214 protein-coding genes, 2 tRNA genes, 1 other RNA gene and 1 pseudogene (2 of these 218 running past the window's edge) are annotated in these 225,291 nt (G+C 66.0%); 105 read left to right on the top strand and 113 right to left on the bottom strand.

Annotation, left to right across the window (positions count from 1 at the left end; genetic code table 11):
* The 5 genes from lptG to C8J45_RS10980 form a co-directional block, all read left to right on the top strand.
* Positions 1 to 264 carry the 3' end of an LPS export ABC transporter permease LptG gene (lptG, locus tag C8J45_RS11000; RefSeq protein ID WP_107963248.1) on the top strand. 834 nt of this gene lie to the left of the window's left edge, so 264 of the gene's 1,098 nt are visible here — the last part of the coding sequence; its start codon lies beyond the left edge, outside the window; its stop codon occupies positions 262 to 264.
* Positions 265 to 343: 79 nt separating this feature from the next.
* Positions 344 to 760, top strand: a complete 417-nt coding sequence (locus tag C8J45_RS10995; protein ID WP_107963247.1) for a VOC family protein — start codon at positions 344 to 346, stop codon at positions 758 to 760.
* A gap of 7 nt (positions 761 to 767) precedes the next feature.
* Positions 768 to 1,493: a hydroxyacylglutathione hydrolase gene (gene gloB / locus C8J45_RS10990; RefSeq protein ID WP_107963246.1), complete on the top strand. Its 726-nt coding sequence runs from the start codon at positions 768 to 770 to the stop codon at positions 1,491 to 1,493.
* A gap of 40 nt (positions 1,494 to 1,533) precedes the next feature.
* Positions 1,534 to 1,950: a hypothetical protein gene (locus C8J45_RS10985; protein ID WP_231420247.1), complete on the top strand. Its 417-nt coding sequence runs from the start codon at positions 1,534 to 1,536 to the stop codon at positions 1,948 to 1,950.
* Positions 1,950 to 2,303 (top strand): hypothetical protein, encoded by a 354-nt coding sequence (locus C8J45_RS10980; RefSeq protein WP_107963307.1) that lies wholly within the window; start codon positions 1,950 to 1,952, stop codon positions 2,301 to 2,303. Before C8J45_RS10985 ends, C8J45_RS10980 begins: the two co-directional genes overlap by 1 nt.
* Positions 2,304 to 2,505: 202 nt before the next feature.
* On the opposite strand, the gene C8J45_RS10975 is transcribed toward C8J45_RS10980, so the two are convergent.
* Positions 2,506 to 3,288 (bottom strand): crotonase/enoyl-CoA hydratase family protein, encoded by a 783-nt coding sequence (locus C8J45_RS10975; protein ID WP_107963245.1) that lies wholly within the window; start codon positions 3,286 to 3,288, stop codon positions 2,506 to 2,508.
* Positions 3,289 to 3,381: 93 nt separating this feature from the next.
* Between C8J45_RS10975 and C8J45_RS10970 the strand changes: the two genes are divergently transcribed.
* Together C8J45_RS10970 and C8J45_RS10965 are read left to right on the top strand one after the other, a co-directional pair.
* Entirely contained in the window at positions 3,382 to 3,837 is a 456-nt protein-coding gene (locus C8J45_RS10970; protein ID WP_107963244.1) for a PaaI family thioesterase, read from the top strand.
* A 2-nt stretch (positions 3,838 to 3,839) separates the two neighbouring features.
* A complete protein-coding gene (locus C8J45_RS10965) occupies positions 3,840 to 4,223 on the top strand; it encodes a PaaI family thioesterase (RefSeq protein ID WP_107963306.1) in 384 nt (127 codons plus the stop codon).
* Between the two features lie 124 nt (positions 4,224 to 4,347).
* On the opposite strand, the gene C8J45_RS10960 is transcribed toward C8J45_RS10965, so the two are convergent.
* Positions 4,348 to 5,469 carry a PQQ-dependent sugar dehydrogenase gene (locus tag C8J45_RS10960; protein WP_107963243.1) on the bottom strand — a complete coding sequence of 374 codons (1,122 nt, stop codon included), beginning with the start codon at positions 5,467 to 5,469 and terminating at the stop codon, positions 4,348 to 4,350.
* Positions 5,470 to 5,647: 178 nt separating this feature from the next.
* On the opposite strand from C8J45_RS10960, the gene rimP reads away from it, so the two are divergent.
* The 6 genes from rimP to rbfA all read left to right on the top strand — a co-directional run bounded on the left by rimP (position 5,648) and on the right by rbfA (position 12,574).
* Positions 5,648 to 6,244 (top strand): ribosome maturation protein RimP, encoded by a 597-nt coding sequence (gene rimP / locus C8J45_RS10955; protein ID WP_056065919.1) that lies wholly within the window; start codon positions 5,648 to 5,650, stop codon positions 6,242 to 6,244.
* On the top strand, positions 6,244 to 8,034 hold the full coding sequence (gene nusA / locus C8J45_RS10950) for a transcription termination factor NusA (RefSeq protein WP_107963242.1): 1,791 nt from the start codon (positions 6,244 to 6,246) through the stop codon (positions 8,032 to 8,034). The genes rimP and nusA overlap by 1 nt, the downstream gene beginning before the upstream one ends.
* Entirely contained in the window at positions 8,034 to 8,273 is a 240-nt protein-coding gene (locus C8J45_RS10945) for a 4-oxalocrotonate tautomerase family protein (protein WP_107963241.1), read from the top strand. The genes nusA and C8J45_RS10945 overlap by 1 nt, the downstream gene beginning before the upstream one ends.
* 196 nt (positions 8,274 to 8,469) lie before the next feature.
* Positions 8,470 to 9,207: a DUF448 domain-containing protein gene (locus C8J45_RS10940; protein WP_107954755.1), complete on the top strand. Its 738-nt coding sequence runs from the start codon at positions 8,470 to 8,472 to the stop codon at positions 9,205 to 9,207.
* A complete protein-coding gene (gene infB / locus C8J45_RS10935) occupies positions 9,204 to 12,059 on the top strand; it encodes a translation initiation factor IF-2 (RefSeq protein WP_107963240.1) in 2,856 nt (951 codons plus the stop codon). The genes C8J45_RS10940 and infB overlap by 4 nt, the downstream gene beginning before the upstream one ends.
* A gap of 119 nt (positions 12,060 to 12,178) precedes the next feature.
* Positions 12,179 to 12,574: a 30S ribosome-binding factor RbfA gene (rbfA, locus tag C8J45_RS10930; protein ID WP_107963239.1), complete on the top strand. Its 396-nt coding sequence runs from the start codon at positions 12,179 to 12,181 to the stop codon at positions 12,572 to 12,574.
* On the opposite strand, the gene C8J45_RS10925 is transcribed toward rbfA, so the two are convergent.
* Positions 12,571 to 12,984, bottom strand: coding sequence for a DUF7010 family protein (locus C8J45_RS10925; RefSeq protein WP_146168609.1), 414 nt, complete (start codon positions 12,982 to 12,984; stop codon positions 12,571 to 12,573). The two genes, rbfA and C8J45_RS10925, sit on opposite strands and share 4 nt — an antisense overlap.
* 178 nt (positions 12,985 to 13,162) lie before the next feature.
* Here C8J45_RS10925 and C8J45_RS10920 point away from each other — a divergent pair, with 178 nt between their 5' ends.
* The 7 genes from C8J45_RS10920 (at position 13,163) to C8J45_RS10890 (ending at position 20,376) form a co-directional block, all read left to right on the top strand.
* Entirely contained in the window at positions 13,163 to 13,738 is a 576-nt protein-coding gene (locus tag C8J45_RS10920) for a thymidine kinase (protein ID WP_107963237.1), read from the top strand.
* A 64-nt stretch (positions 13,739 to 13,802) separates the two neighbouring features.
* Entirely contained in the window at positions 13,803 to 14,828 is a 1,026-nt protein-coding gene (gene truB / locus C8J45_RS10915) for a tRNA pseudouridine(55) synthase TruB (protein WP_107963236.1), read from the top strand.
* Positions 14,829 to 14,846: 18 nt separating this feature from the next.
* Complete coding sequence (rpsO, locus tag C8J45_RS10910) at positions 14,847 to 15,116, top strand: 30S ribosomal protein S15 (protein ID WP_055881152.1); 270 nt, start codon at positions 14,847 to 14,849, stop codon at positions 15,114 to 15,116.
* Between the two features lie 223 nt (positions 15,117 to 15,339).
* Positions 15,340 to 17,754 (top strand): polyribonucleotide nucleotidyltransferase, encoded by a 2,415-nt coding sequence (pnp, locus tag C8J45_RS10905; RefSeq protein WP_107963235.1) that lies wholly within the window; start codon positions 15,340 to 15,342, stop codon positions 17,752 to 17,754.
* Positions 17,755 to 17,894: 140 nt separating this feature from the next.
* Positions 17,895 to 18,263 (top strand): response regulator, encoded by a 369-nt coding sequence (locus C8J45_RS10900; RefSeq protein ID WP_107963234.1) that lies wholly within the window; start codon positions 17,895 to 17,897, stop codon positions 18,261 to 18,263.
* Between the two features lie 113 nt (positions 18,264 to 18,376).
* Positions 18,377 to 19,201 carry a GDSL-type esterase/lipase family protein gene (locus C8J45_RS10895; protein ID WP_107963233.1) on the top strand — a complete coding sequence of 275 codons (825 nt, stop codon included), beginning with the start codon at positions 18,377 to 18,379 and terminating at the stop codon, positions 19,199 to 19,201.
* Positions 19,192 to 20,376, top strand: a complete 1,185-nt coding sequence (locus C8J45_RS10890; protein WP_146168608.1) for an acyltransferase family protein — start codon at positions 19,192 to 19,194, stop codon at positions 20,374 to 20,376. The genes C8J45_RS10895 and C8J45_RS10890 overlap by 10 nt, the downstream gene beginning before the upstream one ends.
* A 169-nt stretch (positions 20,377 to 20,545) precedes the next feature.
* On the opposite strand, the gene ssrA is transcribed toward C8J45_RS10890, so the two are convergent.
* Positions 20,546 to 20,901, bottom strand: a transfer-messenger RNA (tmRNA) gene (gene ssrA / locus C8J45_RS10885).
* A 121-nt stretch (positions 20,902 to 21,022) separates the two neighbouring features.
* Here ssrA and C8J45_RS10880 point away from each other — a divergent pair.
* Complete coding sequence (locus C8J45_RS10880) at positions 21,023 to 21,454, top strand: Rrf2 family transcriptional regulator (RefSeq protein WP_107954747.1); 432 nt, start codon at positions 21,023 to 21,025, stop codon at positions 21,452 to 21,454.
* A gap of 147 nt (positions 21,455 to 21,601) precedes the next feature.
* On the opposite strand, the gene mscL is transcribed toward C8J45_RS10880, so the two are convergent.
* Positions 21,602 to 22,072, bottom strand: coding sequence for a large conductance mechanosensitive channel protein MscL (gene mscL / locus C8J45_RS10875; RefSeq protein ID WP_093398784.1), 471 nt, complete (start codon positions 22,070 to 22,072; stop codon positions 21,602 to 21,604).
* A 103-nt stretch (positions 22,073 to 22,175) separates the two neighbouring features.
* On the opposite strand from mscL, the gene C8J45_RS10870 reads away from it, so the two are divergent.
* The 4 genes from C8J45_RS10870 to C8J45_RS10855 are packed head-to-tail and all read left to right on the top strand — an operon-like array spanning position 22,176 to position 24,786.
* A complete protein-coding gene (locus tag C8J45_RS10870) occupies positions 22,176 to 22,772 on the top strand; it encodes a LemA family protein (protein ID WP_056051590.1) in 597 nt (198 codons plus the stop codon).
* Positions 22,773 to 22,782: 10 nt separating this feature from the next.
* Positions 22,783 to 23,619, top strand: coding sequence for a YgcG family protein (locus tag C8J45_RS10865; RefSeq protein ID WP_107963231.1), 837 nt, complete (start codon positions 22,783 to 22,785; stop codon positions 23,617 to 23,619).
* A 1-nt stretch (position 23,620) separates the two neighbouring features.
* Positions 23,621 to 24,286 (top strand): TPM domain-containing protein, encoded by a 666-nt coding sequence (locus C8J45_RS10860; protein ID WP_107963305.1) that lies wholly within the window; start codon positions 23,621 to 23,623, stop codon positions 24,284 to 24,286.
* Entirely contained in the window at positions 24,283 to 24,786 is a 504-nt protein-coding gene (locus C8J45_RS10855) for an NUDIX hydrolase (RefSeq protein ID WP_107963230.1), read from the top strand. The genes C8J45_RS10860 and C8J45_RS10855 overlap by 4 nt, the downstream gene beginning before the upstream one ends.
* A 101-nt stretch (positions 24,787 to 24,887) precedes the next feature.
* Here the strand turns inward: C8J45_RS10855 and C8J45_RS10850 are convergent, their stop codons facing one another.
* Positions 24,888 to 25,169, bottom strand: coding sequence for an ETC complex I subunit (locus tag C8J45_RS10850; protein ID WP_056051595.1), 282 nt, complete (start codon positions 25,167 to 25,169; stop codon positions 24,888 to 24,890).
* Between the two features lie 9 nt (positions 25,170 to 25,178).
* The gene (gene hrpB, locus C8J45_RS10845; protein WP_107963229.1) at positions 25,179 to 27,701 is read right to left on the bottom strand and encodes an ATP-dependent helicase HrpB; all 2,523 of its coding nucleotides are present in this window, start codon (positions 27,699 to 27,701) and stop codon (positions 25,179 to 25,181) included.
* 502 nt (positions 27,702 to 28,203) lie between these two features.
* Between hrpB and C8J45_RS10840 the strand changes: the two genes are divergently transcribed.
* The 3 genes from C8J45_RS10840 (at position 28,204) to C8J45_RS10830 (ending at position 32,675) form a co-directional block, all read left to right on the top strand.
* Positions 28,204 to 30,723, top strand: coding sequence for a penicillin-binding protein 1A (locus C8J45_RS10840; protein ID WP_107963228.1), 2,520 nt, complete (start codon positions 28,204 to 28,206; stop codon positions 30,721 to 30,723).
* A 105-nt stretch (positions 30,724 to 30,828) separates the two neighbouring features.
* The gene (gene prfB, locus C8J45_RS10835; RefSeq protein ID WP_107963304.1) at positions 30,829 to 31,956 is read left to right on the top strand and encodes a peptide chain release factor 2; all 1,128 of its coding nucleotides are present in this window, start codon (positions 30,829 to 30,831) and stop codon (positions 31,954 to 31,956) included.
* 35 nt (positions 31,957 to 31,991) lie between these two features.
* Positions 31,992 to 32,675, top strand: a complete 684-nt coding sequence (locus tag C8J45_RS10830) for a class I SAM-dependent methyltransferase (protein WP_258191408.1) — start codon at positions 31,992 to 31,994, stop codon at positions 32,673 to 32,675.
* Between the two features lie 361 nt (positions 32,676 to 33,036).
* Here C8J45_RS10830 and C8J45_RS10825 read toward each other — a convergent pair whose 3' ends face one another.
* A complete protein-coding gene (locus C8J45_RS10825) occupies positions 33,037 to 33,414 on the bottom strand; it encodes a JAB domain-containing protein (RefSeq protein ID WP_258191414.1) in 378 nt (125 codons plus the stop codon).
* A 100-nt stretch (positions 33,415 to 33,514) separates the two neighbouring features.
* Between C8J45_RS10825 and C8J45_RS10820 the strand changes: the two genes are divergently transcribed.
* The 7 genes from C8J45_RS10820 (at position 33,515) to C8J45_RS10790 (ending at position 40,401) form a co-directional block, all read left to right on the top strand.
* A complete protein-coding gene (locus tag C8J45_RS10820) occupies positions 33,515 to 34,309 on the top strand; it encodes a thymidylate synthase (RefSeq protein ID WP_107963225.1) in 795 nt (264 codons plus the stop codon).
* 52 nt (positions 34,310 to 34,361) lie between these two features.
* Positions 34,362 to 34,880: a hemerythrin domain-containing protein gene (locus C8J45_RS10815; protein ID WP_107963303.1), complete on the top strand. Its 519-nt coding sequence runs from the start codon at positions 34,362 to 34,364 to the stop codon at positions 34,878 to 34,880.
* A gap of 195 nt (positions 34,881 to 35,075) precedes the next feature.
* Positions 35,076 to 35,540, top strand: a complete 465-nt coding sequence (locus C8J45_RS10810) for a dihydrofolate reductase (protein ID WP_107963224.1) — start codon at positions 35,076 to 35,078, stop codon at positions 35,538 to 35,540.
* A 69-nt stretch (positions 35,541 to 35,609) separates the two neighbouring features.
* The gene (locus C8J45_RS10805) at positions 35,610 to 36,533 is read left to right on the top strand and encodes a bifunctional riboflavin kinase/FAD synthetase (RefSeq protein WP_107963223.1); all 924 of its coding nucleotides are present in this window, start codon (positions 35,610 to 35,612) and stop codon (positions 36,531 to 36,533) included.
* Positions 36,534 to 36,601: 68 nt separating this feature from the next.
* Positions 36,602 to 39,499: an isoleucine--tRNA ligase gene (ileS, locus tag C8J45_RS10800; RefSeq protein WP_107963222.1), complete on the top strand. Its 2,898-nt coding sequence runs from the start codon at positions 36,602 to 36,604 to the stop codon at positions 39,497 to 39,499.
* Positions 39,492 to 39,995, top strand: a complete 504-nt coding sequence (gene lspA / locus C8J45_RS10795) for a signal peptidase II (RefSeq protein ID WP_107963221.1) — start codon at positions 39,492 to 39,494, stop codon at positions 39,993 to 39,995. The genes ileS and lspA overlap by 8 nt, the downstream gene beginning before the upstream one ends.
* The gene (locus tag C8J45_RS10790; RefSeq protein WP_107963220.1) at positions 39,988 to 40,401 is read left to right on the top strand and encodes a DUF3035 domain-containing protein; all 414 of its coding nucleotides are present in this window, start codon (positions 39,988 to 39,990) and stop codon (positions 40,399 to 40,401) included. The genes lspA and C8J45_RS10790 overlap by 8 nt, the downstream gene beginning before the upstream one ends.
* A gap of 333 nt (positions 40,402 to 40,734) precedes the next feature.
* On the opposite strand, the gene C8J45_RS10785 is transcribed toward C8J45_RS10790, so the two are convergent.
* The 5 genes from C8J45_RS10785 to C8J45_RS10765 form a co-directional block, all read right to left on the bottom strand.
* Positions 40,735 to 41,586, bottom strand: coding sequence for a TorF family putative porin (locus C8J45_RS10785; RefSeq protein WP_107963219.1), 852 nt, complete (start codon positions 41,584 to 41,586; stop codon positions 40,735 to 40,737).
* Positions 41,587 to 41,807: 221 nt separating this feature from the next.
* Positions 41,808 to 42,449, bottom strand: coding sequence for a 5,6-dimethylbenzimidazole synthase (bluB, locus tag C8J45_RS10780; RefSeq protein WP_107963302.1), 642 nt, complete (start codon positions 42,447 to 42,449; stop codon positions 41,808 to 41,810).
* A gap of 24 nt (positions 42,450 to 42,473) precedes the next feature.
* On the bottom strand, positions 42,474 to 43,670 hold the full coding sequence (gene metC / locus C8J45_RS10775; RefSeq protein WP_107963218.1) for a cystathionine beta-lyase: 1,197 nt from the start codon (positions 43,668 to 43,670) through the stop codon (positions 42,474 to 42,476).
* Positions 43,667 to 44,509: a sulfurtransferase gene (locus tag C8J45_RS10770; protein WP_107963217.1), complete on the bottom strand. Its 843-nt coding sequence runs from the start codon at positions 44,507 to 44,509 to the stop codon at positions 43,667 to 43,669. The genes metC and C8J45_RS10770 overlap by 4 nt, the downstream gene beginning before the upstream one ends.
* Before the next feature lie 24 nt (positions 44,510 to 44,533).
* Positions 44,534 to 46,090 (bottom strand): cryptochrome/photolyase family protein, encoded by a 1,557-nt coding sequence (locus C8J45_RS10765; protein WP_107963216.1) that lies wholly within the window; start codon positions 46,088 to 46,090, stop codon positions 44,534 to 44,536.
* 20 nt (positions 46,091 to 46,110) lie between these two features.
* On the opposite strand from C8J45_RS10765, the gene queF reads away from it, so the two are divergent.
* The 3 genes from queF (at position 46,111) to C8J45_RS10750 (ending at position 50,346) form a co-directional block, all read left to right on the top strand.
* On the top strand, positions 46,111 to 46,569 hold the full coding sequence (gene queF / locus C8J45_RS10760; protein WP_056411723.1) for a preQ(1) synthase: 459 nt from the start codon (positions 46,111 to 46,113) through the stop codon (positions 46,567 to 46,569).
* A 158-nt stretch (positions 46,570 to 46,727) separates the two neighbouring features.
* On the top strand, positions 46,728 to 48,998 hold the full coding sequence (locus C8J45_RS10755) for a glycosyltransferase family 4 protein (protein WP_107963215.1): 2,271 nt from the start codon (positions 46,728 to 46,730) through the stop codon (positions 48,996 to 48,998).
* A 64-nt stretch (positions 48,999 to 49,062) separates the two neighbouring features.
* A complete protein-coding gene (locus C8J45_RS10750; protein ID WP_056051630.1) occupies positions 49,063 to 50,346 on the top strand; it encodes a glycoside hydrolase family 130 protein in 1,284 nt (427 codons plus the stop codon).
* A 329-nt stretch (positions 50,347 to 50,675) separates the two neighbouring features.
* Here C8J45_RS10750 and C8J45_RS10745 read toward each other — a convergent pair whose 3' ends face one another.
* Together C8J45_RS10745 and C8J45_RS10740 are read right to left on the bottom strand one after the other, a co-directional pair.
* On the bottom strand, positions 50,676 to 52,649 hold the full coding sequence (locus C8J45_RS10745) for an OPT family oligopeptide transporter (protein WP_258191407.1): 1,974 nt from the start codon (positions 52,647 to 52,649) through the stop codon (positions 50,676 to 50,678).
* A 258-nt stretch (positions 52,650 to 52,907) separates the two neighbouring features.
* Positions 52,908 to 54,149 (bottom strand): N-acetylmuramoyl-L-alanine amidase, encoded by a 1,242-nt coding sequence (locus C8J45_RS10740; protein ID WP_107963214.1) that lies wholly within the window; start codon positions 54,147 to 54,149, stop codon positions 52,908 to 52,910.
* A 552-nt stretch (positions 54,150 to 54,701) separates the two neighbouring features.
* On the opposite strand from C8J45_RS10740, the gene C8J45_RS10735 reads away from it, so the two are divergent.
* The 5 genes from C8J45_RS10735 (at position 54,702) to C8J45_RS10715 (ending at position 62,245) form a co-directional block, all read left to right on the top strand.
* Entirely contained in the window at positions 54,702 to 57,656 is a 2,955-nt protein-coding gene (locus C8J45_RS10735) for a ribonuclease E/G (RefSeq protein WP_107963213.1), read from the top strand.
* A 687-nt stretch (positions 57,657 to 58,343) separates the two neighbouring features.
* Positions 58,344 to 59,699 (top strand): M48 family metalloprotease, encoded by a 1,356-nt coding sequence (locus tag C8J45_RS10730; RefSeq protein ID WP_107963212.1) that lies wholly within the window; start codon positions 58,344 to 58,346, stop codon positions 59,697 to 59,699.
* The gene (locus tag C8J45_RS10725; protein ID WP_107963211.1) at positions 59,696 to 60,406 is read left to right on the top strand and encodes a DsbA family protein; all 711 of its coding nucleotides are present in this window, start codon (positions 59,696 to 59,698) and stop codon (positions 60,404 to 60,406) included. Before C8J45_RS10730 ends, C8J45_RS10725 begins: the two co-directional genes overlap by 4 nt.
* Before the next feature lie 136 nt (positions 60,407 to 60,542).
* Positions 60,543 to 61,472, top strand: coding sequence for an ABC transporter ATP-binding protein (locus tag C8J45_RS10720; RefSeq protein ID WP_107963210.1), 930 nt, complete (start codon positions 60,543 to 60,545; stop codon positions 61,470 to 61,472).
* The gene (locus C8J45_RS10715) at positions 61,469 to 62,245 is read left to right on the top strand and encodes an ABC transporter permease (protein WP_107963209.1); all 777 of its coding nucleotides are present in this window, start codon (positions 61,469 to 61,471) and stop codon (positions 62,243 to 62,245) included. Before C8J45_RS10720 ends, C8J45_RS10715 begins: the two co-directional genes overlap by 4 nt.
* A 72-nt stretch (positions 62,246 to 62,317) precedes the next feature.
* Here C8J45_RS10715 and C8J45_RS10710 read toward each other — a convergent pair whose 3' ends face one another.
* From C8J45_RS10710 to C8J45_RS10690, 5 genes are all read right to left on the bottom strand, one after another.
* Positions 62,318 to 64,168: a CocE/NonD family hydrolase gene (locus tag C8J45_RS10710; protein ID WP_107963300.1), complete on the bottom strand. Its 1,851-nt coding sequence runs from the start codon at positions 64,166 to 64,168 to the stop codon at positions 62,318 to 62,320.
* A 53-nt stretch (positions 64,169 to 64,221) separates the two neighbouring features.
* On the bottom strand, positions 64,222 to 64,953 hold the full coding sequence (locus tag C8J45_RS10705) for a CPBP family intramembrane glutamic endopeptidase (protein WP_107963208.1): 732 nt from the start codon (positions 64,951 to 64,953) through the stop codon (positions 64,222 to 64,224).
* A gap of 263 nt (positions 64,954 to 65,216) precedes the next feature.
* Positions 65,217 to 66,188: a class II fructose-bisphosphatase gene (gene glpX, locus C8J45_RS10700; RefSeq protein ID WP_107963207.1), complete on the bottom strand. Its 972-nt coding sequence runs from the start codon at positions 66,186 to 66,188 to the stop codon at positions 65,217 to 65,219.
* 113 nt (positions 66,189 to 66,301) lie between these two features.
* Complete coding sequence (gene dapD / locus C8J45_RS10695; RefSeq protein ID WP_107963206.1) at positions 66,302 to 67,120, bottom strand: 2,3,4,5-tetrahydropyridine-2,6-dicarboxylate N-succinyltransferase; 819 nt, start codon at positions 67,118 to 67,120, stop codon at positions 66,302 to 66,304.
* Positions 67,117 to 67,794 (bottom strand): pyrimidine 5'-nucleotidase, encoded by a 678-nt coding sequence (locus C8J45_RS10690; RefSeq protein ID WP_107963205.1) that lies wholly within the window; start codon positions 67,792 to 67,794, stop codon positions 67,117 to 67,119. Before C8J45_RS10690 ends, dapD begins: the two co-directional genes overlap by 4 nt.
* Positions 67,795 to 68,177: 383 nt before the next feature.
* On the opposite strand from C8J45_RS10690, the gene C8J45_RS10685 reads away from it, so the two are divergent.
* Both C8J45_RS10685 and C8J45_RS10680 read left to right on the top strand, forming a co-directional pair.
* Positions 68,178 to 70,256, top strand: a complete 2,079-nt coding sequence (locus tag C8J45_RS10685) for a S8 family peptidase (RefSeq protein WP_258191406.1) — start codon at positions 68,178 to 68,180, stop codon at positions 70,254 to 70,256.
* Between the two features lie 98 nt (positions 70,257 to 70,354).
* On the top strand, positions 70,355 to 71,353 hold the full coding sequence (locus C8J45_RS10680) for an LLM class flavin-dependent oxidoreductase (protein WP_107963204.1): 999 nt from the start codon (positions 70,355 to 70,357) through the stop codon (positions 71,351 to 71,353).
* 153 nt (positions 71,354 to 71,506) lie between these two features.
* On the opposite strand, the gene nudC is transcribed toward C8J45_RS10680, so the two are convergent.
* From nudC to C8J45_RS10665, 3 genes are read right to left on the bottom strand one after another with little or no spacing between them, the layout of a single operon-like run.
* Positions 71,507 to 72,385 carry an NAD(+) diphosphatase gene (gene nudC / locus C8J45_RS10675; protein ID WP_107963298.1) on the bottom strand — a complete coding sequence of 293 codons (879 nt, stop codon included), beginning with the start codon at positions 72,383 to 72,385 and terminating at the stop codon, positions 71,507 to 71,509.
* A 5-nt stretch (positions 72,386 to 72,390) separates the two neighbouring features.
* On the bottom strand, positions 72,391 to 73,743 hold the full coding sequence (locus C8J45_RS10670; RefSeq protein WP_107963203.1) for a serine hydrolase: 1,353 nt from the start codon (positions 73,741 to 73,743) through the stop codon (positions 72,391 to 72,393).
* A complete protein-coding gene (locus C8J45_RS10665) occupies positions 73,740 to 74,756 on the bottom strand; it encodes an A/G-specific adenine glycosylase (RefSeq protein ID WP_107963297.1) in 1,017 nt (338 codons plus the stop codon). The genes C8J45_RS10670 and C8J45_RS10665 overlap by 4 nt, the downstream gene beginning before the upstream one ends.
* A gap of 59 nt (positions 74,757 to 74,815) precedes the next feature.
* Here C8J45_RS10665 and C8J45_RS10660 point away from each other — a divergent pair, with 59 nt between their 5' ends.
* From C8J45_RS10660 to C8J45_RS10635, 7 genes are all read left to right on the top strand, one after another.
* Positions 74,816 to 75,379, top strand: a complete 564-nt coding sequence (locus C8J45_RS10660; RefSeq protein WP_107963202.1) for a DUF721 domain-containing protein — start codon at positions 74,816 to 74,818, stop codon at positions 75,377 to 75,379.
* Complete coding sequence (locus tag C8J45_RS10655; protein WP_107963201.1) at positions 75,379 to 76,044, top strand: thioredoxin domain-containing protein; 666 nt, start codon at positions 75,379 to 75,381, stop codon at positions 76,042 to 76,044. Before C8J45_RS10660 ends, C8J45_RS10655 begins: the two co-directional genes overlap by 1 nt.
* A gap of 26 nt (positions 76,045 to 76,070) precedes the next feature.
* The gene (locus tag C8J45_RS10650) at positions 76,071 to 76,811 is read left to right on the top strand and encodes a thioredoxin domain-containing protein (protein ID WP_056051660.1); all 741 of its coding nucleotides are present in this window, start codon (positions 76,071 to 76,073) and stop codon (positions 76,809 to 76,811) included.
* Between the two features lie 279 nt (positions 76,812 to 77,090).
* Complete coding sequence (locus C8J45_RS10645) at positions 77,091 to 80,477, top strand: chromosome segregation SMC family protein (RefSeq protein WP_107963200.1); 3,387 nt, start codon at positions 77,091 to 77,093, stop codon at positions 80,475 to 80,477.
* 33 nt (positions 80,478 to 80,510) lie between these two features.
* A complete protein-coding gene (locus tag C8J45_RS19240; protein ID WP_168371622.1) occupies positions 80,511 to 80,687 on the top strand; it encodes a hypothetical protein in 177 nt (58 codons plus the stop codon).
* 220 nt (positions 80,688 to 80,907) lie between these two features.
* Positions 80,908 to 82,152, top strand: coding sequence for a putative DNA modification/repair radical SAM protein (locus C8J45_RS10640; protein ID WP_107963199.1), 1,245 nt, complete (start codon positions 80,908 to 80,910; stop codon positions 82,150 to 82,152).
* Between the two features lie 34 nt (positions 82,153 to 82,186).
* Positions 82,187 to 83,572, top strand: a complete 1,386-nt coding sequence (locus C8J45_RS10635; protein ID WP_107963198.1) for a UdgX family uracil-DNA binding protein — start codon at positions 82,187 to 82,189, stop codon at positions 83,570 to 83,572.
* Positions 83,573 to 83,666: 94 nt separating this feature from the next.
* On the opposite strand, the gene C8J45_RS10630 is transcribed toward C8J45_RS10635, so the two are convergent.
* The gene (locus C8J45_RS10630) at positions 83,667 to 84,464 is read right to left on the bottom strand and encodes an aldo/keto reductase (RefSeq protein WP_107963197.1); all 798 of its coding nucleotides are present in this window, start codon (positions 84,462 to 84,464) and stop codon (positions 83,667 to 83,669) included.
* Positions 84,465 to 84,544: 80 nt separating this feature from the next.
* Between C8J45_RS10630 and C8J45_RS10625 the strand changes: the two genes are divergently transcribed.
* The gene (locus C8J45_RS10625) at positions 84,545 to 85,177 is read left to right on the top strand and encodes a DedA family protein (protein WP_107963196.1); all 633 of its coding nucleotides are present in this window, start codon (positions 84,545 to 84,547) and stop codon (positions 85,175 to 85,177) included.
* A gap of 79 nt (positions 85,178 to 85,256) precedes the next feature.
* On the opposite strand, the gene C8J45_RS10620 is transcribed toward C8J45_RS10625, so the two are convergent.
* The 11 genes from C8J45_RS10620 to C8J45_RS10570 form a co-directional block, all read right to left on the bottom strand.
* A complete protein-coding gene (locus C8J45_RS10620; protein ID WP_107963195.1) occupies positions 85,257 to 85,766 on the bottom strand; it encodes a hypothetical protein in 510 nt (169 codons plus the stop codon).
* A gap of 62 nt (positions 85,767 to 85,828) precedes the next feature.
* A complete protein-coding gene (locus C8J45_RS10615) occupies positions 85,829 to 86,365 on the bottom strand; it encodes a demethoxyubiquinone hydroxylase family protein (protein WP_107963194.1) in 537 nt (178 codons plus the stop codon).
* The gene (locus C8J45_RS10610) at positions 86,362 to 86,844 is read right to left on the bottom strand and encodes a disulfide bond formation protein B (RefSeq protein WP_107963193.1); all 483 of its coding nucleotides are present in this window, start codon (positions 86,842 to 86,844) and stop codon (positions 86,362 to 86,364) included. Before C8J45_RS10610 ends, C8J45_RS10615 begins: the two co-directional genes overlap by 4 nt.
* Positions 86,845 to 86,864: 20 nt before the next feature.
* Positions 86,865 to 88,250 carry a S41 family peptidase gene (locus tag C8J45_RS10605; protein WP_107963192.1) on the bottom strand — a complete coding sequence of 462 codons (1,386 nt, stop codon included), beginning with the start codon at positions 88,248 to 88,250 and terminating at the stop codon, positions 86,865 to 86,867.
* Between the two features lie 461 nt (positions 88,251 to 88,711).
* Positions 88,712 to 89,884: a murein hydrolase activator EnvC gene (locus C8J45_RS10600; protein ID WP_258191405.1), complete on the bottom strand. Its 1,173-nt coding sequence runs from the start codon at positions 89,882 to 89,884 to the stop codon at positions 88,712 to 88,714.
* 3 nt (positions 89,885 to 89,887) lie between these two features.
* A complete protein-coding gene (locus C8J45_RS10595; RefSeq protein ID WP_060526522.1) occupies positions 89,888 to 90,310 on the bottom strand; it encodes a 23S rRNA (pseudouridine(1915)-N(3))-methyltransferase RlmH in 423 nt (140 codons plus the stop codon).
* A gap of 18 nt (positions 90,311 to 90,328) precedes the next feature.
* Positions 90,329 to 90,736 (bottom strand): ribosome silencing factor, encoded by a 408-nt coding sequence (gene rsfS / locus C8J45_RS10590; RefSeq protein ID WP_056061225.1) that lies wholly within the window; start codon positions 90,734 to 90,736, stop codon positions 90,329 to 90,331.
* Position 90,737: 1 nt separating this feature from the next.
* Positions 90,738 to 91,352, bottom strand: coding sequence for a nicotinate-nucleotide adenylyltransferase (locus C8J45_RS10585; RefSeq protein ID WP_107963190.1), 615 nt, complete (start codon positions 91,350 to 91,352; stop codon positions 90,738 to 90,740).
* Positions 91,349 to 91,633 (bottom strand): type II toxin-antitoxin system RelE/ParE family toxin, encoded by a 285-nt coding sequence (locus tag C8J45_RS10580; RefSeq protein WP_107963189.1) that lies wholly within the window; start codon positions 91,631 to 91,633, stop codon positions 91,349 to 91,351. Before C8J45_RS10580 ends, C8J45_RS10585 begins: the two co-directional genes overlap by 4 nt.
* Entirely contained in the window at positions 91,630 to 91,884 is a 255-nt protein-coding gene (locus tag C8J45_RS10575) for a hypothetical protein (RefSeq protein ID WP_107963188.1), read from the bottom strand. The genes C8J45_RS10580 and C8J45_RS10575 overlap by 4 nt, the downstream gene beginning before the upstream one ends.
* A 31-nt stretch (positions 91,885 to 91,915) precedes the next feature.
* On the bottom strand, positions 91,916 to 93,178 hold the full coding sequence (locus tag C8J45_RS10570) for a glutamate-5-semialdehyde dehydrogenase (protein ID WP_107963187.1): 1,263 nt from the start codon (positions 93,176 to 93,178) through the stop codon (positions 91,916 to 91,918).
* A gap of 77 nt (positions 93,179 to 93,255) precedes the next feature.
* Between C8J45_RS10570 and C8J45_RS10565 the strand changes: the two genes are divergently transcribed.
* On the top strand, positions 93,256 to 94,365 hold the full coding sequence (locus tag C8J45_RS10565) for a DUF3667 domain-containing protein (RefSeq protein WP_107963186.1): 1,110 nt from the start codon (positions 93,256 to 93,258) through the stop codon (positions 94,363 to 94,365).
* 150 nt (positions 94,366 to 94,515) lie between these two features.
* On the opposite strand, the gene C8J45_RS10560 is transcribed toward C8J45_RS10565, so the two are convergent.
* From C8J45_RS10560 to ruvB, 7 genes are all read right to left on the bottom strand, one after another.
* Positions 94,516 to 94,893: a hypothetical protein gene (locus C8J45_RS10560; RefSeq protein WP_244655800.1), complete on the bottom strand. Its 378-nt coding sequence runs from the start codon at positions 94,891 to 94,893 to the stop codon at positions 94,516 to 94,518.
* 63 nt (positions 94,894 to 94,956) lie between these two features.
* Complete coding sequence (gene ftsH, locus C8J45_RS10555) at positions 94,957 to 96,945, bottom strand: ATP-dependent zinc metalloprotease FtsH (protein ID WP_107963185.1); 1,989 nt, start codon at positions 96,943 to 96,945, stop codon at positions 94,957 to 94,959.
* 104 nt (positions 96,946 to 97,049) lie between these two features.
* Positions 97,050 to 98,018: a tRNA lysidine(34) synthetase TilS gene (gene tilS, locus C8J45_RS10550; RefSeq protein WP_107963184.1), complete on the bottom strand. Its 969-nt coding sequence runs from the start codon at positions 98,016 to 98,018 to the stop codon at positions 97,050 to 97,052.
* A 193-nt stretch (positions 98,019 to 98,211) separates the two neighbouring features.
* Positions 98,212 to 99,129 carry a tetratricopeptide repeat protein gene (locus tag C8J45_RS10545; RefSeq protein ID WP_107963183.1) on the bottom strand — a complete coding sequence of 306 codons (918 nt, stop codon included), beginning with the start codon at positions 99,127 to 99,129 and terminating at the stop codon, positions 98,212 to 98,214.
* 96 nt (positions 99,130 to 99,225) lie between these two features.
* A complete protein-coding gene (locus tag C8J45_RS10540) occupies positions 99,226 to 100,194 on the bottom strand; it encodes a RodZ domain-containing protein (protein WP_107963182.1) in 969 nt (322 codons plus the stop codon).
* 108 nt (positions 100,195 to 100,302) lie between these two features.
* Positions 100,303 to 102,576 carry a phosphoenolpyruvate--protein phosphotransferase gene (gene ptsP, locus C8J45_RS10535; RefSeq protein ID WP_107963181.1) on the bottom strand — a complete coding sequence of 758 codons (2,274 nt, stop codon included), beginning with the start codon at positions 102,574 to 102,576 and terminating at the stop codon, positions 100,303 to 100,305.
* Between the two features lie 229 nt (positions 102,577 to 102,805).
* Positions 102,806 to 103,831: a Holliday junction branch migration DNA helicase RuvB gene (ruvB, locus tag C8J45_RS10530; protein ID WP_056061260.1), complete on the bottom strand. Its 1,026-nt coding sequence runs from the start codon at positions 103,829 to 103,831 to the stop codon at positions 102,806 to 102,808.
* A 53-nt stretch (positions 103,832 to 103,884) separates the two neighbouring features.
* Between ruvB and C8J45_RS10525 the strand changes: the two genes are divergently transcribed.
* Positions 103,885 to 104,793 (top strand): 2-hydroxyacid dehydrogenase, encoded by a 909-nt coding sequence (locus C8J45_RS10525; protein WP_107963180.1) that lies wholly within the window; start codon positions 103,885 to 103,887, stop codon positions 104,791 to 104,793.
* 149 nt (positions 104,794 to 104,942) lie between these two features.
* On the opposite strand, the gene ruvA is transcribed toward C8J45_RS10525, so the two are convergent.
* The 5 genes from ruvA to C8J45_RS10500 all read right to left on the bottom strand — a co-directional run bounded on the left by ruvA (position 104,943) and on the right by C8J45_RS10500 (position 108,989).
* Positions 104,943 to 105,542: a Holliday junction branch migration protein RuvA gene (ruvA, locus tag C8J45_RS10520; RefSeq protein ID WP_107963179.1), complete on the bottom strand. Its 600-nt coding sequence runs from the start codon at positions 105,540 to 105,542 to the stop codon at positions 104,943 to 104,945.
* Positions 105,543 to 105,613: 71 nt separating this feature from the next.
* Positions 105,614 to 106,603, bottom strand: coding sequence for a hypothetical protein (locus C8J45_RS10515; RefSeq protein WP_107963178.1), 990 nt, complete (start codon positions 106,601 to 106,603; stop codon positions 105,614 to 105,616).
* Positions 106,604 to 106,949: 346 nt separating this feature from the next.
* A complete protein-coding gene (ruvC, locus tag C8J45_RS10510; protein WP_107963177.1) occupies positions 106,950 to 107,456 on the bottom strand; it encodes a crossover junction endodeoxyribonuclease RuvC in 507 nt (168 codons plus the stop codon).
* A gap of 213 nt (positions 107,457 to 107,669) precedes the next feature.
* Complete coding sequence (locus tag C8J45_RS10505; RefSeq protein ID WP_056051712.1) at positions 107,670 to 108,413, bottom strand: YebC/PmpR family DNA-binding transcriptional regulator; 744 nt, start codon at positions 108,411 to 108,413, stop codon at positions 107,670 to 107,672.
* A gap of 30 nt (positions 108,414 to 108,443) precedes the next feature.
* Positions 108,444 to 108,989: a DUF1003 domain-containing protein gene (locus C8J45_RS10500; protein WP_107963176.1), complete on the bottom strand. Its 546-nt coding sequence runs from the start codon at positions 108,987 to 108,989 to the stop codon at positions 108,444 to 108,446.
* Between the two features lie 114 nt (positions 108,990 to 109,103).
* Here C8J45_RS10500 and C8J45_RS10495 point away from each other — a divergent pair, with 114 nt between their 5' ends.
* Positions 109,104 to 110,567, top strand: coding sequence for an ATP-binding protein (locus C8J45_RS10495; protein ID WP_107963175.1), 1,464 nt, complete (start codon positions 109,104 to 109,106; stop codon positions 110,565 to 110,567).
* Here C8J45_RS10495 and C8J45_RS10490 read toward each other — a convergent pair.
* The 4 genes from C8J45_RS10490 to C8J45_RS10475 form a co-directional block, all read right to left on the bottom strand.
* A complete protein-coding gene (locus tag C8J45_RS10490; protein WP_107963174.1) occupies positions 110,564 to 111,001 on the bottom strand; it encodes a nuclear transport factor 2 family protein in 438 nt (145 codons plus the stop codon). The genes C8J45_RS10495 and C8J45_RS10490 overlap by 4 nt on opposite strands.
* A gap of 79 nt (positions 111,002 to 111,080) precedes the next feature.
* Entirely contained in the window at positions 111,081 to 111,365 is a 285-nt protein-coding gene (locus tag C8J45_RS10485; RefSeq protein ID WP_107963173.1) for a DUF1294 domain-containing protein, read from the bottom strand.
* Between the two features lie 89 nt (positions 111,366 to 111,454).
* A complete protein-coding gene (locus C8J45_RS10480; protein WP_197942503.1) occupies positions 111,455 to 111,697 on the bottom strand; it encodes a DUF2312 domain-containing protein in 243 nt (80 codons plus the stop codon).
* A gap of 181 nt (positions 111,698 to 111,878) precedes the next feature.
* Positions 111,879 to 112,199: a DUF1244 domain-containing protein gene (locus tag C8J45_RS10475; RefSeq protein ID WP_107963172.1), complete on the bottom strand. Its 321-nt coding sequence runs from the start codon at positions 112,197 to 112,199 to the stop codon at positions 111,879 to 111,881.
* Between the two features lie 79 nt (positions 112,200 to 112,278).
* Here C8J45_RS10475 and pyk point away from each other — a divergent pair, with 79 nt between their 5' ends.
* The 4 genes from pyk to C8J45_RS10455 all read left to right on the top strand — a co-directional run bounded on the left by pyk (position 112,279) and on the right by C8J45_RS10455 (position 117,096).
* Positions 112,279 to 113,742 carry a pyruvate kinase gene (gene pyk, locus C8J45_RS10470; protein ID WP_107963171.1) on the top strand — a complete coding sequence of 488 codons (1,464 nt, stop codon included), beginning with the start codon at positions 112,279 to 112,281 and terminating at the stop codon, positions 113,740 to 113,742.
* 599 nt (positions 113,743 to 114,341) lie between these two features.
* Positions 114,342 to 116,396, top strand: coding sequence for a carbon starvation CstA family protein (locus tag C8J45_RS10465; RefSeq protein ID WP_107963170.1), 2,055 nt, complete (start codon positions 114,342 to 114,344; stop codon positions 116,394 to 116,396).
* Positions 116,393 to 116,581, top strand: a complete 189-nt coding sequence (locus tag C8J45_RS10460) for a YbdD/YjiX family protein (protein WP_107963169.1) — start codon at positions 116,393 to 116,395, stop codon at positions 116,579 to 116,581. The genes C8J45_RS10465 and C8J45_RS10460 overlap by 4 nt, the downstream gene beginning before the upstream one ends.
* Positions 116,578 to 117,096: a biliverdin-producing heme oxygenase gene (locus C8J45_RS10455; RefSeq protein WP_107963168.1), complete on the top strand. Its 519-nt coding sequence runs from the start codon at positions 116,578 to 116,580 to the stop codon at positions 117,094 to 117,096. Before C8J45_RS10460 ends, C8J45_RS10455 begins: the two co-directional genes overlap by 4 nt.
* An 11-nt stretch (positions 117,097 to 117,107) precedes the next feature.
* Here the strand turns inward: C8J45_RS10455 and C8J45_RS10450 are convergent, their stop codons facing one another.
* Both C8J45_RS10450 and C8J45_RS10445 read right to left on the bottom strand, forming a co-directional pair.
* Positions 117,108 to 117,410 (bottom strand): polyhydroxyalkanoic acid system family protein, encoded by a 303-nt coding sequence (locus tag C8J45_RS10450; protein WP_056051730.1) that lies wholly within the window; start codon positions 117,408 to 117,410, stop codon positions 117,108 to 117,110.
* A gap of 9 nt (positions 117,411 to 117,419) precedes the next feature.
* Positions 117,420 to 117,839 (bottom strand): VOC family protein, encoded by a 420-nt coding sequence (locus C8J45_RS10445; protein WP_107963167.1) that lies wholly within the window; start codon positions 117,837 to 117,839, stop codon positions 117,420 to 117,422.
* Positions 117,840 to 118,219: 380 nt separating this feature from the next.
* Between C8J45_RS10445 and lnt the strand changes: the two genes are divergently transcribed.
* Positions 118,220 to 119,752 (top strand): apolipoprotein N-acyltransferase, encoded by a 1,533-nt coding sequence (gene lnt / locus C8J45_RS10440; RefSeq protein WP_181321189.1) that lies wholly within the window; start codon positions 118,220 to 118,222, stop codon positions 119,750 to 119,752.
* Between the two features lie 72 nt (positions 119,753 to 119,824).
* On the top strand, positions 119,825 to 121,042 hold the full coding sequence (metK, locus tag C8J45_RS10435) for a methionine adenosyltransferase (protein ID WP_107963296.1): 1,218 nt from the start codon (positions 119,825 to 119,827) through the stop codon (positions 121,040 to 121,042).
* Between the two features lie 308 nt (positions 121,043 to 121,350).
* Here the strand turns inward: metK and C8J45_RS10430 are convergent, their stop codons facing one another.
* The 4 genes from C8J45_RS10430 to C8J45_RS10415 form a co-directional block, all read right to left on the bottom strand.
* Positions 121,351 to 122,451, bottom strand: coding sequence for an AI-2E family transporter (locus tag C8J45_RS10430; protein WP_107963165.1), 1,101 nt, complete (start codon positions 122,449 to 122,451; stop codon positions 121,351 to 121,353).
* Between the two features lie 149 nt (positions 122,452 to 122,600).
* Positions 122,601 to 122,885, bottom strand: coding sequence for a lipoprotein (locus tag C8J45_RS10425; protein ID WP_107963164.1), 285 nt, complete (start codon positions 122,883 to 122,885; stop codon positions 122,601 to 122,603).
* 143 nt (positions 122,886 to 123,028) lie between these two features.
* Positions 123,029 to 123,658: a phosphatase PAP2 family protein gene (locus C8J45_RS10420; RefSeq protein WP_107963163.1), complete on the bottom strand. Its 630-nt coding sequence runs from the start codon at positions 123,656 to 123,658 to the stop codon at positions 123,029 to 123,031.
* The gene (locus C8J45_RS10415; protein ID WP_107963162.1) at positions 123,658 to 124,482 is read right to left on the bottom strand and encodes a formate/nitrite transporter family protein; all 825 of its coding nucleotides are present in this window, start codon (positions 124,480 to 124,482) and stop codon (positions 123,658 to 123,660) included. Before C8J45_RS10415 ends, C8J45_RS10420 begins: the two co-directional genes overlap by 1 nt.
* A gap of 65 nt (positions 124,483 to 124,547) precedes the next feature.
* On the opposite strand from C8J45_RS10415, the gene C8J45_RS10410 reads away from it, so the two are divergent.
* The 3 genes from C8J45_RS10410 to C8J45_RS10400 all read left to right on the top strand — a co-directional run bounded on the left by C8J45_RS10410 (position 124,548) and on the right by C8J45_RS10400 (position 126,233).
* On the top strand, positions 124,548 to 125,228 hold the full coding sequence (locus C8J45_RS10410; protein ID WP_107963161.1) for a tRNA (guanosine(46)-N(7))-methyltransferase TrmB: 681 nt from the start codon (positions 124,548 to 124,550) through the stop codon (positions 125,226 to 125,228).
* Positions 125,229 to 125,382: 154 nt separating this feature from the next.
* Positions 125,383 to 125,841, top strand: coding sequence for a DUF2721 domain-containing protein (locus tag C8J45_RS10405; protein ID WP_056053043.1), 459 nt, complete (start codon positions 125,383 to 125,385; stop codon positions 125,839 to 125,841).
* Positions 125,838 to 126,233, top strand: a complete 396-nt coding sequence (locus tag C8J45_RS10400; RefSeq protein WP_107963160.1) for a DUF4345 domain-containing protein — start codon at positions 125,838 to 125,840, stop codon at positions 126,231 to 126,233. Before C8J45_RS10405 ends, C8J45_RS10400 begins: the two co-directional genes overlap by 4 nt.
* A gap of 33 nt (positions 126,234 to 126,266) precedes the next feature.
* Here the strand turns inward: C8J45_RS10400 and C8J45_RS10395 are convergent, their stop codons facing one another.
* The gene (locus C8J45_RS10395; RefSeq protein ID WP_107963159.1) at positions 126,267 to 127,847 is read right to left on the bottom strand and encodes an amidase; all 1,581 of its coding nucleotides are present in this window, start codon (positions 127,845 to 127,847) and stop codon (positions 126,267 to 126,269) included.
* A gap of 119 nt (positions 127,848 to 127,966) precedes the next feature.
* Here C8J45_RS10395 and C8J45_RS10390 point away from each other — a divergent pair, with 119 nt between their 5' ends.
* Positions 127,967 to 129,130 (top strand): MBL fold metallo-hydrolase, encoded by a 1,164-nt coding sequence (locus C8J45_RS10390; protein ID WP_107963295.1) that lies wholly within the window; start codon positions 127,967 to 127,969, stop codon positions 129,128 to 129,130.
* A gap of 266 nt (positions 129,131 to 129,396) precedes the next feature.
* Here the strand turns inward: C8J45_RS10390 and C8J45_RS10385 are convergent, their stop codons facing one another.
* Positions 129,397 to 129,783 carry a VOC family protein gene (locus tag C8J45_RS10385; protein WP_056489810.1) on the bottom strand — a complete coding sequence of 129 codons (387 nt, stop codon included), beginning with the start codon at positions 129,781 to 129,783 and terminating at the stop codon, positions 129,397 to 129,399.
* 170 nt (positions 129,784 to 129,953) lie between these two features.
* Positions 129,954 to 130,784 carry a ferredoxin--NADP reductase gene (locus tag C8J45_RS10380; protein ID WP_107963158.1) on the bottom strand — a complete coding sequence of 277 codons (831 nt, stop codon included), beginning with the start codon at positions 130,782 to 130,784 and terminating at the stop codon, positions 129,954 to 129,956.
* 281 nt (positions 130,785 to 131,065) lie between these two features.
* Here C8J45_RS10380 and uvrB point away from each other — a divergent pair, with 281 nt between their 5' ends.
* On the top strand, positions 131,066 to 133,264 hold the full coding sequence (gene uvrB / locus C8J45_RS10375) for an excinuclease ABC subunit UvrB (RefSeq protein WP_107963157.1): 2,199 nt from the start codon (positions 131,066 to 131,068) through the stop codon (positions 133,262 to 133,264).
* Between the two features lie 51 nt (positions 133,265 to 133,315).
* On the opposite strand, the gene C8J45_RS10370 is transcribed toward uvrB, so the two are convergent.
* Positions 133,316 to 133,693 carry a PRC-barrel domain-containing protein gene (locus C8J45_RS10370; protein WP_107963156.1) on the bottom strand — a complete coding sequence of 126 codons (378 nt, stop codon included), beginning with the start codon at positions 133,691 to 133,693 and terminating at the stop codon, positions 133,316 to 133,318.
* A gap of 112 nt (positions 133,694 to 133,805) precedes the next feature.
* Here C8J45_RS10370 and C8J45_RS10365 point away from each other — a divergent pair, with 112 nt between their 5' ends.
* Positions 133,806 to 134,387 carry a hypothetical protein gene (locus tag C8J45_RS10365; RefSeq protein ID WP_258191403.1) on the top strand — a complete coding sequence of 194 codons (582 nt, stop codon included), beginning with the start codon at positions 133,806 to 133,808 and terminating at the stop codon, positions 134,385 to 134,387.
* A gap of 685 nt (positions 134,388 to 135,072) precedes the next feature.
* On the opposite strand, the gene C8J45_RS10360 is transcribed toward C8J45_RS10365, so the two are convergent.
* The 4 genes from C8J45_RS10360 to C8J45_RS10345 form a co-directional block, all read right to left on the bottom strand.
* Complete coding sequence (locus C8J45_RS10360; protein ID WP_107963154.1) at positions 135,073 to 135,558, bottom strand: DUF2501 domain-containing protein; 486 nt, start codon at positions 135,556 to 135,558, stop codon at positions 135,073 to 135,075.
* 70 nt (positions 135,559 to 135,628) lie between these two features.
* Positions 135,629 to 136,255: a hypothetical protein gene (locus C8J45_RS10355; protein WP_146168607.1), complete on the bottom strand. Its 627-nt coding sequence runs from the start codon at positions 136,253 to 136,255 to the stop codon at positions 135,629 to 135,631.
* A 44-nt stretch (positions 136,256 to 136,299) separates the two neighbouring features.
* A complete protein-coding gene (locus C8J45_RS10350; RefSeq protein ID WP_107963152.1) occupies positions 136,300 to 137,817 on the bottom strand; it encodes a fumarate hydratase in 1,518 nt (505 codons plus the stop codon).
* A gap of 216 nt (positions 137,818 to 138,033) precedes the next feature.
* Positions 138,034 to 138,828, bottom strand: a complete 795-nt coding sequence (locus C8J45_RS10345; protein WP_181321188.1) for a hypothetical protein — start codon at positions 138,826 to 138,828, stop codon at positions 138,034 to 138,036.
* Between the two features lie 217 nt (positions 138,829 to 139,045).
* On the opposite strand from C8J45_RS10345, the gene C8J45_RS10340 reads away from it, so the two are divergent.
* Positions 139,046 to 139,744: an NAD-dependent deacylase gene (locus C8J45_RS10340; RefSeq protein WP_107963151.1), complete on the top strand. Its 699-nt coding sequence runs from the start codon at positions 139,046 to 139,048 to the stop codon at positions 139,742 to 139,744.
* A gap of 260 nt (positions 139,745 to 140,004) precedes the next feature.
* On the opposite strand, the gene era is transcribed toward C8J45_RS10340, so the two are convergent.
* From era to lepB, 3 genes are all read right to left on the bottom strand, one after another.
* A complete protein-coding gene (gene era, locus C8J45_RS10335) occupies positions 140,005 to 140,928 on the bottom strand; it encodes a GTPase Era (protein WP_258191402.1) in 924 nt (307 codons plus the stop codon).
* Positions 140,929 to 141,216: 288 nt separating this feature from the next.
* Positions 141,217 to 141,879: a ribonuclease III gene (rnc, locus tag C8J45_RS10330; protein WP_056065532.1), complete on the bottom strand. Its 663-nt coding sequence runs from the start codon at positions 141,877 to 141,879 to the stop codon at positions 141,217 to 141,219.
* The gene (gene lepB, locus C8J45_RS10325; RefSeq protein ID WP_107963149.1) at positions 141,876 to 142,685 is read right to left on the bottom strand and encodes a signal peptidase I; all 810 of its coding nucleotides are present in this window, start codon (positions 142,683 to 142,685) and stop codon (positions 141,876 to 141,878) included. Before lepB ends, rnc begins: the two co-directional genes overlap by 4 nt.
* Before the next feature lie 125 nt (positions 142,686 to 142,810).
* Here lepB and pgi point away from each other — a divergent pair, with 125 nt between their 5' ends.
* The 3 genes from pgi to gorA all read left to right on the top strand — a co-directional run bounded on the left by pgi (position 142,811) and on the right by gorA (position 146,302).
* On the top strand, positions 142,811 to 144,301 hold the full coding sequence (gene pgi / locus C8J45_RS10320) for a glucose-6-phosphate isomerase (RefSeq protein ID WP_107963148.1): 1,491 nt from the start codon (positions 142,811 to 142,813) through the stop codon (positions 144,299 to 144,301).
* A 143-nt stretch (positions 144,302 to 144,444) separates the two neighbouring features.
* On the top strand, positions 144,445 to 144,822 hold the full coding sequence (locus tag C8J45_RS10315) for a DUF4174 domain-containing protein (RefSeq protein WP_181321187.1): 378 nt from the start codon (positions 144,445 to 144,447) through the stop codon (positions 144,820 to 144,822).
* Positions 144,823 to 144,928: 106 nt separating this feature from the next.
* Positions 144,929 to 146,302, top strand: coding sequence for a glutathione-disulfide reductase (gorA, locus tag C8J45_RS10310; RefSeq protein WP_258191401.1), 1,374 nt, complete (start codon positions 144,929 to 144,931; stop codon positions 146,300 to 146,302).
* Positions 146,303 to 146,381: 79 nt separating this feature from the next.
* Here the strand turns inward: gorA and C8J45_RS10305 are convergent, their stop codons facing one another.
* Positions 146,382 to 147,170 (bottom strand): enoyl-CoA hydratase/isomerase family protein, encoded by a 789-nt coding sequence (locus C8J45_RS10305; RefSeq protein ID WP_107963145.1) that lies wholly within the window; start codon positions 147,168 to 147,170, stop codon positions 146,382 to 146,384.
* 123 nt (positions 147,171 to 147,293) lie between these two features.
* Here C8J45_RS10305 and C8J45_RS10300 point away from each other — a divergent pair, with 123 nt between their 5' ends.
* Entirely contained in the window at positions 147,294 to 148,490 is a 1,197-nt protein-coding gene (locus tag C8J45_RS10300) for an acetyl-CoA C-acyltransferase (protein ID WP_107963144.1), read from the top strand.
* Between the two features lie 145 nt (positions 148,491 to 148,635).
* Positions 148,636 to 149,412: an SDR family oxidoreductase gene (locus tag C8J45_RS10295; protein ID WP_107963143.1), complete on the top strand. Its 777-nt coding sequence runs from the start codon at positions 148,636 to 148,638 to the stop codon at positions 149,410 to 149,412.
* A gap of 126 nt (positions 149,413 to 149,538) precedes the next feature.
* On the opposite strand, the gene C8J45_RS10290 is transcribed toward C8J45_RS10295, so the two are convergent.
* The 5 genes from C8J45_RS10290 to C8J45_RS10270 form a co-directional block, all read right to left on the bottom strand.
* On the bottom strand, positions 149,539 to 149,754 hold the full coding sequence (locus C8J45_RS10290) for a hypothetical protein (RefSeq protein ID WP_107963142.1): 216 nt from the start codon (positions 149,752 to 149,754) through the stop codon (positions 149,539 to 149,541).
* A gap of 15 nt (positions 149,755 to 149,769) precedes the next feature.
* Entirely contained in the window at positions 149,770 to 151,182 is a 1,413-nt protein-coding gene (locus C8J45_RS10285; RefSeq protein ID WP_107963141.1) for a dihydrolipoamide acetyltransferase family protein, read from the bottom strand.
* The gene (locus C8J45_RS10280) at positions 151,182 to 152,189 is read right to left on the bottom strand and encodes an alpha-ketoacid dehydrogenase subunit beta (protein WP_056053047.1); all 1,008 of its coding nucleotides are present in this window, start codon (positions 152,187 to 152,189) and stop codon (positions 151,182 to 151,184) included. Before C8J45_RS10280 ends, C8J45_RS10285 begins: the two co-directional genes overlap by 1 nt.
* Before the next feature lie 56 nt (positions 152,190 to 152,245).
* Positions 152,246 to 153,535, bottom strand: coding sequence for a thiamine pyrophosphate-dependent enzyme (locus tag C8J45_RS10275; protein ID WP_107963293.1), 1,290 nt, complete (start codon positions 153,533 to 153,535; stop codon positions 152,246 to 152,248).
* 139 nt (positions 153,536 to 153,674) lie between these two features.
* Positions 153,675 to 154,694, bottom strand: coding sequence for a fumarylacetoacetate hydrolase family protein (locus C8J45_RS10270; protein WP_107963140.1), 1,020 nt, complete (start codon positions 154,692 to 154,694; stop codon positions 153,675 to 153,677).
* Positions 154,695 to 154,844: 150 nt separating this feature from the next.
* Between C8J45_RS10270 and C8J45_RS10265 the strand changes: the two genes are divergently transcribed.
* The 4 genes from C8J45_RS10265 (at position 154,845) to C8J45_RS10250 (ending at position 158,031) form a co-directional block, all read left to right on the top strand.
* Positions 154,845 to 155,087, top strand: coding sequence for a DUF6894 family protein (locus tag C8J45_RS10265; protein ID WP_107963139.1), 243 nt, complete (start codon positions 154,845 to 154,847; stop codon positions 155,085 to 155,087).
* 205 nt (positions 155,088 to 155,292) lie between these two features.
* A complete protein-coding gene (locus tag C8J45_RS10260) occupies positions 155,293 to 156,012 on the top strand; it encodes a Crp/Fnr family transcriptional regulator (RefSeq protein WP_258191400.1) in 720 nt (239 codons plus the stop codon).
* A gap of 252 nt (positions 156,013 to 156,264) precedes the next feature.
* Positions 156,265 to 157,707, top strand: a complete 1,443-nt coding sequence (locus C8J45_RS10255; protein ID WP_107963137.1) for a DEAD/DEAH box helicase — start codon at positions 156,265 to 156,267, stop codon at positions 157,705 to 157,707.
* A gap of 57 nt (positions 157,708 to 157,764) precedes the next feature.
* Positions 157,765 to 158,031: a hypothetical protein gene (locus C8J45_RS10250; protein WP_107963292.1), complete on the top strand. Its 267-nt coding sequence runs from the start codon at positions 157,765 to 157,767 to the stop codon at positions 158,029 to 158,031.
* Between the two features lie 223 nt (positions 158,032 to 158,254).
* Here C8J45_RS10250 and C8J45_RS10245 read toward each other — a convergent pair whose 3' ends face one another.
* The 5 genes and pseudogenes from C8J45_RS10245 to C8J45_RS10225 all read right to left on the bottom strand — a co-directional run bounded on the left by C8J45_RS10245 (position 158,255) and on the right by C8J45_RS10225 (position 162,142).
* A complete protein-coding gene (locus C8J45_RS10245; protein WP_107963136.1) occupies positions 158,255 to 158,920 on the bottom strand; it encodes a nitroreductase in 666 nt (221 codons plus the stop codon).
* Positions 158,921 to 159,033: 113 nt separating this feature from the next.
* Positions 159,034 to 160,329: an ATP-dependent protease ATPase subunit HslU gene (hslU, locus tag C8J45_RS10240; protein ID WP_107963135.1), complete on the bottom strand. Its 1,296-nt coding sequence runs from the start codon at positions 160,327 to 160,329 to the stop codon at positions 159,034 to 159,036.
* Positions 160,330 to 160,458: 129 nt separating this feature from the next.
* Entirely contained in the window at positions 160,459 to 161,001 is a 543-nt protein-coding gene (gene hslV, locus C8J45_RS10235) for an ATP-dependent protease subunit HslV (RefSeq protein ID WP_056066793.1), read from the bottom strand.
* A 281-nt stretch (positions 161,002 to 161,282) separates the two neighbouring features.
* Positions 161,283 to 161,510, bottom strand: a pseudogene (locus C8J45_RS10230) (3TM-type holin); the annotation flags it as partial.
* Between the two features lie 95 nt (positions 161,511 to 161,605).
* Positions 161,606 to 162,142, bottom strand: a complete 537-nt coding sequence (locus C8J45_RS10225; protein WP_107963133.1) for a glycoside hydrolase family 108 protein — start codon at positions 162,140 to 162,142, stop codon at positions 161,606 to 161,608.
* A 498-nt stretch (positions 162,143 to 162,640) separates the two neighbouring features.
* Between C8J45_RS10225 and C8J45_RS10220 the strand changes: the two genes are divergently transcribed.
* Positions 162,641 to 164,923, top strand: a complete 2,283-nt coding sequence (locus C8J45_RS10220; RefSeq protein WP_107963132.1) for an NADP-dependent malic enzyme — start codon at positions 162,641 to 162,643, stop codon at positions 164,921 to 164,923.
* Positions 164,924 to 165,130: 207 nt separating this feature from the next.
* Here C8J45_RS10220 and C8J45_RS10215 read toward each other — a convergent pair.
* Positions 165,131 to 165,207: transfer RNA gene (locus C8J45_RS10215), tRNA-Pro, on the bottom strand.
* Positions 165,208 to 165,300: 93 nt separating this feature from the next.
* Positions 165,301 to 165,609, bottom strand: coding sequence for a putative quinol monooxygenase (locus tag C8J45_RS10210; RefSeq protein ID WP_107963131.1), 309 nt, complete (start codon positions 165,607 to 165,609; stop codon positions 165,301 to 165,303).
* 170 nt (positions 165,610 to 165,779) lie between these two features.
* On the opposite strand from C8J45_RS10210, the gene yajC reads away from it, so the two are divergent.
* The 4 genes from yajC (at position 165,780) to C8J45_RS10190 (ending at position 169,207) form a co-directional block, all read left to right on the top strand.
* Positions 165,780 to 166,121, top strand: a complete 342-nt coding sequence (gene yajC, locus C8J45_RS10205; RefSeq protein ID WP_056416442.1) for a preprotein translocase subunit YajC — start codon at positions 165,780 to 165,782, stop codon at positions 166,119 to 166,121.
* Complete coding sequence (gene secD / locus C8J45_RS10200) at positions 166,121 to 167,725, top strand: protein translocase subunit SecD (RefSeq protein ID WP_107963130.1); 1,605 nt, start codon at positions 166,121 to 166,123, stop codon at positions 167,723 to 167,725. Before yajC ends, secD begins: the two co-directional genes overlap by 1 nt.
* A 14-nt stretch (positions 167,726 to 167,739) precedes the next feature.
* Entirely contained in the window at positions 167,740 to 168,714 is a 975-nt protein-coding gene (secF, locus tag C8J45_RS10195) for a protein translocase subunit SecF (RefSeq protein WP_107963129.1), read from the top strand.
* Positions 168,715 to 168,832: 118 nt separating this feature from the next.
* Positions 168,833 to 169,207 (top strand): MTH938/NDUFAF3 family protein, encoded by a 375-nt coding sequence (locus C8J45_RS10190; RefSeq protein ID WP_107963128.1) that lies wholly within the window; start codon positions 168,833 to 168,835, stop codon positions 169,205 to 169,207.
* Here the strand turns inward: C8J45_RS10190 and C8J45_RS10185 are convergent.
* Together C8J45_RS10185 and C8J45_RS10180 are read right to left on the bottom strand one after the other, a co-directional pair.
* Entirely contained in the window at positions 169,189 to 170,373 is a 1,185-nt protein-coding gene (locus C8J45_RS10185) for a glycosyltransferase (RefSeq protein WP_107963127.1), read from the bottom strand. The genes C8J45_RS10190 and C8J45_RS10185 overlap by 19 nt on opposite strands.
* Before the next feature lie 289 nt (positions 170,374 to 170,662).
* Positions 170,663 to 171,487: a class I mannose-6-phosphate isomerase gene (locus tag C8J45_RS10180; protein WP_107963126.1), complete on the bottom strand. Its 825-nt coding sequence runs from the start codon at positions 171,485 to 171,487 to the stop codon at positions 170,663 to 170,665.
* Between the two features lie 134 nt (positions 171,488 to 171,621).
* Here C8J45_RS10180 and C8J45_RS10175 point away from each other — a divergent pair, with 134 nt between their 5' ends.
* Entirely contained in the window at positions 171,622 to 172,569 is a 948-nt protein-coding gene (locus C8J45_RS10175; RefSeq protein ID WP_107963125.1) for an outer membrane protein assembly factor BamD, read from the top strand.
* 73 nt (positions 172,570 to 172,642) lie between these two features.
* Positions 172,643 to 174,307 (top strand): DNA repair protein RecN, encoded by a 1,665-nt coding sequence (recN, locus tag C8J45_RS10170; RefSeq protein WP_107963124.1) that lies wholly within the window; start codon positions 172,643 to 172,645, stop codon positions 174,305 to 174,307.
* 135 nt (positions 174,308 to 174,442) lie between these two features.
* Here the strand turns inward: recN and C8J45_RS10165 are convergent, their stop codons facing one another.
* Both C8J45_RS10165 and C8J45_RS10160 read right to left on the bottom strand, forming a co-directional pair.
* Positions 174,443 to 174,787 (bottom strand): hypothetical protein, encoded by a 345-nt coding sequence (locus C8J45_RS10165; protein WP_146168606.1) that lies wholly within the window; start codon positions 174,785 to 174,787, stop codon positions 174,443 to 174,445.
* A gap of 132 nt (positions 174,788 to 174,919) precedes the next feature.
* Positions 174,920 to 175,891, bottom strand: coding sequence for an SDR family oxidoreductase (locus C8J45_RS10160; RefSeq protein WP_107963122.1), 972 nt, complete (start codon positions 175,889 to 175,891; stop codon positions 174,920 to 174,922).
* Positions 175,892 to 176,008: 117 nt separating this feature from the next.
* Here C8J45_RS10160 and ligA point away from each other — a divergent pair, with 117 nt between their 5' ends.
* From ligA to C8J45_RS10130, 6 genes are all read left to right on the top strand, one after another.
* Complete coding sequence (gene ligA / locus C8J45_RS10155) at positions 176,009 to 178,132, top strand: NAD-dependent DNA ligase LigA (RefSeq protein ID WP_107963121.1); 2,124 nt, start codon at positions 176,009 to 176,011, stop codon at positions 178,130 to 178,132.
* Positions 178,133 to 178,340: 208 nt separating this feature from the next.
* Positions 178,341 to 181,694 carry a TonB-dependent receptor gene (locus tag C8J45_RS10150; RefSeq protein WP_107963120.1) on the top strand — a complete coding sequence of 1,118 codons (3,354 nt, stop codon included), beginning with the start codon at positions 178,341 to 178,343 and terminating at the stop codon, positions 181,692 to 181,694.
* 158 nt (positions 181,695 to 181,852) lie between these two features.
* Complete coding sequence (locus C8J45_RS10145; RefSeq protein ID WP_107963119.1) at positions 181,853 to 182,998, top strand: sensor histidine kinase; 1,146 nt, start codon at positions 181,853 to 181,855, stop codon at positions 182,996 to 182,998.
* Positions 182,995 to 183,792, top strand: a complete 798-nt coding sequence (locus tag C8J45_RS10140; protein ID WP_031393111.1) for a LytTR family DNA-binding domain-containing protein — start codon at positions 182,995 to 182,997, stop codon at positions 183,790 to 183,792. The genes C8J45_RS10145 and C8J45_RS10140 overlap by 4 nt, the downstream gene beginning before the upstream one ends.
* Before the next feature lie 176 nt (positions 183,793 to 183,968).
* A complete protein-coding gene (locus C8J45_RS10135) occupies positions 183,969 to 184,982 on the top strand; it encodes a cell wall hydrolase (protein WP_258191399.1) in 1,014 nt (337 codons plus the stop codon).
* 429 nt (positions 184,983 to 185,411) lie between these two features.
* On the top strand, positions 185,412 to 187,280 hold the full coding sequence (locus C8J45_RS10130; protein ID WP_107963118.1) for an ABC-F family ATP-binding cassette domain-containing protein: 1,869 nt from the start codon (positions 185,412 to 185,414) through the stop codon (positions 187,278 to 187,280).
* A gap of 259 nt (positions 187,281 to 187,539) precedes the next feature.
* Here the strand turns inward: C8J45_RS10130 and C8J45_RS10125 are convergent, their stop codons facing one another.
* Entirely contained in the window at positions 187,540 to 187,860 is a 321-nt protein-coding gene (locus tag C8J45_RS10125) for a DUF3297 family protein (RefSeq protein WP_056066699.1), read from the bottom strand.
* Positions 187,861 to 187,968: 108 nt separating this feature from the next.
* Entirely contained in the window at positions 187,969 to 188,364 is a 396-nt protein-coding gene (locus C8J45_RS10120) for a hypothetical protein (protein ID WP_107963117.1), read from the bottom strand.
* A 216-nt stretch (positions 188,365 to 188,580) separates the two neighbouring features.
* Between C8J45_RS10120 and C8J45_RS10115 the strand changes: the two genes are divergently transcribed.
* A complete protein-coding gene (locus tag C8J45_RS10115) occupies positions 188,581 to 189,237 on the top strand; it encodes a L,D-transpeptidase family protein (RefSeq protein WP_258191398.1) in 657 nt (218 codons plus the stop codon).
* Positions 189,238 to 189,688: 451 nt separating this feature from the next.
* On the opposite strand, the gene typA is transcribed toward C8J45_RS10115, so the two are convergent.
* The 3 genes from typA to C8J45_RS10100 form a co-directional block, all read right to left on the bottom strand.
* Positions 189,689 to 191,533 carry a translational GTPase TypA gene (gene typA / locus C8J45_RS10110; RefSeq protein ID WP_056051990.1) on the bottom strand — a complete coding sequence of 615 codons (1,845 nt, stop codon included), beginning with the start codon at positions 191,531 to 191,533 and terminating at the stop codon, positions 189,689 to 189,691.
* 90 nt (positions 191,534 to 191,623) lie between these two features.
* Entirely contained in the window at positions 191,624 to 192,601 is a 978-nt protein-coding gene (locus C8J45_RS10105; RefSeq protein ID WP_107963115.1) for a DUF2268 domain-containing putative Zn-dependent protease, read from the bottom strand.
* 407 nt (positions 192,602 to 193,008) lie between these two features.
* Positions 193,009 to 194,022, bottom strand: a complete 1,014-nt coding sequence (locus tag C8J45_RS10100) for a zinc-binding alcohol dehydrogenase family protein (RefSeq protein WP_107963114.1) — start codon at positions 194,020 to 194,022, stop codon at positions 193,009 to 193,011.
* A gap of 152 nt (positions 194,023 to 194,174) precedes the next feature.
* Here C8J45_RS10100 and C8J45_RS10095 point away from each other — a divergent pair, with 152 nt between their 5' ends.
* The 4 genes from C8J45_RS10095 (at position 194,175) to C8J45_RS10080 (ending at position 197,535) form a co-directional block, all read left to right on the top strand.
* On the top strand, positions 194,175 to 195,386 hold the full coding sequence (locus C8J45_RS10095) for a toxic anion resistance protein (protein ID WP_107963113.1): 1,212 nt from the start codon (positions 194,175 to 194,177) through the stop codon (positions 195,384 to 195,386).
* Positions 195,387 to 195,391: 5 nt separating this feature from the next.
* Entirely contained in the window at positions 195,392 to 196,099 is a 708-nt protein-coding gene (locus C8J45_RS10090) for a hypothetical protein (RefSeq protein ID WP_107963112.1), read from the top strand.
* 4 nt (positions 196,100 to 196,103) lie between these two features.
* Positions 196,104 to 196,289, top strand: a complete 186-nt coding sequence (locus C8J45_RS10085) for a hypothetical protein (protein WP_107963111.1) — start codon at positions 196,104 to 196,106, stop codon at positions 196,287 to 196,289.
* Between the two features lie 115 nt (positions 196,290 to 196,404).
* Positions 196,405 to 197,535 (top strand): hypothetical protein, encoded by a 1,131-nt coding sequence (locus C8J45_RS10080; protein WP_107963110.1) that lies wholly within the window; start codon positions 196,405 to 196,407, stop codon positions 197,533 to 197,535.
* Between the two features lie 11 nt (positions 197,536 to 197,546).
* Here C8J45_RS10080 and C8J45_RS10075 read toward each other — a convergent pair whose 3' ends face one another.
* Genes C8J45_RS10075 through ubiA form a run of 3 tightly spaced genes read right to left on the bottom strand, consistent with a single transcriptional unit; the run spans position 197,547 to position 200,664 of the window.
* On the bottom strand, positions 197,547 to 198,311 hold the full coding sequence (locus C8J45_RS10075; RefSeq protein ID WP_107963109.1) for a 3'(2'),5'-bisphosphate nucleotidase CysQ: 765 nt from the start codon (positions 198,309 to 198,311) through the stop codon (positions 197,547 to 197,549).
* A gap of 55 nt (positions 198,312 to 198,366) precedes the next feature.
* A complete protein-coding gene (locus C8J45_RS10070; protein WP_107963108.1) occupies positions 198,367 to 199,713 on the bottom strand; it encodes a TldD/PmbA family protein in 1,347 nt (448 codons plus the stop codon).
* A 9-nt stretch (positions 199,714 to 199,722) separates the two neighbouring features.
* A complete protein-coding gene (gene ubiA, locus C8J45_RS10065) occupies positions 199,723 to 200,664 on the bottom strand; it encodes a 4-hydroxybenzoate octaprenyltransferase (protein WP_107963107.1) in 942 nt (313 codons plus the stop codon).
* An 82-nt stretch (positions 200,665 to 200,746) separates the two neighbouring features.
* Between ubiA and C8J45_RS19235 the strand changes: the two genes are divergently transcribed.
* Positions 200,747 to 200,902 (top strand): hypothetical protein, encoded by a 156-nt coding sequence (locus C8J45_RS19235; protein WP_181321186.1) that lies wholly within the window; start codon positions 200,747 to 200,749, stop codon positions 200,900 to 200,902.
* 249 nt (positions 200,903 to 201,151) lie between these two features.
* Here the strand turns inward: C8J45_RS19235 and C8J45_RS10060 are convergent, their stop codons facing one another.
* From C8J45_RS10060 to C8J45_RS10015, 10 genes are all read right to left on the bottom strand, one after another.
* Complete coding sequence (locus C8J45_RS10060) at positions 201,152 to 202,273, bottom strand: OmpA family protein (RefSeq protein WP_107963106.1); 1,122 nt, start codon at positions 202,271 to 202,273, stop codon at positions 201,152 to 201,154.
* Between the two features lie 118 nt (positions 202,274 to 202,391).
* Positions 202,392 to 202,895: a DUF2793 domain-containing protein gene (locus C8J45_RS10055; RefSeq protein WP_107963105.1), complete on the bottom strand. Its 504-nt coding sequence runs from the start codon at positions 202,893 to 202,895 to the stop codon at positions 202,392 to 202,394.
* A 22-nt stretch (positions 202,896 to 202,917) separates the two neighbouring features.
* Positions 202,918 to 203,322, bottom strand: a complete 405-nt coding sequence (locus C8J45_RS10050; RefSeq protein WP_219907367.1) for a hypothetical protein — start codon at positions 203,320 to 203,322, stop codon at positions 202,918 to 202,920.
* Positions 203,286 to 203,639, bottom strand: coding sequence for a hypothetical protein (locus C8J45_RS10045; protein WP_107963103.1), 354 nt, complete (start codon positions 203,637 to 203,639; stop codon positions 203,286 to 203,288). Before C8J45_RS10045 ends, C8J45_RS10050 begins: the two co-directional genes overlap by 37 nt.
* Positions 203,640 to 203,808: 169 nt before the next feature.
* Entirely contained in the window at positions 203,809 to 205,167 is a 1,359-nt protein-coding gene (locus tag C8J45_RS10040) for a DNA-packaging protein (RefSeq protein WP_374956441.1), read from the bottom strand.
* On the bottom strand, positions 205,164 to 205,484 hold the full coding sequence (locus C8J45_RS10035; RefSeq protein WP_107963102.1) for a hypothetical protein: 321 nt from the start codon (positions 205,482 to 205,484) through the stop codon (positions 205,164 to 205,166). Before C8J45_RS10035 ends, C8J45_RS10040 begins: the two co-directional genes overlap by 4 nt.
* Positions 205,481 to 205,936, bottom strand: coding sequence for a hypothetical protein (locus C8J45_RS10030; protein ID WP_107963101.1), 456 nt, complete (start codon positions 205,934 to 205,936; stop codon positions 205,481 to 205,483). The genes C8J45_RS10035 and C8J45_RS10030 overlap by 4 nt, the downstream gene beginning before the upstream one ends.
* Positions 205,937 to 206,238: 302 nt before the next feature.
* Entirely contained in the window at positions 206,239 to 206,631 is a 393-nt protein-coding gene (locus tag C8J45_RS10025; RefSeq protein WP_107963100.1) for a hypothetical protein, read from the bottom strand.
* Positions 206,628 to 207,329: a DUF433 domain-containing protein gene (locus tag C8J45_RS10020; protein ID WP_107963099.1), complete on the bottom strand. Its 702-nt coding sequence runs from the start codon at positions 207,327 to 207,329 to the stop codon at positions 206,628 to 206,630. Before C8J45_RS10020 ends, C8J45_RS10025 begins: the two co-directional genes overlap by 4 nt.
* Positions 207,330 to 207,490: 161 nt before the next feature.
* Complete coding sequence (locus C8J45_RS10015; protein ID WP_107963098.1) at positions 207,491 to 208,360, bottom strand: 3-hydroxyacyl-CoA dehydrogenase NAD-binding domain-containing protein; 870 nt, start codon at positions 208,358 to 208,360, stop codon at positions 207,491 to 207,493.
* A 71-nt stretch (positions 208,361 to 208,431) separates the two neighbouring features.
* Here C8J45_RS10015 and C8J45_RS10010 point away from each other — a divergent pair, with 71 nt between their 5' ends.
* Both C8J45_RS10010 and C8J45_RS10005 read left to right on the top strand, forming a co-directional pair.
* Complete coding sequence (locus C8J45_RS10010) at positions 208,432 to 209,547, top strand: DUF1176 domain-containing protein (RefSeq protein ID WP_107963097.1); 1,116 nt, start codon at positions 208,432 to 208,434, stop codon at positions 209,545 to 209,547.
* Positions 209,548 to 209,707: 160 nt separating this feature from the next.
* Positions 209,708 to 210,424 (top strand): hypothetical protein, encoded by a 717-nt coding sequence (locus C8J45_RS10005; protein ID WP_107963096.1) that lies wholly within the window; start codon positions 209,708 to 209,710, stop codon positions 210,422 to 210,424.
* A gap of 95 nt (positions 210,425 to 210,519) precedes the next feature.
* Here C8J45_RS10005 and egtD read toward each other — a convergent pair whose 3' ends face one another.
* The 4 genes from egtD to C8J45_RS09985 form a co-directional block, all read right to left on the bottom strand.
* Positions 210,520 to 211,497 carry an L-histidine N(alpha)-methyltransferase gene (gene egtD / locus C8J45_RS10000; protein WP_107963095.1) on the bottom strand — a complete coding sequence of 326 codons (978 nt, stop codon included), beginning with the start codon at positions 211,495 to 211,497 and terminating at the stop codon, positions 210,520 to 210,522.
* Positions 211,497 to 212,765 (bottom strand): ergothioneine biosynthesis protein EgtB, encoded by a 1,269-nt coding sequence (gene egtB / locus C8J45_RS09995; protein ID WP_107963094.1) that lies wholly within the window; start codon positions 212,763 to 212,765, stop codon positions 211,497 to 211,499. Before egtB ends, egtD begins: the two co-directional genes overlap by 1 nt.
* Positions 212,766 to 212,813: 48 nt before the next feature.
* Entirely contained in the window at positions 212,814 to 213,398 is a 585-nt protein-coding gene (locus C8J45_RS09990) for a cob(I)yrinic acid a,c-diamide adenosyltransferase (RefSeq protein ID WP_107963093.1), read from the bottom strand.
* A gap of 158 nt (positions 213,399 to 213,556) precedes the next feature.
* Positions 213,557 to 213,787, bottom strand: a complete 231-nt coding sequence (locus C8J45_RS09985) for a twin transmembrane helix small protein (RefSeq protein WP_107963092.1) — start codon at positions 213,785 to 213,787, stop codon at positions 213,557 to 213,559.
* An 83-nt stretch (positions 213,788 to 213,870) separates the two neighbouring features.
* Between C8J45_RS09985 and C8J45_RS09980 the strand changes: the two genes are divergently transcribed.
* A complete protein-coding gene (locus C8J45_RS09980) occupies positions 213,871 to 214,221 on the top strand; it encodes a DUF3147 family protein (RefSeq protein ID WP_107963091.1) in 351 nt (116 codons plus the stop codon).
* 298 nt (positions 214,222 to 214,519) lie between these two features.
* Here the strand turns inward: C8J45_RS09980 and gluQRS are convergent, their stop codons facing one another.
* A complete protein-coding gene (gene gluQRS, locus C8J45_RS09975; RefSeq protein ID WP_107963090.1) occupies positions 214,520 to 215,365 on the bottom strand; it encodes a tRNA glutamyl-Q(34) synthetase GluQRS in 846 nt (281 codons plus the stop codon).
* An 89-nt stretch (positions 215,366 to 215,454) separates the two neighbouring features.
* Between gluQRS and C8J45_RS09970 the strand changes: the two genes are divergently transcribed.
* The 3 genes from C8J45_RS09970 (at position 215,455) to ppc (ending at position 219,202) form a co-directional block, all read left to right on the top strand.
* Complete coding sequence (locus tag C8J45_RS09970) at positions 215,455 to 216,021, top strand: HNH endonuclease (RefSeq protein ID WP_056052248.1); 567 nt, start codon at positions 215,455 to 215,457, stop codon at positions 216,019 to 216,021.
* A 25-nt stretch (positions 216,022 to 216,046) separates the two neighbouring features.
* Positions 216,047 to 216,421, top strand: a complete 375-nt coding sequence (locus C8J45_RS09965; RefSeq protein WP_107963089.1) for an EF-hand domain-containing protein — start codon at positions 216,047 to 216,049, stop codon at positions 216,419 to 216,421.
* A gap of 105 nt (positions 216,422 to 216,526) precedes the next feature.
* Positions 216,527 to 219,202, top strand: coding sequence for a phosphoenolpyruvate carboxylase (gene ppc, locus C8J45_RS09960; RefSeq protein WP_107963088.1), 2,676 nt, complete (start codon positions 216,527 to 216,529; stop codon positions 219,200 to 219,202).
* A 112-nt stretch (positions 219,203 to 219,314) separates the two neighbouring features.
* Here the strand turns inward: ppc and C8J45_RS09955 are convergent, their stop codons facing one another.
* Entirely contained in the window at positions 219,315 to 219,707 is a 393-nt protein-coding gene (locus tag C8J45_RS09955) for a thioesterase family protein (protein WP_181321185.1), read from the bottom strand.
* A complete protein-coding gene (locus C8J45_RS09950; RefSeq protein ID WP_107963086.1) occupies positions 219,704 to 221,758 on the bottom strand; it encodes a S9 family peptidase in 2,055 nt (684 codons plus the stop codon). The genes C8J45_RS09955 and C8J45_RS09950 overlap by 4 nt, the downstream gene beginning before the upstream one ends.
* A gap of 502 nt (positions 221,759 to 222,260) precedes the next feature.
* Here C8J45_RS09950 and C8J45_RS09945 point away from each other — a divergent pair.
* Complete coding sequence (locus tag C8J45_RS09945; RefSeq protein ID WP_107963085.1) at positions 222,261 to 224,069, top strand: aminopeptidase P family protein; 1,809 nt, start codon at positions 222,261 to 222,263, stop codon at positions 224,067 to 224,069.
* Here C8J45_RS09945 and C8J45_RS19230 read toward each other — a convergent pair.
* Positions 224,062 to 224,199, bottom strand: a complete 138-nt coding sequence (locus C8J45_RS19230; protein ID WP_181321184.1) for a hypothetical protein — start codon at positions 224,197 to 224,199, stop codon at positions 224,062 to 224,064. The two genes, C8J45_RS09945 and C8J45_RS19230, sit on opposite strands and share 8 nt — an antisense overlap.
* Before the next feature lie 89 nt (positions 224,200 to 224,288).
* Between C8J45_RS19230 and C8J45_RS09940 the strand changes: the two genes are divergently transcribed.
* Positions 224,289 to 224,363, top strand: a tRNA-Thr gene (locus C8J45_RS09940).
* Between the two features lie 66 nt (positions 224,364 to 224,429).
* Here C8J45_RS09940 and C8J45_RS09935 read toward each other — a convergent pair.
* The gene (locus tag C8J45_RS09935; protein WP_107963289.1) at positions 224,430 to 225,173 is read right to left on the bottom strand and encodes a class I SAM-dependent methyltransferase; all 744 of its coding nucleotides are present in this window, start codon (positions 225,171 to 225,173) and stop codon (positions 224,430 to 224,432) included.
* Positions 225,174 to 225,240: 67 nt separating this feature from the next.
* Positions 225,241 to 225,291, bottom strand: partial view of a DUF1488 family protein gene (locus C8J45_RS09930; RefSeq protein ID WP_107963084.1) — the 3' end only. Its footprint extends 222 nt past the window's final position; only the last 51 of its 273 coding nucleotides appear in the window; the start codon falls outside the window, past its right edge; its stop codon occupies positions 225,241 to 225,243.

Genomic DNA, 225,291 nt, shown 5'->3' with positions numbered 1-225,291 from the left:
TTGTGGCACAAGCTGTCGGGGCCGCTGTCGTCGGTGCTGATGCCGTTGCTCGGCGCGGTCGCGGCGTTCGGGATCGCGCGATCGGGCAAGCTGTTCGTGCGCGCCGTGATCGGCATGGGGCTCGGTTTCGCGTTCTTCGTCGCGGACAATTTCGCGCTCGCGATGGGCAATCTCGGCGCCTACCCGCCGTTTCTTGCCGCTTGGGCGCCGTTCCTGCTGTTCTTCTTCATCGGCGAGGCGGTGCTGATTCGGTCGGAGGAATAGGGCGCCGCGGGTCGATCGCACCCTTTCGCGACACGGCCCGCGTCCCTATCTGCGCTTCCGAACAACCCTCGGAGCAAGCATGAAATATCTCCACACGATGATCCGCGTGACCGACCCGGCGAAGACGATCGCGTTCTTCGAGACGCTGGGGCTGAAGGAGGTCCGCCGGATGGAGAACGAGAAGGGGCGGTTCACGCTGATCTTCCTGTCGGTCCCCGGCGACGAGGGTGCCGAGGTCGAGCTGACACACAATTGGGACCCGGAAGAGTATGGCGAGGGTCGCAACTTCGGTCACCTCGCCTACCGCGTCGACAATATCTACGACACCTGCCAGCGGCTGATGGACTCGGGCGTGACGATCAACCGGCCGCCGCGCGACGGCCACATGGCGTTCGTGCGGACCCCCGACAACATCTCGATCGAACTGTTGCAGGCCGATCGCCCGCTCGATCCCGCCGAGCCGTGGGCGTCGATGCCGAACACCGGCAAGTGGTGACCTGCTGATGCTCGATATCGTCCGCGTACCGGTGCTTACCGACAATTACGCCTGGCTGATCCATGACACCGTCTCGGGCGAGACGGTGGTGGTCGATCCGGGCGAGGCGGGGCCGGTGATCGCCGCCGCGAAGAAGCGCGACTGGCGGATCGACCGGGTGTGGACGACGCACTGGCATCCCGATCATACTGGCGGCAATGCCGAGATGAAGGCCTATGGCGCCACGATCGTCGGACCGGCGGCCGAGGCGGACAGGATCCCGACCCTCGACAAGCAGGTCGGCGAAGGCGATGTCGTCCGTCTTGGTGCGCACGAGGCGACCGTGATGACGGTGCCTGGTCATACGCAGGGGCATATCGCGTTCCACTTTGCCGACGATGCTGCGATCTTCACCGGCGATACGCTGTTCGCAATGGGATGTGGGCGGCTGTTCGAGGGCACGCCGGCGGATATGTTCGCGAACATGCAACGATACGCGACGCTTTCGGACGAGACCGAAGTGTTCTGCGGGCACGAATATACGCAGAGCAACGGGCGCTATGCGCTGGTTGCCGAGCCGGACAATGCGGACATCGTCGCGCGGATGGCCGAGGTCGATGCGGCGCGCGCGAGGGGTAAGCCTACCGTGCCGACGACGATCGGGCTTGAGCGGGCGACCAATCCGTTCCTACGGGCGACGTCGGTCGAGCAGCTTGCCGCCTATCGCGCGGCGAAGGATGCGTTTCGCGGATAAAGAGCGCATGAGGGTGGCGGGGATTTTGAGGAGCGTTGCGATGCGGATGCGAACCCTGCCACTCTTGATATTGCCGGCCGTCATGCTTGGTGCCTGCACGCAGACCCAGGCGGAGGTCGAGCGCGCGCAGGTCCGCGAGGCTGGCGTGCAGGAGAAGCTGGCGAAGGAACTTGCCGGGCTGGTACCGGGCAAGCCTGAATCGTGCATCAGCCAGTTTCCGCAGAAGCAGAGCTCCGGCTACGGCGCGACGATCCTGTACCGAGTAAATCGGGGGCTGGTCTATCGGAGCGACACGGTAGGTGGCTGCGAGGGCATCGCGCGCGGCGATATCCTGGTGACGCGGACGCCAAGCGGGCAGCTGTGCCGCGGCGATATCGCGCAGACGTTCGACCAGACCTCGCGCTTTCCGACCGGGAGTTGCAGCTTTGGCGACTTCGTGCCGTATCGGAAGCCATGATGCGCGCGGTGCTCCTCGCGGCGTTGGCGCTGCCTCTTCTCGCCGGCCGATCGGACCCGCTTCAGGGGCGCATCGCGGGGGCGCCCGTGCGGTGCATCGACCTTCAGCAGCTCAACGGGCCTGAGATCGTCGATTCGCAGACGATCCTGTATCGGCAATCGGGCAAGCGGATCTGGAAGACGGGGCCGGTCGGCGAGTGTGCTTCGTTACGGCCATTCGATACGTTGATCGTTGACGTTTATGGTGGGCAATTATGTCGGAATGACCGGTTTCGGACGGTGTCCGGGGGTATGTCGATCCCGTCGGGCTATTGCCGGTTTCGCGATTTCACGCCGTATGACAAGGTGAAGTAGACGCATCCCACGCTCCCCAACGATACCACCCCGTCTGTTGCATCACCCCGGCGGAGGCCGGGGCCCAATTGGGGGACGGCGCTGGCTAAGGACGGCACTCCGTGACATCGACCTTTCCAATTGGGCCCCGGCCTTCGCCGGGGTGGTAGAAGTGGAGCCGAACCTCTCCTGTCATCCTGACGTTCGTGGATGACAGGAGGGTTCAATCCTCGAATACCGCCGCCCGCTTCTCCATGTTCGCGCGGACCTGCTCGACCTGGTTGGGCGTGCGGATGACCTTCAGCTGCTCTTCGGTTTCCGCATGCAAGACCGCGGTCGCATCCGCATCCGCTGCGAGGTTATAAAGAGCCTTCGACCCGCGGATCGCGTGGGGGTTCCTCACCGCGATCTCGCGGGCGAGCATCATCGCCTCGCCGAGCGGGTCTTCCGACAGCCGCGTGACGAAGCCGTGCCGCAATGCTTCCGCACCGTCGAACTCGCGGGCGGTGTAGGTGAGTTCGCGCAGCACGTCGTCGCGGGCAAGCGTTCGCCAGAGCGCGATCCCGGCCATGTCGGGGACCAGGCCCCAATACGTCTCGCGGATTGCGAAGCGGGCGCTCGGGTGGGCGATGCGGATGTCGGCGCCCGACATGATCTGGAAGCCGCCGCCGAACGCGACGCCGTGGACCGCGGCGATCACCGGCATCGGCAAGGTGCGCCAGCCCCAGGCGACCTGCTGGACGAGGTTGGCCCCCTCCTCGGTCCGGTCGCCTAGCGCCAGCCCGGAGCCGCCGTTCGCCATCGAGGCCATGTCGAGGCCGGCGCAGAACGCCTTGCCCTCGCCGGAGAGGACGACGCAGCGGACTTCGGCCATCCCCTTGAGCCGGTCGATCGCGGCGGCGATGCCCTCGAACATTGCGGGGTCGATCGCGTTCATCTTGTCGGCGCGCGCCAGGCGGACGTCGGCGATGCCGTCCGTGACGGTAATGGTGACCCGGTCGTTCATTGTGGCGATCCTCTCGATCTTTGTGCGGACGCTAACCGCGCCTGGGTCCGCTCGCAATGTTGCGCGCGGCCACCCGGCGTGTAGAGGCGGGCAATGGCTGGTTTTGATCCACAATGGTTTGCGACGCGCGGGTTTGGCGGGCACGGGGCTGCGCTGGGGATGCGCTATCATGCGCATGGCGACGGCTGGGCGGAGCTTGCGCTGCCCTATGATGAGCGGCTGATCGGCGACCGCGCGAGCGGCGTAATTGCGTCGGGGCCGATCATCACGATGATGGACATGGCGACGAGCCTGGCGATCTGGATCAAGCGCAACGCGTTCGTGCCGCATGCGACGCTCGACCTGCGGGTCGATTACCTGCGGCCCGCGACGCCGGGGAAGACGGTGATCGGGCGCGGCGAATGCTACCGGATCACGCGCTCGATCGCGTTCGTGCGCGGGCAGGCGCATGACGGCGACCCGAGCGATCCGCTTGCGCATGTCGCGGGGACGTTCATGGTGGTGGGCGACGTCGCCGGCATGGGTCTCGACAGGAGGATCGAGCCGTGACGATCGGTTTGCCTCCCTATGCGGAGATTCTACGCGTGTCGGTCGAAGCCGAGGACGGTGCGCCGCCGGTATTGCTGATGCCGTTTGCCGATGACGTGCTCGGGCGGCCGGGGTTTCTGCATGGGGGTGCTATCTCGGGGTTGCTGGAGATGGCGGCGATCGCGGCTTTGCAGCATGCGCTGGAGGCTGAGGGTGGCGGACGGATCAAGCCGGTGAACGTCACGGTCGATTTTATGCGGGGTGGTCGGGATAAGCCGACGCGGGCGGCGGGCGTGGTGACTCGGTTGGGGAACCGGGTGGCCAATGTCGAGGCGACCGCTTGGCAGGATGAGCGGGAGAAGCCGATTGCGGCGGCGCGGATGAATTATCTGATCGTGCGGGACTAGCGCGCTTCTGCTCCCCTTCCGCTTGCGGGAGGGGTCGGGGGAGGGGCGTGCCTCACAGACCGGACGCCAGTACGTACGTCGTGCCCTCCCCTGACCCCTCCCGCAAGCGGGAGGGGAATTTCGGTTACTTCGCGGTCAGTTTGATCAGGCGGCCTTGTGAGTCGCCGCCGTCTTCCAGCACCCAGATCGCGCCGTCGGGGCCTTGTTCGACTTCGCGGATCCTCGCACCCATGTCCCATTGGTCGCCCTTGGCGGCGTTGGTGCCGTTAAGGTCCACGCGGACGAGCGACTTCGAAGACAACCCGCCGATGAACGCGTCGCCCTTCCATTGCGGGAACATGCTGCCCGAATAGATCATCAGGCCCCCGGGCGAGATGACCGGGTTCCAGAACACCTTCGGGGCTTCATATCCGTCGCCGGGCTTGTGATCGGGGATGTCGGAGCCGTCATAGTTGCTGCCGTTCGAGGCGTTGGGCCAGCCATAGTTGAGGCCGGGCTTGATCAAATTGACCTCATCGCCGCCCTTGGGCCCCATCTCCTGCTCCCAGAGATTGCCCTGCTTGTCGAACGCGAGCCCAAGCAGGTTGCGGTGGCCGTAGCTCCAGACTTCGGGTGCGAAGCCCTTCGCCACCAGCGGATTGCCGGGGGCGGGCTTGCCGTCGAGCGTGAGGCGGAGGACTTTCCCCAGCGTCATCTTCGGGTCCTGCGCGGGGGTGAATTTCTGGCGCTCGCCGTTGGTGAAGAACAGGTATTGGCCGTCGGGCGAGAACGCGATGCGGCCGGAGTAATGGCCGTTGCCCTCGACGAACGGCCGCGCGCTGAACAACGCTTCGATCTCGCCGAGACGCGTGCCGCCACCACCATCCGGACGCAGGCGACCGCGTGCGAGGACGACGCCCTTCCCGCCCTCGCCTGCGGTCGAATAGCTGAAATAGACGCGCTGGCTGGTCGCGAAGTCGGGCGCGAGGACGACGTCCATCAGGCCGCCCTGCCCGGCCGAATCGACCGTGAGCGTCGCGACCGTCTGGCGCGACTTGCCGTCGGCGGAGACGAGCAGCATCTGGCCCTTCTTCTCGGTGACCAGCATGCGCTTGTCGGGCAGGAACGTCATCGCCCAAGGCGAATCGAAGTCGGAGACCATTGTCTCCTTGAACGGCTTGCCCGGCGCCGGTTGTGCGGAACAGGCGGTCGAGGCGAGCAGCGTGGTTGTCAGCAACCCAGTGGCAAACAGCGTTTTGCGAATCATGATCTTCTCCCGGAAATCCCTGCGCTAACGCAGCGTACTAAACGAAGGTTGCTCCCGCTTGCGGAGCAGCGCCACCCCGCGTATAGAGGCACCACTTCTCTACATCGCCAGATGAAGAGGCTGCGGGGCTTGCTCCGCGGCGGCAATCACCTGTGCTTTGGCCCTGTTTGGAATTTCGATGGCGAATATCGCCCTGCTGACCGACCTGATCGAACCCGAGGCGACCGCGCTCGGCCTCAGCCTCGTGCGCGTGCGCATGCAGGGCGGCAAGTCCGATCCGACGTTGCAGGTGATGGCCGAGCGCCCCGACACCCGCCAGCTGGTGATCGAGGATTGCGCCGAGCTGTCGCGCCGCATCTCGGACAAGTTCGACGCGCTCGAAGCCGAGGGCAAAGACCCGGTCGGCGAGGACGCGTACCGTCTCGAGGTATCGAGCCCCGGTATCGATCGCCCGCTGACCCGGCTCCAGGACTTTGCCGACTGGGAAGGCCAGGAGGCACGCATTCGCCTCGTCGAGCCGTTCGAGGATCGCAAGCAGATCTCGGGCAATTTGATGGGCGTCGAGGGGACGAAGATCACCGTCGACGTCAACAAGCACAAGCTCATGACGATCGACTTTTCGCAGGTCGCCGACGCCAAGCTCGTCATGACCGACCGACTCATCGCCGCGACCGCGCCGCTTTCCACCGAAGGCGCGGACGAAGTTTTCTATCAAGACACGCCCACCGATGAGCCCGATGCTCACGAGGCCGACACCGAAGAAGGACAGCATTGATGGCCACGGCAGTCACCGCAAACCGCGCGGAACTGATCGCGATCGCGAATTCGGTCGCGTCGGAGAAGATGATCGACAAGGCGATCGTGATCGAGGCGATGGAGGACGCGATCCAGCGCGCCGCCCGCTCGCGCTACGGCGCCGAGAACGACATCCGCGCGAAGCTCGATCCGAACACCGGCGATCTGCGCTTGTGGCGCGTCGTCGAAGTGGTCGAGGCGGTCGACGATTATTTCAAGCAGGTCGACGTCAAGGGCGCGCAGAAGCTCCAGAAGGATGCGGCGCTGGGCGACTTCATCGTCGACCCGCTGCCCCCGATCGAGTTCGGCCGCATCGCCGCACAGGCCGCCAAGCAGGTCATCTTCCAGAAGGTCCGCGACGCCGAGCGCGAGCGCCAGTTCGAAGAGTATAAGGACCGCGCGGGCGAGATCATCACCGGCGTCGTCAAGCGCGTCGAGTTCGGCCATGTCGTCGTCGACCTGGGCCGCGCCGAGGGCGTGATCCGCCGCGACGCGCAGATCCCGCGCGAAGTGGTGCGCGTCAACGATCGCATCCGCTCGCTGATCCTCAACGTCCGCCGCGAGAACCGTGGGCCGCAGATTTTCCTGTCCCGCGCGCACCCAGACTTCATGAAGAAGCTGTTCGCGCAGGAAGTGCCCGAGATCTACGACGGCATCATCGAGATCAAGGCCGCTGCGCGCGATCCGGGTTCGCGCGCGAAGATCGGCGTCATCTCGCATGATTCGAGCATCGATCCGGTCGGCGCGTGCGTCGGCATGAAGGGCTCGCGAGTCCAGGCCGTCGTGCAGGAAATGCAGGGCGAGAAGATCGACATCATCCCCTGGTCGCCCGACATCGCGACCTTCGTCGTCAACGCGTTGCAGCCGGCCTCCGTGTCGCGCGTCGTGATCGACGAGGAAGAAGAGCGCATCGAGGTGGTCGTTCCCGATGACCAGCTGTCGCTGGCGATCGGTCGTCGTGGCCAGAACGTGCGACTTGCGTCGCAGCTGACCGGCAAGGCGATCGACATCCTCACCGAGGCCGATGCGTCGGAGAAGCGCCAGAAGGACTTCGTCGAGCGCTCGGCGATGTTCGAGAAGGAGCTCGACGTCGACGAGACGCTCGCGCAGCTGCTGGTCGCCGAAGGGTTCACCAACCTCGAAGAGGTCGCGTATGTCGAGGTCGAGGAGATCGCCGGCATCGAGGGCTTCGACGAGGACCTGGCAGGCGAGTTGCAGAACCGTGCGACCGAGGCGCTGGAGCGTCGCGACGCTGCAAGCCGCGAGGAGCGTACCGCGCTCGGCGTCGAGGACGCGCTGGCCGGTATGCCGTATCTCAACGAAGCGATGCTGGTCACGCTCGGCAAGGCGGGCATCAAGACGCTCGACGATCTCGCCGATCTCGCGACCGACGAGCTGGTCGAGAAGAAGCGCGTCGAGCCACGCCGTCGCAACGAGGACGCGCCGAAGCGTCCTGAGCCAAAGGGCGGGATTCTCGCGGAATATGGCCTGAGCGACGAGCAGGGCAACGAGATCATCATGGCCGCTCGCGCGCATTGGTTCGAGGACGAGGCTCCGGAGGCTTCGGCTGACGAAGTCGAGGCGGACGAGACTCCGGTGGAAGAGGCTTCGGCTGATGACGCCGTGGTCGAGGACGTTGCGACTGAAGAGACGACTGTCGACGAAGCCGTGGCCGAGGACGTTTCGGCGGACGACGCTTCGGATGAAGACGCTTCGGTTGAAGACGCGGCGGACAAGACCGACACGAAGAGCGAGGGCGACAAGGCCTGATGCCCTTCGTCAGCATCCGCATCTCGGGGTCCGCCACCAAGGACCAGAAGTCCGGCATCGTCGCCGACGTCACCCAGTCGCTCGTGCAGCGGCTGGGAAAGAACCCGGCTGCGGTGCAGATCGTGATCGAAGAGGTCTCGACCGAGAATTACGGCGCGGGCGGCCAGTTGCTGGTCGACCGCGACGCCGCGAAAGCAACTCCGGCGCAGGAGGACGCACATGCGGAACCCTCCCGATGAGGCGCTAGGCGCTACCGAAACCCTGCCTTCCTCCCCTCCTGCAAGCGGGAGGGGACCGAGGGGTGGGCGCCCGGCTTCGGCCAAGGGCGACGCTTCGGCCAAATCTCACGCTTCCAAGGCTAAAGCCAAGGGCGGCAAAGGTGGTGAGCGTGAGCCCACCCCTAGCCTCTCCCGCTTGCAGGAGGGGGATGACGACATGCCCGTTCGCAAGTGCATCCTCTCGGGTGAGCGCGACGTGCGGCCGCATCTTGTGCGACTCGCGTTGTCGCCCGATGGCCAGATCCTTCCCGACGTGCGCGCCAAGGCTCCCGGCCGCGGCGCGTGGATCGGTGTCACGCGAGTCGAGCTCGAAGCCGCGATCAAGAAGGGCAAGCTCAAGGGCGCTCTTTCCCGCGCGTTCAAGACCGGCGAGTTCACCATCGATCCCGAGCTTCCGGCCAAGATCGAATCCGCGCTGGAGCGTAACGCGCTCGACCGGCTCGGGCTCGAATCGCGCTCCGGCACGGTGCTGATCGGCTCCGACCGGATCGAGCAGAACGCACGTCAGGGCAAGCTGAAGGCGCTGTATCACGCGTCCGACGCTGCCGAGGACGGCAACCGCAAGCTCGATCAGGCGTGGCGCATCGGCAACGATGTCGAGGGCTCGGGTTTGCGGGGGTTGGCACTCCCGGTATCGCGCACCATATTGGCGTTGGCGCTGGGGCGGGAAAATGTGGTACACATTGGTCTGACCGACCGCGCTGCAGCAAAGCGGGTGAGCGAAGCGCTCGACCGTTGGCTGCATTTTATCGGCCCCGAACCTTCTTCCGTGTCTTGCGAAACGGCCTCGCAGGGCGCATCGGCGTCACCACAAAATGGGGCGCCACCGATACAACAGGCGTCCGGATCGACCGGAACACGCCCGGCCGTGGACATGACTGAGGAATTTGAGTGAGCGACACGGACAACGAGAAGCCGAAACTTGGCATGCGCGCACCTTTGGGTGTGAAGCGCACGGTCGAGACCGGCCAGGTGAAGCAGAGCTTCAGCCACGGCCGATCGAATACGGTGATCGTGGAAACCAAGCGCGCGCGCGTCCTGCGCCGTCCGGGCGAGCCCGACGTGCAGGTCGCGGATGCCGCACCGGTTGCCGCGCCCGCCCCGGCGGCTGCCCCCGCAGCCCCGGCACCGCAGGCGCGCGCACCGCAGCCTGCGCCCGCCCCCGTGCGTCAGCAGCAGAGCAATCTGTCGCCGCAGGAGCGCCAGGCCAAGCTGCTCCGCGAGGCTGAAGAGCAGCGCATGAACACGCTGGAAGAAGGGCGTCGTCGCCAGGAAGCCGAACGGGCCAAGGCGATCGAGGACGAGCGTAATCGCGTCGCCGATCGTGCGCGTGCCGAGGCTGAAGCCAAGGCGCCGAAGCCCGTCGAGGCCCCTGCGCCCGCACCGGCACCCGTGGTCGAAGCCGCTCCCGCTCCGGTCGCGGCACCGACGCCTGCGCCGGCTCCCGCTCCGGTCGAAGCTCCCGTTGCTGCGGCGCCTGCCCCGGCTCCGGTTGCTGCGGCACCTGCGCCTGCACCGAAGCCCGCTCCCGTAGTGGCTGCTCCTGCGCCGGCTCCCAAGCCTGCGCCGGCGCCTGTCGCTCCGCCGGCACCGCCGCCCATTCTCGAACTGACCCGCGACCCGGCGTTCCCGGCACCGCGCCGGTTCTCGCCGGTGGCGCGTCCCGAGCGTCCTCCGCCGCCGCCAAAGCCTGTCGCAGCACCCGCTGCCGCAGCGCCGACCACGGCTGCGAATGCCGGCACGACCGCGGCTCGCCCCGGTGCGACCGGCGTCAATGCTCCGGCCGGTGGCGTTCGTCGCGACGCAGTGCCAGCACGTCCGCAGCAGCGTGACCGCAAGGGTGACGATCGTCGCACGTCGGGCAAGCTCACCGTCAACCGCGCGCTCGGCGATGGTGATGGTGCACGGGCTCGTTCGCTTGCCGCGCTGAAGCGTGCGCGCGAGAAGGAGCGTCGTGGTTCGGGCGGTCCGCGCGAGGCGCAGGCCAAGCAGATCCGCGACGTCGTCGTCCCAGAGGCGATCACGGTGCAGGAACTCGCCAACCGCATGGCCGAGAAGGGTGCCGACCTCGTCAAGGCGCTGTTCAAGATGGGCATGCCCGTCACGATGACGCAGACAATCGACCAGGACACCGCCGAGTTGCTCGTCACCGAGTTCGGCCACAACCTGACGCGCGTCAGCGATGTCGACCAGGATCTGGCCAACGACACGATCGACGACGCCGAGGAGACGCTGCGCCCACGCGCGCCGGTCGTCACGATCATGGGCCACGTCGATCACGGCAAGACGTCGCTGCTCGATGCCCTGCGCGGCACCGACGTGGTGCGCGGCGAAGCGGGTGGCATCACCCAGCATATCGGCGCGTACCAGGTCACGCTGAAGGACAAGTCGAAGATCACCTTCCTAGACACCCCGGGCCATGAAGCGTTCACGCAGATGCGTGCACGTGGCGCGGACGTCACTGACATCGTCATCCTGGTTGTGGCGGCGGACGACGGCCTGATGCCGCAGACGGTGGAGGCGATCGCCCACACCAAGGCGGCGGGCGTGCCGATGATCGTCGCGATCAACAAGATCGACAAGGAAGGCGCCAATGCCCAGAAGGTGCGCGAGCGCCTGCTGAGCGAGGAGATCGTGGTCGAGGACATGGGCGGCGACGTCCAGGACGTCGAAGTCTCCGCGACCAAGAAGATCGGTCTCGATGCGTTGATCGAGAAGATCCAGCTCCAGGCCGAACTGCTCGAACTGCGCGCCAATCCAGATCGCGCGGCCGAGGGTACGGTGATCGAGGCCAAGCTCGACAAGGGCCGTGGCCCGGTCGCGACGATCCTCGTGAACCGCGGTACGCTGCGGGTCGGCGACATCTTCGTGGTCGGTGGCGAGAGCGGCAAGGTCCGTGCGCTGGTCGACGACAAGGGCAAGCAGATCAAGGAAGCGGGTCCGGCGATGCCGGTCGAGGTCCTCGGTCTGTCGGGTGTTCCGCAGGCGGGCGATCCGTTCCAGGTCGTCGAGAACGAGGCACGCGCCCGCGAAGTCGCGGAATATCGTCGCAGCGTGAAGACCGACAAGCGGACCGCCTCGGTTCCTGCGAGCCTCGAGAGCATGTTCTCGGCGCTGAAGGAAAAGCAGGCGATCGAATATCCGCTGGTCGTGAAGGCGGATACGCAAGGCACGGTCGAGGCGATCGTCGGGGCGATCAACAAGATCTCCACCGACCTGATCAAGGCGCGCGTGCTGAGCTCGGGCGTCGGCGGGATCACCGAGTCGGACGTCACGTTGGCGGCCGCATCGGGCGCACCGATCATCGGCTTCAACGTTCGCCCGAACGCCAAGGCACGCGAGATCGCCGAACGCCAGAAGGTCGCGTTCAAGTATTACGACGTGATCTACGACCTGATCGACGAGATCCGGGCGGGGATGGCAGGCGAGCTTGGGCCGGAGGCGTTCGAGACGGTCGTCGGTCGTGCCGATATCCGCGAGGTCTTCTCGGCGGGCAAGCATGGCAAGGCGGCAGGTCTGCTCGTCACCGAGGGCAACATCCGCAAGGCGCTCAAGGCACGTATCACGCGCAACGACGTCATCATCTACCAGGGCGAAATCGCATCGCTGCGTCGCTTCAAGGATGATGTCGCCGAGGTCCGTGCGGGGCTCGAGTGCGGCGTGACGTTCACGTCGAACTTCGTCGACATCAAGGCGGGCGACGTCCTCGAGACGTTCGAAGTCGAGATGCGCGAACGCACGCTTTGATGAACTGAAGCCCTCTTCCCTGCGGGGAGAGGGTTGGGTGAGGGGCGGTATCGTGCGACAGCGTTCGTGGCAGCCCCTCACCCCCACCCTCTCCCCGGAGGGGCGAGGGAGTTAGAAGAATGAAGACCGATACCCCAGAAGCAAAAGCCGTCCGCTCGTTGCGCGTCGGCGAACAGGCGCGCCATGCCTTGTCGGACATCCTCGCACGCGGCGACGTCCACGATCCGGTGCTCGAAAAGCACCTCGTGACGATCACCGAAGTCCGCATGTCCCCCGATCTCCGCCACGCGACTGTCTTCGTGAAGCCGTTGCTCGGCAAGGACGAGGAAAAGGTACTGAAGGCGCTGCGGACGAACACCGCCTACCTCCAGCGCGAAGTCGCGAACCGTGTGCAGATGCGGTATGCCGCCAAGCTGAAATTCCTCGCGGACGAGAGCTTCGACGAAGGCACGCACATCGACACGCTGCTGCGTGACCCGCACATCGCGCGGGATCTGGCGACCGACGAAGGCTAGGCGAGGACATTCCGCCGTCCCCACTGGACAAGCGCGATGCAGCTTACCCAAAGAATAATCGCGCAGGGAATACCGGTGGCGAAATACCGGTCCGCCGCGGGCAGCAACAGCGCGATTGCACCCGCCGCGATCATCGCCGACCCGGTAGCGTAGTAGACCGGCATGGGTATGCCGCGCGCGAGCGGCAGAAAGTGCAGCCCGACGATGATCGCCAGTATCGGGACCGCGGCATCGGGGATCCCGAACCTGGGGCATAGTGCGAACGTCGCGAATATCGCGACACCCTGAACAGCGGTCCAGGCTCCGATCAGCCGACCAATGCGCTTGGCTTCCGCCGCTGTCCGTACAGGCGACGGTACCCGGCTTGCCCAAACGATCAACGCAGTCGAGATCACGATTGGGACAGCCATTGCGGGCCATCCGAACCCGGTGAAACCGATAGTACCCCAGATCGCTGCGAAGATATTGAGAACCCAGATGGCACCGCGCATTACAATCCCCCGATATCGTGACCGATGGTATCGTGTGGGCGTGCAATGTCCATCCGCACAGTGGACGCATCCCTTGGCGCGCGCCTAGAGACGTCCGATGGCAAAGCTGTATTTCTACTACGCGTCGATGAACGCGGGGAAGTCGACGAACCTGTTGCAGGCGGACTTCAACTACCGCGAGCGGGGGATGCGAACGATGCTGTTCACCGCGGCGATCGACGACCGGTTCGCGGCGGGGACGATCACGTCGCGGATCGGGCTGGAGGCGCCGGCGATCGCGTTCGATGCGGGGACGGATATCGGGGCCTGCGTGGTTCGGCAGCACGGCGAGGACGCTATTTCATGCGTGCTGGTGGATGAGGCGCAGTTCTTGACGTCCGCGCAGGTCGATCAACTCGCGCATATCTGCGACGTGTTTGGGATACCGGTGCTGGCGTACGGGCTGCGGACCGATTTTCAGGGGGCGCTGTTTCCTGGGTCGGCGCGGTTGCTGGCGCTCGCGGACTCGCTGGTGGAGATCAAGTCGGTTTGCGGGTGTGGGCGGAAAGCTACGATGAACCTGCGGGTCGATGGGAACGGGCGGGCGATTGCCGAGGGGCAGCAGACTGAGATTGGCGGGAACGATCGCTATGTCGCGCTGTGTCGGCGGCATTTTTGTGAGGCTTTGGGGTAGGCTTCACCCCTCCCCGTAGATGGGTGGCTGCTCCCGCCTCAATTGAATTCTAGGACTTACGCGCATGCATGGCTGGATCATTCTCGACAAGCCGCTGGGGCTTGGCTCGACGCAGGGGGTGTCGGCGGTGAAGCGTGCCTTGCGCAGCGGCGGGTATGGGAAGTTCAAGGTGGGGCATGGGGGGACGCTTGATCCGCTTGCCACCGGGGTTCTGCCGATCGCGGTTGGGGAGGCGACCAAGCTGGCTGGGCGGATGCTCGATAGCGACAAGATTTATGATTTTACGGTAATGTTTGGGGTTCAGACGGACACGCTCGATGCTGAAGGCGTGAGTATTGCTACGTCCGACGTGCGGCCGACTCTCGCTGCCGTGGAGGCTGTGCTTGCGCAGTTTACCGGGCCTATTTCGCAGGTGCCGCCGGCGTATTCCGCGCTGAAGGTGGACGGGGAGCGGGCTTACGATCTGGCGCGGGCCGGGCACGAGGTGGTGCTCGCGAGCCGGAATGTTACGATCCATTCGCTATCCTCCCCGGTACGGGGAGGGGGACCAGCGCAGCTGGTGGAGGGGGGCTTCCGCGAACGTACCGTTGGTGGCGAGCCCCCCTCCACCCCCGTCCAAGCGGACGGCGGTCCCCCTCCCCGTGCCGGGGAGGAATTGCAGGACGAGCCCCTGCCCCACATGCCGCTCGATGAGATCACGCTTACCGCGCATGTGTCGAAGGGCACCTACATCCGCTCCCTCGCCCGCGACATCGCGATCACCCTCGGCACCGTCGGCCACGTCACCATGCTGCGCCGGACCAAGGCCGGTCCGTTCGACCTCACATCCGCGATATCGCTGGACAAACTGGACGAACTCGCTAAGGCCTCCGCGCTTGAAGATGTACTTCTGCCCTTGAGGGTGGCGCTGGACGACATCCCGGCTCTCTCCCTCACCCCCGACCAGGCAGGGGCGCTCCGACAGGGGCGTATCTTGGCCGGGATCGCCGCAGACGATGGCCAATACTTCGCCGAACTGGACGCTGTCCCGGTCGCGCTGGTCGAGGTCGAGGACGGAGACGTCCGGGTCGTTCGCGGTTTCAATCTGTGATGTCGAGGACATGAATTCATGACGATTACCGCTGAACGCAAGACCGAGCTCGTCAAGGAGCATTCGCGCGCCGAGGGTGACACCGGTTCGCCGGAAGTCCAGGTCGCGATCCTGACCGAGCGCATCAAGAACCTGACCGAGCATTTCAAGGGCCACAAGAAGGACAACCACTCGCGTCGTGGTCTTCTCATGATGGTCAACAAGCGCCGGACGCTGCTGGATTATCTCCGTCACAAGGACGGCCAGCGCTATCTGGATCTGATCGCGAAGCTCGGTCTCCGCAAGTAACTTAGACGGCTCCCCTCGGGGGGCCGTTTTCGTATATAGGGTTGTTCTCCCGCGAAGGCGGGAGTCCAGACTGGGCCCCCGCCTTCGCGGGGGAACAAGGAACTGGAGGGGCGGCAATTCGGCCACCCCTTCCGGGATGACAATTCATCCCACACCGCCGCGGGCCGGCTAAGCCCGCACATAGGCCCCAAACGCATCTGGCGTTTGGAGTGAAGGAAAAAGAATGTTCGATACCAAGACCGTAAGCGCCCAGTGGGGCGGCAAGACGCTGACGCTCGAGACCGGCCGCGTTGCGCGCCAGGCAAACGGCGCAGTCCTCGCCACCCTCGGCGAGACCGTCGTTCTGTGCGCCGTGACGGCTGCACGGACCGTCAAGGAAGGGCAGGATTTCTTCCCGCTCACCGTCCATTACCAGGAGAAGTTCTCCGCAAGCGGCCGCATTCCCGGCGGCTTCTTCAAGCGTGAGCGCGGCGCGACCGAAAAGGAGACGCTGACCAGCCGTCTCATCGATCGCCCGATCCGTCCCCTCTTCCCAGAGGGTTTCTACAACGAGATCAACGTGATCTGCCAGGTTCTGTCGTACGACGGCGAGAACGAGCCGGACGTCCTCGCGATGGTCGCGGCGTCGGCAGCGCTGACGATCTCGGGCGTGCCGTTCATGGGCCCGATCGGCGCAGCCCGCGTCGGTTACGTCGATGGCGCGTACATCCTCAACCCGACCCTCGAGGAAGCCAAGGCTGGCGAGCTCGACCTCGTCGTCGCCGCCACCGGCCAGGCCGTGATGATGGTCGAATCGGAAGCCAAGGAGCTTTCGGAAGAGATCATGCTCGGCGCCGTGCAGTTCGCCCACAAGGCCTGCCGCGAAGCCGCGAACCTGATCATCGATCTGGCCGAGAAGTCTGCCAAGGATCCTTGGGAAATGGCCGAGCAGGCTGACCTGTCGACCGCCAAGGACAAGCTGAAGAAGCTGATCGGCAAAGACATCGCGGCCGCCTACAAGGTGACCGACAAGTCCAAGCGCTCGGACCTGCTGAATGCCGCTCGTGCGAAGGGCAAGACCGCGTTTGCGGACGCGTCGCCGCAGGACCAGATGGCAGCCGGCAAGCTGATGAAGAAGCTGGAGGCGGAGATCGTCCGCGGCGCCATCCTCAAGGACGGCACCCGCATCGACGGCCGCACCACCACGCAGATCCGTCCGATCGAGGCTATGGTGCATTTCCTCCCGCGTACGCATGGCTCGGCGCTGTTCACGCGCGGCGAGACGCAGTCGATCTGCACCACCACGCTCGGTACGCGTGACGCGGAGCAGATGATCGACGGTCTCAACGGGCTTTCGTACGAAAACTTCATGCTGCACTACAACTTCCCTCCCTATTCGGTTGGTGAAGTCGGTCGCTTCGGTGCGCCGGGTCGTCGCGAAGTCGGTCACGGCAAGCTCGCATGGCGCGCGCTGCACCCGGTGCTGCCGACCAAGGAAGAGTTCCCGTACACGATCCGCGTTCTGTCGGACATCACCGAGAGCAACGGCTCGTCGTCGATGGCGACGGTCTGCGGTGGTTCGCTGAGCATGATGGATGCGGGCGTTCCGCTGAAGCGTCCGGTGTCGGGTATCGCGATGGGCCTGATCCTCGAGGGCAAGAACTTCGCGGTTCTGTCGGATATCCTCGGCGACGAGGATCACCTCGGCGACATGGACTTCAAGGTCGCTGGCACGTCCGAAGGCATCACCACGATGCAGATGGACATCAAGATCGCCGGCATCACCGAGGAGATCATGGGCAAGGCGCTGGCGCAGGCCAAGGAAGGCCGCGCGCACATCCTGGGCGAGATGGCCAAGGCGCTCGACCACACCCGTGAGGAACTGTCGGCGCACGCACCGCGCATCGAGAGCTTCCAGATCGACAAGTCGAAGATCCGTGAAGTCATCGGCACCGGTGGCAAGGTGATCCGCGAGATCGTCGCGCAGACCGGCGCCAAGGTCGACATCGACGACGAGGGCGTGATCAAGGTGTCGTCGTCCGACCCCGCGCAGATCGAAGCCGCGATCAAGTGGATCAAAGGCCTCGTCGAGGAAGCCGAAGTCGGCAAGGTCTATGACGGCAAGGTCGTCAACCTGGTCGATTTCGGGGCGTTCGTGAACTTCATGGGTGGCAAGGACGGTCTCGTCCACGTGTCCGAAATCAAGAACGAGCGCGTCGAGAAGGTCTCGGACGCCCTGACCGAAGGCCAGGAGGTCAAGGTCAAGGTTCTCGAGATCGATCCGCGCGGCAAGGTTCGCCTGTCGATGCGCGTCGTCGACCAGACGACCGGCGAAGAGCTCGAAGACACGCGTCCTGCTCGTGAGCCCCGTGAGGGTGGCGATCGTGGTCCGCGCGGTCCGCGTCGTGACGGCGATGGCGGTCGTGATGCCGGCAACGGTGGCGGCGGTCGTGGTCCGCGCGGCGAAGGCGGCGGCGATCGTGGCTCGCGCGGCCCGCGTCGTGACGGCGATGGCGGCCGTGACGCAGGCGGCAACGGCGGTGGCCGTGGTCCGCGTCGCGATGGCGGCGGCAACGGCGGCGGCGAGCGTGCTGCACGCACCGACGGCGACAAGGCCCCCGAGTTCGCACCGGCCTTCCTGACCGGCGATCGCGACTAAGCCTTTGCCGCGTAACGGCAAATGATCGAGGGGCTCGGGAAACCGGGCCCCTTTCTCATGTCAGGCTCGCTTTGCCCCGTTCTGTCCCGAGAAGACGATTAATATCGGAACGGAGCAGCATGCCGGATGTTCGAACCGATATGAACGCCATTCGCAAATCTGTCATACTCGTCGTCGACGATGACCCGCTGGTCCGGGTCCATTCATACTTTGCGCTTGAAGATGCCGGTTTCGAGGTCGTCGAGGCTGGCAACGCGTCCGATGCGCTCGCATGTCTTGATCGACGTCCCGATATCGGCGCGTTGTTCACCGATATCAAAATGCCGGGTGCGCTGGATGGTGTAGGCCTGGCCAAGGCAGTCCACGATCGTCGTCCGGATATCTCGATCGTCGTGACGTCTGGCGCAGGCGACATTTCGGCAGCGACCTTGCCCGGCGCCGCTCGCTTCATCGCCAAGCCGTTCACCGGTGCTCAGTTGAGCCGCATCCTGCACGAACATATCGACTGATCTTCAGGCAATGCCGGATCGGCAGTCGGTAGCCTCGACAAACCCGATCATCGTTTAACCTTTACCTCATTCTCACCCTCTAGACCGGGCTTCCTGACAACGGGTGAGGCGCAGTGGCGCGAGGCGACGACGAAATTGATCACCAGCGGATAACCGGCATACCGGCCGCCACCGCCGCCGCCGCCGCCGCCGCCGGCGATGGCGAAACCTGGCGGGCGTCGTTAGGCAAATTCGCTTTCGCCGTGACGGTGTTCGCGGTCATTTTCGGTGGCGCGATTCTGTTCATGCAGTCCCGTGCCGCGACGCGCGCAGCATCCGCGACATTGCCTGGCCGCGGTGCCGTCGATCGCTGTAGCATCTGGTTCGTCGGCAGTTCGACGATCCATAAATGGGCGACATTGCCGGACGACATGGCCCCGCTGGCAGTACGCAATCGGGGCGTCAACGGCGCGATGATGCCCGAGTTGATCCAGATGGCTGGCAACGAGCCACGTGCAGTCCCTCCCCGTGCGATCGTGTTCTACGCAGGAGAAAACGATATCGCCAATGGCGCCCGCGCGGTGGACGACATTGCGAACCTGCGGGCGTTCCTGGCACTGAAAACGCGCCGCTGGGGCGACATTCCGGTGATCGTCGTCGCATTGAAGCCGACGCCGGCACGGTGGGGCAATCTTCCCGAGCAGACCACCGTCAATACCGCGATGCGTACCCTGGCAGCGCAGAGGCCGGACATGACCTTCGTCGACGTCGTCCCGCTATTCCTGGTGAACCACCGTCCAGGTGACTTCTACGTCGATGATGGCATTCATCTGAATCCGGCCGGTTACGCCAGACTGACCGCTGCGATTCGGCCATCGCTAAATGCCGTTCTTCGGCGCGCACCGATCCCCGGCTGCGACCGGGCAATGGTCGCTGCCCGATCCGGCACGTGGCGATAACAGCAACCGCTTCCATAAAATTCAGCACAATCACGCCTTCCCCGGGCGGCAGGATCGAAGGTTTGGCGTTCTGGCGAGCCGTCCTGATGCTTGCCGGCGTCGTACTGCACGCCGTGATGGGCCTCGAGAATATTCCCGTCCTGGGGGCGATACCCCTGATATCGCATGCCTTCCGGATGGGCAGCTTCATGCTGATATCCGGGCTGCTCTGTGGCTACGCCCTCGCACGCAGGTCTTCGCCGCTCGCATGGCTCGGCCTGCGAAGCGTGCAGATCGGCGTGCCTTTGCTGGTCGGCTTGCTGGTGATTTGCCCGCTGATTGGCATGATGTTCGGCGATCCACCGGATCGGTTGGGCTGGCCATTTCCCCTGGCGCATGACTGGTACCATTTGTGGTTCCTCGCTGCCCTGCTGGCCTATGCCCCCCTCAGCTATGCGCTCCATCAGTTTGATCACCGGCAGGACGTGATCGGCACGATCGACAGACTATTTATGAAGGATGGGGCCAGTGACAGGCGCTGCGCACAAACAGTCATCCTGTTGGGCGCGGCGATCACCTGCTATACGCTGATGACGGTCACACGCACCATTCTCGCGGGATATAGTGGCTCGCCCTACGCAGCGGCGCTGGCGCAGGTGCCACTTATCATGGGCTACGCGCCGTTCTACCTACTGGGATTCCTGCTGGCGCGTTCACCGAACTTGTATCGAACCCTGACCGTCTCGTTCCAGATGCCCACCATCATCCTGCTCGCTACATGCGGCCTTTACGCGGTCTGGTTCGGCGGCCTCAGTGCAATGGTTGATCCGGCGCGACGGATGCTGGTCAGCGATATGGTGGAAATAATCGGGATGTCCGCGTGCCCGCCCGCCGCGTCGGTTCTCATCTTACGGTCCGCCGGCGCAATCCGCGCTATCCCGTCACTTGTAAGCCGCTTCGCAGAGGCCTCTTTCACGATCTACATCCTGCACTTTCCGATCATCGTGGTGACCAAGATCGTTCTCATGGACGTCGCCTGGAACCCCTATGTGGAGTTCATCATCGCAATCGCCGCAGGATCCGTCGTCGCGTACGCCGCGCATGTCCTGCTGGTCGAACGATTTGCCGTCGTCGCGTTTTTGATCAACGGACGGCTTCCGCGTGCCGTCGAGCCTGTTCTGCCGGTCTTGGTCTGAAGGCGGCTTGAATGGCGAACATCATGACGGCCGAGGATCGATCCCGTACTCTGCGCGCGTGGGCGTACCTGCCACTACGACAGCGCGTACGGCACAATAGCGGACGGATGGCTCGATCTGACTACGGTTGAGTGGGGAGCTTCTGTTGCTCGGTGCCCCCCGTACCGCCGGTGTCCACTTCTGTTGCCCGGTGTGGCCCGAACCGCGCTTTCGTCCGTATAACTTAGGTCGTTAGACCGTCAGTTATGCGGCAATTGCGAGTGCTTCGTTATCGTTGGCACTTGTGTATGGGCCGTTGCGGTGGTCCCATTCCGAGCGAAACATAGCGTCGTTGAACACACGTCGATCCTAGTTCGACCCCGTCATCGTCCCCCTCTTGCGAAGAGGGCGGTGGTGGAGTCGCCGGGTACTGCCCCCGGGTCCGCTGTGTCTATGACACGCCACGGTTTATCGCCATAGCCGCCAAGAGAAGATTCCCCCGACGGCATGTCCGATATAGGGGGGCCGCATCGATCTGAAAAGCCCGGCCAATTGAAAAGACTGGCGTGTTGGCTGCGCGGCTTCGGATAAATCTCCAACGGGTTAGCACACAGCGTGCCAAACCGCCTTCCGCTCGCCACAAAGCGCGTGCATAGCAACCTACATTATGTTGACGCAGCGCTCCCGCTACGCGCTCCGCGCGATGATCTTCCTTGGCGGCGCCCCCGCCGGTGGCCCTCCCATCCCGATGACCCGGATCGCCGCCGAGGCGAACGTGCCGCGCAAATTCCTCGAGCTGATCCTCGCCGACCTGCGCGAGTCCGGCCTGTTGCACAGCCATCGCGGCAAGATGGGCGGCTACCGCCTCTCACGGCCGAGCCATCTGATTTCGCTGGGCGAGATCATCCGGATCATCGAGGGCCCGCTCGCGCTGGTGCCGTGCGTAAGCCGGACCGCGTACCGCCCGTGTCTCGATTGCAAGAGTGAAGCCGACTGCGCGATCCGCTTTGCGATGATGCGCGTACGCGACGAGACCGCGCGGATCCTGGACGGCACGAGCCTGGCGGATGCGAACGCCGAGGAACTGGTAGCAGCGTAACTCTATCCTTCTCCCCTCGGGGAGAAGGTGGCGCGGCAGCGCCGGATGAGGGGGAGTTGGGATCCCGTCCCGTGCCTCAAGCCCCTCACCCTTCCGTCGCCTGCGGCTCCTCCCTCCCTCTCCCCGCAGGGGAGAGGGACAAATACATCACCCCCGCGCCTTCAACTCGTCGCGGATTTCGCGAAGCAGCGCGATCTCGACCGGCTCCGGCGCAGGCGCAACGGCCACCGCCTCTTCCTCACGCTTCAACCGCGCCGTCTCGCGCTCGATCAGCGCCGCCGTCCGGTTCACCACGCGCAGGATCATGAAGATGATACCCGCGACGATCACGAAATTGACCAGCTGCGTCGCGAACGCGCCATAGCCGAGCAGCGGCACGCCCGCCTTCTTCAACGCCGCGTAATCGCTCAGCGAGCCCGCATAGTTCGCCGGCACCGGCCCCATCCGCCAGAAATAGCTCGAGAAATCGAGCCCGCCGAAGATCTTGCCGATCACCGGCATCAGCACGTCGTCGGTCAGCGACGTGACGATCTTGCCGAATGCCGCGCCGATGATCACCGCGATGGCGAGATCGAGCACGTTGCCGCGCATGATGAACGCCTTGAATTCCTTGAGCATCTACGCCCCCTCTGTTGCCCCACCGACGCTAACCATCGATTTCGGTTTCGCCAACCCTGCGGACTGTCCTATGAGGGTGACACAGGTATTCAGGAGAGCCCCGATGTCACGTGCCCCAATCGCCCGCGGTACCGCCGCGATCCTCCTCGCATCGGCGCTGGCCGGGTGCGGGATCAACAGCATCCCGACCGCGGAAGAGACCGCGAAGGCACGCTGGGCCGACGTCCAGAACAATTATCAACGCCGCGCGGACCTGATCCCCAACCTCGTCGCGACCGTGAAGGCGGCGGGCGCGCAGGAGAAGGATATCCTCGTCCAGGTGACGCAGGCACGCTCCGCTGCGAACTCCGTGCAGGTGTCGGCCGCCGATCTCTCCGATCCGGCGAAGATGGAGCAGTATCAGCGCGTCCAGGGTGCGGTCGGCGTATCGCTCCAGCGCTTGCAGGAGGCGTATCCCGAGCTGAAGAGCCAGGCCAACTACACCACGCTGATGAGCCAGCTCGAGGGCACCGAGAACCGCATCACGATTGCGCGACGCGATTACAACGGCGCGGTGCAGGCGTATAACACCAAGATCCGCACCTTCCCCGACGCGGTCGGCGCGAAGATCTTCTATGGTGCCAAGCCGATGGTGCCGTTCGCGGCGACCACGCCGGGCGCCGAGACCGCGCCGACGGTGAACTTCGGCAACGCGAGCTGATCGGGGCATCATGCTCCGCCGTCTCCTGACGCTGGCGTTCGCGGTGCTGCTGGGAAGCGGCGCCGCAACCGCGCAGACGCTTCCCAAGTTCACCGGCTTCGTCGTCGATGCGGCGAACGTCATCCCGCCCGATCAGGAAGCGGCGCTGACCAAGCGGCTCGACGACCTGCAAAAGACGACCGGCAACCAGCTGGTGGTCGCGACGGTGCCCGATCTCGAAGGCTATCCGATCGAGGATTACGGCAATAGCCTGCTGCGGAGCTGGGGCGTCGGGCTGAAAGACGCGAACAACGGCGCGATCCTTCTGGTCGCGCCGAACGACCGGAAGGTGCGGATCGAGGTCGGTTATGGCCTGGAGCCGGTGCTGACCGACGCGTTCTCCAGCGTGGTGATCAACCAGCAGATCCTGCCGCGCTTCAAGGCGGGCGACATTCCCGGCGGGATCGTCGCGGGGACGAACGCGGTGGCGGACCAGCTCGCGCTGCCCGATGCGGAAGCGCGCGCGAAGGTTACGGCCGCGGCGGCCGAGTATGACAAGACGCACGCGCGCAAGACCAGCAGCGGCGGCGGCGTGCCGATCGGGCTGATCTTCTTCGGGATCGTGCTCGCGGCGATCGTCATTCCGATGATCTCGCGGCGCGCGGGCGGCAAGCATTACGTCGATGGTGGCAGCCGCGGCGGTGGCAGCGGCGCCTTGCCGATCGTGTTGTGGAGCATTGCCGATGCGATGACCCGTGGCGGCGGTAGTGGCGGTGGCGGAAGCTGGGGCGGCGGCTGGGGCGGCGGTGGTTTTGGCGGCGGTGGCGGTGGATCCGGCGGCGGCGGCGGCGCATCGGGGGGATGGTGACATGCGGTTGAGCGACACCGACCACGACCGAGTCACCGCGGCAGTCACGCAGGCAGAGACCGCGACGACCGGCGAGATCGTGACGATCGTCGCGCGGCAGTCCGATGCGTATCACGACGTGTCGATGCACTGGGGCGTGCTGGCGATGCTGCTGACGCTGGCGCTGCTCGCATATCATCCGGTCGCGGCGGACCATATCTACGCGTTGGTCGATCCCTGGCAGGCAGCACCGCAGGGTGCGCTGTACGTGGTGGCGCTGGTGCTGGTGACTCTGGTGTTCCTGGGCGTACGGCTGGTGCTGGCGTGGACTCCGGCAAGACTCGCGCTGACGCCGGGTGCGACCAAGGCGCGGCGGGTGCGGCGGCGGGCTCTGCTCCTGTTTCGTGCGGGCGCGGAGAAGCGCACCAAGGGCTCGACCGGCGTGCTGCTGTACCTGTCGCTTGCCGAGCACCGCGCGGAGATCATCGCCGACGACGCGATCCACTCGCGCGTGCCGAACGAGACCTGGGGCGCGGCGATGGCGGCGGTGCTCGCCGGCGTGCGCGACGATCGCCCCGCCGACGGGATGGCGGATGCGGTCGCGCAGATCGGGACGGTGCTCGCCGAGCATTTCCCGCGGACCGGTGCGCCGGTGAACGAGCTTCCGGACAGGCTGATCGAACTATGAGCAAGACCGTATGGGCCGGGAAATTCCTGACCGTGCAGACCGAAGGCACGTGGGAATTCGCCGCGCGCCAGGGCGAGATCGCGGCGGCCGTGATCGTCGCGATCGACGAGGGCGACGTGATCCTGGTGGAGCAGTTTCGCGTGCCGCTCGGGCGGGCGTGCCTGGAGCTACCGGCAGGCTTGGTCGGTGACGAGACCGCGGGCGAGAGCGTCGCGGTCGCCGCCGGACGCGAACTGGAGGAAGAGACCGGCTACCGCGCAGACGCGATCGAGGATCTGAGCGTGTTCTACTCGTCGCCGGGGATGACGTCGGAATGCTTCACGCTGGTCCGCGCGACCGGGCTGACGAAGGTAAGCGACGGGGGCGGTGATGGTGACGAGAACATCACCGTGCACCGGGTGCCGCTGGCGGACGTGCCGGCGTTCGTGGCCGAGAAGCGGGCCGCTGGCGTGGCGATCGATACCAAGATGCTGCTGATCCTGGCGGGTTCGATCCTCTAACCAATGCCTGTTTCCCCACGAAGGCGGGGACCCAGACTGGGCTCCCGGCTTCGCGGGAGAACAAGGAGGTGCGGGAGGGCCTAGCGCCGCTCCCTCCCAGCTTACTTGAAGTTATCCGCGTAGCTCTGCAGCTTCAGCGTCTTCTGCGGCGCGGGCACGACGGTGTAACCGAACCCCTCGCGCTCGCAGTGCGCGATCGCCGCCTCTGCAGTCGGGAACAGCAGGCGCAGCTGGTCGCGCGTGTCGCCGCTGCCGGCCCAGCCGGTGAGCGGGTCGGGGCGCTTGGGCTCCGAGGGTTCGAATTCGAGCTGCCAGGCGTCGGTCCGGTGCTTGCCGGACTGCATGGCGTTCTTGGGGCGCTGGAAGATACGGGCGGTTGGCATGAGCCCCCCTTATCGCGAACCGGCGGCCCTTGCATCCGCCTTTTTCGTGCGCAGCGTGGCGGACGCCGCGGCGGGGTCGTCGGGCCAGGGATGCTTGGGGTAGCGGCCGCGCATTTCCTTCGCCACCGCGGTCCAGCTGCCTGCCCAGAAACCGGGCAGGTCGCGCGTTGTCTGGATCGGACGGCCGGCGGGCGATGTGAGGCTCAGCACTAGCGGTACGCGGGCCTCGCCGATCACCGGGTGGACCGCGAGGCCGAACAAGGCTTGCACGCGGAGTTCGACCCGGGGGCCACCTTCGGCTGCGTAGTCGATCGCGTGCGTGCTGCCGGCGGGGCTGGTGAAATCGGGCGGGGCAAGGCGGTTGATCGTCTGCATCGCGTCCCAGCCGAGCAGGTTGCGCAAGGCTTCAGCCAGCGCACCGGGGACGATCGCGTCGAGTCGGCGTTTGCCGGCCAGGAGCGAGGCGAGCCATTCGTCGGCGCGGTCGAGCAGGATCGCGTCGTCGAGTTGAACGCCTGCATAGGCGGCGCGGTCGCGCAGCGCTTGGGCGCCGTCGCTCCACGGTAGCAGCGCAACGCCGTGTTCGCGGACGCCGTCGATGAGCGCGGCGAGGATCGCATCGGGGTCGGCGCCGCTGTCAGGGCCGCTCGACAGGCGGATCGCCCCGAGGCGGCGTTCGCGCAGCGTTTGGATGCCCCCGGTCGTGGGGTCGAACGTGACGGTGCGGCGGAATTCGATGCGGTCGGCGAAGAGGGTTTCGACTGTGGCCTGGTCGATCACCACTGCTGAGAGAATGCGCGCGCCAGCGGCCGAGCCCTGCGTGTCGGCGACGGCGAGCCATTCGGAGCGGGCGAGCGGTGACGTCGGGTCGAGCTTGAACCCGCGTCCGCCGACCGAGGCCCAGGTTTCGCCGGACGGGTCGCGCCGTCGCGCGACGCGATCAGGGAAGCCGAGCGCGACACACACTTCTGCTCCCCTCCCGCTTGCGGGAGGGGTCGGGGGAGGGGCTGACCCAGCAGTGCCGCGCGCTTGGGGTATGTCGCGCCCTCCCCCGACCCCTCCCGCAAGCGGGAGGGGGGCAAGTTTTGCCCACCTTTCCGCCATTGCTCGCGCCGCTTGTGCCTTGGCCCCGCGCTCGGTTTTCCAGCGGCGGAGGCGGGTTTCCAGATCAACGTCCTGTCCACCGATCCCGCGCTCGCCGAGCAGAACCGCGATCTGCGCCGCTGTGTTTGCCAAGCCGCGCTCCCCCGCCCTCAGCAGCATATGCGCGAGTCTCGGCGGCATCGGCAGCTTCGCGATCGCGCGGCCATGCAAGGTCGGGCGACCGTCTTCGATCGCCTCCAGCGTCGTCAGCCGCGCCATTGCCTCGTCGATCGCGGCGGCGGGGGGCGGGTCGATCCAGCGGAGGTCGCGCGGATCGCCGACACCCCATAATGCGCACGCCAGCACCAACGCGGACAGGTCCGCCTCCAGGATTTCCGGCGGGTCGTACCTTGGGAGGCCTGCGGTCGCCGCTTCTTCCCACAAGCGATACGCGATGCCCGGCCCCAGCCGCGCGGCGCGGCCAGCGCGTTGGGTGACCGCGGCCTGGCTTGCGCGCTCGGTGACCAGGCGCGTCATGCCGGCGGCGCGGTCGTAGCGGGGGCGTCTCGCCAGCCCCGAGTCGACGACGATGCGGATGCCATCGAGCGTCAAGCTGGTCTCGGCGATGCTGGTCGCGAGCACGACCTTCCGGCGGCCGTCTGGCTCCGGGAGGATCGCGGCGCGCTGCGCGGCGGGGTCAAGGCTGCCGTGGAGTTCGTGAAGGACGATGTCGTCGGGCAAATTGGCGAGGCGGTCGGCGGTCCGTTCGATCTCCGCGACGCCGGGTAGGAACGCGAGCACGCCACCCTCCGCTTCGCCGAGCGCGCGGCGGATCGCGACGGCGACCGAGTCCTCGATGCGGAGTTCGGCTTGCCGCCCGATGTGGCGAAGGGTCAGGGGATAGCTGCGGCCTCCGCTTTCGATGACGGGGGCGCCGTCCATCAATGCTGCGAACCGTGCACCGTCGAGCGTTGCAGACATCGCAACGATACGGAGGTCGGGGCGGAAGCCGGCCTGGACATCGAGCGCCAGCGCGAGGCCGAAATCGCCATCCAGGCTGCGCTCGTGGACTTCGTCGAACAGCACTGCCGACACGCCGGCGAGTTCGGGATCGGCCTGGATACGGGCTACGAAGATGCCCTCCGTGATGACCGTCACGCGGGTCGCAGCGGAGCGCTTGCTGTCCATGCGGGTGGCGTAGCCGAACGTATGGCCTACCGGTTCGCCAGCGGTGGAGGCCATGCGTTCGGCGGCGGCGCGCGCGGCGAGGCGGCGGGGGGAAAGGAGGAGTATCTCGCCGGTGCACCAGGGTTCGTTGAGGAGAGCCGGCGCTACTGCGGTGGTTTTGCCGGCGCCCGGGGGGGCTACCAGAACTGCCGAAGTTCGGTCGCGGAGGGTTGCGAGGAGGTCGGGGAGTACGGCTAGGATCGGGAGCGGCGGCGGAGTCATCCGCGCCTGCTGCCACAGTAGCGGGGTTGGCGACAGGTTTTGCTTGGGCGGTCCGTTGGGAAGGTGCGGATTCAAACCGATGATCGCGCGCTTTCGATCCTCGCCCGCCAGGGGGAGGTGGCAGGCACTTGCCTGACGAAGGGGGCGGTAAGCGACGACTTCGGGTCCGTGTCCTCCCCCTCCGTCACCTTCGGTGCCACCTCCCCCTGGCGGGGGAGGATCGTTCGAGCTCACGGACGTCGATGGCTTACCTACCCGCCAACCACACCGCCCCGGCGAAGGCCGGGGTCCAATTGGGAAACGGCGCTGACTGCTGTTGCGCTCCGTTATTGCCACCTCTCCAATTGGGCCCCGGCCTCCGCCGTGGTGGTGCGCATATCCGAACGGGCCGGGCATCAGACGAGTTTGTCCGTGACGAACGCGTTGCGAGAGCCCACCCCGCCCCTATCCCACCGAAGGCTGGCAAGCGCCCGCGAACCTGCTAGACGCTGCGGCAGTAATCATGGCGTCCGATCCCTCCCCCACCTCGACGACGGCGACAGGCCGCACTTCCGACCGGCTGCGCGGCAGGGTCTCGCGCGCGTGGGCGAGTCGGTGGACCAAGGCGGCGCTGGTGCTGGTCGTGCTCGGCTTCGTCGCGATCTTCGCGTTCTGGTTCGCGGTCATGCGTGACCTACCTTCCGTGGACACGTTGCGCACCTACGAGCCGCCGCTGCCGACCAACGTCCGCGGGATCGATGGCGCACCCATCCACAGCTACGCCCGCGAACGGCGCGTCGAGCTGAGCTATGCCGAATATCCGCCGCTGCTCGTGAAGGCGTTCCTCGCCGCGGAGGACAAGTCGTTCTTCGAGCATCACGGCGTCGACTATCCCGGCCTCGCCGGCGCGGTGTACGACTATGCGACCAAGCTCGGCACCGGCAAGCGCGCCAAGGGCGGCTCGACGATCACGCAGCAGGTCGCGAAGAACCTGTTGATCGGCAACGCCTATTCGCCGTCGCGCAAACTGCGCGAGGCGGTGCTGGCGTACAAGATCGAGGATACGCTGACCAAGGAGCAGATCCTCGAGCTGTACCTCAACCAGATCGCGCTCGGCCGCAACGCGTTCGGCGTCGAGGCCGCGAGCCATGCGTATTTCGACAAGGAGCTCGATCAGCTCGATCTCGCACAGATGGCGTATCTTGCCATCCTGCCCAAGGGTCCGTCGAACTACGATCCGATGCGCAACACCGAGCGCGCGATGATCCGACGCAACTATGTGCTCAACCGGATGCTCGACAACGGCTTCATCACGCGCGCGCAGCATGACCAGGCCAATGCCGAGCCGCTCGGCGCGGTGATGCGGCGGACGCCGAAGTTCGAGAGCGTCGGCGGCTATTTCGTCGAGGAAGTCCGCCGCCAGCTGATGGCGAAGTTCGGCGAGAACGCGAAGGACGGGCCGTACAGCGTCTATTCGGGCGGGCTGTGGGTGCGGACGTCGTTCGACGCGAAGTTGCAGGATCTGGCGCAGCAAGCCCTGCGTGATGGTCTGGTGCGGTTCGACAGCGGACGCGGCTGGAACGGCCCGATCCGTCATGTCGAGATTGAGGACGACAACTGGCTCCAGCCGTTGCTCAACAGCAATATCGCGCTCGATTACCGCGACTGGGTCGCCGCGATCGTGACGGGCAAGGACGGTAACGCCTGGAGCCTCGGCTTCCGCACCGGCAAGACCGGCACGCTGCCGCGCTACGCGGCGCAGATGCCGGTGCGGGGCAAGGGCGGCAACGCGTTCGGCGCGATCAAGGTCGGCGACATCATCGCGGTCGCGCCCGACGGCGGCGACTTTTCGCTGCGGGCGATCCCCAAGGTCTCGGGCGCGTTCGTCGTCGAGGAGCCGGCATCGGGCCGCGTGCTGGCGATGCAGGGCGGCTTTGACGACCGCTTGCAAGCGTTCAACCGCGCGACTCAGGCGATGCGCCAGCCAGGTTCGACGATCAAGCCGATCGTCTATTCCGCCGCGCTCGACAACGGCATGACGCCCGCGTCGATCATCGTCGACGGGCCGTTCTGCGTCTATCAGGGCGCGCGGCTGGGGCAGAAATGCTTCCGCAACTTCGGCAATTCGCGCGGGTCCGGCCCGCACACGATGCGCTGGGGTATCGAGCAGTCGCGCAACCTGATGACGGTGCGCGCCGCCGCGCAGACCGGGATGCCCAAGGTCGTCGCGACGATCAAGAAGATGGGCGTCGGCGATTACGCGCCGTATCTGTCCTACGCGCTCGGCGCCGGCGAGACGACCGTCGGGCGGATGGTCAACGCGTATTCTATTCTCGCCAACAACGGCAAGGGCGGCCCGCCGTCGCTGATCGACTTCGTCCAGGATCGTCACGGGAAAGTGATCTGGCCCGAGAACTGGCGGCCCTGCGATCGCTGCAACGCGCCCGACTGGGACGGCAAGCCGATGCCGCGGCCGATCACGCGCCAGCGCCAGGTGCTCGACGCGATGACCGCCTACCAGATGGTCCACATCACCGAAGGCGTCGTCCAGCGCGGCACCGCGGTGACGTTGCGCGATCTCGACCGGCCGATGTTCGGCAAGACCGGGACCAACAACGGCCCGACCGACGTGTGGTTCGTCGGGGGTACGCCGCAGTTCGTCGGCGGACTGTACATCGGTTTCGACACGCCGAAGAACCTCGGTGGCGCAGCACAGGGCGGGACGCTCGCCGCGCCGATCTTCAAGCAGTTCGCGGTCAAGGCGTATGAGGATCTGCCCAAGCTGCCGTTCCGCGCGCCCGCCGGGATCCGCATGGTCCGGATCGATCGCGGTAGCGGCCGTCCGGTCTATGGCACGTGGCCCGACACCAGCGATCCCAAACCCGCGGTGATCTGGGAGGCGTTCAAGCCCGAGAGCGAACCGCGGCGTGCGGCGCGACGCTCGGATGTCGCCCCCACGGCTGCTACGACGACGACCGCGGTGAAGAAGGCCGAAGCCCCGCGCGATAGCGATTTCTTGCAAAGACAAGGCGGAATCTACTAGCGCACTTATATAGACGTCATCCCGGCGCCCGCCGGAGACCCGCCCCGCTCGCTTGGGACGGCGATCCCGGCCTCCGCCGGGAAGACGGAATTTTTGGAGAATATCATGCGCGCCGAAGCGCAGGCTCACGTAGACACCATCAACGACGCGCTGGCGCTGCTGCGCCGCTTCCTCGACTGGGACCGCGCGCTGCGTCGTCTCGACGAGCTGAACGCGCGCGTCGAGGATCAGGCGCTCTGGTCCGATCCCAAGGCCGCGCAGGAGGTGATGCGCGAGCGTCGTCGTCTCGACGAGGCGATCAGCGCGACGCGCGCGATCCAGAGCGAGCTGTCGGACACGTCTGAGCTGATCGAGATGGCCGAGGCCGAGGGCGATACCGAGATGGAGGCGGAGGGCGTTGCGTCGCTCGCCGAACTCGCCGCGCGTGCCGACAAGGACAAGATCAAGGCGCTACTCGCGGGCGAAGCCGACGCCAACGACACCTATATCGAGGTGAACGCCGGCGCCGGCGGGACCGAGAGCCAGGACTGGGCCGGCATGCTCAGCCGGATGTATTCGCGCTGGGGCGAGCGCCACGGGCTGAAGGTCGAGCTGGTCGACCAGCATTCGGGCGAGCAGGCCGGGATCAAGTCCGCCACGCTGCTGCTCAAGGGCGAGAACGCGTACGGTTACGCGAAGACCGAGAGCGGCGTGCACCGGCTGGTGCGGATCAGCCCGTACGACTCGGCTGCGCGACGGCATACGTCGTTCGCCAGCGTCTGGGTGTATCCGGTCGTCGACGACAATATCGAGGTCGAATACAACGAGAGCGACCTGCGCATCGACACGTATCGTGCGTCGGGCGCGGGTGGTCAGCACATCAACACGACCGATTCGGCGGTGCGCATCACGCACATTCCGACCGGCATCGTCGTGCAGTGCCAGAACCAACGCTCGCAGCACAAGAACAAGGCCGAGGCCTACAACCAGCTCCGCGCGCGTCTGTACGAGCGCGAACTGGCGATCCGCGAGACCGCCGCGAACGCCGAGAATGCCGGCAAGACCGACATCGGCTGGGGTCACCAGATCCGTTCGTACGTGCTCCAGCCGTACCAGATGGTGAAGGACCTGCGCACCGGCGTGGTCTCAACCAGCCCGTCGGACGTGCTCGACGGCGACCTCGAGATGTTCATGGCGGCGGCGCTGTCGCAGCGCGTGACCGGCGAGGCCGTCGAGGTGGAGGACGTCGATTGAGCTTGCGGGGTGCCCTTGCCCTGATGGTCCTACCGATGCTTGCGCTATGCGCGTGTGACGGCAGCAAGCCGCTGATCAAGCGCGAGCCCAAGGAGCCGGTGTTCCCCGCCGCAGACCGTCCGGTCGCGTCGATCGTCTCGACGCGCTGGTCGAACGAGGAAGCGCGCGACCGGCTCAACGAGGCCGGCGAGGTCATGAACAAGGGCGAGATCCGCAAGGGCATGACGGTCGCGGACATCGGCGCGGGCGAGGGATACTACACGATCCGCCTCGCCGCGCGCGTCGGCAAGGACGGGCGCGTGCTCGCCGAGGACATCATCCCGGCGGTGCGCGACCAGCTCGCGGAACGCGTCGCGCGCGAGGATCTGGCGAACGTCAGCGTGAAGCTGGGCGAGGCGAACGACCCCAAGCTGCCCGAGGCGAGCTTCGACCGGGTGCTGATGGTGCACATGTATCACGAGATCGAGCAGCCCTACGAGTTCCTGTGGCGGTTGCGGCCGTCGCTGAAACCCGACGGGCTGGTTGTCGTGGTCGACGCGAACCGCCCGACGCAGAACCACGGCACGCCGCCGGCGCTGCTGAAGTGCGAGTTCGCGGCGGTCGGGTATACGCAGGTGGATACCGACGACATGCCCTCCGCCGGGGGCTACATCGCGACGTTCCGCGCGACCGGGCCACGGCCGGCGCCTGAGGCGATCCGGGCGTGCCGGCTGGGGTGACATCGGGTTCTCATTCCTAACCGATCCAGATGCCCCACCCCGGCGGAGGCCGGGGCCCAATTGGAAAGGTCGCAGTAACCGCGAACTGCGCTTCGTTGGCGACGTCCCCCAATTGGGCCCCGGCCTTCGCCGGGGTGGTGTGTTTGGGGCAAACACTCCTCACACCACGCCATTCCCGCAGAGTTGTAGACCTGTCGCCCGCAGTCCGACGACAGCCCACGCTTCCTTGTTCTCCCGCGAAGGCGGGAGCCCAGGCTGGGTCCCCGCCTTCGCGGGGAAACAACCTTTTCTGTCGTCATCTGGGAGACGGCCCCATCTCGCTGATGCTAGCTACAGGTTCGGTAAGAATCGATGCGACAAGTCAGACGATCCCCATCGCGCGCAAACTCGTCACCTCGTTCCCCGCAATTACCAGGTGATCGAGCAACACCACCTCCAACGTCCGCAACCCAGCCGCCAGCGCCCGCGTGAACCCTACGTCTCGCTCGCTTGGCGTCGCATCCCCGCTCGGATGGTTGTGCGCGATGATCACCCCGTGAGCGCCGAACGCCAGCGCATCCACCGCGACTGTCCGGATCGAGATCGTCACTTGATCCCGCCCCCCGACGACATGCCGCATCCCGAGAAGCCTCCGATCCGGATCAAGATACGCGACCGCCACCGTCTCTACCGTGGCATCACGCAAGCTGGCGAAGAGCGCGCTAGCCGCGGCAAGGTCGGCGATACGACACGAAGGCACGGACGGCAGCGGCACATACCCGCCTGCCCCGCGACACCAGCCACCGCACGCGCAACTACATCCGCTTGAGCCCCCGCCCCCGCGCCGCTACGCCCCCAGCATGCGCCAATATCTAGACCTCATGGACCGCGTGCTCTCGACCGGCGTCGAGACGATGGACCGCACCGGCACCGGCACTCTCAGCGTGTTCGGCGCGCAGATGCGGTTCGATCTCGCACAGGGCTTCCCCGTGCTCACCACCAAGAAGCTCCATCTCCGCTCGATCATCGTCGAGCTCCTGTGGTTCCTCCGCGGCGACACCAACGTGCGCTGGTTGCAGGAGCGCAAGGTTGCGATCTGGGATGAGTGGGCTGACGAGAATGGCGATCTCGGCCCGGTCTACGGCAAGCAATGGCGCGACTGGGCTACCGCAGACGGCCGCCACATCGACCAGATCGCTGAGCTGATTGCGCAGATCAAGACCAACCCCGCCTCGCGCCGCCAGATCGTCAGCGCGTGGAACCCCGGCGACCTGCACGCGATGGCACTCGCGCCGTGCCACTGCCTGTTCCAGACGCACGTCGCACGCGGCAAGCTCTCGCTTCAGCTCTACCAGCGCTCGGGCGACATCTTCCTCGGCGTGCCATTCAACATCGCCAGCTACGCGCTGCTGACGCACATCCTCGCGCAGCAATGCGGGCTAAAGGTCGGCGAGTTCATCTGGACCGGCGGCGATTGCCACCTCTATTCGAACCATCTGGAGCAGGCACAGCTGCAACTGACGCGCTCGCCGGGACCGCTCCCGCACCTTGAGATTCTCCGGAAACCGGTTTCAATCGACGCGTACGAGTATGAGGATTTCGTCCTCCAAGACTACGTCGCGCAGGCGCATATCAAGGCGCCCGTCGCGGTCTGACGAGAGCGAATCGCAATAGGAACCGGGCGGGCGCTGTGCGGTTCAGATGTGCATGGATATCACACAGCTTATTCTCGACGAACACGCGCAGCAGCGTGCCCTGTTCGCACAAATCGATTCGATCGACGCCAAGGACACCGAGGCGCTGTCGGCGCTCTGGACCCGCCTCAAGAACCTGCTCGACGCGCATGCCGAGGCGGAGGAGCGCTTCTTCTACCCGCGGCTGATGAAGATCGGCACCGGCGGCAACGACGCCGACTCGGCCGCCGAGGAGACCGAGGATGCGATCGAGGATCACAACGACATCCGGGACACCGGCGAAGCGGTCGACAAGCACCCGGTCGGATCGGACGCATGGTTCGCAGCGGTCGGCGAATGCAACAAGGCGAACAGCGATCACCTGGCGGAGGAAGAGCGCCAGGGCCTGACCGATTTCCGCAAGCATGCGACGCTGGAAGAGCGACACGAGCTTGGCGTACGGTTCGCGGCGTTCGAGGCAAATCATCTGAACGGGGTGAAGGTCGTCGACAAGGACCCCGAGGCGTATGTGAAGGAACACGCGCCGAGCTGAACCTCACATGTCCCCAAACTCCACCTCCCCGGCGAAGGCCGGGGCCCAGTTGGAAAGGTGGGAGTGACGGGACGCAGCGCTCCGTTAGCAACGTTTCCCAACTGGACCCCGGCCTCCGCCGGGGAGGTGCTAGCGTTTGGTTCGGGCGTAATCCCCGGACTAGAACCCCGCCACCCATTCCGGCATGACCCCCGCATGATCACCTTCTACCTCGCCCGCGCCAGCAACGGCGTCATCGGCCGCAACGGGCAACTCCCCTGGCGCATCCCCGCCGATCTAAAGCGCTTTAAGGCGCTCACGATGGGCGAGCCCATGGTGATGGGCCGGAAAACGTTCGAGAGCTTCCCGAGCCCCCTGCCCGGTCGCCGTCACATCGTCCTCACGCGCGGCAACTGGACTGCTGACGGTGCGGAAGTCTCGCATTCGGTCGACGAGGCACTGGCGATGGCGGGCGACGACGTCGCAGTGATCGGCGGTGCGCAGATTTACGCGCAGTTGCTCCCCCATGCGGACCGCATCGAACTGACCGAAGTCCACGCCGCCCCCGACGGCGACGCGACCGTGCCCGCCTTCGACGGCTGGCACGAGATCGCCCGCGAAGACCACCCCGCCGAAAACGACCGCCCGGCCTACAGCTTCGTCACGCTCACCCGCCCCTAAAGACTGTCCGGGGCAACAAGGTTACGGAAGGACTATCGCCTTTCGCGACGGCTGGTTACTGACCCGCGCATGCAACGTCTCGACGGCGGTGCGGTGCTCCCGTCGTATCTGGCGAACGGGATCGTCGCGCTGGGGAATTTCGATGGATTTCACCTTGGTCACCAGGCGGTGGTCGCGCGTGCGGTCGCTTGGGCGCGTGCCGAGGGGCGCCCCGCGCTGGTGGCGACATTCGATCCGCATCCGGTCCGCCATTTCCGCCCCGATACCGCGCCGTTCCGCCTGACGACGCTCGATCAACGCCTGGAGCTGTTCAAGAAGGCCGGCGCCGATGCGATGGTCGTGTTCAATTTCGACGGCGATCTCGCCGCGCTGACGGCCGAACGCTTCATCACCGAACGGCTCGAACGCAACCTGCGCGTCGCGGGCGTCGTCACCGGCGAGGACTTCACCTTCGGCAAGGGCAAGGCCGGTACCGTCCGCACGCTCGCCTCGCGCGGCCCCGCGCACGGATTTCGCGCGGAAACGGTGAGCGCGATCGAGCTGGAGGGCGAGACCGTCTCGTCCACGCGCATCCGCGAGGCGCTGCGCGCTGGCGACATGGCCACCGCCACCCGCCTGCTGACGCGCCCGTTCGCGATCCAGGGTTTCGTCCAGCACGGCGACAAGGTCGGCCGCACGATCGGCTATCCGACCGCCAATCTCGACATGGGCAATTACCTGCGCCCCGCCTACGGAATCTACGCGGTGACCGGGCGGCTGGAGGATGGTCGCGTGCTGAAAGGCGCCGCGAACCTCGGCATCCGCCCGAGCTTCGATCCCCCCAAGGAACTGCTCGAGCCACATTTCTTCGATTTCGGCGAAGACCTGTACGGCCAGCGGATCGAGGTTTCGCTGATCGAGTATCTCCGCCCGGAGGCCAAGTTCGCCAACCTCAATGCGCTCATCACGCAGATGGACGCCGACTGCGCGCGCGCGCGGACGATCCTGGCATAACCGCGCCCCTCGCCGCGAGGGAGAGGGATGGCAACGTGAGCCGCTACCGGCTACAGCCCGGCCCACTTATGACCGATACTCCTGCGCCCGCCCGCGATTACCGCGACACCGTCTTCCTGCCGAAGACCGACTTCCCGATGAAGGCGGGCCTCGCCGCCAAGGAGCCGGCGATCCTGGAGCGCTGGGCCAAGCTCGGCATCTACGACCGGTTGCGCGAACAGCGGCTCGGGCGCGAGCGGTTCATCCTGCACGACGGCCCGCCCTACGCGAACGGCGACATCCACATGGGCCACGCGATGAACAAGGTCCTGAAGGACATCATCGTCCGCTCGCAGTCGCTGATGGGGAAGGACGCGCCGTACGTCCCCGGCTGGGACTGCCACGGGCTGCCGATCGAGTGGAAGGTCGAGGAAGCGTATCGCGCGAAGAAGCTCAACAAGGACGACGTCCCCGTCGACCAGTTCCGCGCAGAATGCCGCGCCTATGCCGAGAAATGGGTCGCCGTGCAGAAGGCCGAGTTCGAGCGGCTCGGCGTGATGGGCGACTGGGCCGATCCGTATCTGACGATGAAGTACGAGGCCGAGGCCGCGATCGTCGGCGAGCTGCTCAAGTTCGCCGAGAGCGGCCAGCTGTACCGCGGCGCCAAGCCGGTGATGTGGTCGCCGGTCGAGAAGACCGCGCTCGCCGAGGCCGAGGTCGAGTATGAGGACATCGTCTCCACGCAGATCGACGTCGCGTTCGAGATCGTGGAAGCGCCGAACGCGCCAGAACTGGTCGGCGCGCATGCGGTGATCTGGACGACGACGCCATGGACGATCCCGGTGAACCAAGCGCTAAGCTATGGGCCTGAGATTTCCTACGAACTTATTGAGTGGCGCGGCAAGCGCTACGTCATTGCTGCTGGCTGCCAGCCGCAGTCGATGACGCGTTGGGGCTTCGAGCCGACATCCGGCGAAGGCACAACGCAAGGCACTTTCAGCGGCTCGCAACTTGAAGGCGCAACCGCACGGCATCCTATGCACGCACTCGGCGGGTTCTTCGCGAAGCCGCGTCCGTTCCTCCCCGGCGAGTTCGTCACGACCGACGCGGGTACCGGCCTCGTCCACATGGCGCCGGACCACGGCGAGGACGATTTCGAACTCTGCAAGCAATACGGCATCGACCCGGTCTTCGCGATCGACGGCGCCGGGATGTACCGTGCCGACTGGGTATGGCTCGGTGGCCAGGGCAGCGTCATCAACAAGAAGTTCGTGAGTGCCGACGGTCCGATCTGCGAGGACCTGCGCGAGGCTGGCGCGTTGCTCGCGGCGAGCGACGACTTCAAGCACAGCTACCCGCATTCGTGGCGCTCGAAGGCCAAGGTGATCTTCCGCGCGACCCCGCAATGGTTCATCCCGATGGACTCGTCTTCTACTCCCTCTCCCCTCCGGGGAGAGGGTCAGGGTGAGGGGCAGCCCAGCAATGCCGCGCCCGGAACAGCCCCTCACCCCAGCCCTCTCCCCGACGGGGAGAGGGAGCCAGGCAACGGCGCCACCCTCCGCGAAATCGCACTCGACGCGATCGCCGCCACCACCTGGATCCCCGCGCGCTCCGAAAACCGGATCACGTCGATGGTGCAGGGCCGCCCCGACTGGGTCATCTCGCGCCAGCGTGCCTGGGGCGTGCCGATCGCGCTGTTCGTCAACCGCGCCACCGGCCAGTACCTCAACGATCCCGCCGTCAACGCGCGGATCGTCGAGGCCTTCCGCCAGAACGGCGCGGACGCGTGGTATGCCGACGGCCACCAGGCGTTGCTCGGCCCCGACTACGACCTCGCCGACTATGAGGTCGTGAAGGACATCCTCGACGTCTGGTTCGACTCCGGCTGCACGCACGTCTTCACCGTCGAAGCGCGCTACGGCGAGGGAACGCGCGCGAACCTGTATCTCGAAGGCTCGGACCAGCATCGCGGCTGGTTCCAGTCGTCGCTGCTCGAAAGCTGCGGCACGCGCGGTCGCGCACCGTACGACGCGGTCCTCACGCACGGCTTCGCGCTCGACGGCCAGGGGCGGAAGATGTCGAAGTCGCTCGGCAACGTCGTGGATCCATTGAAGATCATCGGCGAGTCCGGCGCGGACATCCTGCGCATGTGGGTCGCCTCGACCGACTATTTCGACGACGTGAAGATCGGCAAGGAGGTGCTCGCCACCGCCTCCGACGCGTATCGGAAGCTGCGCAACACGTTCCGCTACATGCTCGGCGCGCTCGAAGACTTCGACGCCTCGGAGCGCGTCGCCGTGTCCGACATGCCCGAGCTCGAGCGCTACGTGCTCCACCGCCTCGGCATGATCGACACCGAACTGCGACAGGCCGCCGAAGCCTACGAATTCAACCGCTACACGCGCCTGCTGACCGACTTCGCGAACGAGGACCTGTCCGCGTTCTTCTTCGATATCCGCAAGGACTCGCTCTATTGCGACGCGCCGAGCGACATCAAGCGCCGGTCGTACCGCACCGTCCTCGACGTGCTGTTCCACGCGCTGGTCCGCTACGCTGCGTCCGTCCTCTGCTTCACCGCGGAAGAAGTGTGGCAGTCGCGCTTTCCCAACGACGACAGCTCGGTGCACTACCTCGAATGGCCGTCGCTGCCCGAGGTGGAGGACGGCGTTGAGGTCGGGAAGAAGTGGACGCAGGTCCGTGCACTTCGCGAAACGGTTACCGAAGCGATCGAACCCATGCGTCGCGAAAAGACCGTGCGCTCGAGTTTGGAGGCAGAGGTCACGATCCGATCGATGTCGCCTCTTGGGGCGACTGAAGCTGCGGAACTGGCCGAGGCGTTCATCGTCGCCAAGGTCACGCCAGGCGACGCCGTCACTGTGACGCGCACCGACTTCCACAAATGCGGCCGCTGCTGGCGCCACCTCCCCGAGGTGACGGTCGACGGCGAGCTTTGCAACCGATGCGACGAGGTAGTGGCCGATGCGTAACCTGCCAAAAGCCGGGTTCGGCGCCGCGATTGCGCTCTTCCTCGCCGACCAGATCAGCAAATGGGCGGTGACCAAGCCGCTCGGGATCGATTCGCTCGGTGATTCGCAGACGATCACCTCGTTCTTCGACCTGCGCTTCGTCCCCAACATCGGCATCTCGCTCGGCCTGCTCCCCGCCGACGGCCACCTCACCCGCTGGGCGCTGGTGCTGCTGACCGGCGCGATCGCGGTCGGCGTCGCGGTGTGGATGACGCGCGAGAAGAACCCCGCCGACCAGGTCGCGCTCGGCTTCGTGCTCGGCGGCGCGATCGGCAATATCCTCGACCGGATTCGGCTCGGCTATGTGGTAGATTTCGCCGACCTGCATATCGGCGAGTGGCGTCCGTTTTTGGTCTTCAATGTCGCCGATGCAGCGATTACTGTCGGCGTGCTCGTCCTGCTTGTTCGGGCGCTCCTCGTGCGCGAGAAGCCCCCTGTGGAGAATTCCCATGCGTAAGTTCGTACCCCTGGCCGCCGGCCTCACATGCGTCGCGCTGCTCTCGGGTTGCGGGGCAGGCCGTAGCCTCGATCACGCACGTCCGGACGAGTTCGCCGTAGCGCGCCAGGCGCCGCTCGTGATCCCACCCGACTTCGCACTGGTCCCGCCACAGCCCGGCGCCGCACGCCCGCAGGACACCGCCGCCAACGCGCAGACGCTCGACGCGCTGTTCGGTGGTACTGCGCCGCGTAGTGCTGCCGAGACCGGCGTGGTCAACGATGCCGGCGCAGACAGCGACGATCCCGGCATCCGGTCGAGCGTCGGCGATCCCGGCACGACCGTGGTCGACAAGGGCTCGACGACGCGCGACATCGTCGCAGCACCAGAGGGCGACGGCCAGGACGCACGCACGACCGCGAACTGATCGCGTCCCAGCGGCTGACGAAAAGGGCGGCTCCTCGCGGAGCCGCCCTTTTCGTGTCTGACGGTTCGTTCCGCCGCCCCCCCCCGTCATCCTGACGAAAGTCAGGATTCAGAGCCATGAGCGCGACGCGTGCGGCTCTGGATCCTGGGTCAAGCCCAGGATGATGGGTCGGGTGGGGCGATCAAAAAGTTGAAGGCCCTGATGCAAGCTCAGAGCGCCCTTCCTTGTGCTCCCGCGAAGGCGGGAGCCCAGACTGGGTCCCCGCCTTCGCGGGGAAACAAGCTTTTAGGTTGAAGGGCGCGGAAAGCTCGCCGCGCCCTCTCCTCAGAGCGCTCAGAACGCCGCGGTCAGCGACACCAGCACCTTGCCGTTGGCGATCGAGCCATTGCCGTCCTGCCCGCGGCTGAAGCTCGGCTGGAGATACGCCGACTCGCCCTTGCCGATGTCGGTATCGACATACGCGACGCCCAGCGTCAGCGGCGTCGTCGGGATCACGTAATCCGCGCCGAGCAGCCAGTCCCAATATTCGCCGGTCGGCGACACGCTGGTCGCGAACGGCCCGAGGCCCTTGTTGCCGCGCGAATAGCCGACATGCGCCTTCACGGTCACGCCGGTGGTCGGGATCCCGCTGCTGACGTCGCCCCAGAGATAGAGGTTGTCGTCCTTCGCATTGACGCGGTCGTATACGCCGGCCGCCGCCGACGCACCGTTGGTATACCACGGCCCCAGCGCCTGTTGCTTGGGCGCGTAGGCTACGCCGGCGAGCAGTGCGACCGGGCCGACGGTGCCCGACAGCTTGGCATAGGGCTCGATGAAGTCGGTGTTGTCGAAGCCGCTCGGGTACATGTACCAGGTCGCGCCGACGTCGAGCGCGCCGCCGCCGACCGGCACCTTGTAGCCCGCGATCAGATCGAGCTCCATGTTGGCGCCGCCGAACGTGCCCCAGCCTGCGAGGTTGGAACCCCAGGTGCCGATGTACAGCCCGCTCTTGTGCGTGATCGTGATGCCGCCCTGGACGGCGAGGTTCTCGTCCGACTGCGACACGCCGCGGAAGCGATAGTCGCTGACGAGCCCGACCGCGCCGCTGACCGTGACCTCCTTGGGAGGAGCGGTGTCGTCCTGCGCGAACGCTGGCGTTGCGGCAGCCAAAGCAATGCCGCCGAGAAGAAGTGTGGTGAAGCGCATCGTTTCCCTTTCGATACCGGAAGTCGATGTCCGCCCTGCATCCGTGGACGCCGCATCTTTCGGGGCCGAACCCCAGTGCGGTCTTTCCAACGGTGACACCGCGATGACAGTCCATGGTGCGTTGCACAAGCGAATCTTGCGTACAATCGGGCTTTGACAGCACGCATGTTGCGCAATCGCCACAGTGCAGCCGGGCAGTTGAACCGGGTATCTAGCGTGTCTCAGCGCACCACGATGTTGATCGAACGCCGTTTTTCCCAGCCTTCGCGCTCCAGTTCCGGGGTAATCGCCTCGATTTCCGGATATCCGACGCAAAGATAGGCCACGAGCTGCCATGTCTCGGGGATTTCGAGGACCTCGCGGATGCGGGAGGGGTCCAGGATCGAGACCCAGCCGAGGCCGATTCCGTGCGCGCGCGCTGCCAGCCACAGGGTGTGGACCGCGATGACGGCGGAATACGCGACGCTTTCGGGCATGGTCCGGCGACCGAGACCATGGCCCTGCTCCGGGTCGGGTTCGACGAACACCGCGACGTGACACGGCGCCTGTTCGAGCCCGGCGAGCTTGAGCCGCGCGTAGTTCGCCATCCGCGCCCCATCCTGCGTCGCCAACGCCGCTGCATTGCACGTCTCGAAATCGGCTCGGACCGCGGCGCGGCGTGCAGGGTCGTCGACCGTGACGAACCGCCACGGCTGACTCAGCCCGACCGATGGGGCGGCGTTCGCCGTCGCCAGCAGCCGATCGAGCAGCCCGGCCGGCAACGCATCGCGCCGAAACCGCCGGACGTCTCGGCGCCAACGGAACAGCGTGTCCAGCTCGGCCTGGAACGCGGGGCCGAAGATGGGGGCGTCAGCCTCCCGCACGGACACGCCTCGATCGGAAATCGTCTAGACCTTTGCGGCAGAGAAGGCGGCGAGCCCGGCTTCGAGATCGGCGATCAGGTCGGCGGGGTCTTCGAGGCCGATCTGGAGGCGGACCATCGGGCCGGCGGCTTCGCGCTTGGTGACGCTGCGGTAGCGGTGCGGGTCGGCGGGGATGGCGAGGCTTTCGAAACCGCCCCAGCTATAGCCGATGCCGAACAGTTGCAGGGTATCGATCAGGGCGGCGCGGGACGCTTCGTCACCGCCGTTGAGGACGAACGAGAAGAGCCCGCTGGAGCCCTTGAAGTCGCGCACGAATAAATCGTGCCCAGGGCAATCCGGGAGTGCGGGGTGGAGCACCTGCGCGACTTCGGGCCGCGATTGCAGCCATTTGGCGATGGTGAGCGCGCTCGACTGGTGTTGCGCGAGGCGGACCGCCATCGTGCGCAAGCCCCGGCTGCCGAGCCAGCAATCGTCGGGGCTCGCGACCTGACCGAGCTGGAAACTCGTCTCGCGGAGCTTCTTGAAATGGCCGGGCGCGGCGGTGACCGAGCCGAGCATGACGTCCGAATGACCGACGACGTACTTGGTGCCCGCGAGGATCGTCAGGTCGACGCCGCGCTCGATCGCGGGGAAGAACAGCGGGGTCGCCCAGGTGTTGTCGAGCAACGTCGTCACTCCCCTCGCCTTCGCGGCGGCGACGATCGCGGGGACGTCCTGCACCTCGAAGCTCAGTGAACCGGGGCTTTCCATGAAGATCGCCCGCGTATTTTCGCCGATGAGGTCGGCGATGCCCGCACCGATCATCGGGTCGTAATAGCGCGTGGTAATCCCGAACCGCTTGAGCAGCCCGCCCGCCAGCCCACGCGTCGGGTCGTAGGCGCTGTCGACCAGCAGCAGTTCGTCGCCGGGCGACAGCACAGACAGCAGGGCCGCCGCGATCGCCGCGACGCCCGAGCAATAGAGGAACGTCCCCTCCGCGCCGGGCTCGAGCGAGGTCAGCGCGTCAGCGAGGCTCCACTGCGTCGGCGTGCCCTTCCGCCCGTAGAACAGCCGGTGATGCGTATCGCGCGTCGCGCTGTCGCGGAGATGGCCGACCGAATCGTACAGGATCGTCGAGGCGCGCCAGACCGGTGGGCTGACGATTCCCTGCGTCCACTCAGGGCGACGGCCCGCGAGGACGACCTTGGTCGCGTCGCCGACGGGCTTGTTCGTATCGCTCATGCTGTGCCTGTCGCCTTTGGTGTCTCGGGATCGCCGCCCCATTCGGACCAGCTGCCGTCGTACAGCGCCGCGTCGTTACCGAGCAGGTGCGCGCCGAACGCCAGTACCGACGCGGTGATGCCCGAGCCGCAGGTCATCACGATCGGCTTCGCCAGGTCGATGCCAGCCTTATCGAATTCGGCTTTCAACGCGTCACCCGTCTTCCACGTCCCGTCCGCATTGAACACCGCGCCTTGCGGCAAATTCTTCGAGCCCGGAATATGCCCCGGCGCGGTGCCCGGCCGCGGGTCTTGCTCAGCGCCGATGAAGCGCGTCGCAGAGCGCGCGTCGAGCACCTGCTCCGCCCCGCTTGCAACGTTCGCCTTCATCTGGTCGAGATCGCGCACGCCCTTCAGGTCCGCCCAGGTCGTGAAGTGCCGATGCCGCGGCGTCTCTTTCCCCGTCGCGATCTCGCGCCCCTCGGCCTGCCACTTGGCGAACCCGCCATCAAGGATCGCGACGTTGTGCGCGCCGAACAGCCTGAGCATCCACCACGCCCGCGCGGCGGTATGCCAGGGCGAGCTGTCGTACAGCACGATCCGGCTGCCATCGCCGAGCCCCAGCGTCTGCATCCGGCTCGCGAACTTCTCCGCCGAGGGCAGAGTATTCGGCAGGTCGCTGTCGGTATCGCGCAACTCGCTGAGGTTCATGAACACCGCGCCGGGGATGTGCGCCGCCTCATACTTCGCCGCCGCATCGCGGCCCTCGGCGTAGGTCGCGTCGACGATCCGCAGATCGCCCAAGCCTGATGCCGCGCCCAGTTCGTTCGCCAGCCATTCGGTGCTTACCAACGCGTCCATATGCGGCTCCTTGTGCTCGATCGGTCAGTAGCCAGCCGGGCCGCTCGCGTCGAGGGAGGCAAGGAACCCCTCCGCCTGCGCACGCGTCGCCTCGCGGTCCGCCTCGGACTGTTTCGCCCAGTTGCGATACGGCATCGCCAGCCGGTTGTTGCGCCCCAGCTTGTCCTCGTGCCGCGCGAGGAAATCCCAGTACAGCGCGTTGAACGGGCACGCATCGGGCCCGATCCGCTGCTTCACATTGTACCGGCACGTCCCGCAGTAATCGGACATCCGGTCGATATAAGCCCCCGACGAGATATACGGCTTAGACCCCAACAAGCCGCCATCGCCGAACTGGCTCATCCCCAGCGTATTGGGCAGCTCGACCCATTCATACGCGTCGACATACACCTCCAGATACCAGAGGTGCACCTTGGCCGGGTCCGCGCCGATCAGCAGCGCGAAATTGCCCGTCACCATCAGCCGCTGGATATGATGCGCGTGTGCCGTCTCCAGCGTCTGGCCGATCGCCTCGCGCAGGCAGTGCATGTCGGTCTCGCCGGTCCAGTACCAGCCGGGCAACTCGCGGTGGTGATCGAGGAAGTTGCGTTCGACGTACTCCGGCCCCTCGCGCCAGTAGATGCCGCGCATATACTCCCGCCAGCCGATGATCTGCCGGATATACCCCTCGACTGCGTTGAGCGGCGCACGACCGGCGCGATATTCCGCCTCCGCGCGCCGGCACAGGTCGAGCGGATCGAGCAGCCCCGAATTGATGTACGGCGACAGGATCGAGTGCCACAGATGCCGCTCGCCGGTGAGCATCGCGTCCTCGTAGTCGCCGAACTGCGCAAGCGCGTGGCGGAAGAAGTTCGCCGCCTGCCGCTCCGCATCCTTTGCGGTCACGGCATACTCGAACCCGTCGAGGCTCCCCGGATGATCGGCGAACCGCTCCGCCACCAGCATCAGCACGTCGCGCGTGATCGCATCCGGCTTGAACACCAGCGGGCGCGGCATCAGCAGGTCGTTCTTGGCGGGCTTCCGGTTCTCCTTGTCGAAGTTCCAGCGATCGCCCTCGGGCTTGCCAGCGGTCATCAACAGCCCGGTGCGCGTCCGCATCTGGCGATAGAACCACTCCATCGTCAGCGACTTCCGCTCCGCCGCCCACGTCTCGAAATCGGCATGGCTGGCAAGGAAACGATCATCGCTGCAGATCTCGACGGGGATGCCGAACAGCGTCTCCCAGCTTTCGAGCATCGCCATCACGCGCCACTCGCCACCCTCGGTGACGACGATCCGCTCGGGGTCATGCCGCTCGACCGCCCGCGCGATCTCGCCGGTGAAGCTGCCCGCATTGTCGGGGTCGTCGAGCTGTGTGTATTCGACCGTCCACCCGGCCTCGCGCAGCGCCTCGGCGTGGTGCCGCATCGCCGACAGGATATACGCGATCTTGCGCTTGTGGTGGCGGACATAGGTCGTCTCCTCGTCGACCTCCATCATCAGCGCGATCGTGGTTTCGGGATCACAGTCCCGCAGCGAGGCCAGGTCGATCGTGAGCTGGTCGCCGAGGATCGGTACGAGTGTGGTTTTCTTGCGCGTCATCGCATCCTACATGGCGGCACATGACCGCTCCCCAGAACCCATTGCATCTCGGCCAGAACAGCGCCCTCCCCGCCTCTCCAGAAGAGGCCGTGCTCGATTATGTTCCGAACCCGCGGCCGGGCCGGACGTATCTCGTGCGGTTCGCGGCGCCCGAGTTCACGTCGCTGTGCCCCGTCACCGGCCAGCCCGACTTCGCGCACCTCGTCATCGACTACGTCCCCGGCGAGACGATCGTCGAATCCAAGTCGCTGAAACTTTTCCTGAGCAGCTTCCGCAACCATGCCGGGTTCCACGAGGATTGCACCGTCGGCATCGGCGAGCGCCTGTTCGACGAGATGAAGCCGGTGTGGCTGCGCATCGGCGGCTATTGGTATCCGCGCGGCGGAATTCCGATCGACGTGTTCTGGCAATCGAGTGCACCGCCGCAAGATCTGTGGCTCCCGGACCAGGGAGTCGCCTCGTATCGCGGTCGCGGTTGAGGGCCCAGGACGACGACGCGAAATATCGATTTGATTTAGATTGATATTATTCCCGTGCTGCACTGCAGTATGTGATGAAACTTTATGCTACCTGAACCGTTCAAATGGATGCGCGACCGGGTTCTCCCAGAAGTGCGCGCTCAAACGAGGGACAGGGTATGGTGAAACCGGCGGACGGTGGGAATATCGCGCGACTGGCGCTGATCGGTAATTTCCTGCCGAGACAGTGTGGCATCGCCACCTTCACGACCGACGTTTTCACGGCCATGCGCGCGCGCTTCCCCGAGATCGCCGTCGACGTCTACGCGATGGACGATCACCCCGGCAAATACGACTACCCGGCCGAAGTCACGGGCACGATCCCCGAGCCCGATCTGTCCGCCTATATCGACACCGCGCGGAAGATCGAGGCCAGCGGCGCGCAGGCGATCTGGCTCCAGCACGAATACGGCATCTTCGGTGGCCCGGCCGGCGAGCACATCCTCGCGCTGCTCGATCGCACGACGCTGCCGGTCATCGTCACGCTGCACACGATCCTCGAAAAGCCCAATGCCGACGAGCGCCGCGTGCTCGAAGGCCTGCTGCGTCGCGCCGCTCGCGTGATCGTGATGGCCGAGCGTGGCCGCGACATTCTCCAACGCGTCTACGGCGCCAATTCGCGCCAGATCGTCATGATCCCGCACGGCGTGCCCGATCGCGACCTGCTCGATCCGGCCGCGCTGAAGGACAAGTTCGGCTGGGAAGGGCGGAAGGTCATGCTGACGTTCGGCCTGCTCGCCCCCAACAAGGGGATCGAGACGGTCATCAACGCGCTGCCCGCGGTGATCGCGAAGCATCCCGACCTGCTGTACGTCGTGCTCGGCGCGACCCACCCGAACCTCGTCGCGTACGAGGGCGAGAAGTACCGCGACAAGCTGAAGGCGCTCGCCGCAGAGAAGGGCGTCGCCGACAACGTCTCGTTCGTCGATGCCTTCCTCGATCATGGCGAACTACTCGATTATCTCCAGGCGTCGGACGTTTATGTGACGCCCTATACCAACCCCGCGCAGATCACGTCGGGCACGCTCAGCTACGCGATCGGCGTCGGCAAGCCCGTCATCTCGACGCCGTACGTGCATGCGACCGAGATCCTCGCGGATGGCCACGGCGTGCTCGTCCCGTTCGGCGACGTCGACGCGTTCGCACGCGAGATCGACGCGCTGATGTCGAATGACCGCGATCGCAACCGTCTGGCCGAGCGTGCCTATGCGCGCGGCCGCACGATGATCTGGCCGAAGCTCGCCGAAGCGATGATGACGGAGATCCGTGCGATCGTGGCGGCGCGCCCTTTTCGCCTCGCCAAGGTGCCAGCCCCGCTGAAGCAGCTGACGCCTGATTTCGCCGCGGTCGAGCGCATGAGTGATTCGACTGGCATGCTCCAGCATTCGATCTATTCGATCCCCGATCGTCGCCACGGCTACTGCATCGACGATAACTGCCGCGCGCTGATGCTGATGAGCGCGCTGCCCGATCTCGACGACGTCACCCGCGACAAGTGGATGACGATCTATGCGTCGTTCGTGCAATACGCCTGGAACCCGGACACGCGCCGGTTCCGCAACTTCATGAACTTCGATCGCACCTGGTGCGAGGATTCGGGCTCGGAGGATTCGAACGGCCGCACGCTCTGGTCGCTCGGCGTCACCGCGCGCGATGCGCAGGCCGCCAAACACCGCGATTGGGCGACGGCGATGTTCGATTCGACCGCATCGATGGCATTGGAACTCGGCAGCCTTCGTGCGCAGGCGTTCGCGATGCTTGGCGCAGCGGCGATGCTGGAGGCCAAGCCCGGTCACCAGCTGTCGCTGTCGATCCTCGAAGCGTTCCCCAAGGTCCATCTTGACCTGCTCGCCAAGGCGCGCCGTCCGGAATGGCAGTGGTTCGAGATCGTCCTCGCCTACGACAATACGCGCCTCCCGCAGGCGCTGATCCGCGCAGGCCAGGCGCTCGGGCGTCAGGACCTGATCGAGTGCGGCCTCGCCACGCTCGACTGGATCGTCGCCAAGCAGACTTCGCCGGAGGGTCGCTTCCGCGCGGTCGGGTCGGAGAGCTTCAACCGGCCCTATGCGGAGCCGTTGCAGTTCGACCAGCAGCCGCTGGAGGCGCAGGCGACCGTGGACGCGTGCGCTGCTGCGTACAACGCGACCGGCGACGTGCGCTGGCGTGACGAGGCGTTGCGCGCCTACGGGTGGTTCCTCGGCGTCAACGACCTCGACCTGCCGCTGGCGAGCGTTGCGGATGGCGGTTGCTATGACGGCCTGATGCCGACCGGGCTCAACCGAAACCAGGGTGCCGAGTCGATTTTGGCGCTCCAACTCGCAAGTTGTGCCATTTCAGGGGTATCAAAGGCAGCGCAAAGCGTGGCAGGAGCGGCGCGCGTCGTCGCCTAGCCACGCTGGTGACAGCCTGACAGGCGACGGTGCGCTGAGTGGAACGACGCGGGGCACTGCTACGATGGATCTGTTCAACCACCAGCTGCGGCTGCACGCGGACCCTTCGCGTGTCGTCGTGCGGCCGTTCCATATCGCCTGGGGCGGTCATGGCGGCGCACCGAGCCGCACCGAGCGGCTCGTCGGCGAAGTCCTGGAGATGTCGCCCGCACAGGCGCGCGCGCAGCTCGAGGTCGTGCTGAAGGATTTCGAGGCACGCCACTGGCAGACGCGGCGCGTGTTTATGACGCGCTACGACCAGATCGAGGACATGCTCGGGCTGAACGGCGCGGAGATCGGCGACGAGAAGCGCCAGCTGATCGGTGCGTATTTCTGCCACGAATACAGCTATGCCGCCGCCGCGCTGATGAACCCCAGCGCGGTGCCGCATTTCGACCAGTCGGGCATGCCGCCGGGCTCGATGCGCATCCTGATGAGCCTGCGGGCGGTCGGCGAGGGTCACATCTCGTCGGTGGCGTTCCGCGAAGGCATCATCACCTGCGAAAACCAGATGAAGCTTGCGCCCGAGCCCCCGTTCGCGACCGCGACGGATGCGGTCGGCAGCGGCGAGGACGAGATGCCGATCGGCCCGGTCACCGTCTATCGCCACCGCGACAGCACGCTCAGCGGCACGGTGATCTTCCCGATCACGCAGGCGCAGTCGAAGGGCCTCGAGGATCTGCGCATCGTCCGCTTCCAGCACGAGGACGGCGATTACGAGTGGATCGGCACCTACACCGCGTATAACGGCTCGGTGATCCAGTCGGAACTGATGCGCACCCGCGATTTTCGCGCGTTCGACCTCGTGCCGATGACCGGCCCGGCCGCGCGCAACAAGGGCATGGCGCTCTTCCCGCGGAAGGTGAACGGCCAGTACATGATGATCGGCCGGCAGGACGGCGAAAACCTGTTCCTGCTCAAGTCCGACACGCTGACCGACTGGGACGACGGCGAGAAGATCCTGACGCCGGAATATCCGTGGGAGCTGGTGCAGATCGGCAATTGCGGCCCGCCGATCGAGCTCGACGAGGGCTGGCTGCTGCTGACGCACGGCGTCGGCGCGATGCGGAAGTATTCGATCGGCGCGGTGCTGCTCGACAAGGACGATCCGTCGAAGGTGATCGGCCGGACGAGCCAGCCGATCCTGGCGGCGAAGGACCAGGACCGCGAGGGCTATGTGCCCAACGTGGTCTACAGCTGCGGCGCGCTGAAGCATGGGGATACGATCTTCATGCCGTACGGGATCGCCGACAGCTCGGTGGGCTTCGCGTTCGTGCCGATCAAGGACATGCTTGCCGCGATGAAGTGAGGGGGGGCCAGACGGACGCCATCCTTCTCCCACGCGTAAACACCGTCCCTGCGTAAGCACCACCCCGGCGAAGGCCGGGGCCCAATTGGGGGACGCAAATAACGGCGAACTGCGCTCCGTTACGCCCACCTTTCCAATTGGGCCCCGGCCTTCGCCGGGGTGGTCGACTAGGCCAAGGTCCCAACCCAATCTTGTTCTCCCGCGAAGGCGGGAGCCCAGTCTGGATCCCCGCCTTCGCGGGGAAACAAGCTCACTTACCCCCTCTCCCCTCGGGGAGAGGGAAGGGGCCCGCCCGGCGCTTGCCGGGTGGGAAGGGTGAGGGCACGCGCCTACCGCGAAGCCGCCATTGTCCGCCGGTACATCACCCACGTCAGCACCGCGAACAGCAGCGTCCCGCCAACCAGCGCCACGCTAGCAAACCCATCCCCAACCAACGCCAACGGCGTCTCCTTGTTGGTAAGGTACACGATCCCCGCAAAGCCAACGCCCCACAAGGACTCTCCGACGATCATCCCGGTAGCCGTCAGCACACCCATCCGCTTCGCCAACTCGGGATCGCGCGCGCGGTCCGCCCAGCGATCGTAAGCAAACCCCACGACCGCCCCGATCGTCACCGGCAACGTCACCGACATCGGCAGATACACGCCGAGCCCGACCCCCAGAGGCGGCAACCGCAGCTTCCCCGCCTTGCCGAGCAATTCATCGACCGCGATCACAACCACGCCAGTCAGCGCCCCATACCCGATCATCGCCCAGTTGAGGTTCCCCCCCAGCACGCCCTTCGCGAGCGCCGAGATCAACGCCGCCTGAGGCGCCGCCAGCGCATTCGGCCCCGCCCCCGGCGCACCCGCAAACCCGAGCGTGCTCCCGAGCAAGTTCAACACCGGCGGCACAACGATCGACCCGAACACCACGCCGATCAGCAACGCAACCTGCTGCTTCCACGGCGTCGCGCCGACCAGCTGGCCCGTCTTCAGATCCTGGAGATTGTCGTTCGAGATCGTCGCGACCCCGAACACGATGCCCGTCACGATCAGCCCGTAGGCGACCAACGCCTGCGTCGTCCCCGGCTCGACAGCACGGCCGAACCACGACACCAGCAGGATCGACGCCGCGAGAATCGCGAGGATGCCGATCCCCGACACCGGCGAATTCGACGCACCGATCAGCCCCGCCATGTACCCGCAGACCGCCGCGATCACGAGGCCGATGACGAGGATGAACACAAGGCTCCCCGCGATCAGCCCGATCGCCGACGCCTCCAGCGGACCACCCTGCAACACCGTCCAGAGCAGGATGCCGATCGGCACCAGCATCGCCAGCGAACCGATCCCAACGATCCCGATCGGAATGTCGCGTTCTTCCAGCGCCAACACTTCGCCGCCACGCTTGGCCGCCGATGCCGCCAACGCCGAGCGGACGCCGCCGACCACCGGCCCGGCGATCTTCAGCAACGTCCAGATCGCCGCGACACCGATTACGCCTGCCCCGAAGAAGCGGACGTCCGAGCGGAACACGGTGTTGGCGATCACCTCGGCGGTCCCGGTGACGCTCCCGCCCGAGGTCAGGATCGGCAGCAGGATCCACCAGCCGATCACCACGCCCGCGAACATCGCCATGCCGACCGAGATGCCGACCAGATGCCCCGCGCCGAGCAACGCGAACGACAGCCCGCCCGAAATCCCGGTCGCACCCGCGCCGACGCGGAACCACGTCGCGGCCTCCGCGGCGGCGAGCTTGGTCTGCGTGAGGATCGCGAACCCGGCCGATACGACGGCGTTGGCGACGATGATGCCGAGCCCGCGCGCGCTCTCCTCGCCGCCTTCGCGACTACCCGCGCCGACCTTGAGCACCTCAGCAGCTGCACGGCCCTCAGGGTACGGCAGCACGGTGTCGACGACGAGCGCTCTGCGCAGCGGCACCGAGAACAGCACGCCGAGCACGCCGCCGAACATCGTGATCGCCGCGGTGGTGAAGAACGGAAAGCCCTGCCACCAGCCGATCATCACGAGCCCCGGCAGCACGAAGATGATCGCCGCCAGCGTGCCCGCGGCAGACGCGATCGTCTGGACAATGTTGTTCTCGAGGATCGTCGAATCCTTGAACAGCCGCAGCACCGCCATCGAGATCACCGCGGCCGGGATCGACGTCGCGAACGTCAGCCCGATCTTGAGTCCGAGATAGACGTTGGCCGCCGTGAACAGCAGCGTGATGATCCCGCCGAGCACGATCCCGCGAAACGTCAGCTCGCGCATGCTGGTCTCGGGGCCCGTGTCGGTTACGCCCCGCGTCGCGTCGGTCATCTGGTCAGCCTCAAAGCAATTTGGGCGACTTGTGGCATGATGTGGGGCGGGAGGAAACCGCCCTACGCATCACCGCATGGCGTCGGACCAGCACTTGCATGAGCGCTGGCGCCACGGCGATCGTCTCCACTTCCCCCCTCCCTCTTCAGGGGAGGGGCCGGGGGTGGGGTTCCTCCACGAGCGCATCGCTGCTGGTGAACCCCCACCCCAACCCCTCCCCTGAAGGGGCGGGCTAATTGCCTCGACCTATGTCCGGCTTTACCGCGCCGCCATCCGCCGCGCGAAATGCACCTCGACCGCCCGCGTGACGCTCTCCGCGATCCGGTGCCGCCCCTCTTCGCTGTCGAGAAACGCCGCATCCTGCGGGTTCGAGATATACCCCGTCTCGAACAGGATCGACGGCATGTCCGGCGCCTTCAGCACCATCAGCGACGCCATCCGGTGGAAGTTCGCCTTCAACGGCATCAACGGCCTGGCCTCACGTCCGAGCAGCCGCGCGAACGTCGCCGAGGCGTTCATCGTCTCGCGTTGCGTCAGGTCGATCAGGATCGACGACACGTCCGCGGGCGCCTCGCCAAGGTTCACCCCCGAGATCACGTCCGCCTTGTTCTCGCGCGCCGCCAGCCGCGCCGCCTCCTTGTCCGACGCCACCTCCGACAACGTGTACGCCGTCGCGCCGGTCGCGTTTTCGGAACCGGTGCTGTCACAATGGATCGAGATGAACAGATCGCCCTTCAACCGCCGAGCAACCCCATACCGCTCGCGCAAGATCAGATAGCGGTCGTCGTTCCGCGTCAGCGCCACGCGCACGCGCCCCGATGCGAGCAACTCGTCGCGGATCGCCTTGGCGACCTTCAGCGTCACGTCCTTCTCGCGCAGCCCGTTCGGCCCGATCGCGCCCGGATCGACACCGCCATGCCCCGCATCGATCACGACGAGCGGCCGCGTGTCGTCGCCCTGCACGCGTGGCAATTTCATGCCCCGCGCCTTGGGCGGCACCGGCACCGACACCTTGTACTTGGGCCGCGACGCAGCCCCGAAATTGAACGGAAAGAAGTTCAGCGGCCCGGCGATGCCGGCTTCCGCGAACTGGTCGTAATCGACCGTGCGCAACGCCAGCGTCAGCTCGCGCCCGTCGGAGTCGAACCCGCCATCGGTCACGATCGCCGGCTCGGCCAGATCGAACACCATCCGCATCCCCGACCGTCCGCTGCGCATCTGCGTGACGCCGGTGACCAGCCCGCGCCCGGCGACCTCGCGGCCCGGCGTAGCGCCCGACACGTCGACCGCGATCTGGCGCGGCCCCGTGAGCACGCGGCTGGCGGCATCGCCGACCGCCTCGTCGAAGCGGATGACGATCCGCCCGTCCCTGATCGCGACGCTCTGCACGGTCGCCGCCCAGGCGGGGACGCTCGCCAGCCAGCCGGCGATGAGGGCGATGACCGTCAACACCTCGCGTCCTTGCCGTGCGGCCCTGCCGCCGGTCCAGCGAAAACCCATGCTACACCCCTTTGATCGATACATCCGATCTCTGTGAGCGAGCGATAGCGCCTCGCATCACAAGACGCGGTTGCGCAGTGCGGTTAATTTGCCGTTTGCCATGTATTTGCCGGCAAGGCTCTGCCGCCCCGGCAAGTCTGCGCCTCGCTGCCCCTATTTCGAGCCGAAACGCCCTCGAAAGCGACGGTTCCGGGGCTAGTTGCGGGATCGGGTATGCAGTGCTAGTCCTGTCGTACAGCCGTGTGTCGCCTAGTTTTTACCAGCGACGCGCCGGTCTCGACGCCCGCCAGCGGATTCTCGCCGGCGCGGCAATTCAGGTTGACGCTCGAATGACGCATTCCCCCCGCCCCGCACTCCGACCGGCCTTCGCCGACGGACTCGCGGTCGTGCGGGCGCCGCAGGGAGAGTTCCCGCGGCATGCACTTCGCGCAGAGGCAGTTTCGCACACCATCCGCGAGTCCGGGCGTCCGTGCCCGACCGCCCCACCATCAAGCGCGCGACGGCTGCCGACAGGCCCGGCGCGCGCGCGGAGAATCTATAATGACAACGCGCATGCTGATCGACGCACGCCACCGGGAAGAGACCCGGATCGCAGTCGTCAAGGGTAACCGGATCGAGGAATTCGATTTCGAGAGTGCCGAACGCAAGCAGCTCAAGGGCAATATCTACCTCGCCAAGGTCACGCGGGTCGAGCCGTCGCTCCAGGCGGCGTTCATCGATTACGGCGGCAATCGCCACGGCTTCCTCGCATTCAGCGAGATCCACCCCGATTACTACCAGATCCCCAAGGAAGATCGCGACGCGCTGCTCCGTGAAGAAGCAGAGCACGCCGCCGAGGAGGCAGCACTTCGCGCCGACTACGACTCGGACGACGAAGAGGGTGACGACGAGGACGACATCGAGCGCTTCGAGGACGATGGCGGGGTAGATCCCGACGTCGCCGAGGAGCTCGAAGGCGGCGAAGCGGGTGAAGCCCCCCGTCGCAAGCGCAAGCCGAGCGCCGACGATGCCGCGGTCGAGGACCTGCGCGAGCGCCGCATGAACCTGCGCCGCCGCTACAAGATCCAGGACGTGATCCATCGCCGCCAGGTGCTGCTCGTCCAGGTCGTCAAGGAGGAGCGCGGCAACAAGGGCGCGGCGCTGACCACGTACCTGAGCCTCGCTGGTCGCTACTGCGTGCTGATGCCGAACACGTCGCACGGCGGCGGCATCTCGCGAAAGATTTCGAACGCCGGCGATCGCAAGCGCCTCAAGACGATCATGGCCGACATGCAGTTGCCGCCGTCGATGGGCTGCATCGTTCGCACCGCGGGCCTCCAGCGCTCGAAGGTCGAGATCAAGCGCGACTTCGATTACCTCGCCCGCCTGTGGGACGGCATCCGCGAAGCCACGCTCAAGGCGTCGGCCCCCGCGCTCGTCTACGGCGACAGCGACCTGATCAAGCGCGCGATCCGTGACATCTACAACAAGGAAATCGAAGAGGTCATCGTCGAGGGCGAGGACGGTTATCGCCAGGCGCGCGAGTTCATGCGCCTGCTGATGCCGACGCATGCCCGCCGCATCAAGCATTATGCCGATCCCGTGCCGCTCTTCCAGCGCGCCGGCGTCGAGGATCAGCTTGCCGCGATGTACCACCCCGTCGTCCAGCTGAAGTCGGGCGGCTACCTCGTCATCAACCCGACCGAGGCGCTCGTCTCGATCGACATCAACTCCGGCCGGTCGACGCGCGAGCATTCGATCGAGCAGACCGCGACCGCGACCAACCTCGAGGCAGCCCAGGAAATCGGCCGCCAGCTCCGCCTGCGCGACATGGCCGGGCTCGTCGTCATCGACTTCATCGACATGGATAACAATTCCAACGTCCGTAAGGTCGAGAAGGCGATGAAGGAGGCGCTCAAGAACGATCGCGCGCGCATCCAGATCGGCCGCATCTCGTCGTTCGGCCTGATGGAAATGAGCCGCCAGCGCCTCCGCACCGGCGTGCTCGAAGCCTCGACCCGCGCCTGCCCGCATTGCGAGGGCACCGGCCTGGTCCGCACCGCATCGTCGTCGGGTATTTCCGCACTTCGCCTGATCGAAGACGAGGCCGCCCGCGGTCGCGGTTCGCTGCTCACCCTGCGCGCGAGCCAGGAAGCCGCGGTCTACATCCTCAACCGCAAGCGTGCCGACATCGCCGAGATCGAGGATCGCTACGGCGTGATCGTCGAGATCATCCCCGGCCAGGACGAGGAAGGCGCGCACATGACGGTCGAGGCCAGCGGCCCGCCGCCTGCGCACGCGCCGAAGTTCGTCCAGATCATCGAGGAAGACGAGGACGACCTCCCCGAGGAGATCGAGGACGAGATCGAGGAAGAGGAAGTCGAGGAAGCCGAAGCCGAGCAGCCGCGCCGTCGCGAGCCGCGCGAAGGCAATGGCGAGCAGCGTGCTCCCCGTGAGGCTCGCGATGCGGACGGTGAAGGCGGCAAGAAGCGCCGCCGTCGCCGCGGTCGTCGCGGTCGTGCACGTCCCGGTGAGGAAGGTGCCGCAGAGGGCGTCAACGAGGACGGTACGTTCGAGGACGCCGACACCAACGTCGAGGAAATAGACGAGGTCGAGGGCGACATCGTCGAAGTCGGCGGTGGCGAAATGGTCTCGGCTGGTGCGCCATCCGAGCAGGCCAATGGCGCAGAGGGCGAAGGTCGTCGTCGTCGCGGTCGTCGGGGACGTCGTGGCGGTCGCCGCAACGAGCAGGGCGCCGAGAACGGCCAGTCGGTCGCCGTCAGCAGCGTCGACGACGCCCAGCTGATCGCCGAGGCGCCTGAGCCGGAAGCGTATGAGCCGGTCGAGTCGACCTATGCCGAGCCGCCTTACGAACCGGCGTTGGAACCAGTGGTCGAAGAAACCCCGGTCGCGGAAGTCGCCGAGGGTCCGAAGATGCGCCGTCGTCCGCGTGCCCGTGCGGCAGCCGCAGCGGCGAACATCGCCGAGGCGGTCGCCGCTGCAGCCCCCAAGGCTCGCCGTGGTCGCAAGCCACGCGCGGTCGAAGCGGACGCCGAGACGGTTGCACCGGAACCCGTGGTTCCGGCGCCGATCGCTCCGGAGCCCGTCGCGGCCGAGCCCGCTGCACCCAAGACCGGTCGTCGCCGTCGCGAGGCGGTTGCGGAGGCGACGATGGACGAGGTGAGCGCAACGCCCGCCGAGACCATCGAAGCGTCGGCGCCGAAGCCCAAGCGTGCGCGTCGCAAGGCGTCGGACGCAGTGGTCGAAGCCCCGGCGGTTGAAGCGCCGGTCGTCGAGGAAGCGCCCGCCAAGGTCGCCAAGCCCCGCGGTCGTCCACGGAAAGCAGCCGTGGTCGATGCCGGCGATGCCGCCCCGACCAGCGAGCCCCTCGCCGTGCCGATCGCAACCACCCCGCCCAAGGCCGAAGTCCAGCCCCAGGACGTCGCGACCTCGGACACCAACGACGGCGCCAACGACGACCCCGACGGCGCCCCCCGCCGCGGCTGGTGGCAGCGCACCTTCGGCTAAACCTGGACGCTGAGACCAAAGAACGGGCGCGACCGAAAGGCCGCGCCCGTTTTTGTTTGTGGGGAAGCGCCGAAGCTACCGGTGAAACGCTCCATCCGACAAAAGTATGTTTCCCCGCCAAGGCGGGGACCCAGACTGGGCACCCGCCTTCGCGGGTGAACAAGCCACGCGGGCGGTACGAGGTTTGAGTTCCAGCGCCTTTGTGAAACACGCCGAACTCGCCCCACCCACCACCACCCCGGCGAAGGCTGGGGCCCAATTGGAAAGGTGGCAATAACGAAGCGCCACCCTCAGTTAGCCCGGTCCCCCAATTGGACCCCGGCCTCCGCCGGGGTGGTAGTTATCTAGCGGAACTATCTCGAACGCGCCGTCGACACCCCAAACCAAAACCCGTCACCCCAGCGAAAGCTGGGGTATCCCACATGGCACGCGACACCCGCCAAACGGGGAGATCCCAGCTTTCGCTGGGATGACGGTGGGAGAGAAACAAGCACGACACGCCCCCAGCAACCCATAATGCCCCTCTCAAACCTCTGTCCTACACACCCAAACCCTGCTCCCCTCCCCCACACTCCCCGCACCCCCGCAAAACCGCTCCCAGCGTCTGCACTTCCTATACTTCACTCCACCGCACGCCCGACCGCACGACCATTGCCCCCCCGCCCCCAATCGACGATACCCCGTAATATGAAGCGCCTAGTAGCCGCCGCAGCCACCGCCCTCCTCCTCTGGACGACGCCCCTCCAGGCCCAGTCGATCCTCCGCGACGCCGAGACCGAAACCATGTTCGCGGAGATGTCGAACCCGCTAATCAAGGCGGCCGGACTTTCGACGCGCGACGTGAAGGTCGTCCTCATCAACGACGAATCGATCAACGCGTTCGTCGCCGGCGGGCAGACCGTCTATGTCCACTCAGGGCTCATCCAGGCCGCCGACAACGCCAACGAAGTCCAGGGCGTCATCGCGCACGAACTCGGCCACATCGCCGACGGCCACGTCGTCCTCGCCGATCGCGGCACCAAGCCGGCAATGGGCATGTACCTGCTCTCGATGGTCCTCGGCCTCGCCGCGATGGCGGCCGGCAGCGGCGAGGCAGGTGCCGGCATCATGGCGGCAGGCCAGCAGGCGGCGATGGGCAGCTACCTCTCGTTCAGCCGCGTCCAGGAATCGACCGCAGACGCGACCGGCGCAAAATTCCTCCGCGAGGCCAACGTCTCCGGCCGTGGCATGCTCAGCTTCTTCAAGAAATTGCAGCAGCAGGAATACCGCTTCGGCACCGCCAACATCGATCCCTTCATGCAATCGCACCCCCTGTCCGGGGAACGCGTCGCGACGCTCACCGCCGACCTGCAAGCCTCGCCCGCCTGGGCCAACAAACCCGACGCCGCGCTGGAGGAACGCTTCCGCCGCGTGAAGGCCAAGCTTGCCGGCTACGTCATGCCCGCCGACCAGACGCTGCAAGCCTACCCGCCCAGCAACCAGTCGATCTACGCGCACTACGCCCGCGCCTACGCGTATCACAAAGCCGGCTACCCCGACAAAGCCGACGCCGAAGCCAACGCGCTGGTAAAGGCCGAGCCCACCGATCCGTATTTCCTCGAGATCAAGGGGCAGATTTTGCTCGAAGCCGGCAAGCCGACCGAGTCGCTGGTCCCTCTACGCGAAGCCACGGAGGGTTCTCGCAACAATCCGCTGATCGCCACCACCTTCGGCCACGCGCTGATCGCGACCGAGAACAAGGCGAACTACCCCGAGGCGACCAGGGTCCTGCGCACCGCAGTAGGCCGCGACGACCAGAACCCGTTCGCCTGGATGCAGCTCGGCACCGTCTACGAACTGACCGGGGATACCGCACGCGCCGCGCTCGCCACCGCCGAGCGCGCCAGCATGGGCGGCGACATGCGGACCGCGTCGGCGAGCGCGCAATATGCGCTGGCGAACATCCCGGCGAACACTACCGACTGGATCCGCGCGCAGGATATCGCGATGGCCGCGCAGAACGAGATGGACGACAATCCCAAGCAGTATAAGCGCCGCAAATGAGCAAACTTACATTCCCGGCCATTGCGATTGTCGGCGCCGTCCTCGGAGGCCTCGCGGTCTGGGGCTATGATCGCCAGGGCGGCGGCGTGGAGCGCGCGCAGGTCGAGGCAATCGTCCACGATTACGTGTTGGCGCACCCCGAGATCCTCCCCGAGGCGATGGAGAAACTGCGCGACCGCGAGTCGGGCAAGACGGTCACCGCCAACCGCGACGCGATCGTCACGCCGTTCGGCAGCGCCTGGGCCGGCAACCCCAGGGGCGACGTCACGCTCGTCGAGTATTTCGATTACAATTGCGGATATTGCCGCGCGAGCCTGCCGATGATCGCCAAGCTGATCGCCGCCGACCCGAAAGTCCGCGTCGTCTTCCGCGAACTCCCGATCCTCAGCGCCGAAAGCCGCATCGCCGCCCGCGCCAGCCTCGCCGCCGCGCAACAAGGCAAGTTCGCCACCTTCCACGACGCACTCTACGCCGGCGGCCCCGTCAGCGACGCCTCGATCGCCGCGGCAGCGGGGAAAGCCGGAGTCGACACGACGCAGGCGAACTTCACCAAGACCGCCGACGCCGAGATCGCCAAAAACATGGAAACCGCCGCCAAACTCGGCATGACCGGTACGCCAAGCTGGGTGGTCGGCGACCGGGTCCTGTCTGGCGCACTGCCGCTCGAAGACCTCCAGAAAGCCGTGGCAGCCGCCCGCGCCGGTTGACGCTCCTCTCCTTGTTTCCCCGCGAAGGCGGGGACCCAGTCTGGGCTCCCGCCTTCGCGGGAGAACAAGAAGGGGAGGGAAGACCTATCATTCACGTCCCACCACCCCCATCTTCCCCTCACAAAAAGGGGTGCCAATGACCGAACCGATCCTGTCCATCGCGGGCGTCACCAAGACCTACAAGAGCGGCACCACTGCCCTCCACCCAGTCGACCTAGACATTCAAAAAGGCGAGATCTTCGCCCTCCTCGGCCCCAACGGCGCGGGCAAGACGACGCTGATCAGCATAATCTGCGGTATCGTCACGCCGTCCGCCGGGACGATCAAGGTCGCCGGCTACGACGCGATCCGCGATTACAAGCAGGCGCGCAGCCGCATCGGCCTCGTGCCGCAGGAACTGAACGTCGACATGTTCGAGACGGTGCTCGCCACCGTCACCTTCAGCCGCCGCCTGTTCGGCCGCTCGGGGCATAGCGCGTACATCGAACAGGTACTCCGCGACCTCTCGCTCTGGGACAAGCGCGACGCGAAGATCCGCGAACTCTCCGGCGGGATGAAACGCCGCGTGCTGATCGCCAAGGCGCTCGCGCACGAACCCGAGATCCTGTTCCTCGACGAACCCACCGCGGGCGTCGACGTCGCATTGCGCCGCGACATGTGGAAGCTCGTCCACCGCCTGCGCGAAGGCGGCACGACGATCATCCTGACGACGCATTACATCGAGGAAGCCGAGGAAATGGCCGACCGCGTCGGCGTCATCAACAAGGGTAAGCTGCTGCTTGTCGACGACAAGGCGTCGCTGATGAAGAAGCTCGGCAAGCGCGAACTCGACATCGCGCTCCAGGACCCGATGATGGCGATCCCCCCGGAACTCGTCGACTGGGACCTGTCGCTGGAAGACGATGGCAAGCGCCTCCGCTACGTGTTCGACGCGCAGGCCGATCACACCGGCATCCCGTCGTTGCTGCGCAAACTCGGTGAACTCGGCATCGGCTTCAAGGATCTCGAAACCAGCAAGTCGAGCCTCGAAGACATCTTCGTCGATCTCGTCGGAGAACGCGCATGACCCCCTCGCTGATCAACACTCACGGCATCTGGGCGATCTATCGCTTCGAAATGGCGCGCGCGCTGCGCACTCTGTGGCAGAGCCTCGTCACCCCGGTCCTAACGACGTCACTCTACTTCATCGTCTTCGGCGGTGCGATCGGCAGCCGCATGCAGCAGGTCGGCGGCGTCGGCTATGGCAGCTTCATCGTTCCCGGCCTGATCATGCTGTCGCTGCTCACGCAGAGCATCTCGAACGCGTCGATCGGCATTTACTTCCCCAAATTCACCGGCACGATCTACGAGCTGTTGTCGGCGCCCGTCTCGGCAATGGAGATGGTGATCGGCTATGTCGGCGCAGCGACCACCAAGTCGGTGATCCTCGGGCTGATCATCCTCGCCACCGCCTCGTTCTTCGTGCCGCTCCGCATCGAACACCCGTTCGCGATGATCGCGTTCCTGATCCTCACGGCCGTGGCGTTCAGCCTGTTCGGGTTCATCATCGGCGTGTGGGCCAACGGCTTCGAGCAGTTGAACTTCGTCCCCGCGCTGCTGATCACGCCGCTGACGTTCCTCGGCGGCGCGTTCTACTCGATCGACATGCTGCCCCAGCCGTGGCGGACGTTCAGCCTGTTCAACCCGGTCGTCTACCTGGTCAGCGGCTTCCGCTGGAGCTTCTTCGGGCAGGGTGATGTCGCGGTGGGAGTGAGCCTAGCCGTGACGGCGGGCTTCCTGGCGGTGTGCCTGATCGCGATCGCGTGGATCTTCAAAACCGGCTGGCGAATGAAGAACTAACCGAAGAACCATGTTTCCCCGCGAAGGCGGGGACCCAGTCTGGGCTCCTGCCTTCGCGGGAGAACAAGCTTCTTACCTCATCACCGGCAACGTAATCCGCGATCCCGCGCAGACCTTCTGCGTCGCCTTCACGTAATCCGCCGCTTTTGCCCGCCCGATGTTCGGCACGAACGACTGCGGGTTGCCGTCGATCATCGGGAACCAGCTCGACTGCACCTGCACCATGATCCGGTGCCCCGCCTTGAACACATGGTCGTGGTCGCGCAGCGGCACGTCCCACGCGACCACCTTGCCCGGCACGAGAGGCTGCGGTGCCGTATCGCTCGCCAGGAAGCGCCCGCGCCGCACCTCCATCGCGATCGGCAGCTGATACCCGTTGAGCGTCCGGGCATAGTCGCCCGGCTGCAGGCTACGCCCCGTCATCGGCTCGGTATCGTCGGCCAGCACATCGATCAGCTTCACCACGAAATCGCTGTCCGTCCCGCTGGTCGACGCCTGCAACGTCGCCGACAGCGCCCCCGTCACGGTCAGGTCCGTGGTCAACGGCTCCGACACATACCCCAGCACATCGGGCCGGTGGTCAACGAACCGCTGGTCGTCCGCTTCCCACCACGCCCAATCCGGGCTGGCATAGGTCGCCGACATCGGCCGCCGGCGGAACGGCACCGGGTTCGCCGGATCGGATACGTAATCGCGACATCCCTCGCTAACGGCCGGCGCGGTGAACGACAGGCTGCCGTCCGCGTGCAGATACAGTTCGGTCGCCTTCGTGCCCGTCGGAGGCCAGGCCGCATAGGTCTTCCACACGTTCGACCCCGACTGGAACATCTTCGCCGCAAAGTCCGGCCGCGGCCCCTTGCCGTGCAGCCAGTACGCGAAGAACGGCGCCTGGATCTGCTCCTGGAATTGCGTGCCGCTCGCCGTGCCGAGCGGGATCGGCCCGAGGTGATCCGCCACACCCTGCCACCCGCCATGCCGCCAAGGCCCCGCCACGATCTGCGCCAGATGGTTCGGATCGTTGCGCTTCTGCTTGGCGTAAATCTGCCACGAGCCCCAAGGATCCTCCTGATCCCAGAACCCCGCAACGTTCAGCGTCGGCACGGTCGTCTTGCCAAGCGAATCGGTCCAGCGCTGCGCGGTATAGAATGCGTCGTGATTGGGATGATCGAGCAGCGCCGTGAACATCGGCACACGCCCCTTGAACACGGTCCGGTCGATCGCCTCCGCCGAGCCCGCCTTGAGGAAATAATCGTAGGTATCGCTCGGATAGGCGAAGTCGGAATTCTTCGTCTTGTCGAGTTGCAGCGACGACACCCAGTCGGTCGCATAGCTCAACCGCAGCGCGCCGTTGCGGTGCAGGTCGTCCGACTGCCAGTAGTCGATCCACGCCGCCTGTGGGGAAACCGCCTTCAGCGCCGGATGCGGGTTCGCCAGCGCCACTGCGGCAGCGAACCCTGGGTATGACACGCCCCACATGCCGACCTTGCCATTGTTGGCGGGGATATTCTTCACCAGCCAGCCGACGGTGTCGTACGCATCCGTCGCCTCATCGACCGCTTTGGGATCGCCGGGGTGGACCGCAGTCGACAGCGTGAACACCCCGTCCGACTTGAACCGCCCGCGCATCGACTGGAACACGAACACATAGCCATCCTTCATCAACGGCGCGAAGCGATCGGCGGTGGGAAACGGCGCGTCGGGCACGCCGTAGGGCGTTCGCTGGAGCAAAATTGGCAGCGGCCCGGTGATTCCGCGCGGCCGCATGATCACCGTCTGCAACTTCGCGCCGTCACGCATCGGCACCATCACCTCTTCGAAGGTGAACGGCGACTGGGTCACGGTTTGCGGCGCGGTCTGCGCGAGCGTGGCGGCCGGCACGGCTGCGGTGATGGCAAGCGCGAGCAGGAGGGCGTGACGCGACATGGAATTTCCCTTCGTGGACCGTGCAACGATTGGACGAACCCACGCGCGCGAAGTCAAGCCGCGCGCCATGCTCCAGTCAGCGCCGGTCGCAATGCCAGCGAATTGAGATCGATCAGCGCGTGCAGCAGCATCGCCAGCCACAGTTCGCCGGTCATCAGATACACCGCCGCCATCAGCGCGCCGACCAGCGTGGTCGCGATCACGCCCGCCCGCCCCTGATACAGATGCATAGCGCCGAACGCCGCCACGGCGACGCCGAACGCGACGAACGCGTTGCCCGATACGAGCGCGACCAGCAGCGGCAGGAACAGGCGGAAGGCGAGCTCTTCCGAGATGCCCGCCGCGATCGACATGGCGGCGGCGTGTACGATCTCCGGCCGGTTGCGCGGGAGCAGCGAGCCGACATTGCCGATCGTCTTGAGGATCCGCCAGTTGCCCCGAGTCGCGAGCACCGCGCCGACGATCAGGCCACCGAATGCACTGCCGCCGATCATGCCGAGCAGTTCCGCACGGCTGTCGCCTTCGAAGCTAGGGAGGAGCGTGCGGAGGGTGTCGAACTCGGGCGGCACCGTGAGGAGCGCGTCGAGGCGTCCGAGTAGCGTGAGTCCGATCACCGCCGGCAGGACGAAGCCGATTGCGGCCTTGGCGATCCACAGGCGGTAGGTCTTCTGGCGCGATGCTGTGTCGGAGCGGCGCTTGATCCGGCGGTAGCCGAGCAGGTCGCCCTTGAGGAACCAGACAAGGCTCATGATCGTGACGAGGAGGAGGACGTTGGGCAGGATCATGCCGACACTTCGCCCTTCCTGCGTTCCACCGCTTGGCCCTTATGTTCTCCCGCGAAGGCGGGAGCCCAGTCTGGGTCCCCGCCTTCGCGGGGACACATGGTTGGCTGGTTCACCACCCTCACCCAGCGTTCCACCCCGGCGAACGCCGGGGCCCAGTTGGGGGACGTTGCCGACTACGGACAACGCTCCGTTACTCCGACCTTTCCACCTGGGCCCCGGCCTCCGCCGGGGAGGTGCTGAGCTGCCGGTCAGAGAGTAGCCGATCAATCAGTCCGATGCTCACCCTTAACCCAACGCACCGTCCCCGAAGACGCCCGCATCACCACGCTCTCGGTGGTCATCTTGCCCTTCTTCCGCTTCACGCCAGCCAGCAAAGAGCCATCCGTAACCCCGGTCGCCGCAAAGATGCAGTCGCCCTTCGCCAGTTCCGAAAGGTCATACTGCTTGTCGAGATCCGTAATCCCCCACTTCGCCGCACGCCCACGCTCGTCGTCGTTGCGGAACAGCAACCGCCCCTTGAACTGCCCGCCGACGCAACGCAGCGCCGCACACGCCAGCACGCCCTCGGGCGCGCCGCCGGAGCCCATGTACACGTCGACCGTGGTCTCTGGATCCGACGTGGCGATCACGCCGGCAACGTCGCCGTCACCGATCAGCATGATCCCGCAGCCGACTTTCCGGAGCTCGGCGATCAGCGCCTCGTGACGCGGCCGGTCGAGCACGCACACGATCAGGTCGCGCGCCGGCACGCCCTTGGCAGCGGCGACCGCGTTGATGTTCTCGGTCGGCGTCTTGTCGAGATCGATGATTCCCTCGGGATAGCCCGGCCCGACCGCGATCTTGTCCATGTAGACGTCGGGCGCGTTGAGCAGCCCGCCCTCTTCGGCTATCGCCAGCACGGCGAGGCTGTTCGGCCCCGCGGTCGCGCAGATCGTCGTGCCTTCGAGCGGATCGAGCGCGATGTCGATCTTCGGGCCCTTGCCGATCGCCGAGCCGACCTTCTCGCCGATGAACAGCATCGGGGCCTCGTCGCGCTCGCCCTCGCCGATCACGACGGTGCCGTCCATGTACAACGAGTTGAGCGCCTCGCGCATCGCCTCGACCGCGGCCGCATCCGCCGCCTTCTCGTCACCACGACCGACGAGCGTGGACGCGGCGATCGCCGCAGCTTCGGTCACGCGGACCATTTCGAGGACGAGAACGCGGTCGAGAACCTGGCTGGCGGCAGCGGTCAAAATATTTCTCCTCGGTATGTTTCGTCCCGGATAGGCAGCGTCCGCGTCGTTGTCGACCCGACACGAGCCTCGCCGGGACGAGACGTGGGAGACGAGACGTGGGGCGCGCGCCGTCAGTCCCGCAGCAGGTCGTTGATGCTGGTCTTCGAGCGGGTCTGCGCATCCACGCGCTTGACGATCACCGCGCAGTACAACGCCGGCTTGCCGTCACCACCACCGATCGAGCCCGGTACGACGACAGAATAGGGCGGCACTTCGCCCTTGAACACTTCGCCGGTCGCGCGGTCGATGATCTTGGTCGAGGCGCCCAGATACACGCCCATCGACAGCACCGCGCCCTCGCCGACGCGCACACCCTCGGCGACTTCCGCACGCGCGCCGATGAAGGCGCCGTCACCGATGATAACCGGATCCGCCTGCAACGGCTCGAGCACGCCGCCGATGCCGGCACCGCCCGACAGATGCACGTTCTTGCCGATCTGCGCGCACGACCCGACCGTCGCCCACGCATCGACCATCGTTCCCTCGCCGACATACGCGCCGATGTTGACGAAGCTCGGCATCAGGATCGCACCCTTGGCGATGAAGCTCCCGCGCCGCGCGACCGCGCCCGGCACGACGCGAATGCCAGCCGAGCGGAACTCGGCTTCACCCCAGCCTGCGAACTTCGACGGCACCTTGTCGAACCCCGGAGCGCCCGCCGAACCGCCGTCGATCACGACGTTGTCGTTGAGCCGGAACGACAGCAGCACCGCCTTCTTGAGCCACTGGTTGACCTGCCAGCCGTCAGCGGTCGGCTCCGCAACACGCGCGGTGCCGGCATCCAGCATCGCCAGCGCGGACTCGACGGCATCGCGTACTTCGCCCTTGGTATCGAGCCCGAGGTTCGCGCGGTTGTCCCAGGCGGCGTCGATGATGGTCTGCAAGGTCATGATGTCTCCAGGATGGTTTCGAGCCATGGCGCAAGCACCGGCACGGTAAAATCGATGTGATCGCGCGCCGCGTCGGGCGACTGCTCGGAGCCGTTGTCGATCCACACGGTCGTCATCCCAATCGCCTTGGCGGGCGTCAGGTTGCGCGCCATGTCGTCGGCGAACAGCGACTCCCGCGGATCGATGTCGAACGCCGAGCAGAACCCCGCATAGGCCGACGCATGCGGCTTCGGCATCAGGTTCATCGCGTGGATGTCGTGAATCGCCTCGAAGCTCTCGCTCAACCCGAGCCGCTCCAGTATCCGCGTAGCATACGGCGTGTCGCCGTTGGTAAAGACGAGCTTTCGCCCCGGCAGCTTGGCGATAGCGGCGACCAGCGGCGCGTCATGCTCGATCACGTCCATCTCGATGTCGTGGACATGCGCCAGGAACGCGTGCGGATCGACATGATGCTCGGCCATCAGCCCCGACAGCGTCGTGCCGTGGTTGTGGAAATACCCCTTCTGCACGCGCCGCGCCTCGTCATGCTCCAACCCCAGCAGCTCCTGGATGAACCCGGTCATCCGCGCGTCGACCTGCGCGAACAGGTCCGCGCTCGCCGGGTACAGCGTGTTGTCGAGATCGAAGATCCAGTTGCGGACATGGTCGAGGCGGGGATCAAGGCGGACAGGCATCGATCGAAACCTCTAAGCAGAGCGTCGCTAGACGACAAGCAGGCTCTGTCCCCGGCGCGGTCCAAGCCGATGTTTACGATCGCTCAACGCTTTCAATTCCAGTACGTTATCAAGACCACAAAGGGGTGACGTTCATGTACGGCGTAAGAGCTGGCCTATTGCGGTCGGCGGCATTGGGGACGACGGTCCTGGTCGCGGCGTGCGGCGGCGGCGGCGGCGGCGGCATCAACAGCACCCCGACCCCACCAGCAGCACCGTCTCCGACGCCAACTCCAGCCCCTGCGCCGACGCCAACCCCTGCTCCCACGCCTACGCCGACTCCCACGCCGGCACCTTCGACAAACGACACTGCCGAATATCGTGCGACCGTCGGTGCCGTCTCGATGAACGCGCTCGCCGCCTATAACGTCGGCGCGACTGGCAGGGGCGTCAACGTCGGCGTGATCGACAGCGGCATCGACCTGCAGAGCCAGGAGTTCGGCTCCCGCGTCTCCTCGGCATCGCAGGATGTCGCCGGCAACAGCACGATCGACGACGAAGGCGGCCACGGCACCGCGGTCGCGTTCACGCTCGCGGGACGGCGAAACGGCGCGGGCTCGCACGGCGTGGCGTTCGACGCGACGCTGATCGTCCTGCGCGCCGACCGGCCGGGCACCTGCGCCACCGCCAGCAAGGATGACGAGGATACGGGCTGCAAATTTCCGACCGACGCGATAACCCGCGGCCTCGATGCGGCACGCACGGCGGGTGCGAAGGTCGTCAACATCTCGCTCGGCGGCTCCGACATGCCGCAAAGCCTCAAGGACGCGATCGGCCGCGCGACCGCCGCTGGCCTCGCCGTCGTGATCGCCGCGGGCAATGACGGTTCGGTCAACCCCGACCCCTTCACCAACGTCGCCAGCGAGGCACAAGCGCGCAACCAGGTGATCATCGCCGGTTCGGTCGGGTCCACCGACGGCATCTCTACGTTCAGCGACCGGGCGGGCACCGGCGCCGCGCACTTCCTCACCGCGGTAGGCGAAAGCGTCCGTGCGCCCGACGCGACCGATACCCCTTATCTCTGGTCGGGCACCTCTTTCGCTGCGCCACAGATTTCGGGCGCGATCGCGTTGCTGGCACAGGCTTTCCCCAATCTCACGGGCGCGCAGATCGTCGATATCCTGTTCAAGAGCGCGCGCGATGTCGGCGCCCCCGGACTCGACGCGGTCTATGGCAACGGCGTGCTCGACCTGACGCGCGCGTTCCAACCGCTCGGCGGAACCACCGTGGCTGGCTCGAAAGCGGTCGTCTCGACGACGGGCAATGCCACCCTGTCCGCGCCGATGGGTGACGCCGCGCAGGGCGAACTCGGCGCGGTGATCCTCGACGGCTACAGCCGCGCGTTCGCGATCGACCTCGCCAAGACGATCGCGCGTCGCAGCCCGGAACGCTCCCTGGGCGGCGCGCTCCAGTCGCGATTCCGCACCGTCGCGCTGGCGCAGGGGGGCATGACCGTCGCGATGACGCTCGCTCCGCGGGCCAACGGCGACATCGCGCTCGATCGCACCTCGCTCTCTACCGCCGACGCGACCAGCGCGCGCGCGATCGCCGGGATGGTGACGCAGAAGCTCGGCAGCACATTGTCGTTCGGGTTCGGCTTCGCGCAAGGATCGGCCGCGCTGAGCGCACAACTCTCGGGCCAGTCCGAACCCGCCTTCCTGATCGCCAACGCTGGCGGCATGGGCTTCGACAGCACCACGAGAGCGTCGAGCGCGATGCGGCAGAGCTTCGGTGGATTCGGGGTCACCGCGGGTATCGAGAATGGCGACGTCCTGACGCAGCGTGACGGCGACCTCCGCCTGCGCGACCGCTGGCAACGCTCAGGCTACAACCGCGTCTCGCTGGCAGTCGATCGACGCTTCGGCGCGCTGTCGACGATGGTCGCCGCGACGCGGATGGACGAGCGCGATACCGTCCTCGGCGCGCGCTTCGCCGCGGCGCTCGGCGCGACCCGCGCCGCAACGTGGTTCGTGGATACCAAGGCGCGGTTCGATGCCGGCGCTGGCTGGAGCATCGGCGGATCGATGCGCCAGGGCTGGACCCACGCGGCGGTGCGCGGCGGACTCGGCGGCGACGGTCTCGTCCGCACCAACGCCTTCGCCGCCGACATCGGCAAGGACGGCGTGTTCGCCCACGACAGCATCGGCCTCCGCATCGCGCAACCGTTGCGCGTTGCCCGCGGCGGCATCGACCTCGGCCTCCCGACCTATTACGATTACACGTCCGGTACCGTCACCAACTGGACCAGCGAACGCCTCAACCTCGCCCCGCGAGGCCGCGAACTCGACGTCGAACTCCGCTACGGCGTCCCCGCATTCGGCGGTGGCCTAGACACCAACCTGTTCTTCCGCCGCGACCCCGGTAACTTCGCGGCGCTCCCGAACGACTACGGCATGGCGATGCGATATAGTCTGGGCTTCTAACTCTCCCCTCCCCGGAAGGGAGGGGTGTAGAGGTCAGCCGAACAAACCATTTGGCGCAATCACTGGATAAGCTACCGTTCGGTACCTATCTCTGCCGCATGACACGCTATTCCCTGCTCGATCTGGTCCCCGTCATCGAAGGCGGCACCGTCTCCCAATCGCTCGCCAACGCGGCCGACCTCGCGAGGCACGCCGAGAGCGTCGGGTTCCAGCGCTACTGGGTCGCCGAACACCACGGCATGACCGGCATCGCGTCGGCCGCGACCGCCGTCGTGATCGCGCACATCGCCGCCGCCACCAAGACCATCCGCGTAGGCTCGGGCGGCATCATGCTTCCCAACCACGCGCCGCTGACGATCGCCGAGCAGTTCGGTACGCTCGACGCGCTGTTCCCAGGCCGCATCGATCTCGGCCTCGGCCGCGCACCCGGCTCCGACCAGCGCGTCGCGCGCGCCATGCGCCGCACGCTCGAAACCGACGCCAACGCGTTCCCGCAGGACGTGATGGAGCTCCAGAGCTACTTCGCCAATGACGGCCAGACCGGCATCGTCGCGACGCCGGGCGCAGGCGCGGACGTCGAGATGTGGATCCTCGGCTCCAGCACGTTCGGCGCGCAGCTGGCGGCGGCGCTGGGCCTGCCCTACGCGTTCGCCTCGCACTTTGCGCCCGATGCGCTGGATGCCGCGCTGGCGGTCTACCGCCGCGACTTCCGCCCCTCGGCGTGGCTTGCCAAGCCGCACGTCATGGCCGGCTTCAACGTGTTTGCGGCCGAGACCGACGCGGAAGCCGAACTGCTCGCCACCTCGCAGCAACAGTCGTTCGTCGCGCTTCGCACCGGCAACCCCGGCCTGATGAAGCCGCCGCTCGCCGGCTACCGCGAGTCGCTCGGCGCGCAGGGCAACCAGATCCTCGACCACGTCCTGCAATGCTCGGCGGTCGGCAGCCCGGCCAAAGTCGCGCGCGGCATCGCGGCGTTCGTCGAGCGGACCGGCGTCGACGAGGTCATGGTGACCAGCGCGATCTACGACCACGAGGCCCGCAAGCGGAGCCTGTCGATCACCGCAGACGTGATGCAGGAATTGAAGATCGCTGCGTAGGTAGGCGCCACCGCTCCCGCTTAAGACACCACCCCGGCGAAGGCCGGGGCCCAATTGGGGGACGGTGGTAACGGAGGGCAGCACATCGTTACTGCGACCTCTCCAATTGGACCCCAGCCTCCGCCGGGGTGGTGCATCCCGGCGGGTCGCGCCCTATTCCCCCGCCCATTCCTTCAGCAGCGTATACGCAATCGCATAGGGCGGCGGCGCCACGAACGGCCCCTCCTCCCCCCGCAGCACCGCACGCACCATCTCGCGCGGCACCCACATCGCATCCTCGAGCTCGTTCACATCGAGCGTGATCGCATCGTCCTCCGCCTCCGCGACGCACGCCATCATCAGCGACGACGGAAACGGCCAGGGCTGGCTCGCGACATACCGGACCTTGCCGACCCGAACCCCCGACTCCTCGAGAATCTCGCGCGCGACGGCTTCCTCGATCGACTCGGCCGGCTCGACGAAACCGGCGAGCGCGGAATACCGCCCCGCCGGCCATCCCTTGCCGCGCCCGAGCAGCGCACGCCCGTCATGCTCGGCGATCATGATCACCACCGGATCGACGCGCGGGAAATGCTCGGTCCCGCAGTTCGGGCATTTCCGTGCCCACCCCGCCCGGAACGGCTCGGTCGGCGATCCGCATTTCGCGCAGAAGCCGTGCCGGACATGCCAGTCGATCACACTCCGCGCACCCGCGTACGTAGCCGCCTCACCCGGCGCGAGCGCAGCCAGCACCGCCATCAGCGCGGGCGAGCGCATCGCCGGCGCATTGTCGACGCGCATCCCGTTCAGCAGCGCCGCGAAATGCGGCCTTCCGCTCTCGTCGAGCCCAAGCAGGATCGGCTCGGCATCCTCGGGCATATCCGCCATCGACGTCCAGGCAAGATGCCCGTCGTCGGTCGTGCCCGGCAGCAGCCCATCAAGCACCAGCAACCGCGCACGCCAGTCGCGCTGCGCCGCCGCCAGCCCTTCGGGATCGTGCCGCAAAGCATCCGACCGGTCGAGCATCCCGCCGGTAAACCCAGGTGCCTCCATCACGCTCATCGGCGCAACCTCGCCGCATCCTGCATCAACGCCGCGACCACCTGCTCCCGCAGCGGAATGCGGTCCGCGGGGAAGTAGTTGACCATCACATTGCCGCGCGACCGCTTGAGCGGATCGACCCACGCGATCGTCCCCGCCGCGCCGCCCCAGGCATAGGTGCCCTTGCCCGGCCCGTTCGGCGTCGTGGCCAGCACCACCGATCCGCCCGCGCCGAAGCCCATGTTGCTACCCTTCGTGCCACCGGTACCACCGCTCACGCCGCCATAGGTCACCCCCGCCGGCAACAGGTTCGACGTCGCCAGCGCGATCGTCTCGGGCTTCATCACGCGCACGCCCTCGAGCGTGCCGCCGTCCTGGATCATGTGCAGGAACCGGTCATAATCGCGCGCCGACATCACCAGGCCCGCACCGCCATACGGGAAGCTCGGCTTCTGCAGGAACACCGACGTCGCCGCCGGATCGAGCGGCGTCCGCGTGTCGCCGACAAACGCATAGTTGGTCGCCAGCCGGCCGACCTCGCTCTGCGGGACCTGCCAAAAACTCGACCGCATCTTCAGCGGATCGAACAGCCGCGTCTGCACGAACCGTTCGAAGCTCATGCCGCTGGCGACCTCGATCACGCGGCCCATCACGTCGAGCCCGATCGAATAGCTCCACTTGGTGCCCGGCTCTGCGATCAGCGGCAGCGTCGCGACGCGGTTGGCGAACTCCTCCAGCGATTTCGGCCGGACGGGCCGCATCTTCTCTTCCATCGCCGCGCTGACCGACAGCGGCAGGATACCAAGCCGCTCATATTCCTTGAGCAGCGGCCCTTTGGTGACGATCGTGTAGCCGAGCCCGGCGGTATGCGTCAGCAGGTTGCGGATCGTAATCGGCCGCGTCGCCGGGCGCGTGGCAAGCGACGTGTCGGGGCTGGTCGCGACCTTCATGTCCTTGAACGCGGGGATGTATTTGCTGACCGGATCGTCGAGGTTAAGCTTGCCGTCCTCGACGAGCATCATCGCCGACATGCCGGTGATCGGCTTGGACATCGAATAGACGCGCCACAGCGAATCGGGGCCGGCGGCGGGCGCGTTCGGGTCGTCGCTGATCTTACCCGCGGACGGGAACAGCGTGGGACCATCGCCAGCACCAAACGCGCCGACGATCCCGGGCATCTTGTCCTGCGCGACATAGCTGTCGAACAGCGCAGACGTGGCAGGCAGCAATGCGTTGACAGGGATCGTCATCCGCGGCGTCGGCCGAGCCTGCGGGCTCACCTGCGGACGCGGCTGCGCCTGCTGGGCATAGACCGTGGCGGCAGCCAATGCGGCAAGTCCGCCAGTCGAAATCCAGTGCACCAGTTTCATGCAGCTCTCCGTATGGTCTTGCCGGCCTTGGCGAAAACGGTCGGGAGCCCGGCGGTATCCAGCTCGTCGATCGGCCACCATTCGCTTGCCGTTGGAACGCGCGGTTGATGCGCCTCGACCGTCGCCACCGCAAGCGTCAGTTGCAGATCGAAATGGGTAAATCCGTGTGCGACGGTCGCGTCCAGTATCCGCCAATCCGCCTGCGCCGGTGCATCCTCGAAACCGGGGGGAACATCATCCCAAGGTCCGGTCGGAAACGCGCGCATCCCGCCCAGCAAACCTTTGTCCGGCCGCCGCACCAGCAACACCTGCCCATCGCGCTCCAGCCAGAAGATCGTCCCGTAGCGCTGAGGCTTGGCCGCCTTCTTCGCCTTCACCGGCAACCGCTCGGGCGCGCCCCGCGCAAAGCCTTCGCAAAACTCACGGATCGGACACAGCAAACATTTCGGCGCGCGCGACGTGCAGATCCCGGACCCCAGATCCATCATCGCCTGCGCGAAATCCCCCGCCCGAACGTCCGGCGTGATCGAGTCCGCCGCGACCCGAATCGCAGGCCGCGCCGCCGGCAAGGGCGTCTGAATCGCAAACAGCCGCGCAATTACTCGCTCGACATTCGCATCGACCACCACCGCGCGCTCGCCAAACGCGATCGCCGCGACCGCCGCGGCCGTATAAGCGCCCAGCCCCGGCAACGCGCGCAGCTCCACCTCGGTCCGCGGGAACACGCCGCCATGCTCGGCGACCACGGCCTTCGCCGCCTTCACCAGATTGCGCGCCCGAGCGTAATAGCCAAGCCCTGCCCAGGCCGCCATGACATCGGCATCGTCCGCCGCCGCCAGACTCGCGAAGTCCGGCCACCGCGCGGTCCACGCGAGGAACCGCGGCGTCACCGCCGCCACCGTCGTCTGCTGCAACATCACTTCCGACAGCCACACCCGGTACGGATCGACCGCCTCGCCCGGCTTCGCGCGCCACGGCAGGTCGCGACGATGCGCGTCATACCAGTCGAGCAGGGCCCCGGAGACCGAAGAGCGCTTGGCGTTCACGCGTCGCCTATGGCATGGGTTCGCAGATGAGCAAGCCGCCCGTTTCTGTGCCTAAATCTGCGACGCCCAAGCCGGCGACCAAGCGCATTAAAGGCAGGACCGATCCAGACGCCCCGCGCGAGAACCGCTCACGCGCGGTTGCCGAACTGTTGCCCGCGATCGGCGGCGCGGCATTCCGGCGATTCGGCTTCGTCCAGTCGTCGATCGTCAGTCGCTGGCCCGAGATCGTCGGCGCCAAACTGGCCGGCGCGAGCATCCCCGAATCGATCCGCTTCCCGGTCGGCAAGAAGCAGGACGGCGTCCTGACCCTTACCGTCCGCGGCGCACATGCCCCGATGATGCAGCACATCGCCCCAGAGATCATCGAGCGCGTGAACCGCTTCTTCGGCTATGCCGCGATCGTGAAGGTCGCGATCCGCCAGGGCGAGGTCGCCGCCCCCGTCCCGCGCAAAGCCCCGCCTTCGATCCGCCCGGTCCCCGTCGATCTCGGTATGAGCCTGAAGGGCATCGCCGATCCGGAACTGCGCGCCGTCCTCGAATCCCTCGCCGCCGGCGTCGCCTCGACGCACGGCCTTCCCAGGATCAACTGATGCGCGTCCTCTTTGCCGTCTTCGCCCTCTTCCTGCTGACCGGTGCCGCGCCCAAGCGCGACTGGTCGCAAACCGCGCGCATCCTCCCCTCGGGCGCCTACCTGATCGGCAACCCCGCCGCGCGCGTGAAGCTCGTCGAATATGCCAGCTACACCTGCTCGCACTGCGCCGACTTCTCGGTGAAGTCCGAACCCGTGCTCAAGCGCCAGATGATCGCGTCGGGCTCGACCAGCCTCGAAGTTCGCAGTTTCATCCGCGACCGGCTCGACCTGGCAGCAGCGATCCTCGCGCGCTGCACCGGCCCGAAAGGCTTCTCCGCCACCTCGTCCGCGATCTTCGCCGCACAGCCGCAATGGCTGGAGCGTGGGATCGAATACCAGCAAGGCAACGCCGCGCGCCTCGCGATGTACCCCGCAGCCTCCCAGATCCGCGCCAACGCCGACGGCTCCGGCCTGACCGCGATGATCAAGGCGCGCGGGCTCTCGGACGCGGCGATCAACGCGTGCTTCGCCAACCAGCCCGAGATCGACCGCATCGTCAAACTGACCGCCGACGCGCCGAAGGAGATCGACTCGACGCCGACCTTCTACCTCAACGGCAAGATCGTACCCCATGTCGGCTGGGAACAGCTCGAACCCGCGCTCCGCAAGGCCGGCGCCCGTTAATTCACGTGATCCACTGGAGTAACCCGATGAAGTTCCTGACCACGCTCGCCGTCCTGCCGCTCGCGCTCGCCGCCTGCTCGAAGAACGATTCGACCGGTAACGTCGACCAGCCCGCCGCCGCGCCCGTCGCGGCCGCCGCAGCCCCCGCCGGCCAGAACTGGACCGAGACGGTCGTGAAGACCCCCGAGGGTTACCTGATGGGCAACCCGAACGCACCGATCAAGCTCGTCGAATACGGCGCGCGCTCGTGCCCGACCTGTGGCGCGTTCGGCCGCGAGGCGTACAAGCCGCTGACCGAAAAATACGTCTCGACCGGCAAGGTCAGCTTCGAATTCCGCGACTTCCTCGTCCACGGCGCCCCCGACGTGGCGCTGACGCTGCTCGGCCAGTGCGGCGGCGTCGCGCCGTTCTTCCCGATCCTCGAGCAGATGTACGGCAACCAGATCGCCTTCCTCGACAAGCTCCAGGCGATGACCCCCGACCAGCAAAAGGCGCTCGCCAACCAGCCGCCGACGGTCGTCGCCACCAAGCTCGCCGAACAGATGGGCGCGATCGATTTCGTCAAGCAGCGCGGGATCCCGGAAGCGAAGGCGCGCGCGTGCCTGGCGGATCAGAAGCAGCTGGAGGTGATGGCCAAGCCGACCGAGAACGCGATGCAGGCTGGGACGGTGACGGGCACGCCGACGTTCCTGATCAACGACAAGAAGCTCGATCAGGTCGTGAGCTGGGACCAGATGGAGAAGGCACTGAAGGCGGCTGGGGCGTAAGCTAACCCCGCCACCAGTAATTACCACCCCGGCGGAGGCCGGGGCCCAATTGGAAAGGTCGCAGTAACGGAGCGCCACCTTCGTTAGCGCCTTCTCCCAATTGGGCCCCGGCCTTCGCCGGGGAGGTGCAATGTTGGCGCACTCAGTCGAATGGCAGCACCGCCTTCCTTGTTCTCCCGCGAAGGCGGGAGCCCAGTCTGGGTCCCCGCCTTCGCGGGGACACAAGGTGCAACGGCCCGGTATAAGAAGAACATCGCTTACAGCCGGGGGGCGCAAGAAATGCAGATCAAGCGCCTCCGCATCACCGGCTTCAAGAGCTTCGTCGACCCCGCCGATCTCCGCATCGAACCCGGCCTCACCGGCGTCGTCGGCCCCAACGGCTGCGGCAAGTCGAACCTCCTCGAAGCGCTCCGCTGGACGATGGGCGAGGCCAGCGCGAAATCCCTGCGCGGCGCCGGCATGGAAGACGTCATCTTCGCCGGCACCGCGACCCGCCCCCCGCGCGACTTCGCCGAAGTCTCGATCCTCGCCGAAATTGCGGGCGACGAACGAGAAATCGTCCGCCGGATCGAGCGCGGCGCCGGCTCCGCCTACCGGATCGACGGCCGCGACGTCCGCGCAAAGGACGTCGGCCTGCTCTTCGCCGACGCCGCCACCGGCGCGCACTCCCCCGCGCTCGTCAGCCAGGGCAAGATCGGCGCGGTCATCGCCGCCAAACCCGCCGACCGCCGCGCCATGCTCGAGGAAGCCGCCGGGATCGCCGGGCTGCACGTGCGCCGCAAGGACGCCGAGGGGAAACTCCGCGCCACCGAAGCCAATCTCGCCAAGCTCGACGAGATCATTGCCGACCAGGACGCGCGCGCCGCCACACTGAAACGCCAGGCCCGCGCCGCCGAACGCTACCGCCTGATCTCCGCGCAGATCCGTGTCGCCGAAGCGCGCACGCTCTTCGCCCGATGGCGCGAAGCCGCTACCGCAGCCGATTCCGCCAAGGCAGAAGCTGCCGCCGCCGAAACCCGCGTCCGCGCAATCACCGAAGCCGAACGCGCAGCCGCCGCAGCACAGCATCGCGCGATCGAAGCCGTCTCGACAGCCCGCACCGCAGCGCTCGCCGCGCGCGACCTGGTCGGCGACCTCGCCCACCGCCTCGCCGCGCTCAAAACCGAGAAGGCCAGCGTAGAGCGCAGGATCGCCGACCTCACCTACGCCCGCGCCCGGATCGCCGACGACCGCGACCGCGAAGGATCGCTCGCCAGCGACGCCGCCGCCGCGCTCGCCCGCCTCGCCGACGAGGCCAAGACGCTCGACACCGCGATCGCCGACGCCACCGCCGCAATCCCCGATCTTGACGCAGCGCTCGCCGACACCGAACGCAAAGCCCGAGACGCCGAAGTCTCCCTCGCCCAGGCGTTAGCCACGCAAGCCCGCGACGCCGCCGAAGTCCGCGTCGCCAGCGCAGCCCTCGCCGCAGCCCGCACCCGCGCCGACCGCGCCGACCGCGACGCCGCGCAGATCGCCGCCGCCCTCCGCGCCCTCGGCGACCCTGCCCCGCTAGCCGCAGAGCGCGAAACCGCCGCCGAAGCCCGACGCGCCGCGACCGCCGCAGCAGAGTCCGCCCGCCAGGCCATCACCCAGGCAGACACCGACGAAGCCGCCGCGACCAGCGCGCGAGACGCCGCCGAAACCATCCGCGCCACCGCCCGCGCAGACCTCGCCGCGATCGACAGCGAAGTGACGGCGCTTACCAAGGCAACGCAGCGCAGCGGCCGCGATCGGCTGCTCGACCATGTCTCGGCCAGCACCGGCTACGAACGCGCACTCGCCGCCGCGCTCGGCGACGATCTCGACACCGGCCTCGACGCATGGGCGGGCGCCGAGTCTCGCCAAGACGACCCCGCCGCGCCCGCTGACGCCGAACCGCTGGCAAAGCATGTCGACGCGCCCCCCGCCCTCGCCCGCCGGCTCGCGCAGGTCTTCGTCGTCGACACCCATGGCCAGCAACACCTCGCCGTCGGTCAGCGCATCGTCACCCGAGACGGCCAACTCCGCCGCTGGGACGGCTTTACCGCAACCGGCACCGGCGCGGCCGCCGCCGAACGCCTCGTCCGCCGCAACCGCCTCGCCGCACTCCAGGCCGCTCGCCCCGCTGCAGCCAAGGCGCTGGACGACGCCGAACGAACCCGCGCCGCGATCGACGAGCGGATCGCCCAAGCCCGAAGCCAGTCGCAAACCGCCCGCGCCGCCCTGCAACGCGCCGAAACCGCCGCGCGCGACGCCATCCGCCAGGAGGACCGCGCCGCCGCCGCGCTCGAACGCCTCGCCACCCAGCGCGCAGACCTCGACATCCGCGCGCACCGTATCGCCGACGACGTCGCCGACGCGCACGCCGACCGCACCCGCGCCGAAGCCGCGATGGCCGCCGTCCCCGACGGCACCGCCAACGCGCGTCAGGTCGCCACGCTCCAGTACGACGCCGAACGCGCCCGCACCGCCGTCGCACAGGGCAGTGCCGATCGCACCACGCTCGACCGCAGCATCGCCACCCACCGCGAACGCCTGTCCGCAGCTCAGGCCGACACCCGAAGCTGGCGCGCGCGCGCCGGTGAAGCCGCCAAGCGCATCGCTGCCATGGACTCGCGCGAAACGACGCTGGGCGCCGACCTCGCCGCGATCGCCGCTCGCCCCACCACCCTCGACGCTGAAATCGAGACGCTCGACGCCGAACACCAAGACGCGCGCACAACCGCCGATGCCCTCCTTGCAACCGAACGCACCGCGGAGACCGCCGTCCGCACCGCCGACGACGCCCACCGCGCCGCCACCGAAGCGCTCGCCGTAGCCCGCGAAGCCCGCGCCGGCGCGATCGCCCGCGTCGAAAACCACGAAGCGCGCCGCCTCGATCTCGGCCGCCTCTCGGGCGAGCGCTTCCAATGCCCCGCGCCCGTCCTCCCCGAACGCCTCGGCTTCGCGGTCGCCGACGTCCGCGCGCCAGCCGAAGAGTCCGCCACGCACGACCGCCTCACCACCGACCGCGAGCGGATCGGCCCGGTCAACCTCGTCGCCGAAACCGAACTCGCCGAACTCGAAGAGTCCGCGCGGGGCAACGCGGTCGAGCGCGACGAACTCGGGCAAGCCGTCAACCGCCTGCGCGGCTCGATCGGCACGCTCAACCGCGAAGGTCGCCAGCGCCTGCTCGCTGCGTTCGAGGCGGTGAACGGCCATTTCCAACGCCTCTTCACCACGCTGTTTGACGGCGGCGCCGCGCACCTCGAACTGATCGATTCCGACGACCCACTCGAAGCCGGCCTCGAAATCATGGTGCAACCCCCCGGCAAACGCCTCCAGTCGCTCACCCTCCTGTCGGGCGGCGAACAGGCGCTGACCGCGGTCGCGCTGATCTTCGGCCTGTTCCTCACCAATCCCGCGCCGATCTGCGTCCTCGACGAAGTCGACGCGCCGCTCGACGATGCGAATATCGAGCGCTTCTGCGACCTGCTCGACCGCATGTCGCGCGACACAGACACGCGCTACCTCGTCGTCACGCACAACGCCGTCACGATGAGCCGCATGCACCGCCTGTTCGGCGTGACGATGATCGAACGCGGTGTCAGCCGCCTCGTCTCGGTCGACCTGCAAGCCGCGACCGGACTCATTGCAACGGCGTAGGGAGACAATCCCCGTTCGCGACGTTGACCCTCGATGTTCCTCGACGAATCCAGCATCTGGCCGCGCAAGGAGGACCTGCCTCCGCGCAAGCCCGTGTATCGTCACGAGAAGGCGCTCACCCGCCTGATCTTCGTCTATCTATTCCTGTTGCTGCTCCTGCCCGTGAGCCTCGGCGGCATGGTCGACTTGATCCGCTATGTGTTCGACTGACTGCTCGCTGTCCTACACGTCCCGATCCTGACAGCGTTCCGACGCCGAGATCCCGAGACTTTCCTACCCGAGAAACCGCCCCTGCGAAAACGCTCCCAGCGTCTGTACTTTCTATACTTCACTCTGCCGCTACGACCGAGAACCGCCCCGCATCAGCGACATAGCGACAAGTTGATCTCCATCACTCGACACCCCTTTTCGCGGAACGTAAGACGAACGAATGGCCCAACTCGACACCCGTGAAAAGCTCGAGATCCTCGCCGATGCGGCCAAATACGACGCGTCCTGCGCGTCGTCGGGCACGACCAAGCGCAATTCGAAGGACGGCAAGGGGCTCGGCTCGACCGAAGGCATGGGCATCTGCCACGCCTATGCGCCCGACGGCCGCTGCATCTCGCTGCTGAAGATCCTGCTGACCAACAGCTGCATCTTCGACTGCCATTACTGCATCAACCGCAAGAGCTCGAACGTGCGACGCGCCCGCTTCACCGCGAAGGAAGTCGTCGATCTCACCATCGCCTTCTACAAGCGGAATTATATCGAGGGGCTGTTCCTCTCGTCGGGAATCATCGCCTCGTCGAACTACACGATGGAGCAGATGGTCGAGGTCGCGCGGTCGTTGCGCGAGGATCATCATTTCCGCGGGTATATCCACCTCAAGACGATCCCCGACGCCGATCCCGAACTCGTCCACCAGGCCGGGCTGTATGCGGATCGCGTTTCGATCAACGTCGAACTGCCAACCGCGAACGGCCTGAAGCGTCTCGCCCCCGAGAAGGACGGCGTCCGCATCGAGACCGCAATGGCGGAGGTGAAGGCCTCGATCATCGACGGCAAGGACGCCAAGGCCAAGTACAAGTCCGCACCCCGCTACGCCCCCGCCGGCCAGTCGACCCAGATGATCGTCGGCGCCGACGCCGCAACCGACGGCGACATAGTCCGGAAGGCGTCGACCTTGTACGACCGCTTCGGCCTGCGCCGCGTCTATTATTCCGCGTTCAGCCCCATCCCCGATGCGAGCGCAGTGTTGCCACTCCAACGCCCGCCCCTGATGCGCGAGCACCGGCTGTACCAGTCCGACTGGCTGATGCGCTTCTACGAATTCCAGCCGCATGAGGTAGTCGCAGCAGCCGACGACGCCACCGGCATGCTGCCGCTCGACATCGACCCCAAGCTCGCTTGGGCGCTCAAATTTCGCGGCTCTTTCCCGGTAGACGTCAACCGCGCCCCCCGCGAAATGCTCCTCCGCGTCCCCGGACTCGGCGTAAAGGCAGTCAACGGCATCCTAACCAGCCGCCGCTGGCGCCGCCTGCATTTGGCGGACATCGCCCGCTTGACCGTGTCAGTCGCCAAGCTCCGCCCCTTCATCATCGCCGAAGACTGGCGCCCGGTAGCTCTGGCGGACAAAGCCGAGCTCCGCCCCATCATCGCCCCAAAACCCAAGCAAATGGAAATGTTCGCGTGACGCCGACGCATTCCTCCCTGTGCCAGGGAGGATTATGCGCGTCGTAACCCTAACCGAACCCGACGATTTCGACGGCTGGCGCGACGCCGCGCGTGGCCTGATCGCCGAAGACGTCCCCCCCGACGATGTCGTCTGGCAAGTCGGCGACGAACCGGTCGACCTGTTCGCAACCGTAGCCGATCCAGCCCCCGCCCCACCCCCAGGCGCATTCTCCGTCCCACGCGCCTTCATTGACCTGGCCCGCAACGCCATCCTCGGCAGCGATCCCGAACGCTTCGCCCTGCTCTACACGCTGCTTTTCCGCCTCCGCCGCGAACCCAAACTGATCGAGGACCGCGCCGATCCGCTCGTCCGCCGCCTCGACCGGATCGCCAAGGACGTCCGCCGCGACATCCACAAGATGCGCGCCTTCCTTCGCTTCCGCGAGGTCGAGGAAGACGGCGGCACGCGCTTCGTCGCGTGGTTCGAGCCCGACCACCACATCGTCCGCGCCAACGCAGCCTTCTTCGTCAACCGCTTCGCCAGCATGCGCTGGTCGATCCTGACGCCCGAAGTCTCGATCCACTGGGACGGCAAGGCGCTCACCGAAGGCCTTGGTGCAAGCAAGTCCGACGCCCCCGAAGGCGACCCGACCGAGGAAGTCTGGAAGACCTATTACGCCAGCATCTTCAACCCAGCCCGCGTGAAGATCGGCGCGATGCTGAAGGAGATGCCGAAGAAATACTGGAAGAACATGCCCGAAACCGCGCTGGTCCCGGGCTTGCTTGCAGCGGCGCAAGCAAGGGAGAGCGGCATGATCCAGAAAGCGCGCGACAACGTCGGCGGCAACAGCCTGATCGCATGGGAAGCCCTGCGCGACGAAGCCGCCGGCTGCACCCGCTGCCCGCTCTACAAGCCGGCGACGCAAACCGTGTTCGGCGAAGGCCCAGTCGACGCTCCACTGATGTTCGTCGGCGAGCAACCCGGCGACCAAGAGGATATCGCCGGACGCCCATTCGTCGGCCCCGCCGGCCAGATGTTCGACAAGGCGATGGCAGAGGCGGGAGTCGACCGCTCGCGCGCCTACGTCACCAACGCAGTAAAACACTTCAAATTCGAACAACGCGGCAAACGACGCATCCACGCCAAGCCCGGCGCCGGCGAGATCGACGCCTGCCGCTGGTGGATCGAGCAGGAGCAGATGCTGATCAAGCCAAAGGTCACGGTGGCGCTAGGCGCCACCGCGGCCCGGTCGCTGTTCGGCAAGGTGATGACCATCGGCCGCGAGCGTGGACGGGCATTGCAGCTGCCGGATGGTGGGGAGGCCTGGATCACAGTGCATCCGAGTTACCTGCTGCGGCTGCCGGACCCAGCGCAGGCGGCAGAAGAATATGCGCGATTTGTCGAAGACTTGCGCGTCGTAGGCCGACAAATTGCTTGATCCTCGACGGAGCAAATCGCACGCTCTTTTCCTCCGTCATCTTGATGAACGTCAGGATGACGAACTGGTCAGTCGAATCGCTTCCTCACCCTCATTACATACTGTTCGGTTCTGGTCCCAGCCGGCCCGCAGGATCGTCGAGCGCTTCGATCGCGGCCATGTCCTCGTCATCCAGCGTCAGATCCAGCGCCGCGAAATTGTCCGCGAGATGCTCGGCATCCGACGCCTTCGGGATGACCGAAAAACCATTCGCCAAATGCCACGCTAGAATGACCTGCGCCGCACTCCGACCATGCTTGTCCGCAATCCGAACGATTGCGCCGTCCTGCAGCAACGTCTTGCCCTGCCCCAGCGGGCTCCAGCTCTGCGTCACGATGCCATGCGCTTCGTGATAGGCGCATTGCTCGCGCTGCTGGAAATTCGGGTGGAGTTCGATCTGGTTGACCGCTGGCGTCACGCCGGTCGCAGCAACAATCGCGTCGATATGCTCGGGCAGGAAGTTCGACACGCCGATCGATTTCGCCTTCCCGGCATCGCGCAACGCGATCATCGCCTTCCATGCTTCGACGTACTGGTCCTGCTTCGGCACCGGCCAGTGCATCAGGTACAGGTCGACTGATTCGACACCTAGCAGCGCAAGGCTCTCGTCCATCGCCGCTTCGGCGTCACCCTGCCGGTCGTTCCAGAGCTTGGTCGTCAGGAACGCGTCCGAGCCCTTGTAGCCGTCACCGACGCCGCGTTCGTTCTCGTAGATCGCGGCGGTGTCGACCAGCCGGAAGCCGATATCGAGCCCGGAGCGGACGATCGCCGCAGCCTGGCTGTCGGGGATCTGCCACGTGCCCATGCCGAGCTGGGGCATCGTGCGGCCGTCGTTGAGTGTAAGATCTGTCATGCCGCAAACAGCGCACGACACGGCCGGCGGTTCCGATTGGCTCTTCCCTTCCGCGCCCGGTTCGCGCAATCGACCGAGCCATGTTCGAAAAGATCCTGGCCGTACTGGCCACCTTCACGATCGGCGTCATCTCGTCGGGTGGCTATGTCGGTATCGCCTTGCTCATGGCGATCGAGAGCGCGTGCATCCCGCTGCCGTCCGAGATCATCATGCCGTTCGCCGGCTACCTCGTCTCGACCGGGCGCTTCGACCTGTATCTCGCCGCGACCGCGGGCGCGATCGGGTGCAATCTCGGCTCGATCGTCGCGTACGAGGTCGGCAAGCGCGGCGGGCGACCGATGGCCGAGCGCTGGGGTCGCTTCGTCCTGATCGGGCCGGGCGAGCTCGACGCGGCGGACCGGTTTTTCGCCCGCTGGGGCTCGATGGCAGTGCTGATCGGCCGCCTGCTCCCCGTCATCCGCTCGTTCATCGCCTTCCCCGCCGGCGTCGCGCGGATGAAGCTGGTGCCGTTCCACGTCTACACGTTCATCGGGTCATGGCCGTGGTGCTTCGGGCTGGCATGGGTCGGCATGAAGCTCGGCGACAAATGGGACAGTGATCCGCGCGTGAAGGCCGCGTTCCACAGCGCCGACCTGCTGATCGGCGTCGTCCTCATAGCCCTCGTCGGCTTCTACATCTGGCACCGGGTACGCGGGCTGAAGCGCCACCCGTAACCGCGGCGCGCTGTTCTATACGATAGCTTTGGATTGGCGTTCCTCCTCCCAGCAGGAGGAGGAACGATGATCATACCATTCAGGGCAGGACAGGCACTTCCGCGGCGCGCGTCTTATTTTCCAGGCGCGATTCGCGAACGCGCTGGCCGAAGCAGCCAGTGGCGCCGCCGGCGCCGACTGCGGAGCAGCTGCCGATCGTGTTGACGCCTGACCCGGCGTCCATCGTGCCCTGTGCCTTGGTCGCCCAGCTGGCATTCTCGGGCGTCACGACGAACTCGCGGAGTTCCTTGGGGACGCGGTACTGTTCCTGCGCGCTGCGGCGGACGCAGACGACGATCTCTTCGCCGTTCTGGTTGGTCGGGCAGCGTTCGTTGCCGAACAGCGTCAGGACGCCGTTGATCGGTGCATTGCGCGAGACCTGCGGTGGCGCGACGACCGGCTTCGGCTTGGCCGTCGCACCGGGGAGTGCGGGGGCCTTGGTTGGCAATTGCGCCAGCGTCGGACCCGTGTTGCCGGGCGAATTTGGTTGCGCGGTCTGTGCGACCGCGGGTCCGGCGACGAGCAACGCCGCCGCAAAAAGCATTTTCATACGCATCACTCCCACAATCCGTATTCCCGTCACTGGCCGTATTCTCATTGTATCGGCCGCATTCAGATCCGCTTGGCGGTAGCGATCGCGACCTTGCAGCCCAGCCGGATCGCGGCGCTCAACACCGGATAGCCCGGTGTTTCCTCGGCACCCGCGGCGATCGCGGTCGCCTTGTGCTCGAGTTCCTCGGCCTGAAAATCGAGGATCGCTGCGGATAGCTCGGGGTCGCTGGCGCCAAGCTGAACGAGTTGTTCCTCGTAATGCTTGTCGATTTCGGTCTCGACCGCTGCCGTGCACGCCATCGCAGCTCGCGGGCTGATTGCCGCCGTCACTGCGCCGAGCGCGAAGCCGGCGACCTTCCAGATCGGCTGCAACACCGTCGGGCGCACGCGGCGATCGACGATCATCTTGTCGAAGAACGCGCGGTGGCGTTCCTCCTGCTGCGCCATGTGATGGATCGAGCGCGCCGCCGGGTGTCGATCGCCAAGCACCGCAAGCTGGCCCGCATAGATGCGGATCGCGCCATATTCGCCAGCCTGATCGACCCGGATCATCGAGTCCGTCGCCCGCTTGGCGTCTCCTGGCTTCCAGCCGCTCATCTCGTCTTCCTCATGAGTGCGAATATGGTGAACGCACCGACGAGGGAAAAGATCGCGTTGAACCCGGCGAGCGAAATGCCGAGCAGCTTCCATTGCGGCGAATCGCAGCGCACCATCGGCGCGTTCATGATCGCGGCGAGACGCTCGGCAGCGGTCGTGCCGGCCATCGAGACGGTCGTGGTGCAGGCGGTGAAGCCGTTCCACCAATGATATTCGACGCCGGCATGCGCGACGCCGATCAGCCCGCTCAGGCCGATCAGCAGCCCGGCGATGATCACCAGCGATGCCCGCAGCGAACGGCCGGGGACGAAGAACGTCGCACCGGCGACCAGCACTGCCGAATAATGTGGCCAGCGCTGCCAGTGACACATCTCGCACGGATACAACCCGCCGAGATATTGAGATCCGAGCGCCCCGAGCAGCAGGAATGCCGGCAGCAGGAGCGCGATGGCGCGCGCGATCTCTTCGTTCTTGGTCATGCCAAGCCCGCGACGCACGCTCACTTGGTCGCTGCCTTGTTCGCGTCGGCTTCGGGCTTGATCGGGCGCGGCTTGGTCGCGGCGGCGACCTGCACCGGGCCGCCGAGGCGCGCGACGGTCTTCAACGCGTAATAGAGCTGGAAATCGTCGATGCCCTGCTTCTTCAGCTGATCAGGCGTCTGCGAGAAGCGCGGGTCCGTCTTGGTATCCTCCTCGAGCACCGCGTTGTCGGCCTTCACCTCGTTGATCAGGTGTTTCCGGAGATCGGCCTCGCGGAACACCGGGCGCGACTTGTAGTCGGGATCGGTGAGCTGCGGCACCTTGATGTCGGGCTCGATCCCGCCCTCCTGCACCGAGCGGCCGGACGGCGTGAAGTAGCGCGCGGTGGTCAGGCGGAGTGCGGTCTCGGGGCCGAGCTGGAGCACGGTCTGGACCGAGCCCTTGCCGAAGCTGCGCTCGCCCATGATCAGCGCGCGGTGGTGATCCTGCAATGCGCCGGCGACGATCTCGGAGGCGGACGCGGTGCCGGGATCGGTGAGCACGACGACCGGAAGGCCGTGCGCGTCGTCGCCGGGCTTGGCGTAATAGCGCTCGATATCGGTCTTCTCGCGACCGCGCTGCGAGACGATCTCGCCGTGATCGAGGAAGGCGTCGCTGACCTCAATCGCCTGAGTCAGGAGGCCGCCGCCATTTTCGCGCAGGTCGACGACATAGCCGAGTGGGCGGTGGCCGAGCGACTTGTCGATGCTCATGATCGCCGCGCGGGTATCCGCACCGGTATGCTCGCTGAAGGTGTTGATGTTGATATAGCCGACGTCGCCGCGGACTTCCCACTTCACCGGCTTCTGGACGATGATCTCGCGCATCATCGTGACGTCGAGCGGCTTGTCGCGGCCGGGGCGGACCAGGCCCAATGTGATCTTGCTGCCGGGCTTGCCGCGCATCTTGCCGACCGCCTCGTCGAGCGAATCGCCGTAGATCAGCTTGCCGTCGATATGCGTGATGTAATCGCCGGACTTTACACCCGCGCGGGCGGCGGGGGAGTCTTCCTGGGGCGAAACGACCTTGATCGCGCCGTCCTCCATCTGGACGGTCAGGCCGAGACCGCCGTAATTGCCCTCCGTCATGATCCGGAGATTCTCGTAGTCGAGTGCGTCGACGTACGAACTGTGCGGATCGAGGCTGGCGAGCATGCCCTGGATCGCGCCCTTGATCAGCGTCTTGTCATCGACCTTGTCGACGTAATCCGCCTTCACGCGGTTGAACACGTCGAGGAACTGGTCGAACTCGCGGTACGTGTCGGTGTCGACCGCCGCCATCGCGGAGGTGGCGAGCGGGATCAGCGTCAGCGCGCCGACGATCGCGGTCGCGGCAAGGAACGGGGTACGCAGTATAGGACGAGGCATCGATGGTCCTGCAACCTGAGAAAAGACGTGTCGTACGATCGTGACGGCGTAGCGTAGCGGAACGCTGGCGGCAACGCGCGCGGAGTGAAGGCGCGTGGGGGTTAATGGGGGCTGACTAGGGGGTGACGTTCAGGGCGGCACGTACCCACGATGCTCCGTCATCCCGGGCTCGTTCCGGCATCCACGGTTCCGCATACTCTATAGAACTGGGTTTGCGGAACGGTGCCCCCAACCGGTCGGCGCTTATCCCCCGTCAAACACGTAAGTGTCATTCCCGCGGAGGCGGGAACCCATACTGGCAAACCTCGCGACATAATCGCAGCCGTTTGAACATCTGGATCCCCGCCTCCGCGGGGATGACGGAGCATTACATGTCGTGGAGCGATATCTGCCGAACCGGTCCGGAGTGACGGGATGTCTTGGCAAGGTTCAGATCCGGAACACCAGCCAGCCGCCGGCTCTCAGTTGATCAACGAAGCGACGTCGACGGGGCGGCCCCGGCGGCGGAGTTCGACCGTGATGCGCGGATCTTCGCGGGGGGCGGTGCCGAGCGGCGCGCCCATCGCGACGCGGTCGCCGGGCTTTGCGGAGGTTGTCGCGAGGCCCGTGATGAGGCTGGTCCAGCCGTCGGCGTGGTCGATGATGACGATCGTGCCATAGTCGCGGAAGCGATGCGCGTAGCGCACCGTGCCCGCCGCGGGGGCGACGACGCGGGCTCGGGGGGCAGTGGCGAAGGTCAGGCCGCGCGATCGGACTCCGGCGTCCGAGACTTCGTCAAAGCCGGTGACGAGCCTGCCCGCTACCGGTGTACGGTACACGCCGCGCGGGGGCGCCGGGGGCGTCGTGCCGGGCGCGATCGGGCGGGGGATGGGACCGGCGAGCGCGATCAGGCTGGCTGCGGTCGCCATGGCGTTGGTGGTGGCGGCCATGCCATCGACGAGATCGCGCGCGCGTTCGCCGAGCGCCAGCGCGCGATCGGACTCGCTGAGCGCACCGCGGCCGAGCGTCTGGCTGCGCTGGCGATGGCGCGCTTCGAGGGTGGCCAGTGCGATACGGTCGTTCTCGAGGCGCGCGCGGCCGTCGGCGAGCGCCTTGGCGGCGAGCGTGGCACTGGCCTGCAAACGGCGCGTTTCCACGAGTTCGATGCGGACGGCTTCGGTGCGCTGGCGGACCACGGGAAGCGCGCTGCCGAGCACCGCGCGGACATGGACGAGGTCATCGACCGATCCCGGCTGCGCGACTGCGACAATCGTCGGGCGGCGAGCGAGGGATTCCAACGCTGCGAGGAGCCACGCGACGGGGGCTTGCGCGCGACCGAGCTTGGCGCGTTGATAGGATAGCAGACGCTCAACGAGTGCCACGCGCGCACTGGCGGTGGCTAAGTTCGCCTCGGCAGCCGTTACGCGGGCGGCTAAAGCCTGTTCTTCACGCCGCGCCTTGTCGGCGGCGTTTCGCTCCTGGATAGCCGCTGCGGTGAGTTTAGCGGCACGGCGTGCGGCGATCGCGGCATCGCGCTTTGCCGCGACCAGACGCCCCTGTTCGCTCGCGACCTCAGCCGTGTCATTGGTCTGCGCGGTCACGCCGCCCGCAACCGCGAGCAGCGCCGCGACCGCCAGGCCCCTCCCCATCCTCATGCATCACCCTTCGCGGTGATAGGGGTGGTTGGCAAGGATGCTGGTCGCGCGGAAGAGTTGTTCGGCGAGCATCGCGCGCGCGAGCAGATGCGGCCAGGTCGCGCGGCCGAACGAGAAGAGCAGATCGGCCTCGTCGCGCGCCGCATCGTCGAAGCCGTCGGCCGCCCCGATCATGAATCGTGCCTCGCGCACGCCGTCGTCGCGCCATCGCTCGAGCTTTTGCGCAAACTGCGTCGACGACAGCGTCTCGCCCTTCTCGTCGAGCAGAATGCGCTTGGTCTGCTCGCCGACCAGCGGGATCTTGCCGCCGGTGTCGGGGAGCTCGCTGACCTTGGTCGGCCAGACGATACGCTTCAGATAGCGGTCGACGAGGTCGGCCTCGGGCGAGCGCCCGATCCGACCGCGGGCGACGATGTGGAGCAGCATCGCCGCCTCGGAGCCGGCTTAGTCTTCGTCGGTGAAGGTCGGCACCGGCGGCGGCGCTGGTGCGTCGCCGAATGCCCACATCCGCTCCAGGTTGTAGAAGCTGCGGACTTCGGGGCGGAACAGGTGGACGATGACGTCGGTCGCGTCGATCAGCACCCAGTCGGCGGTCGGCAGGCCCTCGATCTTCACCGGGCGCTTGAACTCGGCCTTGATCCGCTCGGCCAGCTTCTGCGCCATCGAGGCGACCTGGCGGGTCGAACGACCGCTGGCGATCACCATGTAATCGGCGATGCTGGTCTTGCCCGCGAGCGGGATCGAGATGGTCTCGACCGCCTGGTCGTCGTCGAGCGACGCGAGGATCAGGCGATGCAGCGCCTCAACCTCTTCGGGGTCGGTCGCGCGAGGGGCAGTAGGGGAAGTGGCCAAGTCAGCTCCTGGGTAAGACTACCGAGCCAGCAACGTGCTGGGCCCAGTCGGGATTTTCGGCGCGCAGGCCGGTTGCGGAGGTCGGGTCGGGTCGGAAGCGCAACAGCACGAGGGCCGGCAATCTCCACGTCGTCCAGCTCTTCGCATGGTCTGTGCGCCGTTGGAAGCGCCGCAGCCAACCCATCGCGGGGGCCGCGAGGGCGCGCCCGTCATATCCCGGACGCGCGATTACCGCAATCGGAACCTCGCGGGCGATCGCGCGCCAGTTCTTCCACCGGTGGAAGTCGGCGAGATTGTCCGCCCCCATCAGCCAGATGAAGCGCATTTTGGGATAACGCCGCTTGAGCTTGCGGATCGTGTCAAGCGTGTAGCGAGTGTGCAGCCGCGCCTCGATGTCGGTCGCGCGGATCGGTGCGCGGCGGGCCATTTTCCGCGCCGAGGCAAGGCGGGCGGAGAGCGGCGCCATGTCGTTGGCTGCGTCCTTGAGCGGGTTGCCAGGGGATACCAGCCACCACGCCTCGTCGAGCGCGAGCGCGTCGATTGCAGCGAGCGTGATGCCGCGGTGGCCATTATGCGCGGGATTGAACGACCCGCCTAGGATGCCGACGCGGGTCACCGCTGTTTACGCCAGTTCTCACGACCATGATAAGCTCGCAGGATTTCAACGCCGTGCGGGACGATGCGGTAGATCAACACATAGTCGGTATCAGGCACGCGCCACTTGCGCTCGTCGCGGTCGACGATCGGACCTGCGGCGGGAAAATCGGCGAGGAAATTACCTGCCGCGATCGCAGCGCGGCCCACTAGATCGGCATAGTCGAGATCGCGTCGAGCGTTGAAATCATCGATTCGTGCGAGATCGATCTGCGCGAGGGGAGTCCAGGTTGCGCGACTCATCCTCGCCGACGAGCAGCCACGCGCTCTTCGAACCAGATTTCCATCTCTTCCTGGCTTATCAGTTCGCCGCGATCAGCGGAGTCGATCCCCTCTTGGATGAAGGCGCGCATCCCTGCATGATGCTCGGCTGCCTCTCGGATCGCTTCGGCAGCGAACTCCTCGCCGGTGATACCGCGATACCGCGCAAGTTCCTCGACCATCGCGAAGGTCGTGGGATCGAGCGGAGTGGTGATCGAGATGGGCGCGTTCATGGGCTTAAGCTACGCCGATCGGTAGGGAGCATCAACCGCGCACCTGGCCGGTGCCGCGGCCGATCCATTTGTAGGTGGTGAGGCCTTCGAGCGCGACCGGGCCGCGAGCGTGGAGGCGGCCGGTGGCGATGCCGATCTCCGCGCCGAGGCCGAACTCGCCGCCGTCGGCGAACTGGGTAGAGGCGTTCCACAACACGATCGCGCTGTCGACTGAGGTCAGGAAGCGCTCGGCAACGGCGGCGGCGTCGGCGACGATCGCGTCGGTGTGGTGCGAGCCGTGGCGGGCGATATGCGCGATCGCCGCGTCGATGCCGTCGACGATCGCGACCGAAGCGATCGCGTCGAGATATTCGGTGTCCCAGTCGGCCTCTTCGGCGGCGGCGATCTCGGAAACGAGGGCGCGCGCGCTTGCATCGCCGCGTACTTCGCAGCCCGTTGCAGCGAGTCTTCGGATCAGGGCGGGTGCGTCCGCATAGTCACAGTCGATCAGCAACGTCTCCATCGACCCGCAGACGCCGGTGCGGCGCATCTTCGCATCAACGACGACGGCCTCGGCCATCGCCGGGTCCGCGGACGCATGCACGAAGACATGATTGATGCCATCGAGATGCGCGAGGACGGGGACGCGTGCTTCGGCCTGGACGCGCGCGACGAGACTTTTGCCGCCGCGGGGAATGATCAGGTCGATCACCCCGTCAGCCTTCAGCATCGCGCCGACCGCTGCGCGATCGGTGGTCGGCACGAGTTGCACGGCGTTGATGGGTACCCCCCCCGCCTTCAGCCCCGCGACCAAAGCCGCGTGGATCGCACGATTGCTCTTCACCGCTTCGGACCCGCCGCGCAGGATCGCTGCGTTGCCGGCCATCACGCACAGCGCGGCCGCGTCCGCAGTGACGTTGGGACGGCTCTCGTAGATGATACCGATGACGCCGATCGGCACGCGGACGCGCGAGAGCTTAAGTCCGTTCGGACGCTCGCTGGCGTCGATCACCTGCCCGACCGGATCGGCGAGCGCCGCCACCGCCGCTACGCCGTCCGCCATCGCCGCGACGCGCGCCTCGTCCAGTCGCAACCGATCGAGCAGCGCACCCGACAGACCCGCCTCTGCCGCGCGCGTCATGTCCTCCGTGTTGGCCGCAACGATCTCAGCAGATGCCGCCCGGATCGACTCCGATGCCAACACCAGCGCGGCGGCCTTCCTCTCGGACGGCATCGCCGCCAAGACCAGCGCGGCAGCGCGCGCGCGCGCGCCCATTTCGGCGATCATTTCGGTCGGATTTTCTGCATCGGCCATGGCCGACGCGGTACCATGCGAAGCCTCTCGCGCCAACGTCACGAACTCGTTACGCTGCCGATATTGCAGGGGGACGCATGACTGGGGATATCGGGGCAGCGGCGGATATCGCCACGGGTACACTCGTCGGGCGCGCGTTCGAACCAAGCGCGGGCGAAACGCATGCCACGCATACGGACCATTCTCCGAACGGTGCGCTGTGCCTGAATTGTGGGACGCGATTAGTAGGCGAGCACTGCCATACCTGCGGCCAATCGGCACACGTCCATCGGTCGCTCGGCGGGATCGGGCATGAGATCGCACACGGGGTTTTCCATTTCGAAGGCAAGATATGGCGGACCTTGCCGCTGCTGGTACTGCATCCAGGCGCGCTTACGCGGCGGTACGTCAATGGCGAGCGGGCGCGGTTCGTGTCGCCGCTGGCGCTGTTCCTGTTCACCGTCTTCCTGATGTTCGCGACGATCGGTGCGGTCGGCGGCGAAATGACGAAGGACTTCATCCGGGACGAGCGCACCGGCAAGACCTCCGATTATGCACGCGAGGCCGCCAGGGCTCGCGCAGCGCTGAACAAAGTCGAGGCGCAGCAGGAGGTTGCGAAGCGTGCACCCGCCAAATATTCGGGAGAACAGCTTGCCACGCTCGATCGGCAGGCAAGCGCCCTTCGTACTACCGTTCGTGCACTTGGCGTGGCGGCGGATATGCAGAACGGTGCCGCTTACGGCACGGTCGTCGATCTAGGCGACTTCAAGACCGGTTGGGAACGACTCGACCACGGGATCGCCAAGGCGAACGGCAACCCGGGCCTCATGTTCTACAAGCTGCAGACCAGCGCGTACAAATACAGCTGGGGCCTGATTCCGTTATCCGTGCCGTTCATGGCGCTGCTTTTCGTCTGGCGACGCCGACATCACCTCTACGACCACGCTATCTTCGTGACCTATTCGCTCGCGTTCATGATGCTGCTGACGATCGTGTTGATCATAGCGGGCGTTATAGGCGTCGCGGAGGGCTGGATCGTTATGGCGGCGATATGCGTGCCGCCAGTCCACATGTTCGCGCAGCTTCGTGGGGCTTATGAGTTGCGGAAGTGGTCGGCGGCTTGGCGGACGGTTGCGCTGCTGACGTTCGCGTTCACGGTTTTGCTGGCGTTTATCGTGCTGTTGTTGCTGCATGGTTTGACGGACTGAACATTATTAGGCGGGTCCTGCCAACGCCCGTTCATGCTGAGCGAAGTCGAAGCACTTTCGCGAGGGGCATGTCCTTCGACTTCGCTCAGGACGAACGGGAGAAAGAGGGCACCCTCGACATCCTTAACTTTCCCACGACTCCGAACATTCTCAACGGCAGGGGTAGAGGTTCGCCAGGACGCGGGCGTAGCCGTCCTTAAGCGGGCGCTTCTGGTAGCTGGCGGGGAGTTCGTTCAGGCCGTCGAGCATGTCCATGATACCGACGGACTCGCCTTCCGGAACGCAGGCGATCGGTGGCTTGCCGGCGGCGGCGCGGGCGGCGCGTTCTGCCTTCAACTGATTGGTTGCGGCCTTGGCTTCAGCCTTCAGGGCGGGGAGGTCGGGGGACATCAGCGCCATCGGGCCCTGGTCGCGCAGCGCGTTGGCGCGGGCCAGGAAGGTGCCGACGGTCATCGCCGCGCTTGCCGGCATCGCCACGCCGACCATGAGCAACGCTGCAACTACAGCCTTCGAACGCGAATACGACATGGGCGGCCTTTCCGAGAAAAGACCGCCCATAGAGCTACTTAAGTGACTGTCCGGTGAACCGGATCACGCCCCCAAAGGGGTTGGTGTCCCGAACGGACCCGAGGGGCGCCGCGTCTTGGGGATCGACGTACCCGCACGTGGGACGGTTGACGCCTTCGCACCCGGATCCGGACGATCGAGATCCTCGCCCGCGATCAGCTTCTTGATCTCGTCACCGGTCAGCGTCTCGAACTCGAGCAACGCGCCGGCCACGGTGTGAAGCTGGTCGACGTGATCACTCAGCACCTGCTTGGCGCGGTCGAGACCACCTTCGACGATCCGCTTGATCTCGTCGTCGATCAGCTGCGCGGTCTGGTTCGACATGCGCGACGGACGGCTCGACGAGTAGCCGAGGAACGACTCGCCCTCGGGCTCACCATATTCGAGCGGACCGACCTTGTCCGACATGCCCCAACGCGTGACCATGTCGCGTGCCAGACCCGTGGCGTACTGGATGTCGCCCGACGCGCCGGACGAGACCTTGTCGTAGCCGAAGATGACTTCCTCGGCGACGCGTCCGCCCATCGAGACCGCGAGGTTCGCGTACATCTTGTCGCGGTGATAGCTGTACGAGTCCCGCTCCGGCAGACGCATGACCATGCCCAGCGCACGACCGCGCGGAATGATCGTCGCCTTGTGAATTGGATCCGAAGCAGCCTCGTGCATCGCGACGACGGCGTGGCCGGCCTCATGATACGCGGTCATCCGCTTCTCGTCGTCGGTCATGACCATGCTGCGACGCTCTGCGCCCATCATGACCTTGTCCTTGGCCTCCTCGAACTCGGCCATCGCCACCAGACGCTTGCCCTTGCGCGCGGCATGCAGCGCCGCTTCGTTGACGAGGTTGGCGAGATCGGCACCGGAGAACCCAGGCGTACCGCGCGCGATGACGCGAGCATCGACGTCGGGCGCGAGCGGCACCTTCTTCATGTGCACTTCAAGGATCTTGATGCGACCCTCGATATCCGGACGCGGCACCGTGACCTGCCGATCGAAACGGCCCGGACGCAGCAGCGCCGGATCGAGCACGTCGGGACGGTTGGTCGCGGCGATGATGATGATGCCTTCGTTCGCCTCGAAGCCGTCCATCTCGACGAGCAGCTGGTTCAGCGTCTGCTCGCGCTCGTCGTTACCGTTGCCGAGACCGGCACCGCGATGACGACCCACAGCATCGATTTCGTCGATGAAGACGATGCAAGGTGCGGACTTCTTCGCCTGCTCGAACATGTCGCGGACACGGCTCGCGCCGACACCGACGAACATCTCGACGAAATCAGAACCCGAGATCGTGAAGAACGGCACACCGGCCTCACCCGCGATGGCGCGGGCGAGCAACGTCTTGCCGGTACCGGGCGAGCCGACCAGCAGCGCGCCCTTGGGAATCTTGCCGCCGAGACGTGCAAACTTGGTCGGATCTTTCAGGAACTCGACGATCTCCTCAAGCTCTTCGCGAGCCTCGTCGATGCCAGCGACGTCCTGGAAGGTGACCTTGCCTTCTTTCTGCGTCAGCATCTTCGCGCGGCTTTTGCCAAAGCCCATCGCGCCCGAGCCCGAGTTCTTCTGCATCTGCTTCAACACGAAGAACGCGATGCCGAGAAACAGCAGGAACGGCAGCGACTGATAGAGGAGCAGCGCCAGCATCGAGGGGCCCTCTTCGGGCTTCGCGCTGATCGACACGCCCTTGTCGCGCAGCTTCGGCACCAGCGTCGAGTCGGGGATCGGGTACGCCTTGAACTTCTCGCCGGACGACAGCGTGCCGGAAATCATGTCGCGCGAGATGTTGACGTCCTTGACGGTGCCCTCGTCGACCTTGTCGAGGAACGCCGAATACGCGATCGTGTTGCCACCCGACGCCGCGGTGCGGCCGTCGAACATGGTCACGAACAGCGCCAGCGCGAGCAGGATGCCGACCCAGATCAGCAGGCTCTTCATCCAAGGATTGCCGCCGCCATTTTCGGGGCCGCCGTTTCCGGGGCCCTGGGGCTTCTGACCGCGGTTGTCGTTGTCGCTCATGGGTGCACGATACCTTTCAGCGCACAAGATAAGCGCGCGCAGGTTAATGGCAATGGAACAACGCGTGAGTTGCGTTGATCAGTGTGAACGGACCGGCGCGCGGGTCAGGCTGCGGTTCGACGCGGCGGTGCCTCGCGGAAGCGCCAGACGTCGCCGCGAACGCTGGCGATGATCCCGGCTTGGGTGGTGCGCTTGCCGGTCATCAGCGAGTCGAGCAGGCTTTCGATGTTGGCCGCCTCGGTCCATTCGGGTGCGACGATGCCGGCGTCTTTGCGGACCGTGCCGATCGCACGACGAGCAAGACGGCGGAGGATCTCGCGGGGCAGCTTCTCGACCGCAAGCTTCACCTCGCCGCCGCCAACCTTGGCGCGTTCGGTCCAGATCCAGTCGACCATCGCGCGGACGTCGGTATCGGTCTCGGCGAGCGCAGCGGCGGCGCGCGCGAGGTTGGGCGTACCGAGCCATTCGTTCTCGCCGAGCAACCGGCGGAAGCGGGTGCGATCGTGGCGGTCGTCGTGGTTCGAGGGGTCGTCGAAGAACGGCACTTCGGCACGGCGGACGATCGCGCGGAGTTCGGCGCGGCGCCAGTCGAGCAGGGGGCGGACGACCGTGACGCCGTGGACTTCGGTGCGGGCACGGACTCCGGCGAGGCCGGCGAGGCCGGAGCCGCGAGCGGCGCGCATCAGGAAGGTTTCGGCCTGATCGTCAGCGTGATGTCCGGTGACGAGCGCCCCTGCCCCGATCGTACGGGCGTGATCGGTCAGAAGGGCGTAGCGCGTGGTGCGCGCCTGCGCCTGGATGCTGGCACCGGTGATCGGTTCGCTGGGGGCGAGCGTCGCGTGTGAGATGCCAAGCGTTGCGCAATGCGCGGCGACCATCGCCGACTCTTCCACCGCTTCGGGGCGGAGGCGGTGGTCGATGCTGGCGACCGTGAAGCCGGGCGGCAGGGCCTCGTGCGCGAGAGTTAGCATCGCCATGCTGTCGGGGCCGCCGGAGACGGCGAACAGCGGGTTGGTGATGTCGCTTGCAAGGCGCGCGAAATCGGCGGCGAAGCGGCGTCCTTCGTCGGTCATGCGGAGACAGTCCTGACGGTCGAGCAGTCACCACCCCGGCGGAGGCCGGGGCCCAATTCGGAGATGGTAATGGCTAAGTGCAGCCCTTCGTTACGACGACCTTGCCAATGGGGCCCCGGCCTCCGCCGGGGGGGTGGTAAAGTGCGACGTGAGATCAAGGACAGGCAGGTACGCGTGCGCACTGGAAGATGCCTTACTTGCACTTCGCCGCGCTGCGCCCGGCGGCAACCTGCCCCTTCATCGCCGATGCCATCTTGGCGCCGTAGACGTCGTTCAGTTCGTCATACACCTTGCACGCATCCGCCGGCTTGTTGAGCTTGGTCAGCGCCTGGCCGAGATACAGCAGGCTGTCCGGCGCGCGTTCGCCCTCGGGCATCTTCTTGTAATTGTCGTAGAACGCCATCGACGCGAGGCTCGGCTTGCCCTCGTCGAGATACGACCGGCCGAGCAGATTCTGCGCGTAACTGGCACGCTTGCTCTTCGGGTATTCGGCGACGACCTTCTTCAGTTGCGCCTCCGCCTGCGGATACTGCTTAGCCGCCCAGAGGCGGTAGCCGTACATATACTCGTCCTCCGCCGGATCGCCGGTCGAGGGCTTTTCGACCGATACCTTGATCGGTGTCGCCGCGCCGGGCTTGCTTGCGGTCTCGGGGCGCGTGGTCGGGCGCGAGGGGCCGCTCGACTGGTCATCGGACTCGATCGGGCCGCCTGCCCCCGTCGCGATCGGCGCGGGACCGGTCTCGAGCGTCTTCAGCCGCGCGTCGTTCGAGCGGCGGTAATTGTCGAACGCGTCCTGCAACTGGCGCGTGCGGTTCTGGTTCTGCTCGATCTGCTCGGTGAGCGAGGTCATCTGCTGTTCGAGCGACGTGACGCGCTGGTTCACGTCGGCGAGCGCGCTGGTGGCGGGCGAGCCTGGCCCGGGGCCCTGCTCGCTCTGCGGCGCGCGGACTTCGGGCTGGAGCATCTGGCCCGCTCCGCCCGGGAAGACCTTCCGCTGGACCGCGCGCATTTCGCTTTCGAGCTTGCCGACGCGGCCCTCGACATTTTGTGCCTGTACGGCAGCGGGCAGCAACGCCGCGAGGCAGACGCCGACCAGAATTGACTTACGCATGGGCCACACCCCCCGGTGGATTGGTTAATCGTCCGGGTATAGCTGCACTACCCATCCTGTCGCCAGCCTTAAGACCCTGGCGCCGGTCTGCCGCCGTTACGGATTGGGCGTTGCCGTAGCGGCGGACGGTGGATTAGCGGCCGCATCCAAATTGGCGCGCTGCGTTTCGCTCAATGGACGACGCGGCGTGCGGGGACGGTTGGCGGTGCGCGACCGCTCGGACGACCGCGTCGATGTCGCTTCGGTCGCGGTCGGCGTGGCCTGAGGCTCGGGGGTGCCGGCGATCCGCGCGGCGATGGCCGGTGCCCCCACGGACACGTCCTTGATCGCGCGCTCGCCCGTGCCGAGCGCAGGGGCAGCGGCGCCGTTGAGCGTCACCGCCAGCTTGTCCGCACGACCGATGTTGATCTTCGGATCCTTGGCATTCTTCGGCACGTCGAACTTTTCGCCGGGCTTCATCGTGCCGAGGTACAACGTCTTGTTGTCGGCATCGTAGACGCGCATCCATACCTCGTCCGAGGCAGTCAGCGTGACCTGCCCGTTGGCAGGCGTGGCCGGCGCAGGGACCGGTTGCGCGGTCTGCGCGGCGGGGTTCGGCGCGGTCTCGGCGATCGGCGTCGTGGTCGAGGCGTTGTTCGAACCACGGAACATGTCGGTGCCGTACCACAGCCCGACCAGCACCAGCACCGCGATCGCGATGCCCAGCGCGACGATCGCCAGCCCGCGCGACGGCACGCGCGACGGATCGGTCATCTCGTACGGTTCGTATTCGGGCTTCTTGCTGCCCAGCTTCGCGACGTCGCTCCGGACGATGTTGGCGATCTGCACCTCGTCGATACCCATCGCGCGGGCATAGGCGCGGCTGAAACCGACCGCGTAGGTCGAGGACGGCAGCGTGGAATAATCGGACGCCTCGATCGCTTCGAGGTGACGCAACGGCACACGAGTACGCGTCGCGATATCCGCGACGGTCAGGCCCTGCGCCTCGCGCGCCTTGCGGAGAATGTCGCCAGCACGCTCTGGTTGAGCGGGTGCTGCGTTCTGGCCGGTTTCGACCTCGTCCATTCTTGTCTCCGAACACGGGTGCGTAGCGTTTCCCGCCATGGCACCCGTCTTTCAGAGGGCCCCAGCCGTGTCAACGCACCGCGCGTCTTAACCGCAGCTTTCCGCCGATCAGACGATTTCGACGCCGTTCTCGGTTGCCCAGGTCGTCAGCGCACCGCGCATGTCGCGCGGGGGGTTGGCCAGCAGCCCTGCCATGTATGCAGTGAGCGCGGCGCGATCGAGCGAGCGCGTCATCGCCTTGATCGGGCCGACCGCCGCGGGGGTGATCGACAACCGCTCTATGCCGAGCCCGATCAGCGCCATCGCCTCCAGCGGACGCCCACCCATCTCGCCGCAGACCGCCAGGTCGACACCCGCCGCGCGGACCGGTGCGACCAGCCGCGCGATGAAGCGGAGGATCGACGGGCTGAGCCAGTCGTAGCGCTCCGCGAGTTTGGGATTGGCGCGATCGGCGGCGAACAGGAACTGCGTGAGGTCGTTGGTGCCGATCGACAGGAACTCGATCTTCGGCAGCAGGATGTCGAGCATCTCGGCGAGCGCCGGCACCTCCAGCATCGCACCGTAGCGGATCGCCAGCGGCATCTTCCGCCCGCGCCCTTCGAGCCACGTCCGCTGTGCCTCGAACAGCGCACGCGCCTCGTCGAATTCCCACGGCTCGCTGACCATCGGAAACATCACGTTGAGCGTGCGACCGGCGGCGGCTTCGAGCAACGCGCGCGCCTGCACCTTCATCAACCCGTCGCGCTCCAGGCCGAGGCGCAGCGCGCGCCAGCCCATTGCCGGGTTCTCCTCGTCGGCATCTTCCTTGTTAAGATACGGCAGCGCCTTGTCGCCGCCGATGTCTACGGTGCGGAAGATCACCGGGCGATCGCCCGCCGCGTCGAGCACTTCGCGGTAGAGCCGCTGCTGCCGCTCGCGCTGTGGTAGCGTGGCGGAGACGAGGAACTGGAACTCGGTGCGGAACAGGCCGATGCCGTCGGCTCCGGTGACGTCGAGCGCGGCGACGTCGTCGCGGAGGCCTGCGTTCACCATCAAGGTCAGGCGGTGGCCATCCTTGGTGACCGGCGGGACGTCGCGGAGCGCGGCGAACGCCGCCTTGCGCTTCTGGCGCATCGCGAGGCGCGCCTCGAACGCTTCCTCCATCGCCGCCGAGGGCCGCGCGAAGACGTTGCTTTCCGCGCTGTCGAGCAACAGCATGTCGCCCTCTGCGACCAACCGGCGGATGTCGCGAACGCGGCCGAGCACGGGTACGCCCATCGCGCGCGCGACGATCGTGACATGCGCGGTCAGTGAGCCTTCTTCCAGGATCACGCCCTTCAGCCGGCGCTTGTCGTATTCGAGCAGTTCGGCGGGGCCGAGGTTGCGCGCAATCAGGATGGTGTCCTGGCGAAGACCCATCTGCGCGGCGGTACCCATCTGGCCCGAGACGATGCGGAGCAGCCGGTTCGACAGGTCCTCCAGATCGTGCATCCGGTCGGCGAGCAACGGATCGTCGATCTGGCGCATGCGCTGGCGGGTACGTTGCTGGACGCGCTCGATCGCCGCCTCGGCGGTCAGGCCGGAGTCGATCGCCTCGTTGATGCGCCGTGCCCAGCCCTCGTCGTACGCGAACATCTTGTAGGTCTGGAGCACTTCGACGTGCTCGCCGCCGACGCCGAATTCGGCCTCGCGCGTCATCCGGTCGATGCCTTCGCGCATCTTGTCGAACGCGGCGTAGACGCGGTGGCGCTCGGCGTCGGTATCCTCGGCGACGGTGTGCTCGATGTGGATGCGCGGCTGGTGATAGACCGCGAAGCCCGCGCCCATGCCGTCGACGAGCTTCTGGCCAGGGATGCGCATCGCCGCGGTCGACTGCGGCCGATCCGCGCCGCCGCCGGTGGTGTCGATCAGGCCGGCATTGGCGATCAGTTCGGAGAGCACCATCGCCACCGTCTGCAACGCCTCGATCTCGACGTCGGCATATTTGCGACGGTCGGCGTGCTGGACGGCCAGAACTCCCACGGAGCGCTCGCGGCGGATGATCGGCACGCCGGCGAAACTGTGGAAACGGTCCTCGCCGGTCTCGGGCTTGTAGGCGAAATCGGGGTGGCTCGCGGCTTCGTCGAGGTTGAGCACCTCGACATCCTCGGCGATCGTGCCGACGAGACCTTCGCCGAGTGCAAGCTTGGTGACGTGGACGGCCGCCTGGTCGAGGCCGCGGGTCGCGAACAGTTCGAGCACGCCCTCTCGCAACAGGTAGATCGAGCAGACTTCGCTATCGATCGCAGTGGCGATGATGCCGACGACGGCGTTCAGCTTGGCTTGCGCAGAGGTGCGCGACGCCATCACGTCGTGAAGGCTGGTGAGGATTTCGCGGGCGGAGGCGGCGGCCGAAAGGGGCATTCGGGTTGGCTATCAGATGAAACGCTTGGGTGCCACGCAACAAAAGCAGTGTCGGGGTGAAGTTCTATCGATCTGGCGGTGGGGATTATTACAAATGAGATTGGTGCTGATCGCGGCGCGTAAATCTCATCGGCTCCGGTTGCCCCTCCCCCTTGTTCTCCCGCGAAGGCGGGAGCCCAGTCTGGGTCCCCGCCTTCGCGGGGAAACACGGTAGCGCGTACGCAACCAGTTACGCGTCGAACAGGCCGTCCTGGCTGCCGGCGGGCGGGTTGAGGCCGAGGTGCTTCCACCCTCCCGCATTCAGGAACCGACCGCGAGCAGTGCGCGCGATCAGACCCAACTGGATCAGATATGGCTCGATAACTTCCTCGATCGTGTCGCGCGGTTCGCTGAGACCTGCCGCAAGAGTCTCCACGCCGACCGGGCCGCCGCGGTAGATGTCGGCGATCATCATCAGATAGCGGCGGTCCATCGCGTCGAGCCCGAGCGAATCGACCTCCAGCCGGTTGAGCGCCGCATCCGCCGCGCGTGCATCGACTGTCTCATGCCCTGCGACATTGGCGAAATCGCGCACTCGCCGCAGCAAACGCCCGGCGATGCGCGGCGTGCCACGCGCACGACGAGCGATCTCCATTGCGCCGTCCTTGGCGATGCCCAGTCCGAGCAACCCCGCCGCGCGCGTGACGACGCGCTCCAGCTCCTCGACCGTGTAGAATTGCAGCCGCACCGGGATGCCGAAGCGATCGCGCAGCGGCGTCGTCAGCAACCCCTGCCGCGTGGTCGCGCCGATCAGCGTGAACCGCGGCAGGTCGATCCGCACCGATCGCGCGCTCGGGCCCTCGCCGATCATCAGGTCGAGCGCACGATCCTCCATCGCCGGGTACAGCACTTCCTCGACCGCAGGCTGCAACCGGTGGATCTCGTCGATGAACAGCACGTCGCCATCCTCGAGATTGGTCAGCAGCGCGGCGAGATCGCCCGACTTGGCGATCACGGGCCCCGAGGTGGCGCGGAACCCGACTCCCATTTCGCGCGCGACGATCTGCGCGAGCGTGGTCTTGCCGAGTCCCGGCGGCCCGAAGAACAGCACGTGATCGAGCGCATCGCCCCGCGATTTTGCCGCCTGGATGAAAATGCGCAAATTCTCCCGCGCGGCCTTCTGCCCGACGAATTCGTCGAGCGTCTTCGGGCGCAGCGCGGCGTCGACGTCTTCGGGACGCTTGGCGGCAGTCAGGATGCGGTCTGTATCGGTCACACCCTGCGATAGCGCGCTCGCGGTGAAGGGGGCAAGGCGGCTATGGGGGTGGGATGACCAACGACACCTCGCACCACGATTTGTATCTGCTGGGCGGAGTCTCGCCCGCGCTGGAGGCGACACTCGCCGAGCGCTTCACGTTGCACCGCAAGGATCCGCCCGGGACGACGCGCGCGATCGTCGGTGGCGGGAGCAGCGTGGTGGATGCGGCGCTACTCGATCGTTTTCCGGCGCTGGAGATCGTCGCGATCCACGGCGTCGGCTATGACGGGATCGACCTTGCCGCGACCAAGGCACGCGGCATCGCGGTGACGACGACGCCGGACGTGCTGACCGACGACGTCGCGGACCTCGCGATCGGGCTAATGCTGGCGGTGCAGCGGCGGATCGTCGCGAACGACCGTGCGGTGCGGGACGGCGGGTGGCAGGTCGATCTCGCGCGCCGGGCGAGCGGGCGACGGATCGGGATCTTCGGGCTCGGCCGGATCGGGAGGGCCATCGCCAAGCGTGCTGCGCCGTTTGCGAACGAACTTCACTACACCGCGCGTTCCGCCAAGCCGGATTTCGCGGGCGTATTTCATGCCGACATCGCTTCGCTTGCGGGAGCATGCGACGTTCTGATCATTGCCGCACCTGGGGGCGAGGCGACGTCGCATATCGTGGATGCGGGTGTTCTCAAGGCGCTTGGCGAGGACGGTATCCTCGTCAACATCGCTCGGGGGAGCTTGGTCGACGAACCGGCGCTGCTAGCCGCGCTTCAGGCTGGGACGATCGCCGGGGCGGGGCTCGACGTATTCGCCGACGAACCTGCCGTTCCCGACGCACTCGAGGCGATGAACCAAGTGGTCCTGTCACCGCATCAGGGTAGCGCGACCGTCGACGGGCGGGCGGCGATGGCGGCGTTGGTGGTTGCGAACCTCGACGCGCATTTTGCCGGACGACCGCTGCCGACCGCACTCTGAGACAGGGACCTTGTGAAACCAAGCCCCCTTCCCGTTCGCCCTGAGCGAAGTCGAAGGGTGTGCCCCAAGAGATGGTGCTTCGACTTCGCTCAGCACGAACGGACGTGGGAGCGAGCGGAGGGTTAAGAACGAACCGAACGAGTCCGAAACTACGACTTCGACGCCTTGCGCAACGCCAGCCGCACCAGCGCGTCGAGCGAAGCCCCAGGCCCCAGCTCCTCGTCCGCCGCCGCTACCGCGACACTCGCCTCGTTCGGGCGGAACCCAAGGTTGAGCAATGCCGACACCGCATCCGCAGACGCGCCCGGCGCGGCGTTGACCACCGCCGGCCCGAGCCCAAGCGCGATGCCGCCGACCTTGTCCTTCAGTTCCATCACGATGCGCTGTGCAAGCTTCGGCCCCACGCCGTTCGCGCGCGCGACCATCGCCTTGTCGCCACTCGCGATCGCACGGCTCAGGTCGACGGGCTCCAACGCCGACAGGATCGCGAGCGCGACGCGGGCGCCGACCCCCTGCACTCCGGTCAGCAACCGGAACCAGTCGCGCTCGTCTGCGCTCGAAAATCCCACGAGCCGCTGAAAATCCTCGCCCACCAGCAATTCGGTGAACACGGTACAAGCCTCGCCGATTGGGCCCAAGGCCGACAGCGTGCGCGCCGACGCACCGACCAGATACCCGACGCCACCGACGTCGATCACGGCATGGTCGATACCCGTTGAATCCAGACGTCCCTTGAGATGCACGATCATTCGGCATGCGGTAGATCAAAGGAGGAGCGTCGTCATCCAGTCAAAATCCGCTCTCCGCACTTCACGGCCCATTACACGCTGGGCCGCAACCGATCTTCCCCGGTCGTCGATCGCCCCGTGACCGGCGCAGGCGGTTTGACGACGCCGTGAAGGGCCTGGGTCGGCGCGCCGATCACGGCAGCGCGCGCACGCAGGCTTGCCCTCAGAAATACCGTGTCGGATGCCACGAAACGCCGCGGCGTCGTGCCGAGGAAGGTGCCTGCGTCGCGCAGGAAATGCGAAGCATCGAAATAGCTGCTGTCGATCTTCGAATAGTCGGCCATGCCGTCCGTCCGGATCAGCCCGATGAACGACCGGAGAAACCGCGCGCGACGCAGCAGCAGCTTCGGCGGCATGCCGAAATGCCGCGTCGCCATGCGCCGCAGTTCGTGCGTCGGGATATCGAGTCGATCGGCGACGTCCTTCATCTCGATCACGCCGTCGGTCACCGTCAGCGCGGTGAAGGCGCGGATCAGGTCTTCGCGCGGGTGCGCTCGCTGGAACAGCGGACCGAGAACCGCGTCGAGCAGCGGCTTGATGAACGAGTCATCGTCCAGCGCATCGAGCCCCTCGATCAGACGCGCGGAAAGCTCTGCACCGAGCACTGCCGACAATGGCGTGACCCGATTGTGGAAATCGCCTGCCGACCGGGCCGTCAGTCGCGACCAGCCCAGCGCGCTCAGGCCGATGCCTACGGCGATCCCACCGGTCGTTTCCGTCCGGAAGGCGCGGCTGGTAGGGCCGTAGAAGCTGGCCCGATCGACTGGCCCGAACCGGTGATTGCCGATCGATACGGTCAACGGGCCCGCATCGACGACGACCGAGATCATCGCCGGGGCGGGCAGATACCAGTTGAGCATCGGGGTACGATCGTCCGATGCATAGATCGCATAGCCCGTCAGATATTCGGACAGACTGGGATCGGGGAGATCGTACCGCATCCGCATTCCGGGTGGCATCGCAAACGCGCCTGCCGGAACATTATGGCTGTTGGTGCCGCCGCTTACCTGATCGAGGTTCATCGCTCTACCTTGATCTATATTAAAAATTAACCATGGCGCGACTGCCACACTGTCATCGGTCTGGCCAGAAAAACTTTAATGGCCGGTAAGTCTTGGAATTTGCATCCGTTATGGACCCAAATCTAGAAACGCATCGAGCACGCGGAGTGTCAGTCGGACAGTCCGTCTTAGTTACGATCGTCGTCCGTGAACGCCGTCGATAAGTTCTGCGGGGAGCAGTTTACCTGCCAACTCTAGATGTCGGACTTTGTCCGATCTCAGCGTCATGATCGACGTTTGACAAAGACTATCACGCGTCGCCGGGTCTTCAAAGCTTCTAAGACCGAGCCGGACGCGCCGGCGAGGATCAGGCGCCGATACCGGATCGCCGCGCCAGGGCGGCGGCACTCGCGACGTGATGCGCATGCGTGATCGCGACCGCGAGCGCATCGGCGGCGTCGGGCCCGGCAAGCTTGGCGCCGGGCAGCAGTACCGCCATCATCGCCTGGATCTGCTTCTTGTCCGCGCCGCCGGTGCCGACGACGCCCTTCTTGACGGTCGAGGGGTGATATTCGCCGATATGCAGCCCTGCGCCGGCGGCAGCCAGAAGCACGACGCCGCGCGCTTGCCCGAGCTTCAACGTCGATTGCGCGTTGGTGTTGCCGAGCACTTCCTCGACCGCGGCACCATCGGGGCGTTCGGTGCGGATGACGTCGATCAGCGCATTGTAGAGCGCTGTCAGGCGGCGAGGGAGCGCCATCGACGGGTCGGTCTTGATCTGGCCGTTGGCGATATGGCTCAGGCGGTTGCCGTCGGCGCGGATGATGCCCCAGCCTGTTGTGCCTAGGCCCGGGTCTAGTCCTAGGATGATCATGAGAAGGAAGAAGAAGATTGGTTCGCGCGGAGGCGCGGAGGCGCGGAGGGGGTACGCTTTTGGCTATCGTCTCGCGTCAGCGGGACTTTCACTTCATCGGGCTGGCCGACAGGTGACAGGCCGCTAGCGCGGAAGACGATTGCACGAAGCGCTACTCTCCGCGCCTCCGCGCCTCCGCGCGAACCAACCTTCTTCATCTCAACCCCGAGCCGTTCAACCGAGCGTCTCCATGATCTCGTCGGAGATCTCGTAATTGCCCCAGACGGTCTGCACGTCGTCGTCGTCGTCGAGCGCGTCGATCAGCTTGAACAGGGTCGCCGCATCGTCTGCACCGACCGCGACCATCACTTGAGGGCGCCAGGCGAGCTTCGCGCCTTCGGCCTCGCCGAGCTTCGCTTCCAGAGCCTTCGCCACCTCGTGGAGGTCGCCCTGCGCGGTCCAGACCTCATGGCCGTCCTCGCTCGACGTGACGTCCTCGGCGCCCGCTTCGAGCGCCGCTTCGAACACCGTGTCAGCATCGCCCGCGCTCGCCGGATACGAGATCAGACCGACGCGATCGAACGCGTGGCTGACAGAGCCGCCCGCGCCGAGGTTGCCGCCGTTCTTTCCGACCGCGACACGCACGTTGGTCGCGGTGCGGTTGCGGTTGTCGGTCAGCGCCTCGATGATCAGCGACACGCCGCCGGGGCCGAAACCCTCGTAGCGGATTTCCTCGTAATTCTCGGCGTCGCCGCGGCTAGCCTTGTCGATCGAGCGCTGGATATTCTCCTTCGGCAGCGACGCCGCCTTGGCCGCGTTGACCGCCGCACGCAGGCGCGGGTTCATGTCGACGTCGGGCAGGCCCATCTTGGCCGCGACCGTGATTTCCCGGCTGAGCTTGCTGAACGCCGACGAGCGCTTCTTGTCCTGCGCGCCCTTGCGGTACATGATATTCTTGTATTTGGAATGGCCTGCCATCGGTGCCTCTAATAGCCTGATGCGGTGGCTTTAGGACGGTGAGGCCGTTTTCGCCAGAGCGTCGATCTTCTGCTCGATCGCGTCGAGCCGCGCGAGCACCAGATGATCGATCTTGTGGTGCACGCGCAAAATGTCGAGTTCGGCGCGCAGGTTGGTCTCGTAGTCGAGGCTCGCCGCCAAGCGATCCTTCGCCGATTGCCGGTTCTGGCTCATCATGATCACCGGCGCCTGGATCGCGGCCACGGTCGACAGCAGCAGGTTGAGGAAGATGTAGGGGTACGGATCGAACGCGCGCCCGAAATGCGCGAGGATATCCGAGTTCAGCAGCATCCAGCCGATCAGCACCGCACTGAACGCGATGATGAACCCCCACGACCCGCCGATCGCGGCGACGCGGTCCGATAGCCGCTCGCCGAACGTCGATCGCTCATCCGACACGTCGGCAGCATCGCGACTGACCGTTGTGCCCGCCTCGATGCCGGCGAGGACACGGCGTTCCTCGTCGTCGAGGTCGCCCGGTGCCTTGCCGAGCAGTCGCTGCGAGAGATCGGCGAGCAGGGATTGTTTCGTAGCCATGTTTTGCGCCCTAGCCCGGAATGCGGATTATGCCAGTGCGCAAAGCCCCCCACTTGCGACGGAAGCGACAAAGACTCCTTGCTCCCACACGCCCGCACCTGCCAAACGCGCGGCATGACGGTTAGCGTGAATATGGGCACCGACGGCAATGGTACTGCCGTCGGCGTCGACCTGGAGGAACTACTCGCCACCCGCCTGTTGGTGCAGGGCAATTCGGGCTCGGGAAAATCGCATCTGCTTCGCCGCTTGCTCGAGCGATCGGCGGGGCATGTCCAGCAGATCGTGATAGATCCGGAGGGCGATTTCGTGACGCTCGCGGGGCCGCACGGTCATGTCGTGATCGAAGCCGGCGACTATAGCGAACGCGAAATCTCGCGCATCGCTACCCGGTTGCGCGAACATCGGACGTCCGCGGTGCTCAGCCTCGAAGGGCTCGAGGTCGAGGGCCAGATGCGCTGCGCCGCGTCGTTCCTGTCCGCGCTGTTCGATGCGCCGCGCGAGCATTGGTACCCGGTGCTGGTGGTCGTCGACGAAGCGCAGATGTTCGCGCCGGTGACCGGCGGCGAGGTCTCCGAGGAGGTCCGCCGCGCATCGCTGGCGGCAATGACCAACCTGATGTGCCGTGGCCGTAAGCGCGGCCTCGCCGGCGTGATCGCAACACAGCGTCTGGCGAAGCTGGCGAAGAACGTCGCGGCGGAAGCGTCGAACTTCCTGATGGGCCGCACCTTCCTGGACATCGACATGGCGCGCGCGGCGGATTTGCTCGGCATGGAACGGCGCCAGGCGGAAGCGATTCGCGATCTCCAGCGCGGCACGTTCATGGCGCTCGGGCCGGCGGTGTCGCGGCGACCGATCACCGTGAAGATCGGCGACGTGGCGACGTCGGCACGGAGCGGGAGCCCGAAGCTCACCCCCCTCCCCAGCGCCGCACCGATGGACCTGCAGGATCTGCTGTCCGAGCCGGTAGTCGACGCACCCGAACTCAGCCTGATGTTCGATTCGCGCCCACGTCGCGTGCCGGCGGAAGAACTGCTCGACGGCATCGCCCGCCCGCCCGAGCCGCGCACAGCCGCGCCGCCGCCGCCTGAGAAGACCGACGACGAGGTCGAAGCGGTCTACGCCGACGTGTTCCGTGCGATCGTCGAGGATCCGGAATCGACGCTGCGACCTCCGTCGGTGCTGTTCCAGGATTTCCAGGTGCGCTGCCGGATGGGCGGTCTTGCCAAGCCGCCGCTCGATCTCCCCGGCTTCGTCCGGCGCCTGAGCTGCGCCCGCGCCGGCATCTTCGACATGACCGACGAAGCCTGGACGGCCGCCCTCGACGTTGCGAGCGGGCTGCCGGACGACATGCTCGGCGCGTTCCTGCTGGTCGCGCGTGCGGCGCGCGAAGGCGAACCCTGCCCTTCGGACGCGCGCATCGCAGCGACGTACGGCACGAGTTCGATCGGCCGGGTGAAGCGGCTGATCGGCTACATCGAAAGCCGCGAACTGATCGTCTGCCGCACCGATCTCGCCGGCAAACGTTCGATCACGATCCCAGGGCTGGGCTGGACGACGCTGCCAGCGGAAGCGGCCTAGCGGATCGGCGTGAACTGCGCCGACACGAAACGCCACTCCTTGCCGATCCGTCGCGCGACGAAGCCGGCGCGCAGCGCGCGTGATTGTAGCTGACCGTCCTTGCCAGGCACCGCATAAGCGATCCGCATCGTGACGACGCCGAGCGCCCCCGCCGGCCGCGCGACGGTCTCGGTGATCGTCATCGGCGGCGCGGGCTTCTTCTTGTCGGACGCATAGAACCCGATCACGCGCTCGCGGGAATCGACCTCACCGACGGGCGACACTTCCTGGTATTCGGGCGCCATCATCGCGATCATCGCCGCCTGGTCGAACCGGTTGCGGACCTGGACGAACGCCTCCGCCCGCTGGGCGAGCCGATGCGCATCGGTCTCGATCGATTGCGCCGCGACGGGAGCACTGACCAGTGCCGCCGCAATTCCCAGAAATACCCGCATGCTTGCCCCCGATGCAATGTTGCATAACGGCAATACACCCAAGCGTCAGTTGCGACAATGACGGTGCAAGTCGTCGAACCTACATTGCGAAAGCGATGACGAGACCTGCAACGACGCCAACTTGTACCATCGCGATCAGCTGGAGCCGGCCAACGAACGGTTGCTTCCGTGTCTTGTGCCGGTATCGCCCCCGCGCCCAGAACGCACCGGGGCTACCGCCAAGCGCCGCGAACCATAGCAAGCGGGACTCCGGAATGCGCCAGGCACCTGTCGACGATCGCCGCTTGTCGATCGCGAACGCGGCGACGGTAATCGCGTTGATGATCAGGAACAGGACGAACGCCGCGAAGATCGGGAGAAACATTCTCTACCGGTACATCGAGCGGGTTAACGCGGTGCCCCCTAGCGACCCGACACCATGTCGGGGGAGGCACCGCGCGAGATCAGAAATCCTCAGATCATCCCCAACGCCTGGAGATACACCTCGAGGATCGCTTCCTCCTCCTGATATTCTTCCTTCTTCTTCTTCCGGATCGACAGGATCTTGCGGATCGCCTTGGGGTCGTACCCGCGCCCCTTGGCTTCGGCCATCACGTCCTTGATGTCGTCCGAGATACCTTTCTTCTCTTCTTCGAGACGCTCGGCGCGCTCGATCAGCAGGCGCAGTTCATCCGCTGCGACCGCGCCGCCGCCCATGCCGTGTTGCCGTTCGTCAGACATCGAAAATTCCCCACTCGCCAGCGCCCACGCGCCGGTCAAAAGCCAATCAAGATACAAGCCCGCACCGGTGATCGCCGTCCGGAGACGTCCTGAATCATGCCGAATTGGGTGCGGGCCTGCGTCTAGGCGTTTACCGTGTTAGGCTCAATCGCCTGAATCAGACGGCCCCGTTTTTGGGCGCGTTCTTCGCGACGCTCGCCTTCATACGTTCAAGCTGCTCGGGGCTCGCGTCGCCCTGGTGGTGCGCCTTCCACTCCGCGTACGGCATCCCGTACACCGTTTCCCGCGCCGCATCCTTCGACATGCCGCCGGCCTCTTCGACCCAGTCCGACAGGCAGTTGCGGCAGAAACCGGCTAGGCCCATCAGGTCGACGTTCTGCGCGTCCTCGCGGTGTCGGAGGTGGCGGATCAGGCGACGAAAGGCCTGCGCCGCTACGGCATCGTCGAGTGTGGCAAGCGAGTCGCTTTCGGGATTCATTCGTATGCTCCGTGGTTGATCCCGCGGAGATAGGGTTTAAGGCCCGTCGCGGCAAAGACCTCCCCCAGGAAACGCACGCATGACAATGGCCATCGCCCCCCGTTCGCGGAAAGTCCGCATCCTCGCGACGCTCGGCCCTGCCAGCAGCACCCCCGAGATGATCGCGACGCTCTTCCGCACGGGCGCAGACGCGTTCCGGATCAATATGAGCCACGGCGACCAGCAATCGAAGATCGCCGTGATCCAGGCGATTCGCGCGCTGGAGAAGGAATTTGGCCGCCCCTCGACCATCCTCGCCGATCTGCAGGGGCCGAAGCTGCGCGTCGGCAAGTTCGATGGCGGCCGCACGGTGCTCGAAACCGGCTCGATGTTCGTGCTCGATCGCGACCCGACGCCGGGCGACGCGACGCGGGTGGAACTGCCACACGACGAGATCTTCGCGGCGATCGAGCCGGGCGCCCGCCTGCTGCTTGACGACGGCAAGCTCGTCCTTCGCGTCGTTTCGCATAGCCCGCGCGAGATCACGACGCGGGTCGAGGTCGGCGGCGCGTTGTCGAACAGCAAGGGTCTGAACGTCCCCGACGTGGTGCTGCCGATGGCCGCGCTGACCGAGAAAGATCGCAGCGATCTCGACTTCGCGGTCGACCAGGGCGTCGACTGGATCGCGCTGTCGTTCGTCCAGCGTCCCGAGGATCTGTGGGAAGCGCGGAAACTGATCGGCGGCAAGGCGGCTCTGATGGCGAAGATCGAGAAGCCGGCGGCGATCGAACGGCTCGAGGAGATCGTCGAGGCGTGCGACGGCGTGATGGTCGCGCGTGGCGATCTCGGTGTCGAACTGCCGCCGCAGCAGGTGCCGCCGCTGCAGAAGCGCATCGTCGAGGTCTCGCGCCGGATGGGCCGACCGGTGGTAGTCGCGACGCAGATGCTCGAATCGATGATCACGTCGCCCTCCCCTACGCGGGCGGAAGTGTCGGACGTCGCCACCGCGGTGTATGACGGTGCCGACGCGATCATGCTGTCGGCGGAGAGCGCGGCAGGCGCATGGCCGGTCGAATCGGTGGCGATGATGGATGCGATCGGCGTGTCGGTCGAGGCCGATCCCGAGCATGGCGACCGCATGCACTTCACCGTGATGAAGCCCGATCCGACGACCGCGGATGCGCTGGCCGAGGCGGCGAAGAACATCGCCGCGACGGTGTCGGCGGTGGCGATCATCTGCTTCACCACCTCGGGCTCGACCGCCCGCCGGATCGCGCGCGAGCGGCCGTCGGTGCCGCTGCTGGTGCTGACGCCGAGCGATGAGACCGCACGGCGCCTGGGGCTGCTGTGGGGGACGCATGCCGTGCATACGCGCGACGTCGAGTCGTTCGAGGACATGGTGGCCAAGTCGAAGCGGATGGCGTTGCGGCATGGGATGGCGAAGGCCGGCGACCGAGTGATCGTGCTCGCGGGCGTGCCGTTCCGGACGCCTGGGTCGACCAACGTGCTGCACGTGGTGCGCATCGTCGGCGATGAGTTGGAGGGCCACCACTCGCAGGTTTGAGTTTGCGGGGCGGGTTGATTCGGACACGGCGGCGCTCACCCTAACGATGAAGGGAAGCGCTCGCCCAAACTGTTCCCCCGCGAAGGCGGGGGGCCAGGGTATCTCGCGCTACGGTATTCAGCCGGGCCTCCGCCTCCGCGGGGGAGCGGCTCGGCGCAGATCGTGTCTTCCTCGCACCCGCACAATGTTCAAGTTGAATACCAAAGAGCGCCACCCCTTCCTCGTCATGCCGGGCTCGTTCCGGCATCCACCATTCCGCATGCTCGCGGCCCGTGGAGGATGCGGGACGGTGGGCCCCGGCCTCCGCCGGGGTGACGGGATGGGGTTGAACTGCGTTTTGCATGCCGCCTGCTCAGATCGAGCCCCGTTGACCGGGGAGCGCCACCTTTATCCAACCAAGCCACCACTCCGGCGAAGGCCGGGGCCCAATTGGGGAACGGTAACGGTGAAGCTCTCACTGCGTTACGACGACCCTTCCAATTGGGCCCCGGCCTTCGCCGGGGTGGAGCTGTGGGGCGGGTGTACGAGCTAATCTAGGCTAGCGCTCCGCGCCTGAATACGCGATGCCGCGCGTAACGGACCGCGGGAGGGCGAACGCAATGACATTACGCGAGAAGATCGGTTGGGGCGCCCTTGCGCTCCTCGCAGCCTGCGCGCTTGCCGTCGTCGCGTTCGAGCGCGGCGAGCATGTCAACGCGCTGTGGATCGTCACCGCGGCCGTGTCGGTCCAGCTGATCGCCTACCGGTTCTACGCGCGATATATCGCGCGGCATGTGATGCAACTCGACCCAAGTCGCCAGACCCCGGCGCTGCGCCGCGCGGACGGCCTCGACTACGTCGCGACCGATCGCAACGTCCTGTTCGGCCACCATTTCGCAGCCATCGCGGGCGCAGGCCCACTCGTCGGCCCGGTGCTCGCCGCGCAGATGGGCTATCTCCCCGGCACGCTCTGGATCCTCGCCGGCGTCGTGCTCGCGGGTGCGGTGCAGGACTTCATGATCCTGTTCATCTCGATGCGCCGCGACGGGCGGTCGCTCGGCGAGCTGATCCGCATGGAAATGGGCGCAGTCCCCGGCGTGATCGCGCTGATCGGTGCGTTCGCGATCATGGTCATCATCCTCGCCGTCCTAGCGCTGATCGTGGTGCGCGCGCTCGCCGGGAGTCCGTGGGGGCTGTTCACCGTCGCCGCGACCATCCCGCTCGCCTTCCTGATGGGCATCTACACGCGCTGGATCCGGCCCGGAAAGGTCGGCGAGGTCTCCGTTCTCGGCGTCATCGGGCTCCTCGCCGCGATCGTCTATGGCGGCACCGTCGCCGCCTCGCCGACGCTCGCGCCGCTGTTCACGCTGACCCCGGTGCAGTTGTGCGTGCTGATGGTCGGCTACGGCGCGGTAGCCTCCGTCCTGCCGGTGTGGCTGTTGCTCGCGCCGCGCGATTACCTGTCGACCTTCCTCAAGATCGGCGCGATCGTCGCGCTCGCGATCGGCATCGCGGTCGTCGCGCCGCCGCTCAAGATGCCCGCGCTCACCCCGTTCATCGACGGCAGCGGCCCGGTCTGGTCGGGCGGGCTCTTCCCGTTCCTGTTCATCACGATCGCGTGCGGCGCGGTGTCGGGCTTCCACGCGCTGATCGCCAGCGGCACGACACCGAAGCTCATCGCCAGCGAAGGCGACGCGCAGTTCATCGGCTACGGCGCGATGCTGATGGAGAGCTTCGTCGCGATCATGGCGCTGGTCGGTGCGTCGATCCTCGATCCCGGCGTCTATTTCGCGATGAACAGCCCGGCGGCGGTGGTCGGCACTGACTTTGCCTCCGCTGCAACTGCGGTGACGGCAATGGGTTTCCCGATCACGCCGGAGACGCTCGCACAGACCGCGAAGGACGTCGGCGAGACCACGATAGTCAGCCGCACGGGCGGCGCACCGACGCTGGCGGTGGCGATGTCGGAGATCTTCAGCCACCTCGTCGGCGGGCAGGCGATGAAGGCGTTCTGGTATCACTTCGCGATCCTGTTCGAGGCCTTGTTCATCCTTACCGCGGTCGATGCGGGCACGCGTGCCGGGCGGTTCATGCTGCAGGATTTGATCGGGCTCGCGGTGCCATCGTTCCGTAACGCCTCGGCGATCGTGCCCGGGCTGATCGCGACCGCGCTCTGTGTGATCGCCTGGGGCTTCTTCTTGTACCAAGGCGTTACCGATCCGCTTGGCGGCGTGAACACCTTGTGGCCGCTGTTCGGCATCTCGAACCAGATGCTCGCGGCGGTCGCGCTCGTGCTGGCCACAGTCGTGCTGTTCCGGATGAAGCGCCAGCGCTACGCGTGGGTGACGATCCTGCCCGCCGCGTGGCTGTGCCTGTGCACGATCACCGCCGGACTAATGAAGCTGTTCGCGAGCGATCCGAAGGTCGGCTTCCTCGCGCACGCGTCGAAGTTCTCAGGAGCGGCGGCGCGGGGTGAACTGCTCGCGCCCGCCAAGACGATGGCGGAGATGCAGCGGATCGTGCTCAACGACCGGATCGATGCCGGGCTGTGCGCGCTGTTCCTGGCGGTGGTGCTGTCGATCGTCTTCTTCGGCATCCGCACGTGTCTGGCAGCGCTGAAGATCGACCGGCCGACGGTGACCGAAGTCCCGCCTCAGCTGGTCGCCGCAGAATGATCCGCGCGCTCTACGCGAAGGTGCGCGAGACCGCGTTGCTGATGGTCGGCGTGCCGTCCTACGCTGCCTATTGCCAGCACATGGCCGAGCGGCATCCCGACCACGCGCCGATGGACGAGCGCACGTTCTTCCGCGATCGGCAGGAGGCGCGATACGGCAGCAAGGGCGGGGGGCGCTGCTGTTGACCGATGGGGTTTCCACCGTTGCGCGATTGCGGAGCGCGACGGCAGCGGATCACGACGCGGTCGATGCAGGGTTCGGACGCTACGACCTGGCCGATGCGGATGACTACCGGGCGTTCCTGATCGCGCACGCGAAGGCCTTGCCCGCGGTTGAGGCTTGGCTGGCCGCGATTCCGGGGCTGGCGACGGTTCGGTCGCGCGGGACAGAGCTCGCCGCGGACCTCGCCGCGCTGGGCGAAGACATGCCCGCGCCGATGGCGTTCGACGTCCCGGCGAGCGCTGCCGCCGGATGGGGTGCGATGTATGTGGTCGAAGGGTCGCGGCTCGGTGGTGTCATGCTGTCGCGGTCGGTCCCCGAAAGGATGCCGTCGGCGTATCTCGGCGCGAAACATCTGTCGGGCGAGTGGCGCGCGTTGCTGACCGCGATCGACGGGGAGAACGCCGACGATGCCTGGGTCGAGCAGGCCATCGTCGGCGCCAAGGCGGCGTTCGACCTGTATCGGCGCGCGACGGCCTGATCTCCCTGATCTCAGCGCAGGAGTTTCGGCGCTTCCTTGCGGATCATGTCCTGCACCTTGCTCGCGAACAACCCTAGGATACCGGGAAGGTCGACGACCGCGTGGACGTTGGTCTCGAACACGGTGACCGCGCTGGCAATCGTCTGCCCCATCGCCTTGACGGTGAAATGCAGCGTGTCGCCGTCCCAGCGGTGATCGGTCACCGAGCCGCCGGGAATGTTCGCGCCGATCTTGTCGATGCTGCCATCGAGCCGCGCGCGAACCGCCGCCTTGCCGAGCTGATGGGGTACGTCGACGGTGATGGGAGTGCCCATGTCTATTCCTTAAGTCGCGAAAATCATGTCGTCGTTGGCGAACGCCTTGAACTCGAGTGCGTTGCCGCTGGGATCGAGAAAGAACATCGTCGCCTGCTCGCCGGGCTCGCCCTTGAAGCGGATGTACGGCGCGATCCCGAACTGGACCCCGGCGGCGGTGACGCGTTCGGACAATGCGGTCCAATCGTCCATCGTCAGCACGACGCCGAAATGCGGGACCGGGACGGCATGGCCATCGACCGCGTTCTCGACCGCGACGGGTTTGGCCGAGGGGTCGAGGTGCGCGACGATCTGGTGGCCGAACAGGTCGAAGTCGATCCACTGGTCGCTGGAACGCCCTTCGCGACAGCCGAGCGTGGCGCCGTAGAAGGCGCGTGCGGCGGTCAGGTCGTGGACGGGGAAGGCTAGGTGGAAGGGGCGTAGGGTCATGCGAGGAAGAATAGGTCGTGGCGGTGGGTTCGTCGACCCAGCGGATTGCGTGGGAGTTTTGAACCACCGCAATAACAGGAGATGAGCCCAAAACCTTGTTCTCCCGCAAAGGCGGGAGCCCAGTCTGGGTCCCCGCCTTCGCGGGGAAACAAGGTGGGAAGGGCACACCTCACCCAACCATATCGCACCACCCCGGCAAAGGCCGGGGCCCAATTGGGGGACGTAGCTAATGCAGGGGAGCGCTCCGTTACGACCACCTTTCCAATTGGGCCCCGGCCTTCGCCGGGGTGGTAGAAGAAGTAGCGAACCCGCTCTTCATGCAGCCCCCCCATCAGACCGAAAACATTGCCCCCCCTTCCCCGCCACGCCATAGCGCGAGCGTGAACCGTTACCCTGCCCTCGCCTGCCTCGTCCTCGGCGCGCTTGCCGCGACCGGGTTCGCCCCGCTCGACCTCTGGCCGCTGACTCTCGTCGCCTTCGCGCTGTGGATGAAGCTCGTCCACGACGCGCCGACCCTGCGCGGTGCACTCTGGCGCGGGTGGGTGTTCGGGGTCGGGCATTTCACCGTCAACAACAACTGGTTCAAGCACGCGTTCGACTTCCAGGATGCGATGCCGCCGGTGCTCGGCTATTTCGCCGCGGTCGGCCTGGCGCTGTATCTCGCGCTGTTCCCGATGCTCGCCGCAGGATTGGCCTGGCGGACCTCACGTCGCCCCGGCACGCCCGACGCGACGTTCGTGCTGATCTTCGCCGCGGCCTGGATCGCCACCGAATGGCTCCGCGCGACGCTGTTCACGGGCTATGCCTGGGATCCGCTGAGCGTCGTCTGGCTCCCCGCGATCGGCATCGCGCGGCTGTCCGCCTGGATCGGCACCTACGCGCTGTCCGGCGTGACGATCCTCGCCGCAGGGGCGCTGCTGATGCTAGCCGCGCGGCGTTGGACACTGCCGGCAATTGCGATCCCCGTGCTGAGCATCGCGGCGCTTTCAGCACTCTGGACCAACGCACCGCCCCCCGCCCCCGGCACGCCTCTGGTCCGCGTGGTCCAGCCCGATATCGGCCAGGAAGACCGCAACGAATCCGACGGCGAACGCGTGCTTTCCGCGCTCGAAAAGCTCTCCGGCCAGGGCGGCACCACCCCGCGTCTCGTGGTCTGGCCCGAGGGCGTCGTTCGCGACTATCTCGAGGATGGCTATCCGTTCTACGCCTATGGCTGGTCGAGCCCGCTCTATCTTCGCCGTCGTATCGCACGCCTGCTGGGCCCCGAGGACATTCTCCTCACGGGCGGCACCGCGCTCGAGTTCGACAGCCAGGACCGCATATCGGGTGCCGCCAATTCGGTGTTCGCGCTGGACTCGCAGGCCCGGTTGCGCAGCCGTTACGACAAGGCGCATCTGGTGCCGTTCGGTGAATATCTGCCGCTCCCGTGGCTGCTCAAACCGCTCGGTCTCGCGCGCCTGGTGCCCGGCGACATCGACTTCACCTCGGGCAAGGGGCCGGCCAATCTGACCTTCCCCGGCTTCGGTTCGATCGGCATGCAGATCTGCTACGAGATCATCTTCTCCGGTCACACGGTCGACCCGACCCACCGCCCGCGCCTGATCTTCAACCCGTCGAGCGACGCGTGGTTCGGCAAATGGGGCCCGCCGCAACATCTCGCCCAAGCTCGGATGCGTGCGATCGAGGAAGGGCTGCCGATCGTCCGCGCGACCCCCACGGGCATCTCAGCGATCATCGCCGCCGATGGCCGCCTCGTCGCGACCGTGCCGCATGAGACGGCGGGCGCGATCGAGCAGCCGATGCCGTCCGCGCTCCCGCCCACGCTGTTCTCGCGCGTCGGCAATGCAATGGCCGCGATCGTCGCCGGATTGATGCTTGCAAGCGCGGTTGCCCTGCGCCGTCGCCAGCGTTAGAAGGTCATATAAAGCTTTCCTTATATGACGCTCTATCGGCAGTTCGCCGGCGGGCATGACGAAGAGGCCCTCATGCGCAAGTCTTTCCTGTTCACCTCCGAATCGGTCTCCGAAGGCCATCCCGACAAGGTCGCCGACCAGATCAGCGACACGATCGTCGACCTGTTCCTCGCCAAGGACCCGCAGGCGCGGATCGCCTGCGAGACGCTGACGACCACGCAGCTCGTCGTCCTCGCCGGTGAAATCCGCGGCAAGGGTATCTACGAGAACGACCAGTGGGCCGATGGCGTCCTCGACGAGATCGAGGCGGCTGTCCGCAACACCGTCAAGGAAATCGGCTATGAGCAGTCGGGCTTCCACTGGGAGACGTTCCGCTTTGAGAACAACCTCCACGGCCAGTCCGCGCACATCGCGATGGGCGTCGACGAGAGCGGCAACAAGGACGAAGGCGCCGGCGACCAGGGCATCATGTTCGGCTATGCGACCGACGAGACCCCCGGCCTGATGCCCGCGACGCTGTATTACAGCCACAAGATCCTCGCCAAGATGGCCGAAGATCGTCACTCGGGCGCCGCGCCGTTCCTCGAGCCCGACGCGAAGAGCCAGGTCACGTTGTCGTACGAGAACGAAGTGCCGGTCGGCGCGACCGCGCTGGTGGTCTCGACGCAGCATGCACCGGGCTATTGCGAAAAGGGCGACAACGCCGATGCCGCCAAGTACGCGGTGCTGCGCGACTACGTCATGGGCGTGTTCCAGGACGTGCTGCCCGACGGCTTCATCACCGACGAGACCGCGATCTACATCAACCCGACCGGCCAGTTTGAGATCGGCGGCCCCGATGGCGACGCCGGTGTGACCGGGCGCAAGATCATCGTCGACACCTACGGCGGCGCTGCCCCGCATGGCGGCGGTGCGTTCTCGGGCAAGGATCCGACGAAGGTCGATCGTTCGGCCGCGTATGTCGCGCGCTATCTGGCGAAGAACGTCGTTGCGGCCGGCCTTGCGCGTCGCTGCACGATCCAGCTGAGCTACGCGATCGGCATCGCCGAGCCGCTGTCGGTGTATGTCGACACGCATGGCACCGGTACGGTCGACGAAGCCAAGCTCGAGGCGGTCCTGCCGAAGCTCGTTCGCCTGACGCCCAAGGGCATCCGCGAGCACCTCAAGCTCAACGCGCCGATCTACAAGAAAACGGCGGCGTACGGTCACTTCGGTCGCGAGCCCGAGGGTGACACGTTCACCTGGGAAAAGACCGACCTGGTCGACGCGCTGAAGGCTGCCGTCGCCTGATAGCAACGCATTTGGTGATGTAAAAAAGCCTCCCGCGGACCAGTCCGCAGGAGGCTTTTTTGTATTTTGGAGCGAAGTTTCGAGTCCCTCTCCCCACTGGGGAGAGGGAGGGAGGAGCCGCTTGCCGACGGAAGGGTGAGGGGCGTTGGGGAGAGGGTCCGAGCCTCACTCCCCCTCACCCTCCCACCCGGCTTCGCCGTGCGGGCCCCTCCCTCTCCCCGAGGGGAGAGGGGGTATAGGGCGACTCGTATCAACGCACGGGTCACGAACGCCGATCCTTCGGTACGCCGCTTCGACAGGCTCAGCGGCTACTCCGGACGAACGGGGCGCGAAGGATTGGGTGCGTGCTCACCCACTTGCGCATGCCGCTGCTCAGTGAGAATCTGCCACGCCGTCAGAAACAGCGCAGCAACCAGCGGGCCAACAACGATGCCGCTGAGCCCGACGATTTCGATCCCGCCCAATGTCGTCACCAGCACGATATAATCCGGAATCCCGGTATCGCGCCCGACCAGGATCGGCCGCAGGATGTTGTCGGCCAGGCCGATCACCACCACGCCCGAGACGATCACGACCACACCCTGCCATATCGCGCCCGTCGCCAGCAGGTATACCGCGACCGGCACCCAGACGATCGCAGGCCCGAGCGCGGGCAGCAGCGACGTGAGTGCCATCAGCAAACCCCAGAGCAAAGCCGCCGGTACGCCGACGATCCAGAAGGTCAGGCCGCCCAGTGCACCCTGGACGAGCCCGACGATCACCGATCCCTTGATCGTCGCGCGCACCACCGCGACGAACTTGTCGACCAGCTTCGCCGCCACCGAATGCTCGAACGGCAGTGCGCGACGGATCGCAGGTCCCACCTTGTCACCGTCGCGAAGCAGGAAGAACGTCACGTACAGCCCGACGCCGAACGACAGCAGGAACGCGGCTGCGTTACGGCCGATCGACAGCGCTTGCCCCGCGATCGAGCGGACGCTGTTGCCGAGAATGGTCGACACGCGCGACTGCGCCTGCTCGAAGCTGTTGAGCCCGGCCTTGTCGAGCGCACCCTGAATCCGGTTCGGCAGCGCATCGTGGATCTGCTGAAAATACGCGCCGAAGTTGATCTGGCCGCTCTGCAGCTTGGCGTAGACCGAGGCGGACTGGTCGATCATCAGGCTGCCGATGAACAAGGTCGGCACGATCACCGCGACGAAGATGATCAACAACGTCAGCGCGGCCGCCAGATTGCGACGGTCGGGCCAGCGCTTGAGCAACCACTGATAGAGCGATTGGAACAGGATCGCCGCCAACGCACTCCACAGCAACGCCGCCGCGAACGACGACACGACCACGCACAACGCGATCGTGATCGCCACCAGGAAGGTGATGAAGCCCCCCGTTTCCAGTCGACGCCTGTCGATCATTGCCGTGTCCCCTATCGTCGTATTGGTGTCGTCGTATTCGTATCGTCGTACTGGCCGGTCGAGCCGGTTCGTTTCAGAACGTCAAAACCGCCCCCCGGTGCGTACCGGAAGGCGGTCAAGACGCCGGCGCTGGTGGAGCGCCTAGAAGATCAGCGCAGCTTCTCGCTGCCGTTGATCAGTGCATCCTTCTGCGCCTGCGGCATCGCCTGCGCGTTCACGTCGGCATCGTCGATCGCATCCGACTGGTGCTCGGCGTTGTCACGGACGGCCTCGGCCTGGTCTTCGAGATTGTCGGCAGTCGCCTCGAGCGCGTCGGCGCGGTTGTCCGCGGCCTTCTCGACCTGGCTGCCGAGCTTGTCATCCCCCTTGCCGCCGCATGCTGCGAGCGAGACGGCCATGGCGGCGAGCGTGACGGCGATGGAAAGCTTCTTCATGGGGATAGTCCGTTCTGGTTACGATGCGGTGGCAACCGTCACGCGGGCGTAACGGTTCCGCTATCTCTTTCCGTAGCTTCACAAATCTTCGGTTTCACCGGCGAGTGTGTTCGTCGGGTAACACCGTGCCGCTCCATCGGCGTTCAGGCTTTGGCGTGCTCGATCAGCAACGGTGCCGTGTTCGCCACCGCCGTCTCGACCACGGGCGCGACCCGGTCGAACACCGCGCTGACAAGCGCTTCGGCGATCCATCCGACTGCCGCACCGACGACCAGATCGGACAGATAATGCTTCCCGTTCACCGGTTGCGCCGCCGCGACCGCGCCGGAAATCAACGCCGCCGGACCACCCGCACCGGTGATGTCGCGCGACGCGGCACGCGCGACCGCAACCGCGCCCGCGGTGTGACCGGAGGGGAACGACGTCTGCTCGTGATCGTCGCTGTTGCCCGGTTCGAACCGCGCCTTGCCGTCCTCGATCGCCTTTTCGGGACGCGTACGATCGATCGACGCCTTGATCGCCGACTTGACGAAGGTTGCCGCCGCGTGTGCCGCCAGCATGCGCACGCCGCCGCGGATCACCTCCGGCCTGCGTGCGATCAGGCCGATCACGACGGTGCCGATCGACGTCGCAACGAGTTGCGGCTGGTCGCCGATCTCGGCGAGGAACCCGGTCGCCTTGACCAGCGGTTCGTCGCGGTGCTCGGCGGCCTTGTACGTCGCCTCGCGGTCCACCTTTTCGACGGCCTTTGCGGCGTCCTTGGTCTTGCCCATCACGTCTCGCCCTGCCCGTCCATCTCGCCGCGCACCTGTGCATGCGCGAGCAAGGCGAACAACCCCGCACCGCCCAGCAAGTTGCCGAGCACCGCGGGCAGTATCAATTCGACCAACGCCTGCCAGACGCCGACATGGCCGGAGAACAGCAGCAGGAACGCCTCGTCCGAGCCGACGATCGAATGGCTGAACCCGCCGAGCGCGACGACATAGGTGATCGCGAAGATCACCAGGAACGCCTGCTGCCGCGCGTTGGGCAGCGACCAGGCGAGGATCGCGATCATGAACCCGGCGGGGATCGCGTTGACGAACGTCGCCCAGGCCGACAGCTCGGTGATCCGCATCGACACCTCGATCATCGCGCCGCGCAACTCGCTGCTGCCGAGCACCTCTGCCGCGATCGCGCCGCCGGTAATCGCCGTCCCGATCAGATTTGCCACAAGCACAACGCCCCACAGTCGCAGCGTCCGCTTCAGCGCCCAGCTCGACGGCTTCGTCACCAGCGGCAGCATCGCACTGATCGTACTCTCGGTGAACAGCTGCATCCGCCCGAGGATGACGACCAGAAAACCGATCGGATAGCCGAGCGACACGACGATCGTCCGCCATGGCGTGTCGGGCAGCGCCTGATGCAGCGCGCCTTCGGTAATCAGCGAACTCGATATCGCCATGCCCGCAGCAAGCCCGGAAAAGAACAGCGACGATAGCGGACGGTCGAGCTCTTCCTCGCCCGCCTCGCGCACGGCCTTGTGCAGGTCCTGCGCATCGGCGGCCTTGAGGTCCTCAACGTCTTCGCCGGGCGGTTTGGATGCATCATCGACCATTACGAGCGTGTAACGGTTCGCGTCATGCTTTGCTCCGGCGCAATCGCCCGCTAGAGCGCGCGGCGATGAACGATCCTTCTGTTATCCGCCGCCTCTATGGCCGTCGCCAGGGCCACAAGCTGCGTCTCGGCCAGGCCGCGCTCGTCGAGGAAACGCTCGCCGACCTGTCGGTGCCCGAGGAAGGGCCGATCGATGCGATGACGTTGTTCGGCGACAACCGCCCGCTCCACGTCGAGATCGGCTTCGGCGCGGGCGAGCATCTGGCGGGACAGGCCGCGATGAACCCGGACGTCGGCTTCATCGGCTGCGAGCCGTTTCTCAACGGCGTCGTCGGCGCGCTGGCACACATCCGCGACGGCGAACTGACCAACGTCCGCCTCCACATGGGCGATGCGCTGGAAGTGATCGAGCGCCTGCCCGACGCCAGCCTCGACCGGCTGTACCTGCTGCATCCCGATCCATGGCGAAAGGCACGCCATGCGAAGCGCCGCATGGTCAACCACGGTCCGCTCGACACGATCGCCGCCAAGCTGAAGCCCGGCGCGGAATTCCGGCTCGGCACCGACGATCCGACCTATTGCCGCTGGTCGATGATGATCATGAACGCCCGCCGCGATTTCGAATGGCAGGCAAACACCCCGCACGACTTCCTGACCCGCCCCGACGACTGGCCCGAGACGCGGTACGAGCGCAAGGCGCGGCGGCAGGGGCATGAGGTCTGGTATTACCGGTATATTCGGATATGACCGGATACCGGGAAAGCCATTGATCTTGGTATCGAAAAGCCGCGCCTTGCAAAGCGTATGGGTCTGAGACGCCAACGGCCAAACTGCGACGATCTATCGGTCGGACGACGCTCACGATCTTCCTATCCGGCATATTTTCCCACATGGTGCCGGCATGCCGACGATCCCCGCCATTTCGACGATCGCCCAGACGATCCAGCTTTCGCTTGCGCCGGTCTTCATGCTGGCGGGCATCGGACAGTTGCTCAACGTACTCGCCGGACGATTGTCGCGCGTGATCGACCGCGCGCGGAAGCTGGAGCAGTTGCACCCGAATTTTTCCGCGGCCGATCGCACGCGCTACGGCTGGGAGCTGCGATTGCTCGACCGCCGGATGACGATCATTAACGCGGCGCTGTTCCTAGCGGTGTCGAGCGCGATCATGACCTGCGTGCTAATCGCGCTGCTGTTCATCGCCGAACTCGCCAAGCTTCATTTCGGCACCGCGGTCGCGCTGTGCTTCATCCTCGCGATGATCCTGCTGATCGCAGCGCTTGTCTCGTTCATCTTCGAGGTCCGGATGTCGTTGCGGGCCTTCCGGATCCGGCCGGAGTTGCTGAAGGACCTGTTATGATCGAGAAGCGCGTGCTGCAGGCGGTGATCGCGGTCGCGTGCCTGTTGCCGCTGATCGTCGGCGGCCAAGGCGTGCTGCAGGGCCCCACGCCGTTCGGCCATCTCGCCGAAATCCCGCGCGATCTCGACAGCCATTTCCGGTATATCTCCGGCATCTTCTTCGCGACCGGTCTGGGCTTCGTCAGTTGCATTCCGGATATCGAGCGCAAGGGACCGCGGTTTCGCCTGCTGGGCGGGTTGATCTTCGTTGGCGGACTGTCGCGCGGGATCTCGTTGCTCGCGGTCGGTGTGCCGTCGCAGGGCCACGTGCTCGGGCTGGCGATGGAGACGGTGGTCGTGCCGTTGCTGATGCTCTGGCAGTGGAATTTCGCCAAGCGGGCTACCCGAGCCTGACGATCCTCCCCCGCCAGGGGGAGGATCGATCGATCAGCGTGCAGCGTCCAGGCCCGGACCGGCATCGGCGGTCGGCAGATACCGTGGCGCGACCCGCGCCTTCGCCCTCTGCTCATACGCATAGCCGGCACCGAGAACCGCTGCGTCGCCATACTTCGTCGCGATGAACGACAGCCCGACCGGCAAACCGCGAACCAGCCCCATCGGCACGGTCAGGTTTGGATAGCCCGCCACCGCCGGCAGTCCGCTCGAACTCGGGCCACCGTATTGATCGCCGTACACAGGCTCGCTCAGCCACGCGGGGCCGTAGGTCGGCTCGACCAGTAATGTAGCGCCCGCGGCCTTGAGCATCGCGTCGATCCCCTCTGCACCCGCGAGCCGCAGCGATTTGGCGCGCGCTGCCTTGTACGCCGGATCGTCCAGCCCCTTGGTCTTCGCCGCGGCCTCGAATGTCTCCTGCGCGAAGAAGGGCATCTCCGTGCCCGCGTTGGCGGTGTTGAACGCGATGACCTGATCGAGCGTCCGCGTGCCGACCGCCGCTGGCGTGGTCGCGAGATAGGTGTCGAGATCGGCCTTCAACTCGGTCTGGAGCACCAGTAATTCCGCCTCGCCGAGCCCATCGAGCTTGGGCTGCTTGACCTCGACCAGCACCGCGCCCGCCGCCTTGAGCACATCGAGCGAGGCCTGGTATTTCGCGGCAAGGTCCGCGGTCATCTCAGGCCGGATGACGCCGACGCGCAGACCCGACAGCGCGCTGGTCGACAGCCCCGCCGCATAGTCGCGCTTGTAAGCCCCTGCCCCCGCGGTCGCGGCATCGGCAGGATCAACCGCAATCATCGCCGAGAACAACGTCGCGACATCACGCACGCTTCGCGCCATCGGCCCCGGCGTATCCTGGCTGTGGCTGATCGGCACGACGTGCGTGCGGCTGACCAGGCCGAGCGTCGGCTTCAGCCCGACCAGCCCGTTAAGCGACGACGGACACACCACCGAACCATCGGTTTCCGTGCCGATCGCCGCCGCCGCGAAGCTCGCCGCGATCGCCGCGCCCGAGCCGCTTGACGATCCGCAGGCGGTACGGTCGAGCGCGTAGGGATTTTTGACCAAGCCGCCGACCGCACTCCAGCCGCTCATCGACCGGGTCGAGCGGATGTTCGCCCATTCGCTGAGGTTGGTCTTCCCCAGGATCACCGCCCCCGCAGCGCGGAGTTGCGCGACGACGGGCGCGTCGCGACGCGTGAGATTGTCCTTCAGCGCGAGGCTGCCGGCCGTCGTCGGCATCGCGTCGGCGGTCTCGACATTGTCCTTGATCAGCACCGGCACGCCGTGGAGGGGCCCGCGAATACGCCCGGCCTTGCGTTCGGCGTCGAGCGCCTTGGCCTGCGCCAGCGCGTCGGGGTTGAGCGCGATGACGGCGCGGAGAGTGGGGCCCTTGCGGTCCATGGCCGCGATCCGCGTGATATAGGCGCGGACGAGGTCGACGCTGCTCGCTTTACCCGCGGTCATCGCCGCCTGGACCTGGTCGATCGACTGTTCCTCGACCGCGACCGTCTTGGCGCTCGCGACGAATGGAACGGCGGTTGCGAGCAATAGCCCGATGATAAGCTTACGCATTTTGCGAATCCCCTTTGGCGCGAGGCTATCGGGGTTGCGGGCCTGCGCCAAGCGGTCTGAACGATGCTCGACACGATGCGTTACGGACCAGCAACGGATAGGGGAATGGCGTGCGTCTCGTGTTGAAGATCGTCGGGGGCATCGTGCTGCTGGCGGTCGTGATCGTCGCGCTGGCGATGACGATCGTCCCACGCTTCCTCGACCGCCTCTACTACCGCGGACCGGAGAGCGGCCATTTCGACGGCGCGCACTTCGCCAATCCCGACAACGACGCCGACACGCAGCAGATCCAGCCGGCCGGCGGTGGTCGCGCGAGCTTCTTCTGGCACTATTTCACGGGCAGCGATGGGCGGCCCGCATGGCCCAAGTCGGTCCCGGTGAACCGCGTCGCGCCGCCCGCCCGGGTCGAGGGCGAGCGGATGGTCGTGACGTGGGTCGGCCATGCCAGCGTTCTGATCCAGACGCAGGGGCTCAACATCCTCACCGATCCGGTCTGGGCGGAGAAGGCCGGGCCGCTGGGCACGGGCCCTAGTCGTGTCGCCGAGCCGGGGATCGCGTTCGATGCGTTGCCGAAGATCGACGTCGTTCTGGTCAGTCACAATCACTACGACCATCTCGACAAGGCGACGCTGAAGCGGCTCTGGCAGCGCGATCGACCGCGGATTGTTACCAGTCTGGGCAACGACAGCGTGATCGGCCAGACCGGCGCGCAGGCGACCGCGCTCGACTGGGGTCAGCGGGTGGCGATCAGGCCCGGTGTCGCGGTCACCGTGACGCGCAACCATCATTGGGGCAGCCGTTGGTTCACCGATCGCAATCGCGCGTTGTGGTCGAGCTTCGTCGTCACGCTGCCAGGCGGGAACGTGTTCTTTGCGGGCGATACCGGGATGGGCGACGGCCAATGGCCGCGCGAAGCGGCAGCGTTGGGACCGATCCGGCTGGCGCTGATCCCGATCGGCGCGTTCCGGTTCGTCGACGGGCAGATGGAGTCGGGCAGCCATATCGGGCCGGTGGATGCGGTCGAGGTCTATCGCCGGCTGGGCGCAGCGCACGCGATCCCGATCCACTGGGGGACGTTCCGGCTGTCGTTCGAAGGGTATGATACGCCGCCGAAACTACTGGCGGCGGCGATGCGGTGTACGGGGCAGACTGGGTTCGAGCCCGTGGCGATCGGGCGGCCCACGGAGGTTGCGGGGTATGTAAAGCCGGTGACGGTAACGCCGATGGCTCGGGCGGCTTTGTTGCAGTGTCTCGATACGCCGCAGGTTCGCGCACTCCGTTAATTCTTCCGCCACCCCGAAGCTGTTCGGCGGGTATCCCCTGCGACCGAGTAAGCCTGTTTCCCCGCGAAGGCGGGGACCCAGACTGGGCTCCCGCCTTCGCGGGAGAACAACGAGAGAGAAACGTAACGCCGGCCCCACCACCCCGGCGAAGGCCGGGGCCCAATTGGGGAAGGCTGCGAACGGTGGACAGCCCTTCGTTACTGCCACCTTTCCAATTGGGCCCCGGCCTTCGCCGGGGTGGTATTCCCCTCAATCGTGCCCGCACCTCACCCCATCTTGAACACGCAGAGCTTGTTGCCGTCCGGATCCCGGAAATACGCGCCGTAGAAGCCCATTTCCTCGGGTCCACGCGTGCCGGCAGCGCCTTCGTCCGCGCCGCCGAGTTCGATCGCCTTGGCGTAGACCTGATCGACCTGCTCGCGGGAATCCGCCGCGAGCGCGACCATCGTGCCGTTGCCCGCGGTCGCCGCTGCACCGTCATAGGGCTTGCCGATCACGAGCATCGGCTTGTCGGGGCCCGCGCCGTAGAAGGTCAACTGGCGCGCGTCGGGCATCTGCATGAGGCGCTTGCCGCCGACCGTCGCGAACAGCGCGTCGTAAAATGCCAGCGCCGAGTCGATATCGTTGGTGCCGAGCGTCGCGTAACCGATCATGGGTCTCTCCTATTATGAATAAGGAGCGATATCGGAGGGTTACGCGGGGGACGCAACTAGCTGTTCCCCCGCGAAGGCGGGGGTCCAGGCCCGAACCCTCCGGCATGCGACAGTGATGTAATCCCTGGGTCCCGCGTTCGCGGGGGAACAGCTAGCGTTGCGGTCGTGGATTACCCGACGAAAGCGCGCTCGATCACGAACGTACCCGGCTTCGAATTCGCGCCCTCCTCGAAGCCGTTAGCCTCGAGCATCACCGCGAATTCCTTGATCATCTCGGTCGATCCGCACAGCATCGCGCGATCGGTCTCGGGGTTGAGCTTCTGCTCGCCGCGGACCGGATGGCCGAACAGCGACGCGTCCTCGATCAGCGCACCGATCCGCCGCGTGGTGCGAAACGGCTCGCGCGTCACGGTCGGGATGTAGTGGAACTGCGTCTGCGCTTCGTCGGCGATCAGCGGGTCCTCCGCCAGCAGGCCGACCATCTCGTCGTGATACGCAAGATCGCTCACGCGGCGCACGCTGTGCACGACGATCACCTGCTCATAGGCGGCATAGACGTCGGGATCGCGCATCAGGCTGAGGAACGGCGCGAGGCCGGTGCCGGTCGAGAACATGAACAACCGCTTCCCCGGCAGCAGCGCGTCGAGCACCAGCGTACCGGTCGGCTTCTTGCCGAGATACACTTCGTCGCCGGGCTGGATTAGCTGAAGCTTCGAGGTCAGCGGGCCGTCCTCGACCTTGATCGACAGGAACTCGAGCTCCTCCGAATAATGCGGCGACGCGATCGAATAGGCGCGCATGATCGGCTTTCCGCCTTCCTGGGGAAGGCCGATCATCACGAACTCGCCCGAGCGGAAGCGGAAGGTCGATGGCCGCTCGATCGCGAAGCTGAACAGATGTTCGTTCCAGTGACGCACCCACAGCACCTTGGCGTTGAGGAACGCGGGGGTCTCGGGGATCAGCGCGGGCGCGCGGGTTGCTTCGACGGTCGGGGCGGTCATGCGTCTATTCCTTGGCCTACGCGCGGGCGCTGGCGGATCGATGGCTTGCGAAACGGTCGCATTATGGGCGTGAGCCGGACGGGTCAACAACAGCTAAACTTGGCCGCTCCCAAACCGCCGCCTCGTATCTCCGCGTTCTCCTGCGAACGCAGGAGCCCAGGGTTGCTAAGCGGCGTCCCTCAGTAACCCTGGGCCCCTGCGTTCGCAGGAGAACGAAGTTGGCTATCACGGTGATCACTGGCCGTTGCCGACTCAGGCCATGTTCCCCATATTCCCCCTCGATGGCCATTCAGATCCGCACCAGCCTCGCCGAGCCCGAAACCGGCGAAAGCTTCGTCCCGCACCGCCCGACCGCGCGCCCCGAAAAGGTCGAGGGCGGCAAGCGATTCAACCTCGTCAGCGAGTATGAACCCGCGGGCGACCAGCCCACCGCGATCGCCGAACTTGTCTCCGCGATCGGCGACGGCGAGAAGGACCAGGTGCTGCTCGGTGTCACCGGCTCGGGCAAGACCTTCACGATGGCCAGCGTCATCAACCGCGTCCAGCGACCCGCGCTGATCCTTGCGCCGAACAAGATCCTGGCCGCACAGCTGTACGGTGAGATGAAGTCGTTCTTCCCCGACAACGCGGTCGAATATTTCGTCAGCTATTACGATTATTACCAGCCCGAGGCGTATGTCGCGCGCTCCGACACCTACATCGAGAAGGAATCGTCGACCAACGAGTCGATCGACCGGATGCGGCATTCGGCAACGCGCGCGCTGCTCGAACGCGACGACGTGATCATCGTCGCGTCGGTGTCGTGCCTGTACGGTATCGGCTCGGTCGAGACCTATTCGGCGATGATCTTCGACCTCAAGAAGGGCACGACGGTCGACCAGCGCGAGATCGTGCGCAAACTCGTCGCGCTCCAGTACAAGCGCAACGACGCGGCGTTTCAGCGCGGCAATTTCCGCGTGAAGGGCGACACGCTCGAGATCTTCCCGTCGCATTACGAGGACAGCGCGTGGCGCATCTCGTTCTTTGGCGACGATATCGAGGAGATCACCGAATTCGATCCGCTGACCGGAAAGAAGGTCGCGTCGCTGAACTCGGTACGCGTGTACGCGAACTCGCATTACGTGACGCCCGGCCCGACGCTCAAGCAGGCGGGCGAGGCGATCAAGCATGAACTGGCCGAGCGGCTGAAGGAGTTGGTGCTGGAGGGCAAGCTGCTGGAGGCGCAGCGGCTTGAGCAGCGGACCAACTTCGATCTTGAGATGATCGCGGCGACCGGCTCCTGCGCGGGGATCGAGAATTACTCGCGCTTCCTTACCGGCCGCATGCCCGGCGAACCGCCGCCCACTTTGTTCGAATATCTCCCGGACAACGCGCTGCTCTTCGTCGACGAGAGCCATGTCACGATCGGCCAGATCAACGGCATGTCGCGCGGCGATCACAGACGTAAACTGACGCTCGCAGAATACGGCTTCCGCTTGCCGAGCGCGATCGACAACCGGCCGCTGCGCTTCAACGAATGGGACGCGATGCGGCCGCCGACGACCTATGTCTCGGCCACTCCGGGCAGCTGGGAGATGGAGCAGACCGGCGGCGTGTTCGCCGAACAGGTCATCCGCCCGACCGGGCTGATCGATCCGCCCGTCGAGATCAAGCCGGTCGAGGAACAGGTCCAGGACCTGATCGTCGAAGTCGGCAAAACGACCGCGCTCGGCTACCGCACCCTAGTCACCACCCTGACCAAGCGGATGGCCGAAGATTTGACCGAATACATGCACGAAGCGGGCATAAAAGTCCGCTACATGCACAGCGACGTCGAGACGCTGGAACGCATCGAACTTATCAGAGATCTCCGTCTGGGCGTCTACGACGTCCTGATCGGCATCAACCTGTTGCGCGAGGGGCTCGATATCCCCGAATGCGGGCTGGTCGCGATCCTCGATGCGGACAAGGAGGGCTTCCTGCGCTCCGAGACGTCGTTGATCCAGACGATCGGCCGCGCGGCGCGCAACGTCGATGGCCGCGTGATCCTGTACGCCGATCGCGTCACCGGATCGATGGAGCGCGCGATGAACGAGACGTCGCGCCGTCGCGAGAAACAGGTCGCGTACAATACCGAACACGGCATCACCCCGACGACGATCCGCCGCAACATCGGCGACATCATCGCACACGTCGCGAGCCAGGATCAGGTGACGATCCCTATCGACGAGGACCGGCCGCACATGGTCGGCCACAACCTCCGCGCGTATATCGAGGATCTCGAAAAGCAGATGCGCAAGGCTGCGAGCGATCTGGAGTTCGAAACCGCCGGGCGCCTTCGCGACGAGATCCGCCAGCTGGAGAACGAGGAACTCGGCCTGCCGGTCGACCAGCAAAAGGCGCCGGTCATGGGCCGCTCTAACGAGGGCAAGCCCGGCACGCGAAAGACGCGTTACGGCAAGAGCCAGAAAATGCGGATGGGAGGCTCACGGTCGCGGTGATCGCGGACATCACCGGTGCGGGCAACTTACCCGCACCGGTCGAAGTGGAGCTTAACCGACGACGAGGTCCTCGCTGTTCGACCCGTAATAGCTTGCCACACGGTCGGCATAGGCCTGGTCGAACACCGGTGCGTTGTTCGCCCAGCTGGGGCCGCCTTCCAGAACGCGCTTGTCGATCGTGACCACGTAGAGGTCGCGGACGGCGTCGAACTGGAGCAGCGAGAACGGCAGCGGGTAGAAGCTCTTGCCCATGCCGAGGAAGCCGCCGAGGCTGAGCACGGCATGCGTGACCCGGCCGGTGCCCTTGTGAACCATGAACGCGTGGACCGAGCCGACATTGTCGCCATCGCGGCTCTCGACCTTCATCGTGCCGGAGATGTTCGACTGGACGAGCAGCTGGGTCGGCGTCTGGGCGGCGGTATCGGACATGGACGTTCTCCTGATTTCTTCCGTCGCTGAACCGGTATCACCGTGCGGCGGTTCCCGGCTAGCGCGCTTCGTCGTACTTGAGCGACCGCCGGGCGTGCCGCATAGCGATGCGATGCGCACTCTGCCCCCTTCCCTCGTCGGCTTGCGATCGCTCGCCAGCCCCCGCGTGCTGGCGCGACTCGCCGGCCTGGCGACGCTCGCTTCGATCGCCGGCTGTGTCCCGCCGCCGCGGGCCGAAGCACCGCCGCCGCCGCGCACCGTGGCCCGCCCCCCCGCGCCGGCGCCGCGCCCGGTACCGATCGCCGCCGATTGGCGCGACTGGACATATTCGCCGGGGACATGGGTGTATCGCCGCGATGCGCGCGGTTCGATCGCGCTGTTCGGGCCGGCCAATGCCGATGCGTCGCTCACCTTGCGTTGCGACACGGCAGCACGCGCAATCTATCTGTCGCGCGCGGGGAGCACGGCGACGCCGCTGACGATCCGCACGTCGAGCGTGACGCGCGCGGTGTCCGTCCAGCCGACCGGGGGCACGCCGCCCTATGTCGCGGCCGCGCTGATGCCGAACGATTCGTTGCTGGAGGCGATGGGGTTCAGTCGTGGGCGGTTCGTCGTCCAGCAGCCCGGACTGCCGCCGCTGGTCGTGCCCGCCTGGGCCGAGATAGAGCGGGTCACCGAAGATTGCCGCGGCTGATTTCGACCAACTGGCAGTCGCACAGGATTGCCCGAAAACTTCCGTAAAACAAGGCTTGTATCGCAGGCGCGGTCGGCACACATTGGCGTTGCGGTCAGGCTTGGCCGCGTTGTTTCAACAAGCGAAAGGAGGTGATCCGATGTCTCATGGTTCAGCAGTGAGTTCGGTTCGGTTCGTTCGGGGGACGCACCGCTAAGTCCGCCGGTCCGCGTGGGGAGTATCCTCTCCCAGTCAACACGTGGTCCATAGGATAGGCGGTACGCATGGTCCTCCGGGCTGGAGCTCTCCGGCCGCTGACCATGTCAGGAGGCTGTCGGTTCGTCGTGAGACGATCCGGCAGCCTCTTTTCGTTTGTGGGAACTACGGGGCGTGGGGGCAAGCTGCGCTCGGGGGCAAACCCATTGCCCGGCCCGCGCCGCCTAATGTGGGGCCAATTCCAGACTCCACCGCCCTACGGACTTGATCGGTTAAGTTTTGCGGCATTGTGTGGCCGAAACTATCCAGAGATTCCGGAACGTTTGGCACGCCGCCGTCCGTGACAGATCGAAGGGGCAGCGCACGTCCTTGTTCTCCCGCGAAGGCGGGAGCCCAGTCTGGAGCCCCGCCTTCGCGGGGAAACATGCTGGTTCAGGTACACACGCTGCGCTTTGCACGGTAGAGGCGCCGGCTGCCCAAGACCGCCGCCCTACAGGAACGACTTCGCCCGGTTGAGGACGATGCTGCACATCCGCGTCTTCACCTGCCCGCCGAGATCGTCGAGCGAAAACGCTTGGCCGTTCGGCGCCTGCACTTCGCCTTCCTGCCCCGCGGCATAGCCCGGCGACGTCTGCACACCCTGTCGCCCGGTCAGACGCTGAAGGATCGACTGCGCGCCGGTGGCCGGGGCCTTTGCGGTGCCCGTTCGTGACGCTGCATTCCGCCCGCCAGTTAAGGCGCCAAGCGCACCGCCTTGCCCGAGCAGATTGTTCTTCAGGCAATAGCCGAGCAGGCCAGCCGCGTTCCCAGCACCGATCGATCCGACGTTCGGCAACGCGCCACCTAGCAGACCGCCGAGTCCCCCGAGGCTGCCCAGGCCACCCTGAGTCGACGCCGATTGCGGCGCGGTGGTCTGGGCCGAGGCCGTGGTAGCGAGGGTGAAGGCTGCGACGAGGGCGATTGCGGTCTTGGGCATGATGAGCGTGCTCCGATAAGGTCGTATTACCAACAGGACTGGCCGGGGTGCGTTCCGGGCTCGGCTTCGTTCAGCCGCCCGCGAAGAACGCGTCGACCGATCCGCGCTTGGCGCTCAACGCCGCCGCGACCCGTCGGCGGGCATCGTAATATACCAGTGCCGGCGCCGCCGGATCGGTCTCGCGAAGGCGTGCAGCGTCCGCGTCCGTCAGGCTGCTCTCGCGCGCGACATGATCCGCATACCCCTCCTGCTGCCAGGTCGGGAGCATCGCGCTACGTACTTCGCCAAGATGGTTGGCGATCATGATGTGCGTCGTCTCGTGCGCAATCACCCCAGACAGCGTGCGAGTGCCGCCGATCGCACGACCGTTCGTGACGCGATCCGCGGCGACGTCGCTGTGGTTGAAGACGATCGCCGAGCTGAAGGGCCGGCGGAACGCGAAGGCGCCCGGCGACTGGATCGCCAGAAGGCGCCATCGCCAGCCGCCGCCCGTCAGGAACAGCGACCGATCGACCGGCCCGGTGTAGATCGGACTGGCGCGCAACAACTCTTCCGCGCGTGCCAGTTCGCTGGCGATCCGCGGATCGATCGGACGCTCTGCATAGACGGTGACGGTGCCGACGCGCTGTTTATACGGAAACGCTAGCAACTGCGGCGCGTAGACGACCGCGATGGCGAGCAGAAGGAAGATGGCCACGATCCACCGGACTGGGCCCTGCCCCCTTCTGCGTGCGCGGGTCGTCATGCCGGCGTGAGTAACCCCTCGCGCGCGATCTTCTCGCGCCAGACCAGAGGCGCAAGCTGGTGGACGTTCTCGCCCGCGGAATCGACCGCGACGGTCACCGGGAAGTCCGCGACCTCGAACTCGTAGATCGCTTCCATGCCAAGATCGGCAAAGCCGACGACCTTCGATCCCTTGATCGCGCGCGCGACCAGATACGCGGCGCCGCCGACCGCCATCAGATACGCGGACTTGGCCTCGGCGATTGCCTTGGTCGCATCGCCGCCGCGCTCGGCTTTGCCGACCATCGCGAGCAGGCCCTGGTCGAGCATCATCCGGGTGAACTTGTCCATCCGCGTCGCCGTCGTCGGCCCAGCAGGTCCGACGACCTCCTCGCCGACCGGATCGACCGGGCCGACATAATAGATCACGCGCCCCCTGAAATCGACCGGCAGCGGCTCGCCCGCATCGAGCATGTCCTTGATCCGCTTGTGCGCCGCGTCGCGCCCGGTCAGCATCTTGCCGTTGAGCAGCAGGCGGTCGCCGTGCTTCCAGGTCTGCACGATTTCGGGCGTCAGCGTGTCGAGATCGACGCGGATCGCGGCCTTGTCGGGTGTCCAGTTCACATCCGGCCATTCCTCAAGCTTCGGTGCTTCGAGATACACCGGGCCCGAGCCGTCGAGCGTGAAATGCGCGTGGCGCGTGGCGGCGCAGTTGGGGATCATCGCCACCGGCTTCGACGCGGCGTGCGTCGGCCAGTCGAAGATCTTGACGTCGAGGATGGTCGACAGCCCGCCCAAGCCCTGCGCGCCGATACCGAGCGCATTGACCTTGTCGTAGATCTCGATCCGCAGCGCCTCGACGTCGTTTTTCGGCCCGCGCGCCTTCAGCTGCGCCATGTCGATCGAGCCCATCAGCGACTGCTTGGCAAGGATCATCGACTTCTCGGCAGTGCCGCCGATGCCGATCCCGAGCATGCCCGGCGGGCACCAGCCCGCGCCCATCTGCGGGATCATCTCGAGCACCCAGTCGACGATCGAATCGCTCGGGTTCATCATCTTGAACTTCGACTTGTTCTCGCTGCCGCCGCCCTTCGCCGCGACGTCGATCGAGACGGTGTTGCCGGGCACCATCTCGACATGCATCACGCTCGGCGTGTTGTCCTTGGTGTTGCGCCGGGTGAAGGCGGGATCGGCGAGGATCGACGCACGCAGCTTGTTCTCGGGATTGAGATAGGCTTTCCGCACGCCCTCATCGATCACTTCCTGAAGCGAGCGGGTCGAGTCGAGGCGGCAATCCTGGCCCCATTTGACGAAGATCGTGACGATCCCGGTGTCCTGGCAGATCGGGCGGTGGCCCTCCGCGCACATCCGGCTGTTGGTCAGGATCTGCGCGATCGCATCCTTGGCCGCGGGGCTCTGCTCGGCCTCGTACGCGACGCCCAGCGCGCGGATATAGTCCATCGGGTGGTAGTAGCTGATGAACTGGAGTGCGTCGGCGACGCTTTCGATCAGGTCGGCTTCGGTGATGACGGTCATGCAGCGCCTTTACGGATACAGGTTTGCAGACGTCTTAGCGGCGATCGCGTGATTTTTGAAGACGGGGTCGTCGCGGTGATCGGGGCGCAAACGGCCAAAGGTTACGATAAGGTCACACCAACGTGCCCTCGCATATACGATGCCACCAAACAGAAAAGGTCGGGATGACCTTAGCACCACCCCGACATTTCCTATTATATCAAAGTGTTAGTTCGATTACATCGGTGGCGTCAGGCCGTCCTTGCCCACTGCGACCGACCTGGCGCCCTTGGAGTCCGCCGAGATGATCGCGAACAGCTTCTGGCCCTTGGCGAGGACCGTGCGCTCGGCCGGCTCGAACCGGACGATCGGCGTGCCGACGGGGACGACGACCTGGGCCTTGCCGCCCTTGTACGAGATGCTCAGCTTGGTCTCGCCGGGCTTGCCTGCGCCGCCGGTAACGGTGCCATTCGTCATGCCGCTCTGCTGCGCGACCGTGCCATTCGTCATCGCGCTCTGGCCATCGACCGTGCCGTTGGTCATCGCGCTTTGCCCGTCGACGGTGCCGTTGGTCATTGCGCTGGACCCGTTCGTGCCGCCGCCTGCAGCCGCGACCGCGCCGGGGACGTCCCAGGGATAATGACCCTCGCCGGTGCCGCGCATCGCCTCGGGGAAGATCACGAGTTCAACCGCGCGCAACGCGTCGTCGGGACCGGTCGTCGCGGTGCCGATGAAGTCGCCGTCCTTGAGCGTCGACAGGTCGGACTTCACCACCCAGGCGAACTTGGTGTTGGCGCCGAGCGGTACGGTGGCCGACTTGCCGTCATAGGTCTGGACGGTCAGCGCATCGGTGCCGATCGCGGTGATCACGCCGCGGACGCGGTTGACCGCCGGGGTCGCGCTCGCCGCGGCGCTGGTGTTGCCCATGGCGATGTTCGCGGTCGTGGTGTTCGAGTCCGTCGAAGTCGTCTGACCACAGCCGCCGAGGACCGCGACCACGCCACTCAGCAGCATCAGCTTTTTCGTCAACATCGCAGTAAATCCTTCACAATATCAAAGCGTAGCGCCGAGACGGCACCGGCGATCGGTTCGCAGACGGCCATGATGATATGGTCGATGTACTTCAACGCCGGAAGGGACAATCGGTCGCATCGCACGGACACGGCGTGCGGGCGACCGGAAGGCGATTTCGGCGGCGGCAGACCGACTTCGGCTTTCCGCGCGTCGCTGCCCCGCCTAGAATGTGCCGATGCAGGATATCAGAAACATCGTCGTCCTGACGGGCGCGGGCATCTCGGCGGAAAGCGGGATCGCGACGTTTCGCGGGCCGGGCGGCTTGTGGGAAGGGCACCGTGTTGAAGACGTCTGCACCCCCGAGGCGCTCGCGGCGGATCCCGAACTGGTACACCGGTTCTACGATCTGCGGCGCGCGGCTCTGGCGGGGGTCGAGCCTAACGCCGCGCACCACGCGCTGGCGCGGCTGGATGCGGCTTGGGAGGGCGAACTGCTGATCGTCACGCAGAATGTCGATGACCTGCACGAGCGGGCGGGGGCGACGCGGATGCTGCATATGCATGGCGAGTTGTTGTCGGCCTTGTGTGCCGTTTGTGGGGCGCGTGCGCCTTGGTCGGGGGCATTGCCGGAGGGGTCGGTGTGCGGCGCGTGCGGGGCCGCGGCGTTGCGGCCGGACATCGTGTTCTTTGGCGAGATGCCGTACCAGATGGAGCGGATCGAGGCCGCGCTGGCGAAGGCAGATCTGTTCGTGTCGATCGGCACGTCGGGCGCGGTGTATCCGGCGGCGGGGTTCGTGCAGACCGCGGCGTATCACGGGGCGCGGACACTGGAGCTGAACCTTGATCCGTCGATGGGGAGCGTGTTTTTCGAGCAGACGCGGATCGGGGCGGCTGGGGTGTTGGTGCCGGCGTGGGTGGACGAGGTTCTGTCCTAAGCTTGCTCCCCCGCTTAAGCGGACGCTACGCCACATCGCCCCCCCCCGGCGAAGGCCGGGGTCCAATTGGAAAGGTTGCAGTAACGATGCGCCGGCCGCCGTTATGGACGTCCCCCAATTGGGCCCCGGCCTTCGCCGGGGTGGTTGTGAGTTGGTGGCTTCGGCGCACCTAGTGGTCGACAGAAGATTTGTTCTCCCGCGAAGGCGGGAGTCCAGTCTGGGCCCCCGCCTTCGCGGGGGAGCAGTCTTCTGAGTGACGGTTAATCGACCCAGTCGAGGCCCATGTCGCGGTAGACTTCGCGGTCTTCGTCCCAGCCGGGCTTCACTTTAACGTGCAGGTACAGATGCACGGGCTTGCCGGTGATCGAGGCGAGTTCGATGCGGGAGCGGGCGCCGATCTCCTTGATGCGGACGCCGCCCTTGCCGAGCACAATCGCGCGCTGGGTGGGGCGTTCGACGAGGATCTGCTGGTGGATCTCCAACGAGCCGTCCTGGCGTTCGATATACTGCTCGGTCTCGATCGTGCTCGCATAAGGGAGTTCGGCGTGGAGCTGGAGGTACAGCTGCTCGCGCGTGACTTCGGACGCCAGCGCGCGCTCGGTCGAGTCGGAGACCTGGTCCTCGGGATAGTGCCACGGACCTTCGGGCATCGCCTTCGCAAGCTGCGTCTTGAAGTGTGCGAGGCCGTCGCCGGTGCCGGCACTGATGAAGAACGTCTCGGCGAACGGGAGCAGTGCGTTGAGTTTCTCGGCGTGGATCAGCAGCTTGGTCTTGTCGGCGAGATCGACCTTGTTGAGGATCAGCCAGATCGGCTCGGTCCGGCCGACCAGCGACTCGACGATCGTCGTGACCTTGCCGCCGATGCCGCCCTTCGCATCGACCACCAGCGCGATGATGTCCGACCCTTCCGCGCCGCCCCAGGCGGCGGCGACCATCGCGCGGTCGAAGCGCCGCTTGGGCTCGAAGATGCCGGGGGTGTCGACGAGCAGGATCTGCGTGTCGCCCTCGATCGCGACGCCCATCAGTTTCGCGCGCGTCGTCTGCGCCTTGGGGCTGACGATCGCGACCTTCTGGCCGACGAGCGCATTGACGAGCGTCGACTTGCCCGCATTCGGCGCGCCGACGATGGCGACCAGGCCGCAATGCTTGGGGGCGGAGATTTCAGGAGTAGCAGGTTCGGTCACTTAGGCTCTTTTCGGCATCGGGATATTCGGGGGCGGTCATACAGACAAAACGCCCTCGCGTCATTCCCGCCAAACTGCGGCCTCACTCGCCGGCGCGTCGGGCGCCGGCCGAGAAGAAAGAGTTTGTTCGCGCAGAGGCGCAGAGGCCGCAGAGATGAAGTGAATGAGGGGCGCACTCGCTGAACCAAACGCCGCCGAATAATCGGTGTCTTACCGGGCACGACCTTGCCCCGATCGCACCATCTCCGCGTCCTCTGCGCCTCTGCGCCTCTGCGCGAAAAATCCTCTTTAGCCCAGCTTTTCGAGCAGTGCCTTGGCCGCTGCGGTCTCGGCTTCCTGTTTGCTGGAGCCGGTTGCGGTCGCTTCGGCGAGTTTGCCGACCGAGACGAGCATCGTGAATTTCGGGGCGTGGCCGGGGCCGGTGCGTTCGACGATCGTGTATTCGGGGGGCTTGCGGTTGTGCGCCGCGGCCCATTCCTGGAGCGCGGACTTGGGGTGTTGCGGGGCTTTGGCGCCGGCTTGTACTCTGTCCCCCCAGGCGCCGCGGACGAATTTGCGCGCCGCGTCTAGGCCGGCTTCCTGATACCAGGCGCCGATCAGCGCTTCCATCACGTCGCCGAGTACGTTGTCGCTGTCGCTCGCGCCGTCGTCGCGGGCTTGCTTGCCGAGTTTCAGATGCGCGCGGACGCCGAGTTCGCGCGCTACGTCGGCGCAGACAGGACCGGTGACGAGCGCGTTGAGGCGTTTCGACAGCGAGCCCTCGGGGTCGGTCGCGAACAGTTCGTAGAGCCATTCCGCGATGATCAGGCCCAGGACGCGATCACCTAGGAACTCTAGCCGTTCGTAGTTCGCCGCGGCCTGGCTGCCGTGCGTCAGCGCGCGCTCATAGGGGGCGAGGTTGGTCGGTGCGCGGCCGAAGAGCGTCTTCAGCCAGCCGGCGAGGTCGCTCAAAAGCCTTCCCCGATACGGCTCCAGCGCGCGGCACTGACCCAGGTCCAGGGCTTCAGCCATTCGGCATCGCCGTCGGTCGAGAAGAAATTGACGACCGCCTTGCCCTCGACGTTCTCAAGCGGGACGTAACCCATGCCCTGCGGCGCGGGGAACCGGCTGTCGCCGCTGTCGTCGCGGTTGTCGCCCATCACGAAGATGTGGCCGGCGGGGATCGTGTAGAGCCCGGTGTCATCGCGGTCGGGGAGTTCGGCCTGGTCGAGCACTTCGTAGCTGCGACCGCCCGGAAGCGTCTCGCGGAACCTCGGGTAGCGGCAAATCTGGACGTTGGCGACGACGTCGACAAACGGCGCTCCGCATTTCTCGGCGTCGAAATTGGCGGTTAGCGGGATCGTGAAGTCGGCAATGCGCAGCTTCGGGATCGCCTTGCCGTTGAGGTAGACGGTGCCCTGACGCATCTGGATGGTCTCGCCGGGGAGGCCGATGACGCGCTTGATGACGTCGTGGTCGAGCACTTCGGGCGCGCGGAAGACGACGACGTCGCCGCGGGTGGGCGTGCTGCCGAAGATGCGGCCAGGGATCAGCGGGATGCCCGCGGGGAGCGACCAGCGCGAGTAGCCGTAGTTCCACTTCGAGACGAAGAGATAGTCGCCGATCAGCAGCCGGGGGAGCATCGATTCGGACGGGATGCTGAACGGCGCGAAGATGAAGCTGCGCAGGATCAGCACGACTACCGCCAGCTTCAGCAGGAAGCGGAACGTTTCGCTCGTTTCGGAACGTACGGGTTTGGTCTTCACGTCATTTGCCATGTGCGCGGGTTTGCGCAGACCGCGCCTATCGTCAAGCGTGCGCGGGATACGTGTCACCGAAAGAGCGTTGTCGCGGTCTCGCGCTTGCAGCATGACCGGCGCGCACGTCTATTCGGAGAAGCAGCATGACCGCCGATTGGTCCAAGATCGAAGCCCTGCCCGCCACCAAGCTGACCGACCTGTTCGCGGCGGACTCGGAGCGCCTCTCGAAGCTGAGCCTCGACGTCGCGGGGATCCACTTCGACTGGTCGAAGACGCATCTGACGACCGACATGGTCACCGCGTTCGAGGAAATGGCGAAGGCGCAGGATCTGTCGGGCAAGCGCCAGGCGCTGTTCTCGGGCGAAATCGTCAACGTCACCGAGGGCCGCGCGGTCGAGCACACCGCCGAGCGCGGCGAGGGCAAGCCCGAGAGCGTCGCGATCGCGCAGGCGAGCCACCAGCGGATGCGGACGCTGATCGATGCGATCGAGGCGGAAGCGCTGGGTCCGGTGCGGCATATCCTGCACGTCGGGATCGGTGGGTCGGCGCTGGGGCCGCAGTTGCTGGTCGATGCGCTGGGGCGTGACGACAAGCGCTACGACGTGGCGATCGTCGCCAATGTCGATGGCGTCGCGCTTGAAGACGTGTTCGCGAAGTTCGATCCGGCGGCGACTCTGCTCGTGGTCGCGTCGAAGACGTTCACGACGACCGAGACGCTGATGAACGCCGAAAGCGTGCTGCAGTGGATGACCGAGCATAATGTCGAGGATCCGTATGGCCGCGTGATCGCGCTGACCGCGTCGCCCGAGAAGGCGATGGAATGGGGCGTCGATGAGACGCGAATCCTGCCGTTCGCAGAAAGCGTCGGTGGGCGGTATTCGCTGTGGTCGACGATCGGGTTCCCGGCGGCGATCGCGCTGGGCTGGGACCGGTTCGAGGAGCTGCTCGAGGGTGCGGCCGAGATGGACCGGCATTTCCGGCTGTCGGCGCTCCACGAGAACGCGCCGGCGCTCGCGGCGTTCGCGGACCTGTATTACACGCAGATCCGCCATGCCGAGACGCGCGCGCCGTTCGCGTATGACGAGCGGTTGCGGTTGCTGCCGAGCTATCTCCAGCAGTTGGAGATGGAGTCGAACGGCAAGTCGGTGACGGTCGACGGGCAGCCGCTCGGGCGTCCTTCGGCTGCGATTACCTGGGGTGGGGTGGGCACCGAGGCTCAGCATGCGGTGTTCCAGCTGCTCCACCAGGGCACGCATCTGGTGCCGGTCGAGTTCATCGCGGTGATCGAGCCGGGCGATACGTTGCCTGAGGAGCATCACCGGGCGCTGCTGCTGAACGCGTTTGCGCAGGGGGCTGCGTTAATGGCGGGCAAGCAGGTCGAGGATCCGGCGCGGAGCTATTCGGGCGATCGGCCGTCTTCGACGTTGCTGCTCGACGATCTGGATGCGCGGACGCTGGGCGCGCTGATCGCGTTTTACGAGCACCGGGTGTTCGTGAACGGGGTGCTGCTGGGGATCAATTCGTTCGACCAGTTCGGGGTGGAGCTGGGGAAGGAAATGGCGAAGGCCGCGGAGAAGGGCGGGCAGACGTTCGATCCTTCGACGGATGATCTGATCAAGCGCGCGTTTGGGTAATTCCGAGAGGAAACCTCTTTCGTGTTCCCCCGCGAAGGCGGGGGCCCAGGATACCACCTACAGCGCTTGGGACCCTGGGCTCCCGCCTCCGCGGGAGAACTAGAAGGCGCGGGAGAACTGGAGAGGCTGAGCGTTACATCCTCATGCCTCTACTCCTTGCCATCGCGCTCGCAGCCTCACCCACCGTCGCGCAGATGAAGTGGGAGCGGCGGATATTGATCGTGTCCGCCCCAGCCGCCGATGACGCATCGCTCGCCGAGCAACGTCGTATTCTGGCCACTTGGAAGACCAACGCCGCCGCTCGGGACCTCACCATCGTCGAGGTCGTCGGCGACACGGTTCGTGGCGCAAGCGACCCAGCCGCAGCGCTCCGCCGCAAATACCGCCTCCCCACCAGCTTCACCGCGATCCTGGTCGGCAAGGACGGCGGCGAGAAACTGCGTAGCGCCAAGCCCTTCCCCGCCGCCGCGCTGGAGGCGACGATTGACGCGATGCCGATGCGCAAGGCGGGGCAGCGATAGGCTTAGACGATCAGCGTGATCGCCGCGCCGGGGTTGCCGCCTCGCGCCCCCTGCCCCAGATGGCATGCAAAGCCGCTCCGCGGCACGCGACGTACGAGGACTGCCCGTGACCGACACCACATCCGCGACCGATACCCAATTCGACTATGACCTGTTCGTCATCGGCGCAGGCTCGGGCGGGACGCGGGCATCGCGCGTCGCCGCCGCGCATGGCGCGCGCGTTGCGGTCGCGGAGGAGTACCGGGTCGGTGGGACCTGCGTCATCCGCGGCTGCGTACCGAAGAAACTGCTGATCTACGGTGCGCATTTCGCCGAGGATCTGAAGGATGCCAAGCGGTTCGGCTGGCAGGTGCCCGACAACTGCGCGTTCAGCTGGCCGACGTTGCGCGACAACGTGATGGAGGAGGTCGACCGGATCAACGGCGCCTACACGACCACGCTGCAGAACAACCATGTCGACATCATCCACCACCGCGCGGTTGTCTCTGGCCCGAACGAAGTCACGCTCGCCGATGGCACCGTCAAGACCGCCGCGAAGATCCTGATCGCGGTCGGTGCGCATCCGCTGGTGCCTGAGTTCCCCGGTGCCGAGCATGGCATCACCTCGAACGAGGTCTTCCATCTCGATGACGTGCCCAAGCGCGTGCTGATCGCCGGCGCGGGCTATATCGCCAACGAATTCGCCGGCATCTTCCACCAGTTCGGCTCGCACGTCACGCTGGTCAACCGGACCGACGTGATCCTGCGCGGCTATGACGAGTCGATCCGCGACCGCCTGCTCCAGATCTCGATGAGCAAGGGCATCGACTTCCGCTTTAACGCTGCGTTCGAGAGCATCGAGAAGGACTCGGATGGCTGCCTGACGGTCAAGATGAGCGGGCATGAGCCAATCGTCGTCGACCTCGTGATGTTCGCTACCGGCCGTTTGCCTAATACGAAGGGCTTGGGGCTCGATACCGCGGGCGTCGAGATGGACGCGGCTGGCGCGGTGATCGTCGACGAGGACAACAAGTCGAGCTGCGACTCGATCTTTGCGGTCGGCGATGTCACCAACCGCATCCAGCTGACCCCGGTCGCGATCCGCGAAGGGCAAGCGTTTGCGGACACGTTCTTCGGTGGCAAGCCGACACGCGTCGATTATGCCAACGTGCCCGCCGCGGTGTTCAGCCATCCGCCAATGGCGGGTGTCGGGATGACCGAGTCGCAGGCGCGGGAAGCACTCGGCTCGGTTAGGGTGTATTCGAGCGATTTCCGGCCAATGAAGAACGTGCTGGCGGGCCGCAACGAACGGTCGTTGTACAAGATGATCTGCGATGGCGAGACCGACCGGGTGGTGGGCATCCACATGATCGGGCCGGACTGCCCGGAGATCCTGCAATCGGCTGCGGTGGCGGTTAAGGCGGGACTGACCAAGGCCGATTTCGATGCGACGGTCGCACTGCATCCGACGATGGCGGAAGAGCTTGTCTTGATGAAGTGAGGGCGCCCCGCTTCAAGCTTGTTCTACCGCGAAGGCGGTAGCCCAGTCTGGGCCCCCGCCTTCGCGGGGGAACACGTTTTTAGGTGCCGGTAAAATTTCCCGGCCGCCTCTCGCTGACCGCGCGGACGCCTTCCGCAAAGTCGTTGGTCTTCTGCAGCCAGGCCTGTTCGGCGAGTTCGTGATCGGTCTGTGACTGGACCAGCGCGAACAGGTCTCCGCGCATCGTCTTTCGCGTCGAGCCTACCGCGAGCGGCGCACCTGCCGCTATCTCCGATGCCAGCGCCAACGCCTCGGCGCGCAACCGGTCCGCCGGAACGACTGCATCAGCCAGCCCCCAGGCCTCCGCCTGCTCCGCCCGAATGCGGCGCCCTGTCAGGTTCATCAGCAGCGCGCGCTGGCGACCGATGACACGCTCCAGCACCGCGGAGATACCGAAGCCGGGGTGGAAGCCGATCTGGACGAAGTTGGCGACGAACTTCGCATCGGGCGAGGCCACGCGGAAATCGGCGACCAGCGCTAGGCCGAGTCCCGCCCCGACCGCAGCACCCTGGATCGCCGCGACGACCGGCGTCTCGACCGCGAACAGCTTGGCGGCGGCGACGTAGAACGGGTTGCGCTCGCCTTCCGTTCGGTCCGCGGCCACCGGATTGGCGTTGACGAGGTCCGCCCCCGCGCAGAACACCTTGCCTTCGGATTGCAGGACGATCGCGCGCACGTCGCGGTCGGCATCCGCGGCGGCGAACGCAGCGCCGATCGCCTCGATGAGCGCGAGATCGGCGAAGTTGTGCGGCGGCCGCGCGAACGTGACGATCGCGACGTGCCCGTCGCGGGTGACGTCGACGCCGTTTGTGCGTGCCTGATCGGTCATTGCATTCTCCTCGAAGCCGTCTCGATATCCGCCCGCTTGCGCGCCGGATAGCGTCAAAGCACTTTCAAACGATCGGGCCACCGCCTAGATTATCTGCATACCCGATCCTCGAAAGGTTCCAGCATGCGTGAAGCCGCCATCGTCTCGACCGCCCGTACCGCTATCGGCAAGGCGTATCGCGGCGCTTTCAATGCGACCGAGGCGCCGGTGCTGGCGGGGCATGTGATGAACGCGGTGGTCGAGCGCGCGGGGATCGATCCGGCGCGGATCGACGAGGTGTTCTGGGGCGTCGGCAATCAATGGGGCACGCAGGGCGGCAATGCAGGGCGGATGGCGATCTTCGCGGGCGGGCTGCCGGGATCGGTGCCCGCGTTTACGCTCGATCGGAAGTGCGGGTCGGGGCTGACCGCGGTGGCGCTCGCGGCGCGGACGATCATGTGCGACGAGGCGGATGTCGCGCTGGCGGGCGGGATGGAGTCGATCAGCTACACCGTGACGAAGGACGCGCCGCGCTTCGTCAATGCGAGCGTCCTGGCGAAGGAGCCGGCGGCTTATATCCCGATGATCGAGACCGCCGAGATCGTCGCGGAGAAATACGGCATCAGTCGCGAGGCTCAGGACGAATACGCCGCGATGAGCCAGCAGCGTGCTGCCGCCGGGCTGGCGAGCGGAGCATTTGCCGAGGAGATCGTGCCGATCACCGTCGAAAAGGCGCTCTACGACAAGCAGGGCGCGCATGCCGGGATCGAGAGCGTCACCTTGTCGCAGGACGAGGGCATTCGCGCGGGGACGACGCTGGAAGGATTGCGCGGGCTGAAGACGGTGTGGCCGGGCGGCGAGTTCTCGGGGCCGGGATCGAGCGTGACTGCGGGTAATGCGAGCCAGTTGTCAGACGGGGCATCTGCGCAACTACTGATGGATCGCAAGACCGCGGAGGCCGAGGGCAAGGACATCCTCGGCATCTACCGCGGGTTCCAGGCGGCGGGGTGCAGCCCGGCGGAGATGGGTATCGGGCCGATCTTCGCGATCCCGAAACTGCTCGAGCGGGCGGGGTTGTCGGTTGGTGACATCGGGCTCTGGGAGCTGAACGAGGCGTTCGCGTCGCAGTGCCTGTATTGTCGCGATTTCCTCGGGATCGATCCGGAGAAGTACAACGTCAACGGCGGCGCGATCGCGGTCGGGCATCCGTTCGGGATGACGGGGTCGCGGCTGGTCGGGCATGCGCTGATCGAGGGACGCAAGCGCGGGGTGCGCTATGTCGTGGTGTCGATGTGCACCGCGGGGGGCATGGGCGCGGCGGGGTTGTTCGAGATCGTTTGACGCGGGGGCTGATGGAGCCGTGCCCTCACCCTTCCCACGGCGAAGACGCCGCGGGCCCCTTCCCTCTCCCCGATGGGAGAGGGTGTAGTTGCCAAGACATCGGCGGCGGCGCAGGTTCTTGGCTTCTCGGATAGGGATGCGGGCTATGACGACGGCATTGATCACCGGCGCATCGGCGGGTTTGGGCGAGGGTTTTGCGCGGGCGCTTGCGGCTGAGGGCAATGCGCTGATCCTGACCGCGCGTCGGGTCGATCGGTTGGAGGTGCTGGCCGCCGAACTGCGTGCGGCGCACGGCGTCACGGTGCACGTGTTTGCCGCCGATCTCGCGGACCAGGCTGGTCCGGACACGCTCATGGCTGCCATCGCAGCCGCCGCGTTGCCGATCGACATACTCGTCAACAATGCCGGGTTCGGCGCGCGGGGTGATTTCGCGGCGCTCGATAGCGCGCTGCAACTGGGCATGATCGACCTGAATTGCCGTGCGCTGGTGGCGCTGACGCATGCCGTGCTGCCGCAGATGATCGCGCGCGGATCGGGCGGAATCCTCAACCTCGCTTCGGTCGCGTCGTTCCAGCCGGGGCCGTGGATGGCGGTCTATTATGCGAGCAAGGCGTTCGTGCTGAGCTTTTCCGAGGCGTTGCACGAGGAGGTGAAGGGCAAGGGCGTGCGCGTGGCGGCGCTGTGCCCCGGGCCCACGCGGACCGAGTTCGCCGATGTGGCTGGGCTCGGCGATACCGCGCTGTTCGAGCGACTGGCGAGCGATCCGGCGGCGGTGGTGCGTGACGGGTTGGCGGCGCTGGCCGCAAACCGGGCGGTGAAGGTGTCGGGTGCGCTGAACTTCGCGATGGCCGAGGGGATACGGTTTACGCCGCGGAGTCTTGCCCGGCGGATCGCGGGGTCTTTGCAGAAGGCTCGGGGGTGATGTGGGTCTAGGGGTGTAAACACCGGTTCCGCTTGCCGCCCCCTCCATCAGGCTTTGCCTGCCACCTCCCCCTGGCGGGGGAGGATTGTCTGGGTACTTCACGTCTGCGGCGTAGGCGCGCGGCGGTTAGCGGCTGACCATGCCGGTTATGGTGATCTGACCGCCACGATCGACGATCTCGCCGTCGACCATGCCGCTCACGAGCACGGTTGCGCCCGGTTCGACGATCAGCATGCCGTCGATCATCCCGGCGATCTCGGCGGTGGCGCCGGCTGGGACGATCGCGGTGCCGTCGAGCATGCCCTCGAACTTACCCTCGATCGTCAGGTCTCCGCGGTGCATGCCCTTCACGTGCGTTCAGTCCGCGAAGAGCAGGACGGGGGTTTCGAGGTACTTCTTGAGACCCTGGACGAAGCTTGCCGCGTCCCAGCCATCGACGACGCGGTGGTCGCAGCTGATCGACAGGTTCATCAGCTTGGCGCGGACGACCTCGTCGCCCCCTCTTCCATCAGAACGGAAGACCGGGCGTTCGACGATCTTGTTGGGGCCGATGATCGCGACTTCGGGGCGGTTGATGACCGGGGTCGTGGCGATGCCGCCGAGCGGGCCGAGCGAGGTCACGGTGATCGTGCCGCCGCCCATTTCGCTGGGGGCGAGCTTGCCGGCGCGGGCGGCTTCGGCGAGGCGCGTGATCTCGGTGGCGAGCTGCCAGACGTTGCGGTCCTGTGCGTCGCGGATCACGGGAACGGTGAGGCCGGCGTCGGTCTGCGCGGCCATGCCGAGGTGGATGGCGCCGTGGCGCGTGACCACGCCCGCCTCGTCGTCGTAGCGCGCGTTGAGCATCGGGAAGTCGGGGATCGTCTTGCAGATCGCGACGATCATCAGCGGCAGCATCGTCAGCTTGGGGCGACCGCCGCGGTTGGCGTTTAGGTCGGCGCGCATCGCTTCGAGGGCGGTGACGTCGATCTCGTCGACATAGGTGAAGTGCGGGATCGCGCGCTTCGATGCGGCCATGTTCTCGGCGATGCGGCGACGCATGCCGATGACCTTGATGGGCTGGTCTTCGCGAACGCGCGACGCGTGCGGGGGGTGGTAGCCTTCGCCCGAGCCGTAGCGGAGATAGGCGTCGAGGTCGGCGTGGCGGACGCGGTCGGAGTCGGTCTTTACCGAGGCGAGGTCGATGCCGAGGTCGCGGGCGCGGGCGCGGACTGCGGGGGATGCGAGCGCATGGGCCTTTTGCTCCGCCTCAGCCACAGGAACGGCTTGCGCCTGCTGCTCCCTCTCCCCGTTGGGGAGAGCACGTGCTTGCTGCTCCCTCTCCCCGTTGGGGAGAGGGCTGGGGTGAGGGGCTGGGGCAGTTGCCTGCGTTTCCGCCTGGGGCTGCCCCTCACCCCGACCCTCTCCCCGGAGGGGAGAGGGAGGTGTCACCACCTCTTCGACGCCCGGGTTCTCGGCTTCGTATTGTTCGGCTGTTTCCGCCTGCGCCGAGGTCAGAGGCGCGGCGACGACTTCGTCCGCGGCGTCGACCGCGTCCGTCTCGATCACCACGAGCGCAGCGCCGATCGAGACCTGATCGCCGACTTCGCCCGCGAGTTCGACGACCACGCCGGTCACCGGCGACTCCATCTCGACGGTGGCCTTGTCGGTCATCATGTCGGCGATCGGCGAATCCTCCTCGACGCGGTCGCCGATGGCGACGTGCCACGCGACGATCTCGGCCTCGGAGATGCCTTCGCCGATGTCCGGCAGCTTGAAGGTGAAGCGGGCCATTATGCGTCCTTCATGATCTTTTTCAGGGCTTCGCCGATGCGAACCGGCCCCGGGAAATACGCCCATTCGAGGCTGTGCGGGTACGGCGTGTCGAACCCGGTCACGCGCTCGATCGGCGCTTCGAGATGGTAGAAACAGCGTTCCTGGACGATCGCCGACAGCTCCGCGCCGAAGCCGCTGGTGCGAGTCGCCTCGTGGACGATCATGCAGCGGCCGGTCTTCTTCACCGACGCCTCGATCGTCTCGATATCGAGCGGGACGAGCGTGCGCAGGTCGACGATCTCGGCGTCGATCCCGGCCTCGGCGACGACGGCCGCGCAGACATGAACCATCGTGCCGTAGGCAAGGATGGTGAGCGCCTCGCCGGCACGGACGATCTTCGCCTTGCCGAGTTCGATCTTGTAATAGCCGGTCGGGACTTCGCCGGCGGGGTGCTTCGACCAGTTCTGCGACGGGCGATCCCAATAGCCGTCGAACGGGCCGTTGTAGATGCGCTTGGGCTCGAAGAAGAGCGTCGGATCATTGTCCTCGATCGCGGCGATCAGCAGGCCCTTGGCGTCATACGGCGTCGACGGGATGACCGTCTTGATGCCGGACATGTGGGTGAAGAGCCCCTCGGGCGACTGGCTGTGCGTCTGGCCGCCGAAGATGCCGCCGCCGAACGGGGAGCGGACCGTGATCGGCGAGGTGAACTCGCCGGCGGAGCGGTAGCGCAGGCGTGCGGCTTCGGACACGAGCTGGTCGAGCGCGGGGTAGATATAGTCGGCGAACTGGATCTCGGGGACGGGACGCAGGCCGTAGGCGCCCATGCCCACCGCGACGCCGATGATGCCGCATTCGGTGATCGGGGTGTCGAACACTCGGGTCTTGCCGTGCTTGGCTTGCAGCCCGGCGGTCGCGCGGAACACGCCGCCGAAATAGCCGACGTCCTCGCCCATGACGATCACGTCGGGGTCGCGCTCCATCATGATGTCCATGGCGGAGTTGATCGCCTGGATCATGTTCATGCGGGTGATGGGTTCGGCGTCCGTTGCCTCGGACTCGGGTGCTTGCGTCATGTCGCTCATGCCTTGCGATCCCATGGACGGCCGCTGGCCGTTTCCTCGTCGAGCATCTGCTGGCGCTGCTCCTTCAGATGCCACGGCAGTTCCTCGAACACGCCGTCGAACAGCGATTCGAGCGGCTGATGGAGGCCGTGGCCGAGGATGCCATTCTTCTCGGCTTCCTTCTGCGCAGCCTTGACCTGCTCGGCGAGTTCCTTGTCCTGCGCGGCGTGGCGCTCGTCGTCCCATTCGCCGATCGCGATGAGGTGATCCTTGAGGCGCTTGATCGGGTCGCCGAGCGGCCAGGCATTGGGTTCGCCTTCGCTGCGATACTGGCCCGGATCGTCGGAGGTCGAATGGCCTTCCGCGCGGTAGGTGAAGTGCTCGATCAGCGTCGGGCCCTGGTTGGTGCGCGCGCGCTCGGCGGCCCATTCGGTCGCTGCATAGACCGCCAGCGCATCGTTGCCGTCGACCCGAAGCCCGGCAATGCCGTAGCCGACCGCGCGTGCCGCGAAGGTCGTTGCCTCGGCGCCGGCGAACCCGGAGAAGCTAGAGATCGCCCACTGGTTGTTGACGACGTTGAAGATCACCGGCGCGCGGTAGACCGCGGCGAAGGTGCAGGCGGAGTGGAAGTCGCCCTCAGCGGTCGAGCCTTCGCCGCACCAGGTTGCGGCGATCCGCGTGTCGCCCTTGGCGGCGGAGGCCATCGCCCAGCCGACCGCCTGCGGATACTGCGTCGTGAGGTTGCCCGAGATAGAGAAGAAGCCGGCTTCCTTGACCGAATACATGATCGGCAACTGCTTGCCGCCGAGCCTATCGGCCGTGTTCGAATAGATCTGGTTCATCATGTCGACGAGGCTCCAGCCCCGCGCGATCAACAGCCCCTGCTGGCGGTACGAGGGGAAGCACATGTCCTCGTAGTCGAGCGCATAGGCCGCCGCGACCGCGACCGCCTCCTCACCAAGCGCCTTCATGTAGAAGCTGGTCTTGCCCTGCCGCTGTGCGCGGAACATGCGCTCGTCGAATGCGCGGAGCAGCGCCATGCTGCGCAACATGCGGCGCATCACGTCGGGCGAAAGCTTGGGGTCCCAAGGCCCGACAGCGTTGCCGTCGTCGTCGAGTACGCGGACCAGCGTGTAGGCGAGATCGATGAAGTCGGACGCCTTGTCCGCGGTGTCGGGGCGGCGCGCTTCGCCGGCGGGCGGCACGTCGACTTCGGCAAAGTCCGCCGCATCGCCGGGGCGGAACTTCGGCTCGGGGACATGCAGCGTAAGTGGCTGCAAATTGGCGCGCGGATGCTCGCTTGCCATCGTCATTCCATCTCCATGAGGCCGCTGTGACCGCGGAACACTCTTACCGAGGCTTGTTATTAAATTTCAACGCATATTGTGAGGGGGAGTTGCGCATTCACGATGTGCCGCGCGGATTTTTTCTCCCCCTCCGCCGAATTCAGCCGCCGACGGTCTGCTCGATCACGCCGAAGATCGGATGGCGCTTGTCGTCTTCCGCCCAGATGCGGACGACGTCGCCCTGCTTTAGGAACGGCGTGACGGGCTTGCCGCCCTGGATCGTCTCGATCGTCCGCACTTCGGCGAGGCAGGAATAGCCGACGCCGCCTTCGGCAACCGACTTGCCGGGGCCGCCATCGGCACCGCGGTTCGAGACGGTGCCCGAGCCGATGATCGTCCCCGCCCCCAGCTTCCGCGTCTTGGCCGCGTGCGCGACGAGCGTGCCGAAATCGAACGTCATGTCCTCGCCGGCTTCGGCGCGACCAAGCGGCTGGCCGTTGAGGTCGACCATCAGCTTGCGGTGCAGCTTGCCGTCCTTCCACCAGTCGCCGAGCGCATCGGGAGTGACGAAGACCGGCGAGAACGCGCTGGCCGGTTTCGACTGGAAGAAGCCGAAGCCCTTGCCGAGCTCGCCGGGGATCAGGTTGCGAAGCGAGACATCGTTGGTGAGCCCGACCAGCAGGATCGCCGCCAGCGCCTCGTCGCGACTCGCACCGAGGGGGACGTCGCCGGTGACCACGACGACCTCGCCCTCCATGTCGCAACCCCAGGACTCGTCGGCGAGCGGGATCGGATCGCGTGGGCCGAGGAACCCGTCCGAGCCGCCCTGGTACATCAGTGGGTCGTGCCAGAAACTGTCCGGCATGTCCGCCGCTCGCGCCTGTCGCACGAGCGCGACGTGGTTCACATATGCCGAGCCGTCCGCCCATTGATACGCACGCGGCAACGGCGACTCGGCGTCATGCTCGTGGAAGCGCCGCATCGGGATCATCTCATGCTCGAGATCGGTCGCCAGGTTCTTGAGGTCCAGCGACAATCGATCCCAGTCGTCGAGCGCGGCCTGCAGCGTCGGCGCGATATGGCTCGCATCGGCATACCAGGCGAGGTCGTTGGAAACGACGACGAGCTTGCCGTCTCGCCCGCGGGTGGCATCGGGATGCTTCAGACTGGCCAGTTTCATGCAGCGGATCCTCTATTTGTTTGCAACGTCCTACGCCCCTGAGGCAGTTCAAGTCGAGTATGCCGCTGGTGCCAAACCTGATTTTGGTGAAAGCGGTTAGATTTCCAGCCTGTTAGGATCGGGCTTGCGTAACGGTAGAGGAAGTCGAGCATGCCCAGATACTTCTTCGATACCGACAACCATACGCACGACGGCGACAACGAGGGCACGGACCTCGCGGACGACGACGAAGCGCGGGTCCAGGCGATTATCTTCGCCGGCGATTACCTGCGCGATCATCCCGGGATCGTCAGCGCAGGCAACCGCTTCAGCGTGTCGGTCCGCGATGCACGAGATACGATCCTGTTGACCGTCGTCGTCACGGTCGAAGACCCCCGCGAACCAGGCGAATGATGGCACGCGCCTGACTGGCGGCGGGGAGTCTTTCGGCCCGCGCATCGAGGCGAGACGCCGTCATATAGTTTAACATGGGTTTTACCATTCGGCTCAATCCTGGGATAAGGTGAGCACGTTCGCAACGCGCTATCCTTATGAAGGGGAGAGCGAGAAACCAGTGCTCCTGCCTTTGATGCGGAGCGTGCACGTGGATAATTCCACCGTGACTGAACAGTTGATTCGAAAGTTCGCATCGCGAGTCGCGATGAGTGCGGCCGATCGTGCGCACGTAGCGACATTGCCCTTCAAGGTCCGGACGATCGACGCGTCGACGTATGTTCTGCGCGAGGGGCAGCGACCGACCCGGTGCGCGTTCATCGTCGAAGGCCTTGCCTACCGTCAAAAGCTGACGCCCAACGGCGAACGCGAGATCGTATCGATCCTGACGCCCGGCGAATTCGTCGATCTTCAAAACCTGTTTCTCGATGAATCCGACCACGACATCCAGGCATTGACCCGCGTCACGCTGGCGGAAATCCCCATCACCGCGTTGCGACAGCTTATTGCGGCATGTCCGGCGGCGGGTCATGCGCTGTGGATCGATGCGCTGGTCGAATCGTCGATACACCGGGAATGGCTGCTCAACATCGGTCGTCGCAACGCCCGCAGCAGGCTCGCGCATCTGCTGTGCGAGTTTTCCGTTCGGTTCAACAAATCGACCTCGGGCGGCGACATCGCCTATGAGCTGCCGATGACGCAGGAACAGCTCGGCGATGCACTCGGGCTGACCCCCGTTCATGTGAACCGCGTGCTGAAATCGCTGGAGACGGACCAGTTGATCGTCCGCAAGAAACGCCAGGTCAGCGTGGTGGATTGGTCGCGATTGCGCGACGTCGCGGAATTTAACGAACGCTATCTGCACCTTGGGCAGGTCATCGGCTAAACCGCGATCCGCACCGCGATCCGCAGGGGGCTACGCTTGCCGTCCGAACGGCAAAGCTTGACTTTTCGCGCGGTTTGCTTCACCTGCGGCATATCGAGGCGTAATGCAGCGTGATTGGACCCTAGCCGGTCTTAGCTCCGCCTCGGTCGTTTCCAACGGGCTTCCCTTTTCACGCGGGGTGTCAAAACACCACCGCCCCTCGCGCGTCCTTGTGTGGATTCGCGAGCCCGGCATCTATTTGAGAGACTATTCATGTCATTTGCAAACCTCGGCCTCGCCGAGCCGCTCGTCCGTGCGCTCGAAGCCAAGGGCTATACCGAGCCGACGCCGATCCAGGCCCAGTCGATCCCGATCCTGCTCGAGGGTGGCGATCTGCTCGGCATCGCGCAGACCGGCACCGGCAAGACCGCGGCATTCGTGCTGCCGTCGATCCAGCGGCTGACCGAAAACCAGAAGCGCGTCCTGCCGACGCATTGCCGCATGCTGGTGCTCGCACCGACGCGCGAACTCGCCAGCCAGATTGCAGACAGTGCCCGCGCTTACGGCCAGTTCAGCAAGATGTCGGTGACGACCGTGTTCGGCGGAACCAGCATCAACAAGAACCGCCAGGACATGAGCCGCGGCGTCGACATCCTCGTTGCCACGCCGGGCCGCCTGATCGACCTGATCGAGCAGGGCTTCGTGAACCTGTCGATGATCGAGATCCTCGTGCTCGACGAAGCCGACCAGATGATGGATCTTGGCTTCATCCACGCGCTGAAGAAGATCGTCCGCATGCTGCCGAAGAAGCGCCAGACGCTGTTCTTCTCGGCGACGATGCCGGTCGCGATCCGCGAGTTGGCCAGCCAGTTCCTGCTCGACCCTAAGACGGTGTCGGTGAAGCCGGCCGCGACGACGGCAGAGCGCGTCGACCAGTATGTCACCTTCTGCAACCAGTCGGAGAAGCAGGCGCTGTTGACGATCACGCTGGCCGATCCGGCGATCGACCGTGCGCTCGTGTTCACGCGCACCAAGCATGGCGCGGACCGCGTCGTGAAGCTGCTGGCCGGCAACGGTATCGCGTCGAACGCGATCCACGGCAACAAGAGCCAGGGCCAGCGTGAGCGCGCCCTCGGCGAATTCAAGCAGGGCAAGGTCAAGGTCCTGATCGCGACCGACATCGCCGCACGCGGCATCGACGTCTCGGGCGTTTCGCACGTCATCAACTTCGAGCTGCCGAACGTCGCCGAGCAGTATGTCCACCGCATCGGCCGTACCGCGCGTGCGGGCGCGAGCGGCATCGCCGTCGCGTTCTGCGCGGATGACGAGAAGGCGTACCTGCGCGACATCGAGCGGATCACCCGCCAGAAGGTCCAAGTCCGTTCGCTGCCGGACGATTTCGTCAACCTGTCGAACCAGATCAAGCAGACGCGCGTGAAGACGATGGGTGCCGATCCCGAGGTCCGGATCGACCGTCCGCGCGATCCGGCACGGCCGCGCGCGACGCATTCGCCGCGGGCGACCGGGACGACCGGCCGCAACTATGCGGGTGCTAGCCGTGGTGGCCAGGGTGGCGGCCGCGGTCAGGGCGGCGGCGGCGGTCGTCCGCAGGGCGGTGGTCGTCCCGGCGGCCAGAGCGGCGGCGGTCGTCCGGCTGGTGGCGGCGGCGGTGGTCGTGGTCCGAGCCGCGGCGCGGGCCCGAGCTCGGCACGCTAAGGAGCATTCGTTCGCCTCGCGGGTTTGGTGTAGACCGGTCCCGCGAGGAGAATGCTCATGGACGTTTCCACTACACCTGTCGCCGAACGCGTCGCGCGCGTGCTGGCGGGACAGCGGATCAGCGCGAACGCCGGCGGCGATGCCGAATCAGCGTCGCGGCTGATCGACGATGCGTGGGCGGACTATCTGCCCGATGCGCTGGCGGTCCTGAAAACGTTGCGCGAGCCTGACAAGGCGATGGCCGCGGCGGGTGACCCTGCGGTCTGGGAAGCGATGATCCTCGCGGGGATCAAGGGTGCCGAGCCGGTTACGGTAATCCTCTAAAAACCTGTTTCCCCGCCAAGGCGGGGACCCAGTCTGGGTACCCGCCTTAGCGGGTGAACAAAATGGGGGCGAGGCACTTGGCCCATATACACCACCCCGGCGAAGGCCGGGGCCCAGTTGGCAAGGCCGGCGTAACGAAGCGCTTTCATCCGTTACAATCGTCCCCCAACTGGGCCCCGGCCCTCGCCGGGGCGGTGGCTTAATTTTGAGGTAACTGCGCAGGTTAGCTGATCGTTGTCAGCCATTCCGCCTCGTCCGCACGCTCCGTGCGCAACGCGTTGGCAGTCGCACTCTTGTCCTCATAACCGATCGCCATGCCGCAGAAGAGCATGCGGTCGTCGGGCATGTCCAAGACCCTTCCGACCGTTTCCGGATACATCGCCCAGCATTCCTGTGGGCAGGTGGCGAGGCCGGCGTCGACCGCGAGCAGCATCAGGTTTTGCAGGTACATGCCGAGGTCCGACCATTGCGGCGGCCCCATGCAGCGATCGACCGTGCAGAAATACGCGGCGGGGGCGCCGAAGAACTGGAAGTTTTGGGCGAACCATTTTTGGCGTGCGGGCTTGTCGTCGCGGGGGATGCCGAGGTGCGCGTACATAGCTTCGCCGACGGCGTAGCGGCGGTCCCGGTATGGGGCGACGAGGTCGCGAGGGTAGACGTCGTAGGCTGGGGTTTCGGTTGCGCCAGTGGCGATCTTTTCGGCCATTATGGCCTTGAGCCGGGTCATGGCGTCACCCTGGACGATGGCGATGTGCCAAGGCTGGAGGTTGCCGCCGGTCGCGGCCCGGGACGCTTTTACAGCGAGGTCGCGGAGGAGTGCGGGATCGACGGGGGTGTCGAGGAAGCCTCGGACGGAGCGGCGAGCGGCTATGGCTTCGGTCACGTCCATGGTTTCTCCTCTCCAATTTTGTTCTCCTGCGCACGCAGGAGTCCAGGGTTACGAGCGTTTCGCCACGTTACCCTGGATTCCTGCGTTCGCAGGAAAACGGTTAGGCTTGGCCCTTACAGCACGAACCGGCTCAGGTCGGTGTTGCGGGCAATTTCCTTCAGCTGGCTGTCGACGTACGCGCCGTCGATGACGAGGTTCGAGCCGCCGCGGTCCTCTGCATTGTAGCTCACCTCCTCGAGCAGCTTTTCCATTACCGTCTGCAGACGCCGGGCGCCGATGTTTTCGATCTCCGAGTTCACCTCTGCGGCGATGCGCGCGATCGCGGCGATGCCGTCTTCGGTGAACTCGATGCCGACGCCTTCGGTGGCGATCAGCGCCTTGTATTGCAGCGGCAGCGACGCTTTGGTGTCGGACAGGATCGCGACGAAATCGGCTTCGGTCAGGCCCTTCAGTTCGACCCGGATCGGCAGGCGGCCCTGCAATTCGGGGAGCAGGTCGCTCGGCTTGGCGACGTGGAACGCGCCGCTTGCGATGAAGAGGATGTGGTCGGTCTTCATCGGGCCGTACTTGGTCGCGACGGTTGTGCCCTCAATCAGCGGGAGCAGGTCGCGCTGGACGCCTTCGCGGCTGATCGAACCGCCGCGGCCGTCCGAGACGGCGATCTTGTCGATCTCGTCGAGGAAGACGATGCCGTTGGCCTCCGCGTCGGCAAGGGCCGCACGGCTGACCTCGTCCTGGTCGAGACGCTTGTCGGCCTCTTCCTCGACGAGCTTGTCCCACGCCGCGTGGACGGTGAGCTTCCGGCGCTTCAACTGCTGGCCGCCGCCAAACGACTTCATCATCTCGCCGAGATTGATCATCTGCGGCGCGCCGCCGGGGATTTCGAACGGCGTGGTCGGCGCCTGCTCGACTTCGATCTCGACTTCGGCGTTATTGAGATGGCCGTCGAGGAAGCGCTGCTTGAAGCTCTCGCGCGTCGCTTCACTCGCGTTCTTGCCGGTGAGGGCGTCGAGCAGACGTCCCATCGCCGCTTCTTCCGCCTTGTCCTTGACGGCTATACGACGCCGTTCCTTTTCGAGGCGGATGGCTTCCTCGACGAGGTCGCGGGCGATCTGTTCGACGTCGCGGCCGACATAGCCGACTTCGGTGAACTTGGTCGCCTCGACCTTCACGAACGGCGCGTCGGCGAGCTTGGCCAGACGGCGGCTGATCTCGGTCTTGCCGCAGCCGGTCGGTCCGATCATCAGGATGTTCTTGGGCGTGACCTCGTCGCGGAGATCTTCGCTGAGCTGCTGGCGGCGCCAGCGGTTGCGCATCGCGACGGCGACCGCGCGCTTGGCGGCGGCCTGGCCGATGATGTGAGCGTCGAGCGCGGCGACGATGGCCTTTGGGGTGAGCTGGTCGTTCATGGTTTTCTCGCTCCCCTCCCGCAAGCGGGAGGGGCTGGGGGTGGGCTCGCGCTTCCCTCGAAGGTTGCGCTGGAGGTGAGCGGGCGCCCACCCCCTGCCCCCTCCCGCTTGCGGGAGGGGGAGAAGGAATTACGTCGTGCTGTCCATCGTTTCGACCGTGAGGCGGTCGTTGGTGTAGACGCAGAGCTCGGACGCAATGCCCATTGCCTTGCGGCAGAGGACTTCGGCGTCGGTCTCGTATTCTACCAGCGCTCGGGCCGCGGCGAGCGCGTAGTTGCCGCCGGAGCCGATCGCCGCGACGCCGTTCTCGGGTTCGAGGACGTCGCCGTTGCCGGTGAGGATCAGCGTCACGTCCTTGTCGGCGACGATCATCATCGCTTCGAGGTTGCGGAGGAACTTGTCGGTGCGCCAGTCCTTGGCGAGCTCGACCGCGGCGCGGAGGAGCTGGCCCTGGTGCGCTTCGAGTTTGCGCTCGAGGCGCTCGAACAGCGTGAACGCGTCGGCAGTCGCACCGGCGAACCCGCCGATGACGCTGCCGTCGCCTAGGCGGCGGACCTTGCGCGCGTTGGGTTTCATGACGGTCTGGCCCATCGAGACCTGGCCGTCGCCGATCACGACGACCTTGCCGCCGCGGCGGACCGAGAGGATCGTGGTGCCGTGCCATGTCGGCATGGCGTGGGGGTCGTTGCTCATAGGCGCGATGTAGGGTTTGGTTTTGGGGGTGCAACGGGGCCCGACCATGTCCGCTTACGCTACCCCTGCCGTTCGTCCCGAGTAGCGATCGAGCTTGTCGAGATTGCGTATCGAGGGATTGAGGTTGCGCGCGTCACCTGTACCTCGATACGCGCCCTCGATACGCCCAAGGGGGCTACTCGGTCGCTACTCGGCACGAACGGGTGTGGGGAGTGCGGGCGATTTATTCTGCGCGAATGACGTCCCAAGGCGAGCACATCTCACCGCCCCTTCCCCCATTCGCGCGCCACCGTGTAGCCGAGATAGCCGGTGGCGAAGAGTGCGTAGAGGGGTTCGGGGATCGCGTTGAGGTACGCGGACATCCCGGCGGCGATCGCCTGTGCCGTTTGTGGGCGGACGGCGGCGATCAGGCCTGCGGGGATTGCGCCGAGCAGCAAGGTGTACATCACGTAGAGAAACGTCGGGCGGGCTCGCGTGATCCAGGGATCTGGTGCGGGATCAAGGGGTTGCGCGGTCATTGGCTGCCTCCGGCAAAAGTGAAGTATAGGAAGTGTAGACGCTGGGAGCGTTTCGTCGGGGCGTCTCAGGTGCGGTTGGCGAGCCAGCCGTAGAGGAAGGCTTCGTTGGCGGGACGCGTCTCGGCGAGCGCTACGTAGCGTTCGCCCTGGAGCGCCTCGATCGCTTTCAGCAGCACGGTTTCGCCGCGGGGTTTTCGGCGGGATAGGAAGGCGTCGAGCGCGGTGAGCGTCGCTGGGCCGATGCGGCCGTCGAGGGTCATGTCGGGGTAGTCGGTGGCGCCTCGGTTGAGCGCGTTGAGCGCGCGTTGGAGGAAGGTGGCGGCGACCGCGGGGCCCATGTTGACGCCGGTGTCGAAGAGTTCTTCGGCGATCTTGGGGGTTCGGGGGGCGATCTGGTCGAAGGCGGGGCGGGTCCAGTAGAGACGGCGGTAGATGGTTTCGGCCTGGTCGCGGGGGAAGTTGCGCATATCTCCGGGGTAGCCGTTGGTGCGGGCTACTTGTTGCGTGATGCCGTATCTGGTGGGGCCGCCTCGGTCGGCGGGGTGGTTGGTGTAGCCGCCTTCGCGGTCGATGACGGCGTCGATTAGGTGGTCGATGGTCATGGCTGGCTCCCGGTTTTGTTGGCGGGAGCGAACCATATTGGTTCGCTTTAGGACAGGGGATTCTTGGCGGGTCATGCCCTGCATCGTTCCCTCACTTCCGCTCTCTACCGTTCCCCCGCGGAGGCGGGGAGCCAGGGTTACGGCGGACGCCGCTCGTGATTCCTGGGCTCCCGCTTTCGCGGGAGAACGAAAAAGGGGGCCCGGCCCATCCGATCAGATCGCACCTCCCCGGCGGAGGCCGGGGTCCAATTGGGGGACGGTTGTAACGGAGGACGGCGCTTCGTTACCTCTGACGTTCCAACTGGGCCCCGGCCTTCGCCGGGGTGGTGGCCAGTTCCAGGGTAGCCGGCGTGCACCCGCCCCCCACCCAAACCGACGCTACGTCCGCGCGGGGTTGGCGGATTGGTGCCCCTAAGGCTATGCGCTCCCTTGAACATTCGCCGCGGGCCTTGCCCGCGCCCACCCGGTCGCCGCCGCGGCCGACAGGTTAGGAAGACCATGGAAGACGATTTCCGCAAAGCCGCGCTCGATTATCACCGCTATCCAAAGCCCGGTAAGCTCTCGGTCGAGGCGACCAAGCGGATGGCGACGCAGCGCGATCTGGCGCTCGCGTACTCGCCGGGCGTGGCCGCTGCGTGCGAGGAAATCGCCGCCGATTCGGACAAGGCGCGCGACTATACCGCGCGGGGCAATCTGGTCGCGGTCATCACCAACGGTACCGCGGTGCTGGGGCTCGGTGCGATCGGTGCGCTCGCGTCGAAGCCGGTGATGGAGGGCAAGGCGGTGCTCTTCAAGAAATTCGCCGGGATCGACTGCTTCGACATCGAGATCGACCAGCTCGATCCGCAGGCGTTCATCGAGGCGGTCCGCGTGCTCGAGCCGACGTTCGGCGGGATCAATCTCGAGGACATCAAGGCACCCGAATGCTTCGAGATCGAGACGAAGCTGCGCGAACTGATGAACATCCCGGTGTTCCATGACGACCAGCACGGCACCGCGATCGTGTGTGCCGCCGCAGTGCGCAACGTGCTCGAACTGCGCGGCAAGCGGCTCGACCAGATGAAGCTGGTGACGTCGGGCGCAGGCGCGGCGGCGCTCGCGACGGTCGACCTGCTGGTGTCGATGGGGCTCAACCCCGAGAACGTGACGCTGACCGATATCGCGGGCGTCGTGCACAAGGATCGCGGCGACGTGATGCCGCCAAACATGGCACGGTACGCGCGCACGACCAACGCGCGGACCCTGCCGGACGTGCTGGAGGGGGCAGACATCTTCCTCGGGCTGTCGGCACCGCGCGTGCTGAAGCAGGAATGGCTGCATCTGCTCGCGCCCGATCCGCTGATCCTGGCGCTGGCGAACCCTGAGCCGGAGATCCAGCCGGCGCTGGTGCATGCGACGCGGCCCGACGCGATCATCGCCACGGGCCGCTCGGATTTTCCGAACCAGGTCAACAACGTGCTCTGTTTCCCGTTCATCTTCCGCGGGGCGCTCGACGTCGGCGCGACCGAGATCAACGAGGCGATGAAGGTGGCGGCGGTCGACGCGATCGCGGCCCTGGCGCGCGCTACGGCTTCCGATGTGGTCGTCACCGCCTACGGTGGCGCGACGCCGGTGTTCGGGCCGACCTACATCATCCCCAAGCCGTTCGATCCGCGGCTGATCCTGCATGTCGCGCCGGCAGTGGCGAAGGCGGCGATGGACTCGGGCGTAGCGACGCGGCCGATCGAGGATTTCGATGCGTACCTGCGTGACCTCGAAGTGTTCGTGTACCGCTCGGGCCAGCTGATGCGGCCGATCTTCGCGCGCGCCAAGCAGGCGGGGCGCTCGATCGCGTATGGCGAAGGCGAGGACGACCGCACGCTGCGCGCGGTGCAGACGGTGATCGACGAGGGTATCGGGCGGCCGGTGCTGATCGGGCGGCGCGAGGTGATCGCCGAGAAGATCCAGTCGAGCGGGTTGCGGATGGCGATCGGCACCGATGTCGAGGTGCTCGATCCGGGTACGGACCGCGAAGTGTTCGATCCGTTGCTTGCCGGGTACAACGCGCTGGTCGGGCGTCGTGGGTCGCCGCCCGACAGCGCCGAGCGTGCGCTGCGGACTCGTCCGAGCGTGGCGGCGGCGATGCTGCTGCGTGAGGGCCGCGTCGATGCGGCCTTGTGTGGGGGCATCGGCGACTGGTGGACGCAGATGACGTACGTCATGCCGTTGATCCCGCGGATGCCGGGCGTCTCGCGGCTATATGCGATGTCGGCAGTGATCCTGCGCACCGGCAGCTTGTTCTTCTGCGATACGCACGTGACGGTCGATCCGACCGCCGAGCAGATTGCCGAGATGACCTTGCTCGCGGCCGAAGCGGTGCGGGCGTTCGCGATCGAACCGAAGGCGGCGTTGCTGTCGCATTCGAGCTTTGGTGCGTCGCGGTCGCCCTCGGCGCAGAAGATGCGCGCGGGGCATGCGTTGCTGAAGGAGTTCGCGCCGGAATTCGAGTTCGACGGCGAGATGCACGGCGATGCGGCGTTGTCGGAGGCGCTGCGGCGGCGGTTGGTCGCGGACAGTCCTTTGACCGGGTCGGCGAATTTGCTGGTGATGCCGAACATCGATGCGGCGAACATCGCGGTGTCGTTGCTGTCGGCGTCGACCGAGTCGTTGCCTCTGGGGCCGATGCTGCTGGGGCTTGCGAAGCCGTTGCAGATGATGGTGCCTAGCGTGACGGCGCGCGGGATCGTGAACCTCAGCGCGGTTGCCGTGGGTCATGCGGCGACGGTGAGCGAGACGGCGTAAGATCACCGGACGGGGCCGGCATCAGGGTCGGCCCCATTCCAAGTTCAGTCATCCCCGCGCAGGCGGGGACCCATACGGGCTGGCGTTGCTGGTGACAGGCAACGTTCGAGTTTATGGGTCCCCGCCTCCGCGGGGATGACGACGAGTGTAACGGGATGCGCTCGCACAAGAGCTGCACGAGTCCGTCTTTTCATCGATATAAGAAAATGGTCGGAGCGACAGGATTCGAACCTGCGACCCCCACACCCCCAGTGTGGTGCGCTACCAGGCTGCGCTACGCTCCGACCGAACGGGCCGCATAGCAGCCCGAGCCGCGCGCTCTACGCAGGGTCGGCGTGCGATGCAAGTCGCAACGCCGCTTGGCCGCAAAGATTACATCACTCGCCCATCAGCGTACGCCAGAACCTGCCGTCGTACGCCTTCACGCTGATCTGCTCGATCGTGTACCCGCCGAGCGCGCGACCGAATGCCTTCTGGTGATCAGCCTGGCCGTGCGCGGCGATCGCCTCGGGACTCGCCCAGCGTTCGGAGATCCGGATCAGGTCGGGATCGACCAGATCGAGCGCGAGATTGTAGAACTCGCAGCCGTCCTCCGCGGCGCAGGCGGCCATGTGCGCGACCAGCATGTCGGCGATCTTCGCGCCCTCGCCTGCGGCCAGCTTGATATGCCCCATCACCAGAATCATCGCATCTCTCCTGTTTCGCCCCGGTTTCGCCGCAACTTCATCGTGGTCTCTACACGAACCGTCTACGCCCGCGTCAGTTGCACGGGACCCCAAGCGATGATAGCGGGCGGACCATTGCGACCGGCCGCGCGGCGCGCGAACCGAGCCACCCTTCACAGATACGGAACTCCATGTTCATCTCACCAGCATACGCCCAGGCCGCAGACGGCGCCGCCACGGCCGGAGGCGGGATCGCCTCGTTCCTGAGCCTCGCGCCGCTCTTCCTCGTGTTCGTCGTGTTCTATTTCCTGATGATCCGTCCGCAGCAAAAGCGCATGAAGGCGCTGCAGGCGTCGGTCGCCGCGGTGAAGAAGAACGACAGCGTCGTCACCTCGGGCGGGATCCTCGGCAAGGTGACCAAGGTCGAGGATAATGTCGTCGAGGTCGAGATCGCGCCGAATGTCCGTGTGCGCGTCGTCAAGGCGACGCTGACCGACATCACCAGCCCGAACACGAAGCCGGCCAACGACTGATGTTGGATTTTCCGCGCTGGAAGGTCGGGTCGATCATCGGGTTGCTGGCGGCACTCTGCCTGCTGGCGATCCCGAGTTTCCTCCCCGAGAGCACCACGAGCCAATGGGCGCGGATTCCGCATCCGCACATCAACCTCGGGCTCGATCTCGCCGGCGGCAGCTATCTGCTGCTCGAGGCGGATACCGCCGACCTCGCCGCGACGCGGATCGAGGCGATGCGCGACAGCGTCGCGGGGACGATGCGCAACGGGACGCCGCGGATCGAGATCGGCGACATTTCGACGCGGGGCGGCCAGCTGAGCTTCCTGCTGCGTGATCCGAGCCAAGTCGACGCGGCGCGCGAACGCCTGCTGGCGATCACCGGCGGTGGCGCCGGGATGAGTGGCCAGCGCGAGTGGGACATCACCGTCGTCGACACGAGCCGGTTCGTGCTCAAGCCGACCGAGGCCGGCCTGACCCAGGCGATCGACACCGCGATGAAGGACGCGACCGAAGTCGTCCGCCGCCGCATCGACGAACTCGGCACCAAGGAGCCTACGATCGTTCGCCAGGGCGCGACCCGGATCGTCGTCCAGGTGCCAGGGCTGCAGAACCCGCAGGCGCTGAAAAGCCTGCTCGGCAAGACCGCCAAGCTCGAATTCAAGCTGGTCGACCAGACCGCCAACCCGACAGACCTGGTCAAGGGCATCGCCCCGGTCGGCAGCCAGGTCCTCCCCTACCCCGGCAACCCGCAGGGCGTGCCGTTCATCGCGGTCAAGCGCTCGGTGATCATCTCGGGCGACCAGCTCGCCGATGCACGCCAGGAGTTCGAGCAGCAGTCGAACGCGCCGCAAGTCGCGATCACGTTCGACGCGGTCGGCGGCCGTCGCTTCGCCAAGGTGACGACGGAGAACACGAACAAGCCGTTCGCGATCATCCTCGACAATTCGGTAATCTCGGCCCCGAACATCAACGAGCCGATCCTCGGCGGTCGCGCGTCGATCTCGGGCAATTTCACGGTCGAGTCCGCGAACGCGCTCGCGATCTCGCTCCGCTCGGGCAAGTTGCCGGTCAACCTGAAGATCATTGCCGAGAGCACCGTCAGCCCCGATCTTGGCAAGGATTCGATCCGGGCCGGCGTGCTGGCCTCGATCATCGCGGCACTCGCGGTGATCGTGTTCATGTTCGTCACCTATGGCCGGTTCGGTGTCTATGCGAACCTTGCGGTGGTCATAAACATCCTGGTCATCGTCGCGGTGATGGCGATGCTGAACGCGACGCTGACGCTGCCCGGTATCGCCGGATTCGTGCTGACGATCGGTACCGCGGTGGATGCCAACGTGCTGATCAACGAGCGTATCCGCGAGGAGCGGCGACGCGGGCGTAGCGTGATCCAGTCGGTCGAGCTCGGCTACAAGGAAGCATCGCGGACGATCTTCGAGGCCAACGTGACGCACGCCATCACCGGCGTGATCATGCTGCTGCTCGGCTCGGGTCCGGTGAAGGGCTTTGCGGTCGTTCTGCTGATCGGGATCTGTACGTCGGTGTTCACCGCCGTCACGTTCACGCGGATGATGGTCGCGTTGTGGCTGCGGAAGAACCGCCCCACCACGATCAATATTTGAGGCGGGAGATAACCATGCGCCTGCTGAAACTCGTACCCGACAACACCAACCTGAAGTTCGTGTCGCTCCGTAAATGGGCGTTCGGGCTGACCCTGATCCTCTCGCTTCTCGCGGTGGGCCTTGTCGCATTCCGCGGCCTGAACATGGGCGTCGATTTCGTCGGGGGCGTCCTGATGGAGCAGAACTTCGCGACTGCGCCGTCGATCGAGGCGGTGCGGACCGAGGTCGATCGACTCGGCGTAGGCGAAGCGGCAATCCAGTCGTTCAGCGATCCCAAGACGCTGTCGATTCGTCTTCCCCTGCCGGAGAACGGCGACGAGGGTGCCACCAACCGACTCGTCAAGAAGGTGTCGGACGATCTCGCGGTCAAGTTCCCCGGCTCGACCTTCTCGAAATACGATACGATTACCGGTAAGGTGTCCGACGAGCTGATTACTAAGGGCCTGCTCGCGGTGGTGCTCTCGATCCTCGGCATCGCGCTGTTCGCGGTCGTGCGGTTCGAATGGCAGTTCGGCGTGTCGACGATCGTCGCGATCGTCCACGATCTGCTGATGACCGTCGGCTTCTTCGCGCTGATGCGGAATTATTTCGAGGTCGATCTCAACATCGTCGCGGCGGTGCTGACGATCATCTCGTACTCGATCAACGACAAGATCGTGATCGACGACCGTATCCGCGAGAACATGCGCCGGTATCGGAAGATGGACATGCGCGAGATCATCGACCTGTCGGTGAACGAGACGCTGCCGCGCACCGTGATGACGTCGGTGACGATCCTGCTCGCGCTGGTCGCGATGCTGGTGCTCGGCGGCCATGTGCTGCGCGGGTTCACTGCGGCGATGATCCTGGGTATCGTCGTGGGGACGTATTCGTCGATCTACGTGTCGTCGTCGCTGCTGATCACGCTGGGTCTGCGGGCCGATCCTGCACCGCGCAAGGGCGGCGTGCAGGACGGAGCTGAGCGGGTTGGTCCGAAGGTCGAGCGTTGATTTACATGCTTCCGTCATTCCCGCGGAGGCGGGAACCCATAGTGGCTGGCGTCGCGATCGAGTCGCTGGCGGTTGCCAATATGGGTCCCCGCCTTTGCGGGGATGACGGGGTTTTGTCATGAGGATGGACCGCGAGAAGACCGATGGACCGATGATCTCGGCGATCGGTCGGGCCGGGTTCAAGGTCGACGACGGCTATTATACCGCACTGTCGATCAGTCCCGAACGCGCGGATGGCTGGGAGCCGCCGGCGTTCGAAGCGCTCGGCGAGGTGGATGTGGCGGCGTTGCTGGCGCTCGATCCGCCGCCGGAGTTCCTGTTGCTGGGGACCGGTTCCGCGCTTCGCCAGCCGCCGCTTGCGTTCAAGAAGGCGGTTGAGGCGCGGGGGTTCGGCATCGAGGCTATGGACAGTCGCGCCGCCGCTCGGGCGTGGGCGGTCCTTCGCGGCGAAGGTCGCTGGATCGTGGCGGCGCTCTACCCTCTCGAGGGGTAACCCGCGACGAGCGCCACAAAGTGCGCGTACAGCGTTGCGGTATTTCTTTCCCAAGTGAAGCCGGCGGCCATCGCGCGCGTCGCGGACCGAGCGGGCGGACTGCCCAGCAGATCCTTGATCGCCGCCGCAAACGCCAGCGGATCGCCGATCGTCACGCGACCGGCCTCGGACGATGTGACCACCTCGCGCGCGCCGCCGGCGTCGGTAATGACGACGGGCGTGCCGCAGGCGAGCGACTCGACCCAGACGTTGGCAAGCCCTTCGGACTCCGACGCCAACGCGCTGACATCGGCGGCAGCGATCAGCGCGGGCAGGTCGGCATGCGGCAACGCGCCGAGCAGGCGAACGCGGTCGCCGACGCCGAGCCGGGCGATCAACGCCTCCAGGTCGGCGCGAGCGGGGCCATGCCCGGCGATCAGCAGCGAGACTCCGGGCAGCGCCGCAACCGCTTCGATAACGACATCATGCCCCTTGCGCGGCAATAGCCCGCCGATCGCGATGACGAGCGGACCTTGCACGCCGAGTTTCACCTTGGCCGATGCCCGATCGTCGACGGGGCGGAAGCGGTCCTGATCTACCCCGGTGTGATGCACCGAGATGCGGTCGGCCGGCATGCCGAGCGTCACCATGTCGGCCTTCATCGCCGCGCTGACCGCCAGCAGTCCGGCTGCTCCCTGCCCGGCTTTGCGCACCTGCGCTGCGGTCGCGGGCGCTTCGCCCCAATAGTGGATGTCGGAGCCGCGCGCCTTGATCGAGACGGGGACGCCGTAGCGCTTGCCGAGCGCGACTGCGGCGGGGCCTTCGGGAAAGAAGAACGACACGTCGATCACGTCGAACGCGAAGTCCGCCCGGATCGCGTCGAGCACGGGGACGAGGGCGCGTTCCAGGGCAGCGGCATGGTGCCGTCCTTGCGTGAACGGGAGCGCGGTGAAGCGGGGCCGGTGGACGTCGACGCCCTTCCAGCGTTCGCGGTGCGGTAGTTTCGCAAGCGGCGCGTAGTGGCGGAAATTGCCCAGAATGCCGGGTGGGAGGCCGATCGGCGCGACCACTTTCAGGTCGACGTCGGGATGCGCCGCCAGGCTCAGCGTCTGCCGCTCGACGAAGCCGCCGAAGTTCGGGCGGGTGGCGTCGGGGAACAGGGTAGAGAGGGTGAGAACGCGCAGCATTGCGCGGGGGTATAGCGCGGCAGTTAATGGGTGGTGAGTGCGAAGCGGCGGTTACCCGTTACTCCACCCCGGCGGAGGCCGGGGCCCAATTGGAGAGGTGGCAATAATAGCGTGCCACGTTTCGTTAGCAACGTTCCCCAATTGGGCCCCGGCCTTCGCCGGGGTGGTGGTGATTTGGGCTGGTAACGACCTTCGATTACCCTGTTTCCCCGCGAAGGCGGGGACCCAGGTTGGGCTCCCGCCTTCGCGGGAGAACAAGGGCGGGAAGCGCTCTTCCCGCCCAGCTTGATCAGATCCGCTTCGCCAACGGATACGCGAACAGCAGGTCCGCATCCGCGCTGGTCGACACGGTCTCGCTGCCCGTCATCGTCGCGCATTCGCCTGCCTTGAACGCGACGCCGGCGACTTCGCCCGAGCCGGCGATCGGGATCACCCAGCCGGTCGTGCCCTCGGGCAGGTTGACGACATGGTCGCCGCCCTTCCAGCGCTCGAGCACGAACTTCGGCCCTTCGACCATGATTGTCCGGCCCGTCTCGATCTCGATCGGCGGTGCGACCGGGACGTACGGCGTAGGATCGGCGACCTCGATCCCGTCCTTCAGATGGAGTTCGCGGTCGCTGCCGTAATCGTACAGGCGATAGGTGGTCTCGGAGTTCTGCTGAACCTCGATCACCGTCACGCCGCCGCCGATCGCGTGGATCGTGTCCGACGCGCAGTACATGAAGTCGCCTGGCTTCACCGGCTTCCAGTCGAGCTTGTCCTCGATCGTGCCGTCGATCGCCGACTGGCGCAGTTCGTCCTTCGAGATCGGCTCCTTGGTGCCGACCGCGATCGTCGAATTGGGTTCGGCCGCCAGGATCGTCCAGCATTCGTCCTTGCCGCGCGGCAGGCCGCGGGCGTGCGCCTGCTCGTCGTTCGGATGAACCTGTACCGACAGTTTCTCGCTCGTGAACAGATACTTGATCAGCAGGTCGGGCGTGGTGTTGCCGGGCTCCTGGAACCAGACTTCGCCGATCGGCGGCGTGCCGGCGGCAGGGTCCTCGAAACCGGGCCAGAGCGTGTCGCGACCCCATGGCTTTTCGACGCGGTGGGTGTGCAACAATGTGGCCGGCATGACATGATCCTCGACTGAATGGCGTAACGCGAACGCATGACTATTGCCGTGCGATCCGGCGCACGTGAAGGGGCAAGCGCGGTCCGGCGAAAAGGATTGTTCGCGGCTATCCGCTTACGCTAAGGATCACGCCGATGCGTATCACCCAGTCTCGTGCCCTCGCGGTCACGCTCATCGCCGCGCTTGCGCTCCCCATTGCCGGTTGTGCGAGCGGTCGTGCCGCGAAGGGCGACCTCCCCTATGTCGCGCGCGACGTGGGTACGCTGTATTCGACCGCCAAGCAGCGGCTCGACCAGGGCCGCTACAAGGAAGCAGCGCAGCTGTTCGACGAGGTCGAGCGCCAGCATCCCTATTCGATCTGGGCGCGCCGTGCGCAGATCATGTCGGCGTTCAGCTATTACCTCGCGCGCGATTACACCGCCTCGATCAGCTCGGCGCAGCGCTTCCTCGCGGTCCATCCGGGCAACCGCGATGCGCCTTACGCCTATTACCTGATCGCGCTCGGCTATTACGAGCAGATCACCGACGTCACGCGCGACCAGAAGATCACGCGCCAGGCGCTCGATTCGCTCGGCGAACTGATGCGCCGTTATCCGAACACGCGTTATGCGTCGGACGCGCGGCTCAAGATCGATCTGGTCAACGATCATCTCGCGGGCAAGGAGATGGAGATCGGGCGGTTCTACGAGACGCGCGGCCAGTGGCTCGCGGCGAACGGCCGGTTCCGCACCGTGATCGACAAGTTCCAGCAGACGACGCACACGCCGGAAGCGCTGATGCGGCTGACCGAGACGTATCTGGCGCTCGGCGTACCCGTTGAGGCCGAGAAGGCCGGTGCAGTGCTCGGGCGCAACTATCCCGGTACCGACTGGTATCAGCATGCGTACGACCTGCTGAAGAAGAACCAGGTGCCCGCCGTGCCGCCGCTGCCTGCGGGCGAGCAGGTCGTGCCGGTCGGAACCAAGGGTACGCCGTCGGTGATGGTCGAACTCGACGAGCCGGGTTCGACGCCGACCGGTCCCTCGATCCGTACGCCCGAGAAGCCGCGTTCGGCGGGCCAGCCGTCCAACACCGGCAGCTGACGCGAGCCCAGATCGTTCGGTTGGAACATAGGGGGATCGCATTGCGCGCCCGTTCGTCTATGGCGGACATCCTATGCTGACCGAACTTTCCATTCGCGACGTGGTGCTGATCGAAGCGCTGGATCTGGGATTCGGCGAAGGGCTCGGCGTGCTGACCGGCGAGACCGGTGCGGGCAAGTCGATCCTGCTCGATGCGCTCGGCCTTGCGCTGGGCGGGCGCGGCGATAGCGGTCTGGTGCGGCATGGCGCCGCGCAGGCCGTGGTGACCGCGACGTTCGATGCTCCTGCTCCCGAATCGCCGCTCGCGCTGCTGTTCGACGAGAACGGGGTGGAGATCGAGCGCGGCGAACCGCTGATCGTGAAGCGGATCGTCAAGGCGGATGGCGGCAGTCGCGGGTTCGTCAACGACCAGCCGGCGTCGGCGGGGCTGCTGCGCGAGATGGCGCCGCATCTGGTCGAGATCCACGGGCAGCATGACGAGCGTGGGCTGCTGAATGCGCGGGGGCACCGCGCGTTGCTCGACATCTTCGGCCGGACCGAGCCAGGCGCGACGGGCAAGGCTTACGCGGCGTTTCGTGCGGCCGAGGCCGAACTGGCCGCAGCGCGCGCCGACATCGAGACGGCGGCGCGCGATCGCGAATGGCTCGAGCATACGGTTGCCGAACTGACCGCGCTGGCGCCTGTCGCGGGCGAGGAGGAGACGCTGGCGGATACGCGGCGGTCGATGCAGCGCGCGGAGAAGATTGCGGACGACCTGGCGGCGATCGACGATTTCCTCGAGGGCAAGGACGGCGGGATGGCGAAGCTGCGCCAGGCCGCGCGCGTGCTGGAGCGGATCGCGGAGGATCATGTTGCGCTGGGCAATGCGCTGGCGGCGGTCGATCGCGCGGTGATCGAGGCTTCGGTGGCGGAGGAAAGCCTGCGCGATGCGCGGGCGGACATGGCCTATGATCCGCGCGCGCTGGAGGATGACGAGGCGCGGTTGTTCGAGCTTCGGGCGATGGCGCGGAAACATCGCGTGCAGCCGGATGATCTGGCGGCGCTGGCGGACGAGATGCGCGCGCGGCTGGAGCGACTCGATGCGGGCGAAGGCGGGATTGCAAAGATCGAGGCGCGGGTGGCGGCGGCTCGGAAGGCTTTCGATACGGCGTCCGATGCGTTGACTAAGCGGCGGTTGGCGGCGGCGAAACGGCTCGACGTGGCGGTGGCGGGTGAGTTGGCGCCGTTGAAGCTCGATGCGGCGCGGTTCCAGACCGTTGTCGCGCCGCTGGGTGAAGAGGGCTGGTCGGCGGCGGGCAAGGACCGCGTCGAGTTCGAGATCTCGACCAATCCCGGCGCGCCGTTTGCTGCACTGACCAAGATCGCGTCGGGTGGCGAATTGTCGCGCTTCATCCTCGCGCTGAAGGTGGCGCTGGCGGAAGAAGGCGGCGCGTCGACGATGGTATTCGACGAGATCGACCGCGGCGTTGGCGGCGCAGTAGCGAGCGCGATCGGCGAGCGACTCGCGCGGCTGGCGCTGAGCACGCAGCTGCTCGTCGTGACGCACAGCCCGCAGGTTGCTGCACGGGGGGCAAAGCATCTGCTGATCGCCAAGAGCAGCGACGGTACGGTCACGCGGACCGGCGTGCGGGCCTTGAGCGAGGACGAGCGGCGGGAGGAGATCGCACGGATGCTGTCGGGCGCGCAGATCACGGATGAAGCGCGGGCTCAGGCGGAGCGGTTGCTGGAGCGGGCCTGAGGTTTGCGGCTTTAGTCTCGACTTCGTGAAGCCAATACCGTCCCCCGCGGGGGCGGGGGTCCAGGATACCACCCGCAGCGCCTGTAACCCTGGGCTCCCGCGTTCGCGGGAGAACCGTGCGGCGAAGGGCTGACTTCAGGGCATTGCCTGCCGCGGGTGACCCAAGTGAATCTTCAGCACCGGCACGACGATGTAATCGCCGCCGACTTTCCGCAGGCCGTGGAGCGCGCGACTGCCGAACGCGCCGTCTTCATGGATCGCGGCGCGGACCGGCGCCTGCTCGGCGTGAATCATGTCGTCGAGCCCAGCCGCGCTGGCATCCGACCGTGGCCATAGCGGCTGCTGGACCCGGTCGTCGGCGGAGGAGTCGTCGTTCCAGTCGTAGCCGATCGCCGGAGCGGGCGTTGGCGTGACGTGCGTCTGCTGGGCTGCGACGGGCACCGAGCAGAGTAGGAGTGACACAAGAGCTGCTATTTTCATCGCACCCTCCCTACTTCCACCCCGGCGAAGGCCGGGGCCGAGTTGGGAAACGATAGTTGGTGAACGCGGCGCCTCGATACAACGACCTTGCCAACTGGGCCCCGGCCTTCGCCGGGGTGGTGTTGGGGAGAGTTAAAGAACCCCGCTGCCGCCGGTCGCCGCGAAGGCGCTGCCGCTGGTGAAGCTCGTGCCGGTCTCAGCCAGCGTCACGAACAGCGATGCCAGTTCCGCCGGCTGACCCGCGCGGCCGAGCGGCGTGTCCTGGCCGAACTCGCCCATCTTGCCCGGCAGCTGACCGCCCGCGACCTGAAGCGGCGTCCATACCGGGCCCGGCGCGATCATGTTGACGCGGATGCCCTTCTTGCCGAGCTGTTTCGCCAGCCCCTTGGTGAAGATCAGGATCGCGCCCTTGGTGGTGGCGTAGTCGAGCAGTTCCTCGCCCGGGTCGACCGAGTTCACCGACCCCGTGTTGATGATCGACGCGCCCGGCTTCATCAACGGGATCGCCGCCTTGCAGAGGTGGAACATCGCATAGACGTTGGTCTTCATCGTCCGGTCGAACTGCTCGAAGCTGATCTCGGCGATCGACGCCTTCGACTGCTGGTACGCGGCGTTGTTGACCAGGATATCGAGCCCGCCGAGTTCGCGGTTGGCGCGCGCGATCAGGTCGTTGCAGAACTTCGCGTCGGTCAGGTCGCCGGGGATCAGCACCACCTTCCGCCCCTCGGCACGGAGCAGCTTGGCGACGTCCTGCGCGTCGGGTTCCTCGGTCGGGTAATAGTTGATCGCGACGTCGGCGCCCTCACGCGAGAACGCGATCACCGCCGCGCGACCAATCCCCGAATCGCCGCCGGTGACCAGCGCCTTCCGCCCCGCGAGACGCCCCGAACCGCGATAGCTCGCCTCGCCGCAATCGGGGACGGGGCGCATGTCGCGCTGGAGCGCGGGCCATTTCTGGCGCTGTTCGGGGAACGGCGTCGAGACGAAGCGCGTCTGCGGATCGGCCAGCGGCGCGGCGCCTTGCGCGAAGGCGGGCGCGGCGGCGGCGGCGAGGCCGGTGACGGCGGCACCCTTGAACAGGTCTCGGCGGCTGGTGTCGGTCATGATGGCGTGTCCTTGGGAAAAATTCTCTTGGGATGTCAGCGCGCAACTCGGGCGAATGTTCACCGAGAGTTGATCGAGGTCTTGTCGAAAGACGCCCCCCTCCCCTAACCCGACGCGATGACCGACCTTCCCGCGACCGAGACCGAAGCCGCCGCCGAGTTGGAGACGCTCGCCGCGCAGATCGCGTATCATAACGCGCGCTATCACACCGACGACGCGCCCGAGATCAGCGACGCCGACTATGATGCGCTGGTGCGGCGCAATGCGGCGCTCGAGGCCGCGTTTCCGGCGGCGGTGCGGAGCGATTCGCCGAGCCGCACCGTCGGTGCTGCACCCGCAGGGCACCTCGCGAAGGTCGCGCATGCCAAGGCGATGATGAGCCTCGACAATGCATTCGCGGACGAGGAGGTCGAAGAGTTCGTCGCGCGCGTGCGCCGATTCCTGAAACTGGCGGACGACGCGCCGGTGGCGCTTACCGCGGAGCCGAAGATCGACGGGCTGTCGTGTTCGCTGCGGTATGAGGATGGGCGGCTGGTCCAGGCGTTGACCCGCGGCGATGGGCAGGTCGGCGAGGACGTGACGGCGAACGTCCGCACGATCGGCGATATTCCCCAGCAATTGCACGGCGAAGCGCCGGCCGTCTTCGAGGTTCGCGGCGAGGTCTATATGGCGAAGGACGACTTCGCCGCGTTGAACGCTCGCCTGCTCGTCGAGGCCGAGGAGACCGGCAAGGACGCACGGCAGTTCGCCAACCCGCGCAACGCCGCCGCCGGGTCGCTGCGCCAGAAGGACGCGAGCGTCACCGCGAGCCGCACGCTCCGGTTCCTCGCGCATGGCTGGGGCGAGGCGAGCGTCGTACCGGGCGAGACGCAGGCGGAAGTCGTCGACACGTTGCGCGACTGGGGCTTCCCGATCGCCGACGGGTTCGCGCGGGTCGAAGGAACGGCCGCCGCGCTCGACGTGTACCGCAAGATCGAAGCCGAGCGCGCCGACCTGCCGTTCGACATAGACGGCGTGGTCTACAAGGTCGACCGGCTCGATTGGCAGGCGCGGCTGGGTCAGGTCGCGAAGGCGCCACGCTGGGCGATCGCGCACAAATTTCCTGCCGAGCGCGCGCAGACGTTGTTGGAGCGGATCGACATCCAGGTCGGACGGACCGGCGCGATGACCCCCGTTGCGCGACTGTCACCCGTCACAGTCGGCGGCGTCGTCGTGACCAACGCGACGCTGCACAATGCCGACGAGATCGAGCGACTCGGCGTACGCCCCGGCGACCGCGTACTGGTGCAACGCGCGGGCGACGTGATCCCGCAGATCGTCGAGAACCTCACTCCCGAGGCCGAGCGCGAGGCGTATGTCTTCCCGCACACCTGCCCCGAATGCGGATCGGCCGCCGAGCGCGAAGAAGGCGAGGTCGTCTATCGCTGCACCGGCGGGCTGATCTGCCCGGCGCAACGCGTCGAGCGACTGATCCACTTCGCGTCGCGCCACGCGTTCGACATCGGTGGGCTCGGCCAGACGCTGATCGAGGCGTTCTTCCGCGACGGCCTGATCGAATCGCCCGCCGACATCTTCCGCATGACCGAGGAACAGCTTGCCGCGCGTAAGAAGGACGGGCGCGTGTGGGCGGCCAAGGTCATCGCGGCGATCGAGACCAAGCGGACGATCCCGCTCGACCGATTCCTGTTCTCGCTCGGCATCCGCCACGTCGGCGAGATTACCGCGCGTGACCTCGCGCGACGCTATGTGTCCGCGCGCGCGCTCGGCACGGTGCTCCGCCACGCGGTGTTCCTCCGCAGCCAGATCGAGCCCGTCATCGGCGAACCCGAGCGGAAATTCGTCCTTCGCCGCGACAAGCTTCTGGTCGGCGCGATCGAGACCGCCGGCATCGGCCCCGAGGTCGCAAGCGCACTCGTCGGCTTCTGCGCCGAGCCGCACAACCGCCGCGTCGTGTTCGACCTGTTGCGCGAAGTGAAGCCCGCGGACGTCGTCCACGAGACCCGCGAGTCGCCGGTAACCGGGCAAATTCTGGTATTTACCGGCAGCCTGGAAACACTCAGCCGCGACGAAGCCAAGGCGCAGGCCGAAGCGCTCGGCGCCCGCGTCGCGGCATCGGTGTCGAGCAAAACCGGCCTCGTCATCGCCGGGCCAGGCGCAGGATCGAAGCTCAAGAAAGCCACCGACCTGGGGATACGCGTGATCACCGAAGCCGAATGGGCGGAGATCGTCGCCGCCAGCTAGGCGGCTATAATGCCCTGGCAGGGGTTGGTTCCAGTCCCCCGGAAACGGTTCGATTGCGTGGCTTTTTTGCAACGCAACATCACCGAGTGTGTCTGTGACAATTCCAGACTCGCCAATGTAACATAACCGAAATATCCCGAGTGCAGGGGCGCGTCTGACCGAACGAAAAGTCGCGGATCTCGAGCAAAAGCTCAAAGGGGAATTTTCAATGCGTAACAACCTGTTCCTGGGAGCGGCAGCGATTGCGCTGATCGCCCCGATGGCCGCTTCCGCCCAGGAAACGACCTCCTCGATCCGCGGCACCGTGACGGCAAACGGCGCACCCGTCGCCGGCGCGACCGTGACCATCCTGAACGTCCCGTCAGGCTCGCGCTCGGTGCAGACGACCGACGCGTCGGGCAGCTTTAACGCGTCCGGCCTACGTGTCGGCGGCCCCTTCACCGTCACGGTGGCCGCTGCCGGTTACTCGGGCACATCGATCACCGACATCCAGACCACCGTCGCACAGTCCTACGAGCTCCCGATCGAGCTGGCTGCTGGCGCTGAGGGCGGCGACGAGATCGTCGTCACCGCATCATCGCTGCCCCGCGCGCGCAACGTCAGCCAGGGTCCTGCAACCGTCCTGAACGCCGAGCAGATCGGTTCGGTCGCTTCGGTCAACCGCGACGTCCGCGACCTCATGCGCCGTGATCCGTTCGCACGCCTCGACGACACCCCCTCGGGCGGGCGCGCTGTCTCGTTCGCAGGCCAGAATGCACGCTTTAACCGTTTCTCGGTTGACGGCGTGCCGGTCACCGACAATTTTGGCCTTAATCCGGATGGTTTGCCGACCCGCCGCTCGCCCATCCCGTTCGATTCGATCGGCCAGTTCCAGACCAAGGTCGCGCCGTATGATGTGCGTGAAGGCAATTTCCAGGGTGGCGCGATCAATGCGATCCTGAAATCTGGCACCAACGAGTTTCATGGCACCGGCTTCTACGCGTATTCGGGTGATGGCCTGACCGGCAAGAGGACCAAGGCTGGCCCTGGCGTCCCGACGGGCCGCGTCACGATCCCCAATTTCAAGTTCGAGAACTACGGCGCCGAACTGTCCGGGCCGATCATCCGTGACAAACTGTTCTTCATGATTGCGGGCGAGCGCATTCGCGCCAACACGCCGATCGCAGAGGGCACTGCGGGTACCAATGCGGGTACGGTCGTCCCGAACATCACGGACGCCCAGATCGGTCAGATTCAACAAATCGCGCAGTCGCGCTACAGCTACGATACGGGTGGCGTCCTTCAGGACTCGAACGATCGCGATGACCGTCTGGTCGCACGCATCGACGCCAACCTGTCCGATACGCAGCGCGCTTCGATCACGTATCTGTACACGAAGGATTCGATCCAGCTCGGGCAGAACACATTCGTCACGGGAACGCCTGGCCTTGGCCTCGAATCGAACGGCTATATCGCGTCCAACCGGCTGCACACTGGCGTCGCACAGCTCAACAGCGACTGGACCGACGAGTTCTCGACCGAGATTCGCGGCTTCTACAAGGATTACAAGCGCGGGCAGGACCCGATCCTTGGCCGTGGTTTCGCGCAAATGCAGGTCTGCACCGCGCCGACTTCGGACCGTTCAACCGGCACCGGAGCTTCACTCGATTTGTCGAACACTTGCCAGTCGGGTTTTGGCAATGTTTCGTTCGGCCCGGACGTCTCGCGCCAGTCGAACGAGCTAACCAGCCGAACCTATGGCGGTCTGGTTCAGGCTCGACTGACGCGTAACAATCATGACGTGCGCGTTTTCGGGGAGTTCTCCGACTCGAAGATCTTCAACCTGTTCGTGCAGCGTACAGCAGGCGACTATTATTTCGACTCGATCGCTGACTTCCAGGCGGGCAACGCACAGCGCTTCCGCTACGGCAACGCCGTACCGAGCCTTGATCCAATCAACGGTGCCGCGCGCTTCCGCTATCAGTCGTACACCTTCGGCGTGCAGGACACGTGGCGGGTCAGCGATCTGCTGACGCTGTCGTACGGCGCACGCTACGACATGTTCGGCGGCAACAGCCGTCCGGAACTCAACTCGGCGTTCCTGACCCGCTACAACTTCCCGAACACTGCATACATTTCGGGTCGCGGCGTGTTCCAGCCGCGGGTTGGCTTCGAACTGAAGCCGGCATCGGAATTCTCTGTGCGCGGCGGCATTGGCATCTTCTCGGGTGGTTCGCCTGACGTTTACGTCTCGAACAGCTTCTCGAACACCGGTTTCCTGACCAATGCGATCGACGTTCGACAGAACAACAACAACAGCTATGTCGTCCCCGGCATCACGGGTGCCGCCGCACAAACCAGCGGCGCTGCGATCCTGAACAACGTCAATGGCACCACGATCCCGGCCGCTGGCAATGCCGTCCTCACCAATGCAGCCGTCAATCAGCTTTCGCCAACCAACGCACTCGACCCGAACTTCAAGGTACCCTCGCAGTTGCGCGGTACGCTCTCGGCGGATTACGATCCCAACTGGGGCGGGACGTTCGGCGACGGCTGGCACTTCGGCGCCGACTTCCTGTGGTCGGACGTCCGCAACCAGGTGTTCTTCACCGATTTGCGTGTCGCGCCGACTGCGTTGCGCACGCCGGACGGCCGCGTCCGCTATGCCTCGCTCACGACGTTCGCGGATACCAACTCGGATCTGTACCTGACCAACACCAAGCGCGGCCGGAGCTACATCGGCGTCGCGCGTGTCAGCAAGGATTTCGACTTCGGTCTGAACCTGAGCGTCAGCTACACCTATCAGGACGTCAAGGATCAGGCGCCGGCGACATCGTCGACTGCATCGTCCAACTACGGCAATGGTGGGTTCCTGGACGCGAACGGTGCCGCTTACGGCATCTCGAACGACCAGGTGAAGCACAACATCAAATACAACGTCGGCTTCAATCACGCGTTCTTCGGTGACTACAAGACCAACTTCACGCTGTTCGGCGAAACCCGGATCGGTCGCCCATACAGCTACACCATGCAGGATTTGTCTTCCGCTCGTTCGCCGGTGTTCGGCACGATCGGCAGCGCGTCGCGCTATCTGCTGTACGTACCGACGTCGACAAGCGACGCGCTGGTATCGTACGACAGCGTAGCGACGCAGAACACGTTCGATGCGTTGATCAATTCGACCGGCCTTAAGAAATATCGCGGCAAGATCGCACCACGCAACGGCTTCAACTCGAAGTGGTTCACACGCTTCGACCTGCACATCTCGCAGGAAATCCCGACGTTCGTCGGCAAGAGCCGTATCCAGCTGTTCGCGGATATCGAGAACGTCACCAACCTTCTGAACAAGAACTGGGGCCAGATCCGCGAGTACCAGTTCCCGTACACGATCCCGGCTGTCCGCGTTCAGTGTCTCCAGGCTCCCGTTGCAACGGGTACGGCCCCGGGTGCGGCGCTGACCAGCACGTCCACCCAGGCTTGCGCGCAGTATCGCTTCAGCGCGCCAGCCTCGGCGCCGTCCGACACGATCTATGCGCGTCAGTCGCTCTACTCGATCCGCGTCGGTGCTCGCGTCAGCTTCTAATCGAAGTCTGGCCTGATCGGCTGAAAGGGCCGCCGTTCCTATGGGACGGCGGCCTTTTCGTTGCCGAAGGCGTTCGCCAAGGAGTGGCTGCCAGTGAGAGGTGCAGAGCGCTAGACTTTTGCGCCCACCGGCCGCGCCGTGTAAGAGCGCAGGCTATAATGGCTACCTCTCCCGCCCCGCCTCCCGGCTCGTCCGCCTTGAACTCCGCCCGGCGCCTGCCCTTCACCGCGCGACCGTTCTTCGAGAACAAGGCGCGGGCGTTCTGGATCCTCCAGGCGGTCGGGTGGAGCGGGTATCTGCTGCTGCGCGGGGTGGTGTCGATCTCGAACGGGCTGTCGCTCGACGGGGTGATCCCGGTGATTGTCGAGGCGATCGTCGGATATTGCATCACGCTGCTGCTCTCGACGATGTACGGCCAGTATCGGCGGATGAACCGGCTGGTCGGGATGTTCCTGACGATCGCGACGCTCGCCGCGGCGACGTTCCTGTATGCGGTGCTCGACGCGTTCACCTTCTCGTTCATCGCGACCGCGACGCCGGGAGTGACGCTCACGCGGCTGCTCGGGTCGGTGTACGTCACCTTCACGGTGCTGTTCGGGTGGTCGGCGCTGTATTTCGGGATCAACTTCTACCTGATCGTCGAGCAGCAGATCGACCAGATGGAGCATCTCGAGAATCAGGCGTCGTCGGCGCAGTTGGCGATGCTGCGCTATCAACTCAATCCGCATTTCCTGTTCAACACGCTGAACTCGATCTCGACGCTGGTGCTGCTCAAGCAGACCGAGCGGGCGAATGCGATGCTGAGCCGGCTGTCGTCGTTCCTGCGCTATACGCTGGCGAACGAGCCGACCGCGCACGTCACCGTCGCGCAGGAGGTGGACCAGCTGAAGCTGTATCTGGAGATCGAGAAGATGCGCTTCGAGGATCGGATGCGACCGAAGTTCGACATCGATCCGCGCGCCGAACGCGCCCGGCTGCCGTCGCTGCTGCTGCAACCGCTGGTCGAAAACGCGATCAAATACGCGGTCACACCGCAGGAGGAAGGCGCCGAAATCTGCGTCGAAGTGCGGCTCGCCGGGGAACGCGTGCAGATCGCCGTATCCGATACCGGTCCGGGCTTGATCGAGGGCAGGATCGGTTCAAGCCAATCCACAGGCGTGGGGCTCGCTAATATTAGAGACAGGTTGGCTCAGGCATATGGGCCCGACCACCGTTTCGAAACCCGCTCCACGCCCGCTGGCGGCTTCTCGGTGGAAATCGAGATTCCGTATCAGCTTGAAGACGTGAACAGAGAGGCCGCATGACCATCCGTACCATTCTCGTCGACGACGAGCCGCTGGCGATCCAGGGGCTGGAACTCCGACTCCAGGCCCATGAAGACGTCGAGATCATCGAAAAATGCTCGAACGGCCGCGAGGCGATTCGCGCGATCAAGACGCACAAGCCCGACCTGGTCTTCCTCGATATCCAGATGCCGGGGTTCGACGGGTTCTCCGTCGTGCAGGGGCTGATGGAGGTCGAGCCACCGTTGTTCGTGTTCGTGACCGCCTATTCGGACCACGCGTTGCGCGCGTTCGAGGCTCAAGCGGTCGATTATCTGATGAAACCGGTCGAGGAATCGCGGCTGGCCGATACGATCGAGCGGGTTCGGCAGCGTCTATCCGAGAAGCGCGGCGTCGAGGAGGTCGATCGGTTGCGTGAAGTGCTCGCCGATGTCGCGCCGGATGCGGCGGCGGACATGCCCGACGGGGACGCCGTGTCGGCGAACCGGTTCGAGAAGCTCATCAACATCAAGGATCGCGGGCAGATCTTCCGCGTCGATGTGGACACGATCGAGCGGATCGATGCGGCCGGCGATTACATGTGCATTTATACCGGCGATAATACGCTGATTTTGCGCGAGACTATGAAGGACCTGGAGAAGCGGTTGGATCCGCGCAGGTTCCAGCGGGTGCATCGGTCTACGATCGTGAACCTCGATTTGGTGAAGCAGGTTAAGCCGCACACTAACGGCGAATGTTTCCTAGTGCTGAATTCCGGGGCGAGCGTGAAGGTTTCGCGGTCGTATCGTGATGTGGTGGCGCGGTTCGTTCACTGAGGCCTTGATCCTCCCCTGCAAGGGGAGGTGGATGGCGAAGCCAGACGGAGGGGTATCGCCCTCTCGAGAGCGTGATACCCCTCCGTCAGCCCTGCGGGCTGCCACCTCCCCCTGCAGGGGAGGATTGGGGGTTCCGCATTAACCAGTCCCTAAACCCCGCGGCCTAGAGCGGGGGGATGAAGACGTCGGGTTTCGGCCTTTATCCGCATGTGCTGATCAGCTTGCCCGCTCTGGTGATGGCGACGTCGTGCGTGCCGGCGGATCGGCCGGCGGCGATCGATAGGGTCCAGCCGGAGCGCAATTCACGCGCCTTGCTGAGCCGGATGGCGTTGCATGTGCCCGACGACATCTCGGCGAAGATCGCGACGGCCGCGCCTGATGCGCCGTTTGCGGCTGCGGCGCCGTTCGTTGCTCCGCCGTTTCTGACTTCGAACTCCGTTGATGATGCTAGCCGAGCAGCCGAGTGCCTGACGGCGGCGGTGTACTATGAAGCGCGGTCGCAGTCGGAGGATGGGCAGCGGGCGGTGGCGCAGGTGGTGTTGAACCGGGTCCGCGATCGGGCCTTTCCGAACAGCGTTTGCGGGGTTGTGTACCAGGGGGCCGAGCGGCGGACCGGGTGCCAGTTCAGCTTTACCTGCGATGGCTCGATGAACCGTGCGCGGGAGCCGGGGGCTTGGGATCGCGCGCGGGCGGTGGCGAGCGCGGCGCTGGGTGGGAGCGTGTATGCACCGGTCGGGGCTGCGACGTCGTTTCATACGACCAGCATCCTGCCTTGGTGGGCTTCGAGCCTTGCGCGGATCACGACGGTCGGGGCGCATGTGTTCTATCGCTGGCAGGGGGCGCTGGAACGGGCGCTGACGTTTCGGCAGGCTTATGCTGGGGTTGAGCCTGGGGTTCGGGGTGGTGGCTTTTCCGGTGGTGGTGTGGCGGCAGTTGCGGCGCAGATTGCTGGGGTTTCGGTGCATTATGGCAATCGGGACGACGTTGCGGACTCGGGTGCGGAGCCGGGCGATGTGCTGCACGGGGTGACGGTGCACCGGGGGGTGTTGCGTTCTGGTTCGGCGATTGCGGGCGCTGCGATCATGCCGACGCGGTTGGTTTCAGGGGTGCGGGTTCATGTTGGTGGGCGGGCGTCTGCGATGATCGGCAGTGGTAACGCCGCCGACGCGGTAGTGTCGGACGAAACCTGATAGCTCCCTCCCCTTCAGGGGAGGGTCGGGGTGGGGTGTTTCCGCGGACGTATCGCTCGGGGCGGTGCGCCACCCCAGCCCTCCCCTGAAGGGGAGGGAGTTTTAGAGGCTTCCTATTCCAATACCTGCACCACCCCGGCGAAGGCCGGGGCCCAGTTGGGGGACGTTGCTAATGGCGAACCGCGCTTCGTTACGACCACCTTGCCAACTGGGCCCCGGCCTTCGCCCGGGGTGGTAGTACATTGCGCGAATCGCCCCTTCTTGTTCCCCCGCGGAGGCGGGGGTTCAGGATCTCGGGCGGTAGCGATTGTGATCCTGGGCCCCCGCCTTCGCGGGGGAACTAGCCGCGCTCGATCGGAGGCTTCGGCTCCCGGAACGCCTAAACCCCTCCCCTCGCAAAACCATGCTGCATCTGCTAACGGCACGCGCATGCTGAACCTGAACAATATCACGGTGCGCCTGGGCGGACGCGTTATCCTCGATGGCGCCACCGCCGCGTTGCCGCCGGGCTCGCGCGTCGGGCTGATCGGGCGCAACGGCGCGGGCAAGTCGACGATGGTGCGCGTGATCGCAGGGCAGCTCGAGCCCGACGACGGGTCCGCCGACATGCCGAAGGGCGCGCGGATCGGCTATCTCGCGCAGGAAGCGCCGCACGGCGTGAAGACCCCGTTCGAGACCGTGCTCGAAGCCGATCTGGAGCGCGCGGCGCTGATGATCGAGGGCGAGACGAGCGAGGATCCCGACCGGCTCGGCGACGTGTACGAGCGGCTGATCGCGATCGACGCCTACACCGCGCCCGCGCGCGCCGCGCAGATCCTGCTCGGCCTCGGCTTCGACGAGGACATGCAGGCGCGCACGCTCGACAGCTTCTCGGGTGGCTGGAAGATGCGCGTCGCGCTTGCCGCGCTGCTGTTTTCGCAGCCGGACCTGCTGCTGCTCGACGAGCCTTCGAACCATCTCGATCTCGAAGCGGTGATGTGGCTCGAGGATTTCCTCAAGGGCTACAAGGCGACGATCGTGGTGGTCAGCCACGAGCGCGATTTCCTCAACAACGTGGTCGATCACATCCTGCATCTGCAGGGTGGCAAGATCACGCTGTATCCGGGCGGCTACGACGCGTTCGAGCGGCAGCGCGCCGAGCGGCTCGCGCAGATCGAGGCGGCGCGCGCCAACCAGGCGGTGCAGCGCGAGAAGCTGCAGGAATATATCGCCAAGAATAGCGCGCGTGCCTCCACCGCCAAGCAGGCGCAGTCGCGGCAGAAGATGCTGTCGAAGATGCAGCCGATTGCCGAAAGCTACAATGATCCGACGCTGTCGTTCGGCTTCCCCAACCCGACCGAGCTGCGCCCGCCTTTGATCACGCTCGACATGGCGACGGTGGGCTATGCCGACGTGCCGATCCTGAAGCGGCTCAACATGCGGCTCGATCCCGACGACCGGGTCGCGCTGCTCGGGCGCAACGGTAACGGCAAGACTACGCTCGCGCGGCTGCTGGCGGCGCAGTTGACGCCGATGGACGGCGAGATGTCGTCGTCGGGCAAGATGAAGGTGGGATACTTCACCCAGTATCAGGTCGAGGAACTCGATCCGACCGATTCGCCGATCGAGCATATGTCGCACCTGATGAAGGGCGCGACGCCGGCCGCGGTGCGCGCACAATTGGGGCGGTTCGGGTTCTCGGGCGACAAGGCGACGACGCGGGTCGGCAAGCTGTCGGGTGGCGAGCGGGCGCGTCTGGCGCTGGCGCTGATCACGCGCGATGCGCCGCATCTGCTGATCCTCGATGAGCCGACCAACCATCTGGACGTCGATGCGCGCGAGGCTCTGGTGCAGGCGCTCAACGCCTATACTGGCGCTGTCGTACTGGTCAGCCATGATCGGCATATGCTGGAACTGACCGCGGACCGGCTGGTGCTGGTCGATGACGGGACGGCGAAGGAATTCGACGGCAGCCTCGACGATTACATCGCGTTCGTCCTGAAGGGCGATGGCGGCAAGGGCGATGCGGCGTCGAAGGCCGACAAGAAGGCGGGCAAGAAGGCTGCGGCCGAGGCGAAGAGCAATGACGCCGCTCTGCGCAAGGCTTTGCGTGAGATCGAGGAGCAGACCGCGAAGTTCACCAAGGAGCGGAATGCTCTGGACCGCGCGATGGTCGATCCGGCGAATGCGGAGCCGCGGTTCTCGCGGATGTCGATGGGGGATTTGAGCAAGCGTCGCGCTGAAGTGCATGCGAAGCTTGAGGCTAGCGAGGCCAAGTGGCTCGAGGCTAGCGAGGCTTTGGAGGGGGTGGAGGCTTAAGGCCCCCCGCCCCGCGTAACGTCCCTAGCCCCTCGCCGTCATCCCAGCGAAAGCTGGGATCTCCCCATTCGGCGCGCGGCGTGCGCCAAGCGGGATACCCCAGCTTTCGCTGGGGCGACGGACTTTGGGTTGCGGCTGTATTGCCGCGACGTTCCGCGCTTCCATGTTCTCCCGCGAAGGCGGGAGCCCAGTCTGGATCCCCGCCTTCGCGGGGAAACATGTTTGCCTGGTTCGGAGGCAGGCTTCGACCTCGTCGAGATCAGCCCTCGTCGGTGTCCGCGCCCGCTGCCGGACGTTCGAACCAAGCCTCTACGGGGCCGACCAGCTTGAGCGTCAGAGCGTTGCCGTTGCGGTCGACCTTCTTGCCGAGCGCGACTCGGATCCAGCCTTCCGAGATGCAATATTCCTCGACGTCGTGGCGCACCTTGTCCTTGAAGCGGATGCCGATGCCGCGCTCGAGCAGGTCCTGCTGGAAGAACGGGCTGCGCTGGTTGATCGACAGGCGATCGGGGGGCGTATCGCCGGTTGCGGCCGGGGTGGCGGCGGCTTCGGTCTCGGGGGTGTTTGGCGTGTCGGTCATGGTCGCGCGTCTAGCGGCAAGCGCCCGCACCACGCCACAAAAAAGACGCGCCACGAAAAAGCGGCGCCGGGATTGCTCCCGACGCCGCCCTTCGATCCTAAGATCGGATCAGTTGCAGACCTGCACCGCGACCCGGTCGCCGTAATAGGGATCGACGCGCCACTCGTTCCAGCACCGCGGACGGTAATCCTCGCGGTAGTAGGTCCGCACTGGCTCGGCGTAATACGCGCGCGGCGGGGGACCGCGGTAATAGCCGTCGTCGTAATAGCCGCGGTTGCGGTTGTTGTTGCTGGCGATCACTGCGCCCACGCCGAGACCCAGGATGCCGCCGAGCACCGCTGCGCCCGCCGCGTTACCGCCGCCACGATGACCGTGCCAGCCGCCGCCATAGCCTCTCCCATAGCCGCCACGACCCCAACGCTGCGCATCGGCCGGTGCCGCCGCCGTCAACGCGGTTGCGGCGAGTGCTACGCCCAAGCCTGCCTTCTTCAAAAATCCGTTCATCTCTTCCGAACTCCGTTACTGGTTACGCCCGGTCCGCTTGGGACAAACGCATAAGTGTCCGACCGTGTTTCAGGATTTAGGCGATTCGGTCTGAACTGGTTCGGAACGGCTTGTTAACCCACGGTATAGCTGGAGTCCCGGTCGAGGACACGGGAGTCTCGGCCCGGCTGGGTATTGTTCATGAATATCGGATAGGGTGCGGCGATGCACAGGATGATGACGACGCGAGCGATCGCCTTTGCCGTGCTCGGCGGGAGTGCGGTGCTGATCGGTGGGCTGGCGCTGTCCGGGTCGCCGGTGAAGGTGCGGGCGATCGAGGCTGCGCGGGTGGCCAAGGCTTCCGTTGCTACGCCGGTTGCCAAGGTGCCGCCGAAGCCCGTTGCCGTCGCTGCGGAGGACCCGGCCGATGCGTATGTCGTGAAGCGGGTTCTGAACGTGCCGGAGCCTTTGCGGCATGGCGCGTATTATTGGGATACCGAGGGCGTACCCGAGGGGCCGATCGTGATCACGGTCGACCTGGTGGCGCAGACCTTGTCGATCTTTCGCAGTGGGTACGAGATCGGGACGGCGGCCGTGATCTATGGCGCGGACGAGAAGCCGACCCCGCTTGGCGTGTTCAAGATCACGCAGAAGGACGCGCATCATGTGTCGAACCTGTACGGGGCGCCGATGCCGTACATGATGCGGCTGACCAATGACGGAGTTTCGATTCACGGCAGCGCGCTGATGGATGGGAAATACGCGACGCATGGGTGCGTTGGGGTGCCTACGGCGTTTGCCAAGCTGATCTTCGAGCAGGTCAAGTTGGGGGATCGGGTTATCGTTACGAGTGGCGAGATGTTGGAACGGGGTGGGCGGATTACGGCTGCTTGAGGGGGGCGAGCGGGGGTGAATTGCCGCGGACCGCTCCCCTCCGTCATCCTGACGAAAGTCAGGATCCAGAGTAATGGCTGGCGACCTTCGTGGCTCTGGATCCTGACTTTCTTCAGGATGACGGCCGCTCGCATGATCACTACCGCGTCGACCGCTGCTTCGTGCCGCCCTTCCCCCAACGTCCGTCATCCCCGCTTAGGCGGGGATCCATATCCTCTGACGTCTGCAATCTACTCGCTAGGCTAGCCAATATGGGTTCCCGCCTCCGCGGGAATGACGGCGTTTGGCTGGGTGATCGAATCGGGCCAAGCAAACGAAAAGGGCCGGAGGTTTCCCCCCGGCCCTTCTTCAATTACTAGCCAGCGCGCCACGGCAAAGCCGCGTCGTCGGACCTCGCTTGAGCGAGGCCGGCCGAGCGCCTGATGCTCAGCCGGCTCCGCCTTTGCTGGCCTCAGGCGCTCTGCTTAGCCCGGCTAGCCCGCTTGCGCTCGTTCGCGTCCAGGAAGCGCTTGCGCAGGCGGATCGACTTCGGCGTGACTTCGACCATCTCGTCGTCGTCGATGTACGCGATCGCCTGCTCCAGCGTCGCGCGCTTCGGCGGAGACAAGCGGACCTGGTCGTCCTTGCCGCCGCTCGCGCGGAAGTTGGTCAGCGCCTTGGTCTTCATCGGGTTGACCTCGAGGTCGTCCGGCTTGGCGTTCTCGCCGACGATCATGCCCTCATAGAGAGCCTCGCCATGGCCCACGAACAGGATGCCGCGCTCTTCGAGCGGACCCAGTGCGTAGTTGTTCGCCTCGCCCGAGCCGTTCGAGATCAGCACGCCGTTCTTGCGACCCTCGATCGCGCCCTTGTGCGGACCGTACTTCTCGAACAGCCGGTTCATGATCCCCGTGCCGCGCGTGTCGGACAGGAATTCGCCATGATAGCCGATCATCCCGCGCGACGGCGCCGAGAAGGTGATGCGGGTCTTGCCGCCGGTCGACGGACGCATGTCGGTCAGCTCGGCCTTACGCGTGTTCATCTTCTCGACGACGGTGCCCGAATGCTCCTCGTCGACGTCGATGATGACGGTCTCGTACGGCTCGGTCTTCTTGCCGTTCTCGTCCTCGCCGAACAGCACGCGCGGACGCGAGATGCCCAGCTCGAAACCTTCGCGGCGCATCGTCTCGATCAGCACGCCCAGCTGAAGCTCGCCGCGGCCGGCGACTTCGAAGCTGTCCTTGTCGGCCGCCTCGGTCACCTTGACGGCGACGTTCGACTCGGCCTCGCGGAACAGGCGCTCGCGGATCATGCGGCTCGTCACCTTGCTGCCCTCACGGCCCGCCATCGGCGAATCGTTCACGGCAAAACGCATCGACAGCGTGGGGGGATCGATCGGCTGCGCGTGCAGCGGCTCGGTCACCGTGATGTCGGCGATCGTGTCGGCAACGGTCGCGACCGAGAGACCTGCGAGCGAGATGATGTCGCCAGCCTTGGCTTCGTCGACGGGAACGCGCTCGAGACCACGGAACGACATGATCTTGGACGCACGACCGGTCTCGATGATCTTGCCGTCGTTATCGAGTGCGTGAATCGCCTGGTTGGTCTTCACGGTACCCGAATTGACGCGACCCGTGAGGACGCGGCCGAGGAACGGATCGCGATCGAGCAGCGTGACGAGGAAGGTGAACGGCACGCCGGCGACTTCCACGGCGGGCGGCGGCACGTGCTTCACGATCGTCTCGAACATCGGGATCAGCGTGCCTTCGCGCGCGTCCATGTCGGTCGAGGCATAGCCGTTGCGACCCGATGCGTAGAGCACGGGGAAGTCGAGCTGGTCGTCATTCGCGTCGAGCGACACGAACAGGTCGAACACTTCGTCGAGCACTTCCTGGATGCGCGCGTCGTTACGATCGACCTTGTTGACGACGACGATCGGCTTCAGGCCGAGTGCCAGCGCCTTGCCGGTGACGAACTTGGTCTGCGGCATCGCGCCTTCCGACGAATCGACCAGCAGGACGACGCCGTCGACCATCGACAAGATGCGCTCGACTTCGCCGCCGAAATCGGCGTGACCGGGCGTGTCGACGATGTTGATGCGGATGCTCTCGGACTCGCCGGGAGGGGTCCAGTCGACCGAGGTCGGCTTGGCGAGAATGGTGATGCCACGCTCTTTTTCGAGGTCGTTCGAATCCATTGCGCGCTCTTCGACGCGCTGGTTGTCGCGGAAGGTGCCGGACTGGCGGAAGAGCTGGTCGACCAGCGTCGTCTTGCCGTGATCGACGTGCGCAATGATCGCCACGTTGCGGAGGCTCATGAATGTATTCTCTTGATCGAGGAACGGGGTTGGCGCGCGCCATAGCGTAATTGTTGCGCCGCGGGAAGGTGCAGCGGCATTTCGTCGCCTTTAGAGGGAACCTCCGCGGCGCTTGTATGTTCCGGCGGCGAGAATAGCACGAGGATCGCGGACCGCCAGCATTGCCCTCAGCGCGGCGTGCTTGTCAGGCGTCGCGGCATAGTAACGCTGCCAGATTCGCAGTCCCATCCAATAGCCGAGTTCGGGTGGCCAGCCGGCGGGCGGCGTGGAGTAGTTGCCGATCCAGCGGGCGTACGCCTTGGCTTCGGGCGAGCCTTCCTCGGGGTCGTCCTTGTCGGTGAGCTTGCGGGTGAGCGCGATGTCGGCCTGCATCTGGCGCCAGAGTTCCCCTTCGCGCGGGGTCGCCCAGGTGGCGCGGGCGGCGTCGGGTTCCTCGCCGGTGACGAGTTGCGCGATGAAGTCGGCCGCGCCCTCGACGAGGATCGCGGTGAGCAGGGGATCGCGGGCGAGCGTCATGCCGGCATCCTGCTGGAAGGAATGCACCGTCTCGTGTGCGAAGAAATGGCGGAGCGTCTGGCGCAGTTTCTCGGGCGTCGGCGACATTCGGCACAGCACTTCGAGACCGAGCACCTGCGCGCCGGGCTTGGCGGTGCCGCCAGAGGTGTTCGCGCCGAAGACTATATAGACCTGTGGGAGCTTCACGTCGGGGAGTGCGCCGTGGAGGGCGAGATAGATCGCGCGGAGATCGGCGGTGGCGGCCTTGGCGGCGGGGAGGCAGGTCTTGATCGCCTGAGCATACCGCGTCGGGTTGGCGGCGATGGCGCGCGCGAGCGTGTCCGCGTCGACGATCCGGCCAGGTGTGAAGACGCCGATCCCGAAACTGCCCTTGTCGAGATAGTCGCGTTTGAGTTGCGCGGCGGTGGGCTTGCCCTTGGTCTTGGCGAACAGCGCGGCGAATCGGTCAGCGTCTTCGGTGTGGATCGTGGCGGTTAGCGGGTCGGCTGGCGGGGGACGATTCGTGGCGGCCGCTGGGAGGAGGGCGAGCGCAAGGATCAGCGGGCGGAGCATGGTGCAGAGTATCGTGTGTTTGCGCCGCCGCCAGTCTCATTCGGCGGGAGATGCGCCTTCCGCCGAACCAATGCCGTTCCCTCGCGAAAGCGGGGGCCCAGGGTTACGAGCGATGACGTCCTTGGCTCCTGGGCCCCCGCGTTCGCGAGGGAACAAGAAGGAGTGCCCCGCCCTCCACTTTATCCACCCCGGCGGAGGCCGGGGCCCAGTTGGAAAGGCAGCAATAATGACGTGCCGCGATCCGTTAGCAACGTTCCCCAACTGGGCCCCGGCCTCCGCCGGGGTGGTGCACACCCTTGCAAGTCTTCTCCGCCGAGGCCGGGGCCCATATTGTCAGGAGGCTTGCGACGCTGTCTCAAGGCTTGCCAGTATGGATCCCCGCCTGCGCAGGGATGACTAGGGCGGTGTCAGAACCCCTCCAGCACGATCTTCCCCTTGGCCGTATGGCTCTCGATCCGCTCATGCGCCCGCCGCAAATTCGCCGCGTCGATCTTGCCGAAATTCTCCGCGAGCGTCGTCCGGATCGTCCCCGCATCCACCAGCCGCGCGACCTCGCCGAGCAGCACCCCCTGCTCGCCCATGTCCGCGGTCTGGAACAGTGAGCGCGTGTACATCAGTTCCCAGTGCACCGAGATCGACTTCTGCTTCAGCGGCACGATGTCGAGCGTCTTCGGATCGTCGATCAGCGCCAGCCGGCCCTGCGGCGCGAGCAGCTCGCCGATCTCGGCGATGTGCTCGTCGGTATGCGTGGTCGAGAACACGAACCCCGGCGCCCCCAGCCCGAGCGCCTCGACCTGCGCGGCGAGCGGCTTGCGGTGATCGATCACGTGATGCGCGCCGAGATCCTCGACCCAGCCCCGCGTCTCGTCACGCGAGGCGGTAGCGATCACGGTCAGGTCGGTGAGCTGCCGCGCGAGCTGGATCGTGATCGAGCCGACCCCTCCTGCCCCGCCGATGATCAGGATCGCGTTCGCCGCGCCGGGGACGGGTTTGCGCACGTCGAGCCGGTCGAACAGCGTCTCCCACGCCGTGACCGACGTCAACGGCAACGCCGCGGCCTGCGCCCAGTCGAGCGACTTGGGCTTATGCCCGACGATCCGTTCGTCGACGAGGTGATACTCCGAGTTGGTACCTGGCCGGTCGATCGCGCCTGCGTAGAAGACCTCGTCGCCGACCGCGAAGCCCGTCACGTCCGGGCCGATCGCTACGACGATGCCCGATGCGTCCCAGCCAAGCACTTGCGGCTTGCCGTCGGGATCGGCGCGACGCTGGCGGATCTTGGTGTCGACCGGGTTGACCGACACCGCCTTCACCTCGACCAGCAGGTCGCGGCCAATAGCCTCGGGCTTGGGGAGGTCGAGGTCGACGAGCGACTGCGGATCGTCGATCGGGAGCGACTTGGTATAGCCGATGGCGCGCACGCTGGAACTCCTGTGATGTCGCCGACAAGCTGTCCACACGGCCACCCGGTTTCAAGGAGAGCTGTTGGCAAGCCTGGGTGTATTATCTATATACGCCACTTGAACGCGGGGCGGGTTCCAGCCACGATGCCCCACCGAACGGAGACATAAGCATGGCGACGACCCCGAACACGCTGACGGAAGAGCCGGGCCTGGTGCTGACCCCGCCCGATCCGGTGCCGACCGTTGCCGCCGCGAAGGCGTCCGGACTGGTGCCCGTCGATGCCGGCGTGAAGTCGCAGCTGGAGGAGCGCGTGTCGGGCTTCGTCACCGATCTCGTCGCGCAGGACGTCAATTCGCCCGAATTCGGCAAGCGCGTCGATGCGATCACCGCGATGGGCGCGAAGGAAATCCGCGAGGCCGCCGGCCAGTCGAACCGCTTCCTCGATCGCCCGGTCAAGGCGATGGATCAGGAAACCGGCGTCGGCAAGGACCTCGCCGAGCTGCGCCGCGTCGTCGAGGATCTCGATCCCGGCAAGAAGGGCAACCTTACCGCGCCGCAGAAGCTGTTCGGGATCATCCCGTTCGGTGGCAAGATGCGCAATTATTTCGACGGCTATAAGTCCTCGCAGACGCACATCGCGCAGATCCTGAAGAGCCTCGGCTCGGGCAAGGACGAGCTGCTGATGGACAATGCCGCGATCGATACCGAGCGCGCGAATTTGTGGGCGGCGATGGGTCGGCTCGAGCAGATGATTCATCTGTCGAAGACGATGGACGCCAAGCTGGAGGACGTCGCCAACGACCTCGACCACAGCGATCCCGCCAAGGCGAAGGCGATCCGCGAGACGGCGTTGTTCTATACGCGCCAGCGCACGCAGGACCTGCTGACGCAGATGGCGGTGACCGTGCAGGGCTATCTCGCGCTCGACCTGGTCAAGAAGAACAATGTCGAGCTGGTGAAGGGCGTCGATCGCGCGTCGACCACGACCGTCTCGGCGCTGCGGACCGCGGTGACGGTGGCGCAGGCGCTGACCAACCAGAAGCTGGTGCTGGAGCAGATCACCGCGCTCAACACGACGACCGCGAACATCATCGATTCGACCGGCAAGCTGCTCAAATCGCAGACCGCGCAGATCCACGAACAGGCCGCGTCGGCGACGATCCCGCTGGAAACGCTGCAACGCGCATTCCAGAATATCTACGACACGATGGACGCGATCGAAGTGTTCAAGCTGAAGGCGCTCGATTCGATGAAGGTCACCGTCGGCGCGCTGTCGAACGAGGTCGATAAATCCCGTGGGTATATCGCGCGGGCCGAAGGCGCGACGCAGGGGCAGCTCGGCGGACCTTCCGCCAGCCCGTTCAAGCTGGAGGCGATGTAACCCCCGTGAGCGAAGTCGACGACGCCATCGCCAGCGCCCGCGCCTCCTGGTCGCGCATTTCCGTCGACCGGACGGGCACCGCCATCGGACGCTCGCCATCGCGGGGGCGGACCAGGCAAACACAGGCGATCGGCAAGCGACTGACCCGGATCGCGGTCGCCGACGTCGCGATCCTGATCGCGGCGATGGTGATCGGCTGGATCGTGCCGCTCGGGATCGGCGGCGCAATGCTGGTGATGGCGCTGCTGGTCGCCGCCACGGTGTTGTTCGCGGTCTGGCCGGCGGAACGTGCGCCCACGCCCGAGCGGCTCGCGGCGGTCGATATCCGTGCGCTGCCGGCGCAGACCGAACGCTGGCTGGAAGCGCAACGCCCCGCCCTCCCCGCACCCGCGATGACGCTGGTCGACCGGATCGGCCTGCGTCTCGAAACGCTGACCCCGCAACTCGCGACGCTCGACGCGAACACGCAGGAAGCGGTCGACGTCCGGAAACTGATCGGCGAACAACTCCCCGCCTTCGTCAAGGATTACGAAAAGGTGCCGGCTTCGCTCCGCACCACCCCGCGCAACGGTCGCTCGCCCGACGCCGAACTGGTCGACGGCCTGAAGCTGATCGAACAGGAAATCGGCGAGATGACCGCCCGCCTCGCACAGAGCGACCTCGACAATTTGTCGACCCGCGGCCGATTCTTGGAGATGAAGTACAAGGACTGATCGGGTGAAGCGTACCCGTCTCAGCGTCTGCCGCAGAAAGGCGCGCTTCGTCTCCGAAGCCGACGCGCTCGTCGTGGCGCAGACCGGACGCGTACCGCTGAGGGCCTATCGCTGCGATCGGTGCCTGCACTTCCACCTGACCAGCCGGACGAAGGGCAAGCGCGTATCCGGGACGCCGACGGGTCTTTGATCGACGGGAGATCGAGCACCGGCATCACGATCATTAGGTTCAAACTCGATCGTATCTCGACTTTGCAGCCCGGACGATTCGCTTAGACTGGGCGCACGTATTCGGAGACCAGGCCATGATCGCGCTGTTGCTTCTGCTGACGACACAGATCGCTCCCGAAATCGTCGTTGCCGGGAAGCGGCTGGACGATGCCTATCGGGAATGCATCCAGCAAGCCTGTCCGCCGCTCTGCGATGCGCAGGTTTCGATAGCGTATGCCGAACGACAGTTTCGCGAAGGGGCGTACGTCAAGGCGCGCAATACCTTGGCCGCGGCGGCATCGCGCAACAAGCGAAACGCCGCGACGGCACCGAAACCGCTCGCGGCGATCTATGAGGCCTATGCGACGGTTTCGCGACACGACGGCGATATGGATGCCTTCAGAACGGCGGTCGGTCGACAGGTGCGGGTCTTGCGCGATAACCTCCCGCCCGACGATCCGGCGGTGCTCGCCGCGGCGTTCGCGACGGGCGACATGTGGGCCCAGCTGGGGAATGCGAGATCGGCCGAGCTTTCGTACCACGCGGTCGAGCGGCAAGCGCTGCAACACGGTAATACGATATTGGCGTTGCAGGCGGTTCTGCGGCGCGTCGGCCTTGCGAACGCACACGGCGATACCGCAGGCGCCGCGCGATTGATGACCGAAGCCGAAGCGCGACCCGACGCGTCGGATCCGACGCTCCGCATGGCGATGCAGGTGGTGAGGTTACGGCTGGCCGCGAAGCGTGCCGATGACGGGCAGGTCGATCGGCTGGTACGCGCGATCGATCATGACGCCTCGACGCGCCCCGTGCTGATCTGGGCGCCTCCCTACAAGCCGACCGCGGAGATGGCGGCCAAGATCAACACCGCAAAGTTCGATGTCGTTGATCCAATTCCCACCCGGCCGTCCGACTATGGCCCGATCCAATGGGTCGATATCGGATTCTGGATTAGGCCCGACGGCAGGACCAGTGAGCCGGAGATCTTGCGTGGATCGCGATCGACGGCGTGGGCGAAGGATCTGTTGAGCCAGATATCCGACCGTCGCTACACGGGAAATGCCGCAACCGCAGGCGATCCCGGCACATATCTGGTCGAGCGGTTCACCTTGCGCGGTACCTATCTCGTCCCGACCGGCAGCTTGGTCCGTAGGCGGGCGGGCCCCGCCGAATTGCAGGTTCTCGATCTGACCGAGCCTGAAAAATCGGTGACCGCTCACCGCTGATCGTAGGGTATTTAGTCGGTACCCACGCGTGCCCGGTCGGCGAGCCGCGCCACCGCGGCGGCATGAATGCCCGGTACGCTGGTCAGCACGCCGAACGCCTGCGGACGCGGCTTGTTGAAGACCAGCGGCGCGCCGAGCGCGTCGCTCACCGTCGCACCCGCTTCGCTTGCGACGAGGATAGCGGCGGCGATGTCCCATTCGTTGCCCCAGCGGAGCGTGGCGACGAGGTCGGCTTCGTCGGCGGCGACCATCGCTATGCGTAGGGCGATCGAGTTGGGCTTGTGGACCATGACGAGGTCTCGGTCGGCTTTGGGGAGGGCGTCCACCGAGGTTCGGCTACCGGGGAAGTCGGTTCGGTCGCCAGCCTTCAGCGGGATGCCGTTGCGGGTGGCCCCCTGCCCTGCGACCGCGTGCCAGCGTTCGTCGCGGGAGGGGGCTTCGAGGATGCCGATCACCGGCTTGCCGCGATCGACCAGCGCGACCGAGACGCACCAGCCGGGACGTGCGCGGATATAGTCTCGCGTTCCGTCGATCGGGTCTACCACCCAGAGCAGGTCGTGGGCGAGGCGGTCGGCGTTGTCGGCGGTCTCCTCGGACAGCCAGCCGGCTTCCGGGAGAAGGGTCGACAGCCGCGCCTTGAGCATCCCGTCGATCGCGATGTCGAGTTCGCAGACCGGGCTGCCGGGGGTCTTCTCCCAGCGCTGAAAGTCGGTGTCGAAGCGGTCTAGCGCCATCGCGCCCGCCTCCGCGGCAATCTTAGCTACCGCGTCCGCCATTGCGCGCAGCCATGCCGGCGACCGCTCCGGGGATCGCCCAGAACTGGGCCGCCGGTCAGCCACTCGCCACCGTCATGCCCTCCACGCGCAGCGTCGGCACATTGACGCCGTAGCGGAATTCCAGGTCGTTCGCCGGGGTCATCGCCAGGAACATGTCCTTGACGTTGCCCGCGATCGTGAACTCGGCGACCGGCGTGGTGATCTGTCCGTTCTCGATCCGGAAGCCCGCTGCGCCACGGCTGTAGTCGCCGGTCACGCCGTTCGCGCCGCCGCCCATCAGTTCGGTGACATAGACGCCCGATTCAATGTCGGCGATCAGCGTTTCGAGGGGTACGTGGCCCGGCTCCATGAACACGTTGCTGGTGGAAACGCCGGGCCCGCCGCCGACACCGCGCGCAGCATGGCCGGTCGGTTCGAGGCCGAGTTGCCGCGCCGAGGCGGAATCAAGCAGCCAGCGTTCGAGCATGCCATCCTCGATGATGTCGCTCGGCGAGACGGGCAGGCCTTCGCCATCGAACGGACGCGAGCGCAGGCCGTGCGGGCGGTGCGGATCGTCGCGGATGGTGATGCCGTGCGCGAACACCTGGCTGCCGAGCGAGTCGAGGAGGAAGCTCGTTTTCCGCGTGATCGCCTGGCCGGAGATCGCGCCGAGCATGTGACCGACCAGCGATCCGCCAACGCGGCGATCGTAGACGATCGTCGTGGGGCCGCTGACGAGGCGACCGGGGTTCAGGCGGGCGACCGCCTGTTCGCCGGCGCGGCGACCGATCGCTTCCGGTGATTCGAGATGTGCGCGGAGGCGGGCGCTGCTGTGCGCGTAGTCACGCTGCATGCCGCCGCCTTCACCGGCAAGCACACTGGCCGACACGCCGTAGCCGGTCGCGGCATAGGCGCCGGCGAACCCGTGGCTTGTGGCCAAGGCCCAGACGCTGCGCGAGGCGCTGGCGCCGCCGCCTTCGCTGTTCGAGACGCCGGGGACTGCGCGGGCGGCGTCTTCGGCTTCTAGCGCGGCGTCGCGGAGTTGCTCGGGGCTGGCTTCGCCACCGTCGTCCAGGCCGAGCATCGGGATGATGCCATGGAGCAGGCGATCGGCGGGGGCAAGGCCGGCCCATGGGTCCTCCGGGGCCTCGCGCGCCATTGCCACCGCGCGTTCGACGAGCGCGTCCATCGCCGCCGTCGAGAGGTCGGAGGTCGAGACGCTGGCGGAGCGCTGGCCGACGAATACGCGCAGGCCGAGGTCCTCGCTTTCGGAGCGGCCTATATCCTCGAGCTTGCCGAGGCGGATCGACACGTCGAGCGCGGCATCGGCGGCGAAGACCGCGTCGGCGGCGTCGGCACCCGCCGCCCTCGCGCGCTGGACGATGTCGTGGGCGCGGTCGCGGGCTTGGTCTGGGGTCAGCATATCAGCGAGTTAGGGATGCAGGCCCGTGCCGACAACCACGCAGGCTAGGAACATCAGCAGTCCGGCGAAACGGTTCGCGCGAAAGCGGGCCAGTGCTGCGGTGCCGGCGCCCTCATGCGTGTTCGGTTGGAGGGTACCGACCTGCCATGCAAGGTGGAGCGCGACGGGCACGAGCGCAGCAATCGCGAGCGGGTCGGGGCGGACTTGCCAGAAGGCTGCGGCCCATAAAACGACGGTGGCGACGTAGAAGATGCCGACGCCGGCCTTCACATGCGTACCCATGCGAAGCGCGGACGAGCGGATGCCGATCATCGCGTCATCCTCGCGGTCCTGCAGCGCGTAGATCGTGTCGTAGCCGATCACCCATGCGATCGAACCCGCGTAGAGCAGCCACATCGGCGTATCGAGCGCGCCGGCAATGTCGCTCCAGCCGACCAGCAGCGCCCAGGAGAAGACGATGCCGAGCCACGCCTGCGGCCACCAGGTGATGCGCTTCATGAACGGGTAGGCGGCGACCGGCGCTAGGCTGGCGAGCGCGACGATCGCGGCGAAGAAGGTGAGTTGCAGCAGGACGACGAACCCGATCAGGCACAGCGCCACGAGCCAGACCCAGGCAAGCTTGGTCGAGACGAGGCCGCTCGGGATCGGTCGCGCGCGGGTGCGCGCGACCTGCGCGTCGAGGTCGCGGTCGATGATGTCGTTGAACACGCACCCCGCGCCGCGCATCGCGATGCTGCCGAGGAGGAGCCACAGGATTAGGTCCCAGCGCTGCACCGCGCCACCGGCGAGCGCGACGCCCCAGGCGCCGGGCCAGAACAGCAGCCACCAGCCGATCGGCCTGTCGAAGCGGGCGAGGAGGGCCAAGCCGCGGAGAGTTGGCGGGAGGCGGTCAACCAACCCTCGGTGTTCGCTGTCGGGGACGATTTCCGCGTGGCTCGGCTTGGTCTGCATGGCGGAGGCGTAGGAAGACGGGGTTTGGCGCGCAAGCCTTTGCCGGGTACCGAGGGGGCGTGACGCGTTCGGACCCTCTCGCATGATCGGCCTTTCGGTGGCGGTCGGCCGCTTCGTCGAGGCGTTGTTCTGGGGGATCTTTCGGGTCGCCGGAGCGGTTGCGGGCGCGTTGATCCTTGCAGTCGTAATTGCGGTCGTGCTGTGGATCGTCGTGCGAAGGATCTGGGCGCGGCGCTGATCGCGCCGGATCGACTGCATAATCACTTGTCGGCTTCGTAAACAGGTGATGGCGTTCGCATAGGTGTGCGGGATCCGGAGCGTCGCTGCCGCCATCACGGATGCTACAGGCAGCCCCGGTCTCCAACCCTCTTCAGCAAACTCACCGAGCCACGGTCCGCACGCTCGACAAAAGAAAAGGGAGGCCGGCTTTCGCCGACCTCCCCGATCTTCATTCCGTAACCGACCCGAGAGCCGATCGGCGAAAGTCTTACTGGCCCGAACCCGGACCGTAGGTGACTTCCACGCGACGGTTCTGCACTTCGCGAACGCCATCGGCGGTCTCGACGCGCGGACGGCTCTCGCCGAATGCTTCCGTCGAGATGACGCTGTCCGGGATGGCATGCGAAGACAGGTATGCCTTCACGCCATCTGCGCGGCGCTGCGACAGACCGACGTTGTACGATGCCGAACCCGACTTATCGGCGTGACCTGCCAGCATGACCTGTGCGTTGCCACACGACTGGTACTGCGTGACGGCGTTGTCGAGGATCGACGCTGCCTCAGGCGTGATGTCCGACTTGTCCCATTCGAAGAACACGATGAACGGACCAGGCGAGCAGACCACTGCTTCCGGAACGGGTGCCGGCGGGGCCGGAACTGGCTCAGGCGCAGGTGCCGGCGGCGGCGGCGGCGGAGCTGCTGGCTCGCCGAAGTTGTACGTCACACCACCAAGGATGCTGTGCGAACGATAGCGACCGTCGAACACGCGGTTCGAAACGTCGACCAGCTTGACGTTCTCGGCGTTGAAGAAGCGATACTTCAGCGTCGCGTCGATGTGGTCGGTCAGCGGTGCGCGGATACCGGCAAGACCCTGATACGCGAACACGGTGTCCGAGTCGTTCAGGAAGTCGCCACCGTTGGTGAGTGCATACTGCGCCTTGACGCGAGCAACACCGACACCACCGCCGACGAAGCCCTGGATGCCATCGTCCGGACCGAAGTCCAGAAGGCCGTTCAGCATGAAGCTGAGAGCCGACGACGAACCACCGGCGCCGCCGTAGTTACCTGCGCCTGCGTTACCGCGAACGCCGGTTGCACCGAACGTTGGCGTGGTCGTCGTCGACGAATAGCCGTCCACGGTTGCCTTGCGGTAGCCGACTTCGGTTTCGAGGCGGAAACCGCCAAAGTCGTAGCCCATTACGGCGTCGACATCGTACCCATAGTCATGATCGACCGAACCGGCATTGTTCAATGCGCCGATATCATAGTCGATGTCTTCAACGATCATCGCACCGCCTTCGACGCCAACGTACCACGACTTGTCGCGGGCGAGGGCGGGAGTAGCAAGAGCGGTGGAGGCGAGTGCCAGAACGACGGCAAGCTTCCGCATATAAATCCCCTTTCATGAGTGTCACACGGACATCGCAAACTCCCTATCCTCGGCCTTGTTTCCACGCAAGCTAACAAAAGTTGGGGGTGTTGCCGGAACGACACAGTTTTGGGGTGTTTTAGCCAGCAATCAGTCCGTGACCCCGCAAACCACCCAATATCGCCGCGATCGCCGCTCTGGCCTCGATATCGACGATGCTTCCGCCGATCGGTTCCGGAACTGCCGCGCGGCGTGCGCCGACGACGTCGTTGCCACCGATCGCGACGCGGCTCCCGGCGATGACACCCAGCGTCCAAACGCCGTCACTGAACCGCGCGACCTGCCCGTCCGCGACGCTCCAGACCGCCATACCCTCGCGTGGCACGAGGAATCGCCAGCCGCCGCTCGTCCACCCCGCGATCGTGCCAGGCTGCCCCAGCCAGCCGCCCGTCGGCGCGGCACCGACGATCCAGGCCTGTCCCGCCGCCGGAGCGACCGGCGGCACGTTCGTTCCCACGGCCAGCACGCTCGCCTGCACTGCCAGGTCGAGCAACACGAGCGCCTCGTTGTGAGTCGTTTCCTTCTGCGCCTGTCCCGGCTGCAACAACGGCAATGCCAGTCGCGGTGTGATGTCGTCGCTCATAATTCGTTCCCCCGTTCCGAAATCATGCCGGTACGTTCAATTCCGCCGCCGAAGATTCGCCGAACATGCCGCGTTGCCGCACCACGACGCTGACCGCCCCCGTGCGCTCGGCCGCGGTGATCGAAACCGACGGCACCGCCACATCGACGTCACGCAAGCCCAGAGCAGTTGCGATCGTCACGCGGTATGCCTCGCGCTCCTCGGCAAGGGGCGCATCGACGCCGTCGATCCATCGCCACCCCGCCCTGCTCCGCCGCGTCCAGCGCACCGTTGCACTCCCGTCAGCCTCGTCGCGATAGCCAAGATGCACCGGCGATGGCGGAACCACCGAAGCTCCGCGCATCACGCACCGCGTCTCGACCGGCGTCTCGTCGCCGACGCCCGACGCCATCACGCGCACCTCGCGTCCCAGCACGGAGAGTGGCAAGTCGAACGCCCGCGCGGCCTGCCGTGCAGCATCAGATGCGCCGCCACCGTCTCGATCAGCGTCTGCCCCCCCGACCGCACCGTCGCCAACGCCAGCAACGCCGGATCCGACGCGACGATCGGCGCGCTCCCCAGCCCCTCGACGACCAGCTTCACCGCCCGCTGCGCTATCGGATTATCCAGATACGCCTCGCGCACCTGCGCCTCGTAACTCCGCGGCCACTCGCCAAACGCCGCCCCCCCGATCGCCCCCGCCGAAGACCGAGACAACACCGGCCGCGACTCATCGCGCCCGGATTTCCACCCGAACAATTTCATGCCGATCTCCTCCAAATTCCCTCGCCCCTACGGGGAGAGGGAGGGGCCCGCGCGCGCTTGCGCGTGGGAGGGTGAGGGGAGTGAGGCTAGGAACACCCGCCCCAAAGCCCCTCACCCTCCCGTCGCAAGAGCTCCTCCTTCCCTCTCCCCAAAAGGGAGAGGGCCAAACCTAAAGCACCCGCACAGAAACCCGAGCCCGCGGCCCCAGCATCACCTCGGTCATAGCCCAAACCAGCGCATCCGCCCGATCCGGCGACCGCCCCGGCCCCTCATACCCCCCGCCCGCGATCAGCCCGCAAAGCTCATCCTCCAGGTCCGGAAACGCCCCCACATGCCAGGCCCGCCCGGACTCATACAAAGCCGCCACCGGCTCGGCCCGCGCCACCTTCCCCAGCGAAGCATGCACCAGCTTCACCGGCATCGCCCGGTCGGCGCCAGAGAGAACGCTCCCCACCATAGTATCCCCCTGGTTGGCCTCCGCGATCACCCGATCCGCGCCATGCCGCGCCGCGCACTCCGCCACCGCCCGAGCCCACCCCTCGGGAGACGCCCCAGATACGCTGGCGTCCTCCAGCACATACGCAAACCCGTTATCCCCGAGCGCCACCACCACGATCCCGCAAGCATTTCCAGGCCCCCCGGAAACACTCCCCGCCGGAGGATCCACCCCAACGACAACCCGCACGACGGCAGGCGCAAAAGCCACCCGCCGGGACTCCACCAGCTCCCGAGTCCAAAGCGCCCCGACGACATCCTCGATCAGCTCGCCATCCAGCTCCTGCCGCCCAAACCGAGTCCCCGCATAGGACGCCGTCACCGCCTCGACGAAGCTCACCGGCAGATGCACATTATCCCGCGTCCGCCCCTGCGACCGCACCACCCCCGGCAGCGCCAGGATCCGCCGCAGCAACGCCACCGGCTTAGGCGTCGTCGTCACCACGATCCGCGGCAGCGTCCCCAGCCGCAGCCCCATCATCAGATTGTCCCACGTCGCATTCCCGTTGCGCCACTTGGCGACCTCATCGCACCACGCCACATGGTGCTCGGGCCCGCGCAACCCCTCCGGCGCCTCAGCAGAATACGCCGAAGCCAACGCCCCGTTCGCAAACCGCAGCTCCCCCAAGCCAGCCCGCCACACCGGATCCTCGTCATCGCGCGCGACGGCGAGCAGCCCGCTCTCCCCCTCGATCATCACCCGCCGCACATCGTCGACGGTCGCCCCGACCAGCGCGATCCGAGCCCCCGGATTGTCCCGCGCCACCTGACTGACCCACTCCGCCCCGGCCCGCGTCTTCCCAAATCCGCGCCCGGCCAAAATCACCCAGATCCGCCAGTCGTCCGCCGCCGTACCAGCCCGCGTGCGCGCGCCGAGATGCTGCCCCGGATGCGCCCACACCTCCCACCGATCATGCAGCTCCCGCCGCTGCGCGGTGGTCAGCGCACCCAGCACCCAATCCGCCCGCGTCCGCAGCAACATCGCCAACTCCGCCACCGGATCGCGCACCGGAGCCCCCTCGTCCGCACTCATTCCGAAGGCGTTCCGGGCACGCCGGCCCGCTCAGCGCCATCAGGTTCGATGGCGCTATGCTCGACCATCCTGCCTTCGACCATCCTGCCGTCGACCACCTTGCCTTCGACCCGCTTGACCTCCTTCGTCGCGATCCGCCGCGCCAGCGCATCGAGCTGCTTGATCAACGCCGCATCGGTCTCCTCCGCCGAAGCCCGCGCCTTGCGCCCGCGACCCCCTGCCGTACCCGCAACCCGGTCCGTATTCCGCGCCAGCAACCGCAGCGCCAGGTCGACGCTCGTTATGGTCGGCGTAACGCCCGGCGACCCCACGATCACGCCATTGCCGCCTCGCGCACCAGCGCCAGCCTCGCGCCCGGCGCCCGGAACCACCGCATCCCCGCCACCGTCCGCCGCACGAGCCGCCGCCGCTCGGCCCCGAAGCCTTCGGTCTTCGCCTCGCCGCACGTCGCCGCCCGCGCCTGCTCGATCCCCGCCTCGATCGCCGGCGCCGGGTCGATCCCCTCCAGCGCCAGCGCCATCAACGCCTGTTCGAGCCGACCATAGCCCTCCGCCAGCGCCTCCCGCCACTGCGCCGCAAACACCGGATCGCGCCGCCGCACATGATAAGCGCCGCAATCGGTCATCCCCATCGCCGCCGCCGAAGCCCGCACGTTGCACGTCGCGCTCAGCACCGCGAAAAACCCCTCGCGCCGTGCCTTGGTCCACCCATCCTTGCGCACCGCGGCGCACTGCACGATCCGATTATCCGCCGCCACCAACCGCACCATCCCCGCTCTCCCGACAACAAGGTCCGCCAGAACGCGACGAGGCCGGCGACACCCGAGGCTCCCACCCCGACCGTCCCGGCCTCTCTCCGCCCGAGCCACCAGCCCGACCCGCAATTCTTCAGCGTTCCCGTTATGTACCAAACGAGCGTGACGATGTCAAGTGATTTAACCGATCTGGTTCGCAAGCGTGGCCTACACCAAGCAGCGAGCATGTTTCCCCACGAAGGCGGGGATCCAGTCTGGGCTCCCGCCTTCGCGGGAGAACAACAAGTAGCCAGCCTAACCAACAGCGCCTTGGCTGCTCACAACGCCCGAAATTGCTCGCCGCGCTGCTGAAGCTCGAACACCCCAGGCCGTACGTCGCGGGCCAGACCGACCATCCGGTCCCACACGCTCAAGATTCGCGCTGCCTTCTTCGGCAATGGCAACTCCATCACTGCCGCACGCGGAAAGAAACCGACCAGACGGGACCGGAAGAACAACTCCCGCTGGGGACGCCGTCGCGCGATATTGAGATCGCCGGACAGCACCACCCAATCTCCCTCGACACCCAGAGCCGGTATCCATTCTTCGTCGAGTAGGTGCGTATCGCCGTATTTGTCACGGTGGCAGATGACCTCGTGATCCCCCTCGAACAACGCTGCCAGCCCCCGCGCGAGCCGCGGTGGGAGGTTGTTGTCGATGAAAAGTTTCAAGCCGCCTTACGCAGTTGGAGATCGCTTTCGAACTTGAGCGCATCGCGGATTGCACGAACGGGTAGATCGTACAGCTTGGCAACTCGCTCTACCGATCCCTCGGCCTTCAGTTCCTGCACGACGCGCGCCGTCAGCAGCCCGGATGCCGCCACGATCGGCTGCCCGAAGGAACGCTCGGGATCGGCAACGATCGTCCGCTTGCCCGGTACCAGCCACCACCGCTCGGCGGCATTGGGCCCAAAATCCAAGTCGGACAGCGACGGCATCACGACGTCGCGGAACACCCGTTGTCTCGCCTTGAGGTCGTACATCGCAGGGTCTTGAACGCCGTCCGTGATATCCAGAAACAGCCTGCGCCCATCGGTCTTGAACGCACGTGTCGAGAACGGCCGTTCGTCGCCAAGCAGATCTCGCCCCGCCGTGATGCAGGCGCGGATGGTCGGCAAACCAAAATGCGCCTTGGTCAGCGCGGCGACGATCCGCGCTTCGACCAGGTCGCGAAAACCGAGAAGCTGGCCATCCGCCTCGACGTCGTACTGCGGCTGCCAGAGGGCCGGTTGCGTGCCCCTTTCGCCGTCATGGCCACCATCATATTCGTAACCGTACAGCCAACGCCGCAGCCGCGCCGCCGTCATCCCGATCAGGCTTGCGGCTTCAGGGATCGTGTAGGCCCCGATTCCATACTGTGCCGCTGTCATTTCAATTCGCCCGTCGGTCGCCGCGCATTCGCCCCTGTGACAGTCAAATGCTCACACATTGCGAAGGCCCGCAATGGACTATCGCAAGACAGTCCATTGCGGTGGCGGTCCCTTCAGATGGCGAAGCACGCCCGATGAGATCACATCGAACCGCGCCCCCCTCACCGCGTAGGCACAGGCTCGGCCCCCGAATAATCATAAAACCCGCGCTTCGTCTTCCGCCCCAACCACCCAGCCTCGACATACTTCACCAGCACCGGCGCCGGCCGGAACTTCGGATCGCCCGTCCCCTCGAACAGCACGCGCGTAATCTCCAGGCACGTGTCCAGCCCGATGAAGTCCGCCAGCGTCAGCGGCCCCATCGGATGGTTCAGCCCCAACTGGCACGCCAGATCGATGTCGCGCACGCTCGCCACACCCTCGCCGAGCGCGAAGCACGCCTCGTTGATCATTGGCATCAGCACGCGGTTGACGATGAAGCCCGGCGCGTCGTTCGCGTGCACCACCTGCTTGCCGAGCTTTTCCGCAAACGCCTCGACCGCCGCCACCGTCGCGTCCGACGTCGCGAGGCCGCGGATCAGCTCGATCGGCCGCATCATCGGCACCGGGTTGAAGAAATGCACCCCCATGAACCGCGCCGCATCGGGCGCCGCCTGCGCGAGGCGCGTGATCGGGATCGACGACGTGTTCGACGCCAGGATCGCATCCGGCCCCAGCACCTCGCCGACCTCGGCGAAGATCGCGCGCTTCACTGCCTCGCGCTCGGTCGCCGCCTCGACGACGAGTCCACAGTCGCCCATGCCCGCCACGCTCGCGACCGGCTCGATCAGCGCGAGCGCCGCATCACGCGCCTCGCCCGCGATCTTCTCCTTTTCGACCAGCCGGCCAAGCGCCTTGGCGATCCCCGCCTTGCCCTTGGTCGCAGCCTCCAGCGACACGTCCGCGAGCAGCACGCGGTAGCCCGCCTGCGCCGAAACCTGCGCGATCCCCGCGCCCATCTGCCCTGCACCAATCACGCCGATCGTCTGCACATCACTCTCCTGATTTGTTGCCCCCTCCCTAGCCGCTTTTCCCCGCGCAGCCAGAGCGCTAGACTGCAACAATGCTGTGCAAACCGATCTTTTCCGCCCTCGGCCCCCTCGTCGCGCTGCCGCTCGCAGCCTGTTCGCCGAGCCAGCCCGCACCCCAGCCCAAGGCGGAGACGGTGCCAACAACCGAGCCAGCCCCCGCCACGCCGACGACACCCCAGCCAACCCCCGCCACCGACTCGCACACGCCCCCAAAGCCGGGCGTGCTGAAGACCTTCACCGAATGGACCGTCGGCTGCGACAACACGCTCCGCTGCACGCTAGCCTCGCTCCTACCCGAGGCTGGCGGCGGCGACATGATCACGCTCAACCTCACACGCGAGCCCGGCGCGGCATCGCGCGGCGGCGGCAAGATCTCGCTGGCGCTGGAAACCCGCAACGACCAGGCCGCCACCAAGCGCCCGCCCGCCAGCTTCTCGGTCGACGGCAAACCCATAGCCCTGCGCGACGCCACCGCGCTCGCCGCCGCCATCGCCAACGCCCAGTCGCTCAAAATCCTCGATGCAAATGGCGGTACGCTCGCCACCCTCTCGCTGAAAGGCGCCGCCGCCGCGCTCCGCTACATCGACGCGCAACAAGGCCGCGCCCGCAGCATCGACGCGATCGTCGCCAAGGGCCCCGCCACGTCGACCGCCCCCACACCGCCGCTCCCGGTCATCGCCGCGATCGCGCCATCGGGCAGCGCCGCAAAGCTCACCGCCACCCAGGTCGCAGCACTCCGCAAACGCGCCACCTGCGACCTCGAAGGCTTCACCCCCGAAACGCACGCGCTCGGCGGCGGCAAGTCGCTGGTGATCTTCCCCTGCTCGACCGGCGCCTATAACCTGATCAGCGCGCTCTTCATCGTCGACGGCGCCAGCATCACCCCAGCCCAACTCGACGCCCCCGCAGGCTTCGAAGCGACCGGCGCGGACACCGGCACCCGCGTAAAGAGCATCATCAACGGCGACTTCAAGAACGGCATCCTGACCAGCTACGCCAAGGGCCGAGGTCTCGGCGACTGCGGCTCGCACCAGAGCTTCGTCTGGGACGCCACCCGCTTCCGCCTCTCCGAACAAGCCGACATGAGCGAATGCCGCGGCAACATCGACTACATCACGACCTGGCGCGCGAAGGTCGTGCGCAAATAAACCGACTAAAAACTTTACGCATCCACGCCGACTTACTTGGCATCCTCAAATTGAAACCAAAACCGATTAACAATTGTAAGCATTGCTACATTGATGCTCCGTATTAGCTTATGATAAGAGCGCCCAACGTGGATGGGGATCCACGGTACATGGGGGCATAATGAAGACTTTGTTTATATTCAGCGCGTTAGCGCTGACGGCTACGCCTGCGTTCGCAAAACTCGAGATCAAGCCGGCACCGACATCTGCACAAGTCGTTCGCTTCGATCGCGGCGTGCCGACGATCGAGGAGGACCTGCCCGATCAGCAGGCTGCCGTCCGCGTCGTTCCCCTGCCGGGTCTCGATCACGGAAGCCTGACGTTCCGGGTCGCGGTCTACAACAAGTCGAAAGCGCCGATCAACGTAGGCGTCGAAAACATGTCGTTCTCCTATGGAACCGAGATGCTGCCCGTCTTCACCAAGGAACAGGTGGAGTCGAAGACGAAGAAGCGCGCGATGTGGTCGCAGATCGGCTACGCGATGCTCGCCGGTGCCGCTGCCGCAGCGCAGAACAACGACACGACGGTGACGACCTACGCCCCGGGCGGCCGTGTCTACCGCACCGTCATCGATCGCCCAGGCCTTAGCGATGGACAGCTCGCTTCCGTTGCCGCCGGCGGCGGTGCGATCGCGCTAAGCCAGATCGGCCTGAACAAGACGCTCGAGATGCTCAACGACGAGTATGTCCAGACGACCACGCTAGACCCGGAGAGCGGGTATGGCGGGCGCATCATCTGCTCGAAGCTGAAGACGGCGAAGGTCGGGGAAATGGTGGTTCTTGCGGTCGAGTTGAACGGCGAGAAGCACCTGTTCAAGTTTCGTGTCGAGAAAGCCTGATCAAAAAAGAATGCCTCGTATCAACTCGATACGAGGCACTTAATATGTCCACCGACTTCCGCAGGCCTCAGCCCGAAGTTTTAGCCCACTCTAAGTCAGGGTGCCGGCCGCTCCACCTGAGCCTCTGCCAGATACACGCCGAAGAGACCCTCGGGATCGGTCCACGCCGCCACCGGCGTCCACCCGCCCGACCGCAGCAGGATCCGCGCATCCCGCGCGCCATACTTATGCGAATTTTCGGTGTGTATCGTCTCGCCCGCAGTCATTTCGAACGACCGCCCATCGACGGTAAACGCGACGTCGCGCACCGCCTCCAGATGCATTTCAATCCGCGCGCGATCGTCGTTCCACACGGCTTTGTGCCGGAACGCGTCGACCGGAATATCGCCGTCCAGCTCGCGATTGATCCGCTCGAGCAGGTTCAGGTTGAACGCCGCCGTCACGCCCTGCGCATCGTCATACGCCGGCACCAGCACGTCCTCGCTTTTGATCCGGTCCATCCCGATCAACAGCATCGCCCCCACGCCGAGCGACGTGCGCATAGCCCGCAGCAGGTCGACCGCCATCAGTGGGATCATGTTGCCGATCGTCGACCCCGGAAAGAAGCCGAGCTTCGGCGTATCCGCGATCGTCTTCGGCAGGCTCAACGGCCGCATGAAGTCCGCCTCGAACGGCAGGACCAGCAGGTCCGGAAACTGCTCGCCCAGCACCTTCGACGACTCGCGCAGGAAATCGCCCGAAATATCGATCGGCACATAGACCGACGGCGCCACGGCATCGAGCAGGACCGGAGTCTTGGTCGACGATCCCGACCCGAACTCGACGACCGCACGGCCCTCGCCTGCAAGCGTCGCGACTTCCGGGCACGCGGTCTCAAGGATCGAGCGCTCGGTCCGAGTCGGATAATATTCGGGCAGATCGGTGATCTTCTCGAACAACTCCGAGCCGCGCCGGTCATAGAACCACCGCGCCGGGATCGCCCGCGGCCGCCGCGCGAGGCCGTCCAGCACGTCCGCACGGAATTGCGGATCGGCGAGCGTCTGCTGGCCGTCCTCGATCTCAGGCTTCAACATCAGATATCTTTCGCGAGACGCACGCCGGTGAACTGCCACCGTTGATGCGGATAAAAGAAATTGCGGTAGCTCGGCCGGGCATGGCCACGCGGCGTGGCACAACTGCCACCGCGCAGGATGAACTGCGAACTCATGAACTTGCCGTTGTATTCGCCGACGGCGCCGGCCGCGGTCACGAAACCGGGATAAGGGCGGTACGCGCTGCCGGTCCATTCCCAGACATCGCCGAAAAACGCCGGGCCATTTGCCGCAGGCCGAGGCTCGACCGGCCCTGCCACGTCCATCTGGTTGCCGCCGCGCGCATCATGCGACGCCGCGGCCGCTTCCCATTCGAACTCGGTCGGCAGTCGTGCACCAGCCCAGCTCGCATACGCATCCGCCTCGAAGAAGCTCACATGCGTCACCGGCGCCGCCGGATCGATCGCGCGTCGGCCGTCGAGACCGAACCGCGTCCAGCCCGCCTCGCCCTGCTCCCAATACAGCGGCGCGACGATGCCCTCGGCCTTCACCCACGCCCAGCCATCCGCCAGCCAATGCCGCGCTTCGGTATAGCCGCCATCCGCAATGAACGCCGCCCACTCGCCGTTCGTCACGGTCCGGTCGGCGATCGCATGCGGCACGAGCAGGGCAGCGTGCCGCGGTCCCTCGCAATCGAACGCGAACCCGTCGCCGTCATGCCCGACCTCGACGATCCCGCTCTCGCGCGCAATCCAGCCGATCGGCCCCGGCATCGCGACCGGCACTTTCCGCGGCGCCGGCCACATCGCGGGCTCCAGCGGGTTTTCGGAAAACATGTGGAGGATATCCGTCACCAGCAATTCCTGGTGCTGCTCCTCGTGATGACACCCGAGCGCAACCAACGCCTGCGCATCCGCCGACAACCCCGGCAGCGCATCGAGCAGCGCCGCATCGACATGCGCGCGGTACGCCCGCACCTCGTCGAGCGACGGCCGCGTCACCATCCCGCGCCGATCGCGCGCATGGCGCTGCCCCTCGGCCTCGTAATAGCTGTTGAACAGGAACGGAAACCGCTCGTCGTGCAGCGCATAACCATCGACATGATCGCGCAATACGAAGGTCTCGAAAAACCACGTCGTATGCGCCAGATGCCACTTGGTCGGCGACGCGTCGTCCATCGACTGCACCGTCGCATCGGCATCCGACAGCGGCGCGGCCAGCGCCAGCGACAACGCGCGTACAGCCGAGAAGCGCTCGCTAAAATCCGACGAGTGAGCGGGGGTGAGTTCGGGACGAATAGGCTGAGGCATCGGTTATCCTTCAATGCGTCGCCGAGTACGGCAACGCGCGAACGCCGATCACGCCTGCGCGCGCGTAGCCCCCGGTCGCCATAGAACGTCGCCGGCGCCGTTTTGGTTCACCGCCCGCGACGCCACGAACAGGAAATCGGATAGCCGGTTAACATACGCTAATGCCGCCGGATTCAGCGGCATATCGTGCGTCGCCGCGACCGCGGATCGCTCCGCGCGCCGCGAAATCGCCCGCGCCAGATGCAGCGCGGCGGCCTGCGGCGATCCGCCCGGCAGGATGAAGCTCCGCAACGGCGCAAGGTGCGCGTTCATCGCATCGATCTCACGCTCCAGCCGCTCGACCTGCGCCGGCACGATCCGCAGCACCATCTCCGACGGTGCAAATCCGTCGTCGGTTGCAGGCGTCGCAAGGTCGGCACCAAGATCGAAAAGGTCGTTCTGAATCCGCTCCAGCGCGGTGGCGAGCGGATCGTCGCCAAGCGCCACCACCGCCAAGCCGATCGCGGAGTTCGCTTCGTCGACATCGCCGATCGCCTGCATAAGCGCGCTCGCCTTCGACACGCGCGACCCGTCTACCAGCCCCGTCGTGCCGTCGTCACCCGTTCGCGTGTAGATCTTGTTGAGCTTGACCATTTTTATCCACCAACACTAGGCCTCGTCGTCCTGACGAAAGTCAGGAACCAGAGCCCGGAGCGCGTCGCTAATTACTCTTGATCCTGACTTTCGTCAGAATGACGGACGCACATCGACTACGGAAGTGGCCGAACCCCGTGAGTGGGGCAGTCCCTTTCCTAGTTCCGTCCCGCCGCGAACAGGATCACGACGACGATCAGGATCGCAAGCGCCTGGAAGAAGATCCGCTGCTGCATCATCCGATTCGATTTCAGCGACGCCGCGCTCGGGCCATTGCGGTCGCGGACCTGCGCCGTCCCCTCCTGCAGGAACGACACGACGCCCCGCACCAGGGCCACGACGGTCGCGATCATCGCCGCGATCAGGAGGATGACGAGGAATGTGTTCATGAAAGGAATGTAAGCGCACCGGATGCTGCTAGCAATGGCCGTAGCAGTGTTGCGGAACCCTTCGTGATGCGTGCAAATGCTGCATGTTATACTTGACGTTGAAAGCCCTGATTTCCGGCATTCTTATCGCCGCCGCGTCGGAGATCGCCAAGCGCTATCCCGGCTTCGGCGCGCTCGTGGCGTCGCTGCCGCTGGTGTCGGTGCTCGGCATGATCTGGCTCTGGCGCGACAAGCCCGACCCGCGGACGATGGCCGCGCACGCCGGCGCGACCTTCTGGTACGTGCTGCCGTCGCTGCCGATGTTCCTGCTGATCCCGGCGATGCTGCGACATGGTGCGCCGTTCTGGGTGTCGCTGGTGGCAGGGTGCGTGCTGACGATCGCGCTGTATGTCGCGATGACGTGGGCCGCGCCAAGGCTAGGGATCGAGCTTTAGGGCACCTACTCCGAGCAAGAGCACCACCCCGGCGAAGGCCGGGACCCAATTGGGAAGGCCGAGGTACTAAGCGATAAGCCTCATTATCACCGTCCCCCAATTGGGCCCCGGCCTCCGCCGGGGTGGTGGTACTGAGAGGACACCGCGCTTCCACCATGTTTCCCCGCGAAGGCGGGGACCCAGTCTGGACTCCCGCCTTCGCGGGAGAACAAGGAATTGCAGGCTACGCTGCGTTGGCGACCGCACCGTGTTCGAAGGATATTGGCACCAATCCGGTCATGCGTTCACCCGGCCTCCGCTAGCCGATCGCGATCACCCCACTCCGCACCCGAGCCGCCAACACCACCCCATCCTCCCCCGCCGCCCGCATCTCCGCCAGCGCCACCGCCCCATCCCGCTTCGCCAACCGCCGCCCCGCCGCATCCACCACCAGCGGATGATGATGATAGCGCGGCACCGCCAACCCCAGCAAAGTCTGCAACACCCGGTGCACATCCGTCGCCGCAAACAGGTCCACCCCGCGCACCACGTCCGTCACCCCCTGCGCCGCATCATCCAGAGTCACCGCCAGATGATAGCTTGCCGGCGCATCCTTCCGCGCCAGCACGACATCTCCCTGCGCCAGCGGATCGGCGACAACCGTCCCGGCAATCGCATCATGCCACGCAAGCACGCCGGTAATCGCCACAGCCTTCGCCATGTCGAGCCGCCAGCAATGCGCCACATCCCCCCGCGCAGCAACCTCCTCCGCGCTCAGACCGCGACAAATCCCCGGATAGACCGGCCCGACATCCCCCTGCGGCGCCGACGCGCTCGCCGCGATCTCCGCCCGCGTACAGAAACAGGGGTAAGCCAGCCCGCGCGCCTTCAAAGCCTCCAGCGCAACATCATACGTAGCCAACCGCTCCGACTGAAACACCAGCGAGTCCCAACGAAGTCCAAGCCACGCCAGATCCTCCAAAATCCCCGCAACGAATTCAGGCCGACTCCGCGTCCCATCGATGTCCTCGATCCGCAGCAGGAACCGCCCGCCCCGCTCCCGCGCGAAATCATGCGCCCTGATCGCCGACACCGCATGGCCCAGATGCAACCGCCCCGTCGGGCTCGGCGCGAACCGCGTTACGACCGGTCCGTCGCTCAGCATGCTTGACCGACCGCCACGCGGCGTGCTGTCATGGCGGTGTCATCGCTGTCGTCCATAGGGCGCTCTGCGAAGCCTGAGTGGGAGGAGCCGTGTTTCACCCCGATCTGATGCGTCATCCGGATGGTTGTCCGGCGCTCGTGCTGAATGCCGACTACACGCCGCTTTCCTACTATCCGCTCAGCGTCTGGCCGTGGCAAACCGCGGTCAAGGCGGTGTTCCTCGACCGTGTCGACATCGTCGCCACCTATGAACGCGAAGTCCGCAGCGCCAATTTCGCGCTGAAACTGCCCTCGGTGATCGCGCTCAAGCAGTTCGTCCGACCGTCGCAATTTCCCGCCTTCACCCGCTTCAACCTGTTCCTGCGCGACAAGTTCACCTGCCAATATTGCGGCAAGCTGCGCGATCTCACCTTCGACCATGTCGTCCCCCGCGCGCAAGGCGGTCGTACCACGTGGGAGAACGTCGTCACCGCCTGCTCGCCCTGCAACCTCAAAAAGGGCGGGCGCACGCCGAAACAGGCGGCGATGCCGCTGCATATCGAGGCGATCCGCCCGACCAACTGGCACCTCCAGGAACACGGCCGCAGCTTCCCCCCCAACTACCTGCACGACACGTGGCACGACTGGCTCTATTGGGACATCGAACTCGAGGCCTGACGGCATCGATACGACGGGAGATTCTATGCGAGTGAAACTGGTAGCGGCGCTCGCCGCGACGGGAATTCTGGTGTCCGCGTGCGGCAACAAGGACGAGCAGCGCGCACAGGCCGACGCCAACGCGGTCGGCTTCGTGCCGCCCTCGGTGACGTCGCGGCTCGATTTCGGGGCCAGCATGGAGCGCCGCTTCCGCACGCTCGACCGCAACGGCGACGATCGGGTCACCAAGGACGAACTCCCCTCGCCCAACACGCGCATCAAGGCGTTCGACCGCAACAAGGACGGCGTCATCACCGCGATCGAGTGGAGCGAAGGCACGCTCGCCTGGTTCGACCGGATGGACCTGAACCACGACGGCACGGTGACGTCGGAAGAGCGCGCGGAGTCGCGCAAACGCTGATTTGTGCAACAATCTGTCGTCCAAGGCGCTAAACAAGCGACTATTTAAGCGTGTCGCGCGGTGTTCGTTGTTGACCTGATCCCTGCCGCAGCGCAGCAGGGAATCATGGCAAGCCTCCCCGCAATCGCGAACAATTCCGACATCCGGTTCCTCGGCAAACTGCTCGGCGACGTCATTCGCGCCTATGGCGGCGAACGCCTGTTCGCGGCCACCGAGACCATTCGGAAAGCGTCGGTCGAGCGCCACCGCGACGCCTCCGAAGGCAAGCCCGGCGACGATCGCGCGGTCGATCTCAGCCTCGAAAAGCTCAGCCTCGACGAGACTCTCGACTTCGTCCGCGGCTTCATGCTGTTCTCGATGCTCGCCAACCTCGCCGAGGACCGCCAGGGCATCGCCGCGGAAGACGGCGCCGATCTCGCCTCCGCGATCGCGCAGCTCGAATCCGAAGGCATCGACCGAGCCCAAATCCGCACGTTGCTCGACCACGCACTGATCGCCCCCGTCCTCACCGCGCATCCGACCGAAGTGCGGCGCAAAAGCATGATCGACCACCGCAACCGCATCGCCGAGCTGATGGCGTTGCGCGATCTCGGCCGCGACACCACGCCGGACGGCGACAGCGTCGACGACGCGATCCTCCGCCAGATCGCTTTGCTCTGGCAAACGCGCGTCCTGCGCCGCGACCGCCTCTACGTCACCGACGAGGTCGACACCGCGCTCAGCTACCTCCGCGACGTGTTCCTCCCCGCGCTTCCCGCACTCTACCAGCGCTGGGACCGCGCCCTCGGCGAACGCACGCCCAGTTTCCTGCGTCCCGGCAGCTGGATCGGCGGCGACCGCGACGGCAACCCCTATGTCACCGCGGACTCGCTCAAGACCGCACTGGCGAAGGCGAGCGAAGCCGTACTCGGCTACTACTGCGACGCAGTGCACGCACTCGGCGCCGAACTCTCGATCTCGACCGAGCACGCCCCCGCCGAGGCCGCGGTGCAGGCGCTCGCCGACGCCAGCGGCGACGATGCCGCCAGCCGCAGCGACGAGCCCTATCGCCGCGCGCTCTCCGGCATCTACGCCCGCCTGTCCGCGACGCACGACTTGCTCACCGGCAAGCACGCGCCCCGCCCCGGCCGCCTCGTCGGCGAACCCTATGCGAACCCTGCCGACTTCCGTGCCGACCTCGTCACGCTCGCGCACGGCCTCGGCATCGCGCTGAGGACCGGCGGCGCGCTCGGCCGGCTGATCCGCGCGGTCGAGACGTTCGGCTTCCATCTCGCAACGCTCGACCTCCGCCAGAACAGCGCCGTCCACGAACGCGTGGTCGCCGAACTGCTCAAGGTCGCTGGCGTAGAAGACGATTACCTCGCGCTCGACGAAGACGCCCGCGTCGCGCTGCTCCGCCGCGAACTCGCCAACGCCCGCCCGCTCACCTCACGCTTCGCCGAATATTCGGAGGAAACCGCCGGCGAACTCGCGATCGTCCAGGCCGCCGCCGACGCGCACGCCGCGTACGGCCCGGCGTGCATCACCAACTACATCGTCTCGATGGCGCAATCGGTCAGCGACCTGCTCGAGGTGAACCTCCTGCTGAAGGAAGTCGGCCTCTACCGCCCCGGCGACACGCCGACGGCAGCGATCATGGCCGTCCCGCTGTTCGAGACGATCGGCGATCTCGAAGCCGCCCCCGCCGTCATGACCGCGTGGTTCGCGCTCCCCGAAATCGCAACGATCTCCAAGGCACGCGGCCATCAGGAAGTGATGATCGGCTATTCGGACAGCAACAAGGACGGCGGGTATCTCACCTCCACCTGGCAACTCTCGAAAGCCTCGACCGCACTAAAGCCCGTCTTCGCGGCGGCCGGCGTCGGCATGCAGCTGTTCCACGGCCGCGGCGGCGCGGTCGGGCGCGGCGGCGGCTCGGCGTTCCGCGCGATCCGCGCGCAGCCCTCGGGCACCGTCCAGGGCCGCATCCGCATCACCGAGCAAGGTGAAGTCATTGCCGCCAAATACGGCACGCGCGACGCGGCGATGACCAATCTCGAGGCGATCGCCTCGGCTACGCTGCTCGCCAGCCTCGAACCCGAACGCCTGTCGAACGCCGACAACGCGAGCTTCTCCGCCGCAATGGACACGCTCAGCGACACCGCGTTCCACAGCTACCGCGACTTGGTTTATGGCACGGAAGGCTTCCGCACCTTCTTTCGCCAGATGACGCCGATCGCGGAGATCGCCGGCCTCAAGATCGGCAGCCGTCCTGCCAGCCGCACCAAGTCCGACCGCATCGAAGACCTCCGCGCGATTCCCTGGGTGTTCAGCTGGGCGCAGGCGCGCGTCATGCTGCCCGGCTGGTACGGGGTCGGCCGCGCGATCGCCGATTTCGAGGACAAGGCGCTGCTGAAGGACATGGCGCAAGGCTGGCCGCTATTTGCCTCCGCGCTGGCGAACCTGGAGATGGTGCTCGCCAAGTCCGACATCGGCATCGCCGAACGCTATGCCGGGCTCGTCGAGGACGACAAGCTCCGCGAGATCTTCACCACGATCCGCGACGGCTGGCACCAGACCCACGACGGGCTTCTGCAAGTCACCGGCCAGTCGCGCCTCCTCGAAAAGCACCCCGCGCTGGACGCCTCGATCCGCCTCCGCCTCCCCTACATCGAGCCGCTCAACCTCCTCCAGATCGAACTGATCAAACGCCGCCGAGCAGGTGAGGAAGACCCCCGCATCGGCGAAGGCATCCTCCTCTCCATCAACGCAATCGCCACCGCCCTGCGAAACAGCGGCTAATCTGCTCCCCTCCCGCTTGCGGGAGGGGTCGGGGGAGGGGCGTGCCCCAAAGACCGGACGCCAGTACGTACGTCGCGCCCTCCCCTAACCCCTCCCGCAAGCGGGAGGGGGATTACGAGTAAAACGGCGCAGCGACATCCTCGCGCACTCGCATCAACCGCCCGGTCCTACGATCCAGCAAAGCCCAGGTCGTAACCGCCTCAAGCTTCACCCGCCCATCATCCCCCAAAAACCGAACATGCCGATCAAACCGAGCCCCCTTAGGCGCCCCCTCGACCCAAGTCTCCCCGACAACGGTCTCCCCCGCGACGACACTCCCGCGGTAATCGATCTCATGCCGCGTCACGACCCACACATAGGCCCGCTTATGCTCAGCCGGCGCGACAGCCTCCCAATGCGCGGTCGCGATGGCCTGGATCCACTGCACCCAGACCGCATTGTTCACATGCCCAAGCTCGTCGATATCCGCGTCCTGCGCCGTGATCGAGAGCGTGAACCGGCTCACCCCGCGACGCCCAGCTGCCACAGCACGAACGCGTGTTCCTCCGCACCCTCACGCAACGATTCGAACCGCCCCGACTTGCCGCCATGCCCCGCACCCATGTTGGTCTTGAGCAACAACACATTGTCGTCGGTCTTCATCAGCCGCAGCTTGGCCGCCCACTTCGCCGGCTCCCAATAGGTCACGCGCGGATCGTTGAGCCCCCCGCTGATGAACATCGGCGGATAAGCCTGCGCCTTGACGTTGTCGTACGGCGAATACGACTGGATCAGCTTGAACGCCGCCTCGTCCTCGATCGGATTGCCCCACTCCGGCCACTCGCCCGGCGTCAGCGGCAGGCTCTCGTCGAGCATCGTGTTGAGCACGTCGACGAACGGCACGTCCGCGATCACCGCACCCCAGAGTTCGGGATCGGAATTGACCACCGCCCCCATCAGCTCGCCGCCAGCAGACCGCCCCGCGATCGCGATCTTCCCCGCCGACGTCCACTGCGCGTCGACCAGCGCCTTCGCGACATCGACGAAATCGTTGAACGTGTTCGCGCGCTTCTCCAGCTTGCCATCGAGATACCATTGCTGGCCAAGATCGTCGCCGCCACGGATATGCGCGATCGCGTAGGCAAACCCGCGATCGAGCAGGCTCATCCGCCCCGTCGAGAAGCCCGGCGGGATAGCATAGCCGTACGCGCCATACGCATACAGGAACAAAGGCGCCGACCCATCGCGCACGAACCCGGCCGGATACACGATCGAGACCGGAATCTCGGTCCCGTCCCGAGCGGTGATCTTGAGCCGCTCGGTCGCATATTTCGCGGCGTCGTAGCCGCTCGGAATTTCCTGCACCTTGAGCATCGTCCGCTCGCCGGTATCGACGTCATAGTCGTACACCGTCCCCGGCGTGACCATCGACTCATACCCAAGCCGCAACACCGTCATGTCGTATTCGGGATTGTCCCCCAGCCCGGCGACATAGCTCGCCTCGGGGAAGTCGATCCGCTTGCCCTCGGTCGGCGTCTCGTACCGGTGGATCGCGATCTGATCCAAGCCATCCTCGCGCCCATCGACGACGAAGAAGTCCTGATAGCACTCCACGCCGGTCATATAGAACGTCGGGCTCGCCGGAATCAGCTCGCTCCACGCATCCGGCTCCTCGACCAGCGCGGTGCACAGCCGGAAATTCGGATCGACGTCGTTGGTATGGATGAACAGCGTCCCGTCATGCTCGTCCACATCATATTCGCGGCCCACCTTCCGCGCGGAGACGAGGATCGGCACCGCCAAAGGCTCGTGCGCAGGCAGCAGATACAGCTCGCTCGTCACATGATCGCTCGTCGCAATCACGATCCACTTGCGCGAACTCGTCTCGCCGACCCCGACGCGGAACCCCTCGTCCTCCTCGTGGAACAGCACGACGTCCTCGGAGATCGGCGTCCCCAACCGGTGGAACCGCGCGTTGTCGGTCCGCCACTGCTCGTTCGCCAGCCCGTAAAGAAAACCGGCATCGTCCGCCGTCCAGACGATCTCGCTCAGCATGCCCGGAATGACATCGGGCAGATGCTCGCCGGTATCCAGATCCTTGACCCGAACCTCGAACCGCTCGCTCCCATTGTCGTCGATCGCATAGGCGAGATAGCGCCCGTCATTGCTGATCGAGAACGCCCCAAGCCGGAAATACTCGTGCCCCTCCGCCAGTGCCGGCTCGTCGAGCAACAGCTCGTCGTCACCACCCGCAACGGGCTTGCGCCACCATTTCTTGTACTGCCCACCGGTCTCGTACGCGGTCCAGTAGAGCCAATCGCCGTCCTTCTGCGGCACCGAGGATTCATCCTCCTTTATCCGTGCCTTCATCTCTTCGTAGATCGAATCGACCAGCGCTGCGTGCGGCGCCATCTGTGCTTCGAAATACACATTCTCGGCGGCGAGATACGCGAGCACGTCGGCGTCATCGACCTCCGGATAGTTCGGATCCTTCAGCCACGCGTACGGATCCTCGATCGTCACGCCATGCGTGGTGAAGCTGTGCGGGCGCTGTTCGGCGATGGGGGGCGTGGTCATGCAGCGGTGTTAGCGGGGCGGAGGGTGGAAGCCAAACGCTGCGGCGTTGCAAGCGTGACGGCTGACCCAACCAACACCACCCCGGCGAAGGCCGGGGCCCAATTGGAAAGGTCGCAGTAACTGCGCGCAATCCCTCGTTACCGTCGTCCCCCAATTGGGCCCCGGCCTCCGCCGGGGTGGTACAAAACTTCGGTGACGCCCCTACCCTGTTTCCCCGCGAAGGCGGGGACCCAGACTGGGCTCCCGCCTTCGCGGGAGAACAAGGGGGCCGTAAATGTGGTTCGTCAGCCCTGCGAGAAAGCCACCCGACGAAGCTCCCCCGCCCGCACCCGCTGTCCTACTCATCTGCTTTCTGTCACAACGCCCGGCATCGACCGCGACCGCCGATCCGCACCCATATCCATGCCGTCGCACGCGTCCGCAACGCCCGCCGGATGCAAGTATTGAAACCTCGCCAGCATCTGCACTTTCTATACTTCACTCTTGACGAGAGACCGAACCGATGACCCCGACCGCCCGCATAGCCGACCGCCTCGCCGCTCTCCGCGCCCAGCTAACTGCCGATACTCTCGACGGTTTCGTCATCCCGCTCACCGACGAGCACATGAGCGAATATGTCGGCGGCTACGCGCAGCGCCTCGCCTGGCTCACCGGCTTCGGCGGCTCGGCCGGCACCGCGGTCGTCCTCGCCGACCGCGCCGCGATCTTCACCGACGGTCGCTACACGATCCAGGTCCGCGAACAGGTCGACGGCGCGCAGTGGGACTATGCCGACGTCCCCCAGACCAGCCCCGCCGCCTGGCTCGCCAAGCACGCCCCCGAAGGCGGCCGCATCGGCTACGACCCGTGGCTCCACACCGGCACCTGGGTCGCGGAAGCCACCACGGGCCTCGCCGACCGCAGCGCGACGCTGGTAGCGGTCGACACCAACCCCATCGATGCGATCTGGACCGACCGCCCCGCCCCCTCCCCCGCCAAGCTGACCGTCCAGCCCGACCAGTTCACCGGCGCCTCCTCCGCCAAAAAGCGCGCCAAGATCGCCGACTGGCTCTCCGAACAGAACGCCGACGCGGTCGTCCTCACCGCACTCGATTCGATCGCCTGGACGCTCAACATCCGCGGCGGCGACGTCGACCACACCCCCGTAGCGCTATCCTATGCGATCGTCGGCGCGGACGGCACGACCGACCTGTTCGTCGCCCCCGACAAGCTCGACGACGCAGTCCGTCAGCATCTCGGCAACGCGGTCCGCCTCCACGACCGCAGCGCGTTCGCCGCAGCCCTCGCGACCTATGCCGGCAAGCGCGTCGCCGCCGACCCCGAACGCGCGGTCGCCGCGATCACGCAAGCACTCCATGCCGGCGGCGCCAAGATCCTCCCCCTGCGCGATCCCGTCGTTCTCGCAAAAGCCATCAAGAACCCGGTCGAGATAAGCGGCCACCGTGCCGCCTCTGCCCGCGATGGCGCAGCACTCGCGCGCTTCCTCCGCTGGGTCGAAACCGAATGCGTGAAGGGCGGCCAGACCGAACTCAGCGCCGCCGCCAAACTGCTCGCCTTCCGCGAACAGACCGGCGTCCTCAGGGACACCTCGTTCGACACGATCTCCGCGACCGGTCCCCACGGCGCGATCCCGCACTACCACGTCACCGAGGAATCGAGCGCGCCGATCGAACCCGGCCAGCTCTACCTTATCGATTCCGGCGGCCAGTATGCGGACGGCACCACCGACGTGACGCGCGTGATGCCGATCGGCGAACCCACCGAAGAGATGCGCGACCGCTTCACCCGCGTCCTGAAGGGCCATATCGGCATCGCCACGGCGGTCTTCCCCGACGGCACCATGGGGGGCCAGATCGACGCCTTCGCGCGCCGTCCGCTGTGGGAAGCCGGCCTCGACTTCGCGCACGGCACCGGCCACGGCATCGGCGCCTATCTGGCCGTCCACGAGGGCCCACAGCGGATTGCCTCGCCCAATTATCCCGGCGGCGCAGCAATGGAGCCCCTGCGCGCCGGCATGATGCTGTCGAACGAGCCCGGCTACTACAAGGCGGGCGAATACGGCATCCGCATCGAGAACCTGATCCTGATCGAGCCGCGTTCCATCCCCGGTGCCGACCGCGCAATGCTCGGCTTCGAGACGCTCACCTTCTGCCCGATCGAACGCACGCTGATCGAGCCGACACTGCTGACGGCAGGCGAGCGCCAATGGGTCGACGACTATCACGCACAAGTGCTGGCGGTCCTCACCCCCGAAATGACCGACGCGGAGGATCGCGCCTGGCTCACCGCCAAGTGCGCACCCCTCAGCTAGAAGGCTCGTCCTTCACCGCAGGCGCAGCCCCGACGGCACGCGCCTGCGCCTTCCGCCGCCGCAGGTTCTCGCGCAGCGCAGCCGCCATTCGCTCGGCCTTCTCCGCCGCCTTCCGATCCCGATCGTCCATAAATACGCCCTATATCGGGCCGCGATGCCTTGACAACCGCGCCGCCCTCGTCTCTTAGCCCCACTCCGCCGGCAGCGATGCCAGCGAGTGCTGCCGTAGCTCAGTGGTAGAGCGCATCCTTGGTAAGGCTGAGGTCGTGAGTTCAATCCTCACCGGCAGCACCAGTATTCCCCGGCTGGTCGACGATCCGAAGCGACGTCGACCAGCGCGGACCACCCAAACAGCGCCGCTTACGGCTTCCTGAACTTGTAGACGAACTGGTCGGTCTTGCCGCGGATCTCCGGGTCGAACACCGCCTTGCTGTGGTCGTCCGCCGGATTGCGCAGCACGGTCGATTCGCCGACGAACTTGAAGCCCGCCGCCTGGACCTGCGCCTTCACCGCCGCCGGATCGATCCGGTGACGCGTCTCGGTGCCGCTCATGCCCGTCCCAGCGGCATCGGCGTGATCGATGACGATATACGTGCCGCCGCGCTTGAGCATCCGGAACACCGCGCCGTCGAACGCACGCAACGCCGGTTCGCCCGCGCCCTTGTTGGGGATGTCGTGGTAGTTCTGCGCGGTCCAGACCAGGTCGACCGGCACCGGCGAGGTCGGTAGGTTGGTCGTCTGTACCTCCGCGGTGACGTTGGCGAGGCCACGCGCCTGCAACGCCGGTAGCGACTTCTCGGCGTACTTGGCCCCGGATGCGGGCCATACCGCATAAACGCGCCCCTTGGGACCGACCACACCCGAGAAGATCCGCGTCCAATACCCGGCACCCGGAAGGTAATCGACGACAACGTTACCGGACCGGACCCCCGAGAAAGCCAGCACCTCGGCCGCCTTGCGCCGCGCGTCGTCGCCCTGTTGGTCCGTCCGTGCAGGGTCGGCCAGCGCCTTGGCGATGGCCGGGCTGGCCTTCTGCGCGCCTGCGGGCACTGCACCACCGGCAATTGCCACTGCCATCGTTGCGCCCATCCAGATCGATTTCATCATCCGTCTCCCACCGGTCCGGACGATAGTGCCGGATTCGGTGGGGAGGATCGTCCCGAAGACGGCGCTAGTCCAGATCGTTCTCGCTGATCACGACGATCTCCTGATCCGGATCCCG

The organism is Sphingomonas sp. PP-CE-3G-477 (assembly GCF_003050745.1).
In the GTDB taxonomy this organism is placed as follows: Bacteria; Pseudomonadota; Alphaproteobacteria; order Sphingomonadales; family Sphingomonadaceae; genus Sphingomonas.
The sequence above is the reverse complement of the archived record's forward strand: the minus strand, read 5'-3'. Positions and strand labels throughout refer to the sequence as shown.

What these genes read in the sequence shown, in the direction of transcription:
- C8J45_RS10995 (WP_107963247.1), top strand. Translation starts at nt 344, where the DNA reads ATGAAATATCTCCACACGATGATCCGCGTGACCGACCCGGCGAAGACG.
- gloB (WP_107963246.1), top strand. Translation starts at nt 768, where the DNA reads ATGCTCGATATCGTCCGCGTACCGGTGCTTACCGACAATTACGCCTGG.
- C8J45_RS10985 (WP_231420247.1), top strand. Translation starts at nt 1,534, where the DNA reads ATGCGGATGCGAACCCTGCCACTCTTGATATTGCCGGCCGTCATGCTT.
- C8J45_RS10980 (WP_107963307.1), top strand. Translation starts at nt 1,950, where the DNA reads ATGCGCGCGGTGCTCCTCGCGGCGTTGGCGCTGCCTCTTCTCGCCGGC.
- C8J45_RS10975 (WP_107963245.1), bottom strand. Translation starts at nt 3,288, where the DNA reads ATGAACGACCGGGTCACCATTACCGTCACGGACGGCATCGCCGACGTC.
- C8J45_RS10970 (WP_107963244.1), top strand. Translation starts at nt 3,382, where the DNA reads ATGGCTGGTTTTGATCCACAATGGTTTGCGACGCGCGGGTTTGGCGGG.
- C8J45_RS10960 (WP_107963243.1), bottom strand. Translation starts at nt 5,469, where the DNA reads ATGATTCGCAAAACGCTGTTTGCCACTGGGTTGCTGACAACCACGCTG.
- rimP (WP_056065919.1), top strand. Translation starts at nt 5,648, where the DNA reads ATGGCGAATATCGCCCTGCTGACCGACCTGATCGAACCCGAGGCGACC.
- nusA (WP_107963242.1), top strand. Translation starts at nt 6,244, where the DNA reads ATGGCCACGGCAGTCACCGCAAACCGCGCGGAACTGATCGCGATCGCG.
- C8J45_RS10945 (WP_107963241.1), top strand. Translation starts at nt 8,034, where the DNA reads ATGCCCTTCGTCAGCATCCGCATCTCGGGGTCCGCCACCAAGGACCAG.
- C8J45_RS10940 (WP_107954755.1), top strand. Translation starts at nt 8,470, where the DNA reads ATGCCCGTTCGCAAGTGCATCCTCTCGGGTGAGCGCGACGTGCGGCCG.
- rbfA (WP_107963239.1), top strand. Translation starts at nt 12,179, where the DNA reads ATGAAGACCGATACCCCAGAAGCAAAAGCCGTCCGCTCGTTGCGCGTC.
- C8J45_RS10925 (WP_146168609.1), bottom strand. Translation starts at nt 12,984, where the DNA reads ATGGCTGTCCCAATCGTGATCTCGACTGCGTTGATCGTTTGGGCAAGC.
- C8J45_RS10920 (WP_107963237.1), top strand. Translation starts at nt 13,163, where the DNA reads ATGGCAAAGCTGTATTTCTACTACGCGTCGATGAACGCGGGGAAGTCG.
- truB (WP_107963236.1), top strand. Translation starts at nt 13,803, where the DNA reads ATGCATGGCTGGATCATTCTCGACAAGCCGCTGGGGCTTGGCTCGACG.
- rpsO (WP_055881152.1), top strand. Translation starts at nt 14,847, where the DNA reads ATGACGATTACCGCTGAACGCAAGACCGAGCTCGTCAAGGAGCATTCG.
- pnp (WP_107963235.1), top strand. Translation starts at nt 15,340, where the DNA reads ATGTTCGATACCAAGACCGTAAGCGCCCAGTGGGGCGGCAAGACGCTG.
- C8J45_RS10900 (WP_107963234.1), top strand. Translation starts at nt 17,895, where the DNA reads ATGAACGCCATTCGCAAATCTGTCATACTCGTCGTCGACGATGACCCG.
- C8J45_RS10880 (WP_107954747.1), top strand. Translation starts at nt 21,023, where the DNA reads ATGTTGACGCAGCGCTCCCGCTACGCGCTCCGCGCGATGATCTTCCTT.
- mscL (WP_093398784.1), bottom strand. Translation starts at nt 22,072, where the DNA reads ATGCTCAAGGAATTCAAGGCGTTCATCATGCGCGGCAACGTGCTCGAT.
- C8J45_RS10870 (WP_056051590.1), top strand. Translation starts at nt 22,176, where the DNA reads ATGTCACGTGCCCCAATCGCCCGCGGTACCGCCGCGATCCTCCTCGCA.
- C8J45_RS10865 (WP_107963231.1), top strand. Translation starts at nt 22,783, where the DNA reads ATGCTCCGCCGTCTCCTGACGCTGGCGTTCGCGGTGCTGCTGGGAAGC.
- C8J45_RS10860 (WP_107963305.1), top strand. Translation starts at nt 23,621, where the DNA reads ATGCGGTTGAGCGACACCGACCACGACCGAGTCACCGCGGCAGTCACG.
- C8J45_RS10855 (WP_107963230.1), top strand. Translation starts at nt 24,283, where the DNA reads ATGAGCAAGACCGTATGGGCCGGGAAATTCCTGACCGTGCAGACCGAA.
- C8J45_RS10850 (WP_056051595.1), bottom strand. Translation starts at nt 25,169, where the DNA reads ATGCCAACCGCCCGTATCTTCCAGCGCCCCAAGAACGCCATGCAGTCC.
- hrpB (WP_107963229.1), bottom strand. Translation starts at nt 27,701, where the DNA reads ATGACTCCGCCGCCGCTCCCGATCCTAGCCGTACTCCCCGACCTCCTC.
- C8J45_RS10840 (WP_107963228.1), top strand. Translation starts at nt 28,204, where the DNA reads ATGGCGTCCGATCCCTCCCCCACCTCGACGACGGCGACAGGCCGCACT.
- prfB (WP_107963304.1), top strand. Translation starts at nt 30,829, where the DNA reads ATGCGCGCCGAAGCGCAGGCTCACGTAGACACCATCAACGACGCGCTG.
- C8J45_RS10830 (WP_258191408.1), top strand. Translation starts at nt 31,992, where the DNA reads ATGCTTGCGCTATGCGCGTGTGACGGCAGCAAGCCGCTGATCAAGCGC.
- C8J45_RS10820 (WP_107963225.1), top strand. Translation starts at nt 33,515, where the DNA reads ATGCGCCAATATCTAGACCTCATGGACCGCGTGCTCTCGACCGGCGTC.
- C8J45_RS10815 (WP_107963303.1), top strand. Translation starts at nt 34,362, where the DNA reads ATGGATATCACACAGCTTATTCTCGACGAACACGCGCAGCAGCGTGCC.
- C8J45_RS10810 (WP_107963224.1), top strand. Translation starts at nt 35,076, where the DNA reads ATGATCACCTTCTACCTCGCCCGCGCCAGCAACGGCGTCATCGGCCGC.
- C8J45_RS10805 (WP_107963223.1), top strand. Translation starts at nt 35,610, where the DNA reads ATGCAACGTCTCGACGGCGGTGCGGTGCTCCCGTCGTATCTGGCGAAC.
- ileS (WP_107963222.1), top strand. Translation starts at nt 36,602, where the DNA reads ATGACCGATACTCCTGCGCCCGCCCGCGATTACCGCGACACCGTCTTC.
- lspA (WP_107963221.1), top strand. Translation starts at nt 39,492, where the DNA reads ATGCGTAACCTGCCAAAAGCCGGGTTCGGCGCCGCGATTGCGCTCTTC.
- C8J45_RS10790 (WP_107963220.1), top strand. Translation starts at nt 39,988, where the DNA reads ATGCGTAAGTTCGTACCCCTGGCCGCCGGCCTCACATGCGTCGCGCTG.
- C8J45_RS10785 (WP_107963219.1), bottom strand. Translation starts at nt 41,586, where the DNA reads ATGCGCTTCACCACACTTCTTCTCGGCGGCATTGCTTTGGCTGCCGCA.
- metC (WP_107963218.1), bottom strand. Translation starts at nt 43,670, where the DNA reads ATGAGCGATACGAACAAGCCCGTCGGCGACGCGACCAAGGTCGTCCTC.
- C8J45_RS10770 (WP_107963217.1), bottom strand. Translation starts at nt 44,509, where the DNA reads ATGGACGCGTTGGTAAGCACCGAATGGCTGGCGAACGAACTGGGCGCG.
- C8J45_RS10765 (WP_107963216.1), bottom strand. Translation starts at nt 46,090, where the DNA reads ATGACGCGCAAGAAAACCACACTCGTACCGATCCTCGGCGACCAGCTC.
- queF (WP_056411723.1), top strand. Translation starts at nt 46,111, where the DNA reads ATGACCGCTCCCCAGAACCCATTGCATCTCGGCCAGAACAGCGCCCTC.
- C8J45_RS10755 (WP_107963215.1), top strand. Translation starts at nt 46,728, where the DNA reads ATGGTGAAACCGGCGGACGGTGGGAATATCGCGCGACTGGCGCTGATC.
- C8J45_RS10750 (WP_056051630.1), top strand. Translation starts at nt 49,063, where the DNA reads ATGGATCTGTTCAACCACCAGCTGCGGCTGCACGCGGACCCTTCGCGT.
- C8J45_RS10745 (WP_258191407.1), bottom strand. Translation starts at nt 52,649, where the DNA reads ATGACCGACGCGACGCGGGGCGTAACCGACACGGGCCCCGAGACCAGC.
- C8J45_RS10740 (WP_107963214.1), bottom strand. Translation starts at nt 54,149, where the DNA reads ATGGGTTTTCGCTGGACCGGCGGCAGGGCCGCACGGCAAGGACGCGAG.
- C8J45_RS10735 (WP_107963213.1), top strand. Translation starts at nt 54,702, where the DNA reads ATGCTGATCGACGCACGCCACCGGGAAGAGACCCGGATCGCAGTCGTC.
- C8J45_RS10730 (WP_107963212.1), top strand. Translation starts at nt 58,344, where the DNA reads ATGAAGCGCCTAGTAGCCGCCGCAGCCACCGCCCTCCTCCTCTGGACG.
- C8J45_RS10725 (WP_107963211.1), top strand. Translation starts at nt 59,696, where the DNA reads ATGAGCAAACTTACATTCCCGGCCATTGCGATTGTCGGCGCCGTCCTC.
- C8J45_RS10720 (WP_107963210.1), top strand. Translation starts at nt 60,543, where the DNA reads ATGACCGAACCGATCCTGTCCATCGCGGGCGTCACCAAGACCTACAAG.
- C8J45_RS10715 (WP_107963209.1), top strand. Translation starts at nt 61,469, where the DNA reads ATGACCCCCTCGCTGATCAACACTCACGGCATCTGGGCGATCTATCGC.
- C8J45_RS10710 (WP_107963300.1), bottom strand. Translation starts at nt 64,168, where the DNA reads ATGTCGCGTCACGCCCTCCTGCTCGCGCTTGCCATCACCGCAGCCGTG.
- C8J45_RS10705 (WP_107963208.1), bottom strand. Translation starts at nt 64,953, where the DNA reads ATGATCCTGCCCAACGTCCTCCTCCTCGTCACGATCATGAGCCTTGTC.
- dapD (WP_107963206.1), bottom strand. Translation starts at nt 67,120, where the DNA reads ATGACCTTGCAGACCATCATCGACGCCGCCTGGGACAACCGCGCGAAC.
- C8J45_RS10690 (WP_107963205.1), bottom strand. Translation starts at nt 67,794, where the DNA reads ATGCCTGTCCGCCTTGATCCCCGCCTCGACCATGTCCGCAACTGGATC.
- C8J45_RS10685 (WP_258191406.1), top strand. Translation starts at nt 68,178, where the DNA reads ATGAACGCGCTCGCCGCCTATAACGTCGGCGCGACTGGCAGGGGCGTC.
- C8J45_RS10680 (WP_107963204.1), top strand. Translation starts at nt 70,355, where the DNA reads ATGACACGCTATTCCCTGCTCGATCTGGTCCCCGTCATCGAAGGCGGC.
- nudC (WP_107963298.1), bottom strand. Translation starts at nt 72,385, where the DNA reads ATGGAGGCACCTGGGTTTACCGGCGGGATGCTCGACCGGTCGGATGCT.
- C8J45_RS10670 (WP_107963203.1), bottom strand. Translation starts at nt 73,743, where the DNA reads ATGAAACTGGTGCACTGGATTTCGACTGGCGGACTTGCCGCATTGGCT.
- C8J45_RS10660 (WP_107963202.1), top strand. Translation starts at nt 74,816, where the DNA reads ATGAGCAAGCCGCCCGTTTCTGTGCCTAAATCTGCGACGCCCAAGCCG.
- C8J45_RS10655 (WP_107963201.1), top strand. Translation starts at nt 75,379, where the DNA reads ATGCGCGTCCTCTTTGCCGTCTTCGCCCTCTTCCTGCTGACCGGTGCC.
- C8J45_RS10650 (WP_056051660.1), top strand. Translation starts at nt 76,071, where the DNA reads ATGAAGTTCCTGACCACGCTCGCCGTCCTGCCGCTCGCGCTCGCCGCC.
- C8J45_RS10645 (WP_107963200.1), top strand. Translation starts at nt 77,091, where the DNA reads ATGCAGATCAAGCGCCTCCGCATCACCGGCTTCAAGAGCTTCGTCGAC.
- C8J45_RS19240 (WP_168371622.1), top strand. Translation starts at nt 80,511, where the DNA reads ATGTTCCTCGACGAATCCAGCATCTGGCCGCGCAAGGAGGACCTGCCT.
- C8J45_RS10640 (WP_107963199.1), top strand. Translation starts at nt 80,908, where the DNA reads ATGGCCCAACTCGACACCCGTGAAAAGCTCGAGATCCTCGCCGATGCG.
- C8J45_RS10635 (WP_107963198.1), top strand. Translation starts at nt 82,187, where the DNA reads ATGCGCGTCGTAACCCTAACCGAACCCGACGATTTCGACGGCTGGCGC.
- C8J45_RS10630 (WP_107963197.1), bottom strand. Translation starts at nt 84,464, where the DNA reads ATGACAGATCTTACACTCAACGACGGCCGCACGATGCCCCAGCTCGGC.
- C8J45_RS10625 (WP_107963196.1), top strand. Translation starts at nt 84,545, where the DNA reads ATGTTCGAAAAGATCCTGGCCGTACTGGCCACCTTCACGATCGGCGTC.
- C8J45_RS10620 (WP_107963195.1), bottom strand. Translation starts at nt 85,766, where the DNA reads ATGAAAATGCTTTTTGCGGCGGCGTTGCTCGTCGCCGGACCCGCGGTC.
- C8J45_RS10615 (WP_107963194.1), bottom strand. Translation starts at nt 86,365, where the DNA reads ATGAGCGGCTGGAAGCCAGGAGACGCCAAGCGGGCGACGGACTCGATG.
- C8J45_RS10610 (WP_107963193.1), bottom strand. Translation starts at nt 86,844, where the DNA reads ATGACCAAGAACGAAGAGATCGCGCGCGCCATCGCGCTCCTGCTGCCG.
- C8J45_RS10605 (WP_107963192.1), bottom strand. Translation starts at nt 88,250, where the DNA reads ATGCCTCGTCCTATACTGCGTACCCCGTTCCTTGCCGCGACCGCGATC.
- C8J45_RS10600 (WP_258191405.1), bottom strand. Translation starts at nt 89,884, where the DNA reads ATGAGGATGGGGAGGGGCCTGGCGGTCGCGGCGCTGCTCGCGGTTGCG.
- C8J45_RS10595 (WP_060526522.1), bottom strand. Translation starts at nt 90,310, where the DNA reads ATGCTGCTCCACATCGTCGCCCGCGGTCGGATCGGGCGCTCGCCCGAG.
- C8J45_RS10580 (WP_107963189.1), bottom strand. Translation starts at nt 91,633, where the DNA reads ATGAGTCGCGCAACCTGGACTCCCCTCGCGCAGATCGATCTCGCACGA.
- C8J45_RS10575 (WP_107963188.1), bottom strand. Translation starts at nt 91,884, where the DNA reads ATGAACGCGCCCATCTCGATCACCACTCCGCTCGATCCCACGACCTTC.
- C8J45_RS10570 (WP_107963187.1), bottom strand. Translation starts at nt 93,178, where the DNA reads ATGGCCGATGCAGAAAATCCGACCGAAATGATCGCCGAAATGGGCGCG.
- C8J45_RS10565 (WP_107963186.1), top strand. Translation starts at nt 93,256, where the DNA reads ATGACTGGGGATATCGGGGCAGCGGCGGATATCGCCACGGGTACACTC.
- C8J45_RS10560 (WP_244655800.1), bottom strand. Translation starts at nt 94,893, where the DNA reads ATGTCGTATTCGCGTTCGAAGGCTGTAGTTGCAGCGTTGCTCATGGTC.
- ftsH (WP_107963185.1), bottom strand. Translation starts at nt 96,945, where the DNA reads ATGAGCGACAACGACAACCGCGGTCAGAAGCCCCAGGGCCCCGGAAAC.
- tilS (WP_107963184.1), bottom strand. Translation starts at nt 98,018, where the DNA reads ATGACCGACGAAGGACGCCGCTTCGCCGCCGATTTCGCGCGCCTTGCA.
- C8J45_RS10545 (WP_107963183.1), bottom strand. Translation starts at nt 99,129, where the DNA reads ATGCGTAAGTCAATTCTGGTCGGCGTCTGCCTCGCGGCGTTGCTGCCC.
- C8J45_RS10540 (WP_107963182.1), bottom strand. Translation starts at nt 100,194, where the DNA reads ATGGACGAGGTCGAAACCGGCCAGAACGCAGCACCCGCTCAACCAGAG.
- ptsP (WP_107963181.1), bottom strand. Translation starts at nt 102,576, where the DNA reads ATGCCCCTTTCGGCCGCCGCCTCCGCCCGCGAAATCCTCACCAGCCTT.
- C8J45_RS10525 (WP_107963180.1), top strand. Translation starts at nt 103,885, where the DNA reads ATGACCAACGACACCTCGCACCACGATTTGTATCTGCTGGGCGGAGTC.
- ruvA (WP_107963179.1), bottom strand. Translation starts at nt 105,542, where the DNA reads ATGATCGTGCATCTCAAGGGACGTCTGGATTCAACGGGTATCGACCAT.
- C8J45_RS10515 (WP_107963178.1), bottom strand. Translation starts at nt 106,603, where the DNA reads ATGAACCTCGATCAGGTAAGCGGCGGCACCAACAGCCATAATGTTCCG.
- ruvC (WP_107963177.1), bottom strand. Translation starts at nt 107,456, where the DNA reads ATGATCATCCTAGGACTAGACCCGGGCCTAGGCACAACAGGCTGGGGC.
- C8J45_RS10505 (WP_056051712.1), bottom strand. Translation starts at nt 108,413, where the DNA reads ATGGCAGGCCATTCCAAATACAAGAATATCATGTACCGCAAGGGCGCG.
- C8J45_RS10500 (WP_107963176.1), bottom strand. Translation starts at nt 108,989, where the DNA reads ATGGCTACGAAACAATCCCTGCTCGCCGATCTCTCGCAGCGACTGCTC.
- C8J45_RS10495 (WP_107963175.1), top strand. Translation starts at nt 109,104, where the DNA reads ATGACGGTTAGCGTGAATATGGGCACCGACGGCAATGGTACTGCCGTC.
- C8J45_RS10490 (WP_107963174.1), bottom strand. Translation starts at nt 111,001, where the DNA reads ATGCGGGTATTTCTGGGAATTGCGGCGGCACTGGTCAGTGCTCCCGTC.
- C8J45_RS10485 (WP_107963173.1), bottom strand. Translation starts at nt 111,365, where the DNA reads ATGTTTCTCCCGATCTTCGCGGCGTTCGTCCTGTTCCTGATCATCAAC.
- C8J45_RS10480 (WP_197942503.1), bottom strand. Translation starts at nt 111,697, where the DNA reads ATGGGCGGCGGCGCGGTCGCAGCGGATGAACTGCGCCTGCTGATCGAG.
- C8J45_RS10475 (WP_107963172.1), bottom strand. Translation starts at nt 112,199, where the DNA reads ATGAATCCCGAAAGCGACTCGCTTGCCACACTCGACGATGCCGTAGCG.
- pyk (WP_107963171.1), top strand. Translation starts at nt 112,279, where the DNA reads ATGACAATGGCCATCGCCCCCCGTTCGCGGAAAGTCCGCATCCTCGCG.
- C8J45_RS10465 (WP_107963170.1), top strand. Translation starts at nt 114,342, where the DNA reads ATGACATTACGCGAGAAGATCGGTTGGGGCGCCCTTGCGCTCCTCGCA.
- C8J45_RS10460 (WP_107963169.1), top strand. Translation starts at nt 116,393, where the DNA reads ATGATCCGCGCGCTCTACGCGAAGGTGCGCGAGACCGCGTTGCTGATG.
- C8J45_RS10450 (WP_056051730.1), bottom strand. Translation starts at nt 117,410, where the DNA reads ATGGGCACTCCCATCACCGTCGACGTACCCCATCAGCTCGGCAAGGCG.
- C8J45_RS10445 (WP_107963167.1), bottom strand. Translation starts at nt 117,839, where the DNA reads ATGACCCTACGCCCCTTCCACCTAGCCTTCCCCGTCCACGACCTGACC.
- metK (WP_107963296.1), top strand. Translation starts at nt 119,825, where the DNA reads ATGCGCAAGTCTTTCCTGTTCACCTCCGAATCGGTCTCCGAAGGCCAT.
- C8J45_RS10430 (WP_107963165.1), bottom strand. Translation starts at nt 122,451, where the DNA reads ATGATCGACAGGCGTCGACTGGAAACGGGGGGCTTCATCACCTTCCTG.
- C8J45_RS10425 (WP_107963164.1), bottom strand. Translation starts at nt 122,885, where the DNA reads ATGAAGAAGCTTTCCATCGCCGTCACGCTCGCCGCCATGGCCGTCTCG.
- C8J45_RS10420 (WP_107963163.1), bottom strand. Translation starts at nt 123,658, where the DNA reads ATGGGCAAGACCAAGGACGCCGCAAAGGCCGTCGAAAAGGTGGACCGC.
- C8J45_RS10415 (WP_107963162.1), bottom strand. Translation starts at nt 124,482, where the DNA reads ATGGTCGATGATGCATCCAAACCGCCCGGCGAAGACGTTGAGGACCTC.
- C8J45_RS10410 (WP_107963161.1), top strand. Translation starts at nt 124,548, where the DNA reads ATGAACGATCCTTCTGTTATCCGCCGCCTCTATGGCCGTCGCCAGGGC.
- C8J45_RS10405 (WP_056053043.1), top strand. Translation starts at nt 125,383, where the DNA reads ATGCCGACGATCCCCGCCATTTCGACGATCGCCCAGACGATCCAGCTT.
- C8J45_RS10400 (WP_107963160.1), top strand. Translation starts at nt 125,838, where the DNA reads ATGATCGAGAAGCGCGTGCTGCAGGCGGTGATCGCGGTCGCGTGCCTG.
- C8J45_RS10395 (WP_107963159.1), bottom strand. Translation starts at nt 127,847, where the DNA reads ATGCGTAAGCTTATCATCGGGCTATTGCTCGCAACCGCCGTTCCATTC.
- C8J45_RS10385 (WP_056489810.1), bottom strand. Translation starts at nt 129,783, where the DNA reads ATGATCGGTTACGCGACGCTCGGCACCAACGATATCGACTCGGCGCTG.
- C8J45_RS10380 (WP_107963158.1), bottom strand. Translation starts at nt 130,784, where the DNA reads ATGACCGCCCCGACCGTCGAAGCAACCCGCGCGCCCGCGCTGATCCCC.
- uvrB (WP_107963157.1), top strand. Translation starts at nt 131,066, where the DNA reads ATGGCCATTCAGATCCGCACCAGCCTCGCCGAGCCCGAAACCGGCGAA.
- C8J45_RS10370 (WP_107963156.1), bottom strand. Translation starts at nt 133,693, where the DNA reads ATGTCCGATACCGCCGCCCAGACGCCGACCCAGCTGCTCGTCCAGTCG.
- C8J45_RS10365 (WP_258191403.1), top strand. Translation starts at nt 133,806, where the DNA reads ATGCGCACTCTGCCCCCTTCCCTCGTCGGCTTGCGATCGCTCGCCAGC.
- C8J45_RS10360 (WP_107963154.1), bottom strand. Translation starts at nt 135,558, where the DNA reads ATGCCCAAGACCGCAATCGCCCTCGTCGCAGCCTTCACCCTCGCTACC.
- C8J45_RS10350 (WP_107963152.1), bottom strand. Translation starts at nt 137,817, where the DNA reads ATGACCGTCATCACCGAAGCCGACCTGATCGAAAGCGTCGCCGACGCA.
- C8J45_RS10345 (WP_181321188.1), bottom strand. Translation starts at nt 138,828, where the DNA reads ATGTTGACGAAAAAGCTGATGCTGCTGAGTGGCGTGGTCGCGGTCCTC.
- C8J45_RS10340 (WP_107963151.1), top strand. Translation starts at nt 139,046, where the DNA reads ATGCAGGATATCAGAAACATCGTCGTCCTGACGGGCGCGGGCATCTCG.
- lepB (WP_107963149.1), bottom strand. Translation starts at nt 142,685, where the DNA reads ATGGCAAATGACGTGAAGACCAAACCCGTACGTTCCGAAACGAGCGAA.
- pgi (WP_107963148.1), top strand. Translation starts at nt 142,811, where the DNA reads ATGACCGCCGATTGGTCCAAGATCGAAGCCCTGCCCGCCACCAAGCTG.
- C8J45_RS10315 (WP_181321187.1), top strand. Translation starts at nt 144,445, where the DNA reads ATGCCTCTACTCCTTGCCATCGCGCTCGCAGCCTCACCCACCGTCGCG.
- C8J45_RS10305 (WP_107963145.1), bottom strand. Translation starts at nt 147,170, where the DNA reads ATGACCGATCAGGCACGCACAAACGGCGTCGACGTCACCCGCGACGGG.
- C8J45_RS10300 (WP_107963144.1), top strand. Translation starts at nt 147,294, where the DNA reads ATGCGTGAAGCCGCCATCGTCTCGACCGCCCGTACCGCTATCGGCAAG.
- C8J45_RS10295 (WP_107963143.1), top strand. Translation starts at nt 148,636, where the DNA reads ATGACGACGGCATTGATCACCGGCGCATCGGCGGGTTTGGGCGAGGGT.
- C8J45_RS10290 (WP_107963142.1), bottom strand. Translation starts at nt 149,754, where the DNA reads ATGCACCGCGGAGACCTGACGATCGAGGGTAAGTTCGAGGGCATGCTC.
- C8J45_RS10285 (WP_107963141.1), bottom strand. Translation starts at nt 151,182, where the DNA reads ATGGCCCGCTTCACCTTCAAGCTGCCGGACATCGGCGAAGGCATCTCC.
- C8J45_RS10280 (WP_056053047.1), bottom strand. Translation starts at nt 152,189, where the DNA reads ATGAACATGATCCAGGCGATCAACTCCGCCATGGACATCATGATGGAG.
- C8J45_RS10275 (WP_107963293.1), bottom strand. Translation starts at nt 153,535, where the DNA reads ATGGCAAGCGAGCATCCGCGCGCCAATTTGCAGCCACTTACGCTGCAT.
- C8J45_RS10270 (WP_107963140.1), bottom strand. Translation starts at nt 154,694, where the DNA reads ATGAAACTGGCCAGTCTGAAGCATCCCGATGCCACCCGCGGGCGAGAC.
- C8J45_RS10265 (WP_107963139.1), top strand. Translation starts at nt 154,845, where the DNA reads ATGCCCAGATACTTCTTCGATACCGACAACCATACGCACGACGGCGAC.
- C8J45_RS10255 (WP_107963137.1), top strand. Translation starts at nt 156,265, where the DNA reads ATGTCATTTGCAAACCTCGGCCTCGCCGAGCCGCTCGTCCGTGCGCTC.
- C8J45_RS10250 (WP_107963292.1), top strand. Translation starts at nt 157,765, where the DNA reads ATGGACGTTTCCACTACACCTGTCGCCGAACGCGTCGCGCGCGTGCTG.
- C8J45_RS10245 (WP_107963136.1), bottom strand. Translation starts at nt 158,920, where the DNA reads ATGGACGTGACCGAAGCCATAGCCGCTCGCCGCTCCGTCCGAGGCTTC.
- hslU (WP_107963135.1), bottom strand. Translation starts at nt 160,329, where the DNA reads ATGAACGACCAGCTCACCCCAAAGGCCATCGTCGCCGCGCTCGACGCT.
- hslV (WP_056066793.1), bottom strand. Translation starts at nt 161,001, where the DNA reads ATGCCGACATGGCACGGCACCACGATCCTCTCGGTCCGCCGCGGCGGC.
- C8J45_RS10225 (WP_107963133.1), bottom strand. Translation starts at nt 162,142, where the DNA reads ATGACCATCGACCACCTAATCGACGCCGTCATCGACCGCGAAGGCGGC.
- C8J45_RS10220 (WP_107963132.1), top strand. Translation starts at nt 162,641, where the DNA reads ATGGAAGACGATTTCCGCAAAGCCGCGCTCGATTATCACCGCTATCCA.
- C8J45_RS10210 (WP_107963131.1), bottom strand. Translation starts at nt 165,609, where the DNA reads ATGATTCTGGTGATGGGGCATATCAAGCTGGCCGCAGGCGAGGGCGCG.
- yajC (WP_056416442.1), top strand. Translation starts at nt 165,780, where the DNA reads ATGTTCATCTCACCAGCATACGCCCAGGCCGCAGACGGCGCCGCCACG.
- secD (WP_107963130.1), top strand. Translation starts at nt 166,121, where the DNA reads ATGTTGGATTTTCCGCGCTGGAAGGTCGGGTCGATCATCGGGTTGCTG.
- secF (WP_107963129.1), top strand. Translation starts at nt 167,740, where the DNA reads ATGCGCCTGCTGAAACTCGTACCCGACAACACCAACCTGAAGTTCGTG.
- C8J45_RS10190 (WP_107963128.1), top strand. Translation starts at nt 168,833, where the DNA reads ATGAGGATGGACCGCGAGAAGACCGATGGACCGATGATCTCGGCGATC.
- C8J45_RS10185 (WP_107963127.1), bottom strand. Translation starts at nt 170,373, where the DNA reads ATGCTGCGCGTTCTCACCCTCTCTACCCTGTTCCCCGACGCCACCCGC.
- C8J45_RS10180 (WP_107963126.1), bottom strand. Translation starts at nt 171,487, where the DNA reads ATGCCGGCCACATTGTTGCACACCCACCGCGTCGAAAAGCCATGGGGT.
- C8J45_RS10175 (WP_107963125.1), top strand. Translation starts at nt 171,622, where the DNA reads ATGCGTATCACCCAGTCTCGTGCCCTCGCGGTCACGCTCATCGCCGCG.
- recN (WP_107963124.1), top strand. Translation starts at nt 172,643, where the DNA reads ATGCTGACCGAACTTTCCATTCGCGACGTGGTGCTGATCGAAGCGCTG.
- C8J45_RS10165 (WP_146168606.1), bottom strand. Translation starts at nt 174,787, where the DNA reads ATGAAAATAGCAGCTCTTGTGTCACTCCTACTCTGCTCGGTGCCCGTC.
- C8J45_RS10160 (WP_107963122.1), bottom strand. Translation starts at nt 175,891, where the DNA reads ATGACCGACACCAGCCGCCGAGACCTGTTCAAGGGTGCCGCCGTCACC.
- ligA (WP_107963121.1), top strand. Translation starts at nt 176,009, where the DNA reads ATGACCGACCTTCCCGCGACCGAGACCGAAGCCGCCGCCGAGTTGGAG.
- C8J45_RS10150 (WP_107963120.1), top strand. Translation starts at nt 178,341, where the DNA reads ATGCGTAACAACCTGTTCCTGGGAGCGGCAGCGATTGCGCTGATCGCC.
- C8J45_RS10145 (WP_107963119.1), top strand. Translation starts at nt 181,853, where the DNA reads ATGGCTACCTCTCCCGCCCCGCCTCCCGGCTCGTCCGCCTTGAACTCC.
- C8J45_RS10140 (WP_031393111.1), top strand. Translation starts at nt 182,995, where the DNA reads ATGACCATCCGTACCATTCTCGTCGACGACGAGCCGCTGGCGATCCAG.
- C8J45_RS10135 (WP_258191399.1), top strand. Translation starts at nt 183,969, where the DNA reads ATGAAGACGTCGGGTTTCGGCCTTTATCCGCATGTGCTGATCAGCTTG.
- C8J45_RS10130 (WP_107963118.1), top strand. Translation starts at nt 185,412, where the DNA reads ATGCTGAACCTGAACAATATCACGGTGCGCCTGGGCGGACGCGTTATC.
- C8J45_RS10125 (WP_056066699.1), bottom strand. Translation starts at nt 187,860, where the DNA reads ATGACCGACACGCCAAACACCCCCGAGACCGAAGCCGCCGCCACCCCG.
- C8J45_RS10120 (WP_107963117.1), bottom strand. Translation starts at nt 188,364, where the DNA reads ATGAACGGATTTTTGAAGAAGGCAGGCTTGGGCGTAGCACTCGCCGCA.
- C8J45_RS10115 (WP_258191398.1), top strand. Translation starts at nt 188,581, where the DNA reads ATGACGACGCGAGCGATCGCCTTTGCCGTGCTCGGCGGGAGTGCGGTG.
- typA (WP_056051990.1), bottom strand. Translation starts at nt 191,533, where the DNA reads ATGAGCCTCCGCAACGTGGCGATCATTGCGCACGTCGATCACGGCAAG.
- C8J45_RS10105 (WP_107963115.1), bottom strand. Translation starts at nt 192,601, where the DNA reads ATGCTCCGCCCGCTGATCCTTGCGCTCGCCCTCCTCCCAGCGGCCGCC.
- C8J45_RS10095 (WP_107963113.1), top strand. Translation starts at nt 194,175, where the DNA reads ATGGCGACGACCCCGAACACGCTGACGGAAGAGCCGGGCCTGGTGCTG.
- C8J45_RS10080 (WP_107963110.1), top strand. Translation starts at nt 196,405, where the DNA reads ATGATCGCGCTGTTGCTTCTGCTGACGACACAGATCGCTCCCGAAATC.
- C8J45_RS10075 (WP_107963109.1), bottom strand. Translation starts at nt 198,311, where the DNA reads ATGGCGGACGCGGTAGCTAAGATTGCCGCGGAGGCGGGCGCGATGGCG.
- C8J45_RS10070 (WP_107963108.1), bottom strand. Translation starts at nt 199,713, where the DNA reads ATGCTGACCCCAGACCAAGCCCGCGACCGCGCCCACGACATCGTCCAG.
- ubiA (WP_107963107.1), bottom strand. Translation starts at nt 200,664, where the DNA reads ATGCAGACCAAGCCGAGCCACGCGGAAATCGTCCCCGACAGCGAACAC.
- C8J45_RS19235 (WP_181321186.1), top strand. Translation starts at nt 200,747, where the DNA reads ATGATCGGCCTTTCGGTGGCGGTCGGCCGCTTCGTCGAGGCGTTGTTC.
- C8J45_RS10060 (WP_107963106.1), bottom strand. Translation starts at nt 202,273, where the DNA reads ATGCGGAAGCTTGCCGTCGTTCTGGCACTCGCCTCCACCGCTCTTGCT.
- C8J45_RS10055 (WP_107963105.1), bottom strand. Translation starts at nt 202,895, where the DNA reads ATGAGCGACGACATCACACCGCGACTGGCATTGCCGTTGTTGCAGCCG.
- C8J45_RS10045 (WP_107963103.1), bottom strand. Translation starts at nt 203,639, where the DNA reads ATGAAATTGTTCGGGTGGAAATCCGGGCGCGATGAGTCGCGGCCGGTG.
- C8J45_RS10040 (WP_374956441.1), bottom strand. Translation starts at nt 205,167, where the DNA reads ATGAGTGCGGACGAGGGGGCTCCGGTGCGCGATCCGGTGGCGGAGTTG.
- C8J45_RS10030 (WP_107963101.1), bottom strand. Translation starts at nt 205,936, where the DNA reads ATGGTGCGGTTGGTGGCGGCGGATAATCGGATCGTGCAGTGCGCCGCG.
- C8J45_RS10020 (WP_107963099.1), bottom strand. Translation starts at nt 207,329, where the DNA reads ATGACAGCGGCACAGTATGGAATCGGGGCCTACACGATCCCTGAAGCC.
- C8J45_RS10010 (WP_107963097.1), top strand. Translation starts at nt 208,432, where the DNA reads ATGCTGTGCAAACCGATCTTTTCCGCCCTCGGCCCCCTCGTCGCGCTG.
- C8J45_RS10005 (WP_107963096.1), top strand. Translation starts at nt 209,708, where the DNA reads ATGAAGACTTTGTTTATATTCAGCGCGTTAGCGCTGACGGCTACGCCT.
- egtD (WP_107963095.1), bottom strand. Translation starts at nt 211,497, where the DNA reads ATGTTGAAGCCTGAGATCGAGGACGGCCAGCAGACGCTCGCCGATCCG.
- egtB (WP_107963094.1), bottom strand. Translation starts at nt 212,765, where the DNA reads ATGCCTCAGCCTATTCGTCCCGAACTCACCCCCGCTCACTCGTCGGAT.
- C8J45_RS09990 (WP_107963093.1), bottom strand. Translation starts at nt 213,398, where the DNA reads ATGGTCAAGCTCAACAAGATCTACACGCGAACGGGTGACGACGGCACG.
- C8J45_RS09985 (WP_107963092.1), bottom strand. Translation starts at nt 213,787, where the DNA reads ATGAACACATTCCTCGTCATCCTCCTGATCGCGGCGATGATCGCGACC.
- C8J45_RS09980 (WP_107963091.1), top strand. Translation starts at nt 213,871, where the DNA reads ATGTTATACTTGACGTTGAAAGCCCTGATTTCCGGCATTCTTATCGCC.
- gluQRS (WP_107963090.1), bottom strand. Translation starts at nt 215,365, where the DNA reads ATGCTGAGCGACGGACCGGTCGTAACGCGGTTCGCGCCGAGCCCGACG.
- C8J45_RS09965 (WP_107963089.1), top strand. Translation starts at nt 216,047, where the DNA reads ATGCGAGTGAAACTGGTAGCGGCGCTCGCCGCGACGGGAATTCTGGTG.
- ppc (WP_107963088.1), top strand. Translation starts at nt 216,527, where the DNA reads ATGGCAAGCCTCCCCGCAATCGCGAACAATTCCGACATCCGGTTCCTC.
- C8J45_RS09950 (WP_107963086.1), bottom strand. Translation starts at nt 221,758, where the DNA reads ATGACCACGCCCCCCATCGCCGAACAGCGCCCGCACAGCTTCACCACG.
- C8J45_RS09945 (WP_107963085.1), top strand. Translation starts at nt 222,261, where the DNA reads ATGACCCCGACCGCCCGCATAGCCGACCGCCTCGCCGCTCTCCGCGCC.
- C8J45_RS19230 (WP_181321184.1), bottom strand. Translation starts at nt 224,199, where the DNA reads ATGGACGATCGGGATCGGAAGGCGGCGGAGAAGGCCGAGCGAATGGCG.
- C8J45_RS09935 (WP_107963289.1), bottom strand. Translation starts at nt 225,173, where the DNA reads ATGAAATCGATCTGGATGGGCGCAACGATGGCAGTGGCAATTGCCGGT.